190 protein-coding genes and 7 pseudogenes (2 of these 197 cut by a window edge) are annotated in these 229,774 nt (G+C 71.4%); 106 read left to right on the top strand and 91 right to left on the bottom strand.

What is annotated here, in order from left to right; genetic code table 11:
* A protein-coding gene (locus tag ACSURM_RS09945; protein WP_436954647.1) for an inositol monophosphatase family protein crosses the window boundary here: on the top strand, positions 1–709 show its 3' portion. 107 nt of this gene lie to the left of the window's left edge; only the last 709 of its 816 coding nucleotides appear in the window; its start codon lies off the left edge, out of view; its stop codon occupies positions 707–709.
* A gap of 103 nt (positions 710–812) precedes the next feature.
* On the opposite strand, the gene ACSURM_RS09940 is transcribed toward ACSURM_RS09945, so the two are convergent.
* Entirely contained in the window at positions 813–986 is a 174-nt protein-coding gene (locus tag ACSURM_RS09940) for a hypothetical protein (RefSeq protein WP_167345744.1), read from the bottom strand.
* A gap of 413 nt (positions 987–1,399) precedes the next feature.
* On the opposite strand from ACSURM_RS09940, the gene ACSURM_RS09935 reads away from it, so the two are divergent.
* From ACSURM_RS09935 to ACSURM_RS09920, 4 genes are all read left to right on the top strand, one after another.
* Positions 1,400–2,053 (top strand): response regulator transcription factor, encoded by a 654-nt coding sequence (locus ACSURM_RS09935; protein ID WP_007387794.1) that lies wholly within the window; start codon positions 1,400–1,402, stop codon positions 2,051–2,053.
* Positions 2,054–2,058: 5 nt separating this feature from the next.
* The gene (locus tag ACSURM_RS09930) at positions 2,059–3,315 is read left to right on the top strand and encodes a sensor histidine kinase (protein WP_436954646.1); all 1,257 of its coding nucleotides are present in this window, start codon (positions 2,059–2,061) and stop codon (positions 3,313–3,315) included.
* 393 nt (positions 3,316–3,708) lie between these two features.
* A complete protein-coding gene (locus ACSURM_RS09925) occupies positions 3,709–4,005 on the top strand; it encodes a DUF4193 domain-containing protein (RefSeq protein ID WP_005481602.1) in 297 nt (98 codons plus the stop codon).
* Positions 4,006–4,018: 13 nt separating this feature from the next.
* On the top strand, positions 4,019–4,933 hold the full coding sequence (locus ACSURM_RS09920; protein ID WP_436954645.1) for a hypothetical protein: 915 nt from the start codon (positions 4,019–4,021) through the stop codon (positions 4,931–4,933).
* A gap of 19 nt (positions 4,934–4,952) precedes the next feature.
* On the opposite strand, the gene ACSURM_RS09915 is transcribed toward ACSURM_RS09920, so the two are convergent.
* Positions 4,953–5,417, bottom strand: a complete 465-nt coding sequence (locus ACSURM_RS09915; RefSeq protein ID WP_436954644.1) for a DUF3093 domain-containing protein — start codon at positions 5,415–5,417, stop codon at positions 4,953–4,955.
* 58 nt (positions 5,418–5,475) lie between these two features.
* On the opposite strand from ACSURM_RS09915, the gene ACSURM_RS09910 reads away from it, so the two are divergent.
* The 7 genes from ACSURM_RS09910 to ACSURM_RS09880 all read left to right on the top strand — a co-directional run bounded on the left by ACSURM_RS09910 (position 5,476) and on the right by ACSURM_RS09880 (position 12,130).
* Entirely contained in the window at positions 5,476–6,060 is a 585-nt protein-coding gene (locus ACSURM_RS09910) for a PaaI family thioesterase (RefSeq protein WP_249456554.1), read from the top strand.
* Entirely contained in the window at positions 6,057–6,608 is a 552-nt protein-coding gene (gene dut, locus ACSURM_RS09905) for a dUTP diphosphatase (protein WP_030609154.1), read from the top strand. The genes ACSURM_RS09910 and dut overlap by 4 nt, the downstream gene beginning before the upstream one ends.
* A 1-nt stretch (position 6,609) precedes the next feature.
* Positions 6,610–7,371, top strand: coding sequence for a DUF3710 domain-containing protein (locus ACSURM_RS09900; protein ID WP_436954643.1), 762 nt, complete (start codon positions 6,610–6,612; stop codon positions 7,369–7,371).
* 270 nt (positions 7,372–7,641) lie between these two features.
* Complete coding sequence (locus tag ACSURM_RS09895) at positions 7,642–10,197, top strand: ATP-binding protein (RefSeq protein ID WP_436954642.1); 2,556 nt, start codon at positions 7,642–7,644, stop codon at positions 10,195–10,197.
* The gene (locus ACSURM_RS09890) at positions 10,194–10,880 is read left to right on the top strand and encodes a response regulator (RefSeq protein WP_436954641.1); all 687 of its coding nucleotides are present in this window, start codon (positions 10,194–10,196) and stop codon (positions 10,878–10,880) included. The genes ACSURM_RS09895 and ACSURM_RS09890 overlap by 4 nt, the downstream gene beginning before the upstream one ends.
* A gap of 59 nt (positions 10,881–10,939) precedes the next feature.
* Positions 10,940–11,338 (top strand): OB-fold nucleic acid binding domain-containing protein, encoded by a 399-nt coding sequence (locus ACSURM_RS09885; protein WP_078844252.1) that lies wholly within the window; start codon positions 10,940–10,942, stop codon positions 11,336–11,338.
* Positions 11,339–11,341: 3 nt separating this feature from the next.
* Entirely contained in the window at positions 11,342–12,130 is a 789-nt protein-coding gene (locus ACSURM_RS09880; protein WP_436954640.1) for a DUF3159 domain-containing protein, read from the top strand.
* A 61-nt stretch (positions 12,131–12,191) separates the two neighbouring features.
* On the opposite strand, the gene ACSURM_RS09875 is transcribed toward ACSURM_RS09880, so the two are convergent.
* Both ACSURM_RS09875 and ACSURM_RS09870 read right to left on the bottom strand, forming a co-directional pair.
* Positions 12,192–12,860, bottom strand: coding sequence for a potassium channel family protein (locus ACSURM_RS09875; protein ID WP_030609167.1), 669 nt, complete (start codon positions 12,858–12,860; stop codon positions 12,192–12,194).
* A complete protein-coding gene (locus tag ACSURM_RS09870) occupies positions 12,860–13,531 on the bottom strand; it encodes a potassium channel family protein (protein ID WP_189997226.1) in 672 nt (223 codons plus the stop codon). Before ACSURM_RS09870 ends, ACSURM_RS09875 begins: the two co-directional genes overlap by 1 nt.
* Positions 13,532–13,914: 383 nt before the next feature.
* Here ACSURM_RS09870 and ACSURM_RS09865 point away from each other — a divergent pair, with 383 nt between their 5' ends.
* Both ACSURM_RS09865 and ACSURM_RS09860 read left to right on the top strand, forming a co-directional pair.
* Positions 13,915–15,963, top strand: coding sequence for an APC family permease (locus tag ACSURM_RS09865; RefSeq protein WP_436954639.1), 2,049 nt, complete (start codon positions 13,915–13,917; stop codon positions 15,961–15,963).
* Positions 15,964–16,240: 277 nt separating this feature from the next.
* Positions 16,241–17,581, top strand: coding sequence for a class I SAM-dependent RNA methyltransferase (locus ACSURM_RS09860; protein ID WP_436954638.1), 1,341 nt, complete (start codon positions 16,241–16,243; stop codon positions 17,579–17,581).
* Between the two features lie 315 nt (positions 17,582–17,896).
* On the opposite strand, the gene ACSURM_RS09855 is transcribed toward ACSURM_RS09860, so the two are convergent.
* From ACSURM_RS09855 to ACSURM_RS09845, 3 genes are all read right to left on the bottom strand, one after another.
* Positions 17,897–18,250 (bottom strand): AAA family ATPase, encoded by a 354-nt coding sequence (locus tag ACSURM_RS09855; protein WP_189997220.1) that lies wholly within the window; start codon positions 18,248–18,250, stop codon positions 17,897–17,899.
* 313 nt (positions 18,251–18,563) lie between these two features.
* Complete coding sequence (locus tag ACSURM_RS09850; RefSeq protein WP_189997219.1) at positions 18,564–19,112, bottom strand: SMI1/KNR4 family protein; 549 nt, start codon at positions 19,110–19,112, stop codon at positions 18,564–18,566.
* 24 nt (positions 19,113–19,136) lie between these two features.
* Entirely contained in the window at positions 19,137–23,870 is a 4,734-nt protein-coding gene (locus tag ACSURM_RS09845) for a DUF6531 domain-containing protein (protein WP_436954637.1), read from the bottom strand.
* Positions 23,871–24,022: 152 nt separating this feature from the next.
* Between ACSURM_RS09845 and ACSURM_RS09840 the strand changes: the two are divergent.
* The 4 genes and pseudogenes from ACSURM_RS09840 to ACSURM_RS09825 form a co-directional block, all read left to right on the top strand.
* Positions 24,023–24,693: pseudogene (locus ACSURM_RS09840) on the top strand (class I SAM-dependent methyltransferase); the annotation flags it as partial.
* 769 nt (positions 24,694–25,462) lie between these two features.
* Entirely contained in the window at positions 25,463–29,002 is a 3,540-nt protein-coding gene (locus ACSURM_RS09835; RefSeq protein WP_436954636.1) for a LamG-like jellyroll fold domain-containing protein, read from the top strand.
* A 169-nt stretch (positions 29,003–29,171) separates the two neighbouring features.
* Positions 29,172–36,074: a polymorphic toxin-type HINT domain-containing protein gene (locus ACSURM_RS09830; protein ID WP_436961020.1), complete on the top strand. Its 6,903-nt coding sequence runs from the start codon at positions 29,172–29,174 to the stop codon at positions 36,072–36,074.
* Positions 36,074–36,358, top strand: a complete 285-nt coding sequence (locus ACSURM_RS09825) for a contact-dependent growth inhibition system immunity protein (protein WP_436954635.1) — start codon at positions 36,074–36,076, stop codon at positions 36,356–36,358. Before ACSURM_RS09830 ends, ACSURM_RS09825 begins: the two co-directional genes overlap by 1 nt.
* Positions 36,359–36,435: 77 nt before the next feature.
* Here ACSURM_RS09825 and ACSURM_RS09820 read toward each other — a convergent pair.
* A pseudogene (locus ACSURM_RS09820) lies at positions 36,436–37,061 on the bottom strand (site-specific integrase); the annotation flags it as partial.
* 296 nt (positions 37,062–37,357) lie between these two features.
* Between ACSURM_RS09820 and ACSURM_RS09815 the strand changes: the two are divergent.
* Positions 37,358–37,785, top strand: a pseudogene (locus ACSURM_RS09815) (hypothetical protein).
* Positions 37,786–37,804: 19 nt separating this feature from the next.
* Positions 37,805–38,500 carry a hypothetical protein gene (locus tag ACSURM_RS09810; protein ID WP_436954634.1) on the top strand — a complete coding sequence of 232 codons (696 nt, stop codon included), beginning with the start codon at positions 37,805–37,807 and terminating at the stop codon, positions 38,498–38,500.
* A 102-nt stretch (positions 38,501–38,602) separates the two neighbouring features.
* Here the strand turns inward: ACSURM_RS09810 and ACSURM_RS09805 are convergent, their stop codons facing one another.
* The 7 genes from ACSURM_RS09805 to ACSURM_RS09775 all read right to left on the bottom strand — a co-directional run bounded on the left by ACSURM_RS09805 (position 38,603) and on the right by ACSURM_RS09775 (position 45,460).
* On the bottom strand, positions 38,603–39,355 hold the full coding sequence (locus ACSURM_RS09805) for an SDR family NAD(P)-dependent oxidoreductase (protein WP_436954633.1): 753 nt from the start codon (positions 39,353–39,355) through the stop codon (positions 38,603–38,605).
* Positions 39,352–40,323: a fumarylacetoacetate hydrolase family protein gene (locus ACSURM_RS09800; RefSeq protein WP_436954632.1), complete on the bottom strand. Its 972-nt coding sequence runs from the start codon at positions 40,321–40,323 to the stop codon at positions 39,352–39,354. Before ACSURM_RS09800 ends, ACSURM_RS09805 begins: the two co-directional genes overlap by 4 nt.
* Before the next feature lie 97 nt (positions 40,324–40,420).
* Positions 40,421–41,353 carry a VOC family protein gene (locus ACSURM_RS09795; RefSeq protein WP_436954630.1) on the bottom strand — a complete coding sequence of 311 codons (933 nt, stop codon included), beginning with the start codon at positions 41,351–41,353 and terminating at the stop codon, positions 40,421–40,423.
* A gap of 4 nt (positions 41,354–41,357) precedes the next feature.
* Positions 41,358–42,359, bottom strand: a complete 1,002-nt coding sequence (locus ACSURM_RS09790; RefSeq protein ID WP_436954629.1) for an amidohydrolase family protein — start codon at positions 42,357–42,359, stop codon at positions 41,358–41,360.
* Positions 42,356–43,486, bottom strand: coding sequence for an FAD-dependent oxidoreductase (locus tag ACSURM_RS09785; RefSeq protein ID WP_436954628.1), 1,131 nt, complete (start codon positions 43,484–43,486; stop codon positions 42,356–42,358). The genes ACSURM_RS09790 and ACSURM_RS09785 overlap by 4 nt, the downstream gene beginning before the upstream one ends.
* A 25-nt stretch (positions 43,487–43,511) precedes the next feature.
* Positions 43,512–44,468 (bottom strand): cyclase family protein, encoded by a 957-nt coding sequence (locus tag ACSURM_RS09780; protein ID WP_436954627.1) that lies wholly within the window; start codon positions 44,466–44,468, stop codon positions 43,512–43,514.
* Entirely contained in the window at positions 44,465–45,460 is a 996-nt protein-coding gene (locus tag ACSURM_RS09775) for a fumarylacetoacetate hydrolase family protein (RefSeq protein ID WP_436954626.1), read from the bottom strand. Before ACSURM_RS09775 ends, ACSURM_RS09780 begins: the two co-directional genes overlap by 4 nt.
* A gap of 148 nt (positions 45,461–45,608) precedes the next feature.
* Between ACSURM_RS09775 and ACSURM_RS09770 the strand changes: the two genes are divergently transcribed.
* Positions 45,609–46,520, top strand: coding sequence for a LysR family transcriptional regulator (locus ACSURM_RS09770; protein ID WP_436954625.1), 912 nt, complete (start codon positions 45,609–45,611; stop codon positions 46,518–46,520).
* Positions 46,521–46,560: 40 nt separating this feature from the next.
* Here ACSURM_RS09770 and ACSURM_RS09765 read toward each other — a convergent pair whose 3' ends face one another.
* Genes ACSURM_RS09765 through ACSURM_RS09755 form a run of 3 tightly spaced genes read right to left on the bottom strand, consistent with a single transcriptional unit; the run spans position 46,561 to position 50,083 of the window.
* Positions 46,561–48,078, bottom strand: a complete 1,518-nt coding sequence (locus tag ACSURM_RS09765; RefSeq protein ID WP_436954624.1) for a GMC oxidoreductase — start codon at positions 48,076–48,078, stop codon at positions 46,561–46,563.
* 20 nt (positions 48,079–48,098) lie between these two features.
* Positions 48,099–49,019: a sugar phosphate isomerase/epimerase family protein gene (locus ACSURM_RS09760; RefSeq protein ID WP_436954623.1), complete on the bottom strand. Its 921-nt coding sequence runs from the start codon at positions 49,017–49,019 to the stop codon at positions 48,099–48,101.
* Positions 49,016–50,083: a Gfo/Idh/MocA family protein gene (locus ACSURM_RS09755; protein ID WP_436954622.1), complete on the bottom strand. Its 1,068-nt coding sequence runs from the start codon at positions 50,081–50,083 to the stop codon at positions 49,016–49,018. Before ACSURM_RS09755 ends, ACSURM_RS09760 begins: the two co-directional genes overlap by 4 nt.
* Positions 50,084–50,191: 108 nt before the next feature.
* On the opposite strand from ACSURM_RS09755, the gene ACSURM_RS09750 reads away from it, so the two are divergent.
* From ACSURM_RS09750 to ACSURM_RS09740, 3 genes are all read left to right on the top strand, one after another.
* Positions 50,192–51,463, top strand: coding sequence for an ROK family protein (locus ACSURM_RS09750; RefSeq protein WP_436954621.1), 1,272 nt, complete (start codon positions 50,192–50,194; stop codon positions 51,461–51,463).
* Positions 51,464–51,690: 227 nt separating this feature from the next.
* A complete protein-coding gene (locus tag ACSURM_RS09745) occupies positions 51,691–53,034 on the top strand; it encodes an MFS transporter (RefSeq protein ID WP_436954620.1) in 1,344 nt (447 codons plus the stop codon).
* Between the two features lie 55 nt (positions 53,035–53,089).
* Complete coding sequence (locus ACSURM_RS09740; protein WP_436954619.1) at positions 53,090–54,382, top strand: C-glycoside deglycosidase beta subunit domain-containing protein; 1,293 nt, start codon at positions 53,090–53,092, stop codon at positions 54,380–54,382.
* A 70-nt stretch (positions 54,383–54,452) separates the two neighbouring features.
* Here the strand turns inward: ACSURM_RS09740 and ACSURM_RS09735 are convergent, their stop codons facing one another.
* The 7 genes from ACSURM_RS09735 to ACSURM_RS09705 form a co-directional block, all read right to left on the bottom strand.
* On the bottom strand, positions 54,453–55,799 hold the full coding sequence (locus ACSURM_RS09735; protein ID WP_436954618.1) for an MFS transporter: 1,347 nt from the start codon (positions 55,797–55,799) through the stop codon (positions 54,453–54,455).
* A complete protein-coding gene (locus ACSURM_RS09730; protein ID WP_436954617.1) occupies positions 55,796–56,947 on the bottom strand; it encodes an LLM class flavin-dependent oxidoreductase in 1,152 nt (383 codons plus the stop codon). The genes ACSURM_RS09735 and ACSURM_RS09730 overlap by 4 nt, the downstream gene beginning before the upstream one ends.
* A gap of 152 nt (positions 56,948–57,099) precedes the next feature.
* On the bottom strand, positions 57,100–58,284 hold the full coding sequence (locus tag ACSURM_RS09725; protein ID WP_436954616.1) for an SfnB family sulfur acquisition oxidoreductase: 1,185 nt from the start codon (positions 58,282–58,284) through the stop codon (positions 57,100–57,102).
* Between the two features lie 5 nt (positions 58,285–58,289).
* On the bottom strand, positions 58,290–58,844 hold the full coding sequence (gene ssuE, locus ACSURM_RS09720; RefSeq protein ID WP_436954615.1) for an NADPH-dependent FMN reductase: 555 nt from the start codon (positions 58,842–58,844) through the stop codon (positions 58,290–58,292).
* A 51-nt stretch (positions 58,845–58,895) separates the two neighbouring features.
* Positions 58,896–60,113, bottom strand: coding sequence for an acyl-CoA dehydrogenase family protein (locus tag ACSURM_RS09715; RefSeq protein WP_436954614.1), 1,218 nt, complete (start codon positions 60,111–60,113; stop codon positions 58,896–58,898).
* Positions 60,114–60,155: 42 nt separating this feature from the next.
* Entirely contained in the window at positions 60,156–61,277 is a 1,122-nt protein-coding gene (gene sfnG, locus ACSURM_RS09710) for a dimethylsulfone monooxygenase SfnG (protein WP_436954613.1), read from the bottom strand.
* Positions 61,278–61,429: 152 nt separating this feature from the next.
* Positions 61,430–61,513, bottom strand: a complete 84-nt coding sequence (locus ACSURM_RS09705; protein WP_436961018.1) for a putative leader peptide — start codon at positions 61,511–61,513, stop codon at positions 61,430–61,432.
* A 137-nt stretch (positions 61,514–61,650) separates the two neighbouring features.
* Between ACSURM_RS09705 and ACSURM_RS09700 the strand changes: the two genes are divergently transcribed.
* On the top strand, positions 61,651–62,604 hold the full coding sequence (locus tag ACSURM_RS09700) for a LysR family transcriptional regulator (RefSeq protein ID WP_436954612.1): 954 nt from the start codon (positions 61,651–61,653) through the stop codon (positions 62,602–62,604).
* An 83-nt stretch (positions 62,605–62,687) separates the two neighbouring features.
* Here the strand turns inward: ACSURM_RS09700 and ACSURM_RS09695 are convergent, their stop codons facing one another.
* Positions 62,688–63,257 (bottom strand): N-acetyltransferase family protein, encoded by a 570-nt coding sequence (locus ACSURM_RS09695; RefSeq protein WP_436954611.1) that lies wholly within the window; start codon positions 63,255–63,257, stop codon positions 62,688–62,690.
* Positions 63,258–63,259: 2 nt separating this feature from the next.
* A pseudogene (locus ACSURM_RS09690) lies at positions 63,260–63,415 on the bottom strand (tRNA (adenosine(37)-N6)-threonylcarbamoyltransferase complex transferase subunit TsaD); the annotation flags it as partial.
* Between the two features lie 378 nt (positions 63,416–63,793).
* On the opposite strand from ACSURM_RS09690, the gene ACSURM_RS09685 reads away from it, so the two are divergent.
* From ACSURM_RS09685 to ACSURM_RS09675, 3 genes are read left to right on the top strand one after another with little or no spacing between them, the layout of a single operon-like run.
* Positions 63,794–64,822, top strand: a complete 1,029-nt coding sequence (locus tag ACSURM_RS09685) for a FecCD family ABC transporter permease (protein ID WP_436954610.1) — start codon at positions 63,794–63,796, stop codon at positions 64,820–64,822.
* Between the two features lie 3 nt (positions 64,823–64,825).
* Positions 64,826–65,593 carry an ABC transporter ATP-binding protein gene (locus ACSURM_RS09680; RefSeq protein ID WP_436954609.1) on the top strand — a complete coding sequence of 256 codons (768 nt, stop codon included), beginning with the start codon at positions 64,826–64,828 and terminating at the stop codon, positions 65,591–65,593.
* A 9-nt stretch (positions 65,594–65,602) separates the two neighbouring features.
* Positions 65,603–66,610, top strand: a complete 1,008-nt coding sequence (locus ACSURM_RS09675; RefSeq protein ID WP_436954608.1) for an ABC transporter substrate-binding protein — start codon at positions 65,603–65,605, stop codon at positions 66,608–66,610.
* Here the strand turns inward: ACSURM_RS09675 and ACSURM_RS09670 are convergent.
* Both ACSURM_RS09670 and ACSURM_RS09665 read right to left on the bottom strand, forming a co-directional pair.
* Positions 66,607–67,356: an SDR family oxidoreductase gene (locus ACSURM_RS09670; protein ID WP_436954607.1), complete on the bottom strand. Its 750-nt coding sequence runs from the start codon at positions 67,354–67,356 to the stop codon at positions 66,607–66,609. The two genes, ACSURM_RS09675 and ACSURM_RS09670, sit on opposite strands and share 4 nt — an antisense overlap.
* Positions 67,357–67,371: 15 nt before the next feature.
* On the bottom strand, positions 67,372–68,121 hold the full coding sequence (locus tag ACSURM_RS09665) for an SDR family NAD(P)-dependent oxidoreductase (protein ID WP_436954606.1): 750 nt from the start codon (positions 68,119–68,121) through the stop codon (positions 67,372–67,374).
* Between the two features lie 119 nt (positions 68,122–68,240).
* Here ACSURM_RS09665 and ACSURM_RS09660 point away from each other — a divergent pair, with 119 nt between their 5' ends.
* On the top strand, positions 68,241–68,840 hold the full coding sequence (locus tag ACSURM_RS09660) for a TetR/AcrR family transcriptional regulator (protein ID WP_436954605.1): 600 nt from the start codon (positions 68,241–68,243) through the stop codon (positions 68,838–68,840).
* A 56-nt stretch (positions 68,841–68,896) separates the two neighbouring features.
* The gene (locus tag ACSURM_RS09655; RefSeq protein WP_436954604.1) at positions 68,897–69,766 is read left to right on the top strand and encodes a GNAT family N-acetyltransferase; all 870 of its coding nucleotides are present in this window, start codon (positions 68,897–68,899) and stop codon (positions 69,764–69,766) included.
* A 75-nt stretch (positions 69,767–69,841) separates the two neighbouring features.
* On the opposite strand, the gene ACSURM_RS09650 is transcribed toward ACSURM_RS09655, so the two are convergent.
* Positions 69,842–70,150: an STAS domain-containing protein gene (locus tag ACSURM_RS09650; RefSeq protein WP_436954603.1), complete on the bottom strand. Its 309-nt coding sequence runs from the start codon at positions 70,148–70,150 to the stop codon at positions 69,842–69,844.
* Between the two features lie 184 nt (positions 70,151–70,334).
* Here ACSURM_RS09650 and ACSURM_RS09645 point away from each other — a divergent pair, with 184 nt between their 5' ends.
* On the top strand, positions 70,335–70,700 hold the full coding sequence (locus ACSURM_RS09645; RefSeq protein WP_436954602.1) for a helix-turn-helix transcriptional regulator: 366 nt from the start codon (positions 70,335–70,337) through the stop codon (positions 70,698–70,700).
* 63 nt (positions 70,701–70,763) lie between these two features.
* Here the strand turns inward: ACSURM_RS09645 and ACSURM_RS09640 are convergent, their stop codons facing one another.
* Positions 70,764–71,195, bottom strand: coding sequence for an ATP-binding protein (locus ACSURM_RS09640; protein ID WP_436954601.1), 432 nt, complete (start codon positions 71,193–71,195; stop codon positions 70,764–70,766).
* A gap of 206 nt (positions 71,196–71,401) precedes the next feature.
* On the opposite strand from ACSURM_RS09640, the gene ACSURM_RS09635 reads away from it, so the two are divergent.
* Positions 71,402–71,878 (top strand): ATP-binding protein, encoded by a 477-nt coding sequence (locus ACSURM_RS09635; RefSeq protein WP_436961016.1) that lies wholly within the window; start codon positions 71,402–71,404, stop codon positions 71,876–71,878.
* Between the two features lie 561 nt (positions 71,879–72,439).
* Here ACSURM_RS09635 and ACSURM_RS09630 read toward each other — a convergent pair.
* Positions 72,440–73,168, bottom strand: coding sequence for a TetR/AcrR family transcriptional regulator (locus tag ACSURM_RS09630; RefSeq protein WP_436954600.1), 729 nt, complete (start codon positions 73,166–73,168; stop codon positions 72,440–72,442).
* Between the two features lie 179 nt (positions 73,169–73,347).
* Between ACSURM_RS09630 and ACSURM_RS09625 the strand changes: the two genes are divergently transcribed.
* The 4 genes from ACSURM_RS09625 to ACSURM_RS09610 all read left to right on the top strand — a co-directional run bounded on the left by ACSURM_RS09625 (position 73,348) and on the right by ACSURM_RS09610 (position 78,341).
* Positions 73,348–74,961 carry a CocE/NonD family hydrolase gene (locus ACSURM_RS09625; RefSeq protein WP_436961014.1) on the top strand — a complete coding sequence of 538 codons (1,614 nt, stop codon included), beginning with the start codon at positions 73,348–73,350 and terminating at the stop codon, positions 74,959–74,961.
* Between the two features lie 133 nt (positions 74,962–75,094).
* On the top strand, positions 75,095–75,739 hold the full coding sequence (locus ACSURM_RS09620; protein ID WP_436954599.1) for a flavin reductase family protein: 645 nt from the start codon (positions 75,095–75,097) through the stop codon (positions 75,737–75,739).
* Between the two features lie 452 nt (positions 75,740–76,191).
* A complete protein-coding gene (locus ACSURM_RS09615) occupies positions 76,192–77,619 on the top strand; it encodes a non-reducing end alpha-L-arabinofuranosidase family hydrolase (protein WP_436954598.1) in 1,428 nt (475 codons plus the stop codon).
* A 194-nt stretch (positions 77,620–77,813) separates the two neighbouring features.
* On the top strand, positions 77,814–78,341 hold the full coding sequence (locus ACSURM_RS09610; RefSeq protein WP_436954597.1) for a hypothetical protein: 528 nt from the start codon (positions 77,814–77,816) through the stop codon (positions 78,339–78,341).
* Between the two features lie 65 nt (positions 78,342–78,406).
* On the opposite strand, the gene ACSURM_RS09605 is transcribed toward ACSURM_RS09610, so the two are convergent.
* The 3 genes from ACSURM_RS09605 to ACSURM_RS09595 all read right to left on the bottom strand — a co-directional run bounded on the left by ACSURM_RS09605 (position 78,407) and on the right by ACSURM_RS09595 (position 79,726).
* A complete protein-coding gene (locus ACSURM_RS09605) occupies positions 78,407–78,760 on the bottom strand; it encodes a DUF3618 domain-containing protein (protein ID WP_436954596.1) in 354 nt (117 codons plus the stop codon).
* Complete coding sequence (locus ACSURM_RS09600) at positions 78,757–79,185, bottom strand: phage holin family protein (RefSeq protein WP_436954595.1); 429 nt, start codon at positions 79,183–79,185, stop codon at positions 78,757–78,759. Before ACSURM_RS09600 ends, ACSURM_RS09605 begins: the two co-directional genes overlap by 4 nt.
* Before the next feature lie 73 nt (positions 79,186–79,258).
* Positions 79,259–79,726, bottom strand: coding sequence for an ATP-binding protein (locus ACSURM_RS09595; protein ID WP_436954594.1), 468 nt, complete (start codon positions 79,724–79,726; stop codon positions 79,259–79,261).
* A 168-nt stretch (positions 79,727–79,894) separates the two neighbouring features.
* Here ACSURM_RS09595 and ACSURM_RS09590 point away from each other — a divergent pair, with 168 nt between their 5' ends.
* From ACSURM_RS09590 to ACSURM_RS09580, 3 genes are read left to right on the top strand one after another with little or no spacing between them, the layout of a single operon-like run.
* Positions 79,895–80,764 (top strand): helix-turn-helix domain-containing protein, encoded by an 870-nt coding sequence (locus ACSURM_RS09590; RefSeq protein WP_436954593.1) that lies wholly within the window; start codon positions 79,895–79,897, stop codon positions 80,762–80,764.
* The gene (locus tag ACSURM_RS09585; RefSeq protein WP_436954592.1) at positions 80,761–80,949 is read left to right on the top strand and encodes a DUF397 domain-containing protein; all 189 of its coding nucleotides are present in this window, start codon (positions 80,761–80,763) and stop codon (positions 80,947–80,949) included. The genes ACSURM_RS09590 and ACSURM_RS09585 overlap by 4 nt, the downstream gene beginning before the upstream one ends.
* Entirely contained in the window at positions 80,946–81,131 is a 186-nt protein-coding gene (locus ACSURM_RS09580) for a DUF397 domain-containing protein (protein WP_436954591.1), read from the top strand. The genes ACSURM_RS09585 and ACSURM_RS09580 overlap by 4 nt, the downstream gene beginning before the upstream one ends.
* A 51-nt stretch (positions 81,132–81,182) precedes the next feature.
* On the opposite strand, the gene ACSURM_RS09575 is transcribed toward ACSURM_RS09580, so the two are convergent.
* The gene (locus ACSURM_RS09575) at positions 81,183–81,440 is read right to left on the bottom strand and encodes a hypothetical protein (protein ID WP_436954590.1); all 258 of its coding nucleotides are present in this window, start codon (positions 81,438–81,440) and stop codon (positions 81,183–81,185) included.
* Positions 81,441–81,782: 342 nt separating this feature from the next.
* The gene (locus tag ACSURM_RS09570; RefSeq protein WP_436954589.1) at positions 81,783–82,364 is read right to left on the bottom strand and encodes a TetR/AcrR family transcriptional regulator; all 582 of its coding nucleotides are present in this window, start codon (positions 82,362–82,364) and stop codon (positions 81,783–81,785) included.
* Between the two features lie 98 nt (positions 82,365–82,462).
* Here ACSURM_RS09570 and ACSURM_RS09565 point away from each other — a divergent pair, with 98 nt between their 5' ends.
* The gene (locus ACSURM_RS09565) at positions 82,463–83,377 is read left to right on the top strand and encodes an NmrA/HSCARG family protein (RefSeq protein WP_436954588.1); all 915 of its coding nucleotides are present in this window, start codon (positions 82,463–82,465) and stop codon (positions 83,375–83,377) included.
* A gap of 12 nt (positions 83,378–83,389) precedes the next feature.
* Here ACSURM_RS09565 and ACSURM_RS09560 read toward each other — a convergent pair whose 3' ends face one another.
* Genes ACSURM_RS09560 through ACSURM_RS09545 form a run of 4 tightly spaced genes read right to left on the bottom strand, consistent with a single transcriptional unit; the run spans position 83,390 to position 86,823 of the window.
* Positions 83,390–84,115, bottom strand: coding sequence for a hypothetical protein (locus ACSURM_RS09560; protein WP_436954587.1), 726 nt, complete (start codon positions 84,113–84,115; stop codon positions 83,390–83,392).
* Between the two features lie 34 nt (positions 84,116–84,149).
* Entirely contained in the window at positions 84,150–84,758 is a 609-nt protein-coding gene (vanX, locus tag ACSURM_RS09555; RefSeq protein WP_436954586.1) for a D-Ala-D-Ala dipeptidase VanX, read from the bottom strand.
* Positions 84,755–85,795 carry a D-alanine--(R)-lactate ligase gene (gene vanA, locus ACSURM_RS09550; RefSeq protein WP_436954585.1) on the bottom strand — a complete coding sequence of 347 codons (1,041 nt, stop codon included), beginning with the start codon at positions 85,793–85,795 and terminating at the stop codon, positions 84,755–84,757. The genes vanX and vanA overlap by 4 nt, the downstream gene beginning before the upstream one ends.
* Entirely contained in the window at positions 85,783–86,823 is a 1,041-nt protein-coding gene (locus ACSURM_RS09545) for a D-isomer specific 2-hydroxyacid dehydrogenase family protein (protein ID WP_436954584.1), read from the bottom strand. The genes vanA and ACSURM_RS09545 overlap by 13 nt, the downstream gene beginning before the upstream one ends.
* 309 nt (positions 86,824–87,132) lie before the next feature.
* Between ACSURM_RS09545 and ACSURM_RS09540 the strand changes: the two genes are divergently transcribed.
* On the top strand, positions 87,133–88,245 hold the full coding sequence (locus tag ACSURM_RS09540; RefSeq protein ID WP_436954583.1) for a lipid II:glycine glycyltransferase FemX: 1,113 nt from the start codon (positions 87,133–87,135) through the stop codon (positions 88,243–88,245).
* Here the strand turns inward: ACSURM_RS09540 and ACSURM_RS09535 are convergent.
* The 5 genes from ACSURM_RS09535 to ctaD form a co-directional block, all read right to left on the bottom strand.
* Positions 88,230–89,369, bottom strand: coding sequence for a sensor histidine kinase (locus ACSURM_RS09535; RefSeq protein ID WP_436954582.1), 1,140 nt, complete (start codon positions 89,367–89,369; stop codon positions 88,230–88,232). The two genes, ACSURM_RS09540 and ACSURM_RS09535, sit on opposite strands and share 16 nt — an antisense overlap.
* On the bottom strand, positions 89,347–90,039 hold the full coding sequence (locus ACSURM_RS09530; protein WP_436954581.1) for a response regulator transcription factor: 693 nt from the start codon (positions 90,037–90,039) through the stop codon (positions 89,347–89,349). Before ACSURM_RS09530 ends, ACSURM_RS09535 begins: the two co-directional genes overlap by 23 nt.
* A gap of 215 nt (positions 90,040–90,254) precedes the next feature.
* On the bottom strand, positions 90,255–91,112 hold the full coding sequence (locus ACSURM_RS09525; RefSeq protein ID WP_436954580.1) for a maleylpyruvate isomerase family mycothiol-dependent enzyme: 858 nt from the start codon (positions 91,110–91,112) through the stop codon (positions 90,255–90,257).
* Positions 91,113–91,245: 133 nt separating this feature from the next.
* Positions 91,246–91,842 (bottom strand): hypothetical protein, encoded by a 597-nt coding sequence (locus ACSURM_RS09520; protein WP_436954579.1) that lies wholly within the window; start codon positions 91,840–91,842, stop codon positions 91,246–91,248.
* Between the two features lie 3 nt (positions 91,843–91,845).
* Complete coding sequence (gene ctaD / locus ACSURM_RS09515; protein WP_436961012.1) at positions 91,846–93,555, bottom strand: aa3-type cytochrome oxidase subunit I; 1,710 nt, start codon at positions 93,553–93,555, stop codon at positions 91,846–91,848.
* Positions 93,556–94,033: 478 nt separating this feature from the next.
* On the opposite strand from ctaD, the gene ACSURM_RS09510 reads away from it, so the two are divergent.
* From ACSURM_RS09510 to ACSURM_RS09485, 6 genes are all read left to right on the top strand, one after another.
* Entirely contained in the window at positions 94,034–95,923 is a 1,890-nt protein-coding gene (locus ACSURM_RS09510; RefSeq protein ID WP_436954578.1) for a rhamnogalacturonan lyase, read from the top strand.
* Positions 95,924–96,022: 99 nt separating this feature from the next.
* Positions 96,023–96,550: a hypothetical protein gene (locus ACSURM_RS09505; protein ID WP_436954577.1), complete on the top strand. Its 528-nt coding sequence runs from the start codon at positions 96,023–96,025 to the stop codon at positions 96,548–96,550.
* Positions 96,551–96,801: 251 nt separating this feature from the next.
* Entirely contained in the window at positions 96,802–97,329 is a 528-nt protein-coding gene (locus ACSURM_RS09500) for a DUF3291 domain-containing protein (RefSeq protein ID WP_436954576.1), read from the top strand.
* Between the two features lie 237 nt (positions 97,330–97,566).
* Positions 97,567–99,321 carry a hypothetical protein gene (locus tag ACSURM_RS09495; RefSeq protein ID WP_436954575.1) on the top strand — a complete coding sequence of 585 codons (1,755 nt, stop codon included), beginning with the start codon at positions 97,567–97,569 and terminating at the stop codon, positions 99,319–99,321.
* Positions 99,311–99,673, top strand: a complete 363-nt coding sequence (locus ACSURM_RS09490) for a hypothetical protein (protein WP_436954574.1) — start codon at positions 99,311–99,313, stop codon at positions 99,671–99,673. The genes ACSURM_RS09495 and ACSURM_RS09490 overlap by 11 nt, the downstream gene beginning before the upstream one ends.
* 11 nt (positions 99,674–99,684) lie before the next feature.
* Positions 99,685–100,515 (top strand): hypothetical protein, encoded by an 831-nt coding sequence (locus tag ACSURM_RS09485; RefSeq protein WP_436954572.1) that lies wholly within the window; start codon positions 99,685–99,687, stop codon positions 100,513–100,515.
* Between the two features lie 44 nt (positions 100,516–100,559).
* Here ACSURM_RS09485 and ACSURM_RS09480 read toward each other — a convergent pair whose 3' ends face one another.
* On the bottom strand, positions 100,560–101,669 hold the full coding sequence (locus ACSURM_RS09480) for an FAD-dependent oxidoreductase (protein ID WP_436954571.1): 1,110 nt from the start codon (positions 101,667–101,669) through the stop codon (positions 100,560–100,562).
* Positions 101,670–101,752: 83 nt separating this feature from the next.
* A complete protein-coding gene (locus ACSURM_RS09475; RefSeq protein ID WP_436954570.1) occupies positions 101,753–102,193 on the bottom strand; it encodes a MarR family winged helix-turn-helix transcriptional regulator in 441 nt (146 codons plus the stop codon).
* 216 nt (positions 102,194–102,409) lie between these two features.
* On the opposite strand from ACSURM_RS09475, the gene ACSURM_RS09470 reads away from it, so the two are divergent.
* On the top strand, positions 102,410–102,712 hold the full coding sequence (locus ACSURM_RS09470; protein ID WP_436954569.1) for a hypothetical protein: 303 nt from the start codon (positions 102,410–102,412) through the stop codon (positions 102,710–102,712).
* A 296-nt stretch (positions 102,713–103,008) separates the two neighbouring features.
* Here the strand turns inward: ACSURM_RS09470 and ACSURM_RS09465 are convergent, their stop codons facing one another.
* Positions 103,009–104,214 (bottom strand): MFS transporter, encoded by a 1,206-nt coding sequence (locus tag ACSURM_RS09465; RefSeq protein WP_436954568.1) that lies wholly within the window; start codon positions 104,212–104,214, stop codon positions 103,009–103,011.
* A gap of 91 nt (positions 104,215–104,305) precedes the next feature.
* Between ACSURM_RS09465 and ACSURM_RS09460 the strand changes: the two genes are divergently transcribed.
* Positions 104,306–104,677: a MerR family transcriptional regulator gene (locus ACSURM_RS09460; RefSeq protein ID WP_436954567.1), complete on the top strand. Its 372-nt coding sequence runs from the start codon at positions 104,306–104,308 to the stop codon at positions 104,675–104,677.
* A gap of 146 nt (positions 104,678–104,823) precedes the next feature.
* On the opposite strand, the pseudogene ACSURM_RS09455 reads toward ACSURM_RS09460, so the two are convergent.
* Positions 104,824–105,159: pseudogene (locus tag ACSURM_RS09455) on the bottom strand (site-specific integrase); the annotation flags it as partial.
* Between the two features lie 212 nt (positions 105,160–105,371).
* On the opposite strand from ACSURM_RS09455, the gene ACSURM_RS09450 reads away from it, so the two are divergent.
* Positions 105,372–105,512: a hypothetical protein gene (locus tag ACSURM_RS09450; RefSeq protein ID WP_436954566.1), complete on the top strand. Its 141-nt coding sequence runs from the start codon at positions 105,372–105,374 to the stop codon at positions 105,510–105,512.
* Positions 105,513–105,655: 143 nt separating this feature from the next.
* On the opposite strand, the gene lpdA is transcribed toward ACSURM_RS09450, so the two are convergent.
* The 4 genes from lpdA to ACSURM_RS09430 all read right to left on the bottom strand — a co-directional run bounded on the left by lpdA (position 105,656) and on the right by ACSURM_RS09430 (position 112,146).
* Positions 105,656–107,056, bottom strand: coding sequence for a dihydrolipoyl dehydrogenase (gene lpdA, locus ACSURM_RS09445; RefSeq protein WP_436954565.1), 1,401 nt, complete (start codon positions 107,054–107,056; stop codon positions 105,656–105,658).
* A 91-nt stretch (positions 107,057–107,147) separates the two neighbouring features.
* Positions 107,148–108,152, bottom strand: coding sequence for a methylmalonyl Co-A mutase-associated GTPase MeaB (gene meaB, locus ACSURM_RS09440; RefSeq protein ID WP_436954564.1), 1,005 nt, complete (start codon positions 108,150–108,152; stop codon positions 107,148–107,150).
* 5 nt (positions 108,153–108,157) lie between these two features.
* Positions 108,158–110,332, bottom strand: coding sequence for a methylmalonyl-CoA mutase (gene scpA, locus ACSURM_RS09435; RefSeq protein WP_436954563.1), 2,175 nt, complete (start codon positions 110,330–110,332; stop codon positions 108,158–108,160).
* Positions 110,332–112,146 (bottom strand): methylmalonyl-CoA mutase family protein, encoded by a 1,815-nt coding sequence (locus tag ACSURM_RS09430; protein WP_436954562.1) that lies wholly within the window; start codon positions 112,144–112,146, stop codon positions 110,332–110,334. Before ACSURM_RS09430 ends, scpA begins: the two co-directional genes overlap by 1 nt.
* Positions 112,147–112,350: 204 nt before the next feature.
* Between ACSURM_RS09430 and ACSURM_RS09425 the strand changes: the two genes are divergently transcribed.
* Positions 112,351–112,740, top strand: coding sequence for a cell division protein SepF (locus ACSURM_RS09425; protein ID WP_030606675.1), 390 nt, complete (start codon positions 112,351–112,353; stop codon positions 112,738–112,740).
* Between the two features lie 295 nt (positions 112,741–113,035).
* Here the strand turns inward: ACSURM_RS09425 and ACSURM_RS09420 are convergent, their stop codons facing one another.
* Positions 113,036–113,620 (bottom strand): hypothetical protein, encoded by a 585-nt coding sequence (locus ACSURM_RS09420; RefSeq protein ID WP_436954561.1) that lies wholly within the window; start codon positions 113,618–113,620, stop codon positions 113,036–113,038.
* A 47-nt stretch (positions 113,621–113,667) separates the two neighbouring features.
* Positions 113,668–114,642, bottom strand: a complete 975-nt coding sequence (locus tag ACSURM_RS09415; RefSeq protein WP_436954560.1) for an LAETG motif-containing sortase-dependent surface protein — start codon at positions 114,640–114,642, stop codon at positions 113,668–113,670.
* A gap of 260 nt (positions 114,643–114,902) precedes the next feature.
* Here ACSURM_RS09415 and ACSURM_RS09410 point away from each other — a divergent pair, with 260 nt between their 5' ends.
* The 4 genes from ACSURM_RS09410 (at position 114,903) to ACSURM_RS09395 (ending at position 118,299) form a co-directional block, all read left to right on the top strand.
* On the top strand, positions 114,903–115,949 hold the full coding sequence (locus ACSURM_RS09410; protein WP_436954559.1) for a cytochrome P450: 1,047 nt from the start codon (positions 114,903–114,905) through the stop codon (positions 115,947–115,949).
* Between the two features lie 146 nt (positions 115,950–116,095).
* Entirely contained in the window at positions 116,096–117,277 is a 1,182-nt protein-coding gene (locus tag ACSURM_RS09405; RefSeq protein ID WP_436954558.1) for an AAA family ATPase, read from the top strand.
* Entirely contained in the window at positions 117,229–117,645 is a 417-nt protein-coding gene (locus ACSURM_RS09400) for a nucleotide pyrophosphohydrolase (protein WP_436954557.1), read from the top strand. The genes ACSURM_RS09405 and ACSURM_RS09400 overlap by 49 nt, the downstream gene beginning before the upstream one ends.
* A gap of 168 nt (positions 117,646–117,813) precedes the next feature.
* The gene (locus ACSURM_RS09395) at positions 117,814–118,299 is read left to right on the top strand and encodes a DUF6099 family protein (protein ID WP_392105384.1); all 486 of its coding nucleotides are present in this window, start codon (positions 117,814–117,816) and stop codon (positions 118,297–118,299) included.
* 29 nt (positions 118,300–118,328) lie between these two features.
* Here ACSURM_RS09395 and ACSURM_RS09390 read toward each other — a convergent pair whose 3' ends face one another.
* Complete coding sequence (locus ACSURM_RS09390) at positions 118,329–118,754, bottom strand: VOC family protein (protein WP_436954556.1); 426 nt, start codon at positions 118,752–118,754, stop codon at positions 118,329–118,331.
* Positions 118,755–119,399: 645 nt separating this feature from the next.
* Here ACSURM_RS09390 and ACSURM_RS09385 point away from each other — a divergent pair.
* Both ACSURM_RS09385 and ACSURM_RS09380 read left to right on the top strand, forming a co-directional pair.
* Positions 119,400–120,383, top strand: coding sequence for a hypothetical protein (locus ACSURM_RS09385; protein WP_436954555.1), 984 nt, complete (start codon positions 119,400–119,402; stop codon positions 120,381–120,383).
* A gap of 141 nt (positions 120,384–120,524) precedes the next feature.
* A complete protein-coding gene (locus ACSURM_RS09380; protein ID WP_436954554.1) occupies positions 120,525–121,448 on the top strand; it encodes an LLM class F420-dependent oxidoreductase in 924 nt (307 codons plus the stop codon).
* A gap of 135 nt (positions 121,449–121,583) precedes the next feature.
* Here ACSURM_RS09380 and ACSURM_RS09375 read toward each other — a convergent pair whose 3' ends face one another.
* Positions 121,584–122,591 (bottom strand): D-alanyl-D-alanine carboxypeptidase family protein, encoded by a 1,008-nt coding sequence (locus ACSURM_RS09375; RefSeq protein WP_436954553.1) that lies wholly within the window; start codon positions 122,589–122,591, stop codon positions 121,584–121,586.
* A 215-nt stretch (positions 122,592–122,806) separates the two neighbouring features.
* Between ACSURM_RS09375 and ACSURM_RS09370 the strand changes: the two genes are divergently transcribed.
* Positions 122,807–124,660: a 3' terminal RNA ribose 2'-O-methyltransferase Hen1 gene (locus ACSURM_RS09370; RefSeq protein ID WP_436954552.1), complete on the top strand. Its 1,854-nt coding sequence runs from the start codon at positions 122,807–122,809 to the stop codon at positions 124,658–124,660.
* Complete coding sequence (locus tag ACSURM_RS09365; protein WP_436954551.1) at positions 124,657–127,200, top strand: polynucleotide kinase-phosphatase; 2,544 nt, start codon at positions 124,657–124,659, stop codon at positions 127,198–127,200. Before ACSURM_RS09370 ends, ACSURM_RS09365 begins: the two co-directional genes overlap by 4 nt.
* A gap of 51 nt (positions 127,201–127,251) precedes the next feature.
* Here the strand turns inward: ACSURM_RS09365 and ACSURM_RS09360 are convergent, their stop codons facing one another.
* Positions 127,252–128,247, bottom strand: coding sequence for a TetR/AcrR family transcriptional regulator C-terminal domain-containing protein (locus ACSURM_RS09360; protein WP_436954550.1), 996 nt, complete (start codon positions 128,245–128,247; stop codon positions 127,252–127,254).
* Between the two features lie 180 nt (positions 128,248–128,427).
* On the opposite strand from ACSURM_RS09360, the gene ACSURM_RS09355 reads away from it, so the two are divergent.
* The 4 genes from ACSURM_RS09355 to ACSURM_RS09340 all read left to right on the top strand — a co-directional run bounded on the left by ACSURM_RS09355 (position 128,428) and on the right by ACSURM_RS09340 (position 133,905).
* Positions 128,428–129,639: an FAD-dependent monooxygenase gene (locus ACSURM_RS09355; protein WP_436954549.1), complete on the top strand. Its 1,212-nt coding sequence runs from the start codon at positions 128,428–128,430 to the stop codon at positions 129,637–129,639.
* Between the two features lie 365 nt (positions 129,640–130,004).
* Complete coding sequence (locus ACSURM_RS09350; RefSeq protein ID WP_436954548.1) at positions 130,005–131,261, top strand: arginine deiminase; 1,257 nt, start codon at positions 130,005–130,007, stop codon at positions 131,259–131,261.
* Positions 131,262–131,321: 60 nt separating this feature from the next.
* Complete coding sequence (gene argF / locus ACSURM_RS09345; protein WP_436954547.1) at positions 131,322–132,344, top strand: ornithine carbamoyltransferase; 1,023 nt, start codon at positions 131,322–131,324, stop codon at positions 132,342–132,344.
* Between the two features lie 109 nt (positions 132,345–132,453).
* Positions 132,454–133,905 (top strand): amino acid permease, encoded by a 1,452-nt coding sequence (locus ACSURM_RS09340; protein ID WP_436954546.1) that lies wholly within the window; start codon positions 132,454–132,456, stop codon positions 133,903–133,905.
* Here ACSURM_RS09340 and ACSURM_RS09335 read toward each other — a convergent pair.
* Entirely contained in the window at positions 133,865–134,350 is a 486-nt protein-coding gene (locus ACSURM_RS09335) for an ATP-binding protein (RefSeq protein ID WP_359042030.1), read from the bottom strand. The two genes, ACSURM_RS09340 and ACSURM_RS09335, sit on opposite strands and share 41 nt — an antisense overlap.
* 145 nt (positions 134,351–134,495) lie before the next feature.
* On the opposite strand from ACSURM_RS09335, the gene ACSURM_RS09330 reads away from it, so the two are divergent.
* Both ACSURM_RS09330 and ACSURM_RS09325 read left to right on the top strand, forming a co-directional pair.
* Positions 134,496–135,323, top strand: a complete 828-nt coding sequence (locus tag ACSURM_RS09330) for an enoyl-CoA hydratase family protein (RefSeq protein ID WP_436954545.1) — start codon at positions 134,496–134,498, stop codon at positions 135,321–135,323.
* A gap of 54 nt (positions 135,324–135,377) precedes the next feature.
* Entirely contained in the window at positions 135,378–137,714 is a 2,337-nt protein-coding gene (locus ACSURM_RS09325; RefSeq protein WP_436954544.1) for a bifunctional salicylyl-CoA 5-hydroxylase/oxidoreductase, read from the top strand.
* Between the two features lie 7 nt (positions 137,715–137,721).
* Here ACSURM_RS09325 and ACSURM_RS09320 read toward each other — a convergent pair whose 3' ends face one another.
* Positions 137,722–138,534 carry a PaaX family transcriptional regulator gene (locus ACSURM_RS09320; RefSeq protein WP_436954543.1) on the bottom strand — a complete coding sequence of 271 codons (813 nt, stop codon included), beginning with the start codon at positions 138,532–138,534 and terminating at the stop codon, positions 137,722–137,724.
* 15 nt (positions 138,535–138,549) lie between these two features.
* Positions 138,550–140,142, bottom strand: a complete 1,593-nt coding sequence (locus ACSURM_RS09315; RefSeq protein WP_436954542.1) for an AMP-binding protein — start codon at positions 140,140–140,142, stop codon at positions 138,550–138,552.
* Between the two features lie 163 nt (positions 140,143–140,305).
* Here ACSURM_RS09315 and ACSURM_RS09310 point away from each other — a divergent pair, with 163 nt between their 5' ends.
* The 3 genes from ACSURM_RS09310 to ACSURM_RS09300 all read left to right on the top strand — a co-directional run bounded on the left by ACSURM_RS09310 (position 140,306) and on the right by ACSURM_RS09300 (position 142,390).
* On the top strand, positions 140,306–141,436 hold the full coding sequence (locus tag ACSURM_RS09310; RefSeq protein ID WP_359042024.1) for an acyl-CoA dehydrogenase family protein: 1,131 nt from the start codon (positions 140,306–140,308) through the stop codon (positions 141,434–141,436).
* Positions 141,433–141,831, top strand: coding sequence for a RidA family protein (locus tag ACSURM_RS09305; protein WP_436954541.1), 399 nt, complete (start codon positions 141,433–141,435; stop codon positions 141,829–141,831). Before ACSURM_RS09310 ends, ACSURM_RS09305 begins: the two co-directional genes overlap by 4 nt.
* A 133-nt stretch (positions 141,832–141,964) precedes the next feature.
* Positions 141,965–142,390 (top strand): DUF6299 family protein, encoded by a 426-nt coding sequence (locus ACSURM_RS09300; protein ID WP_436954540.1) that lies wholly within the window; start codon positions 141,965–141,967, stop codon positions 142,388–142,390.
* Between the two features lie 334 nt (positions 142,391–142,724).
* Here the strand turns inward: ACSURM_RS09300 and ACSURM_RS09295 are convergent, their stop codons facing one another.
* A complete protein-coding gene (locus ACSURM_RS09295; RefSeq protein ID WP_436954539.1) occupies positions 142,725–143,573 on the bottom strand; it encodes a GntR family transcriptional regulator in 849 nt (282 codons plus the stop codon).
* A 303-nt stretch (positions 143,574–143,876) separates the two neighbouring features.
* Here ACSURM_RS09295 and ACSURM_RS09290 point away from each other — a divergent pair, with 303 nt between their 5' ends.
* From ACSURM_RS09290 to ACSURM_RS09250, 9 genes and pseudogenes are all read left to right on the top strand, one after another.
* A complete protein-coding gene (locus tag ACSURM_RS09290) occupies positions 143,877–145,151 on the top strand; it encodes an extracellular solute-binding protein (protein ID WP_436954538.1) in 1,275 nt (424 codons plus the stop codon).
* Between the two features lie 105 nt (positions 145,152–145,256).
* The gene (locus tag ACSURM_RS09285) at positions 145,257–146,255 is read left to right on the top strand and encodes a carbohydrate ABC transporter permease (RefSeq protein WP_436954537.1); all 999 of its coding nucleotides are present in this window, start codon (positions 145,257–145,259) and stop codon (positions 146,253–146,255) included.
* Positions 146,252–147,082 carry a carbohydrate ABC transporter permease gene (locus ACSURM_RS09280; RefSeq protein WP_436954536.1) on the top strand — a complete coding sequence of 277 codons (831 nt, stop codon included), beginning with the start codon at positions 146,252–146,254 and terminating at the stop codon, positions 147,080–147,082. Before ACSURM_RS09285 ends, ACSURM_RS09280 begins: the two co-directional genes overlap by 4 nt.
* A gap of 7 nt (positions 147,083–147,089) precedes the next feature.
* Positions 147,090–148,576: pseudogene (locus tag ACSURM_RS09275) on the top strand (glycoside hydrolase family 3 protein).
* Between the two features lie 165 nt (positions 148,577–148,741).
* A complete protein-coding gene (locus tag ACSURM_RS09270) occupies positions 148,742–149,773 on the top strand; it encodes a phytanoyl-CoA dioxygenase family protein (protein ID WP_436954534.1) in 1,032 nt (343 codons plus the stop codon).
* Entirely contained in the window at positions 149,770–151,062 is a 1,293-nt protein-coding gene (locus ACSURM_RS09265) for a DUF6271 family protein (protein ID WP_436954532.1), read from the top strand. Before ACSURM_RS09270 ends, ACSURM_RS09265 begins: the two co-directional genes overlap by 4 nt.
* A complete protein-coding gene (locus ACSURM_RS09260) occupies positions 151,059–152,327 on the top strand; it encodes a type III PLP-dependent enzyme (protein WP_436954531.1) in 1,269 nt (422 codons plus the stop codon). The genes ACSURM_RS09265 and ACSURM_RS09260 overlap by 4 nt, the downstream gene beginning before the upstream one ends.
* Positions 152,324–152,818, top strand: a pseudogene (locus tag ACSURM_RS09255) (GNAT family N-acetyltransferase); the annotation flags it as partial. The gene ACSURM_RS09260 and the pseudogene ACSURM_RS09255, both read left to right, overlap by 4 nt.
* Positions 152,722–154,020: an MFS transporter gene (locus tag ACSURM_RS09250; protein WP_436961010.1), complete on the top strand. Its 1,299-nt coding sequence runs from the start codon at positions 152,722–152,724 to the stop codon at positions 154,018–154,020. The pseudogene ACSURM_RS09255 and the gene ACSURM_RS09250, both read left to right, overlap by 97 nt.
* A gap of 15 nt (positions 154,021–154,035) precedes the next feature.
* Here ACSURM_RS09250 and sbnA read toward each other — a convergent pair whose 3' ends face one another.
* The 7 genes from sbnA to ACSURM_RS09215 form a co-directional block, all read right to left on the bottom strand.
* Positions 154,036–155,061: a 2,3-diaminopropionate biosynthesis protein SbnA gene (gene sbnA, locus ACSURM_RS09245; protein ID WP_436954530.1), complete on the bottom strand. Its 1,026-nt coding sequence runs from the start codon at positions 155,059–155,061 to the stop codon at positions 154,036–154,038.
* 37 nt (positions 155,062–155,098) lie between these two features.
* A complete protein-coding gene (gene sbnB / locus ACSURM_RS09240; RefSeq protein ID WP_436954529.1) occupies positions 155,099–156,169 on the bottom strand; it encodes a 2,3-diaminopropionate biosynthesis protein SbnB in 1,071 nt (356 codons plus the stop codon).
* On the bottom strand, positions 156,166–157,170 hold the full coding sequence (locus ACSURM_RS09235; protein WP_436954528.1) for a TauD/TfdA family dioxygenase: 1,005 nt from the start codon (positions 157,168–157,170) through the stop codon (positions 156,166–156,168). Before ACSURM_RS09235 ends, sbnB begins: the two co-directional genes overlap by 4 nt.
* Before the next feature lie 42 nt (positions 157,171–157,212).
* A complete protein-coding gene (locus ACSURM_RS09230; RefSeq protein WP_436954527.1) occupies positions 157,213–160,515 on the bottom strand; it encodes a non-ribosomal peptide synthetase in 3,303 nt (1,100 codons plus the stop codon).
* Between the two features lie 12 nt (positions 160,516–160,527).
* Positions 160,528–163,113: a Pls/PosA family non-ribosomal peptide synthetase gene (locus ACSURM_RS09225; RefSeq protein WP_436954526.1), complete on the bottom strand. Its 2,586-nt coding sequence runs from the start codon at positions 163,111–163,113 to the stop codon at positions 160,528–160,530.
* A 273-nt stretch (positions 163,114–163,386) separates the two neighbouring features.
* Complete coding sequence (locus tag ACSURM_RS09220) at positions 163,387–163,980, bottom strand: hemerythrin domain-containing protein (RefSeq protein WP_436954525.1); 594 nt, start codon at positions 163,978–163,980, stop codon at positions 163,387–163,389.
* Between the two features lie 10 nt (positions 163,981–163,990).
* Positions 163,991–165,190: a hypothetical protein gene (locus ACSURM_RS09215; protein ID WP_436954523.1), complete on the bottom strand. Its 1,200-nt coding sequence runs from the start codon at positions 165,188–165,190 to the stop codon at positions 163,991–163,993.
* A 269-nt stretch (positions 165,191–165,459) separates the two neighbouring features.
* Between ACSURM_RS09215 and ACSURM_RS09210 the strand changes: the two genes are divergently transcribed.
* Genes ACSURM_RS09210 through ACSURM_RS09200 form a run of 3 tightly spaced genes read left to right on the top strand, consistent with a single transcriptional unit; the run spans position 165,460 to position 167,214 of the window.
* Positions 165,460–166,122, top strand: coding sequence for a YqjF family protein (locus tag ACSURM_RS09210; RefSeq protein WP_436954522.1), 663 nt, complete (start codon positions 165,460–165,462; stop codon positions 166,120–166,122).
* Positions 166,079–166,768, top strand: a complete 690-nt coding sequence (locus tag ACSURM_RS09205; RefSeq protein ID WP_436954521.1) for a hypothetical protein — start codon at positions 166,079–166,081, stop codon at positions 166,766–166,768. The genes ACSURM_RS09210 and ACSURM_RS09205 overlap by 44 nt, the downstream gene beginning before the upstream one ends.
* 47 nt (positions 166,769–166,815) lie before the next feature.
* Entirely contained in the window at positions 166,816–167,214 is a 399-nt protein-coding gene (locus ACSURM_RS09200; RefSeq protein WP_436954520.1) for a hypothetical protein, read from the top strand.
* A gap of 30 nt (positions 167,215–167,244) precedes the next feature.
* Here the strand turns inward: ACSURM_RS09200 and ACSURM_RS09195 are convergent, their stop codons facing one another.
* Entirely contained in the window at positions 167,245–167,982 is a 738-nt protein-coding gene (locus ACSURM_RS09195; RefSeq protein ID WP_436954519.1) for an IclR family transcriptional regulator, read from the bottom strand.
* A 365-nt stretch (positions 167,983–168,347) separates the two neighbouring features.
* Here ACSURM_RS09195 and ACSURM_RS09190 point away from each other — a divergent pair, with 365 nt between their 5' ends.
* Positions 168,348–169,349, top strand: coding sequence for a hypothetical protein (locus tag ACSURM_RS09190; protein ID WP_436954518.1), 1,002 nt, complete (start codon positions 168,348–168,350; stop codon positions 169,347–169,349).
* A 17-nt stretch (positions 169,350–169,366) separates the two neighbouring features.
* Here the strand turns inward: ACSURM_RS09190 and ACSURM_RS09185 are convergent, their stop codons facing one another.
* Both ACSURM_RS09185 and ACSURM_RS09180 read right to left on the bottom strand, forming a co-directional pair.
* Positions 169,367–170,218, bottom strand: coding sequence for an alpha/beta fold hydrolase (locus ACSURM_RS09185; protein ID WP_436954517.1), 852 nt, complete (start codon positions 170,216–170,218; stop codon positions 169,367–169,369).
* Positions 170,219–170,333: 115 nt separating this feature from the next.
* Entirely contained in the window at positions 170,334–171,539 is a 1,206-nt protein-coding gene (locus tag ACSURM_RS09180; RefSeq protein WP_436954516.1) for an MFS transporter, read from the bottom strand.
* 121 nt (positions 171,540–171,660) lie between these two features.
* Here ACSURM_RS09180 and ACSURM_RS09175 point away from each other — a divergent pair, with 121 nt between their 5' ends.
* Positions 171,661–172,131, top strand: coding sequence for a MarR family winged helix-turn-helix transcriptional regulator (locus ACSURM_RS09175; protein ID WP_436954515.1), 471 nt, complete (start codon positions 171,661–171,663; stop codon positions 172,129–172,131).
* A gap of 202 nt (positions 172,132–172,333) precedes the next feature.
* Positions 172,334–173,515, top strand: coding sequence for an acyltransferase family protein (locus ACSURM_RS09170; RefSeq protein WP_436954514.1), 1,182 nt, complete (start codon positions 172,334–172,336; stop codon positions 173,513–173,515).
* A 101-nt stretch (positions 173,516–173,616) separates the two neighbouring features.
* On the opposite strand, the gene ACSURM_RS09165 is transcribed toward ACSURM_RS09170, so the two are convergent.
* Positions 173,617–174,402: an SDR family NAD(P)-dependent oxidoreductase gene (locus ACSURM_RS09165; RefSeq protein WP_436954513.1), complete on the bottom strand. Its 786-nt coding sequence runs from the start codon at positions 174,400–174,402 to the stop codon at positions 173,617–173,619.
* Between the two features lie 168 nt (positions 174,403–174,570).
* Between ACSURM_RS09165 and ACSURM_RS09160 the strand changes: the two genes are divergently transcribed.
* From ACSURM_RS09160 to ACSURM_RS09140, 5 genes are all read left to right on the top strand, one after another.
* The gene (locus tag ACSURM_RS09160; RefSeq protein ID WP_436954511.1) at positions 174,571–175,359 is read left to right on the top strand and encodes an SDR family NAD(P)-dependent oxidoreductase; all 789 of its coding nucleotides are present in this window, start codon (positions 174,571–174,573) and stop codon (positions 175,357–175,359) included.
* A 244-nt stretch (positions 175,360–175,603) separates the two neighbouring features.
* Complete coding sequence (gene wecB, locus ACSURM_RS09155; protein ID WP_436954510.1) at positions 175,604–176,794, top strand: non-hydrolyzing UDP-N-acetylglucosamine 2-epimerase; 1,191 nt, start codon at positions 175,604–175,606, stop codon at positions 176,792–176,794.
* Positions 176,795–176,849: 55 nt separating this feature from the next.
* A complete protein-coding gene (locus ACSURM_RS09150) occupies positions 176,850–177,572 on the top strand; it encodes a hypothetical protein (RefSeq protein WP_436954509.1) in 723 nt (240 codons plus the stop codon).
* A gap of 93 nt (positions 177,573–177,665) precedes the next feature.
* Complete coding sequence (locus ACSURM_RS09145) at positions 177,666–178,898, top strand: FG-GAP repeat domain-containing protein (protein WP_436961008.1); 1,233 nt, start codon at positions 177,666–177,668, stop codon at positions 178,896–178,898.
* Positions 178,895–179,785: a UTP--glucose-1-phosphate uridylyltransferase gene (locus ACSURM_RS09140; RefSeq protein WP_436954508.1), complete on the top strand. Its 891-nt coding sequence runs from the start codon at positions 178,895–178,897 to the stop codon at positions 179,783–179,785. Before ACSURM_RS09145 ends, ACSURM_RS09140 begins: the two co-directional genes overlap by 4 nt.
* A 25-nt stretch (positions 179,786–179,810) precedes the next feature.
* Here ACSURM_RS09140 and ACSURM_RS09135 read toward each other — a convergent pair whose 3' ends face one another.
* The 3 genes from ACSURM_RS09135 to ACSURM_RS09125 all read right to left on the bottom strand — a co-directional run bounded on the left by ACSURM_RS09135 (position 179,811) and on the right by ACSURM_RS09125 (position 183,050).
* The gene (locus tag ACSURM_RS09135) at positions 179,811–180,653 is read right to left on the bottom strand and encodes a carbohydrate ABC transporter permease (protein ID WP_436954507.1); all 843 of its coding nucleotides are present in this window, start codon (positions 180,651–180,653) and stop codon (positions 179,811–179,813) included.
* Positions 180,650–181,609: a carbohydrate ABC transporter permease gene (locus ACSURM_RS09130; protein WP_436954506.1), complete on the bottom strand. Its 960-nt coding sequence runs from the start codon at positions 181,607–181,609 to the stop codon at positions 180,650–180,652. The genes ACSURM_RS09135 and ACSURM_RS09130 overlap by 4 nt, the downstream gene beginning before the upstream one ends.
* 106 nt (positions 181,610–181,715) lie before the next feature.
* Positions 181,716–183,050, bottom strand: coding sequence for an ABC transporter substrate-binding protein (locus ACSURM_RS09125; protein WP_436954505.1), 1,335 nt, complete (start codon positions 183,048–183,050; stop codon positions 181,716–181,718).
* A gap of 267 nt (positions 183,051–183,317) precedes the next feature.
* Between ACSURM_RS09125 and ACSURM_RS09120 the strand changes: the two genes are divergently transcribed.
* Together ACSURM_RS09120 and ACSURM_RS09115 are read left to right on the top strand one after the other, a co-directional pair.
* Entirely contained in the window at positions 183,318–185,753 is a 2,436-nt protein-coding gene (locus ACSURM_RS09120) for a glycoside hydrolase family 2 protein (RefSeq protein WP_436954504.1), read from the top strand.
* Positions 185,750–186,781, top strand: coding sequence for a LacI family DNA-binding transcriptional regulator (locus tag ACSURM_RS09115; RefSeq protein ID WP_436954503.1), 1,032 nt, complete (start codon positions 185,750–185,752; stop codon positions 186,779–186,781). Before ACSURM_RS09120 ends, ACSURM_RS09115 begins: the two co-directional genes overlap by 4 nt.
* A gap of 165 nt (positions 186,782–186,946) precedes the next feature.
* Here ACSURM_RS09115 and ACSURM_RS09110 read toward each other — a convergent pair whose 3' ends face one another.
* The gene (locus tag ACSURM_RS09110; RefSeq protein ID WP_436954501.1) at positions 186,947–188,299 is read right to left on the bottom strand and encodes a cellulase family glycosylhydrolase; all 1,353 of its coding nucleotides are present in this window, start codon (positions 188,297–188,299) and stop codon (positions 186,947–186,949) included.
* A gap of 259 nt (positions 188,300–188,558) precedes the next feature.
* Between ACSURM_RS09110 and ACSURM_RS09105 the strand changes: the two genes are divergently transcribed.
* Entirely contained in the window at positions 188,559–189,164 is a 606-nt protein-coding gene (locus tag ACSURM_RS09105) for a lytic polysaccharide monooxygenase auxiliary activity family 9 protein (RefSeq protein WP_436954500.1), read from the top strand.
* A gap of 145 nt (positions 189,165–189,309) precedes the next feature.
* Here ACSURM_RS09105 and ACSURM_RS09100 read toward each other — a convergent pair whose 3' ends face one another.
* On the bottom strand, positions 189,310–190,839 hold the full coding sequence (locus ACSURM_RS09100) for a helix-turn-helix domain-containing protein (protein ID WP_181793548.1): 1,530 nt from the start codon (positions 190,837–190,839) through the stop codon (positions 189,310–189,312).
* Between the two features lie 311 nt (positions 190,840–191,150).
* Complete coding sequence (locus tag ACSURM_RS09095; protein WP_436954499.1) at positions 191,151–191,870, bottom strand: DUF4232 domain-containing protein; 720 nt, start codon at positions 191,868–191,870, stop codon at positions 191,151–191,153.
* 313 nt (positions 191,871–192,183) lie between these two features.
* On the opposite strand from ACSURM_RS09095, the gene ACSURM_RS09090 reads away from it, so the two are divergent.
* The 4 genes from ACSURM_RS09090 to ACSURM_RS09075 all read left to right on the top strand — a co-directional run bounded on the left by ACSURM_RS09090 (position 192,184) and on the right by ACSURM_RS09075 (position 199,528).
* A complete protein-coding gene (locus ACSURM_RS09090; protein WP_436954498.1) occupies positions 192,184–194,514 on the top strand; it encodes an ATP-binding protein in 2,331 nt (776 codons plus the stop codon).
* A gap of 248 nt (positions 194,515–194,762) precedes the next feature.
* On the top strand, positions 194,763–197,480 hold the full coding sequence (acnA, locus tag ACSURM_RS09085) for an aconitate hydratase AcnA (RefSeq protein WP_436954497.1): 2,718 nt from the start codon (positions 194,763–194,765) through the stop codon (positions 197,478–197,480).
* 483 nt (positions 197,481–197,963) lie between these two features.
* Positions 197,964–198,875, top strand: coding sequence for an NADP-dependent oxidoreductase (locus ACSURM_RS09080; protein WP_436954496.1), 912 nt, complete (start codon positions 197,964–197,966; stop codon positions 198,873–198,875).
* Positions 198,876–198,940: 65 nt separating this feature from the next.
* A complete protein-coding gene (locus ACSURM_RS09075; protein WP_436954494.1) occupies positions 198,941–199,528 on the top strand; it encodes an NADPH-dependent FMN reductase in 588 nt (195 codons plus the stop codon).
* Here the strand turns inward: ACSURM_RS09075 and ACSURM_RS09070 are convergent.
* The 3 genes from ACSURM_RS09070 to ACSURM_RS09060 all read right to left on the bottom strand — a co-directional run bounded on the left by ACSURM_RS09070 (position 199,516) and on the right by ACSURM_RS09060 (position 205,638).
* On the bottom strand, positions 199,516–200,391 hold the full coding sequence (locus ACSURM_RS09070; RefSeq protein WP_436961007.1) for an alpha/beta hydrolase: 876 nt from the start codon (positions 200,389–200,391) through the stop codon (positions 199,516–199,518). The genes ACSURM_RS09075 and ACSURM_RS09070 overlap by 13 nt on opposite strands.
* Before the next feature lie 223 nt (positions 200,392–200,614).
* A complete protein-coding gene (gene rfbB, locus ACSURM_RS09065) occupies positions 200,615–201,601 on the bottom strand; it encodes a dTDP-glucose 4,6-dehydratase (protein ID WP_436954493.1) in 987 nt (328 codons plus the stop codon).
* Positions 201,602–201,834: 233 nt separating this feature from the next.
* Positions 201,835–205,638: a GH92 family glycosyl hydrolase gene (locus ACSURM_RS09060; protein ID WP_436954492.1), complete on the bottom strand. Its 3,804-nt coding sequence runs from the start codon at positions 205,636–205,638 to the stop codon at positions 201,835–201,837.
* Positions 205,639–205,979: 341 nt separating this feature from the next.
* Between ACSURM_RS09060 and ngcE the strand changes: the two genes are divergently transcribed.
* From ngcE to ACSURM_RS09010, 10 genes are all read left to right on the top strand, one after another.
* On the top strand, positions 205,980–207,425 hold the full coding sequence (ngcE, locus tag ACSURM_RS09055; RefSeq protein ID WP_436954491.1) for an N-acetylglucosamine/diacetylchitobiose ABC transporter substrate-binding protein: 1,446 nt from the start codon (positions 205,980–205,982) through the stop codon (positions 207,423–207,425).
* Between the two features lie 29 nt (positions 207,426–207,454).
* Positions 207,455–208,381: a carbohydrate ABC transporter permease gene (locus ACSURM_RS09050; protein ID WP_436954490.1), complete on the top strand. Its 927-nt coding sequence runs from the start codon at positions 207,455–207,457 to the stop codon at positions 208,379–208,381.
* 4 nt (positions 208,382–208,385) lie between these two features.
* Positions 208,386–209,315 carry a carbohydrate ABC transporter permease gene (locus tag ACSURM_RS09045; RefSeq protein WP_436954489.1) on the top strand — a complete coding sequence of 310 codons (930 nt, stop codon included), beginning with the start codon at positions 208,386–208,388 and terminating at the stop codon, positions 209,313–209,315.
* A gap of 206 nt (positions 209,316–209,521) precedes the next feature.
* Positions 209,522–210,721, top strand: a complete 1,200-nt coding sequence (locus ACSURM_RS09040; RefSeq protein ID WP_436954488.1) for an ROK family transcriptional regulator — start codon at positions 209,522–209,524, stop codon at positions 210,719–210,721.
* 133 nt (positions 210,722–210,854) lie between these two features.
* Complete coding sequence (locus ACSURM_RS09035) at positions 210,855–211,964, top strand: sugar ABC transporter substrate-binding protein (RefSeq protein WP_436961005.1); 1,110 nt, start codon at positions 210,855–210,857, stop codon at positions 211,962–211,964.
* Positions 211,965–212,160: 196 nt separating this feature from the next.
* Positions 212,161–212,961, top strand: coding sequence for an ATP-binding cassette domain-containing protein (locus ACSURM_RS09030; RefSeq protein WP_436954487.1), 801 nt, complete (start codon positions 212,161–212,163; stop codon positions 212,959–212,961).
* Positions 212,958–214,271: a sugar ABC transporter permease gene (locus ACSURM_RS09025; protein ID WP_436954486.1), complete on the top strand. Its 1,314-nt coding sequence runs from the start codon at positions 212,958–212,960 to the stop codon at positions 214,269–214,271. Before ACSURM_RS09030 ends, ACSURM_RS09025 begins: the two co-directional genes overlap by 4 nt.
* Before the next feature lie 156 nt (positions 214,272–214,427).
* A complete protein-coding gene (dxs, locus tag ACSURM_RS09020) occupies positions 214,428–216,380 on the top strand; it encodes a 1-deoxy-D-xylulose-5-phosphate synthase (protein WP_436954485.1) in 1,953 nt (650 codons plus the stop codon).
* Positions 216,381–216,532: 152 nt separating this feature from the next.
* Complete coding sequence (locus tag ACSURM_RS09015; RefSeq protein ID WP_436954484.1) at positions 216,533–218,044, top strand: amino acid permease; 1,512 nt, start codon at positions 216,533–216,535, stop codon at positions 218,042–218,044.
* A 72-nt stretch (positions 218,045–218,116) separates the two neighbouring features.
* Positions 218,117–219,592: a glycosyltransferase family 39 protein gene (locus ACSURM_RS09010; RefSeq protein WP_436954483.1), complete on the top strand. Its 1,476-nt coding sequence runs from the start codon at positions 218,117–218,119 to the stop codon at positions 219,590–219,592.
* Positions 219,593–219,858: 266 nt separating this feature from the next.
* On the opposite strand, the gene ACSURM_RS09005 is transcribed toward ACSURM_RS09010, so the two are convergent.
* Entirely contained in the window at positions 219,859–220,251 is a 393-nt protein-coding gene (locus ACSURM_RS09005) for an NTP pyrophosphohydrolase (RefSeq protein WP_436954482.1), read from the bottom strand.
* A gap of 72 nt (positions 220,252–220,323) precedes the next feature.
* On the opposite strand from ACSURM_RS09005, the gene ACSURM_RS09000 reads away from it, so the two are divergent.
* Positions 220,324–221,340: a hypothetical protein gene (locus tag ACSURM_RS09000; protein WP_436954481.1), complete on the top strand. Its 1,017-nt coding sequence runs from the start codon at positions 220,324–220,326 to the stop codon at positions 221,338–221,340.
* 52 nt (positions 221,341–221,392) lie between these two features.
* On the opposite strand, the gene ACSURM_RS08995 is transcribed toward ACSURM_RS09000, so the two are convergent.
* The 7 genes from ACSURM_RS08995 to ACSURM_RS08965 all read right to left on the bottom strand — a co-directional run.
* Positions 221,393–223,522 (bottom strand): 3-hydroxyacyl-CoA dehydrogenase NAD-binding domain-containing protein, encoded by a 2,130-nt coding sequence (locus tag ACSURM_RS08995; protein ID WP_436954480.1) that lies wholly within the window; start codon positions 223,520–223,522, stop codon positions 221,393–221,395.
* On the bottom strand, positions 223,519–224,736 hold the full coding sequence (locus ACSURM_RS08990; protein WP_436954479.1) for a thiolase family protein: 1,218 nt from the start codon (positions 224,734–224,736) through the stop codon (positions 223,519–223,521). Before ACSURM_RS08990 ends, ACSURM_RS08995 begins: the two co-directional genes overlap by 4 nt.
* A gap of 116 nt (positions 224,737–224,852) precedes the next feature.
* Entirely contained in the window at positions 224,853–226,472 is a 1,620-nt protein-coding gene (locus tag ACSURM_RS08985) for an MFS transporter (RefSeq protein ID WP_436954477.1), read from the bottom strand.
* Complete coding sequence (locus tag ACSURM_RS08980; protein WP_436954475.1) at positions 226,469–227,227, bottom strand: SDR family NAD(P)-dependent oxidoreductase; 759 nt, start codon at positions 227,225–227,227, stop codon at positions 226,469–226,471. Before ACSURM_RS08980 ends, ACSURM_RS08985 begins: the two co-directional genes overlap by 4 nt.
* A 129-nt stretch (positions 227,228–227,356) precedes the next feature.
* Entirely contained in the window at positions 227,357–228,244 is an 888-nt protein-coding gene (locus ACSURM_RS08975) for a helix-turn-helix transcriptional regulator (RefSeq protein WP_436954473.1), read from the bottom strand.
* A 3-nt stretch (positions 228,245–228,247) separates the two neighbouring features.
* On the bottom strand, positions 228,248–229,534 hold the full coding sequence (locus ACSURM_RS08970; protein WP_436954471.1) for a ribonuclease D: 1,287 nt from the start codon (positions 229,532–229,534) through the stop codon (positions 228,248–228,250).
* A gap of 146 nt (positions 229,535–229,680) precedes the next feature.
* Positions 229,681–229,774, bottom strand: the 3' end of a protein-coding gene (locus ACSURM_RS08965; RefSeq protein WP_030777669.1) for a response regulator transcription factor. 566 nt of this gene lie beyond the right edge of the window; the window shows 94 of its 660 coding nt (coding positions 567–660); its start codon lies off the right edge, out of view; its stop codon occupies positions 229,681–229,683.

The raw sequence follows: 229,774 nt of genomic DNA, 5'->3' as shown, positions 1-229,774 counted from the left end.
GACGAAGTCCAGCAACGTGGACGTCGTCACCGAGATGGACATCGCGGCCGAGAAGCTGATCACCGATCTGATCTCCGGCCGGCGCCCCGGCGACGGCTTCCTCGGCGAGGAGGGGGCCTCGGCCGAGGGCACGAGCGGCGTCCGCTGGGTGATCGACCCGCTGGACGGCACGGTGAACTACCTGTACGGGCTGCCGACCTGGGCGGTGTCCATCGCCGCCGAGCAGGACGGCGAGACCGTCGTCGGGGTCGTCGCGGCGCCGATGCGCGGCGAGACGTACCACGCGGTGCGCGGCGGCGGCGCGTGGGCCACGGGCGCGTGGGAGGGCGAGCGGGCGCTCGCCTGTCGGCCCGCGCCCCCGCTGGACCAGGCGCTGGTCTCCACCGGTTTCAACTACGTCACCGAGGTCCGCGCCCACCAGGCCGAGCTGGCCGCCCGGCTGATCCCGCTGGTGCGGGACATCCGGCGCGGCGGCTCGGCGGCGGTCGACCTGTGCGACGTGGCCTGCGGCCGGCTCGACGGGTACTACGAGCGGGGCCTGCACCCGTGGGACTTCGCGGCCGGGGACCTCATCGCCCGGGAGGCCGGCGCGCTGACCGGCGGACGGCCCGGGGAGCGGCCCTCACGGGAGCTGACGGTCGCGGGCGCCCCGGGCGTCTTCGAGCCGCTCCAGCGGCTGCTGGAGGACTTCGGGGCCTGGCACGACTGACCGGCCCCGGACCCGGCCCGACCGACCCGGTCCGGGCCGGCGGCCGCACGCGAAGGGACCCCGGCGCTGGATTCGCCGGGGTCCCTTGTCGCGCTCGGGCCGATCAGACGCGTGACGCGCCGACCTCCACGCCGTGTTCGGCGGCGAGGCGTCGCAGGTCGTCGAGTTCCGCCTGCTCCACTTCGACAAGGAAGTCGTCGCCCTCGTCACGAGCCCGCGAAAGGTCGGACTCGGTCGCCCTTATGCGCTGCAGAAGTCCTGAGGTGAAAGCGTCCATGCTGCGCCCCCTCGTCCTGGGTCGTGGGTCGGTGGCACGGGGCTGTGCCGTTTGGAACGGGCGATCACGTCTCTCGCGGGTGCCCAGCGCTGCCCGGCCGGGCGGCGACGGTGCCGGACACCCACGCCCGCTCTGCGGAGCGGAAGGCGGAGTACCGCATGGTGCTGCGGCACATGCAGAGCGTGATCGCGGGGTGTAAAGCCGTCCTCCCCCCGCTCCCCTCCGGGGAAACCTAACCACGGGAGAAATTCTCGTATTCCCGCCCCGCAACCTCTGTCCCTGCGGTCCCGAGGGCCGCCTTACAGCCGACTTATGGCCGAAAAGGGCAGGATGGGGGTCACACCCCAACGCAGACCCCTGCCCGCACGCGCCCGCGGCGCGCCACGCGGGTGGACACAGGAAGGACAAGCGACGTGCGCGTACTCGTCGTCGAGGACGAGCAGCTGCTCGCCGATGCGGTGGCCACCGGACTGCGCCGGGAGGCCATGGCCGTCGACGTCGTGTACGACGGTGCGGCCGCCCTGGAGCGCATCGGCGTCAACGACTACGACGTGGTCGTCCTCGACCGCGACCTCCCGCTCGTGCACGGCGACGACGTCTGCCGCCGGATCGTGGAGCTCGGCATGCCCACGCGCGTGCTGATGCTCACCGCCTCCGGCGACGTCAGCGACCGTGTCGAGGGCCTGGAGATCGGCGCCGACGACTATCTGCCCAAGCCGTTCGCGTTCAGCGAGCTGATCGCGCGCGTGCGGGCCCTCGGCCGCCGTACCAGCGTGCCCCTGCCGCCGGTCCTGGAGCGCGCCGGCATCAAGCTCGACCCCAACCGCCGCGAGGTCTTCCGCGACGGCAAGGAGGTCCAGCTCGCGCCCAAGGAGTTCGCGGTGCTGGAGGTGCTGATGCGCAGCGAGGGAGCCGTCGTCTCGGCGGAGCAGCTGCTGGAGAAGGCCTGGGACGAGAACACCGACCCGTTCACCAACGTGGTGCGGGTGACGGTGATGACGCTGCGCCGCAAGCTGGGCGAGCCGCCGGTCATCGTCACGGTCCCCGGCTCCGGCTACCGGATCTGATCGCGGTGGCAGCGACACCCGCGCCGCCCCAGGCGCCGCCGAAGCCCACCTGGGACCCCAGGAGGCCGCAGCCGCCCTTCCCGTGGCTGCGGCCCACGATCCGCATACGGCTGACGCTGCTGTACGGCGGCATGTTCCTGATCGCCGGCATCCTGCTGCTGTCGATCATCTACCTGCTGGCCGCGCAGGCGATCAGCACCGGCAACCAGCCGCTGTTCAAGATCGTCAGCGGTTCGGCGATCAAGGTCACCAGCGACAACTGCCCCGCGGTCACCGCGATCAACTCCGGGCCGTTGCCGCTGTCGGACTTCAACGAGGCGATCGCCCACTGTGTCGACCAGCAGCGCCAGGCGGCCCTGGACAACCTGCTCAGCCGGTCCCTGCTGGCCCTGCTGGGGCTGGCCGTGATCGCCTTCGCGTTCGGGTACGCGATGGCCGGCCGGGTGCTGTCCCCGCTCGGCCGGATCACCCGCACCGCCCGCCAGGTGGCCGGCTCGGACCTGTCCCGCCGCATCGAGCTGGACGGCCCGGACGACGAGCTGAAGGAGCTGGCGGACACCTTCGACGACATGCTGGAGCGGCTCCAGCGGGCCTTCACGGCGCAGCAGCGCTTCGTCGGGAACGCCTCGCACGAACTGCGCACCCCGCTCGCGATCAACCGCACGCTCCTCGAGGTGCACCTGTCGGACCCGAACGCGCCGGTGGAGCTCCAGCAGCTCGGCAAGACGCTGCTGGCCACCAACGAGCGCAGCGAACAGCTGGTCGAGGGGCTGCTGCTGCTGGCCCGCAGCGACAACCAGATCGTGGAGCGCAAACCGGTCGACCTGGCCGAGGTCGCCACCCAGGCCATCGACCAGGTGCACGCCGAGGCGGAGGCCAAGGGCGTGGCCGTCCGCGGCGAGCGCAAACCGGCCGTGGTCCAGGGCAACGGCGTCCTGCTGGAGCGGATCGCGCTGAACCTGGTGCAGAACGCGGTGCGCTACAACGTGCCCGACAGGGGCTGGGTCGAGGTGAACACCGAGGTCGAGCACGGGCAGGCGGTGCTGACGGTCTCCAACACCGGGCCGGTGGTGCCGGCGTACGAGATCGACAACCTCTTCGAGCCGTTCCGCCGGCTGCGCACCGAGCGCACGGGCAGCGACAAGGGCGTGGGCCTCGGCCTGTCCATCGTCCGGTCCGTGGCCCGGGCGCACGGCGGCCACATCCACGCACGTCCCCGGGAGGGCGGTGGCCTGGAGATGCGCGTCACCCTGCCCATGTGACGCGAGCGGACACACGCGGGCTGTGTTCGCTCTACGCGGAATTTTCAAGCGGCCGAACGGACGCCCCTTTGTGTGATCAGTCACATGGGCGGATTTCCGGCCATGTACGGAGAGTGATCATGACGTCGCATGGAAAGCCGGGAATGTCCTGGTTTTCAGGGTCGTTGTTCACGGGAAGTACACGGTGGGGCGCCTTTGAGGTGCGACATCGGGACCGTGTACGGTCCTCACCGCCATCCAAGCCGATCACTCCTGAGGGGTCGGATTGGGTGTCGATTGAGTAACAGACCTTGATGTGAGGCAAAATCTCCGCTTCAGGTCGGGCACAAGTCCGGCCTCTCACGCGTTACGTGCGCTGGAGAACACCGCAGACACCCAGAGGGGGAGAGCGATATGGCAACCGATTACGACACTCCACGCAAGACCGACGACGACGTCGACTCGGACAGCCTTGAAGAGCTGAAGGCCAGGAGGAACGACAAGTCCACCTCGGCGGTGGACGTCGACGAGTTCGAGGCCGCAGAGGGCCTGGAACTGCCCGGCGCCGACCTCTCGAACGAGGAACTGGCCGTCCGGGTACTGCCCAAGCAGCAGGACGAGTTCACCTGCATGAGCTGCTTCCTGGTGCACCACCGCAGCCAGCTGGCCCGGGAGAAGAACGGTCAGCCGATCTGCCGCGACTGCGACTGAGGACGGGTCGGCCATGTCTGGCTCGACCCCTCCCCGGAAGCGCCGCTTCCCCCTGGGGAAAGCGGACCAAGGGCCGCTGGACGGCCCGCACGGCGCGCGTGACGACGGGCGGGGCTCACCCGGCGCGGGAGCCTCGCTCGGACCGGCGGCGGACCGGGACGGCCCCCCGGCGCCGGACCGGCACCCCGCGCCCGTCGCCCGGCGCCGGGCGACGGTGATCCGCGACAAGGCCCGGGACCTGGCCCGGGAAGGCGCCCGCAGGGGCGGCAGCCGGGCCCGTGCGGGCCTCGCCCACCTCGCGGACCGCGTCATCGACATCGCCCCGCGTATCCCCGTACGCGACCTCGCGACCCTGCGCCGCCAGTTCCCCGGCCTCGGACCCGAGGAACTGGCCGACAAGCTGGTGAAGGGCGCGGCGGCCGGCACCTCCACGGTCGGCGCCGGAATCGGGGCGGCGGCGATGCTGCCGGTACCCCCGGCCATGCCGACCGAACTGGCCGCGGAGATCACCGGGGTCGCCGCGATCGAGCTGAAGCTGATCGCCGAACTGCACGAGGTCTACGGCGTACGCCCGCCCGGCGGCCCGAAGGCCCGTACCGCCGCGTATCTGTCCTCCTGGTCGGGGGAGCGCGGCATCGACGTGACGAAGCCGTCGACGTACGACACGGCCCTCGGCGGCCGGATGAAACGCGAACTGCGCCAGCGGATCATGAAGCGGATGGTGCGCAACCTGCCCAACCTGACGCCGTTCCTGGTCGGGGCCGCGGTCGGGGCGGTGGTGAACCGCCGGGAGACCAGAAGGCTCGCCGACCGCGTCCGGGCGGACCTGCGCAGGATGCGGGTGCCCTGGGACGAGCTGCCGGAGCTGCCCCCGCTGGAGAAGCCGGAGCGACCGCTGGAGCTGCCCGAGCCTCCCGAAGAGTCCTAGCCGGGCGCAGGCCGGGTGTTCAGGCGTGCGCCTCGCGTGCCGCGTCGATCGCCGCGGCGAGCCGCTGCGGCTCCCGCGTCGACAGGTACAGGTACGGCGTCGGGTCCTCCGGGTCGGTGACCTCCACGCGCAGCGCCGTCGGGATGTAGGCGCGCAGCAGCAGGAAGGCGCGGGTGTCCGCCTTGTACGTCCGCCAGGCGCGGGCCTCCTCGGCGTCCAGGATCTCCGTCGCGCCCAGCGCCGACACCGGCAGCTTGGCCTCGCCCGCGATCAGCGAGTCCCCCACGACCCGGATGCGCGGGGAGCCGTAGGCGCTCGCCACCACGGCCGCCGCGGCCGTGCCGCCGACCAGGCCGCCGAGCAGGGGCAGGGTGCCGAACGGCAGCAGGATCAGGGCGAGCGAGACGCCCACCAGGAGGCTGATCACCCACCACGAGCGGGGAGCCGTGAGACGTTCTTCGTAGGGGGTGGCGGAGAGCTGCATGAAACCTAGCTTGGCATGGGATCCGTAGTCGGCCGATGCGCGGGTAAGGTCTGCGGCTGTGAGTGGTAGTTCCGCAGCTCTTCAGCCTCCCGCCGACGCGGGCAAGCCCATACGGCACCCCGACGCGCCCGCGCCCGGGGAACTCCTCGGCGCCCACTACGAACACTGTTTCGGCTGCGGCCCCGGTCAGCCGCACGGGCTGCACCTGGAGGCCCGGGCCGGCGAGGGCGTGTCGCTGACCGCCGAGTTCACCGTGCGCCCCGCCCACCAGGGCGCCCCGGGGCTCGCCCACGGCGGAGTGCTCGCCGCGGCCCTGGACGAGACCCTCGGCTCGCTGAACTGGCTGCTGCGCACGATCGCCGTGACCGGACGGCTGGAGACGGACTTCGTCCGGCCCGTGCCCGTGGGTGCCACGCTGTTCCTGGCGGCCGAGGTCACCGCCGTCGCCGGACGCAAGATCTACTCCACCGCCACCGGACGCGTCGGCGGCCCGGACGGCCCGGTCGCCGTCCGCGCCGACGCCCTCTTCATCGAGGTCAAGGTGGACCACTTCATCGACCACGGCCGCCGGGAGGAGATCCAGGCCGCCATGAACGACCCGGACCAGATCCGGCGCACCCGCGCCTTCGAGGTGAACCCGTGAGCCGTAGCCCCCTCGACGTGCTGATCCGCCGGGTGGACCCCGACGTCCCGCTCCCGGCGTACGAACACCCGGGTGACGCCGGGGCCGATCTGCGCACCACCGAACCCTGCGAGCTGGCGCCCGGCGAGCGCGCCGTGCTGCCCACGGGAGTGTCGATCGCCCTCCCGGAGGGGTACGCGGCGTTCGTGCACCCGCGATCCGGCCTCGCCGCCCGCTGCGGTGTCGCCCTCGTGAATGCCCCGGGGACGGTTGATGCCGGGTACCGTGGGGAGATCAAGGTGATCGTGGTGAATCTCGACCCGCGCGAGAGCGTGCGGTTCGAGCGCTTCGACCGGATTGCCCAACTGGTCGTCCAGCAGGTCGAGAGGGTCCGCTTCCAGGAGGTGGCGGAACTTCCCGGCTCGGCGCGGGCCGAGGGGGGCTTCGGGTCCACCGGTGGCCATGCCGCGGTGGGCGGCGACAGCGGCACAAGCGGTCAGGCCGCCGTAGGCGGTCCGACGGGTGGGAATCGATACGCTTCGGTCGTATCCGACCGGGAAGGACAGTGACGTGTTCGGACGTCGCAAGAAGAAGGGTGCCGCCGAGGACGCGGCCGGCGAGGCCGAGCAGGTCGTCGACAGCGTCGACACCGAGGCGGAGGAAGAGGAGGCCGGGAGCGAGCGCCTCCGGCTGGAGCCCGGGCCCCGGCCCGACGGGCCGTGGGACAGCAGCGAGGTGCGCGACCCGGCCGAGGGCCGCGTGGACCTCGGCGGACTGTTCGTGCCGGGCGTCGACGGCATGGAGCTGCGGGTCGAGGTCGCCGGGGACGCCATCGTCGCCGCCACCGTCGTGCTGCGCGACAGCGCCGTGCAGCTCCAGGCGTTCGCCGCGCCCAAGCGCGAGGGCATCTGGGCCGAGGTGCGCGAGGAGATCGCCTCCGGCATCACCCAGCAGGGTGGCATCGTCGACGAGGTCGAGGGCCCGCTCGGCTGGGAGCTGCGCGCCCGGGTCCCGGTGCAGCTGCCCGACGGCACCGGCGGCTTCCAGGTCGTCCGGTTCGTCGGCGTGGACGGCCCGCGCTGGTTCCTGCGCGGTGTGATCTCCGGGCAGGGCGCGGTGCAGCCGGAGGCCGCCGGGCTGCTGGAGCAGATCTTCCGCGACACGGTCGTGGTGCGCGGCGAGGGCCCGATGGCTCCGCGCGACCCGATCGTCCTCAAGCTGCCGAACGACGCGCAGATGGTGCCCGAGGGTGTCCAGCAGGAGGAGGGCTCGCGCTTCTCCGGCGGGATGGGGCAGTTGCAGCGGGGCCCGGAGATCACCGAGGTCCGCTAGGCGCTCCGCTGGGTTCAGCAGGGATGTACGGGCCGTGCCTTTGAGGTGCGGCCCGTTTTCGCGGGGGCGCGCCGTTGGGGGTGCCTGTCCGTTGCCGGGTGCGGCGCCGTCGTGGGTGCTCGCGCAGTTCCCCGCGCCCCTTCGGGGGCGCCTTCTCGTCAGGGTTGCGTCAAAGTTGCCCGCTGTTCGTTCTTCTGGTCCTGAGCGGCGGGGCGGGCGGCCGTAAGGTCGACGCTGCGCAGACTTCGGGCACGGAAAGACAATGTGGGCATGGGACGCGGCACGCTTCGGATCTACCTCGGTGCGGCACCGGGCGTGGGCAAGACCTACGCCATGCTGGCCGAGGGACACCGCCGTACCGAGCGGGGCACGGACTGCGTGGTCGCGTTCGTGGAGCACCACGGCAGGCCGCGCACCGAGGTGCTGCTGCACGGCCTGGAGCAGGTGCCGCGCAGGGGGCTGGAGTACCGGGGCGCCGTCTTCGAGGAGATGGACGTGGACGCGGTGCTGCGCCGGGCCCCCGCCGTCGCCCTCGTGGACGAGCTGGCCCACACCAACGTCCCGGGCTCCCGCAACGCCAAGCGCTGGCAGGACGTGGAGGAGCTGCTGGCCGCCGGGATCGACGTCGTCTCCACCGTCAACATCCAGCACCTGGAATCACTCGGCGACATCGTGGAGTCGATCACCGGGGTGCGCCAGCGTGAGACCGTCCCCGACGAGGTGGTACGCCGGGCCGACCAGATCGAGCTGGTCGACATGTCCCCGCAGGCCCTGCGCCGCCGCATGGCGCACGGCAACATATACGCGCCGGACAAGGTCGACGCGGCCCTGTCCAACTACTTCCGGCCCGGCAACCTGACCGCCCTGCGCGAGCTGGCGCTGCTGTGGGTGGCCGACCGGGTCGACGAGTACCTGAACGAGTACCGCAGCGAGCACCGGGTCTCGGCGATATGGGGCTCCCGGGAGCGGATCGTGGTGGGCCTGACCGGCGGCCCCGAGGGACGCACCCTCATCCGCCGGGCCGCCCGGCTCGCCGAGAAGGGCGCCGGCGGCGAGGTCATGGCCGTCTACATCGCCCGCAGCGACGGGCTGACCTCGGCCTCCCCGAAGGAGCTGGCCGTCCAGCGGACGCTCGTGGAGGACCTCGGCGGAACGTTCCACCACGTGGTCGGCGACGACATCCCGGCCGCGCTGCTCGACTTCGCGCGCGGGGTGAACGCCACCCAGATCGTGCTGGGCTCCTCGCGCCGCAAGGCATGGCAGTACGTCTTCGGGCCCGGCGTCGGCGCCACGGTCGCCCGCGACTCCGGCCCCGACCTGGACGTGCACATCGTCACCCACGAGGAGGTCGCCAAGGGCCGGGGACTGCCCGTGGCCCGCGGCGGCCGGCTCGGACGGGCCCGGATCCTGTGGGGCTGGGCGGTCGGACTGGCCGGCCCCGTCGTGCTCGCGCTCGGCCTGAACACCGTCGGCCTCGGCCTCGCCAACGACATGCTGCTGTTCCTGGCCGTCACCGTCGCCGCGGCCCTGCTCGGCGGCCTGCTGCCCGCGCTGGCCTCGGCGGCCTTCGGCTCGCTGCTGCTGAACTACTTCTACACCCCGCCGCTGCACCGGCTGACCGTCGCCGACCCCAAGAACATCGTCGCCATCGCGATCTTCTTCGGGGTCGGCATGTCGGTCGCCTCGGTGGTGGACCTCGCCGCCCGGCGCACCGACCAGGCGGCCCGGCTGCGCGCCGAGTCGGAGATCCTCTCCTTCCTCGCCGGCAACGTGCTGCGCGGCGAGACCAGCCTGGAGGAGCTGCTGGAACGGGTCCGCGAGACCTTCGCCATGGAGTCCGCCGCGCTGCTGGAACGGGAGAGCGACGTGGCGCCCTGGACCTGTGCGGGCCGGGCCGGCTTCGGGCCGCCGCTGGAACGCCCCGAGGACGCCGACGTGGACATGCCCGTCGGCGACCACATGGCGCTCGCGCTCACCGGCCGGGTGCTGCCCGCCGCGGACCGCCGGGTGCTGGCCGCCTTCGCCGCCCAGGCCGCCGTGGTCCTGGACCGCCGGCGCCTCCAGGAGGAGGCCGACCAGGCCCGCGCGCTCGCCGAGGGCAACCGCATCCGCACCGCCCTGCTGGCCGCCGTCAGCCACGATCTGCGCACCCCGCTCGCCGGCATCAAGGCCGCCGTGACCTCCCTGCGCTCCGACGACGTGGCCTGGTCCGAGGAGGACCGGGCCGAGCTGCTGAAGGGCATCGAGGAGGGCGCCGACCGGCTCGACCACCTCGTGGGCAACCTCCTCGACATGTCCCGCCTCCAGACCGGCACGGTGACGCCGCTGATCCGCGAGATCGACGTGGACGAGGTCGTCCCCATGGCCCTGGGCGGCGTGCCCGAGGACAGCGTCGACCTGGACGTGCCCGAGACGCTGCCGATGGTCGCCGTGGACCCCGGGCTGCTGGAGCGGTCGGTGGCCAACCTGGTGGAGAACGCCGTCAAGTACAGTCCACCCGGACGGCGCGTCCTGGTGGCCGCGAGCGCCATCGCCGACCGGGTCGAGGTGCGCGTGGTGGACCGCGGTCCGGGCGTGCCGGACGAGGCCAAGGAGCGGATCTTCGAGCCCTTCCAGCGCTACGGTGACGCTCCGCGCGGCGCCGGCGTCGGGCTCGGCCTCGCGGTCGCCCGGGGCTTCGCCGAGGCCATGGGCGGCACCCTCGCCGCGGAGGACACGCCGGGCGGCGGGCTCACCATGGTGCTGAGCCTGTGCGCGGCGGGACCGCGCCCCGAGCCGCTCCCCGCTGCGGAGTTTCGTACCGAACCGGAAAGGCACACCATATGACCCGGGTGCTCGTGGTCGACGACGAGCCGCAGATCGTGCGCGCCCTCGTGATCAACCTCAAGGCACGCGCGTACGACGTGGACGCGGCCCCCGACGGCAGGACCGCCCTCGAACTCGCCGCCTCCCGCCACCCCGACGTGGTCGTCCTCGACCTGGGCCTGCCCGACATGGACGGCGTGGAGGTGATCCGGGGCCTGCGCGGCTGGACCCGGGTGCCGATCCTGGTGCTGTCCGCCCGGCACTCCTCCGACGAGAAGGTGGAGGCGCTGGACGCGGGCGCCGACGACTACGTGACCAAGCCGTTCGGCATGGACGAGCTGCTGGCCCGGCTGCGGGCCGCGGTGCGCCGGGCCGAGCCGGCCGGGCCCGGCGAGGACGACCTGACGACCGTGGAGACCGAGGGCTTCACCGTCGACCTCGCCGCGAAGAAGGTCCACCGCGACGGCAAGGACGTCCGGCTCACCCCGACCGAGTGGCACCTGCTGGAGGTGCTGGTGCGCAACACCGGCCGCCTCGTCGGCCAGAAACAGCTGCTTCAGGAGGTGTGGGGGCCGTCGTACGGCACCGAGACCAACTATCTGCGGGTGTACATGGCCCAACTGCGGCGCAAGCTGGAGGCCGACCCGTCGCACCCGAGGCACTTCATCACGGAGCCGGGGATGGGCTACCGGTTCGAGAAGTGAGCCGGCGGGCGCTCTCAGCGCCCTGTCGGCCCTGTCGGCGGCCCCGGTACGCTTCACATATGACTGCTGTCCCTCGTTCCGAAAAGCCGGCCGGCCGGTTCCGGCGCATGCTCGACCGGCTCTCCTCGTCGCAGGAGGACCTGGAGTCCGAGGAGCTGCGCGAAGACGCCGAGACGGCAGGCTGCATCAAGATAGGCGACTGCCACGACCGGCAGATCGTCACCGTAACTGGTACCTTGCGCACGGTCACCCTGCGCCCGCGCGCCGGAGTCCCGGCCCTGGAGGCCGAGCTCTTCGACGGCTCCGCCGCCTTGGACGTCGTGTGGCTGGGCAGGCGCTCCATCGTCGGGATAGAACCGGGGCGCAAGCTGATCGCATCGGGCCGGATCTCGATGAGCCGGGGCCGCCGGGTGCTGTTCAACCCGAAATACGAACTGCGACCCCTCGGACGGGAGTAGCCGGTGACGTCCCTCGACAAGCCGACCGAAGACACCGACCAGACTCAGCCCCAAGACGCCCGCGCGGTGACCGAGGCGGCGCTCTTCGAGGCCTTCGGCGGGGTCCGCGGCATGGTCGAGACGGTCGTGCCGGGCCTGCTCTTCGTCGCGATCTTCACGATCAACAAGGACCTGCACCTGTCCGCGATCGCCGCGCTGGCGGTCTCCCTGGTGCTGGTCGTCGTCCGGCTGGCCATGCGGGACACCGTCAAGCACGCCTTCAGCGGTGTCTTCGGCGTGGCCTTCGGCGTCGTCTTCGCGATGTTCACCGGCAACGCCAAGGACTTCTACCTCCCCGGCATGCTCTACACGCTCGGCCTGGCCGTGGCGTACATCGTCACCGCCCTCGCCGGGGTCCCGCTGATCGGCCTCATCCTGGGCCCGGTCTTCAAGGAGAACCTCTCCTGGCGCACCCGCAACCCGGGCCGCAAGAAGGCGTACACCAAGGCCAGCTGGGCCTGGGGTCTGATCCTGCTCGCCAAGTGCGCGATCCTCTTCCCGCTGTACTGGTGGGCCGACACCACCCAGCTCGGCTGGGTCCTGGTCGCCCTGAAGATCCCGCCGTTCCTGCTCGCGGTCTGGCTGACCTGGGTCTTCCTGGCCAAGGCACCCGCGCCCATCGACGTGTTCGCGGAGATGGAGGCGCAGGAGAAGGCGGAACAGGCCGAGAAGGAGCGCGCGGCGGCGGCCCTCGCCGTCGAGACCGTCGAGACCGGTGAGCCGAACGCGGGGCGGCACCGCCGGGAGGCGTGAGCGGCCCGTACGACGACGAAGGGCGCCCTTGTCACCAAGGGCGCCCTTCCGCGTGCCGGGCTCAGCTCTCGCGCCGCACCGACAGCAGTTCCTCCAGCTGCTCCTCCCGGGCCTGGGCGGCCACGAACAGCAGCTCGTCACCCGGCTCCAGGGAGTCCTCCTTGGAAGGGGTCAGCACCCGGGTACCGCGGATGATCGTGACCAGGGAGGTGTCCTGCGGCCACTCCACGTCCCCCACCTGGGTGCCGGCCAGGGCCGACTCCTCGGGCAGGGTCAGCTCCACCAGGTTGGCGTCGCCGTGGCTGAAGCGCAGCAGCCGGACCAGGTCGCCGACGCTCACCGCCTCCTCGACCAGGGCGGACATCAGCCGCGGGGTGGAGACGGCGACGTCCACGCCCCATGCCTCGTTGAACAGCCACTCGTTCTTGGGGTTGTTCACCCGGGCGACGACGCGCGGGACGCCGTACTCGGTCTTCGCCAGCAGCGAGACGACCAGGTTCACCTTGTCGTCGCCGGTCGCGGCGATCACGACGTTGCAGCGCTGGAGCGCCGCCTCGTCCAGGGAGGTGATCTCACAGGCGTCGGCCAGGAGCCACTCCGCCTGCGGGACGCGCTCGACCGAGATGGCGGTCGGCGCCTTGTCGATCAGCAGGACCTCGTGGCCGTTCTCCAGCAGCTCGCCCGCGATCGAGCGGCCGACCGCGCCGGCCCCGGCAATGGCGACCCTCATCAGTGACCGCCCTCCTCTTCCGGGCCCCCGGCGAACGCCGCCTCGACCTTGTCCACGTCGTCCGTCCGCATCATCACGTGCACGAGGTCGCCCTCCTGCAGCACCGTCTGGGAGGTGGGCAGGACCGCCTCGCCCAGCCGGGTCAGGAACGCCACCCGGACGCCCGTCTCCTCCTGGAGCTTGCTGATCTTGTGGCCGACCCACTTCGGGGAGGCGTGCACCTCGGCGAGCTGCACCCCGCCGGTGGGGTCGCGCCACAGCGGCTCGGCGCCCGAGGGCAGCAGCCGGCGCAGCATCTGGTCGGCGGTCCAGCGGACCGTGGCCACGGTGGGGATGCCCAGCCGCTGGTAGACCTCGGCGCGCCGGGGGTCGTAGATGCGGGCCGCCACGTTCTCCACGCCGAACATCTCGCGGGCCACGCGCGCGGAGATGATGTTGGAGTTGTCACCGCTGGAGACCGCGGCGAAGGCGCCGGCCTCCTCGATGCCCGCCTCGCGCAGGGTGTCCTGGTCGAAGCCGACGCCGGTGACCCGGCGGCCCCCGAAGCCCGGGCCCAGCCGGCGGAAGGCGGTGGGGTCCTGGTCGATCACGGCGACCGTGTGGCCCTGTTGCTCCAGGGTCTGGGCAAGAGCGGAACCCACTCTTCCGCAGCCCATGATGACGATGTGCACGACCGTCCTTCCGGTGTCCAAAAGTTACTGCTCAAGCATCAGGGTCTCAGACAGAGGCCCAAAGCTACACACGGGCGCCACGCGCTCCGTACCCCCTGCCCGGCACGGAGCGAGCCGGACGCGAGCGACACGGCGAGTGATCCTGAGCACGCCCGCGAGGTCTGGATTCCGAGGCCGGACGGGAGCGGCGGTGTCCGGATCGGCACCCGGGGCACGCGCGGGCGCGCTCCGGCGGGCGACGACAGGCGGCGTTTGCCACCCGGGCACGGCGGGCACCCGCCACCACGGATTCCGAAGTTCCGCGTGCCCCCGATTTCACTCGTGAGGCAGATACAGCACGCCGGGTGGGCGGGTGCCAGTTCGAAGGCTTACGATCCTCTCTCGTGTCCAAACTGACCGACGTGCCCAAACGGATCCTGATCGGGCGCGCACTGCGCAGTGACCGGCTGGGGGAAACCCTCCTGCCGAAGCGCATCGCACTCCCCGTCTTCGCCTCCGACCCGCTGTCCTCCGTCGCCTACGCGCCGGGGGAGGTCCTGCTGGTCCTGTCCATCGCGGGCGTGTCGGCGTACCACTTCAGCCCCTGGATCGCCGTCGCGGTCGTCGTGCTGATGTTCACCGTGGTCGCCTCCTACCGGCAGAACGTGCACGCCTACCCGAGCGGCGGCGGCGACTACGAGGTCGCCACCACCAACCTCGGCCCCCAGGCCGGGCTCACCGTGGCCAGCGCCCTGCTGGTGGACTACGTCCTGACCGTCGCCGTCTCCATCTCCTCCGGCATCGAGAACCTCGGCTCCGCGGTCCCCTTCGTCGTCGAGCACAAGGTGCTCTGCGCGGTCGCCGTGATCGTGCTGCTGACGCTGATGAACCTGCGCGGCGTGAAGGAGTCCGGCAAACTCTTCGCGATCCCGACGTACGTGTTCGTCGGCGGCGTCTTCATCATGATCCTCTGGGGTGCCTTCCGGGGCCTCGTCCTCGGCGACACCATGCGCGCCCCCACGGCCGACTACCACATCAAGGCCGAGCACCAGGGCCTCGCCGGCTTCGCGCTGATCTTCCTGCTGCTGCGCGCCTTCTCCTCCGGCTGCGCGGCCCTCACCGGCGTCGAGGCGATCTCCAACGGCGTCCCGGCCTTCCGCAAGCCCAAGTCGAAGAACGCGGCGACCACGCTCGCGATGATGGGCCTGCTCGCCGTCACCATGTTCTGCGGCATCATCGCCCTCGCGATGACGACGAAGGTCCGCATGGCCGAGACCCCGGCCACCGACCTGCTGCACCACGGCGTCCCGGTCGGCCCCGACTACGTCCAGAACCCGGTGATCTCGCAGGTCGCCGAGGCGGTCTTCGGCAAGGGCAGCTTCCTGTTCGTCCTGCTCGCCGCCGCCACCGCGCTGGTGCTGTTCCTGGCCGCCAACACGGCGTACAACGGCTTCCCGCTGCTCGGCTCGATCCTCGCCCAGGACCGCTACCTGCCGCGCCAGCTGCACACCCGCGGCGACCGGCTCGCCTTCTCCAACGGCATCGTGCTGCTCGCCGGCGCGGCCGTGCTGCTGGTGTTCATCTACGGCGCCGACTCCACCCGCCTGATCCAGCTGTACATCGTCGGCGTGTTCGTGTCCTTCACGCTCAGCCAGACCGGCATGGTCCGGCACTGGAACCGCCACCTCGCCACCGAGAAGGACCCGGCCAAGCGCAGCCACATGATCCGCTCCCGCGCGATCAACACGTTCGGCGCCTTCTTCACCGGCCTGGTGCTGGTGGTCGTGCTGGTCACCAAGTTCACGCACGGCGCCTGGGTGGCCCTGCTCGGCATGTGCATCTTCTACGCGACGATGACCGCGATCCGGAAGCACTACGACCGGGTCGCCGACGAGATCGCCGCGCCCGAGGGCCCGAGCGACGACATGGTCCGCCCCTCCCGGGTGCACTCCGTCGTCCTCATTTCCAAGATCCACCGGCCCACGCTGCGCGCCCTCGCCTACGCCAAGCTGATGCGCTCGGACACCCTGGAGGCGCTGACCGTCAACGTCGACCCGGCCGAGACCAAGGCGCTGCGCGAGGAGTGGGAGCGGCGCGGGATCGACGTACCGCTGAAGGTGCTGGACTCGCCGTACCGGGAGATCACCCGCCCCGTGATCGAGTACGTCAAGAGCCTGCGCAAGGAATCTCCGCGCGACGCGATCTCCGTGATCATCCCCGAGTACGTGGTCGGCCACTGGTACGAGCACCTGCTGCACAACCAGAGCGCCCTGCGCCTGAAGGGCCGCCTGCTCTTCACCCCCGGCGTGATGGTCACCTCCGTCCCCTACCAGCTCGCCTCCTCCGAGGCCGCCCGCGCCCGCGCCCGCAAGCGCCAGGAGTGGAACGCCCCCGGCGCGGTCCGCCGTGGCCCGGCCGTGGAACGGACCAAGGAGCCGTCGGGGAAGGAGTGAGGGACGGAGCCGGGGGTCACCGGATGTCCGGCGGGATCGAGGGGGAGCGGGCCGGGGGTCACCGGATGTCCGGCGGGATCGAGGGGGAGCGGGCCGGCGGGACGTCCGGTGGGGACCGAGCGGCAGCGGACCGGCGTTGCATCCGGTGGGAACAGGCGGGTACGGGAAGGCCGTAGACTGGTGGGCTGTCGACCGTCGGCCGACCGCCCCCGCCCCCCTCTCCCTTCTCCTTCGTACTTCCTTCTCTTCTCTCTCTTCGATCTGGAGTCGTCCCACCATGCAGGCAGAACCGACCAAGTCTCCGGTGTCTCTGGTGGGTGAGGAGTACGAGGTCGAGGTCGGCCCCGTCGCCCACGGCGGCCACTGCATCGCCCGCACGTCCGAGGGCCAGGTGCTGTTCGTCCGGCACGCGCTGCCCGGAGAGCGGGTGGTGGCCCGGGTGACCGAGGGCGAGGAGGGCGCGCGTTTCCTGCGCGCGGACGCCGTACGGATCCTGGAGCCGTCCAAGGACCGCATCGAGGCCCCCTGCCCCTTCGCCGGCCCCGGCCGCTGCGGCGGCTGCGACTGGCAGCACGCCAAGCCGGGCGCCCAGCGCCGCCTCAAGGCCGACGTGATCGCCGAACAGCTCCAGCGGCTGGCCGGCCTCACCCCGGAGGAGGCGGGCTGGGACGGCACGGTGGTCCCGGCTGAGGGCGACAAGCTGCCCGCCGGCCAGGTGCCGCAGTGGCGCACGCGGGTGCAGTACGCGGTGGACGCCTCGACGGGCAAGGCCGGCCTGCGCCGCCACCGCTCGCACGAGGTCGAGCCGATCGACCACTGCATGATCGCGGCGGCGGGCGTGAGCGAGCTGGGTATCGAGAAGCGGGACTGGACCGGCATGGAGTCGGTCGAGGCGATCGCGGCGACCGGCTCCCAGGACCGCCAGGTGGTCCTCACCCCGCGCCCCGGCGCCCGCCTGCCGCTGGTCGAGCTGGACCGGCCGGTGTCGGTGCTGCGGGTGGACGAGAAGTCCGGTGGTGTGCACCGCGTCCACGGCCGCCCCTTCGTCCGCGAACGGGCGGACGGCCGTACGTACCGGGTGGGCGGCGGCGGTTTCTGGCAGGTCCACCCGAAGGCGGCGGACACGCTGGTGACTGCGGTGATGCAGGGTTTGCTGCCGCGCAAGGGTGAGATGGCCCTGGACCTCTACTGCGGTGTCGGCCTCTTCGCCGGCGCCCTCGCCGACCGCCTCGGCGAGCAGGGCGCGGTCCTCGGCATCGAGTCGGGCAAGCGGGCGGTGGAGGACGCGCGGCACAACCTGGCCGACTTCCCGCGGGTCCGCGTCGAGCAGGGCAAGGTCGAGTCGGTCCTGCCGCGCACCGGCATCACCGAGGTCGACCTCATCGTCCTCGACCCCCCGAGGGCGGGAGCCGGCCGCAAGACGGTCGCCCACCTCTCCACCCTCGGCGCCCGCCGCATCGCCTACGTCGCCTGCGATCCCGCTGCGCTGGCCCGGGACCTGGGGTACTTCCGCGAGGGCGGCTACCGGGTACGGACGCTGCGGGCGTTCGATCTGTTTCCTATGACGCATCATGTGGAGTGCGTGGCGATTCTGGAGCCTGCTACAAAGGGGATCTGACCAGCGGCTTTCTGGGTCCTTCAGGTGCGGCCTGTGGTGCTCGACCGGTTTCCCCAAGCACACGGCGTTGAGCGTTGCGTAGGTGCGCGCCACGTGTGTCACCTGCGGTTTCGCGTAGCGAGGCGCGGGTGAGAGGTGCTTCGCCAATGTCGGCCAGCTGTCGAGCTCAAGGCGAAGGCCCTGCACGGCGAGGATGCCAGCGAGCGCCGAGAGAGGACTGAGTCAGCTTGTGATCACACGGAAAGCCGTATCCGTCGCTCGTCGCTCGTCGCTCGTCGCCCGGCCGACCGGTCCGGGCGGCTCGCCTCCGGCGCCTCAGCTGCGGGCTGCTGGACGGTTGCAAATCGCCAGGTAGTCCCGGGCCTTCGCCACATTCGATGCGAGGTCAGCGACGGAATCGACCACCAGCCGGCGATCGGTCCAGGGTTCGTACCCGGTCCTCCGCGGCTGCACCGCTTTCCAGGTCGGTTCCTCGAAACCCGTGCTGCTCCGAGACCGGTGCTCCAGTCGGCGGCGGTGGACCTGTGTGTCGGAGCACACCACCTCGATGACCGCTACGGGCACCCGGTGGCGGCCGGCCAGCGCTCGCCATTGCTGACGGGCCGTCTCCACGGCGTTGACGGCGTCGATGACCGGGTCGGGGATGCCCGCGTCGGTACCCGCGACCAAAGGCACTCCCTGCGTGTCGAGCCACCGGACACGTTCGAGGAGCCGGTCGGCGATGGCCTGACCGCGTCCAGGCCGGCGCGCGGCACCTGGAGATCGGGCATTCGGCCCAGCACGTCGTCAGCGGGTTCCTCGGCCACCACAGCGTCCCGCACCAGTACTAGGGTGACCGGAGCGTCGCCGAACTGCCTGGCGGCAGGGTGGTTCGGGGTCATCTTCGACGCGGCCGGGCGGATCGCGGGCGTGGAGACCGGGACCCTCCCTTGAGCCGGGCGCCACCGGACCCCGGCCGCCGGGACCTGCCCGCCGGGGTCCCTCAGTCCTCCTCGCCGAGGATCTCGTCGTTGGAGTCGAACTGATGGCTACCGGCGGGCAGGTCGGGGAAATACGAGCTCCCGGACTCTCCCGTCAGGACGGCCAAGAGAAAGGAAGCGCACTGAGTGGCGTGGTGCTCCCACTCGGGACCGCGCCCCTCGTTGAACATCACGGTCCACTCGTTCGGACTCTGCCCCGGTCCGGCGAGCCAGTAGAGCATCGCTCCGCTGTCCTCGATGTAGGCCCAGGGCAGGACCCGCGTACCCGGCCTGCCGAGTTCCGCCGGCTTCGGCTCGGTCTGCCACAGCTGGGCGAGCACCTTCTCCCGCTCCGCGAACTGGGCCACGAGGTTGTAGTCCTCGTCAGGGCACTGCGGGTCGAACAGCCATACCGTCTCGTCGAAGACGCCGCCGCCGTAGACCTCGACCAGTTCCTTGTAGTCGTCCGGCAACGGCGTGTCGAGCGCACGTTCGACAGCGTTCCAGTCACGGGTCCGCCGGGGAGTGCCCGGCGGAACGATCTCGATGAGCCTGGTCACATCGGGATGCATGAGGTGCGTGTCTCCTTGGGGGCGTCATATGCGTTTGGGGACGTTCAGGATAGTGACGATGTTCGTACTGTCGCCGCCTTCGTAGGGAGTGAAGGCGAATCCCTTGTTGCCCCGGGCCTCGATGGTCAGCCCCAGCGGAATGACGTCGGTGGGGTCGTTCGTGCGGTAGATGGGCGTGACGGTGTACTCGATGGTTTCACCGCGCTTGTCGACCGCTTCCCTGATCTGGTCCTCGATCTTCCGCATGACCGGTGAATTGGCGAACCGGTGCATGGTGACAAAGTTCCGGGGGTCCCGGTTGGAGCCGCCGATCTGCGCGCCGAGCAAGTGGGTCTTGTTGAGCTTCTTGTACTTCTGGTAACCGGGCACATTGACCCGGGGATCGGTCTTTCCGCCGGTCATGTCGGACTCGATCGTCGCGCGCATGGTGGTGGCGCGGCCTCCGGGACCGGGCGCACCGTAGCGGACCCGGCCGCCCCACGTGACGTCGTTCTCGTCACAGGGAGTCAGGCCCAGCGGATCGGACAGCGTGTGCGGGTTGTCGACGTAGGCGAAGGGGTTCGGCGCGGGGTCCAGGCCGAGGGGGTCTGAGGTGAGATAGCGCGCGGTCTCCGGATCGTAGTGACGGAAGTAGTTGTGGTGCAGCCCCGTCTCGGGGTCGTAGTACTGGCCGGGGAACCTGAGCGGCGTGTAGGCGGTAGCGTCCTGGTTCCAGGTCGTCGAACCCCAGAGAGTCGTGCGGGTCCGCCACGCGATCCTGCCCTCCTCGTCGACGAGTTCGGTGGGAGTGCCGATCTGGTCGGTGACGATGGCGAAGAAGCGCTGGTCGATGACGTCCTGCGGAGCGTCCGCGAGGGACTTGGTCTCGGTCTGCGCGACAGGTGCCTGGCCGTCGTGGTCCCAGGTGAGCGTGACCAGTTCGGCCGCGCCGCGAACCCGCGTGGTCTGCTCCACCAGTGTGGAACCGTCCCAGACGAACCGGGTTTCCTCGGCGATGGCGCCGTCCGCGGACAGACGCTGTTTCGCGATGCGCCGCCCGAGAGGGTCGTACAGGTACCGCCAGCAGGTGTCGTCCGGGGTGACGACGGAGATGAGCCGGTCCTCGGCGTCCCAGGCGTAACGCCAGGTGTCGGGCTTGCGGGAGAGACGTTTGACCTGCCGGAGCACGCACCGGCCGGCGGCATCGTGCTCGTAGCGCACGTTGCCGGCGCTGATCAGGCGCGTTCCGGCGTAGCTGCGCGTTCCTCGCGCCTGGCTGCCGGGATGCTTCTCCGGCCAGGCCGCCCGCGTCTGGTTGCCCGTCTCGTCGTAGGCGTAACTCTCGCTCCAGCGCCCGGCCTCGACGGCGCTGACCCGCCCCGCCCGGTCCAGCAGGAACGAGCGCCGGCCGGCGTCCCGGTCGGTGATGCCGGTCAGGAGCCCGTCATGACGGTAGGTGTAGCCGCGCTGGATCGACGGCTGCGCGGTGTCGTGGACGGTGAGTGTCTGCCCGCTGAGGCTGCCGACGGGATTCCAGGTGAAGGCGAGGGTGAATCGGTCACCGAGGTGCCGCAGCACCTCCCGCCCCGCCGCGTCGTGCTCGAAGGAGAGGGTGCGGCCCGAGAGCGACAGCTCGGCGTAGCGGCCGGCCGTGTCGTAGGAGTACGCAGTCTCGACGCCCCCGGGTGTCCTGCGGAGTGTCCGGCGCCCCGAGGCGTCGCAGGCCGTGGTCAGCGTCCGGCCGCCGATGGTCTCCGCGATGACACGCCCCACCGCGTCGTACGCGTAGGCCAGTGTCCCGTCGGGTCCGGCCGCCGAGACCAGCCGCCCGCACGCGTCGTTCCGGAAGACGGTCCTGCGGCCGTCGACTACCTTCTCGACGAGTTGGCCGGCCACGTCGTAGTGGTAACCGACGGTCTGCCCCGCTGCATTGATCCGCGCGGTCAGGTCGCCTGCCGCGTCGTAGCGGTATCTCGTCTCGTGCCCGTCGAAGTCGGTTTCCTTCACCAGTTGTCCGACGGCGTCGTAGACGTACCTCCAGACGAGTCCCTTGGGGTTGAGCACCTCGGTCAGCCGGCGTTCGGTGTCATAGCGGAACTGGTGTTCCACGCCGTCCGGGGAGATACGGGCGACCAGCAGGTCGAAGGGGCCGTGGATCAGCCGCGTACGCCCCCCGACAGCGTCGGTGTGGCCGGTGCAGTTGCCCTCTCCGTCGTACGACCATGATTCGGTGGCGCCGTTGGCCGCGGTCCGTTCCCGCAGCCGGCCCTCGGCGTCCCACACGAGCGTGGTGGTCGCTCCGAGCGGGTCGGTGATGCGCGTCGGGCGTCCGAAGGCATCCCGCAGATAGCGGGTGCTGTTCCCCTGCGCGTCTTCCAGGACGGTGGCCAGGCCCGCCGGGTCGGTGTCGATGCGGAGTGCGTCGCCCGCGGGACCGCTGACCGTGGCGACGGCGCCCGTGGAATGGTGGGTGAACAGGTGAACCGAGCCGTCCGGTGCGGTCAGGGTGGTGCAGTTGCCCCGTGCGTCGAAGTCCTGGACGTAGGTCGCCCCCTGGGGATCGGTGACGCGGACCGGCAAGTGCAGCGCGTTGTAGGCGACGTGGCTGCTCGTGCCGTCGGGAGCCGTGACCGAGATCAGGTCGCCCGCGTCGTCCCACGTCCAGCGGGTGGTACGACCCAGTGGGTCGGTGCGGGAGAGCAGGTGGTCGTGGCGGTCCCAGGTCTGGGCGGTGGTGTGCCCGAGCGAGTCGGTGATCGCGACGATCTGCCCATGCCGGTTGGCGCGGTAGATCGTGGTGTTGCCGAGTGAATCGGTGTACGTGGTGGTGCTGGTGCCGTCGTCCTGGCGCTCGCCGTAGATCAGGCGGGAGTTGAGGATCCCGTCGGTCCCGCGGGTCTCGATCACCCGTCCCTCGGCGTCGTAGACGTAGGTGAACTCGGTGTCGTTGGAGTCCCGCCACCCCGTCACGCGGTGGGCGCCGTCGTAGGTGAACCGCGTAGGCGCGTCGACCGCGTTGTGAACCTCGCTCAGGTTCGCGGTCGTGGCGTCGTAGCCGAAGGTGCGCAGGCGTACCGGGGCGTCGTCGGTGAGGGCCCACAGCACGGTGATGCGCTGCTGGTCGTCGTGGTCGACGCGTATGCGGTAACCGCCACTGTGGGTGACCGTGAGCGGAACACCGTCGTCGTCGCGCTCGACGGAGATGTGGTTTCCGTTGCGGTCCTCGATGCCGACCAGCCACCACGGTCCGCCCTGCGCCGTACCGGCTTCGAACTGGCGCGTGAGTCCTGAGTACGGGTCCTCCACCGTCAGGACGTAACCGCTGCCGCGGCTCACATAGGTCAGCGGGAGGCGGACGCCCTCGGCGGGCCCCACCCGGTCGCCGGGCAGGTCGGGCATACGCGGATAGGCGAGCGCGGACCCGTCCTCCCGGTGCCACCAGTATCCGCCCAGAGCGTCATCCTGCTGGATCCGTTCGTCGAGGGTGGAGGCCCACGACGGGCCGAAGAATCGGCCTTCTTCGTAGCCGGAGAGGTGGGTACGGCGCAGGATCAGGGGCAGGACCCCCGGCAACGCGACATCCGTCTGGGCAAGCACCATCTGGCCGCTGGCCATGTCGATCGGATCGCCGCACAGCTGTTTGGTGTTCAGCTCGCGGCCTTGTCTGGACAGGTCAGCAGAGTCGATCTTCAGGCCGGGGTCCGGCTTGCGGCCGGAGGCGGGGGCGCCGTGGTGGCCTGAACCGTCGCCTGCCTTGCCGGAGTTGACGTGGACGCTGTTGGCCCGCCGACCGATGTCGATGTCGTTGCCCTTGTGCAGGCGGGAGGTGGCCTTCACGCGGTCCGGGACGGTCTCGGAGAGGTGCTTGACGATCTTCTTGACGGCCTTCTCCGAGCCCTTGAGGGCGCCCTCCAGGACCGACTCGAAGGGCGCGGTGAAGGCATCCCTGCCCTTTGTGCGGCCGAAGTGGCCCTTGGCGCGTTCCAACGGGTCGGTGACGGCCGTGTGCAGGTCGCCGCCGCGCCGGGAGACCTTGTCGGCGCCGTCCTCGAACTCGACGTGGTCGATGTGCAGGTCACTACCGGACCCGCCCCCTGCGGAGGCGAGCATCATCGCCCCGGCGCCGGCCGAGGCGAGCTGCATGCCGCCGCCGTGGCCGTGTTTGCCGGAGCCGCCACCGCCGGTCGTGGGCTCGGGGGGCAGGGAGAACGCGCCCTCGGCCAGGTCCAGGACCGCGTCCTCGACCATCTTCTCCAGCTTGGCGTTGACCGGTTCGGTCACCCGGGCGACCAGTTCGTCCACAATCCGGTCGGCGGCCTCGTCGATGATCCGCTTGACCGCCTGCCGCATGGCGGTGATCTCGGCGGCACCGATTAGCGCGGACAGGCCGCCGGTGAAGGCGGCGAGGCCGAGAGAGATGCCCACCGAGGCGGCCATCGCCCCGAGTTCGATTTCGGCCTTGATCTTCATCCCGTAGATGATGTCCGCGACGACATCGCACGCGTCCGCGAACAGCCGCGCCAGCTCGGGAATCTTGTCGAGATGCCCGGCCTTGACGTGCGACCAGTGCTTCTCCATCGCGTCGACGGCCCAGCCCTGCGAGGACGACAGGATCCGGCTCACCGCCTGGTGCGCGTCGCTGCCCTTGCCCTCGAAGTTGTCGGCGAACTCCCGCATGGACGTGGCCATCTCGCGGTAGTCGTCCTCGTCAACGTTCGGGAAGCTGATCCCGATGACGTCGAGTATCTCGTCCAGCCAACCCGGGATCGTGTAGCCCATCCCCCATGCTCCCCGTTAATCGATCAGGTGTGCGTCGCGCGTGTGAATGGATGTTAGCCAGTCCACTTGACGCGCGATCAGTTCGCCCGTTCCCGGTGCCGCCCGCGCCGGAAAGTGTCGGGCTCCGGTCCGGCGCCGCCGTACCGTCACGCATGCTGGATGAAGACGGTTACTTCGAAGAGTCCGTCGCCGCGTCGTACGACGAGTCATCGGCCGAGATGTTCGATCGGGGGGCGTGGAGCATGCCGTGGATCTGCTGGCGGAGCTGGCCGGGAACGACGGGCGGGCGCTGGAGTTGGGGGTCGGGACCGGGCGCGGATCGCCCTGCCGCTCGCGGCGCGTGGTGTCGAGGTGCACGGCATCGACATGTGGCGGGCGATGGTCGAGCGCCTGCGGACCAATCCCGGTGGGGGCGGGATCGGTGTCACGATCGGGGACTTCGCGACCGCCAAGGTCGAGGGGAGCTTTTCGGCGCCTACCTCGTCCGCAACACGATCACGAACCTGACCTCGCAAGATTCCCAGGTGGACTGCTTCCACAACGCAGCCGTTCATCTGTAGCCCGGCGGCTGTTTCGTCGTCGCGGTCGGTGTGCCTCGACCTGTGGCGGCTGCCGCCCGGGCAGAACGCCGTGCCGTTCCGGGTGGGCGAGAGGCGGCTCGGGCTTGACCTGCACGACGTGGGCAGCCAGTCCGTCAGCTCGCATCACGTCTCCCTCCGGGACAGCCGCGGCAGATACCTGGCCATTCCCATCCGCTACGTCTGGCCCGCCGAGCTGGACCTCATGGCCCGGCTGCAGGATGCGGCTGCCGGAGCGGTGGGACCGAATGTGACCCGCACGGCCACCGGAGTCCGCCGTACGGCCTCACCGCTCAGCGGCCGTGACGCTCGTTTGACGCTCCAGGCTCCCGGAAGCCCGTTGGCAGATCCGAAAAACTTGGCCTGAGCTGCACTTTCTTCCGTCTCGGCACTGCGTGACATGTTTCCGATGACGCATCATGTGGAGTGCGTGGCGATTCTGGAGCCTGCCGAAAAGGGGCGCTGACCTGCGGTTTTGGTGGGTGCGCTATGTGCGCTATATGCGTTACGGGCGATATCTTGACGCTCGAATGACGCTCTGCGAGGCATCTTGACGCTCATTTGACACTCATCCTGATGGGGTGTCAGGTGCATCGTGTCGCTGTTCAGGCGGTCCGGCGACTTCCTTGAGCTGTTCCCTGCCTTTGATCGCACCGAGGAGTCCGGCCAGTCGCCTGGTGTGGCGAGCACGTCCAGGAAGGATGCCGGTCTCGGCCTGTCCGAGGTCGGAGGGCGCCACCGCGTCCGGCGAGCTGGGTGACAGATCGCGCGCTGTGCTTTCGGGGCTGGGCGAGGCGCAAGAGGGACATTCCTGGTCACCTGGGCGGTCCGGGCGGTTCGTTGATCTTTCGAATCATGTCCTGTTGATCATCTGAAGTGCACCCTTGTCTGAATTATGAGCATGGACAGAATCCTTAACGGATCCTTAAAGTCCGCTACTTGTATTCACAATTTCTGCGGGTAGCGAGGGTTCCGGGGATGAAACGTGGGGGGTTGGGGCGTCGTTGGCGCCCCATGTCCGGTGTGGTGGGGGCCGCTGCTGCGGCAGCGGTGCTGGGGGGTGTGCTGACGCCGGTGGGGTCCGTAGCGGCTGCCGAGGTGGGGCAGGCCGAGGAGGTGTCAGGAACCCCGGCGGACGAGGCTGCCAGAGGTAAGGCCTTCTGGGAGGATGACGCCCTGCCCACGGTCACGCCCGAGCAGAAGGCGTCGGTGAGGGCGGCCCAGACCGGGGAGCGCGTCGAGGTCGGAGTGCTGACCACGGAGACCGGTCAGGTTTTCGCGAACCCGGACGGCACGTTCACCGCGGAGACGTCTCCGTCGGTGGAGCGGGTCCGAAAGGGCGACACGTGGAAGTCTGTCGACACCACGCTGGTGAAGGCTGCGGATGGGACGTTGGTGCCGGTAGCGGCTCTGGACATGACGTTGTCCGGTGGTGGCGGCAAGACGCCGTTGGTGCGCTTCGAACGCGGCGGTCACGCCTACGAAGTCTTCTCGCCCTGGGCGCTCCCGGAGCCTGTCCTGGAAGGCTCGCGCGCCGTCTACAAGTCGGTGCGGCCGGACGTCGACTTGGTCGTCCAGGTCCTGCCCGACGGATTCACCCAGAGCCTGGTGGTTTATACCCCGGAGGCCGCGGCTCAGCTGAAGTCGATCAGCTATCCGGTCAAGGCGGACGGTCTGACGGTCCGGGACCAAGATGGTGTCGTCTCCTACGTCGACGAGGGCGGGCATCCGGCGTTCATCAACAGCGCGCCGTTGATGTGGGATGCCGGCCCGGCGCAGGCCGCCGGCCGGATGGCGGTGGCCGCGTCGGACCCGGTGGACCCGGTGACTCCGCCGGCCCGGGCCCGTACGACGGTCGCCGAGATGGCGGTCGGGCAGGACGAGTTGACGGTGGTGCCCGACCAGGAGTTCCTGGCGGACCCGAAGACGTCGTACCCGGTGGTGATCGATCCCCCTACGGTGGCGGGGAAGCTGACGGGTTGGACGGCGCTGTGGTCCAACGAGAGCGGCTCGACGTTCTGGAACACCAGCCACGCCATGGGCGTGGGTTATGACGCGTATGTGGACAACAAGAAGGTCCGCTCCGTGTTCCAGTTCGACACTCGGTCGGTGGCGGGCAAGAAGATTCTGCACGCCGACTTCTCCGCGTACGAGATCTGGTCGGCCAACTGCACCAAGACCGACGTGGAGTTGTGGCGGACCGGCACGATCTCTTCGTCGACGAAGTGGTCGTCGAATCTGTCGTGGTCCTCGAAAGTCGACACGGTTTCCGCCGCCAAGGGGTTTTCCTCCAACTGCCCGGACGGCACCGTCGAGTTCGATGCCACCGCTGCGGTCGCCTATACCGCGAAGGGCAAGTCGATCACGACCACGCTGGGTCTGCGGGCGAGTGAAAGCGACCCGAACGCGTGGAAGCAGTTCATGTCGCCCAAGGACCCGGACTCCACGACGGGTCGTAAGCCGGTCTTGTCGATCACCTATGTCTCGCCGCCGACGGCCGCGCCGTCGTCGGTGAAGATGTCGGATCCGAACGTGTCGTGTTCGGCCTCGACCAGTCCGGCGGTGATCCGTGACACCACGCCGCGGCTGACGGCCACACCGACCTCGTCGGACGGCTCGCAGGCGAGCCTGCGCCCGAACTTCGAGCTGTACGCGGGGAGCAGCACCACGCCGACCTCGCTGAAGCCCTCCACCTGGACTGCCAGTGGTACTGCCGGCACGGCGGTCACCGCAGGCCTCGCGCAGAGCACGACCTACCGCTTCCGGGCGCGTACGGAGTTCAAGTACACCTACGGCGGCACCACCGGTTACCTGTACGGGCCGTGGTCCTCGTCGTGCTACTTCAAGGTCGACTCCGTCGGCCCGCCGAAGCCGACCATCACTTCGGACAAGAACCAGTACCCGGAGTGCGCCGGCACCACCTGCTCGGGCTCCCCGGAGACCGGCAGCGTCGGCATGACCGGCAAGTTCATCATCTCCGCCGGATCCAGCGACGTACGCCGCTACGTGACCTGGCTGAACGGCATCAAGATCGACGACAAGACCTACACCGCCAACACCACCAGCCACACGGTTTCGGCCACGCCGGACAAGCGTCTGACGAACACGCTGCGCGTGCAGACGTATGACGCCACCGGCAATCCCGGAGAGACCCGGGACTACCTCTTCAACGTGGCCAAGCCATCCGCTCCGGTCGGCGTGTGGAAGTTCGACGAAGGTACCGGCACCACCGTTGCCAACGCCCAGGGCGCCAGTCACCCGCTCACCGTGTCCGGCGGGTCCTGGGTGCCCAAGACCCGCCTGGGGCAGGGCTTCAGGAGCACGGCGGGCAACGGCTACGCCGCCACCAGCGGCCCCGTCGTGGACACAACGGGAAGCTTCGCCGTGTCCAGCTGGGTGAAGCTGAACTCCAAGACGCAGTCGACGGTGTTGCAGCAGCGCGGTACCAACGTCGGCGGCTTCCAGCTGTATTACTCGACCGCGTACGACCGGTGGATCTTCAACCGGTACGACAAGGACGTCTCGGACTCCAACGGTGCGACCATCGTCCGAGCCATCGCGGCCAAGCCGCCTGTCCTGGGTGCCTGGACCCATCTCCTCGGTGTCTACGACCGGCAGGCCCAAAAGATCAGACTGTACGTCAACGGCAAGCTGAACGCGGAAGTCGCCTTCTCCACGCCGTGGGCCGCACCGGGTCCTTTCGAGGTCGGCCGCTGGGGCACCGGGACGCAGCTCGACGGCGAAGTGGACCAGGTCGCTGTCTACAACCGCGTCGTCTACCCGGACGAGCTGTGGGGCTTGGCAAACCTGCAAAACCCTGAAACGGGCCAGCCGCAGGCCGAACTGATGGCCCACTGGAACCTGGACGAGGCCAGCGGCACCAGTGGTGCCGACAGCAGCGGACGGGGTAACTCCTTGACCCTGCAGCCCGGCGCGTCGTTCACCACTACGGATGATTACGCCCATGGCAACGTGCTGAACCTCGACGCCGACGCCCTGGGCAAAGCCTCCGCCCCGGTCAAGCTGGACGACTCCGGCAGTTTCACCGTGGTCGGATGGGTGAAACTCGAGCAGTCCGAACTCGAGGACACCGCGATCGCCCACTCGCCGACCGTCTTCTCCCACCCGGGAGCGAACCGCAACGCCTTCCGTCTGTGGTATCGCCAAGAAGCGGGCCAGACGGTCGGCGACTGGAACTTCGGCCTGGCCGGCACCGACGAGATCGGCGGGCCGAGCTACTCGGTTGCCTCGGACGAGGTGAACCCGCCCAGCGGCTGGATCCACGTGGCCGGCGTGTTCGACTCGGCTGACCAGTCTGCCAAGCTCTACGTCACCGGTGGCCGAGAAGGTGCTGAAGACGGCGTACTCGTCAGCGACACGTTCCAGCCCACCGGCCCGGTCACGCTCGGCGGCGCCCGTCGCCACGACACGGGGGCCTGGGGAGATGCCCTGCCCGGCCAGCTCGACGACATGCGCGTGTACGCCGGAGTGCTTTCCGAAGCGGAGATCGCGCAACTCGCCATCGTCGACGAGCCGCCGGTCGACATCGGCTGATCCAGCCTGCCAGAACTTTCTCGCATCACACCGACTGCGGTGCGCCGGCTCCTTCGCATTGATGCGTCCGGCGCACCGCCTATCGACATGAGGAAATCCACCCGTGAAACGCCGCAGATTCCAACTGCACGCGTGGTCTTGGCAGCGCGCCGGACGGCGCAGGCTGACCATGGTCAGCCTGCCGGTCGCCGGCGCTGTGATGGCCACATTGCTCGGCGCGACTCCGCCAGAGGACACCAGCCGGCCGCACAGCGAGCTGGCAACGCCGGAGTACGGCAAGTCGGCGCCGTTCAAGGCCAACTTCAAAAAGATCGACGATCCGACGATCAAGGCCGCGCAGAAGACCCGCGAACGGGCGACCGAAGCTCCGAAATGGCCCACGTCCGGGTCGGTAACGCTGGACGTACCCGCTGCCCAGAGCGAGCCTGGGAAGGCGGGCAAGCTGCCGGTCGCCCTCGGCGTCCCTGCGAAGCCGAAGTCCGCTGCCGGTAGGAAGAGTGCCGCCCCGGCTGCTGAGCAGGCCAAGGTTACCGTCCTCGACCGCGAGAAGGCTCAGCGACTGGGCCTGGACGGCGTGTTGCTGTCGGTGCAGCGCACCGATGGGAAAACCGACCCCGCCTCGCTTTCGCTCACGGTCGACTACAGCGAGTTCGCCGGTGCCTACGGCGGCAACTGGTCCGGCCGTCTGCGCGCCGTCCAACTGCCCGCGTGTGCCCTGACGACCCCGGGCAAGGCGGCCTGCCGCACCACCAAGGTGCTGGCCACCGACAACAACGCCCAGCAGGACACTCTGACCGCCCAGGTCACCACCACGCGGGCCAAGAACGCCGCCGGCACCATGACGGTGCTGGCCCTGTCCGCTGGTGCGGGGTCCGACCAGGGCTCCTACGAGGCGACCCCGCTCTCCGCGTCCGCGACCTGGGCCGGCGGTGGCTCGAACGGTGACTTCACCTGGAGCTACCCGTTGGGAACGGTGCCCGCACCGGCAGGCAGCGCACCGTCGCTGTCCATCGGCTATTCGGCGCAGAGCGTCGATGGCCGCACCTCCGTCACCTCCGCTCAGCCTTCCTGGGTCGGCGAGGGCTTCGACCTGCCCGGCTCCTACATCGAGCGGTCCTACGGCTCCTGCGAGGACGACGGACAGGACGAGAAGTACGACCAGTGCTGGAAGGAGGACAACGCTTCCGTCGTCCTCAACGGCAAGTCCAGCCCGCTGATCAAGGATGCCAAGGGCTGGCACCTGAAGAGCGACGACGGCGAGAAGGTCACGCTGGGAACCGGTGCGGTCAACGGTGACGACAACGGCGAGTACTGGACCGTCACCGCCACGAACGGCACGCAGTACGTGTTCGGCAAGAACCGGCTTCCCGGCTGGACGAGCGGCAACCCCGAGACGGAATCCGTGTGGACCGTACCGGTCTTCGGCGACGACTCCGGCGAGCCCGGCTACTCCGACGGCAGCACTTTCGCCGACCGGGCCAAGACCCAGGCGTGGCGCTGGAATCTCGACTACGTCGTGGACCCGCACGGCAATGTCACCAGCTACTGGTACGGCAAAGAGACCAACTACTACGCCAAGAACGGCACCACCGGCAACGGAAGCGCCTATACGCGCGGCGGCTACCTGAAGCGCATCGACTACGGTCAGCGCTCCGACACCATCTTCTCCACCATCCGACCCGCCGCCGCTCGCGTGAAGTTCACCGTCGCCGAGCGCTGCGTCCCCGTCTCAGGCGGCGAGACCTGCGCCAACCTGACCGACACGAACAAGGCCGCCTGGCCGGACGTGCCGTTCGACCAGATCTGTGCTTCCGGCAAGCCCTGCACCGACCAGCCCGCCCCGTCCTTCTTCAGCCGCAAGCGGCTCACCGACGTCACCACCCAGGTCTACAAGGGCACCGGCACCGGCGCGGACACCGACTACCGCGACGTCAACAACTGGCACCTGGAGCACTCCTTCCCCGACCCCGGCGACGGCTCCGCTCCCGGCCTGTGGCTGAAGTCCATCCAGCACACCGGCAAGTCCGGCACCCCCATCACCATGCCCGCGGTGAAGTTCTCCGGCATCCAGCTGCACAACCGCGTCGACAAGACCGGTGACGACGTCCCGCCCTACATCAAGTGGCGCGTACGCACGGTCACTTCGGAAACGGGTTCGGTCCTCACGGCCAACTACTCCGACCCGGAGTGCATAGCTGACACCAACATCCCGACCGCGCTCGACAAGAACACCAAGCGCTGCTATCCGGTCAAGTGGATCCCGCCGTCCAATCCGACGCCGGGCACCGATCCGCAGCCGCGTACCGACTTCTTCCACAAGTACGTCGTCACCCAGGTCACCGAGTCCGACCCGACCGGTGGCGCACCGCTGAAGCAGACTGACTACACCTACAGCGGCGGCGGTGCCTGGGCCTACGACGACCAGTCGCCCATCACGCAGGCCAAGTACCGTACCTGGGGCATCTGGCGCGGCTACAACAAGGTGACCACCACCATCGGTGAAGCCACGGGCATCCGGTCGAAGACCACCGCGCTGTACTACCGCGGCATGGACGGTGACAAGCAGGCGGACGGAACCACCCGCAGCGAGTCCATCACCGACTCCAAGGGTGCGGCCAAGACCGACTCCGAGCAGTACGCCGGCCAGGTCCGCGAGCAGATCACCTACAACGGCGCGTCCGGTGCCGAAGTGACCGCGACGGTCACCACCCCGTGGTCGAAGAAGACCTCCACCGACACCCACTCCTACGGCACCGTCGACGGCTACATCGTCCGCACCGGAGGTGAGGTCAAGCGCACCCGTCTGAACAGCGGCAGCGAGCTCACGTCCACCACGACCACCACGTACGACGAGGCCACCGGTCAGCCGCTGACCGTGGAGACCGACGCGGCAGGCACCAGGGACTGCACCCGCATCGAGTACGCCACCAACACAGCCACCTGGATGCTCAGCTACCCCAAGCGTGTGGAGAAGGTCTCCACGGGGTGTGCGGTGACACCGAACCGGACCAACGACCCGGACACCACCGATGTCGTCTCCGATGTCAGGAACTCCTACGACGGGCAGGCCTACGGCACCGCACCCACCAAGGGGGACCTCACCCGAGTCGAGCGGGCCATCGGCTACGCCACCGATGGCAGCCCGCGCTACCAGACTGTCGGCACCGCGGCCTTCGACGCCCTGGGCCGGGCCACCGACACCTGGGACACCGCCGGTACCAAGACCAAGCACGCCGAGTTCACCCCTGCAGACGCCGGCCCGCTGACCAAGACGGTGGAGAGCAACGCACTCGGCCACACGGTCACTACCGAGATCGCACCGGATTGGGGGGTCAACACCGCCAGCACCGACCCCAACGGCAACCGCACGGAGATGGCCTACGACGCGATGGGCCGCCTCACCGATGTGTGGCTCGCAGACCGTGACCGTTCGGCCGACCACGCGGCCAGCCAGAAGTTCGAGTACAAGGTGCAGGCCACGGCGGCATCGTGGGTAGCCACCAAATCCCTCAACAACGACGGCAGCACCTACCTCACCCAGTACGCCATCTACGACGCGCTACTGCGGCCACGACAGACTCAGATCCCGGCGGCCACCGGCACGGGCCGTGTGATCACCGAGACCAAGTACGACACCCGTGGTCTCGAAGCGGAGACCTCCGCGGACTTCATCGACACCACTGCGCCGACGGGTGTGCTGGCCAATCCCACGACCGCGGCTCCCGCCGGCACCATGACAACCTATGACGGCGCAGGCCGTCCCACGGTGGAGAAAATTCTTGTCAAGGAGCAGGAGTTCTCTCGCACCACCCACACCTACGATGGCAACGCCACCACGGTCGAGCCTCCCGTGGGAGCATCGGCCGTACGCGAGGAGGTCGATGCCCGCGGCCGCCTGGTGGAGAAGCGCGAGTACGACGGCAACACCGCCACCGCCGCCTTCACCACGCTCAACTACACCTACGACCACGCCGACCGGCTGAAGACCGTCAAGGACGACGACGGCAACACGTGGAGCTACGGCTACGACCTGCTCGGCCGCCAGACCTCCGCGAAAGACCCCGACTCCGGCTCGAGCTCCGTCAAGTACAACGACCTCGACCAGGTCATCGAGGCCACCGATGCTCGAGGCAAGACGCTCGGCTATACCTATGACCTCCTCGGACGTCAGACCGCGCGGGTCGACGGAGCCGTCCCCGTCGTCAACGGCGTGCCCACGCCGGCCGACGCGAAGTACCTGGCTCGCTGGACCTACGACACCATCGCCAAGGGGCGGCCCACCTCGTCCATCCGCTACGTAGGCGGCAAGACGGGGGACGTCTACGCAACGACCAACGCCTCTTACGACAAGGTGTACCGGCCTCTCAAGGAGCAGTACACGGTCAGCACCAAGGAAGGCGCTCTCGCCGGCACCGGCACGTACACCATCACCAACGCCTACAACCTCGACGGCACGCCTAAACTGCGCACCATCCCCGCCATGGGAGGACTCGCCGCCGAAACCCTGACCTACGGTTACACCTCGACCCGGCTGCCCGACACACTGCAGGGCCTGACCGGCCTGGTGCAGAACACGGACTACCTGCCGGCAGGCGAGCAGATCCGTACCACTCTCGGGGTGTCCTCCACCGCTGACTGGACCGAGGTCAACTACTCGTACGAGGACGGCACCAAGCGCCTGGCACGCCAGACGGTGAAGTCCGAGACGCACACCGGGACCGACGCCGACATCTACTACCGCTACGACAAAGCGGGCAACCCTCTCGAGATAGATGACCGTTCCACCAGCCCGGGCGACAAGCAGTGCTTCAGCTATGACGGTCACCGTCGCCTGAAGGCCGCCTGGACCGCCACCACCGACTGCGCCACCACCCCGAGCACCAGCAATGTGGGTGGCCGCGCTCCGTACTGGCAGAGCTTCACCTACGACACGGCCGGCAACCGCAAGACCGCCACCGACCACCTGGCCAGCGGCGGGCCGGCCACCACCGCCTATACCTACAAGACGACCGACCAGCCCCGCCCGCACGCCCTTGCCGGCACGGTCACCGAGCTGGCCGGCGGAACGAAGACTGCCAACACCTACACCTACGACGCGAGCGGCAACACAGCGACCCGCACCCTCAACGGCACGACGCAGAGCCTTGAGTGGGACGTCGAAGGAAGTCTCAGCAAAGTGACGGAGGCGAACAACGCCACCACCTCCTTCCTCAACGACGCCGACGGCAACCGCCTCATCCGGCGCGATACCACCGGCACCACTCTGTACCTCGGCGAAACCGAACTGCGTCTTGACAAGGCCAGCGGCAAGGTCGAAGCCACCCGCTACTACAGCCACGCCGGCAAGACCGTCGCCATGCGCACTCCCAGAGCACTGACCTGGATGTGTACCGACCAGAACGGCACAGCCGGCCTCCAGGTCAACGCCGCCGGTCAGGCCCTCACACGGCGCCACAGTCAGCCGTTCGGGGAACAACGCGGCACCAAGCCCGCCGCTTGGCAAGGCGAGAAGGGTTTCGTCGGCGGTACCGAAGACCCCACCGGGCTCACGCACCTCGGTGCCCGCGACTACGACACGGCCACCGGCCGCTTCATCAGCGTCGATCCCATCGGCGACTTGTCGGATCCGCAGCAGATCAACGGCTACGCCTACAGCAACAACAACCCCGTCACCTTCGCCGATCCGGACGGCAAGTTCTGGTTCTCCCTGATCAAGCTGGTCAAGGCGGTCATCAAGATTGTGACTGCCTACATCAACCGCACCAGAGGCAGTAGCGGTGGTAGCGGTGTTGGTGGCGGCATGACCACCATGGGCAGCGGCAACTACGGCGGCAGCGACTACCTCAGCGGCAACTCAAGCAACGGTAGCAGCGGAGTCGGGTCACAGCCCTGCGGCAGTGGCTATCCCGCCATGAGGCCAGAGTGCATGAGTAACGAACCCGTGGACCCACGCGCCCAGGGCTCTTTCAAGGATTTCTTCCTCGGGGGAGCGGTGAGCATCGCCGAGGGTGTCTTCGGCACCGCAGATGTTGCCTACATGGCCGTCGTCCCCTGGTGCCAGTGGACCGACCGAGGCTGCACTCCCAACCAGGACGACCTGGCGAAGCTGGTCGAAGAGAACGGCCTGAAGAAGGACAACAAGGCGTACGACGCGGGCGACAGTCTCGTGGACCTCGTTTCCATGTTCAGCGTGGTCGGCGCCGTGAAGAAGTTCGCCACGGATGCATTGAAGGGTGCTGCGAGCGCGGGGAAGGGCGCCAAGAAGGGGGGAACGGGTTGCAAATGTTTCCTCGCCGGCACCGACGTCCTCATGGCAGACGGCACCAGCAAGAACATTGAGGACATCGAGCTCGGTGACAAGGTTCTGGCAACAGACCCGGAAACCGGTGAGCAAGGGTCACGTGAGGTAACCAGCCTCATTCGAACCGAAGCCGACAAGCACTTCAACACGCTGTCCATCGCAACCGAGGACGGCATCGACGAGCTCACGGCGACGCACGAGCACCCCTTCTGGGTACCTTCCGAGAAGCGCTGGATCCCTGCGGGCGAACTGGCAGCAGGGATGACGCTGCTGACCGATGACGGCGAAACGGTCATCGTCACGGGCAACAAGCCGTTCACGAAGCATGCCCGCACCTACAACCTCACCGTAGACGACCTCCACACGTACTATGTGCTGGCGGGTAAGACTCCGGTCCTGGTTCACAACAGCAACTGCAACCTTGCCCAGCATGAGGCTGCGGGTGGCCACGCGATCGCGCGGCACGTCGGCAAGACTGATGCTGAACTGGCGGCCCGCAATATTCGTTACTCCTCAACATTCACCGATTTGGCAGCAGCAGAGAGGGCTACGGGTGGAAACCTTGCCGCCAATCAAGGGCAAATCTCTCAATGGCTTTCGGGAAATGAAAGGCGTCTGGTGATTAACGGGTCGATGAGTGCTGCGGATGGAAGGGTGTACGAGCGTGCCACGCAGAGCATCCTCTCGCCTTCGGGGGTGACCACCGTCCTGCAGCGGAATCCTTCGATGCCGAACGGGTACCACATCGTCACCTCCTACCCGAGTCCGTGATGGAGATGGAGAAAATTCAATACCTCGCACAGGCGTATTTCCATCAAGATTATGATCTGGAGGCAGAGGATCCTATTCAGATCTTGACGGAGTTCCGAGACGGTGAACCTCCCGAGGTGGTCGAGGAGCTGAGAGGCGCTATGGAAAGGGTGTTGCGTTCGGGTGTGTATGAGGAGGAGCTAGCTGCGCTTTGGCTCGATAGGGCTGGAGCCTGCTACGACCCGCGCCAGGACGGGATAGGGATGTCGGTCTGGTTCCGTCAGATGATCGACGCGCTTCTGTAGCAAAGGCAAAGTGAGAGGCCCCTCCGAAGGTTCTGGGGGGCCTCTCGGCTGTCTGACGGCAGTAGTTGACGGCAACGTCAGCGGACGAGGGCTCCACACAGCGGCGGGTCGTTGCCGTCGTCGGGGGTCGGATCGTTGCCAGCAGGACCGTCGAGCGCGGTACCGAGGGTGTCGATGGCGTCTCGCTGGAGGCGGAGTCGGACGTGGGCGTAGACGGTGGCGGTGACGCCGATGTGGGCGTGGCCGAGGAGTTCCTTGATGACGACGAGTTCGACTCCCTGTTCCAGGAGCAGGGTGGCCGTGGAGTGTCTGAGGTCGTGGAAGCGGATGGTGGCGGAGGCCGGCCTTGCGCAGGAGCGTGGTGAAGGCGCGGGTGAGGTTGGTCGGGGATCGCTCTGCCCTGCGCGGTGGCGAACACGTGCCCGCGGTCCTGCCACGTGGTGTCTGCGGCTTCCCGTTCGCGCTGCTGCTGCTCGTGGTGGTGCTTCAGCGAGTGGAGGCAGCGGGTGGGGAGGGCGATGCGGCGTTCGGAGGCACGGGTCTTGGTGGGCAACGTGGTGAGTCCGCCGGTGCTGGTGCGCTGCAATGTGCGGCGGACGGCAGCGGTGCCCCGATCAAGGTCGAGATCTTCCCAGCGCAGGCCGAGGAGTTCGCCCTTACGGAGTCCGGTGTGAAGGGCGAGTTCGAACAGGGCATGGAGCCGGCCGCTGGCTTCGCCGATCAACGGCCCGGTGGACCAAGGCGAAGTGTCCTCGCACGTAGACGATGGCCGCGAATACTGTCTCACCAGGCGTGTTCTGCCGTTTCTCCGCCCCGTCGGCTGCGCCCGTGATCCCACCGGTCACAGGCGCGTGATCCTGTCGATAATCGATTGTTGTCGTCCAGGCTTCGGAAAGTCGCCCACCCGCCGCGCGGGGGTGATGATACGGGCGACGGGTGATCAGGTCGGGGGCGCGTGAATGCGGTGCAGTGGTCTGCCCGGATGAAGTGGGGGGCATCGTGACGTTCGAGCGAGAATGGGCCGAGTTACGCGCGGGGCGGCTCAGCGGACTGGCATGCGGGTCAACGGCGTTCCGGACGACGGCGGCCGAGGTGGCGGTGGCAACGACCTGGTGGTCAATCGGGACGACCTCGGCGCCGTCGGCAATGACGCGTACGACCTGCTGGGCCGGCTGGGGAAGGAGGGCGACATCACCCGTTCCTCCACGTTCGACGCGGCGACGGCGCTGACCAACGGGAACTTCGTGAGTGGTTCCGCCGTGCTGAAGGTGCACGACCGCTGGCAGACCCAGCTGAGGACGCTGCTGGACGCCTGCGCGCACTTCTCGAATCATCTCGACTACAGCAAGGCCCGGCACGCCGAGGACGAGGCGAACGTCGAGGGAGATCTGAAGCGGATCTCCGTCCTCACGGAATACGTGGAATAGGTCTCGGGGAGCGCGCGACGTGCGGACAGTGATCAGTCGTGGGTCGGTGCGCGGGGGACTTCTTGCCGCGGCCGTGGTCGGCTCGGTGTTTCTCGGTGCTGTGGGTTGCGGGGAGGACGGGGACAAGGACGGAGTTCCGAAGGACTACAAGGTCGTCGCGGGCACACAGCTCTGCGGCGGCCGTGCCGTGACCGCCGACGCGGCCGAGGCGCTGAAGGTGATCACCGGGTCGTCGCGGTTCGAGGCGTCGTCGAAGGAGTACACGGTCGCGCGGGCTGCGGAAGATCTCGCCGCAGGGCCCCCGAGCTCCACCACGTACAACGACGCCTGCCGTGTCTTCACGCCCGCCGACACGCCGCATTTCGAACTCAGGATCACCTGGCGGCTGGCCGGCGGCGCGCCGACGGACGGCCCGGTGGACCCGAAGTTCACCGTGCTGAAGATGGGTGAGGAGGCCCTGGCGGCGGCGGACAAGGCGTACGTCCGGTTCGCGTGCCGTAGCCCCAGGTTCCACGACCCGTCGGAAGAGGCCCACATCGACATCGGCGTGGAGCGCTGGGGCATGCCCCAGCCCCCCGAAGGCGAAGGCGACGTGGAGGAGCTGAAGGACGCCTACGCGACCGTCGCCCACTCCTTCTCGTTGGCCATGGCCAAGGAACTGCGCTGCGAGAAGAACGGCGGGCTCCCCGCGAAGCCGGTGCTGGATCCCGCGTAGATGTCGGCGTGGGAGGGTCTCGTCTCCGGCCAGGAGCCCACCGACGCCTCGTCGGTGTCGTCCAGGGGGCCGGGAATCCGTGCGACCTTGCCCCCAGCCGCTTCACGAAGCCCCCTCGCGCAGCGCGTCGGAGATCGACTTGACCCCGCCGTGGGCGGTGAGTCCGCCGTCGACGGGGATCTCGGCGCCGGTGATGAACGACGACTCCTCCGACAGCAGGAACGCGACCAGGGCTGCGATCTCGTCGGTGGTGCCGGTGCGGCCGAGCGGTGTCTCGCGGATGTTGGCCTCGCGGAACGCGGGGGCGGCCGAGGCGGTCATCTCGGTCTCGATGTAGCCGGGGTGGATCGTGTTGACGCGGATGCCGAGCGGGCCGAGTTCCAGCGCCGCCGTCTTCGACAGGCCGCGCAGCCCCCACTTGCTGGCGGTGTAGGCGACCGGGTAGTGGGCGGTGAGGGCGGCCGAGGAGCCGACGTTGACGATCGAGGCGCCGGGCGGCATCAGCGGGGCGAGGTGCTGGATGCCGAGCAGCGGGCCGGTGACGTTGACGGCGTGCACCCGGTCGAAGTCCGCGGCCCGTACGTCGCCGAGGCGGGCGCGCCAGGTGATGCCCGCGTTGTTGACCAGGCCGTGCACCTGTCCGTACGACTCCTTCAGCTCGGCGGCCAGTGCCGCCCACTGCTCGGCGCTGGTCACGTCCAGGTGCCGGCAGCCGGGGGCCTCCGTCACGTCGGCGGCGACGACGTGGGCGCCCTCGCGCGCCAGCGCCTCCGCCTGCGTGGCGCCCTGGCCCCGGGCGGCGCCGGTGACGACGACCACCTTGCCGGGCAGCCTGCCGGGGCGCGGGCCGGTCACGGCCGCTCCCGGTCGCGGCGCCGCCCGGCGGGCAGCGGCACGGGGTCGGCGCCGAGGACGACGGTGTTGGTGAGCGTGCCGATGCCCTGCACGGTGAGGGTGACGGTGTCGCCGGGCCGCAGCGGGGGCGGTGTCCGTTCGCCGCGCGTTCCCCACAGTTCGGCGAGGCAGCCGCCGTTGCCGCAGGTGCCCGAGCCGAGCACGTCACCGGGGACGACCCGGGTGCCGCGCGAGGCGTAGGCCGTCATCTCCTCGAACGTCCAGCTCATGTTGGACAGGAGGTCCCGGCCGACGACCTCGCCGTTGACCGCCGCGGTGAGCGCGAGGCGCAGGAAGCCGTCGGCGTCCCGGTACGGCTCCAGTTCGTCGGCGGTGACCAGGTACGGGCCGAGCGTGGTGGCGGTGTCCTTGCCCTTGCAGGGGCCGAGACCGACCTTCATCTCGGCGGACTGGAGGTCCCGGGCCGACCAGTCGTTGAAGACGGTGTAGCCGACGATGTGGTCGCGGGCCTGCTCGGGGGTGAGGTCGCTGCCCTCGCGGCCGATGACGGCGGCCACTTCCAGCTCGAAGTCGAGGACGGCCGAGCCGGGCGGCACCGGGATGCCGTCGCCGGTCGCGTAGACCGCGTGCGGGTTGGCGAAGTAGAAGGTGGGCGCCGCGTACCACTGATCGGGCACGCCCGCCGCGCCGTCCACCGACCGCCGTACTCCCTCGACGTGTTCCTCGAAGGTGACGAAGTCGCGGACGGAGGCGGGCTGGAGCGGTGGCAGCAGCCGGACCTGTGACACATGGGGGCCGGGCGGCACGTCGAGCGCCGCCGCGCCCGCGGCGAGCAGGCCGGGCAGACCGCCGGACTCGCGCAGCAGTTCGGTGAGCGAGGTGACGCCGGGCAGGGGGAGAAGCGTGCCGTCGTCCTGGACTACGGCGACGCGGACGCGGTGGTGGTGCTCGTAGGCGGCGAAACGCATGGTGTGGCTCCTGGCCGGTGCGGCCCGGGGGCGCGGCGGGTCTGCGTCAGGGCTGGTGACAGGGCCGGCCGCGCCCCCGGGAGCGAAGGGGGTGGGATCAGACCGGCGGGGCGACGAAGACGCCGCGGTCGGGGTCGTTGAAGGATTCCTTGGCGACGAACTCGTTCATGGGGTTGGCGGTGCCCCACTGGTCGGTGACCTCGGGCCGGGAGAAGTCGTAGACGTGCGGGTGCCAGGTGTCCTCGTCCAGGCATTCCAGCTCGGTCGTGTACTCGACGGTGTTGCCGTGCGGGTCGAGGAAGTACGTGAAGGTGTTGTCGCCCGCCATGTGCCGGCCGGGGCCCCAGATCTTCTGGTACCCGGCGCGGATCACGCGGCCGGAGCCGCGCATGTACTCGTCGATGCCGCGCATCTCGAAGGAGACGTGGTGCAGGGAGGTGTGCGGGCCCTTCGCCAGCGCCATGGAGTGGTGCTGGCTGGAGATCCGCATGAAGTGCATGACCTCGCCCATGTGCGGCGAGCTGAGCGTGTCGGAGAGGCGGAAGCCCAGGTGGCGCTCGTACCACTCCCGAGTGCGGTTCAGGTCGGGGGAGTTGAGGACGACGTGGCTCAGCTTGACCGGGATCGACTCCTTCTCCTCGATCTTGCGGTGCCGCCGTACCGCGACGTCGGCGGAGACCTCGATGGTGCGGCCGTCGACGTCGAAGAAGCGGAAGCCGTAGCCGCCGCCGGGGGTGTCCACCTTGCCCGGCCGGGTGATCAACTGGACTCCCTGGGACAGCAGTCGCTCGGCGAGCGTGTCCACGTCGGCGGCCGAGGCGGCGCCGTAGGAGACCAGGTCGAGGCGCTTCTCCTCGGCCTTGCGCAGCCGGACGACGTACTGCTCCGGGGAGCCCTCGGCGGCCAGAAACGAGATCCCGGAGTCCTCGGCGACCTTGGTCAGGCCCCAGACACCGGCGTAGAAGTCGAGCTGCTTGTCGTAGTCGGGCACGGCGAGGTCGACGTGCCGCAGGTGGGTGAGCAGACGCATGGGATCACTCCTTGAAGAGGAGGGCGGAGGCGTTGCCGCCGCGTACGGCGTGGAAGTCGGGGTCGGCCAGCCGGGCCGCGCGCAGCGCGCCGACGGGGTCCCCGGTGCCCATGTCGAACGGGAAGTCGGAGCCGAGCAGCACCCGGTCCGCGCCCGCGACCCGTATCAACTCCCGCAGCACGTGCGGATCGTGCACGAGGGAGTCGAAGTACAGGCGTTTGAGGTAACTGCTGGGCAGGTGGGCGCAGCCGGCGCCCGCGTCGGAGCGGGTGGTCCAGGCGTGGTCGGCGCGACCGATGTGGGTCGGCAGATAACCGCCGCCGTGGGCCGCGATCAGCGTCAGCCCCGGATGCCGGTCCAGGACGCCGGAGAAGATGAGGTGGGAGAGCGCGACGGCGTTCTCCACCGGCTGGCCGACGCTGTTGGACAGGTACCACCGGTCCAGCCGCTCGTCGAGGGTGCAGCCGAAGGGGTGCAGGAAGACGAGCGCGCCCGTCTCCCGCGCCCGGGACCAGAAGGGTTCGTAGTCCGGGTCGGACAGTTCCCGCCCCGGGGCGTGGCTGGAGATCTCCACACCGGCCAGGCCCTGCTCCAGCGCGTGTTCGAGGGCGCGTACCGCCTGGCCGGGGTGCTGGAGCGGGACCAGCCCGAGCCCCCGCAACCGGTCGGGCGCGGCCGAACAGTGGGCGGCGGTCGCCTCGTTGGCCAGCCGGTACACCTTCGCCGCGGTGTCCTCGTCGGCCCAGTAGTGGTAGTGCGAGGGCGAGGGGCTGACCAACTGCACGTCCACGCCCTGCGCGTCCATCGCGGCCAGCCGCAGGCGCGGGTCCGTCATCCTCGGGACGCGCTCGCGCACCATCGGGCCGTTGACCTCCAGGGCGGCCGGACCGTTGCGGCGGGCGTCGAGCGCACGGGCCTCGGCCAGGCCCGGCAGGCCGGCCACCAGCGCCTCGACCTCGGGCAGCAGGACGTGCGCGTGCACGTCCACCGTGGGGATCGTGGTCACGGCAGCTCCCGCAGCATCGTCATGGTGCGGCCCATCAGGCCGGGCACGTCCGCGTCCCGTACACCGTCCAGCTGCCACTGGCCGAGCCGCACGGACGCCTCGACCACCGCCCGCACGCGCGGCAGCCGGCGCTCGTGGTACTCCCGCAGCAGCGTGTCGTCCCAGTCCCGGCCGCTGGTGAGCAGTTCGGCGAGGACGAGCGCGTCCTCCAGGGACATCGCGGCGCCCTGCGCCAGGGTGGGCGGGCAGCAGTGTGCCGCGTCACCGGCGAGGACGACCCGGCCGCGGTGCCAGGGGCCCTCCACCAGCATCCGGTCGAACCACGTGTAGTTGACCTTCGCCGGGTCGGTGATGTGCGGGAGGATGTCCGCCCAGTGCCCGCCGTAGGCGGAGGCCAGGCGGCGCATCTCGTCGGCGTACGTCTCCGGGGGTATGGCGGCGCGGTCGCGGTTGGCCTCGACGACGTACGCGTAGATCGTGGTGTCGCTGGTGGGGCAGTAGCCGGCGATGTAGGCCGGGCCGCCGTAGGTGAGGTCGGTGCGGACCACGCCGGCCGGGCGGGGGGCGGCGACGCGCCAGATGGCCATGCCGGTCGGTTCCGGCTTGTCGGTGATGCCGATGGCCGCGCGGGTCGCCGAGCCGATGCCGTCGGCGGCGATCACCAGGTCGTAGCGGCCCTCGGTGCCGTCGGTGAAGCGTACGGTCACGCCGTCGGCGTCCTGCTCGAACTCCGTGGCCCGGGTGCCCAGCCGGACCCGGGCGCCCGAGGCGCGTACGGCGTCGATGAGGATCCGCTGGAGACGGGGCCGCTGCATGCCGACGGTGGCGGGCAGGTCGTCGCCGCCGGTACGGACGTCCCGGGCGACGTGCAGGACGGTGCCGTCGACAGCGGTGAGGCCGACCGAGTCGAAGCCGAAGCCGGACTCCTTCACGCGTTCCCAGACGCCGAGTTCGCGCAGGACGCGCAGGGCGTTGCCCTGGAGGGTGATGCCGGAGCCGGCCGTGGCGTTCCAGTCGTCCTTGGCCTCGACGAGGTCCACCGCGATCCCGGCCCGGCGCAGCAGGATGGTGGCGGCGTTGCCGGCCGCGCCGCCGCCGATCACCAGGACCGTACGGGGTGTGCTCATATGCGTAACTCCTTCGTCGCGCTGGTTACTTGACGGCGACCGGGTTGACCGGGGAGCCGACGGCTCCGGTGACGGGCAGGGGCGCGGCGGTGAGCCAGAACTCGTACACGCCGTCGGCGGCGCAGTCCTCGGCGAGCGCGTCCGGGTCCCACATCTCGCCGATGAGCAGGCCGATGTGGGGGATGGCGACCTGGTGCAGCGGCTGGAAGGCGTGGGCGAACTCGTTCGGGCGGACCTCGAAACCCCAGGTGTCGGTGGCGATCGCGGCGATCTCCGTGCGGTGCAGCCAGCCGGCCGTGGTGAACGACAGGCCGGGCGCGGGGCCCCCGGCGTAGTCGCCCCAGCCCTCGCGGCGGGCCCGGGCGAGCTGCCCGGTCCGTACGACGACGATGTCCCCACGGCCCACGCGCACACCGTGCGCCTCGGCCGTCGCCGTCAGGTGCTCCTCGGTGATCGCGAACCCGTCCGGCAGTTCCCCGCCCTCGCCGATCACCCGGCCCACATCGAGCAGGACGCCGCGGCCGGCGACGTACGGGGCCATGTGCTCGATGCCGGTGACGAGGTCGCCGTCGGAGGTGACCACCTTCTCGGCGTCCCGGCCGTTCCACGCCTTGCCGTGGTCGAAGATGTGGCCGAGCCCGTCCCACTGGGTCGAGCACTGGAGCGGCATCGCGATCACGTCGTCGGCGCCGCCGAACCCGTGCGGGAAGCCCTGGTTGCCGAGGGCGGCGTCGGTGCCGGTGTCCAGCATGGTGTGCACCGGGTTGGTGCGCCGCCGCCAGCCCTTCTGCGGGCCGCTCATGTCGAAGGACTGGGCCAGCGAGAAGCTGACGCCCCGCCGCACCAGGGCCGCGCCCTCGCGGCGCTTGTCCGCGTCCAGGAAGTTGAGGGTGCCGAGCCGGTCGTCCGCGCCCCAGCGCCCCCAGTTGGAGTACGCCTCGGCGGCCTCGGCGATCGAGCCCTCCGGGTCGTGGCGGTTCACGCGGCGCCCTCCGCGACACAACGGGTGCGCTGGACCCCGAGCCCGGTGACCGTGCCCTCCATGACGTCGCCGTCGCGCAGCAGCCGGCCCCAGTGCATGCCGTTGCCGGCGGGGGAGCCGGTGAGCACCAGGTCCCCGGGGAGCAGGCGGGCGGTCTGGGAGGCGTACGACACCATGCGCGCGACCGCGAAGATCATGTCCCGGGTCGACTCGTCCTGCATGGTCTCGCCGTTGAGCTTGAGCGTGACGCGCAGGTCGTCCGGGTCGGCGATCGACTCGGCCGGGACGATCCAGGGGCCGAGCGGGGTGAACCCGGGGGCGTTCTTGCTGCGCAGCCAGTCGGTGCCGATCTGCGGCATGTCCCGGCGGAAGACGGTGGCCCGGTCGGTCAGGTCGTTGGCGATCGTGTAGCCGGCGATGTACCGCGCCGCGTCCTCCACCGGCACCCGGTGGGCGGGCTTGCCGATGACGACCGCCAGCTCCAGCTCCCAGTCGGGCTGCTCGGCCCACGCGGGCAGGACCACGTCGTCGTACGGCCCGGTGATCGCGCTCGGCAGTCCGATGAAGACGTACGGCAGGTCCTCGGCCGCCCGCCGGTCCATGATCTCGGCGGCCTCGGCCCGGCGTTCGCTCTCCGGCCGGTCGTCACCGGGCGCGCGGTGGGCGACGTGCAGGTCGATCACGTGCTGCCGGTAGTTGGCACCCGACTGGAACACCTGGCGCGGCGAGACGGGCGCGTGCACGCGCAGGTCCGTGACGGCCGTGCGGGCCGGGCCGGGGTCGGCCGCGAGCGCGCGCAGCCGCGGCAGCGCCGCCTCCCAGCGGTCCAGCACGTCCAGCGTGGTCAGCCGGTCCTCGCCGAAGGCGTCCCGCAGATCGAGGGCGAGGCCGTCCGGGGTGACGAGGGCGGGGAACTCCGGCCCGCCCGGGGCCGAGAGGGTGGCGAGGGCGAAGGGTCCGGCGAAGAGCGCGGACGCGGATTCGGGTTTCACGAACGTGTCCTCCTGATTGCGGTGGGACTAATCTGGACCCGCCGCTCACGATCAGGGAAATAGATTCTGTGGATGGTCGGCATCCACCTGGTTTATTTCCGCCGCTCACCGCCCCTGCTTGCTCGTTGCCCCGTGCGAGGACCGATCCGTGAACCTGACCCGACTCGACCTCAATCTCGTCGTCGCCCTGCGCGCCCTGCTGGAGGAGCGCAACGTCACCCGCGCCGGGCAGCGCGTCGGCCTCAGCCAGCCCGCGATGAGCGCCGCCCTGGCCCGGCTGCGCCGCCACTTCGACGACGACCTGCTCGCCCGCGTCGGCGGCCACTACGAGCTGACGGCCCTCGGCCAGGTCCTCCTCGACCGCACCGCCACCGCCTACGACGTGCTGGAACGCCTCTTCTCCAGCCAGGCCGACTTCGACCCGGCCGAAGAGAGCCGGGAGTTCCGGTTGGCGGCCTCCGACTACGCGGTGGCCGTCTTCGGCACCGAACTCGCCCGCGTCGTGCACGAGGAGGCCCCCGGCATCCGGCTCCGCTTCACCCAGACCCAGCCGGCCGTCGTCGACGACACCGCCACCCTGCTCAGCGCCACCGACGGCCTGCTCATGCCGCACGGCGTGATCAGCGGCTTCCCCGCCACCGACCTCTACGACGACCGCTGGGTCTTCCTCGTCGCCGACGACCACCCCACCGTCGGCGACCGGCTCACCCGGCATGACCTCGCCCGGCTGCCGTGGGTGACGTACCAGCGCACCTACGACGCGCCGGCCGTGCGCCAGCTCGGCATGCTCGGTGTCGAACCGCGCGTGGAGGTGTCCGTCGACAGTTTCCAGCTCCTGCCCCTGCTGGTCACCGGCACCCGGCGCATCGCCCTGATCCAGGAACGGCTGGCGCGGCTGCTGACGCCGATCGCCGCCGTCCGGGTGGTGGAGCCGCCCTACGAGGCGGTGCCGCTGCGGGAGGCGCTGTGGTGGCACCCCGTGCACACCCATGACGCGGCCCACATCTGGCTGCGGGAGACGGCCATGCGGGTCGGTGGCCGCCTGACCGGCGTCTCGTAGCGGAGCACCCGCCTCGGCGCCGGTCGTGCCCGACGCGCGCTCAGGCGGTGCCGAGTCCCGCCCGGGCGGCGGGCGTGTCCCGCCCGGCCGCGGACTCCAGGTGGTCCAGGAGCGCGCGGGCGCCCCGGACGGCGAGGGCGACGGACGTCAGCGTGGGGTTGCAGGCGGTGGCCGTCGGGATGACGTTGTTGCCGGCGACCCACAGCCCGCGGGTGTTCCAGACGCGGCTGTGGCTGTCGCAGACGCTGGTGCCGTCGTCGGCGGGGCCCATGCGCGTGGTGCCCTGGTAGTGCAGGGAGCTGCCCGCGGGCAGCAGCAGGGGGCTGTCGTCGAGGGGGATGCCGATGGCGGCTCCCGCTTCGGCGACGGCCTTCTTGGCCTGTTCGATGGTGGCCAGATCGCGGTCGCTGTAGCGGTAGCGGACGCGCGGGGCGGGCAGCCCGTGGGCGTCGGCCGCGGTGTCGGTGAACTCGACGCGGTCGTCGGGGGAGATGTCCTTGGCGCAGAACCAGCCCAGCCCGACGACGGCACCGGGCTCCACGACGGTGTCGCCGGCGAGCGGGACGGGGGAGGCGTCGAGTTGCATCACCTGGCCGTGGAAGGGGTGCGCGTCGGTGTACGGCACCCAGCTGACGCCGCTCTGGGGGACGATGGCGCCGTCCTGGTCGCGGGTGCGGCCGGTCACGGCGCGGTGGGCGGCGACGATGTCGTCGGGCAGCCGGACGGCGTGGACGATCTGCGGCTGGTCGTTGAGGTAACGGCCCAGCGCGGGCGGGCGGATGCCGGAGGCGTACAGCAGTTGCGGCGTGCGCAGGGCGTCCGCCGCGACGACGACCGCCCGCGCGGCGACGGTCCTCTCCGCACCGGTGACGAGGTCGCGCACGGCGACCCCGGTGGCCGTGTCCCCGTCCAGGACGATCCGCAGGCCCAGGCACCGGTCGGCGATCTCGACGCGCGCGTCGGCCGCCGCCCCGCCGAGGACGACGTCGGTGCCGCTCCAGGTGTGGGCGCCGTCGGGACGGGTGGTGACGGCCAGGGGCATGGGGGCCACCCGCCGGTGCGCGGGCCGGCCGGGGTCGAAGAGCGCGGAGAGCCGGCGGCGCACCTCGTCGGCGAAGGGGGCCTGGTCGAAGGCGTGGGCGTCGACGTGCAGGAGCCGCTCGGCGCGGGTCAGGTGGGCGTCCATCTCCGCGTCGGGGATGAAGCCGATGCGTTCGCCGTCGCCGGGGCGGGGGCAGGCGCCGGTCCAGTGCGCGCCCATGCCGCCGACGTTGGTGGACAGGGCGGCGGCGGGCAGCTCGGGCGAGCCGAGCAGCCGGGTGCCGGGGCGGCCCGCCGGGCCGGGGCCCTCGGAGTCCCGCTGGGCGCGGGCCCGTTCACCGGGGTCGGGGATGTTCTTGACGTGGGTGCCGGGCCGCCCGGTCAGCCGGGGACCGGCGTCGAGCAGCAGGATCGTCGCGGTGGGGTGCCGTTCGTACACCTCGCGGACGTAGGTGCTGCCGGTGGGTCCGCTGCCGACGACGACGAGGTCGTAGGCGGTTGCCGAAGGAAGGGACATGGAGGGCTCCGGGTTGGGGGTCAGGCCACGACGAGGGGGCGCAGGGTGTGGTGGGCGATGGTCAGGCCCTGGCAGACCTTCTCCGGGGTGCCGCCCCACAGCGGGTCCTCGTGCTCGACGGAGAGGGTGCCGGTGAACCCGGCCCCGTACAGCCGGTCCACGACACGCGTCCAGTCGACCTGGCCGCGGCCGGGGACCCGGTAGCGCCACCACCCGGTGGCCCACGGATCGCCGTCCTTGGCGGTCGTGCCGAAGAAGCCGTAGCGATTGCGTGCGACCACGTCCAGTTCGATGTCCTTGGCCTGCGCGTGCGCGATCCGGTCGGCGTACGGCGCGATGGTGGCCAGGGGATCGATGCCCAGCCACATCAGGTGGGACGGGTCCCAGTTCAGGTACAGGCCGAGGGAGAACATCCACTCCCACAGCTCGGGGGAGTAGGCGATGTTGCCCGGGTGGCCGTCGGGATGCCAGCCCTCCATGACGCAGTTCTCGATGATCAGCTTCACGTCGCGTTCGCCGGCGTACTCGACGAGTTCGGGCAGCACGCGTTCGGCCTCGCGCTGGTTGCCGGGCACGCTCCGGGACGGGTCCCGGCCGATGAACGTTCCCACGTACGGCACGCCGAGCGCCTGCGCGGCGTCGATCGCGTGCTTGAGATGGGCGCGGATCCGCGCGCGCCGCTCCGGGTCGGGGTGGAGGTTGTTCTCGTAGTACGCCAGCGCCGATATCGCGAGGCCTGTCTCCCGCAACAGCCCTTGTACGCGCTCGCGTTCCCTGCCGTCGAAGTGCGCGACATCGATGTGCGCCGCCTCGAAGTCGCGGCTGCCGGTGCCGGGCCAGACGGCGACCTCCAGGCGTTCGTAGCCGGTCTTCGCGGCCCAGCCGGCGACGCGCTCCAGCGGCCAGGCGGGCAGGCAGGCGGTGAGCATGCCGAGTTTCATGCGGGGATCTCCGTCCAAGCGGCGTCGGCGGCGGCCGAGTCGAGCACGGCCTGGGTCAGCCGGGCGGCCCGCAGCCCGGCGTCGAAGGTGGGCAGGCCGTCGGGGAGCTCGCCCCGGACGGCGGCGTAGGTGTCGGCGACGAAGTCGGCGAAGCACTCGTGGTAGCCCTGGGGGTGCCCGGCGGGCAGCGCGTCGGGCCGGCCGCCGGGGCGGGCGGGGTCGCGGGTCAGCGTGCGGTTGGTGTCCGGGCCGCCGACCCAGAGGCTTTCGGGTCTCTCCTGGTCGAAGACGTAACTGGCGTCGGGCCCGTCGAAGGAGAACCAGAGCCGGTTCTTGCGTCCGGCGCTGGCCTGGCTGATCACCAGGGAGCCCAGCGCCCCGCCGTCGGTGCGGAAGGAGATCACGCCGCCGTCCTCGGTGGCCGACGGGCGGCCCGCGCGCACGGGGTGGGCGGTGCCGAGCACGGCCCGCAGCGCCGTGATGCGCTGCCCGGTGACGAACTCCATCAGGTCGCACCAGTGGATGCCGATGTCGCCGAACGCCCGGCTGCCGCCGCCCCGGGAGGCGTCCACCCGCCAGTTGTCGGCGTCGGGCGAGGCCAGCCAGTCCTGCAGGTAGGAGCCGTGCAGCAGCCACGGTCCGCGGCCACCGGCGCCGATCAGCGAACGCGCCAGCCGTACCGAGGCGTAGAAGCGGTAGACGAACGGCACCGTGGCCACGCGATCCGTGCGCGCCGCGAGGCCGGCGAGGTCGGCCGCCTCCTTCACGGTGACGGCCAGGGGCTTCTCGCAGACCACGTGCTTGCCGGCCTCCAGCGCCCGCCGGGCCATGTCGTGGTGCAGGTGGTTGGGCGTGCAGATGTGGACCACGTCCACGTCGGAGGCCAGCACCTCCTCGAATCCGGCGGGTTCGGCACCGGGTACGGACCCGGCCAGCTCCCGGGCGCGGTCCGGCGAACTGCCGACGACCAGGCGCACGCGGCCTCTCGCCGCCGTCACGGCGCGGGCGTGCACGGATCCCATGAACCCCGTGCCCACGACCGCGGCCTGAATCTGCTGCGACATGGCAGCCTCCGGCTTCTCCTTAGGAACGATCGGCCCACTATTGCACGCGACATGCAAAAGTCGTCAAGGTCGTGCTCCACCCCGGCGGAAGTGCGGAATGATGGCGGCATGCCGCGTCGACCGCCCACCGCCATCGATCAGTACGAGGCCCTCTCCACCGTCGTGCGCCTGGTGCGCCGGGGCCGGGCCCGCACCCGTCCCGAACTCGGCGCGACCGCGCTCCTCGGGCGCACCGTCATCTCCCAGCGGGTGGAGGAGGCCATGGACCTCGGGCTGCTCGAAGACGCCGACACCGGCCCGTCGAGCGGCGGCCGGGCGCCCCGGCGGCTGCGCTTCCGGGCCGAGGAGGGGCTCGTGCTGTCCGCGGTCCTCGGCGCCGGCGCGCTCGACGTGGCCGTCACCGACCTCGACGCCCGGGTCCTGGAGCACCGTCATCTCCAGTGGCCGGTCGCCCGCGGGCCCGAGGAGACCCTGGACTTCCTCGACGGCCACTTCGCCGGCCTGCTCGCGGAGCGTGACCCGGAGCGGCTGTGGGCCGTGGTGATCGGTGTTCCCGGCCCCGTGGAGTTCGCCACGGGCCGGCCCTCGCAGCCGCCGATCATGCCCGGCTGGGACGGCTTCGACATCCGCGGACGGCTCCAGGACCGCCATGGCGTGCCGGTATGGGTCGACAACGACGCCAATCTCCTCGCCCTCGGCGAGACCAGGAGCGCCGGCCTGGACGACGACCGGCACCTGATCTACGTCAAGGCAGGCACCGGTATCGGCGCGGGCGTCGTCAGCCGGGGCCGCGTCCACCGCGGCAGCAAGGGTGCCGCGGGCGACATCGGGCACGCCCGGGTCCTGGAGGACAACTCCGTGATGTGCCGGTGCGGCCGCACCGGCTGCCTGGAGGCGCTCGCGGGCGGCTGGGCGCTGGCCCGGGACGCGGTGACCGCCGTGCACGAGGGCCGCAGCCGCTTCCTGGCCGACGTCCACCGGGCCACCGGGGAGATCACCCCCGCCGACATCGGCCGCGGTGTCGTCGCGGGCGACGCCTGGTGCCTGACCGCCGTGGCGCGCGCCGCCGAGCGTATCGGCAGCCTGATGGCCGCGCTCGTGAACTTCTACAACCCCGACTGCCTGGTCTTCGGCGGAGGTGCCGTCACCGCCGGGGACACCTTCCTGCGCGTCGTCGACCACACCGTACGCAGCCGGGCGCTGCCCCTGGCCTCGGCGGACCTGACCATCCGGGCCTCGGTGGCGGGGGAGACCGGGGGCGTGGCGGGCGGGGCCCACCTCGCCGTCGAGACCCTCCTGTCCGCGGACGCGCTCGCCGCCTGGGCGCCGGCCGGGAGGCCGTCCGCGGTGGCGCCGGACCGGCTGGTCGGCGGTATGTGAGGTACCGGCGGCGGGCCGCCGGGGCGTGGGCGCATGCCCGTCGGCGGCGGCTGTGCCGAACATAAGGATGGTGGCAGACCATTGACTTATGTCTACGGTGTGCATAAGTTCCGTCGGCAGCGAGCGGTCTCCGGACGAGGCCCGCCGCAGCCCCCGGCAGCCGCCCACAGTCCCCGCCCTCCGTGCGTCGTGGCGGCGTGCCCTCTGCCTCCCGAAGGGACTCGACGATGAGTGCCGTGCCCCCGCCCGCCACCGCTGTGACCCCGGAACCCGCCGCCCGGCTGCCCGCACCGGCCAAGGCCGCCCAGTTCGGCTACGGGCTCGGCGACCTGGCGTCCAACCTGACCTGGACCACGCTCACGGCGTTCCTGCTGTACTACTACACCGACGTCGCGGGACTGGCCGCCGCCACCGCGGGCACCATCCTGCTGGTCGGCCGGATCGCGGACGCGGTCATCGACCCGGTGGTCGGCCTGGCCGTCGACCGCACCCGCAGCCGCTTCGGCCGCGCCCGCCCGTACCTGATCTTCGCCGCGCCCGTCCTCGGCATCGCCTTCGTCCTGGCCTTCACCTCGCCCGGCGGCGGCACCACGGCGGTGGTCTGGGCGGCGGTCACCTTCGTCGCCGTCGGCGTCAGCCACTCGCTCGTCAACGTCCCCTACGGCGCGATGCTGCCCATGCTCACCGACGACGCCGACACCCGCCTGAGGATGAGCGGCTACCGGTTCGTCGGCGCCTCGCTCGGGCTGATCGCCGTCTCCCTCGCCGTCATGCCGCTCGTCGGTGCCCTCGGCGGCGCCGACCGGGCGCGCGGCTTCACCGGCATGGCCGTCGTCCTCGGCGCCGTCGGCACGCTGCTCTACTGGATCGTCGCCCTGCTGTGCCGTGAACGCCCCGCCGCACCGGCGGCCCGGGAGGCCACCACCTGGGGCGCACTGGCCTCGCTGTGGGGCAACCGGCACTGGCTGGGCGTGAGCGCCGCGTCCCTCGTCGCGTTCGTCCGCCTGGGCATCATCACCGCCGGCGCCGTCTTCTACGCCCGCGAGGTGCTCGACGACGCCTGGGCCACCAGCTACATCCTCCTCGCGTTCTCCCTGTCGGCCCTGGCCGGCTCCCTCGTCACCCCCTGGTTCCTGCGCCGCACCGGCAAGCGCCGCGGAATCGACATCGGCCTCGCCGTCACGGCGGCCCTGTACGTCCTCCTCTTCTTCCTGGACGGACAGCCGACGGCGTTCCTCGTCGTCTTCCTCTTCGCCAACCTGGCCGGCGGATTCGGCTTCGTCGCGGCCCCGGCGCTCGTCGCGGACGCGATCGACCACCACGAGACCCTCACCGGCCGCCGCGAGGAGGGCCTGCTGTACGCCGGTTACAGCTTCGCCACCAAGGTGGGCACGGCCCTCGGCGGCTCCCTCTTCGCCTGGGCGCTGGCCTGGGGCGGCTACCGCGCCGACCACGTCTCCGACCGGGCGGTCCAGGCCATCGAGTGGGCCTTCGTCGGACTTCCCGCCGCCCTCTGCCTGGTGCAGGCGGCCTGCATGGCCCTCTACCGCCTGGAAGACCGCGCGCCCTGACGCACCGGCGACCCACCCACACCTCCCCACGGCAACCCGTCACGAAGGACCCACCATGCTCGAACGCCCGATCATCCAGCAGCGCGGCTTCCGCAACACGACCGACGGCACCGGGGTCACGGGCTTCCGGCTCCTCCTGCGCAACCCCAACTACCGGGGCGTCGCCGGCAGCCTCGTCGACGGCGCCGACGTGAGCGTCGACGGACACCCGTTCCCGCGCGAGGCGCAGCGCTGGACGCTCCAGGGCCGCACGTTCACCCTCGACGAGCTGCGCGCCTCCACGGACGTACGCTGGCAGCTCGACGAGACCGCCGTACTCTCCGTCGACCACCCGGGCGGCCTGAGCGCGGGCGTCCACCGCGTCGAGGTCGCGATCCACCTGCGCCGGCCCTACATTCCCGAGGTCGCCGGGCCCTCCGTGTTCCGCGCCGCCACCACGGCCACGATCGTGCCCGACGACGACGGCACCCCGCACGGACCGCGCTACGGCGTCTCGCTCTACAGCTACTCGGGCGACCTGTACACGTCGATGACGCTCCAGGACGCCATGGCCGACATCGCCGACCTGGGCGCCACCGGCATCGAGATCCTCGGCGAAGGCAACATCCCCGGCTACCCGCACCCCGGCTCCGACTGGATCGACACCTGGCACCGGGACCTGGACCGGTACGGACTCACGCCGACGAACTACGGCTCCTGGGTCGACACCGCGATGTGGCGCGACCGCGACCTCACCGCCGAGGAGGCCCGCGCCCAGCTCGAACGCGACCTGCGCCTGGCCAAGCTGCTCGGCTTCACCTCGATCCGCCCCAAGTTCGGCGTCGTCACCCCGGAGCTCGACCCGCACCCCGTCTGGCAGCCCGCAGTGGAACGGGTCCTGGACCTCGCGGCCGACCTCGACATCGTCATCTGCCCCGAGATCCACAGCCCCACCCCGATCAAGCACCCGGTCACCCAGGCGTACCTGGACTTCATCGACCGGACCGGCAGCGACCATTTCAAGCTGCTGATCGACACCGGCATCTTCCAGACCGCCCCGGTCGACGACGGCCACGAGGGCTTCGAGGGCAAGAAGCGCCCCGCGTTCCTGGAACCCCTGGCCGTCCCCATGTCCCACCTCGCCGACGTGCTGCCGCACGTGTACTTCATCCAGGCGAAGTTCTTCGAGATCGACGACCGGCTCACCGACCTGCACATCCCCTGGCACGACATCCTCGCCACCCTGCGCACGGCCGGCTGGCGGGGCTGGCTCTCCAGCGAGTACGAGGGCCGGCGCGAACCCTACCGGGGCCGCGACCAGGTCCGCCGCCAGCACGCCCTGCTCCGCTTGCTGAACGCGAGTCGCTGAACGCGGGCGCGGACCTGGTCTGACGCCCGGGAGGCACCGCGCGGCATACGGGCCGGGCGGTCACGGGCGGCTAGCCGGTGGCCACGTGCAGGTCCTCGCCGCGCAGCCGGCCGGTCGCCCACACGCTCACCAGCCCCGTCAGCGCGAGGTAGCCGCAGGCCCACCAGGGGCTCCCCGAGCCGAAGGCCAGCAGGGCGGTCATGATCAGCGGGGTGACGCCGGACGCGAAGACACCGGACACCTGGTAGACGAAGGACATGCCCGTGTACCGGACGGGGGTGGCGAACAGAGCGGCGAACAGCGTGCCTTGAGCGCCGTAGAACCAGGCGTGCACGACCCCCAGGGTCACGACGAGCGTCACGGCGAAGGCCGGGGCCCCTCCGGTGCCGAACAACCAGAACGCCGGGAAGACCGAGACGGCGAAGGCGGCCATGCCCGCGCGGTAGACCCCGCGGGCCCCACGGCGGTCGACCGCGCGCCCGGCCACCGGTATCAGGGCGGCCATCACGAGCGCCGCGGCCGTGACCGCGAGCAGCACCGGTGTGCGGTCCAGGCGCAGCGTCCCGGTCGCGTACGTGAGGGCGAAGACGGCCCAGGTGTTGAAGGCGGCTCCCTCGCCCCACCGCGCCAGCATCCCGAGCAGGACATGCCGCCGCGCTGCGGGCTCGCGCAGCAGTTGGACCAGCGGGGCGGGCCGGGGCGTCTCCCGCAGCCGCCCTGCGGCACGGAACGCCGGTGTCTCCTCGATCCGCAGCCGTACCGTCAGTCCGACGACGACGAGGACGAGGCTGACCAGGAACGCGATCCGCCATCCGTAGTCGAGGAACGCCGCCTCGCCGAGCACGTCGTCCAGCAGCGCGAACACTCCGGTGCCGAGCGCCAGTCCGAGGGCCAGCCCGATCTGCGGGTAGCTGCCGAACCGGCCCTTGCGGCCCGTGGGCCCGTACTCCACGGCCAGCAGGACCGCCCCGGCCCATTCTCCGCCGAGGGCCACGCCCTGGGCGACACGCAGTACCAGGAGCGACGCCGGAGCGAGGACGCCGGCCTGCTCGTAGGTGGGCAGCAGGCCGATGAGGGCGGTGGAGACGCCCATCAGGCCCATCGTGAAGGCCAGGGTGTGCTTGCGGCCGATCCGGTCGCCGACGTGGCCGAAGAGCAGGCCGCCCACGGGACGGGCGACGAAGCCCACGGCGAACGTGGCGAACGACAGCATCGTGCCCACGGTGCCGTCGGCCGTGGGGAAGAACAGTTTGCCGAAGACGAGTCCCGCGGCGGTGCTGTACAGGAAGAAGTCGTACCACTCCACGGTGGTGCCCAGCAGGCTGGCGAGCACCACCGTCCTCAGGGTCCGCGGATCGGTGGGGTCCGGCTCGTGGGCACGGGTCTCGGCCCGCGGGGACGCGGACGCGGCGCTCATCGGGCGGCGAACGGGACGATGCCCGTCTCGACGGTGCGCGGACCCGCCGGGTGCCGCCACAGGCCGCGCTTCTCCAGTACCGGCAGAACGCCTTCCCCGAACCAGTACGCCTCTTCCAGGTGCGGCACCCCGGACAGCACGAACTCCTCGATGCCGAGGCGGTGGTACTCCTCGATCAGGTCGGCGACCTCCGTGTGGCTGCCGACCAGCGCCGTGCCCGCGCCGCCGCGGACGAGGCCGATGCCCGCCCACAGGTTCGGGTAGACCTCCAGGTCGCCGGTGTCACCGCCGCGGTGCAGCTCGCGCATCCGCCGCTGTCCCTCGGACTCGCTGGCCGCCAGGCCCTGCTGCACCTCCCTGATGCGTGCGGGGTCCATGGCCTTGAGCAGCCGCTCCGCCTCGGCCCACGCCTGCGCCGACGTGTCCCGGCTGATGGTGTGCAGGCGGATGCCGAAGCGCACCCGCCGGCCGTGCGCGGCGGCCAGCGAACGCACCCAGTCGATCTTCTGCTTCACCTGCTGCGGCGGTTCGCCCCAGGTCAGGTACACGTCCGTGTACCGCGCCGCCACCTCGCCGGCCGCGGCCGAGGAGCCGCCGAAGTAGATCCGCGGTGCGGGCTCGGGCAGCCGGCTCAACCTGGCGCCCTCGACCCGCAGATGCTCACCGTGATGGTCGACCGTCTCGCCCGCCCACAGCCGCCGCACGATGTCGAGGAACTCCCCGGTGCGGGCGTACCGCTGGTCCTTGTCGAGGAAGTCGCCGTAAGCGCGCTGTTCGGCGGATTCCCCGCCGGTGACCACGTTCAGCAGCAGCCTCCCGTGCGACTGCCGCTGGAAGGTCGCGGCCATCTGTGCCGACAGCGTCGGGCCGATCTGCCCGGGCCGGAAGGCCACCAGGAACTTCAGCCGGTCGGTCACCTGCGTCAGCATGGCCGTGGTCACCCACGCGTCCTCGCACCACCCGCCCGTCGGGGTGAGTGCCCCGACGAAGCCGAGCTGTTCGGCGGTCCGGGCGATCTGGCCGAGGTATTCGACGGAGGCCGGGCGGTCCCCGGCGGCGATGCCGGGCGTGGACCCGTGACCGCCGCCGACGACGTGCCGGCTGTCACCGGTCGTGGGCAGGAACCAATGGAAGGTGAGGGCAGACATGAGAACTCCGAAGCGGGTACGGGAACGGCTGCCGGGCAGGCCGGTGTCGGTGCCGTGCGGGGAGGCGGGCGGGGGCTGAGGGCCCAGTGGTCCTGCGGGCCCGAGGAGGCCGGGGGCCTCTAAGGTGTCGTCGGTGGTGCGGCACCCGCCCCCTACAGCAGGCCGTGGCGCGGCGGTCTGGTGCCGTCGATCACGTACCGTCCGATGTGCTGGATCTTCCAGCGCGTCGGGTCGTGCAGGGTGTGGGTCCGGGCGTCGCGCCAGTGCCGGTGCAGGTTCAGCGACCGGAGGGCCGCGCGGGTGCCCGCCACCTCGAACAGGGCGCTGGAGACCTCGACCGCGGCCTGTGCCGCCACCACCTTGGCGGCGGCGACCGCGATGGACGCGGCGGCCGCGGAGTCGTCGGTGAGGTCGTCGCGGGCCGCGTCGACGGTGCGGGCGGCCTCCCGCAGCAGCGCCTCGGCGGCTCTGACCCGGACGCCCAGTTCGCCGAACCGCTGGATGAGCAGCGGGTCCTCGGCGGCGGACTCGACCCCGCTCTCGAACCAGGGCCTGCTCTTCGTCCGCACGAACGCCGCCGCCTCGGCGAGGGCACCTGCGGCGATGCCCGCGTCGATGGCCGCGTGCAGCAACTGGGCGAAGGCGCCGTGCAGTTGCGGGCCCTGGAAGGTCAGGTGGTGGGGCAGCACCCGGTCGGCGGGCACGGCGACGTCCGCGAGGTGGACGGTGCCGCTGGCGGTGGTCCGCTGGCCCATCCCGTCCCAGTCGTCGACGACCCTGAGGCCGGGAGCGTCCCGGGGGACGTACGCCGCGTGCAGGGTGTCGTCCTCGGCCCGGGCCAGCACGGGGATCCAGTGGGCGAACAGGGCGCCGGTGCAGTAGTGCTTGACGCCGTTCAGCAGGTACGAGCCGTCGGGACGGCGCCGCAGCCGGGTGCGGATGTCCTGGACGTGCCGGGTGCCGGCCTCCGACTGGGCGTTGCCGAGGCGGCGCCCGGCGAGCAGTTCGGCGAAGAAGAACTTCCGCTGCTCGGGCGTGCCCTGGCGGCGGATGACGTTGACGTACACGAAGTGGCTCTGCGGGATCTGGGCGATGCTGGCGTCCGCCGATCCGAGCAGGCGGAAGATCTCCGCGAGGGTCTCGGTGCGGACGTCCGCTCCGCCGTGGGCGGCGGGCACGGTGACGGCCAGGAGCCCGGCGGCGGACAGCCGGTCCAGTTCCCGCCGGGGCAGCCCGCGCTCCGCGTCGCGCGCGGAGGCACCCGCCCGGAACTCCTCGGCCAGCTCCGCGGCGACGGCGAGGGCTTCGGCGTCGTCGGCGATCACATGGGCGGTCACGGTGATCAGCCCGCCGTGGCCAGCAGCGGGGTCCGGCCGAGCGCGGCCGAGAAGTGGTCGATCACGCGGGTCAGTGCCTCGTCGGCGGCCGGGGCGATGCCGAGGGAGCCGTCGTCACGCACCGTGAGGTCCCGGTCGAGGGTGAACCATCCCTGGACGATGTGCGCGGCCCCCATGGAGCTCAGGACCGGACGCAGCGCGTAGTCGAGGGCCAGGACGTGCGCCGTGCTGCCGCCGGTGGTCAGCGGCAGCACGGTCTTGCCCCGCAGGGCGTACTGCGGCAGCAGGTCGAGGAGCGCCTTGAGCACCCCGGAGTACGCGGCCTTGTAGACCGGTGAGCCGACGACGACGCCGTCGGCGCGGGCGAACAGTTCCGTCACCTCCAGGATGGCCGGGTGCCGGAAGTCGGCGCCGAGCAGGGCCTCGGGAGGGATGGTCCTGACGTCGAGGGGGACCACCTGGTGGCCGTGGGCGAGGAGCCGCTGGTCCAGGTGGCGCAGCAGACGGTTGGTGCGGGAGGAGGCGGAGGGGCTGCCGGAGACGGACAGAACGGTGGCCATGGGGTTTCTCTTTCGGGCGGAGGGGCGCCCCGCGCGGGGGCGCCCCGTCGGTCAGGAGTACCAGGTGGGTTCGGGCAGTTCGCCCTCCAGGACCCAGCGGCCGACCTCGCGCCGCTTGTAGGCGACCGGGTCGTGCAGGGTGTGGGTGCGGACGTTGCGCCAGAAGCGGTCCAGCCCCTCGGTGCTCGCCGTGGAACGGGCGCCGGTGACCTCGAAGACGCGGCTGGTGATCTCGAGGGCGACATCGGTGGCGCGCGCCTTGGCGGCGGCCACCCGCACCTCGAACTCGCCGCGGGCCCGCTCGGTCACCGCGTCGGGGTCGTCGTGCAGCACCTGCCCCTCGGCGGCGACCGCGTCGGCGAGCGCCTCGACCGCCCAGAGTCCGGCGGTGAGGTCGCCGTAGGTGTCGATGACGTACGGCTCGTCGACCGCGCGCTCGTGGCCGCCGTGCAGCCAGGCGCGGGACTTGGTACGGGTGTACGCGGCGGCCGTCTCCAGGGCGCCGCCCGCGATCCCGAGGTAGAGGTTGACGAAGACGAGCTGGATGGTGGGCACGTTGAGGGTGTTGTACACGCGCGGCTGGAACCGCTTGTCCACGTAGCCGGCCGCCGTGGACCACGGGGTGCGGACGCCGTCCAGCGTGACGCTGCCGCTCTCGGTGAGCCGCTGGCCGATGTTGTCCCAGTCGTCGTGGAAGACCAGGCCCGCGCTGTCGGAGGGCACGATGGCGAAGACATGGTGGTCGGTGCCCTCGAAGACGCCTTCCAGGACGGTGACGTCGGAGACCCTGCTGCCGGTGGAGAAGGACTTGCGGCCGGTGAAGACGAGGTCGTCGCCGTCCTCGGTGACGACGACGTCCTTGTCGCGCGGGTTCACCGCGCCGCCGAAGAACCAGCGGTGGCGGGCGGCCTCGGCCTCGACGTGCTCCCACTGCTCGCGGGTGCCGACCAGGCGGGCGGCCCAGCTCCAGAGGTAGTGGTAGCCGAGGAGCTGGCCGATGGAGCCGTCGGCCTTGGCCACCTCGCGGACGACCCGGTAGGCCGTGCGCCAGTCCTGGCCCGCGCCGCCGTGCTCCACGGGGCCGAGCAGGGTGACCAGGCCGGAGTCCTTCAGCAGGCGCACCTCGGCGTACGGGGTGGCGCCGGCCCGGTCGCGCTCGGCGGCGTCGGCGGCGAGCACGGCGGCCACCTCGGCGGCGCGGGCGATCCAGTCCGCGGCCGTGCGCGGGGCGGGGCGGGTGGTCCAGTCGGTGGGCGTGTCAGCGCTCATGCGGGGGTGACCTCTTTCACGGTGCGATGCGGAGGGCGGGGGTCAGGCATGAGCGGGGACGGACGCGTCCTCGGCGCCGGTGAGCCCGGCTTCCAGTTCCCGGACGAGGGGCAGCACCCGCGTGCCGAAGTACTCGACCTCCTCGTGGTAGTGCAGGAAGCCGAGCAGGAAGAGGTCGACGCCGAGTTTCTTGTAGGCGACGATGCGCTCGGCGATCTGCTCGGGGGTGCCGATCAGACCCGTCCGGAAGCCGTCGTTGTACTGCACGAGGTCCTCGAAGGAGGAGTCCTGCCACATGCCCTTGCCGTCGGTGGTGGACCGGCCGGCCTGCCCGACCGCGGCGCCGAAGCCCTCGACGGCCTCGGTGTCGGCCCGGGCGACGATCTCGCGCAGGGTCTCGCGGGCCTCGCGCTCGGTGTCGCGGGCGATGAGGAAGCCGTTGAGCCCGAACCTGGGCGCGGTGCGCCCCGCCCCGGCCGCGGCGGCACGGATGTCCTCGATCTGCTCGACGACTCCGTCGAAGTCCTTGCCGTTGGAGAAGTACCAGTCGGACACCCGGCCCGCCATGTGCCGGGCGGCCGTGGAGTTGCCGCCCTGGAAGATCTCCGGGTGCGGCCGGCCGGGGGTACGCGGCGGCTTGGGTTTGAGGGAGAAGCCGCGCAACCGGTAGAAGTCGCCCGCCAGTTCGGCGCGGTCCTCGGTCCAGGCGCGGCGCAGCGCGGTGATGAACTCCTCGGAGCGCCGGTACCGTTCGTCGTGCTCCAGCCAGGGTTCGCCGAGGGCGGTGAACTCCTCCTTGAACCAGCCGCTGACCACGTTGACGGCGAAGCGGCCGCCGGACAGGTGGTCGGCGGTGGCGCCGAGCTTGGCCAGGACGCCGGGGTGCCACAGTCCCGGGTGGACGGCGGCGATGACCTTCAGGCGCTGGGTGGCCAGCAGCAGGGCCAGGCTGAAACTGGTGGATTCGTGCTGGTACTCGGCACCGTAGCTCGCCATGTAGCGGACCTGGGTGAGGGCGTACTCGAAGCCGTTGTTCTCGGCGAGTACGGCGAGTTCGCGATTGTAGTCGTACCCCCAGTCGGTGCGTTGTTCGATCGTGCTGGTGACCAGTCCGCCGCTGACATTGGGCACCCAATAGGCGAACTTGAGGGGCTGTGCGGGCATGCGGAACTCCTGTTGCGGAATGTGCGGTGTTTCCCGCCGCCGAATTCACGAAGGGCGTGCGGGAATTCCGAATTCAGGCGGTGCGGTGAATACGCGGCACGCGGCCGTGCTGTGACGGGCGTGGCGTGGGAGAAGGGCGGCCGATCGGCGGATCAGGCCGCGCCGCAACAGGAGGCGCTGGCGACGCGGGCGAGGTCGACATGGCGTCGCCGCGTGAGGTCCAGTCGCGTCTTCATACCGACGATGCTGGCAGCAGCCGGGTGAAGCCGTCAAGGTAAACCCGACCGGTTTCGCGTCGCGGACCATTGGAATTCACGAGGGTGTGACAGGAAAACCCTTGAACGAGTCCCGGAACACACCGCACTCTGCGGGTGTGCGAACGGAACAGCTGGAGTACATAGCGGCCGTCGTCCGGCTCGGTTCGCTGCGCCGGGCCGCCGAGGAACTGCGCCTGTCGCAGCCGGCGTTGAGCGAGACGGTGCGCAATCTGGAACGGGAGCTCGGGGTCGACCTGCTGGAGCGCAAGCGGACCGGGGCCACCATGAGTGCCGCGGGCAGGGAGCTGCTGCCTCACGTCGTCGGTGTGCTGGAGGCGGTCGACCGGCTCAGGGCCGCGGCGGGCGAGCAGCACCGCATCAGCCGGATGGTGCGCGTGGGCACGGTCAACGCGGCGACGGTACCGCTGCTCATCCCGGTCGTGCGTGCCTTTCGCGCCGCCCACCCCGTCACCCAGGTCGAGGTGGTCGGCGCGCGGCAGTCGGACATCCACCGGGTGCTGTCGGAGGGCGGTTTCGACCTCGGTCTGGTCAACCATCTGGAGGGGGACGACCTGCCCGCCGACTTCGAGTCCACCGAGCTGCTGCGGGGCCGGCCGGTGGTGTGCGTCCGGCCGGACAGCCCCCTCGCCTCCCGCCCGGTGGTGACGGTGGAGGACCTGCTCGGCCAGCCGCTGATCGCCATGCGCACCGGGTATGTGATGCACCGTTATGTGCACCGGCTGCTGGACGGCCGTACGGCGTCCTTCTCGTACTCGACCGACGGTGCGGAGATGGGCAAGCTGATGGTCGCCGAGGGGCTGGGGGTGACGGTGCTGCCGGACTTCAGCGTGTGCGGGGATCCGCTGGAGCGGCAGGGGCTGATCACGCACCGGCCGGTCGCCGCGGACGCGCCCCGGGTGCTGCTGATGCTGCAACGCCGCAAGGCGGAGTCGCGGCCGCAGGCGGCCCGGGACCTGCACGAGGTGTTCGTGCGCACGGCCCGGCACTTGGGCGGCACACTCACCGGCGCCTGCCCTCGGCCGGCCGCGTCCGGGCCCTCGCCGCACTGATCGCACCGCGAGCGCGAGGAAAGCCGCCCGCCGCGGCCCGAGATTGGCGGATCCCGGCGCTGCGCGGAGCGGGGCGCGGGTGGCTACAAGGGCCGGGCGGCCAGGGTCCGGGCGGGGTGGCGAGGGCCGAGGAAGACCGTGATGCCGTGGCCGCCGGGGGCGGGGTGGGTGGCCTGGGTCCAGCCCTGGCGGCGGTAGAAGGCCATGGCCCGGGGCGAGCGGAGGGAGGTGAGCAGCCAGGCGCGGCCGCCGGGGGCGTCCTCGGTCACCGCGCGCAGGAGGCCGGCCGCCGTCCCGGTGCCGCGAGCGGTGGAGCGGACGGCGAGTTCGTCGATCTCGCGGGCGCCGCACAGCCACTCAACGGTACGGCTCGGGCCGAGACCGGCGGCGGCTTGCGGATGGCAGCGGTCGCCCGGGAAGGGGGAGGGCGTGTCCCAGGCGGTGGCGAAACCCACGACAGCGTGTCCGTCGAAGGCGAGTGCCGCGGTGAACCCGGGACGCCGTACGTCCCGGCCGAGCCGCGCGAGGAAGGCGTCCGCCCTCTCCTCGTCCTCGTTCCAGGGCGGCGCGCAGAACGCGTCGGCGTAGACGGCGCGCAGGGCGGCGCCGTGCTCCAGACACGCGTCGCGGGCGACGACACGGATGTCCGTCACGCGGCCACCGCCGCGACGCCGGAGGGCCGCGGCCCGGCCCGGTCCGGCGCCTGACGCACCACCGGGCGCGGGGCGCACGGGTGGGCCCGGGACGCGGCCTCGGGCACCACGCCGCCGAAGTGGGCGTGCTCGTCCGTGCTCGATGCCACGGCGCCCCCCTCCTGCGAAGAAATAGTTATTGCAATCAGTGTGCAATAAGAACCCCCGGATGTGAACCCGGGCTCGGGCGCGCGGACGACCGCTTAGTAGAGTGCGCCCCGTACACCCGGGCCTGACGCCAGGCCCATGCCTCCCGTAGGGGAAGTCCGGTGAGAGACCGGCGCTGACCCGCAACGGTATGCACGGAACCGGAACCGACGGTTGCCGTGCGAGCCCGATCGCCTGCGGGGGCGTAGCGACCCGTTGACTGCTCGCCGTGGACCGCGAGAGGGGTACCGTACGGCCGGCCACGGCCCTGCGGGCTGATCCTGCTCGACGTCCAGCAGGCGGCCCGTTCGAAAGGCCCATAGGTGCGCCGAGGTACGGCCCCCACCCGCATGCCCGTGTTGTCGCTCAGCCTGTCCCTGGCACTGCTGCTCCTGCTGTCCCTCGTGAGCGGGACCGGGCTCGGCGCCGCCGGCGTCGGCTGGGCGGACGTACCGCACTTCCTGTGGGCCGGACTCACCGGCGGGACCGTGCACGCGCGGGACGCGGCCGAGTACACCATCGTCTGGGAGATCCGCCTGCCGCGGGTGCTGCTGGGCGCCGTGGTCGGAGCGGGGCTCGCGACCGTCGGGGTGGCCGTGCAGGCCATGGTGCGCAACGCGCTGGCCGATCCCTTCGTCCTCGGCATCTCCTCGGGCGCGGCGGTGGGCGCCAACGCCGTCATCCTCCTCGGCGCGTTCGCCGGGCTCGGCGTGTGGGCGCTGTCCGCCTCGGCGTTCGCCTCCGCCCTCGCGGCCATGACGCTCGTGTACGCCGCGGCCCGCTCCCCGCACGGACTGACGCCCCTGCGGCTGATCCTCACCGGCACGGCACTGGCGTACGGCTTCGAGGCCGTCACCACGGTCATGGTGTTCGGCGCGGCCCGGGGCGAGGCGGCCCGGTCCGCGATGATGTGGCTGCTGGGCAGCCTGGGCGGCGCCACCTGGGCCCAACTCCCGCTCGCCGCCGTCGCGGTGGCGGCCGGATGGGCCTGGCTGCGGTGGCGGGCCGAGGCGCTCAACGCGCTCGCCATGGGCGACGAGACCGCGGCCGCGCTCGGCGTCGGACCGGCCCGGCTGCGCCGGGAGCTGTTCCTCGTCACCGCGGCCGTGACCGGCACGGTGGTGGCGGTCAGCGGGGCCATCGGATTCGTCGGACTGATGGTGCCGCACGTCGTCCGGATGCTGGTCGGCGCCGACCACCGGCGGGTACTGGCGGTCGCCCCGCTCGCCGGAGCGGTGCTGCTGGTGTGGGCGGACGCACTGTCCCGGCTGCTGTTCGCGCCCGCCGAACTGCCGGTCGGAGTGATCACCGCGGTGGTCGGCGTCCCCGCGTTCCTGCTGCTGATGCGGCGGGGCGCCTACGCGTTCGGAGGGCGCTGAGCGATGCGACTCGACATCGAGGACATCACCATCGAGGCGGCCGGCATCCGGCTGGTCGAACACATCGATCTCACCGTCGGCAGCGGGGCCTTCGCCGGACTCGTCGGTCCCAACGGCAGCGGCAAGTCGACCCTGCTGCGCTCCCTCTACCGGGCGCTGCGGCCGGCCGGGGGAGCGGTGCGGCTGGACGGGGACGACCTGCACGCCATGGACGCGCGGGCCGCCGCCCGCGCGCTGGCCGCGCTGCCCCAGGAGTCCTCGGCCGAGTTCGACTTCACCGTCGCCGAGGTGGTCGCCATGGGCCGGCTGCCGCACCAGGGCCGCACGGCCGCCTCGGACCGCGAGATCTGCGCCCGGGCGATGGCCCGCACCGGAGTCGCCCACCTCGCCGGCCGCGGCTTCCTCGGCCTGTCCGGCGGCGAGAAGCAACGGGTCCTCATCGCCCGGGCCCTGACCCAGCAGCCGAGGATCCTGGTCCTCGACGAACCCACCAACCACCTCGACATCGCCCACCAGTTGGACGTGCTGTCCCTGGTCCGCGCCAGCGGCCTGACCGTGCTGGCCGCGTTGCACGACCTCAACCTGGCGGCGGCCCACTGCGACGTGCTGTACGTCCTCGACGGCGGCCGGATCGTCGCCTCGGGACCACCCGGGGAGGTCCTCCAACCGCCCTTGCTGGCCGAGGTGTTCGGCGTGCGCGCCCACACCGTCCGGCACCCGGAGACGGACGCCGTCCAGCTCCTGTTCGACCTGCTCCCGCCCACTGCCTGAAGGATGCCCATGCGCAAGCAGCTACTCGCCGCCGCCCTCTGTCTGGCCGCGACCGCCACCGGATGCGGCGCCACGGTGGAGCCGGCCGAGGACGCGAAACCCTCCTCCTCCATCACCCTGACCAACTGCGGCCGCAAGGTGACGTACGACAGGGTCCCCGAGCGGGTCGTCACCAACGACGTCGGCATCACGGAGCTGATGTTCGCCCTGGGCCTGGAGGACCGCATGGCCGGCTTCGCCATGCCCGACGACAAGGGAGACCTGCGCGGCGTGCCCTGGAAGGACGCCTACGACAAGGTCAAGTGGCTGTCCAAGGACCAGCTCACCAAGGAGAACGTCCTCGACGCCCGCGCCGACCTCGTCTTCGCCGGCTGGAACTACGGCTTCCGCGAGGACGGCGGCTTCACCCCCGACGCGCTGGCGAAGCTCGGCATCCCCTCGTACATCCTCACCGAGTCCTGCCACAACGGCCGTACGAAGTCCTCCCGCGGCATCATGCCGCCCCTGGACGCCCTGTACGCCGACCTCGCCAACCTCGGCGAGCTCTTCGGCGTCCAGAAGCGCGCGGCCGCCCTGATCGCCGACTTCAAGAAGCAGGTCGCGGACGTGCGGGCGAAGGCACCCAAGGGCTCCGACCGCCCTTCCGTCTTCCTCTACGACAGCGGCCGGGACACACCCTTCACCTCCGGCCGCTACGCCGCCCCGGAACAGATCATCACCGAGGCCGGAGGCGTCAACGTCATGCACGACGTGGCGGACTCGTGGACCACGGTCGGCTGGGAGAGCGTCGTGGAGCGCGACCCGGACGTCATCGTCATCTGCGACTACGGCGACGTCGGCGCCGAGCAGAAGAAGCGGTTCCTGCTCTCCTACGCCCCGTTGCGCGACGTCTCCGCCGTCAAGCACCGGCGCATCATCTCCCTGGACTACGCCGACCTGGTCGAAAGCCCCCGCAACCCCTCGGCGATCGCCCGCCTCGGCGCCTACCTGCGGACCGTCGCGAACGACAGGGCCTAGTAAGCGAGTTGCCCGATGCCCCCGTCGACGCGCAGGACGGTCCCCGCGGTGTAGGCGGATTCGTCGGAGGCGAGATAGACCGCCGCCTTCGCCAGCTCGGTGGCGGTTCCGAGGCGGTGGAGGGGTACGGTCCGCCGGAGCCGCTCGTACAGGGCGGCCCGGCGCTCGGGACCCAGGGAGGCGAACGCGTTGGTGACCGTCGGGCCCGGGCTCAGTCCGTTGACGCGGATGCCCCGGTCCTTCAGCTCGTGGGTGAGTCCGCGGGTGTAGGAGAGCAGGCCCGCCTTGGCCGCGCCGTAGACCGTCGCGTTGTCGTGTCCGATGTACGCGGACACCGAGCCGACGAGGATGACCGAGGACTGCCGTGAGAACAGCGGCAGCAGGTCCTTGATCAGGAAGAACGGCGATTTGAGATTGGTCGCGACGAGCGCGTCGAACGCCTCCTCGGTCCATGCCTCGATCGGCAGGTGGGTGGTGTCGGCGGCGTTGGCCATCAGGATGTCGAGCTTCGGCCACTCCTGTCGCAGGCGTGCCGCGAGCGCCGCCTGGCCGGGTACGTCACCGGCGTCACTGGCGATGGTGAGCAGCGGGCCGTTCAGTTGCCGTGCCGCCTCGTCCAGCCGTTCCCGGGAGCGGCCGGTGATGGCGACGGTCGCTCCCTCGGCGAGGAACGCGCGGGCCGTCTCCAGGCCGATGCCGCTCGTCCCTCCTGTGATCAGTGCGTGCTTTCCCGCCAGACGATCCATGGTCGCGTTCCCTTCTCAGATCGCGGTGCGGCCGCCGTCGGCGGCCACCACCGCGCCGGTCATGTAACTGGCCCGGTCGCCGGCGAGGAAGGCGATCACGTGGGCCACCTCGGCCGGGTCGCAGGTGCGCTTGAGCGCGGTGGCCAGGCCCATGCCGCCCATGTCCGGGCCCATCGCGGCGACCACCTTCGCGGTGCGCATGGGGCCGGGGGCGACGGCGTTGACCCGCACGTCCGACCCGGCGAACTCCGCCGCCCAGGTGCGGGTCAGTGATTCGAGCGCCGCCTTGGTGGCGCCGTAGACGGCCGTGCCCGGCATGCCGAGACCGGCCGCGGTGGAGCTGACGTTGACGATGCTGCCGCCGCCGCGCGCGGCCATCTTCTCCGCGAACAGGGCGGTGAGCAGGAACGGGGCGCGCACGTTCACCGCGAAGGCGGCGTCGTAACTCGCGAGGTCCTGCCCGGTGGTGGGGGAGAACGCCATCACGCTCGCGTTGTTGATCAGGATGTCGACGGCTCCGGCGTCCTCGGCCAGTCGCCGCACGCCCGCCACGTCCGACAGGTCGGCGGCGACGAAACGCACCGTACCGGCGGACTCGCCACCGGCCGCGCGGAGTTCTTCCACGACGTGGGCACCGCGCCCCGGGTCGGTGCCGGTCAGGATCAGATCGGCTCCGCCCGCGGACAGCACCTTCGCCGTCGCGTGACCGAGTCCGCCGATCGCGCCGGATCCGGTGACGAGCGCCGTCCTGCCCGCGAATTCCATGGCCCCACCCTTCGTGCCGGGCCGGTGAACGACCCACTTCTGTGCACCCGTTCAAGAAGTGCCGCACCGGAAGCTACGACTTCTTGAACGGGTAGTCAAGAAGTCGTAGGATCCAGCACGTGGCACGAACCGGACGCCCCCGCGAGTTCGACAAGGAACGGACGCTGGAGCGGGCACTCGAACTGTTCTGGTCCCGGGGATACGGGGCGACGTCGATCCAGGACCTGGTCGACGCGCTGGGCGTCGAACGCGGCAGCCTGTACGGCGCGTTCGGTGACAAGCGCCGCTTCTACCTCGAAGCCGTCCGGCTCTACTGGGAGGTGTACGAGCGGCACCTGACCGCCGCGCTCGACACCGGCCCGGTCCTGCCCGCCCTGCGCGACATCCTGACCCATCCCGTGCGGCTGGACGAACTGGTCACCGACGCGGGCGTGCCGCAGGGCTGCCTGGTCGGCAACACGACCGCCGAACTCGTCCCCCAGGATGGCGACGCCACGCAGATCGTCACCCGCTCGTACCGCCGCTTCACCGACATCGTGGCCGCCGCGCTCCGCCGCGCCCAGGCCGCCGGAGAGGTCACGGACACGTCCTCCCCGGAGGCCCAGGCGCAGCTCCTGCTCTACCTCGTCCAGGGTCTGTCCCTAGTATCGAGGGCGGGCCTCGACAGGACGGCGGCCCAGACGGCGATCGACGCGGCCCTGGAAGGGCTACGGGCATGACCGGGGAGGGAGACCGCCGAGGTGGTCGGTACGTCGTGAAAAGGGAATCGGCACAGGTGAGGCCGGCGCGCGAGGAAGATCTCCCGTCGGCGGAGCGCGCCTCTGCCGCACTCTTCCTCAAGGCGGACCGGCGCAGCAGAAGAGTGTGCGAACCGGAGGTCGAGCCCCGCTCGGAGACCGCTTCGGAGCAGTGGATCGAGCGGATGCGGTACTACCTCCAGGTCGACCCGGCCGGATGCTGGGTCGCGGTCGGCGAGGACGGGGACGTCATCGGATTCGCCATGTCGCAGAACCGGGGCGACGTCTGGTACCTGGCGACCTATGGGGTGCTGACGAGGTGTCAGGGGCAGGGAATCGGCAAGCGGCTCATGGACGCCGTGCTGGCCCACGCCGACGGGCGACCGGGACTGTTCTCGTCCACGGTGCATCCCGCGGCCACGCGCCGTTACCGGCTGGCCGGCTTCACGCTCCACCCGCAGATGCGCATGGTGGGCACCGTCGACCGCTCGACGCTGCCGGCGGTGAGCGGGCTCCGGGAGGGCCGGGCCGACGACTTCGAGTGGATGGACCGGCTCGACGAGCGGCTACGCGGGGCGGGCCACGGCCCGGACCACGCGTACATGCTCGAACGGCTGCGCCTCGTCGTGTCGGACGACCCCGGCCGGCCCGGGTACGTGTACGTGGACGAGGAACAGGGGCGGGGCGTCCTGCTGGCCGCGGGGGAGCCGCGAACCGCCCAGGACCTGCTCTGGGAGGCCCTGGCGGTCTCCCGCGGAGACACGCTGGTCAACTGCATCACCACCGCCAACCACTGGGCGGTGGACGTGGGGCTGGCAGCCCGGCTCGACATCGGGCAGGAGGGATATCTCGCGGTCCGGGGCATGGCGGAGCCGGCGCCCTATCTGGCCAGCGGGCACTTCCTCTGACGGCTCGACCGCCCGGACCCTGGGGCGTCCGACCGGGACCCGGCCCGGACCGGTCAGTGGCAGGCGGTGGACCGGTCAGTGGCAGGCGGCGGCCTCTTCCACGGTCTCCCGTACCTTCAGGAACGTATCCGCTCCCGTGATTTCCAGGAGTCTGCGGATCTGCCGCGTCGGCGCCGCCACGCGGAGGTCGGTCTTCTGGTGGGCGAGGATCAGCAGGTTCAGCAGCGACGAGTCCCCGAAGGTGATGCCGGAGGCGTCGAGGACCACCGTCCGGTGTTCCTCGGCCGCCGCGTCCAGAGCCTCCGCCAGAGGCTTGACCGAGCACATGTCGTAGGACCCGTGCGCGCTGATGACCCGGACGCCCCGGCATTCGGACTGTGTCACCGCGGTCGGCTCGGCGATCCGAGGCGGTGTCCCACCGGCGCCGCCGGGGCGGTCCGAGACCCCTTCTTCCACAAACACCCTCGGCTCCTCCCACGTCTTCCCCCGCTGAGAACACGCTTCTGATAGCGCGAAAAGTATGTCATGCATTCGGTGTCGGGCAAAGTGGGTCAGTAGAATGCCGTGCATGGTTGCAGTGCCTGGATCCCACACCGGTTGGACGTTCATCACGAACCACGCGCGAGTACTGGCGGCCATCGCCGACAACCCGAACATCCGGATCCGTGACATCGCCGCCCACTGCCGGCTCACCGAGCGTGCCGTCCAGCGGATCATCTCCGACCTCGAGCAGGACGGTTACCTCTCCCACACCCGCGAAGGACGCACCAACACCTACCGCGTCGAACCGGACAAGGTCCTGCGCCATCCCGCGGAAGCGGGCCTGACCGTGGCCGCCCTGCTCTCCCTGCTCGTCCGGGACGAGACCGACCGCATAGGGGAACCCGACAGCCACTCCGGCCCGCTGGCCGCCACCGGCGGCACGGGCCAGTAGCGACCGGCGGCCGGGCGTCCGTCGATGGCGAGCCCGCGCCGGTTCCGCCGTCGGCCCGCGTACTCACCCGCCTTGTGTTCCCTCAGCCACCGCGGGCGGCTGGAAGCAAGCGGTGACGTCCTTGCCGCGGGGGCAACGGCGGACCTCCCAGTCGTCGGCGAGGGCGTCGACCAGGAGCAGCCCGCGCCCCCCGAGGGCGCGGTGGTCCGCGTGACGTTGCTCGGGCAGCCGCGGTGAGGCGTCATGCACCGTCACATGCAGACACCGCTCGTCCCAGGTGAGGATGAGCTGAGCGTTGCTGTGGGCGTGGACATGGGCGTTGGTGACCAGCTCCGAGACGGCCAGCACGACCGAGTCCACCAGAGCCGGTGCCGTACGCTCCCAGCCGAGCGCGGACACATGCGCACGCGTCCAGTCCCTGGCCTCCTTCACTCCGGCGCTGATCGGCAACGAGCGTGCCCACCCGACAGCCCTCATGGACGACTCGTCCGTCATGGTTTCTCCTCAAGTCGCCGACGGTTTCCTGTCCCGTCTGCCCCGGTACGCGGCGACCCAACGTGACCCGGCGGTGACGTCCCGCGCCGTGCCCGCCGCCGTACGGGGCGCCGTCGTGTGGCGTGGCCGACAGTTCGGACACCCTGGCTTGCCCGGCACGATCGGGGGTACACGGGCCCGGGAATGACAGAGCAGAGGCGGTGCGGATGGTACGGACCTTCGCCGGCGAGGACAGCATGGCGGCCCACTCGGACGACGCTGTCCTGAGTGCTGCGGTGGCTCTGGACGGGCAGGGACCGTCCATCGCGAGAGCCCGCCACGAGGCTGCCGCGTTTCTCACCCGGATGCGCTCCGAGCACGGTGTCCCGGTCTCGCAGCGGGCTGTGGAGGTCACGCAGCTGGTGGTGAGCGAGCTGGTCACCAACGCGCAGAAGTACGCGGGCGGCCCGATCGTGATGGACCTGAGGATCGCGGGCGACCTGGTCGAGGTCCAGGTGTGGGACTCCGACCCCGTGCTGCCGGTGGCCCGTGCCGCCGACATCGGCCGGGTGGGTCAGCACGGCCTGGAGATCGTCATGGCCCTCTGCCAGGGCCTCGAGATCACCCGGGAGCCGGTCGGCAAGCGCATCACCGCCCGCCTGGCCCTGACGGACGATCCGCGGGGCGGGCCAGGAGGCTGGTGAGGCCGTCGCGCCGGGTCCCGGAGGCCCCGGTGAGGACGCGGCACATGAGGGTCCCTCGGGGGAAGTGGTGCGCGATGTCGTGGCCCTGGGTCAGACCCTCCTCCATGGAGCGCGCGGCGCACGCGGCGTAGGAGCCGGTGGCGCGGCGGGTGACGTCGAGCGCGCTCGGGCAGTGCGGCAGGCGGCCGATGACGACCCTGCCGAGCGCGCCGCGCAGGCCGTCCCCGTGGCCGCCCCGGCCTGGACGGCTCTCGCCCTACGTACGCCGTGCGGTCGGCCCTGACGGCGACCGCGGCCGTGCCGTGCCGCGCTGTGCCGCCCCGGCCGCCACCGTACCCGCCGGTGCCGCGACGCCGACCGGCCGGGAGCGGACGGCCGAGGCCGCGGGCGCGACCCGCACGGCCGCGAGGACGACACCGGCCGGAACCACCGGCAGCGGCAGGGCCGGTGCACCTGCCCTCGGGGAGGGCCGGGCCGGCGGTGCGCGTGTCCGCCCGGGAGGCCCGGTCGCCGCGCCCGTGGCGGCTTCCACGCCGGCCGCTCGCCTCAAGGGCCGTCGGCCTACGGCCGATGAGGGAGGACGTCGAGGCCGTCGATCAGGCGGCCCAGGAACCGGCTGAAGGTCGCTTCGGGGGTGAGGGAGAGCCCGGGGGCGGCGAGGGCCGCGGCGAGTTCCGGGTGGTGGCCGTCGGCGGCGACGGCGGCGAGATAGCGGGCCTCGGCCGCGGCCCTGTCCGGGGACCGGGAGACCGCGGCCTGGGCGATCTCGTGACCGACGTGCCCGGCCACGAACGCGGTGAGCTGGGCGAAGATCTCCAGCTTCGCCGCGCCGTCCAGCCCGGTGGGCCGCAGGACGGCGAGCGCGTGTTCCAGGAAGGCCAGTGTGTTGGGTCCCGGCACGCGACGGGTGACCAAGGCGGCGGGCAGCCAGGGATGGCGCAGCATGTGGGCGCGCTGGAGGTGGGCGACGGCCTTCAGGTCGGCGCGCCAGTCGCCGGTGGGCGGTTCCGTGACCGTCAGTTCGCCGCTGACGTGGTCGACCATCAGCTCCAGCAGCGTCTCCTTGTCGGGGGCGTAGGTGTAGAGCGACATGACGCCGGCACCGATCTCGGCCGCCACCCGCCGCATGGTGACCGCTTCGAGCCCTTCCGCGTCCGCCAGGGCGACGGCCGCCGCGGTGATCGCTTCGCGGCTGAAGGAGGGCCGGCGCCCCTTGCGGGGTTCGGTGGGGCGCAGCCAGAGCTGTTCGGGGTCGACGCCCGGGGCGCCGGACCCACCGGCTTGGGGCACGGTCTCGGGTTCCTTTCCGCTGGTCGTGGAGGCGGGCTCTTGTCAGGGCCATCCAAGCATCCTCTATTCTCGTACACCGTACGGAATAAAGGAGGGGAACGATGCCATCACCCACGCCCGAAACCGTGGCCGGCCCGGTCTGGGCGCCGCCCGCCGGTCGACTGCCCCTGTCGTCAAGGATGCTGAGGGCGACCTGGCGGGGCCTGCCGGCGAAACGGCACGAGGTCGGATGGGAGCCGGGGCTGGCGGTGCCCGCCGCCGACGGCAGCCCGTTGATCACCGACCACTACTTCCCGCGCGCGGAGGGCGACTTCCCCACCCTCCTGGTCCGCTCGCCGTACGGCCGGGGCCTGCCGTGGTCCGCGATGTACGGCCTGCTCTTCGCCGAGCAGGGTTTCCACGTGGTCCTCCAGAGCTGCCGCGGCACCGGCGGTTCGGGCGGCGCGTTCGACCTGTGGCGCAACGAGGCGGCGGACGGCCGGGCCACCGTGGCCTGGCTGCGCGGGCAACCCTGGTTCGACGGAACCCTCGGGACCGTGGGCCCCAGCTACCTGGGCTACACGCAGTGGGCCCTCGCCGCGGACCCGCCGCCGGAACTCAAGGCGATGGTGGTGCAGGTGGGGCTGCACGACCCCTACGGCCTGTTCTACGCGGACGGCACCCTCCGCCTGGAGAACGCCCTCGCCGTCGGCGCGGGCATGACGTACCAGCACCAGGGCATGGCACGGTTCCTGAAGGCGACCCTGCGCCTGCGACGCCACCTGCGCGCCGTCACCACCGCTCGGCCCCTGCGCGGAGCGTACGTGCCCGCCCTCGGCGAAGTCCCCTGGCTGGACGACGTGTTGGCGCACCCGGACGCCCATGACCCCTACTGGGACGGCGCGTCGGCGGCCCGGCCGGCGGAGCGGCTCAGCGTGCCCACCGCTCTGCTCACCGGATGGCACGACGTACTGGCCGACCAGACCTTCGAGCAGTACGGCCGGCTGCGGCGGGCCGGCTGCGAGACCGCCCTGCTCGTCGGCCCCTGGACCCATACCTCAGCCCTGCGGCAGGGCTGGCCCGAGGTGTTCGCGGAGAGCCTCGCATGGCTGCGCGCCCACCTGTGCGCCGACCCGTCCGGGCTGCGCCCCACCACGGTGCGCGCGTACGTAGGCGGAGAAGACGCCTGGCGGGACCTCGACGACTGGCCGCCGGCCGCGGCTGTCACCCCGTGGTACCCCGCCCCCGGTGGACAGCTCGTCCTGCAGGCCCCGACGGACCCGGCACCGCTGACGACGTTCCGCTACGACCCGGCCGACCCCACCCCGTCCCTCGGCGGCCCGCTGCTCTCCCGCACCGCCGGCCCCCGGGACAACGGCCGGCTGGAGGCCCGGGACGACGTCCTGACGTTCACCGGTCCGCCGCTGACCGAGTCGCTGGACATCCTGGGCCCGGTCTCCGCGCGGCTGAGCGTCTCCACGGACACCGGCCACGCCGACGTGTTCACCCGTCTGTGCGACGTGGACGCGCAGGGCCGCTCGGTCAACGTCTGCGACGGGCTGGGCCGCCTTCGGACGACCGGAGACACGGCCTCGCGGGTCACCGTGCCGATGAGCGCCACCGCCCACCGCTTCCCCGCCGGGCACCGCATCCGCTGGCAGATCAGCGGAGGCGCCCACCCCCGCTACGCCCGCAACCCCGGCACCGGCCGATCACCGGTGGACGCCACCACGTTCACCCCGGTACGCCTGACCCTCCACACGGCATCGGTACTGATGCTGCCCCGCACCTCCGGGCTCGTGGCGGACGGCTGACGGGCCGGTCCGCCCGGCCGAGGGTGCGGCGTGCCGGTGGCCGTGCCGACGGACGCGAGGTCCGATTCCCGCCAGCGGGGAAGCGCCCCGCTCGGCACAGTGACCGGCACGCCCCCATCCGTGCGAGGAGCCCATGCATCTGACCGTCGAACCGAGAGTGCTCTACTTCGGCACTCCCGTGGTCCTGCTGAGCACGTCCAACGAGGACGGCTCGGCGAATCTGGCGCCCATGTCCTCCGCCTGGTGGGTGGACCGGTCCTGCATGCTGGGTCTGGACGAGACCTCGCAGACCACGGAGAACCTGATCAAGTCCCGTGAATGCGTGTTGAATCTCGCTTCCCCGGACCTCGCCGGCGCGGTCGACCGCCTGGCGCTGCTCACCGGTTCGCGTGTCGTGCCCGACCACAAACTGCGCAAGGGCTACCGGTACGAGCGCGACAAGTTCAAGGCGGCGGGCCTGACCGAGACGGCTTCCGAGCGGGTACGTCCGCCCCGGGTGGCGCAGTGCCCGGTCCACCTGGAGGCCGTCGTGGACCGCGTCCATCCGTTCGGCGAAGAGGGCTCCGGTCTCGTGGCGGTGGAGGCACGTGTGGTACGCGTCCACGTCGAGGAAAGCCTGCTGGTACCGGGCGACCGCCGCCACATCGACGCCGACCGCTGGGACCCCCTGATCATGAAGTTCTGCGAGTTCTACGGCAACAGCCGCAACGTCCACCCGTCCCGACTCGCCTCGGCCTGGGGTATCACCGGCCCCACCACCGCGACCACCGGCGGCTGAACACGGCCCCGCCCGCGCGGCCGGGCACCGACACGGCGTTCGGGCCGAAGCGGATGAAGGCGGCCGGCGCCTGGCCACGTGCACACGTCCCTGGCCCCGCGGCCTCCGGTGACGGCCGCATCGGCGGTCCACCCGGCATCCGCCTGCGAAAGCTTCGTTCTTCATTCGACAGACAGGGACGTGGCCCGAAGTCCGTGGCGGGAACGAGGGGGGGAGTCGACTCCTGGCGCCTCCTCGCGTTGACCGCATATGTCGCTTTGTCACGCGTTGTTAACGCTGAGCGGCACGGCGAAACATTTCGGATGCCACAGCGACACCTGCGAGAGGTATTGACGGCGTTCACCGCTTCCCTATCCTTCAGATGGCCGACATTGCGGCCGACGGTCGGTATTTCGAACACTCCCAATGTCATGCGCACGACAGTCGGCCTACTCAAGGTTGAGGAAACCCCCATGGACAGAGGAAGTTTCAGCCGCAGGCATCCGTCCGCGGCGCTCGCCGCGGTGCTCGCGGCCCTGACCGCGCTGGCGGCGATGCTCGTCGCCACCCCGGCTCAGGCGGCCTCCAGCGGCGCCCTGCGCGGAGCCGGTTCCAACCGGTGTCTCGACGTGGTGGGCGGCGGCCAGACCGACGGCACGGCCCTCCAGCTCTACGACTGCTGGGGCGGGACGAACCAGCAGTGGACGCTGACGGACGCCAACCAGCTCACCGTGTACGGCAACATGTGCCTGGACGTTCCGGGCCACGCCACCACGCCCGGGACCCGGGTGCAGATATGGACCTGTTCCGGCGGCGCCAACCAGCAGTGGCAGGTGAAGTCCGACGGCACGGTCGTCGGCACCCAGTCCGGGCTGTGCCTCGAGGCCGCGGGCGCCGGCACGGCCAACGGTACGGCGGTGCAGATCGGTACGTGCAACGGCGGCAGCAACCAGAAGTGGAGCGGCCTGACCGGGACGACGCCGCCGGAGGGCTCGTGCGCCCTTCCGTCGACGTACCGGTGGTCGTCCACGGGCGTGCTGGCGCAGCCGGCCAACGGCTGGGCCGCGCTGAAGGACTTCACCACCGCGAAGTACAACGGCAAGCACGTGGTCTACGCGTCGAACGTGTCGGGGTCGTCGTACGGCTCGATGGCCTTCAGCCCCATCACGAACTGGTCGGAGATGGCGTCGGCCCGCCAGACCGGGATGAGCCAGTCCGCGGTCGCGCCCACGCTGTTCTACTTCGCGCCGAAGAAGATCTGGGTGCTGGCCTACCAGTGGGGTGCCTGGCCGTTCATCTACCGCACCTCCAGCGACCCCACCAACCCCAACGGCTGGTCCGCCCCGCAGCCGCTGTTCACCGGCAGCCTGCCCGACTCGGGCACCGGCCCGATCGACCAGACCCTGATCGCCGACGACCAGAACATGTACCTGTTCTTCGCCGGTGACAACGGCAAGATCTACCGGGCGAGCATGCCGATCGGGAACTTCCCGGGCAACTTCGGCTCCTCGTACACCACGGTCATGAGCGACACCGTGAAGAACCTGTTCGAGGCGCCGCAGGTCTACAAGGTCAAGGGCCAGAACCAGTACCTCATGATCGTCGAGGCCCGGGGCGCGAACGAGCAGCGCTACTTCCGCTCCTTCACCGCCACCAGCCTCAACGGGTCCTGGACCCCGCAGGCCGCCACCGAGAGCAACCCCTTCGCGGGCAAGGCCAACAGCGGCGCCACCTGGACCAACGACATCAGCCACGGCGATCTGATCCGCGACAACCCCGACCAGACCATGACCATCGACCCCTGCAACCTCCAGCTCCTCTACCAGGGCAAGTCCCCGACCGCGAGCGGCCCTTACGACCAGCTCCCGTGGCGCCCGGGTGTCCTCACCCTCCAGCGCTGATCGTTCCGGCGTGGGCGGTGCCGCCCGGCTCCGGCCGGGAGCACGTCGCGGCACCGTCCCCGCCGTGTAACGAACGTGTCTTGAGCGCGAGCGCGAGGCAACTGGCGTGACCCCGCCGCCTATCAAGGAGGGCAGAAGGCCACACGGGTGAACAGTCGCCCGGATCGCTCGCCAGTAGAGGATGGACACGAAGCATGCGCACTCGGAAGATCTCGGCACTGACCATCTCGGCCGTGGCCCTCGGCCTGGCGCTGACGGCATGCGGCAACGACGGCGACGACGCCAAGACGTCCCCCTCCTCTACCTCTTCCTCCTCCTCTGCGGCGAGCGACTCGTCGGCCACGGCCACGAGCACCCCGCGGTCCGACGGCGCGGACGGCAAGTCGTCGGACACGTCCGCCGGCAAGTCCGGCACCGCGGGCACCGGTTCCTCGGCCGCGCCCGGCAAGCCCGCCACCTCGGAGGGCAAGTCGTCGGGGGCTCCCGCCCAGGCCGCCGTGAAGTGCACCGACAAGATCAACTACGCGGGCGACCCGCGGTCCAACGCCGAGATCAACTCCATTGGCGAGCAGACGGGCACGTGTCCGCCGGTGCGGAAGCCGGCCGACGACGACAAGAAGTGCACGGACAAGATCAACTACGCGGACGACGTGCGCTCCAACGCCGAGATCAACTCCATCGGTGCGGAGACGGGCACGTGCCCGCCGGTCAAGCGGAAGTGACCAGAACGTAGCGGCCGGAGGGGGCCGTCACCCACGGGTGACGGCCCCCTCTCGCATTCCTTCGGCTACCTCTTGCGGCGGCAGGCCAGCCACAGCAGCAGCGTCGCGCCGCCGGCGAGCAGCAGAACGCGGTTGTCGCGGGACCAGCGCGCGGTCCGGGCGGTGGTCTGGAGCACCGGCTCCGGGGCCTTTTCCTGCAAGAGCCGGCCCGCCTGCGCGGCCCTGGCCGCGGCCTGCTCCTTCACCTCGGCGGCCTGTTGCCTCACCTCGGCGGCCTTCTCCTTGGCCCGGGCCTTGACATCCGTCTTCGCCGCGAGCGCCTCGACCGTCTCGCCCAGTTCCTGACGGGTGTGCTCGATCTGCTCGCGCAGTTCCTCCGGGCCGGACGCGGTGGGCTCGTCGTGGGGCGGCTGGGTCATCGGTGCGCACTCTCCTTGATCTCGGCCACATCGGCCTTCACGTTCTTGATCGCCTGCTCCGGCGCGGGCGGCGCCGCCTCGGCGAACTGCTTCTTCCCGGTCAGCGCCAGCACCCCGGCGATCACACCGAGGGCGACGGTGACGATCAGGGCGGCGGCCCACACCGGCAGCGGCACGGCCAGCGCCGCGATCACGGTGGCGACCAGGGCCTGGAGCGTCAGGAACCCGAACAGCCCCGCGCCGCCGAACAGCCCGCCGCCCTTGCCGTAACGCCTGCCTTTCTCCTTCATCTCGGCCTGCGCCAGGCGCAGTTCACCCCGAACCAGCTCCGTCAGCTGCTGCGAGGCCCGCTGGACCAGCTCGCCCACCGGCTCGGATCCGTGCGCCTGATGGTCTGCCTCGTAGTGGGGCTGTGTACGGGACACGGCGATCACCTTCCAGACCTGCGTGGCGTGCGGTACTTCCGTCGTGGGACGCGGGTACCCAGGTCCGGGCGGTTCACCGACCCTTCCTGGCCGGCCGGTCCGGGCTGATGACATCCACCTCCGCCCACACCGTCTTCCCGGACGGCGGGTACGGTTCCGTGTCCCACCGGTCGGCGAGCGCGGCCACGAGCAGCAGGCCACGGCCCGACTCGGCCTCCTCGGGCCGGGCCGTCGTGGCGGGCGCGGGAAGCCGGTCGCCGCGCGCGTCACTGACCGCGACGCGGAGGGTTCCGGCGGTGACATCGAGACCGAGCACGAGCCGGAAGCTCCGCCCCCGCACCCGCCCGTGCACGGCCGCGTTGGCCGCGAGTTCGGCGACGATCTGCTCCGCGCGGTCGATGACGGTGGGTGACAGCCCCCAGGCGTGCAGCTCTCCCACGGCGAGCAGCCGGGCCAGGCGGGCGCCCCGGCGGGTGGAGGAGAGCAGCTGGGAGAACGAATGTACGGTGGCATCGGGGAGTTGGGGTGTTGTGGGGGTCATGGGGCCACCGTGGCGGGCGCGCACGGCGTTCTTCCAGAGACCCGCCCCGTACGCTGTGTCAGCGTACGGGCACTTTCGGTGGACAGTACGCATTCCCTGCCGTCACTCTGGGTGCTGTCGAGCGCGGGGGACGCAGCACGGAACGTACGCACCTGGAGGTGGCCGCGGATGACGCACGGCGGCGCGAGCGAGAACGATGACGACCTGGCGGTCTGCGAGGTGGAGCGGGAGCCCGATCCCTCCGACAGTCTGCGGACGTTCGGGGCGGTCGTCCAGGCCCTGCGCGAACACGCGGGACTGAGTCGGGAGGAGTTCGCGGGGTTGGTCCAGTTCTCGAAACACACCGTGGAGTCGGTGGAGTTGGGCAGGCGCATGCCCGACGAGTCCTTCGTGGAACGGGCGGAGGAGGCATCGGGCAACACGGGCGCCCTGCGCAGGGCCGCGAAGCACCTGACCCGGGGGGAGGCGGGACTCGCGGCGTGGTTCCGCCGCTGGGCCAGGCTGGAGAAGGTGGCGGTGAGCCTGAGCACGTATGAGTGCCGGGTGGTGCCGGGGTTGTTGCAGTCGCCTGCGTACGCGAGGGCGGTGTTCGAAGGCACCGTACCCGTGGCACCGGACGACCAGTTGCAGGACTTCATGGCCACGCGGATGGAGCGGCAGCGGATGCTGTTCGAGCGGCCGACGACGCCTTTCAGCTTCATCGTCGAGGAGTACGTGTTCCGACGGAAGTTCGGCGACACCGAGCAGATGAGGGAGCTTCTCGATCACGTGCTGGAGCTGAGCGCACCGCGCAATGTGACGCTCCAGATCGTGCCGCTGGAGGCCGGACTGCACGCGTGCCTGGATGGGCCCCTCCAGCTCATGGAGACTCCCAAGGGCCAGCGTCTCGCCTACTCGGAGGGGCAACAGAACGGCCGTCTGATCTCCGATCTCAGAGAGGTGAGCCTGCTGCAACAGCGCTATGACACACTGCGCTCGCAGGCCCTGAACGCCAAGTACTCGCGGGGTCTGTTGGAGCAAATCCGAGGAGATCTATGAGCACGACGGAACTCGCCTGGTTCAAGTCCAGCTACAGCGGCAGCCAGGGCGACAGCTGCGTTGAGGTTGCCGTCACGGAGCAGGCCGTGCACGTGCGCGACTCCAAGGACGTGACGCGTCCGGACTTCGCCGTCGGCCGGGACGGCTGGGCGCGGTTCGTGCGGTACGCGCGAGGAGAGCTATGAGCACGACGGAACTCGCCTGGTTCAAGTCCAGCTACAGCGGTAGCCAGGGCGATGACTGCGTTGAAGTTGCCGTCACGGAGCAGGCCGTGCGCGTACGCGACTCGAAAGACGTGACGCGCCCGGACTTCGCCGTCGGCCGGGACGGCTGGGCGCGGTTCGTGCGGTACGCGGCCGGGGGCTGACGCGCGAAGGAGGCGTGCCGTTCGCGACGGCACGCCTCCCTTGTTTCACAGTCAGCCGGCGAGGGTCCCGCGGTACCCCACCGGGCCTTCGCCGGAGAACTGGGCCGTCCCCTCGAACCGGGTTCCGTCGTCGAAGAAGGTCACGGAACCGTTGCCCGAGCTCGGGGAGGACCAGGTCACGGTCGTGCCCGCCTCCGGCTTACCGTCCCCGGGCACCACACCACCGCGGGTGGAGATGCTCACCGAGAGCGGCTCGTCCTGCTGCCAGCCGCCACCGCCGGTGTGGATCTCCGTGTTGTACGTGGCCACGAATGCCTCCCGTGTTCTCGTCCGCCGAGGCCCGACGCCCCGGCTGCCTCCGTAGCTCTCGCCAGCACCACGTCGCTCCAATCCCCTGAGCCGCCACCTCCACCCGCAATTCACCCCCGCGAGTGATCCGCTCGCACTTCCGTCCGCCGACTTGCTCGGCGACGCACTCGGCGTCCTGAACTTCCTTGCAACACAGGGGACATGAGGTCGAGCCCCCTTGAACGGTCGAGGGAGTGCCGGCCGCCAGGCCCTTGTCACACTCGCCTGTCTACGGGTGGCACACACCTATGCCAAGCACGCGGCCGGATTCGGCACTTCTGCCGTCAGTACCGAAGATCCGGGCTACCCGGACACCCCAGCGATGCCCCGCTCAGGGCTCAGCCCTTCCACAGCGAGGCGGAAGAGGCGGTCGGCCTGGGTCTCGGGGTCCTTGTGGTGCTCGGTGGCCAGGGCGATGCCGACGGCGAGGGTCAGCAGGTCGTGAAAGGTGACGTGCGGTGCGACCGCCTTGTCGCGGATGGCCCGCTGGAGCAGGGGAGTTCCGGCCGCCTCGATCCGGTCGCCGCAGGAGTGAGGTGAAGGGTCTTCGGTGGGGGGCTCGTAGCTGAGGATGTGGGCGAATCCGCGGGCCGAGACGGCGTAGCGGATGAGGGCGTGGAGCCATTCCAGGAGGGCGGTGCGGCCGTCCTCGGTCGTGCTCAGCCGGTGGGCGCGCTCGCACAGGCCCTCGATGCGCTGCTGGAAGACGGCTTCGAGCAGGGCCCGGCGGGTGGGGAAGTGGCGGCGCACGGTCGCCGAACCGACGCCTGCGGCGCGGGCGATCTGCTCCTGGGAGGCCTCGGCGCCGTGTGCGGCGACCTCGGCTTCGGCGACGGCGAGGATGCGCTGGTAATTGCGTCGGGCGTCCGAGCGCTGACCGGTCATGATCTCCCCATTGCTAAACGGCGGGCCCCGCCATATCTTAGCGGCAGGCAAAACGGCGGGCCCCGCCGTTTCCTTTCTCCGGTCTCTGAGGAGCAGCCATGCCCATCACCAGCGATGCCGTCCTGGTCACCGGAGCCACCGGCCGACAGGGCGGGGCCACGGCTCGCGCGCTCCTGGCCGCCGGGGTGCCCGTACGTGCGCTCGTACGCGATCCGCGGTCGGAGCCCGCCCGGGAGATCGAGGCGCTGGGCGCCGAGTTGGTGCGGGCGGACCTTTCCGACCGGGCCTCGCTCGACCCGGCGGTCGAGGGGGTCCGCGCGGTGTTCTCGGTGCAGATGCCGCCGATGACCGGGACCGGCGTGGACTTCGCGGACGAACTGGCTCAGGCGGCCAACCTGGTGGACGCGGCGAGGGCCGGGGGAGTACGGCAGTTCGTGCAGTCCTCGACCAGCGGGGTCGGTGAGCACACCCGGGCCCCCGGCTGGGCCGAGGGCCGCTGGGCGGCGATGGCGGACTACTTCCACACCAAGCAGGCGATCATGGAGGCGGTGCGTGGAGCCGGCTTTGCCCGCTGGACGGTGATCAAGCCAGCCTTCTTCATGGAGAACCTGCCCCTGCTGGTGCCCAAGGGGCCCCGCGGGGGACTGCTGACGGTACTGAAACCGGACACGGAACTGGCCCTGGTGGCCGTGCGGGACATCGGCACGGCCGCGACACACGCCCTGCGAGACCCCGACCGGTTCCACCAGGTGGAACTGGAACTGGCCGGTGACCTGCGGACGATGGAGCAGATCGCGCAGACCTTGTCCGCCGCCTGGGGCGTACCCGTGACCGCCCCCTCCATGAGCCTGCAAGAGGCCCTCGACGCGGGCATGCCGACATGGGGAGCCGGACACGAATGGAACAACGCGCTCCTCCAGCCCGCCCGTCCGGAGTTCGCCCAGAAGTTGGGCATCCCGCTCACCACCTTCGCCGAGTGGGCGGATGAGCAGTTGACGCCTGTGCCCGGCTAGGGCGACTCGGCGCTATGACCTTCGCCGGCGCCCGCCGTGGTGGTTGCCGAATTCACCGGGTTCTGCCGCAGCCCCTGAACCTTCTCCGCAGCGCCGATGCGAGCGCATGTCCTCCAGCGCGCTCACCACAAGGCTGGACGAGCTGACCAGGATTCCTCGTCCCGCGTGGAAGCGCTCGAAGACGTGCATGGGCAGCGACGTGGAGGCCGCGTTGTGGGAGTAGCCCGACGGGTTGTGGAACCGTACCGTCGCGCCACGGACCTCGTGGACCAGCACGAGATGCCCTCCCCGGCGCGGCTCGCGGGTGCCCGGGTCGCGTATCTCGGGAGACACCGAAGCGATCAGGGCCTGCCCGGGGCGCACCGCTCGGGCGGACTCCTGGATCGGCGTGTGCTCGACCAGTTGGCATGCGAACCCGAACTGTGAGCCGACCCAGGCCATGAAGGGCCTGTAGATCAACCCCTGGACCTTGCCCTGGGGTTCCACCACGTAGCAGCCCCGGTCGAGGGCCAGCGAGAGGAGTTCACGCATCGGCAGCCGAATGTCCGTCCAGCCGTGGAGCAGGGACTGCAGGCACGCCAAGCCGCAGACCTTGCGGGACCAGAAGAGGTACTCCTCGTACGAGTGGTACCCGTCGGAGGCCCAGTCGTGCGGTCGCGACGGGTCGGTGCGCCTCAGGAAGACGTCGAGCCTCGATGGGGCGGCACGCCGGATGACGACCTCGTCGTTCCGGTCCACGCTTCCCCATTGCGAGACGTAGGGGAGGCACCCGTCACGTGACGGGAAAGTCGAAATAGACATCTGGATAAGGCTCCCTTTTGAGCGTGTAGTGCCACCATTCACAGGCGTAGGGAGTGAATCCGCTTTTCTCCATGATGGAGCGGAGTTGCTCGCGGTTCCTCGCTTCGGCGGGCGTCGTTCCTTCTGCTCCGTGATGTGAGACCGGGTCCATCAGGTCGTGGCCGCCGCCCATGCGGACGTTCTCTCCGGTGGCGAGGCTGTAGAGCGTCAAATCGACGCTGCTGCCGCGGCTGTGGCCCGACTTGGCGGCCACATATCCCTTGCCGAAGAGCTCGGACCTGTCGATATTGGGGTAGTGGCGCAGCTTCGTCCGGCCGTCCTCCGGCTGTTCCGACCAGCGCCGGAAGCAGTCGACGGCGCGTTGCGGACGGTATCCGTCCCAGACCAGCAGACCGAAGCCGAGGGACGCGGCCTCTTCTTGCGCGTGCCCCAGCGCCGTACACAAAGCCCTTGTGCCGACTATCCGGTTCGCCAGATATCCGTCCACCGGCTTTCCGGTGAAGTTGTCCGGGGTGGCGTACTTGGCGTCCCAGCGGATTCCGGGCACCAACTCGTCCAGGTAGGCGAAGTCGCCGTTCATCGCTTTTTCCGGTGCAGTGCCATGGACACGAGCCGGTCGATCACGTCGGAAAGCGGCAGGCCCGCGGCGGCCATCATGCGGGGATAGCGGCTGTAGGAGGTCAGGCCGGGGAGGGTGTTGACTTCGTTGAGCACCACCTGGCCGTCGTCCTTGAGGAACATGTCCACGCGGGCGAGCCCCTGGCAGCCCAGCGCGCGGTAGACGGTCTTGGCGCTCTCCTGGACGAGCCGGCGGGACTCCTCGGAGATGTCGGCGGGGACGATGAACGTCGAGTTCTCCGATCCGGTCTCGGGCGAGTCCTCCTGGTGGATCCGGAAGAACCCGTGCGAGAGGGCCACGCGGTCCACCTCGCCCGCGATCGGTGCGGAGGGGTCCCCCAGGATCGCGCAGCCGATCTCGCTCCCGGCCACGGCCTCTTCGATCAGGACCTTCGAGTCGTACTGCCGCGCGGCCTCCAGCGCACTCGGCAAGTCCTCTTCTCCGGCGACTTCGCTGACCCCGAAGGACGAGCCCGAACGGGCCGGCTTCACGAAGACGGGATAAGGGAGTTGCCCGGCATCCACCTTCTCGTCCGCCGCGACCACCCGGAAATCCGGTGTGGCGATTCCCGCGCTCCTGGCGACGGTGTAGGTCAGGGACTTGTCCATGCACAGGGCGGAGCTCTGGAGGTCGCAGCCGGCATAGGGGATGCCGGACAGCTCCAACAGCCCCTGGACCGCACCGTCTTCGCCGAACCGGCCGTGCAGGACGGGCAGCACGAGATCCAGACGAATCACTTCCCATCGGCCCTGCTCCAGGACGAGGAGGCCGTGGACGCCCCGGTCGGGTGACAGCACGACCGGACGGGCGCCGCCGTTCTCCCAGTCCCCGCCGGGGGAGTCACAGAGCTTCCAGGAACCGGACCGCGTGATGCCGATCCAGTACGGCTCGTACGTACCGGTGTCGAGGTTCTTCGCCACCTCCCGGGCGGACTTGACGGAGACGGGGTGTTCTTCGGAAGAACCCCCGAAAACGATGCCGATTTTCAACCTGTCCATGTTTTCCCGCTTTCGAAGTCGAGGCAGTTGATGAGGGTGTTCCTGACGGTGTCGCTCAGCGCGTGGTCGGTGTAATAGGCCGTGTGCGGGCTGATGAAAACGTTCGGCAGCTCCTGCAGACGCGACAGCGAACGGTTCTCGATGGGCTTGTTCCGGCAGTCGGTGTAGAAGACCCCTTCCTCACCGTCGAGGACGTCCAGCGCCGCGCCGCCCAATCTGCCGCTTTCCAATGCCGACAGAAGGGCTTCGGTGTCAATGAGCGGTCCGCGCCCGGTGTTGACGACGAACGCGCCCTCTTTCATCCGCTCGATACGCCGGTGGTCGAGGAGATGGCGGGTTTCCGCGGTGAGTGGCGTGTGGAGCGTGACGATGTCGCTGAGCCGGAGCAGCTCGTCGACCGACGTGTGCTCGGCGGCGGTGCCGGGGCGATGGTCGTACGCCAGCACGCGGCAGCCGAAGCCTCGCAGCCGGTCGATGACCGCTGTGCCGATACGCCCCGTGCCGACCACTCCGACCGTCAGGTCGCGCAGCTCTCTGCCGCGTGTCTCACCGAGCCGGTAGTCGTGGGTATCGGTCCGACGGACGGTGGCCTTCGCGTGGCGCACGGCCATCAGCATCATCATCAGCGCGTAATCGGCAACGCTGTCCGGGGAATACGCCACGGTTCCGACGGAGATACCGACGCTCTTCGCATGGTTCACGTCGATGTGGTCGCATCCGACGCTCCGCGTGGAGACATACCGCACACCGGCCCGGCTCAGTGCGGTGAGCGCGGCACGGGTGACGCGCGTCTTGTGGCCGATGCTGACGCATCGGTTCCCGGCGGCCAGGCCGGCATTGGCTTCGGTTAACGCTTCCTTCGTCATGGCGGGCACCACGCCGAATCGAGGCGCCATTTCCCGGAACAGAAGGGCTTCGTCCGGCTCGCACCCATAGATCGTGATTCCCGTCGCGGAGACGGCCCGTGAGGACGACGTCGACGCGCGGCCACGGCGCACCGCCGCTCGTGTTGGTCCACTGGAACTCATGTCTTCCAGAAAAGAGAACGTGGCGTTGCCGACGCGTATGCGTTTTTTGATACGCCGACGATATGCGGGCCCGTCGCCTTCACCGGGCGGTCCCGAAGCAGGACCGGGGCGGCCCGGCAGAATATCGTCGCCGTATCGGAAACCGCATACGCTCCGGCAACATCACACCCTCTTGGCTGGAGGCATGGACAACAGCGAGCCGGCCAAGGCATTCCGCTGGGCGCGCCTCGACGAGGTCGCCGCCGCGCTCGTGTCCGGACACCCCGATGTACCGGCGGATCGACCGGGCAACGACAGGTAGGAGCGGATGTGGCATACCGGGTACGGGTCATCACGGCGAGCGATCACGCCGCGTTCAACGCGGCGCAGCCCGCGGTGAGTTTCCTGCAGACCCCGGCCTGGGCGTCGGTGAAGAGCGGGTGGGGGTCGCAGTCGCTGGGCTGGTTCGACCACCGCGGTCTACTGGTCGGCGCGGGCCTGGTGCTGTACCGGCGGCTGCCCGGGTTCAGGACGTCGCTGGCGTACCTGCCCGAAGGACCGGTGATCGACTGGGCCTCGGACGATCTGGCCGGCTGGCTCGGCCCGCTGGTGGAGCACCTCAAGCGCTCCGGCGCCTTCGCCATACGCATCGGGTCGACGGCGGTGGCCCGTACCTGGAGTGCCGAGACGGTCAAGGCCGCGATCGCCGACCCGGCGGTCACCAGACTCGGCGACGTGCCGCCGGACACGGTCGGTGAGACCGCCGTCCGGGCCCGCGACCAGCTGCTGGAGCTGGGCTGGCGCCCGCCGAAGGAAGCAGCGGGATTCTCCGCCGGGCAGCCGCGCCGGGTTTTCCGGCTCCCGCTGGCCGGCAACGACGAAGAGCGACTTCTGCAGGGGATGAACCAGCTCTGGCGGCGCAACATCAAGAAGGCCGGCAGAGCGGGCGTCATCGTGACCCAGGGCGGCGTCGAGGACCTGCCCGACTTCTACCGCGTCTACCTCGAGACCGCGGAACGTGATCACTTCGTCCCGCGGCCGTTCGGCTACTTCCCGGCCATGTTCCACGCGCTGTCGGCCGAGGACGAGGACCGGATCCGGCTCTACCTCGCCCACCACGAAGGCGACCTCGTCGCCTCCACCATCTGGATCCGGGTCGGCGGACACGCCTGGTACAGCTACGGCGCCTCGGCCACGGCCAAACGGGAGGTACGCGGGTCGAACGCCGTGCAGTGGAGGATGATCACCGATGCGCTGGCCGCCGGATGCACGGTGTACGACCTGCGCGGCATCACCGACACCGTGGACAAGGACTCCCCGCACCTGGGCCTGATCCAGTTCAAGGTCGGCACCGGCGGCGAAGCCGTGGAGTACCTCGGCGAGTGGGACCTGCCGCTGAATCGCCTGCTCTACAAGGCATTCGACGTCTACATGTCCCGTTGAGGCCGCGGCGGCCGACCACGGCCGACGGCGGGCAGTTCCACCGTGACGCGCAGCCCGCCGGCGGGGCGGGGGGTGAGCGTGAGGGTCCCGTCGTGCGCCTGGGCGATGCTCTTGACGATCGCCAGGCCGAGACCGACACCCGCGTGGCCGGTGTGCAGGCGTTCGGTGCCGCGCCGGAACGGCTCGGTGAGTGTCGAGACCAACTGCGAGGTGAGCTTCTCGCCGGTGTTCTCGACAGTGAGCACGGCAGCGTCGGGGCGGGCGCTGGTGTTCACCCATACGACGCCCCGGCCAGGCAGATTGTGGCCGATCGCGTTGTGCACGAGGTTCGTGGTCAGCTGTAGCAGGAGCGCCTGGGAGCCGAGGGTGACGCTCATCTCGCCGGAGGTTTCGATGGTGACGCCGCGCTTCTCCGCCAAGGGCAGGAGGGTTTCCGTGGCTTCTTCCGCCAGGAGGGACAAGTCGACGTGTTCCCTGGTGAAGGACCGCTGGCTGGCGCGGCTGAGCAGGAGCAGCGCTTCCGTGAGGTCGATCGCCCGGGTGTTGACCACGCGCAGCCGCTCGACAAGCTCGCCGATGTCGCGGTCCGGGTCGTCGCGGGCCACGTCGAGAAGCGCCTGGGTGACCGCCAGCGGCGTGCGCAGTTCATGAGAGGCGTTGGCCGCGAACCGCTGCTGCTCGGCGACGTGGGCTTCGAACCGCGCGAGCATCATGTCGAAGGAGTCGGCGAGTTCACGGAACTCGTCGTGGCGGCCCGGCAGGCGTATCCGGTAGGAAAGCGGCCCGTTCGCCACTTGGCGGGTGGCGTCGGTGATGTGTGTCAGCGGAGCGAGTATCCGGCCGGCCAGGATCCACCCGCCCACGAGACCGAACACCAGCAAGAACGCCAGCGCCATGATCCCCGCCGGGACGAAGACGACCGGACCGAAGTTGGTCGGGTCGAAGACGCGCAGGAAGTCGGACCGATCGGGGACGGCAAAGCTGTTCGACCTTTCCCGCAGAAGGAACATCCACGCGGCGGCGAGCAGCAGGGCGCCCGAGACCACGAGGAACCCGGCGTAGCTGAGGGTGAGTTTGAGGCGGACGCTCAGCCCCGGTCGTCTAGCCACGCGCCGTCCGGCCATCGGCGTCCGCTCCCGTGTCGATGCGGTAGCCGACTCCGGGCACGGTGGCGATCAGCCAGGGCTCGCCGAGGCGTTTGCGCAGGGCCGAGACCGTGATGCGCACGGCGTTGGTGAACGGGTCCGCGTTCTCGTCCCACGCGCGCTCCAGCAACTCCTCCGCACTGATGACACCGCCTTCGGCGGCGACGAGGACTTCGAGCACGGCGAACTGCTTCCTGGTGAGCGCGATGTAGCGGCCATCGCGGTAGACCTCGCGGCGGAAGGGATCCACACACAGGCCCGCGATCTCACGCACGGGTGGTCTGCTGTGGGCGCGCCTGCGGTCGAGCGCCCTGAGCCTGAGCACGAGTTCCCGCAGCTCGAAGGGCTTGGTGAGGTAGTCGTCGGCGCCGAGCTCGAACCCGGTGGCCTTGTCGTCGAGCCGGTCGGCGGCGGTCAGCATGAGGATCGGCATGCCGCTGCCGGAGGCGACGATGTGCTTGGCGATCTCGTCACCGTTGGGTCCGGGGATGTCCCGGTCCAGGACGGCGATGGCGTAGGTGTTGGTGCTCAGCAGCTCCAGAGCGGTGTCACCGTCCCCTGCGATGTCGGCCGCGATGGCTTCCAGGCGCAGCCCGTCGCGGATGGCCTCCGCCATGTAGGGCTCGTCCTCGACGACTAAGACGCGCATGGCCTCATGCTACGAGCCGGTGCCATATCGCCGGCGTATCGAAAACCGGATACGGGCCGGCAACGCCGGGCCCCTACGCCTGGAGTCACGCTCGCCCGCGCCCGCGTACCGACCGGCCGGCCCGCGGCTCGTCTGACGCGTGCGTACGGGTGTGGGGGTGTCGTTCTGGGAGCCGCCGGCCACCGCTGCGTGTGTCCGCCGGGAACTGATCGACGTCAGTAGACGATGGACACGATCTGGCAGGCCGCCTCGGCCAGTTCACGGTCGCCGTCGATGCGGGCGCGAGCCATGGCGGCGTCCGGCTGGATGCCGCGGGTGCACAGGCGCCAGGCTGTTTCCGCGTCCAGGCGGACGAGCGCGGCGGGGTGTTCGGCGTCAGGCTGGTCGAGTGACCAGTGGTCCTGGGTGGCCGTCGCGGTCCAGGTGCCGCCGGCCGGGCCGTCGATCCGCACCTGGACCCGCGTACCGGCCGACGCGGTGACCTCGCGCAGGGTGTGGGGCAGGGCCCGCATGAAGGTGTCCAGGACGATGGACAGGGGTCGCGGATCGTGATCGGTGCCTTGGCCGACGGCGTGGCGGATCTGCTGGCGGTGGGTCCAGAACTCGGTGAAGTCGCGGGCGCTGTCCAGCCACATCGGTGCCGGATCGATCCCGGCCCAGGACACCCCCAGCGACGGCGCGTCGGGGTCGGTGGCTTCGAAGAAACGGGCCACCTGCCCGCCGATCAGGTCGAGGGTGTCGATGAGCGCCGTCGGGCTCACCCGGCGGCAGGCGTCGACCCATTCCTGGTTGACGCGGTGGATGAACGCTTCCAGCGTCTCGCCCGGAGCGAGAGCGGGGCCGTCGTGGTGGCCGTCGCGGTCCCGGGCGAGACGCCCGTAGAAGTCGCCCAGGACGTGTGCGGCGAGATTTCGGACCGTCCAGCCCGGGACCGCCTCCCTGTCCCAGTCGGCGGGCGCCAGGCCGCGCAGCGTGGCCATCAGCGCGGCCTGCTCCGGGGCGAACAGCGGGCGGGCATCGATCGGAGCACCGAGCCAGGAATGGCTCGGCATGTCCTTGAACCGGGTGTTCATGGCTGAAGCCTGCCAACCGGATGACCGCTTCGCCAACGGCGATCCCGCTACGGCGACTCTCATCAGCCCCAGGTGACGAGGTCGGCCATGTCGCAGCCGGCCGCTCCGGGGAGACCGGGCCGCGCACCCACCGCTATCCGGCGCGCCGTCCCGCCCCCGGTGAGCTGACCGCACGGCGATCCGCCGCGTCTGAGTGCCGGTGGCGGCGGGTCCGCGTACGGGCGAGTGCGGCGGCGAGGAACAGTGCCACGACGGCGGGGGGCCACGCGTCGATCATCCGGGGGCCGCTGTCGTGCGCGGGTTTGGCGAGTGCCGCGACGAGCACCGCGGTGGCCGTGGCGGCGGCCACCCCGGAGCCGATCAGGGCGGCGACGACCTTGTGCCGATGTGAGGTGCGGTCCAGGGGTCGGGCGGGGCACAACCGCGCCCAGTGGTGTGCGGCCTCCTCGGTTTCGCGTCGGCGCCGTATGGCCGCGCGTACCCGGAGACCCGTCGTGAGGACGGCACCCGTCACCACGGCCGCACAGGGGATCCACCAGGGCTCGGCGACCAGAAGCAGCACCGCGGCGACCCCGATCGTCCCCCAGCCGGTGAGGCAGGCCGCCGCGGCCTGGCGGTGGGACGCGGGGCGGTCGGCTCCGGCGCGCAGGTCGGCCAGGGCGGGGAGGTACCAGACACCGCCCGCCGCGGTCAGCGTCCCGGCGGCGAGGGCGGACACGGCGTGGGCCATGGCCTACCCCCTCGCCTCTTCGAGCGCCGCGATCTCGGGGTGGTGCAGGTCGAAGGCCGGGGACTCGCTGCGGATACGGGGCAGGGTGACGAAGTTGTGCCGGGGCGGCGGGCAGGAGGTCGCCCACTCCAGCGAGCGGCCGTAGCCCCACGGGTCGTCGGCCTCGACCGGCTTGCCGTACCTGGCCGTCTTCCAGACGTTGTAGAAGAACGGCAGGATCGACAGGCCGAGCAGGAACGAGCCGATCGTGGAAAGGGAGTTGAGAGCGGTGAAGCCGTCGGTGGCCAGGTAGTCGGCGTAGCGGCGGGGCATGCCCTCGGCGCCGAGCCAGTGCTGCACCAGGAAGGTGGTGTGGAAGCCGGCCGTGAGCGTCCAGAAGGTGATCTTGCCGAGGCGCTCGTCGAGCATCTTGCCGGTCAACTTGGGCCACCAGAAGTGGAATCCGGCGAACATCGCGTACACGACCGTGCCGAACACCGTGTAGTGGAAGTGGGCGACGACGAAGTAGGAGTCGGAGAGATGGAAGTCCATCGGCGGTGAGGCCAGGATGACGCCGGTCAGCCCGCCGAAGAGGAACGTCACGAGGAAGCCGATCGTCCACAGCATCGGGGTCTCGAAGGACAGGCTGCCCTTCCACATCGTGCCGATCCAGTTGAAGAACTTCACCCCGGTCGGCACGGCGATCAGGAACGTCATGAAGGAGAAGAACGGCAGCAGCACCCCGCCGGTGACGTACATGTGATGGGCCCACACCGTGACCGACAGACCGGCGATCGAGATCGTCGCGGCGACCAGCCCCATGTAACCGAACATCGGCTTCCGGCTGAAGACGGGTATCACCTCGGACACGATGCCGAAGAACGGCAACGCCAGGATGTAGACCTCGGGGTGGCCGAAGAACCAGAACAGGTGCTGCCACAGCAGCGCTCCGCCGTTGGCCGCGTCGAAGACATGGCTGCCGAACTTGCGGTCCATCTCCAGCGCGAACAGCGCGGCCGCGAGCACCGGGAAGACGATCAGCACCAGGACGGCGGTCAGCAGCACGTTCCAGGTGAAGATCGGCATCCGGAACATGGTCAGGCCGGGGGCGCGCATGCAGATGATCGTGGTGATGAAGTTGACCGCGCCGAGGATCGAGCCGAAACCGGACAGGGCCACGCCCATGATCCACAGGTCGGCGCCGAGGCCGGGGGAGTGGACCGCGTCCGACAGCGGGGCGTAAAGGAACCAGCCGAAGTCGGCGGCGCCGCCCGGTGTCAGGAAGCCGAAGGCCGCGATCGCCGAGCCGAACAGGAAGAGCCAGTAGGCCAGCATGTTCAGCCGGGGGAAGGCCACGTCCGGCGCGCCAATCTGCAGGGGCATGATCCAGTTGGCGAAGCCGGTGAACAGCGGCATGGCGAACATCAGCAGCATGATCGAGCCGTGCATGGTGAATGCCTGGTTGAACTGCTCGTTCGACATGATCTGCAAGCCGGGCCGGGCCAGCTCCGCACGCATCAGCAGGGCCATCACGCCGCCGACGAGGAAGAACACGAACGCGGTGACCAGGTACAGCGTTCCGATCTTCTTGTGGTCGGTGGTCGTCAGCCAGTCGGCCCAGGACGGCCTTTCGCCCCCCGCCCGTTGCCCAGGCCGGGCCGGTCGCACGAGGGCGGGGGTCTCCGCCGCCGCACCGCCCAACGGGCTCGCTGTATCCGGCTGTTGTCGCTGCATCTCGTCCACCGGACGGTGTCCTTCCCTTGTGCCATGGAGACGTTCTGCCATGGCGGACGGCGGACCGGAAAGCGCTGTGGACGCGGGTGTGGACAGGGCCTTCCCGGCCGCCGACCCATGATCGTCCGGGGGATACCGGGAGCGGATGGGCTGAACAGTCCCCGGCTCGGCTGCCGCGAGGGGCCCAACGGCCCTGCTGGCCGTCGCGAGGGGTCCAACGGCCCTGCCGGGCACCGCGAGGGGTCCAACGGCCCTGCCGGCCGCCGCGGTACGAGCGGGCGCTCCGGCGGATGCCGTGTCAGGGGCGGACGTGCCGGGCTGCCCCTGGAAAGAAACGAATCTGAACAAGGACGAACACGAACCCCGTCAGAATCCTTGACCGGGCATCAGGGCGTCCCTAACCTCACACGGCGTGGGAGCGTTCCCATATCCGCGCGAGCGCACTGCCGGCCGCGCCCCCCACCCCTCGGAGGTCATCGTGACCGACGCACACCCGCCTGCCCCCACCCCCCGCCGCTCCCGCAACACGAGACACCGGCTGACCGTCGGCCTCACCGCCGCCGCGCTGGCCGCCACCGCGCTCGCCGGACTGCCGGGGACCGCGCACGCGGTGACCGCGCGCCAGGTGGAACGCCTGGACCGGGGCCTGACCAGCGTCCACACCAGCGGCGGCAACCTGGTGTCCTGGCGCTGGCTCGCCACCGACCCCAACGACGTGGCCTTCAACGTCTACCGGGGCAGCACCAAGCTCAACTCCTCGCCCGTCACCGCCGCCACGAACTACTTCGACTCCGGCGCCCCCGACTCGGCCGACTACACGGTCCGCGCGGTGGTGGGCGGCACCGAGCAGCCCGCCTCGGAGCACGCCCTCCAGTTCCGGCCCGGCTATCTCGACGTACCGATCACCCCGCCGGCCGGCGGCACCACCCCGGACGGAGTGGCGTACACCTACGAGGCCAACGACGCCAGTACCGGCGACCTCGACGGCGACGGCCGACTCGACCTGGTCCTGAAGTGGCAGCCGACCAACGCCAAGGACAACTCCCAGTCCGGCTACACCGGCAACACCTACATCGACGGCGTACGGCTGGACGGCACCCGCCTGTGGCGCGTCGACCTGGGCCGCAACATCCGCTCCGGCGCCCACTACACCCAGTTTCAGGTGTACGACTACGACGGCGACGGCAAGGCCGAGGTGGCGATGAAGACCGCCGACGGCACCCGGGACGGCACCGGCGCGGTCGTCGGCGACGCCTCCGCCGACCACCGCAACTCCGGCGGCTACATCCTGTCCGGCCCCGAGTACCTGACCATGTTCAACGGCCAGACCGGCAAGGCGATGCAGAGCGTCGACTACGTCCCGGCCCGCGGCACGGTCTCCTCCTGGGGCGACTCCTACGGCAACCGCGTCGACCGCTTCCTCGCCGGCACCGCCTACCTGGACGGCGCCCGCCCCTCCCTGATCATGGCGCGCGGCTACTACACCCGTACCGTCATCGCCGCCTGGGACTGGCGGGACGGCCGGTTCACCCGCCGCTGGACCTTCGACACCAACTCTTCCACCAACTCCGGCAAGGGGTACGACGGTCAGGGCAACCACGCCCTGTCCGTGGCCGACGTGGACGCCGACGGCAAGGACGAGATCGTCTACGGCGCGATGACCGTGGACGACAACGGCGCCGGCCTGTGGACCACCCGGCTGGGCCACGGCGACGCGGCCCACCTCGGCGACCTCGACCCCGCCCGGCCCGGCCTTGAGTACTTCAAGGTCGACGAGGACTCGGGCAAGCCGGGCTCCTGGATGGCCGACGCCCGCACCGGACAGGTCCTGTGGCAGACGGCCTCCGGCGCCGACAACGGCCGTGGCGTCGCCGGTGACATCTACGCCGGCAGTCCGGGCGCCGAGGCGTGGTCGGCCTCCGACACCACCCTGCGCTCGGCGACCGGCGCCGCCCTCGGCCGCGAGCCCTCCAGCGTCAACTTCCTGTCGTGGTGGGACGGCGACACCGTCCGCGAACTCCTCGACGGCACCCGCGTCGACAAGTACGGCACCTCCGGCGACACCCGGCTGCTGACCGGCTCCGGTGTCTCCGCCAACAACGGCACCAAGTCCACGCCCGCGCTGTCCGGGGACATCCTCGGCGACTGGCGCGAGGAGGTCGTCTGGCGGACCGCCGACAACCGCGCCCTGCGGATCTACTCGACACCGCACCAGACCGGCACCAGGATCACCACCCTGCTCCACGACACCCAGTACCGTACGGCGCTGGCCTGGCAGAACACCGCGTACAACCAGCCCCCACACCCCAGCTTCTTCCTCGGCGCCAACATGCCCTCCGCACCCCGGCCCACCGTCTACACGCCCTGAACGGCCAGTAACAGCAGCTTGGTTGGAGTCCGGGGCCAGGGTGGAGCTCCCGCCGGGGCGAGTACACTCTCCGCTCCGCACTGACTGGAGGTCGCCTCGGTGTTCCGCGCCCGTGTGTTCGCCGGTGTCCCCCTGGCGCTGGTGATGCTCGCCCTGTCCGGGTGCTCCTCCCTCTGGAGCTGCACCGACACGACCGCGGAGCGAGGGGAGGCCGGTGCCAGGGTACGGGTCGTGGACACCTCCGGGCGGCCCCTCGGTGTCACCGCCGAGGTCGTCGACTGGCGCCTCGAGCCCCACCCGCAGGTGCCGTCCGAAGGCGACCAGGTCCACTTCCGCTACCGCTTCGACGGCGCCGACGAGCGGTCCGGCCCCGCGGTGGACGCCTGCGCGGTCGACAAGGAGCGCGTGGCGTTGATGTGCCAGACGGTCTACCCGTCCCAGGCGCGCGGACGGGACGGTGACCTCACGGGCGACGACTGGCTCGCCGTCGAGCACCCGGCGCAGGTCGCCGGAGTGCTGTTGATCCCCAACGACCAGTCCTACGACGGAAGAACCTGCGAGCAGGACAGCAAGGACGGGGGCGGGCAGCATCCTCCGGAACCAGCCATGGTGGGGGACCAACTGTAAGCCGTCATTCCGGAGCTGCGGGAAGCACGGCACACCATCGTGCCCTGGGCCTGCGCGACATCACCGCCCCGCCGGGACCTGCGCGGGAGGCCATTCGCGCGGGGAAAACGCAACTTCGACAGGGCTCGCGCGGGGGGCTACCTTCGGCTGGTCTTCGGCGGTTGTCCACGGTCGCGCAGGGGTTGTCGCCCCGGGCTGAGCCGTCCGCCGGACCGGGTCCGCATCAGGCACCCCCAGCCAGGGAGAGACGCATGCCCCACCTTGCTCTGTACACGTTCGGCGTCCTGAAGTCACCGCTCGCCGATCCCGCACCCGCCACGCAGGAGTTCTACGACATCGGCGGGGCCGTCTACCCGGAGATCAGCCGGCAGCCCGGATACCTCGCCCACGCCGAAGCGGCGGACGGCGCCCGGGGCGTGCTCTTCGAGGCGGACTGGGGCGCGTGGGGCGAGTTCGCCGTACCGGCCTGGTACGACAAGGGCCGGACGGCCGAGACCACCGCCCTGGCCACGACCCTCTCCCTGTGGACCGGCCTGCGCCCCGCCTTCGACGCCGTCTACACCGGCCTGCACCGCGAGGCGCTGAACAGGCGTTACGACTGGTTCGAGCGGACACCGCACCCGAACCACGTGTTCTGGTGGATCTCCGACGGCGCGATACCCACCTGGCAGGACGGGGCCGCCCGGCTGGAGCACCTCCACGAACACGGCGCCGCGCCACACGCCTTCACCTTCCGCCACTCGTTCGCCCCGGACGGAACACCGGCCGTGACGCCGTAGCCGTGCCGGGCGGGAGACGGGCAGCGGACCGCTGAGGGCGCGGTCCCGTACCCGCTCCGGGACGCCCGGCAGGGCGGCACCCCACACCCTTGCGTGGGTCCGCGCGGACTCCGCCCCGCCGTGCCCCGCCTGACGGCATGACGAGTCACCGCGTTTCATGGGTCGCCCCTCTGCCGCCGCCCTATGCTGAAGGCCCTTGACCGGCATGTCGCACAAGGCTTTCCGCTGAGGAGCGCATTGAGTACCGACCGCGTGCCGTCGCAGCCCTTACCGCCGCAGCAGACACCGCGCGTCCCCACACGGCCACCGGCCGTCGCCCCGCGGGTGAGCGAGGCCTGCCGCCTGCTCTGCGCGGGAACCTACCTGGACACCAAGTACCGCGATCAGGTGATCGACGAGCTGTACGTGAGCGAACAGCGGGTGGTGGCGCCCTCGTTCGGGTTCGACGCCGCCCGGGTCCTGGCTCACGCGCTGCGCGCCCGGCGGGTGGAGCTGGCCTGGGCCGTCGCGGTCACCCTGCTCATGGCGCTCGGAGCGGTGGCCTCCCGCTGGCTGCTGATCCTGGTGATTCCCGGGCTGCTGATGACGTTCGGAAAGGCGATCAGGGGCATCGCGGACGCCCCGCCGGTCCACCGACGCCTGCCGTCCTTCGTGCTGCGCTGGGTCGGACGGCTGCTCCTCGCCTACCTGGTGTACTACAGCGTGGTGCAGGGCCTGGGAGGGACGGCCGAGAAGGAGGTCGGGGCCGGGGAGGAGGCGGGGACCGGGAAGGCGCCCGGCAAGCGCTCCGCCCTGCTCACCGTGCTGGATTTCGTGACCCCCGACATCCGGCCGTGGGAGGCATGGCTCTCGCTGGCGGTGCTGCTGGCACTGGGGGTGTGCGTCGCCGGGCGGGAGCTGCACTTCGTGCGGGTGCTGCGCGGCGAGCTGTCCTTGCGAGGCTTCGCGAGCGCCGCCGTCGACCGGGCCGAGCGGTTCCAGGGACGGCGCTTCCTGCGGGTCGCACGCCGCATCCGACGCGAGCAGCACTCCCCGCTGGTGATGTACCACGAGGCACACCCCTTCTGCGGTGCCGGTACCGCCCAGGACCCCTGGGTCCTCGCGGTCGAACTGCGGCCGAACGGAACGAGGCAGACACGGGCCTTCGGGAACACGACGGTTCTCGCCGCGATGCGCCCCTTCATCGAGCAACTGCGCGAAGTGGCGGAGTCCGCCGAGGGGAGCGGCCGGGTCGTACGGGACCGGCTCCGCGATCTGCGGATCGACGAGTGTGTGTTCCTGCCGGCGGAAGGGCTGCGGCACCGTGAGGAGGCGCCGTACGACCAGGCGTCGTTCGAGGCCCACCGGGCGCGGGCCGTGGAGGAAGGCGGTGAGAAACGCCGGCACTTCTTGCGCGTCAGGGTCGACGGCTGGGAGGAGGGCCTGGTCGTCACGGTCTTCGTGCGCATCCACACGCAGGGCCGGATGCTGATGCTCGAGATCGCCCCGCACGCGCTCCTGCCGGTACGGGCGGACTTCAAGGACGCCGATCATCTCGCCTATCGCTTCGCCGACATGAACGCCTTCGGCAAGACCGTGCACATCTTCACCCTGGTGGCCGGGGCGCCCGGAGAGGCCCTGATGACGCTCGGCCGTCACGCCCTGCGAGGCTGGCGCCGGCTCACCGGTGAGGCCGACGGCACCCAGCCCGGCGGACCGGCCCTGTCGGTACGCGAACTCGCCGCGGAGCCCGCCGGGTCGCTGTTCCAGAGCATGGACGTCGACCGCTATCTGAAGAGCGTGCAGGACCGCATCGCCTACGGGGTCAAGGCGGCGCTGGCGGAAGCCGGATACCAAACCGGTGAATTCGCCCAGAAGATCGTCCACATCAGCAACGGCGGCGTCAACATCGATTCGGTCGTGGGCGGCACCTTCGCCATCGGCGCCCACGCCCATGCCACTACCAGCGGCGCGCATTCGGTGCCGCAGAGGGGAGCCGGCGATGGCCGATGAACAGCCTCAGCCCCACATCACCATCGGCGACGTGTCCGGCAGCACCTTCGCCATCGGCAGTCACGCGCGGGCGGAGAGCCATCACGGTACGCCGTCGTCGCCGCGCGATGACCACACCGAGCAACTCCTGGTCGCTGTGCAGCAGCTGAGAGCGGATCTGGTCAGGGTGCGGGCGAGCGAGGAGACCGCCGGCCTGGACGAGGCCCTCGCCGACACGGAGGTGGAGATCGTTCGCGCCGGAAGCGCGGACGAGCGCCGTCTGCGACGGCTGCGGGAACTGCTCACCGACGCGGCCTCCCTGACCACCGTGCTGTCCTCGGCGGGAGCGGTCGCGGGGCTGCTCGGGATGTGAGGACGGGTGCGATGAGCGGGGCGGGGCGCTACTGGAACGAGGACGCCCAGCGGTGGGACGAGCGAGGTGACCCCGGTCCGCCGCCCGCCGGGGTGTCGCCTTCCCCGGCGCGGCCGGCCGGTCCGCCGGACACCGCCCGGCCGGTCCCGGCGGCCCCCGCTCCGGGCGGCGGCACCCCGCGGGCCGGCCGCCGCGGCCTGTGGGCGGTGGCCGCCGTGGTCGTGGCCGCAGTCGTGGTCGCCGGTGCGGTGGTGACCCGGATCGCCGGGGACGGCCGGACCGACCGGGTCGGCTCCTCGGCATCCCCGGCGGTGTCCCGCGGCGACGACCGGGCCGGCGGTGAGCCGTCCGCCGGGGCCACCACTCCGGCCGGTGCCGCCCTGCCCGAGGGCTACCAGCTGGTCCACGACGCGGAGGGCTTCAGCACAGCGGTTCCCGAGGGGTGGAAGCGAGGCACCCCGGACGGATCGGGCGGTACGTTCTGGGTGTCCTATGAGGCGCCGGAGGACGCGGCGCGCTACCTCGTCGTGTCCAAGGCGGCCGAGGCCACCCTTGAGGAATCCATCGAAGCGGTCGGCCGACGGGAGGGGTTCGGGCAACTGGCCGACCCCGAACCCTTCGAGCGGGACACCGCCACCGGCCGACGCCTGGAGTACCGCCTCGACGAGGGAACGGACGGGACCTGGTATGTCGTCGACATCCGCTTCCGAGCGGCCGACGGTGAACAGTACAGCGTGGCCGCCTGGCAGGCCGACGACCCGGACCTGACCGAAGAACGTTCCATCGTCGAGACGGCGACGAGTCACTTCTGCCCTCCGGAGACAGACTGCGGGACCTCCTAGGGAGCGTCTGTGGTGGTTGTGGGGCGCGATGACCTGACGAACAGTCAGAGGGCCTGGTCTGTAGGCGTTGTGCCGGATGTGAATCCAGGGTAGAAGGCTGCGGCGGCGGTCGCGGTGTCGATGTTCCGCGGGAAGAGCGCGGCTTCGTAGGCGCGGACGGCCGCGTCGATGTCCTCGGGCTGTTCTGCGATGGCGTTGCCGAGCCAACCTGCGTCGAAGAGCGCCCAGTTCGCTCCTTCGCCGTCCGGCGGTGCCAGGTGGGCGGCGTCTCCGATGAGCGTGACCCCAGGTACGTGTTCCCAGCGGTGCCCGATCGGCAGCCCGTACAAGGGGCGGAAGATCGGCGGGATGTCGCTGTCCGCGACCAGGGCGACGAGCTCCGGCGCCCACCCCTCGAACATCGCCGCGACGGTGCGGGCGGCGGCAGGACCGTCTTCGAAGTCTATGTGGCTGAACCAGTCGAGCGGTTGGTCGAACATGGCGTACGAGTGCAGGGTGTCCCCGCGCTCGCGCTGTACGCCGAGACCGATGCGGGTGCTTTCGTCGTAGGCGGTCATCGACCCGCCGCCGACCAGCGCCAGGGTTGCGGGGTGCCGGGTGTCGCTCTCGAACAGATACGTCTCGACCATCGAGCGTCCGGCATAGGCGGGTGTGGCATCGGAGAGCAGCGGTCGGACCTTCGACCAGGCACCGTCGGCACCGACGAGGATGTCGGTGACAATCGTCGATCCGTTGACGAAGGTCACTTCGTGACGGCCGTCGGCGAGGGTCCGGACGCTCCGAGTCCTGTGGCCCCAGACGATGCTGCCGGCAGGCAGGGATTCCAGCAGCAACTGTCGCAGCTCGCCGCGCTGCACCTCGGGGCGGCCTCCGGCGGGGTCATCGGGCTGGTCCGCCAGGATGGTGCCGTCGGGCGCCACGTCGCGGGACGCCTGACGGCCTTCGAGGACGAGGGACCGGAAGCCGTCCATCAGACAGGCGGCATGGATCCCGTGCTGTCCGTTGTAGTCGTGGATGTCGAGCATGCCGCCTTGCCCCCGGGCCTGAGCAGACGCCTCCGCCTCGTACACAGTGGACGGGATCCCATGAACTGCCAGGGTCCGTGCCAGTGTCAGTCCCGCAAGACCGGCACCGATGATGGTGATCTGAGTCATGCACGCGTTCCTTACCGCTGGTGGACGAACCGGCGGTCCTGGCCGCGAGGCCGCCGGCCGCCGAGCGGAGCAGTAGGGCCGGGTCAGGGAGAGCCGGGTGGCTCGATCCGGGAGGCGAGCTGTTCCAGCGATTCATGCAGTCGCGCCCGCCCCGCGGCGCCCAGCGGTGCGAGGATCGACTCCTCGACGCGGTCCATGGCCTCTTCGAAGCCCTGGATCAGTTCGGAGCCCGCTGGAGTGACCCGCACCCGACGGCTCCGCGTGTCGTCTTCCTGCGTCTGGCGGGCTACGAGTCCGCGCCGCTCGAGTCCGGCCAGGAGCCGCGAGACGCTCGGCGCACTGGTGCGCATGGCTCGTGCGACGTCACGCTGAATGGCGTCCGGGTTCTTCGACAGGTACGCCAGCACGGCACTCTGCTCGTGCGTGAGGCCGCGTTCCCGTATCCAGTCGTCAGCGATGCGTCGCTGCCCCCACACAACCCACCGCATCAGCTCCAACGTGCTCTCCCGCTGCACACCAGTCATATTTAACACGCTAACCATTGCAGTGCTAACAATCAAGTCGGCCGGGCTCGCCTGTGGGGAAGACGGGGCGACAGCGGGTGGCGCCGCGCGGGTGTCCGCGGCCCGACGCGAGTGCCGGGCGGCGCGGATCAGATGGGTGCGGGCCTCGGTGAAGTGACCGGCTAGGTACTGGTGTGCGGCTGCCGCGGCCCGGTCGCGGTCGCGTCCGCCGGGCCGATGGGTGAGGTCGGGCAGGACGCCGTGGTCGTGGACGGCGCTGCCGAGGACAGCGCCAGCGGTGCACGTGTGGGGGAGCCGTCCCGTGAACATGGCTTCCGCGCCCTGCGGCACTTCTACGCCTCGGAGGCGCAGGAGGCCGTCGAATCGATCGTGCCGCCAGCCCGCCGGCTGGGGCATTCCGGCCTTGGCCTACCAGCGGCCGATCAATTGCTCGCCGGCCCCTTCAATCAAACAGCCTATATCCAGTCACAGTACAGCGACCGCCTGGTGATATACATCCTACGTATCCGTCATTCGTGAATCGCCATTTCGACTGCGGCGGCCACGCATCGATGGTCGAAAGCGTCGGAGGCTCCGGTCAGCCGGATATCGGTGCGGTACAGGAGTTGTCCGAGAACTGGCGACGCCGTACCCGTATTCTGCTTCCCGCGATCGCATTACTTTCCATCTCATTCGCGGTACGGGTGCCTGCACATGGGCATCAGTCGGCGGCAGACGCACTTCAGCAGAAATACCTTTCCGTGAGTACGGATCGCCGGACCCATGAGCGCTCCACTGGGTGTTGCTCCCGGGTCTCAGCCAGGGGCGGCGGTGGTTCAGCGGCTGCCGAGCTCGCCCTTGGTGAACCCGTATTTGTGTGCCGCGAGCACAGTGGCGAGTGCGGGGACGAGCAGTGCGAGCGTGACCCAACTCAGCCAGGATGCGCCCAATCCGCTGAGGATGATGCCTCCGATGATGCCACCACCGGCGATTCCGACGTTCCATCCGGTGGTGAGGAGTGCTTGGGCGACATCGCCGGCGTCGCCTGCTGCTTCGGCGACCGCGGTCTGCAACAGGGTAGAGGTGCCGCCGAACGCGAGCCCCCAGAGCGCCGCGCTGGCGTAGACGAGCGAAGTCACGCCGGAGAGGATGCCGAGCAGCAGCGCGCATGTCGCGAAGAGCACACACGCGAGGATCATGAGGAGGCGCAGGTGCCGATGGACGAGCGCTCCGGCGATCCAGACGCTCACCAGCGACACCAGACCGAAGGTGAGCAGCACGGCGTCGACTTGACCTGCCATGCCGAGCGGCTTGAGGAACGGGGCGATGTAGGTGTAGAGGATGCTGTGGGCGAGCACGAACGTGAGGGTCACGAAGAGCACGGGCGCTACGCCGGGAATGCGGAGGGTACGGGTGAGCGGGAGCCGTGAACCCTTGGGCTGTCCGGGGAAGTTCGGCACCGCCGCGAGGACCCACACGATCAACGCGAGCGTCAGGACGGTCATGATCCCGAACGCGTATCGCCACTCGACGAGCTTGGCCAGAAACGCCGCGGCAGGAACTCCGACGGACAGGGCGACGATTGCGCCCCCCATCGCGATCGCCATGGCCTTGCCGCGCTGATGTGAGGGAACCATCCGTACCGCGTACCCGGCCAACAGCGCCCAGAGCAACCCGCCGACGATGCCGCCGAGGCACCGGGCGGCTAGCGTGAGTACGAGGCTCTCGGAGAGCGCGGTGACGGTGTTGGCGATCGCTAATCCCGCGATCGCCACCAGCAGCAGGTGTCGGCGCGGCCAGCCGATCGTCGCCTTGGTGAGCGGGATCGCGGCGAGGATCGCCCCGATCGCGAAGACGGTGACGCTCTGCCCGGCAGCACTCTCGCTCACACCCAGGTCTCGGCTCATCCCGGGAAGCAGGCCGGCGGGCATCGTCTCGGTCAGGAGCGTGATGAACCCGGTGGCGGCCAAGGCCAGAAGACCCGCCAGCGGGAGCCGGGCGTTCGTTATCGAGGGAGATGGCACAGCCTGTGTTCGTGTCATGGCCCTATGATCGAAGGGTGACATTAGTGTGAGGGCAAATCGGTGTCCGCTGAGCCACACGAAGCCGGGCACAGGGGGCGAGGAGAGGAATATGCGGATCGGCGAGTTGTCGACGCGGACGCGGACTCCGGTGAGGTTGCTGCGCTACTACGAGGAGCAGGGACTGATCGCGTCAGATCGACTGCCCAACGGGTACCGGGACTATGAGGAGTACGTCGTTGACCGGGTTCTCCAGGTACGAGGCCTGCTCGACGCAGGGCTGCCCACACGGATCATCAAGCAGATCCTGCCCTGCCTGAACACCCCCCGCACGATCCACCTGCCCTACGTCACGCCAGACATGGTCGCAACGCTCGAACGCGAACGCGACCGCATGGCCGAAAAAATCGAATGCCTCACCAAGAACCACCAAGCCATCACCGACTACCTCGACGCCGTACGCCGCGACATCCGAGCCTCCTAGTGGGTGTCTGAGAAGCCCTGTTCAGGCAGGCGACGCCGGCCGCCCGACCAAGCACTCACGCCGCGAGTTGATCGACGCGTTGGCGTACTGGGTGCGGGCCGGCTGCGCCTGGCGGCTGCTCCCGCGCGCCTTTCCACGCGCTCGCGACGGGTCTTCGTCGTCTCCGCCCTGCTCCGCGGCGTCCGGTGAGCGGGATCGACGTCCTCGGTCCGCAGCGAGCACAGCTCCTCGCGCCGCAGAGTGGCGTCGTAGGCCAGAGCGAGCATCACCCGGTTCCGTACCGGCTCTTCGCGTACGACGTCCAGAGCGTCGAGCCCCTGCTGTTCGCCGGGGATCCACGGCAGCTTGACCAGGCGGGGCACCAGCCCGCGCTCGTGGCTGCCGAACTTGCGGCCCGGCGTGTAGCGGCCTCGGCCGACCGGGTCCGACTCCCGCAGCCCTTCCTCGACCAGGAAAACCAGCAAGCGCGAGCGCACCGCCATGTGCGGCCGTAGACCTACAACCCGCTGGTGACGGGAGGTGAGCACAAGGCCATCAACCGGGACTACTTCAACTCCCACGTGTGGAAACCCGCCCTGGCTGCGGCTGGCGTGATCGCTCCTTTGGAGGAGGGCGGCGCCAACGGTACTGGTGTGTGGGAGCCGTCCCGTGAACATGTTTCCACGCCCTGCGGCACTTCTACGCCTCGGAGGTGTTGGAAGCCGGTGAAGCGATCGTCTCGCCGGCCCGCTGGCTGGGGCACTCCGACCCCGGGTTCACGTTGCGAAAGTACGCCCACTTCCTGCCGCACGCGGGCGCACGGGGCAGCGCCGCGATCGACGCCCTCTTCGTGTAGCAGGACCGGGCGTCAGCGCTCGTGGAGCGCGGCCGGAGAGCCCGCCGCCGGCGCAAAGTCCCAGAGGAGTTCCACGGGCGTTGCCACCCCCCTGTCCGACCCGCCTCATCGCGGGTCGGACAGGGCGCGGCGGCACCGGCGGATCACATGTTGATCATGTGCCCGGCCAGGCCGTGGACGGCTTCCTTGACCGCCTCGCCGAGCGTCGGGTGCGCGTGTACGTTGCGGGCGACCTCGTGGACCGTCAGGTCCCACTGCTGGGCCAGGGTCAGCTCCGGGAGCAGTTCGGTGACCTCGGGGCCGATGAGGTGGGCGCCGAGCAGCTCACCGTGCGTGCCATCGCTGATGATCTTGACGAAGCCGACGGGGTGTCCCAGGCCGTGCGCCTTGCCGTTGGCGGTGAAGGGGAACTTGGCCACCTGGACGTCGAAGCCCCGCTCGCGGGCCTGGGCCTCCGTCCAGCCGAAGCTGGCCACCTGGGGCTGGCAGTAGGTCGCCCGCGGGATCATGGTGTAGTCCAGCTCCATGGTCTCCGCGTCCGCGATGGTCTCCGCGGCCACCACACCCATGGACTCGGCGGCGTGCGCCAGCATCAGCTTGGCGGTGACGTCACCGATGGCGAAGATGTGCGGCACGCTGGTCCGGCACCGGCCGTCGACGTCGATGGCGCCGCGCTCGGTGAGGCGTACCCCGGTGTTCTCCAGGCCGTAGCCCCGTACGTTCGGCGCGAAGCCGATGGCCTGGAGCACCTTGTCGGTCTCCAGGGTCCGGCGCTCGCCGTTCTTGTCGACGGTCACCCGGACCCGCGGGCCCGAGTCGTCGATGCTCTCCACGGCCGTGCCGGTCAGCACCTCGATGCCGAGCTTGCGGTAGTGCCTCGCCAGCTCCTTGGAGATCTCCTCGTCCTCCAGCGGGACCATGCGGTCGAGGAACTCCACGATGGTGACGTCCACGCCGTAGCTGCGCAGCACATAGGCGAACTCCACACCGATGGCGCCGGCGCCCGCGATGACGATGCTGTCCGGCAGCGTCTCGCTGAGGATCTGGCTCTCGTAGGTGACCACACGGTCCGACAGGGAGGTGCCGGGCAGCAGCCGGGGCGAGGCGCCCGCGGCGATGATGCAGTGGTCGAAGGTCACCGCCTCCGTGCGCCCGTCGGACAAGGTCACCGTCAGACTGTGGTCGTCGGTGAAGACACCCCGGCCGTCGAACTGGGTGATGGCGTTCTTCTTCATCAGATAGTGAACGCCCTTGACCCGCCCGTCGGCGACCTTGCGGCTGCGCTCGTGGGCGACCCGGAAATCCGCGGACACGTTGTCGCCCACGGAGATCCCGTACGCCTTGGCTTCGTTCGTGACGAACTGCACCATCTCGGCATTGCGCAGCAGCGCCTTGGAGGGGATGCAGCCGACGTTGAGGCAGACACCTCCCCAGTACCGCTCCTCCACCACCGCGGTGGACAGGCCGAGTTGTGCGCTGCGAACCGCCGCGGTGTAGCCGCCCGGGCCCGCTCCTAGAACAACGACATCGAAATGTTGGCTCACAAGAAGTTGATCCTCGTCCGGCCGTCGCGTCCCGCGCAACCCCTTCAGGTGCCGGGTGGTCCCGGAGGCGCGCCCCCGGGACCGCTCCCGGTCAGTTCCCGGCCGCGGGACCCGTACGGCCCTCGAAGGCGGCCAGGATCCGCTCCGCCGCCAGCGTCGCCGTCAACTCGCCCTCCCTGACCTGCCGTTCCAGGTCGGGGGCGGCGGCGCGGACCGCCGGGTCGGAGTGCAGCCGGCCCAGCAGCTCGTCGCGGACCATCGTCCACACCCAGCCGACCTGCTGCTCCCGGCGCCTGGCCGCCAGCCGCCCGGTGGACTCCAGCAGCCGCCGGTGCTGCTCCAGCCGCTCCCACACCGTGTCCAGACCGGCCGACTCCCGCGCGCTGCAGTGCAGCACCGGCGGCGTCCAGAAGGCGTCCTTGCCGTGCATCAGCCGCAGCGCGCCCGCCAGTTCCCGGGCCGCGGCCCGCGCGTCCCGCTCGTGCGGGCCGTCCGCCTTGTTCACGGCGATCACGTCGGCCAGCTCCAGCACACCCTTCTTGATGCCCTGGAGCTGATCGCCGGTGCGGGCCAGGGTGAGCAGCAGGAAGGAGTCGACCATGTCGGCGACCGCCGTCTCCGACTGGCCCACCCCGACGGTCTCCACCAGGACCACGTCGTAACCGGCCGCCTCCATCACCACCATCGACTCCCGGGTGGCCTTGGCGACCCCGCCCAGCGTGCCCGCGCTGGGGGAGGGCCGCACGAAGGCCGCCGGGTCCACCGCGAGCCGCTCCATCCGCGTCTTGTCACCGAGGATGGAGCCGCCCGTGCGGGTCGAGGACGGGTCGACGGCGAGCACCGCGACCCGGTGCCCCAGCGAGGTCAGCATCGTGCCGAACGCGTCGATGAATGTCGACTTGCCGACACCGGGCACCCCGCTCACACCGATCCGCCGCGCCCGTCCGCTGTACGGCAGCAGCTCGGTCAGCAGCCGCTGCGCCAGCTCCCGGTGCTGTGGCCGGGTGGACTCCACGAGCGTGATGGCGCGGGCCACCAGGGCCCGCTTCCCGTCGAGCACACCCTTCACATACGTGTCGAGATCGATCGCTGCCATCGCCGCTACAGCTCGTGCCCGAGGCCGGCCGCCAGCCGCTCGACCAGGTCGTGGGCCGCGTCCGGGATCACCGTCCCGGGCAGGAACACCTCCGCAGCGCCCATCTCCCTGAGCGTCGGCACGTCCTGCGGCGGGATCACCCCGCCGACCACGATCATGATGTCCTCGCGGCCCTCCTCGGCGAGCTTCTCGCGCAGCGCCGGCACGAGCGTGAGGTGCCCGGCGGCCAGCGAGGACACCCCGACCACGTGCACATCCGCCTCGACCGCCTGCCGGGCGACCTCCTCCGGCGTCTGGAACAACGGGCCGACGTCCACGTCGAAACCGAGGTCGGCGAAGGCCGTCGCGATCACCTTCTGGCCGCGGTCGTGGCCGTCCTGCCCCATCTTCGCGACCAGGATGCGCGGCCGGCGCCCCTCGGCCTCCTCGAACGCGTCCACCAGCGCCCGGGTGCGGTCCACCGACGCCGACTGTCCTGCCTCGTTGCGGTACACACCGGAGATCGTACGGATCTGCCCGGCGTGCCGCCCGTACACCTTCTCCAGGGCGTCGGAGATCTCGCCGACCGTCGCCTTGGCGCGGGCCGCGCGCACCGCCAGCTCCAGCAGGTTGTCCGTGCCGTCGGCCGCCCGGGTCAGCGCGTCCAGCGCGTCCCGGCAGGCGGTCTCGTCCCGCTCCGCGCGCAGCCGCCGCAGCTTCTCGATCTGCTGGGCGCGCACGGAGGAGTTGTCGACCTTGAGCACCTCGATCTGCTCGTCGCTGTCCACCCGGTACTTGTTCACGCCGATCACCGGCTGCCGGCCGGAGTCGATCCGGGCCTGGGTGCGGGCCGCGGCCTCCTCCACGCGCAGCTTCGGGATGCCCGCGTCGATGGCCTGCGCCATGCCGCCCGCCCGCTCGACCTCCTGGATGTGCGCCCACGCCTTGCGGGCCAGGTCGTACGTCAGCCGCTCCACGTACGCGCTGCCGCCCCACGGGTCGATGACCCGGGTGGTGCCCGACTCCTGCTGGATCAGCAGCTGGGTGTTGCGGGCGATGCGCGCCGAGAAGTCGGTGGGCAGCGCCAGCGCCTCGTCGAGCGCGTTGGTGTGCAGCGACTGGGTGTGGCCCTGGGTGGCCGCCATCGCCTCCACACAGGTGCGGGTGACGTTGTTGAAGACGTCCTGCGCGGTCAGCGACCAGCCCGAGGTCTGCGAATGCGTCCGCAGCGACAGGGACTTGGGGTTCTGCGGGTCGAACTGCCGGACCAGCTTCGCCCACAGCAGCCGGGCCGCCCGCAGCTTGGCGACCTCCATGAAGAAGTTCATGCCGATCGCCCAGAAGAACGACAGCCGGGGCGCGAACGCGTCCACGTCCAGGCCCGCCTCACGGCCCGCCCGGAGGTACTCCACGCCGTCCGCGAGGGTGTACGCCAGCTCCAGGTCGGCCGTCGCGCCCGCCTCCTGGATGTGGTAGCCGGAGATGGAGATGGAGTTGTAGCGGGGCATCCGCCGCGAGGTGTACGCGAAGATGTCGGAGATGATCCGCATCGACGGCTTCGGCGGATAGATGTAGGTGTTGCGGACCATGAACTCCTTCAGAATGTCGTTCTGAATGGTCCCGGCCAGCTTCTCGGGCGGTACGCCCTGCTCCTCCGCCGCCACGATGTACAGCGCCAGCACCGGCAGCACCGCGCCGTTCATCGTCATCGACACGGTCATCCGGTCCAGCGGGATGCCGTCGAACAACTGCCGCATGTCGTAGATCGAGTCGATGGCCACGCCCGCCATGCCGACGTCACCCGTCACCCGCGGGTGGTCGCTGTCGTAACCCCGGTGCGTGGGCAGGTCGAAGGCGACCGACAGACCCTTCTGACCGGCCGCCAGATTGCGCCGGTAGAACGCGTTGGACTCCTCGGCGGTGGAGAAGCCCGCGTACTGCCGGATCGTCCAGGGCTGGTTGACGTACATCGTCGGGTACGGGCCGCGCAGATACGGCGCGATGCCCGGGTAGGTGTCCAGGAAGTCCAGGCCCTCCAGGTCACGTCCGGTGTACAGCGGCTTGACCCCGATGCCCTCCGGGGTCTCCCACACCGGCTCCGCGTCCCCGGCGGCCCGCCGCAGCGCCGCGCGCCACTCGTCCTCGGTGCCGCCCGTGACCGGGGTGCCCAGCTCGATGCCGGAGAAGTCGGGGATTCCCATCAGGACACTCCCATGCGGTCGAGGGTCGCGGACAGCACATCCACGGCGTCGCAGCCCGCGAAGACGTACGAGTCGATGCCGGGGTACTCGCCCCGGCCCGCCAGGAACACGTGCCGGGCCCCGGCCGCGCGCAGCGACTCGGCCACCTGCCCGGCCTGTTCGGCGTAGAGCGCGTCGCTGGAGCACACCACGGCCTCGGTGGCGCCGCTGCCGGCGAACTCCCCTTCGGTGACCGGCTCGATGCCGCCGGCCTGGAAGAGGTTGGCGGCGAAGGACGCGCGCGCGGTGTACTCGGCGGGGGAGCCGATCGTGGCCAGGTAGATCCGGGGCCGGGCGCCGGTCTCGGCCAGATGGGCGTCGGAGCGGGCGCGCAGCTCCTCGTACGCCTCGTCCCGGCGCACCCGGGGCAGCCCGCCCGAGGGCGGCTCGGGCGCGGGCGGACGCTCGACCGGCTTCTCGGCCAGCAGCGGGAACTCGCTGACCCCGGTGACGGGTTCGCGCCGCCTGGCGAGCCGCTTGGAGCGCTCCGCCCAGGTCGTGGCGAGATCGGTGCGCAGCCGGCCGGAGCGCAGCACGGCCGCCTGGCCACCGTCGCGCTCGACGGACCGGAAGAACCGCCAGGCGGCCTCCGCCAGGTCGGCGGTCAGCCGCTCCACGTACCAGGAGCCGCCCGCCGGGTCGACGACCCGGGCCAGGTGGGACTCCTCGATCAGGATGGTGGAGGTGTTGCGGGCGATCCGCCGGGCGAACGCGTCGGGCAGCCCCAACGCATGGTCGAACGGCAGCACCGTCACCGCGTCCGCGCCGCCCACCCCGGCGGCCAGCGCCGCGATCGTGGTGCGGAGCATGTTCACCCACGGGTCGCGGCGGGTCATCATCACCGGCGATGTCACCACGTGCTGCGTCTGCGCGCCCGCCGCCGGGGCCCCGCACACCTCGGCGACCCGCGCCCACAGCCGGCGCGCCGCGCGCAGCTTGGCGATGGTCAGGAACTGGTCGGCGGTCGCCGCGTACCGGAACTCCAGCTGTCCCAGGGCCTGTTCGACGCCGAGCCCGGCCTCGGTCAGCTCCCGCAGATAGGCCACACCGGTGGCCAGCGAGGCGCCCAGCTCCTGCGCGGCCGAGCCGCCCGCCTCGTGGTACGGCAGCGCGTCCACGGTCAGCGCGCGCAGCCCCGGGTACCCCTCGGCACAGCGCACGGCCAGTTCCGCGTACGGCGCGAAGCCCTGCGCGGTGCCGGTGCGGGCCTCGTACCCGAGCGGGTCGCCGCCCAGGTTGCCGCGCACCGTCCCGGCGTCCACGCCCTTGTCCGCGTACAACCGCAGCAGGGCCTCGGCGGCCCGGACGGTGTCACGGCCGGCGTCCAGCACGACGGGGGCCAGATCCAGGTACACCCCGTCCAGAGCCCGGCCTAGCTCCGCGACCGGGATGCCGCCCTCGCCCAGCACCAGCCAGAGCGAGGTGCCGCCGTTCTCCAGGTCGGCGAGCACCGCGTCCGCCGGGCCGTCGCCGAGCGCCGTGTGCCGCTGGCGCACGTCCCAGCCGCTCGGACCGGTGCCCGCCGGGCGGCCGCCCCGCACGAACGGGGCGAAACCCGGCAGGCCGGGATCGGGCGCGCCGTCGCGCGCGGTGTACAGGGGCCGGGTGCGCAGCCCGTCTTCCAGCGTCGTGGACAGGGCGTCTTCCGCTGCCTCGCCGGACAATTCCCTGCCTGACCTGCGCAGTACGCCCTCCACCAGGCGTTGCCACTGCTCGTGTGTCGGGTCGGGGAACTCGGCGGCCAGTGAGAGCCCGTCGTCAGGCAGGACCGTCATGGCTCGGATGCTAGGGCAGGGCGCTCGAACGGGGACGCGGCACGGCCTGTGAGGTTTCTCTTCTTGCGCTGGTGATCCGCGCCATCCCTGGGACTGCGGGGGGTGGCCCCGGAGGGGCACTTCGTGTCGGTGTTGGGCCGAACGGGTGAGTTGGCGTAAGAATTGGCTGGTGCAATTGGTCGCGAGTCAGGTCAGGGGGAGCCGGTGAGCCGTTACGACGTCACCGATGAACAGTGGGAAGGGCTCGCCCAGGTCGTGCCGCTGCGGGGCCGGGACTCCTGGCCGTCGGCGGTGAACCACCGCTCGCTGCCCGACGCCGAGACCGAGACCCGGCGCCGGTTCGTGGTCCTGCGCGTCAACGTCTTCGCGGACGCCCGCGAAGTGGCCGAGACCCTGATGGCAGGAGTACCGGTACTGCTCGACCTGTCCGGCGCGGAGGGGGATGTGGCCAAGCGCGTCCTCGACTTCAGCACCGGCGTCGTCTTCGGCCTGGGCAGCGGGATGCACCGGGTCGACCGCAACGTCTTCCTCCTCACCCCGCCCGGCACGGAGGTCAGCGGCCTGATGGAGGGGGCGGGCCTGGCGGGCACGTGACGGCGGGCCGGCTGTCGGAGGTCTTGGTTCGCTGGTCTGCTGGTCGAGGGCGTACTCGCGCACGGGGTGTTTGCCGCGTGTCCGCTGCCCTGGTGCGGTCGATCGGCTCGAACCGCGTGTCCTGAAACGGGGCGGCCTCTCAGCGAGGCCGCCCGGTTCGCGCCTGGGTCCAGGCGCAAACCGGGCGTGCCGGGCAGGGGCGATGGCCGGGGCCGGCCAGGGCGACATTCTCGCTTCCCGCCAAGTCCAAGGCGCCGCACACCGGCCCGACAGCGCGCTGCTGATCGGCGGGGGTTCAGTTCTTCTCGGCCCAGAACTGCCCGCCGCTGGAGGTATGGCCCACGCAGTTGTTGCGGGAGGGCTCGACCCAGGAGCCGCCGATGGTCACTCCCCCGAGGATCTCCTCGCCCGGCTTCATGGGCACGTCTTCTCTCAGCTTGAGCCGCATCTGCAGATGGAGGGATTTGCGGGGCTTCAGCGTGTCCGGGGCGGGGATGGGGGCGCGGGAGCCGCGGAGCGTCTTCCAGAGGTGCTGTGAGGCGTCCCAGTACTGCAGATCGATGTACTGCCCCAGGTAGGCGTTGTCCATGTTGTCGTCGTAATTGAGCGCCCAGCCGACGACTTTGAACGACTCGAACTCGATCGACGATGCGTTGGTGATCGTGCTGGTGAAGGCTGTCCAGTGACTGCTCGGAGTCAGACGGTCGGGTATGCCGAACGAGCGGGTCACGGTGGGGCTCTCGCGGTACTTGCCCGCGCCGACTTCGGTGCACAGCGGGACCGGGGCGTCGGCCGCCTGGGAGACGGGGGCGGCTGCCATCGCCACGGGCAGGAGGGCGGCCGTCGCGGCCGTGAGGGACAGGGCGCGGCGCAGTTTCATGCTGATCTCTTTTCCGGTTCTGCGGAGTCTGGGAGGAAGGGCTGTGCTTACGCGGTGACGTCCGTGTCGCCGCCGCCCGGACCGGCCGTGGCCTTGCGGCGCCGCACGACGAAGACCGCGCCCGCGCCGGCCACCACCGCGGCGCCCGCGGCGAGGCCGATCGCCGGGAGCGCGGACGACGAGCCGGTCTCGGCGAGGTTGCCGCCCGGCTCACCCGGCCCGGATTGCGTCGGCTTGGCGCCCACCGGGAGGATGGTGAAGTCGTACCAGCCTTCCTTGGAGGAACCACAGGAACCGTCGCGGTTGCGGTAGTCGGCGGCGGCGAACGCGTACCCGGGGCCGGGCTTGGCGCTCTTCACCACGTGCGTGCGCAGTTGGAACGTGCGGGTGCTGTGCGGACCGACGGTGATGATGTCGAACAGGCGGCCGGGTTCTTGGTCTTCGTAGGGCTTCCACCGCCCCGACTTGGGGTCGTGGTACTCGGTTTTCAGCTCCCATTCCGGCCGGTCGACGTCCGTGGCGGAGATCACGTTCAGATAGGGCCGGGTCTCGTTCAAGGTCCTGCCGGTGGTGTTGGTGAGCGTCATCGAGAAGGGGGACCAGGGGCCGTCCGCGACCAGCTGGGTGGGCAGTCCGCGGACGGCCACGCGTACCTGGTCGGACTCGAACGCGCAGGACTGGCCATGGGGGTCGTCGGCTGCCCCGCCCTCAGCGGGCTTCCGTTCGGTGGTCTCCTCGGTGGACCCACCGGCCTCCTGCCGGCTCCCTGCGGTGTCCCCGTCGTCGTCCTGGGAGCCCGGGCCACCGGCCTCGGCTTCGTCCGGGCCACCCGTTCCGCCGCCGTTTGCCGGGAGGTCCGCCGGCGGCTGGGCCGGTTTCGCGGTATCGGGCGGGGTGGGCGTGCGGGGGCCGGTGTCCGGTACCGGATCCGTGGCGAACGCGGCGGCGGGGGCGGCCAGTACGGCGGCGGGCGCTATCACGGCAGCCGCCGCGGCGGCGGTCAGGACGCGGCGAATCTTCATCCAGCGGACCTTTCGGATCCCAAGTGCCGCTATCGCGTCAGACGTTGGCGTTCGCTGACTCGGGCCGTGCACGACCCGTGGAGCGCGTGTGTGCGGTCCCGCACCATGCGCGGAGGCGAACACCTGTGCACGTACGTGACCACGCGCACCGGGAAAAGGTTGCATACGCCAGTCACTTAAGTAGTCAACAAGGTGGGACACACCTGGGATGACGGACAGACACTTTCGCTTTCGTACGGCGCCGCAGACAATGCCGCCTCATGCAGCCGGCCTTCACCCGCGAGCGCGTCGGCGTCCACGCCGCCGACATGGTGCACGGGATCACCGCCGTGACCGACGCCTGGCAACCCGGCCGAACCGTGGACGTGTCCGCCGCCATGCAGTCCGTCACCGCCCGCGTCACCGCCCGCACCCTCTTCTCCACGTCCATCGGCGACCAGGACGTCACCGACATCCAGCACTGCCTCGTCGTCCTCTTCTCCGGCGTGTACCGCCGGATGACCGCACCGCTCGGGCTCTGGGAGAAACTCCCGACCCCGGGCAACCGGCGGTTCCGCGCCGCCCACGACAGACTGCGCGGCCTCATCCACCGCATCGTGCGGACGCACCGCCGCACCGCCGACGCCCACGACGACCTGCTCACGGCCCTCGCCGCAGCCCACGGCGACGGCCCCGGCGACTCCCTGAGCGACAGGGAGCTGTGCGACCAGGTGATGACCCTGCTGGTCGCCGGAACCGAACCCACCGGCCACGCCCTCGCCTGGGCCGTCCACCTCATCGCCACCCACCCCGAAGTGGAGGCGCGGCTGCACGCGGAGACCGACCGGGTCCTCGCGGGCCGTCGTCTCCCCGAGCTCGCGGACCTTCCCCGGCTGGAGTACACCGGTCGCGTGTTCACCGAAGTCCTGCGGCTGTACCCGCCGGGCTGGATGTTCACCAGGACGACCACGTGCGAGACGGAACTCGCCGGACGGGCCCTCCCGCGCGGCGCCGACGTCCTCTACAGCCCCTACGCCCTGCACCGGGACCCCCGCCTGTTCGCCGAGCCCGGGATCTTCGATCCCGACCGGTGGCACCCGGACCGGGCCCGCTCCGTGCCCCGTGGGGCGTTCATCCCCTTCGGCGCCGGCAACCGCAAGTGCATCGGCGAACACTTCGGCACCGTCGAGGCGCTCCTCGCGCTCAGCACACTGTGCGCCCGCTGGCGGTTGCGCCCCGTTCCTGGAGCCGAGGTCCGTCCCCGCCCGGAGACGACCCTCGGCACCGGCCCGCTGCCCATGCTCGCGCACCCCCGCGCGCCCGGCTGAGACGTCCGGCGAGCATGGGCCGAACCCTCCCGGCGGACCGGAACATCGTGTGAGCGTCAAGCTGAGGTTCGTAAGTGTCATTCGATCGGGGGCTTGGCGCGGCGGGAAAACGGTTCGGCGGGGGAGCGGGGTTCTACGGTCCGCGTATGGCCGTGCCCTTCGTGTTCGCTGAGTCGCCGGCGGCCGACGTGCCCGCGTTCCCCGGCACCCACCCCGACATCCGGTCCCGGATCACCGAGCTGCGGCTCTCCGCCTTCGCCGGGCACCGGGGCGCCGGGTTTCCGCTCGGGCCGGTCACCCTGTTCGCGGGGCCCAGCGGGGCCGGCAAGACCACCGCGCTCGCCGCCTGCGAGGCACTGGCCCGGCTCGGCGGCGGCGCCCCGCTCGAGGAGGCGTTCCCGGACCCGGTCGCCTGCGTACCCGAGCGGGCCCGGCCCGACGCCGGGGGGCGCCGGGGGTTCCGCATCGGGTGCACGGCCGAAGGCGCCGAGGGCCCGGTCCGGCTCGACATCGCCGTACAGGCCGAACCGGACCTGCGGATCGTGGGGGAGCGGCTGACCGCGCGCGGTGTCGTCCTGCTGCAGACCGCGCTGCGCGACCCCGGGCGCCGTACCGTCCAGGCCGCCTGGCACACCGCGGGCGCCGCCCCGGTGACCCGCGCCCCGCTTCCCGACGACCGCCTGGGCACGGCCCTGCTGCCGCTGCGCGTGGCCGGCAAGACCGACGGGCAGCGCCATGTGCTCGCCGCCGCCGAGCAGATGGTCGTCGCCCTGCGCTCCGTCTTCCCGTGCGATCCGCGCCCCGAGCGCATGCGCCGGCCCGTCCCCGCCGGCTCCGGCCGGCTGCTGACCGGCTGCGACAACCTCGCCGACGTCCTGTGGCGCACCCGCACCGAGTGCAGCCGCCGGCACGGGCTCCTGGTCGAGGCGGTGCGCGCGGGCTGCGCCGGCCCGGTGGCCGACCTGGTGGCCGAACCGCTGGCCGACGGGACGGTACGGGCGCTGCTCGACCGCGGCGACGGTGTGCGCACCGCGCTCGCCCGGCTCGGCGACGGCGAACTGCGCTATCTGGCGCTGTCCCTGGTGCTGCTGACCGGGCCGGGCGTGCTCGACATGGACGCGCCGGGCGAGGTGCCCGACGCGCTGCGCACCCTCACCGTCCTCGCCGACGGCTTCGACCGGAGCCTGGATCCCGTCCAGCGCCGGGAACTGCTGTCGACGGCCGCCCGGATGGGCCGGCGCGGACACATCCGGTGCGTGGCCGCGGTGCACGACGCCGCATGGGCCGCCGGGACCCCGGGCGTCACAGTGGTACACCTGAACGCGTGACCGAACACCCCGCCCAACACCCCGACCTTGCCGCCCTCCAGCGCAGACTGGCCGAGTTCGCCGCCGCGCGGAACTGGCAGCCGTACCACACGCCCAAGAACCTCGTCGCCGCCCTCTCGGTGGAGGCGTCCGAACTGGTCGAGATCTTCCAGTGGCTCACCCCGGAGGAGTCCGCCCGGGTGATGGACGACCCGGGCACGGCGCACCGGGTCACCGACGAGGTCGCCGATGTGCTGGCCTACCTGCTCCAGTTCTGCGAGGTCCTCGGCGTCGATCCGCTGGCCGCGCTGGCCGCCAAGATCGACCGCAACGAGCACCGCTTCCCGGTTCCGGGCGCCGGAGACGGGCACCAACAGGCGGACGCCTGAGTTCCGTTATTACTCTCCGCAGTTAAGTCGCGTGACGGATCCGAATTGTTGTCCAGTAATTTCCGTCTTCCTCTGGCTTTTCGCCTCAACGACCCTCACTCTGGGTAGTGGACAGGTGAGTTCAGGAGGCCGTGCCGACGGGGTGCGGCGGACGGACGGGGGCATCGTATGGATGCGGTACGGCTCATCCTGGCGAGCAGGCGGGCCCTGGCGGCCGGCGCCGACGCCGGGGAGATGATGGCGGAGGTGTGGCAGGCGCAGGCCCTGGCCCAGGCGATCGGGAGCCGCCTCGCGGTCTCCGGCCCGCCGGAGCTGCGCGGCGAGGCGCTGGGGCTGACGGAGCTGGCGGGCCGGGGCTGCGGCGTCCTGGACCCGCCCGAACTCGACCCCGGCGACCTGCGCGCCGCCCAGCTCACCGAGCTGGACGACGCCCGCGAGACCCTGCTCTGCCTCGGCGGCCTGCTCGGCGAGGTCGGCATATCCCTCGTGGGCATGGCCAGCGCCGCCGTGGACGAGACGACGTACTGGCAGTGCATGGAGGCGATCGACGCGGCCGACGAGTCCCGTGACCGCGTGCTGGAGATGCTGCGCAAGCTGGCGGCACGGGCGGCGATGGTGCCGGAGGACGCCCAGGACAGCCCGTCCGGCGTGTGATCACCGCCCCGTGCGAGCCGTGACGCCGGCTACGGCCGTATGTACGGGCGGGTCATGATCTCCATGTTGTGACCGTCCGGGTCGTCGAAGTAGGCGCCGCGACCGCCGAAGAGACGGTTGATCCGGCCGGGCTCGGTGCGGCTGGGGTCGGCGTAGTAGGTGACCCCGACCGCCTCCAGTCGGGCGATCATGGTGTCGAACTCCTCGTCGGGCACGAGGAACGCGTAGTGCTGCGACTGGATCGGCTCGTCGCGCTTCTCGTAGTAGTCGAGCGTGACGCCGTTGCCCAGGTCGACGGGCAGGAACGGCCCGAAGGGCGCGCCGACCTCCAGGCCCAGGATCACCGCGATGAACTCGGCCGACAGTCGGCGGTCCGAGGCGTAGACGGCGGTGTGGTCCAGCCGGACGGCGGCCGGCGGTGCGGGCAGATGGGCGTGCTGCTGGTCATGTGGCATGACGGGATGTGTCTCCGAGTACTGGATCCGCTGGGAGCGCCGCAGACGGGCGGCGGGAAGTGGGACACGGAGAAGACGGCGGGCCTCTCGCCCGCCTCGCGCTCACGCCGAGGCCGGGCGCCTCACTCGTGTATGGCCCATGGCCGACCCGGCAGTCACATGAGCGACTCTAACAGGCCCCCCGGTCGCCGAACCCGTCCATTTCAGGTCGGCGGGAGTTCGCCCACGGTTGTCACCGGCGGTGGATCCGCGGGTGTGGGCACTTGGACGAGGAAAGGGACGAAGGTGATCCGGCCGTCTCGGAACAATGGCCGGTAGGACATTCGATAGCACACGACCGAATGCGGGTCACGGATCGTTTTGTAGCACTTGAGCGGCGAAGGTGCGGCGGCCTTACTCTCCGGAGCGGCCGAAATACTCGCGGCCACGCAGAAAAGGATCGCCGCGGCAACCGAAATGAGGCGTAGCGTCGCCGTGTTCATTCTGTCACCTCGAAGGAATGTCGAAGAATACTTGCCCCTCACCGGTATCCGCAACTCTGGATGCGTCATCGGAGGTGCGGGGTTAGCGTGCTGGTGTCCATCGAAAAGTCTCTGTCGCTGAATTGAAACGCCAGCAGAGGAGAGTTTCATGCGAGGGAAGTCAGTGCTGAGCGCCGCCGCGGTGGCCGCGCTGGTCAGCGGGGCGGTCGCCGGTGCGGTGGGGCCGGCCTCGGCCGCCCCGAACCCGACCTGCCGGGTCGCGGGAGGGAATCTGACCGGCAGCGGATTCGCGCCCGGACAGAAATTCACCGTCACGCCCGGTGGGGAGACGGCGCGCTCTTCCTCCGACGGCCGTATCGGACCGATGGCGGTCAAGGGAACAGGGACCTTCCGTGTGGGATCCGTAACCTGCACGGGCACGGGAAGCTCGGCCGGTGGAGCGCAGACGTCCGCCGTCGTTTCGGCCGCGACGAGCGCGGCTCAGGCGGCCGTCAAGCGGGGCGCCTCCCCGCAGGAGGCGAAGGCGCAGGGCGTGGCGGCCGCACAGGCGAAGGCGAGGAGCCTGGGCGTGCCGACGACGATCATGACGCAGATCCAGCAGCAGATCACCAACAACGTCAACCAAATAATCAATTCGACCATCAACGCACCGGTCAACCAAGAGGCCGGAACGCAGGACAAGCAGACGCCGCCGGGTGGGCAGACGGACCCGGGCAAGCAGACGCCGCCGGGTGGGCAGACGGACCCGGGCAAGCAGACTCCGCCGGGTGGGCAGACCGATCCGGGCAAGCAGACTCCGCCGGGTGGGCAGACCGATCCGGGCAAGCAGACTCCGCCGGGTGGGCAGACCGATCCGGGCAAGCAGACTCCGCCGGGTGGGCAGACGGACCCGGGCAAGCAGACTCCGCCGGGTGGGCAGACGGACCCGGGCAAGCAGGCCCCGCCGGGTGGGCAGACGGACCCGGGCAAGCAGACTCCGCCGGGTGGGCAGACGGACCCGGGCAAGCAGACTCCGCCGAGCGGGCAGACCGATCCGAACAAGCAGGCCCCGCCGAGCGGGCAGACGGACCCGAGCAAGCAGACCCCGCCGAGCGGGCAGACCGAAACGAACCCGCAGACGCCGCCTGTCGAGCAGCCTGCCCAGTAGTCCGAGTGTGTCTCCGAAACCCCTGCCGGCCCGGCGGGGGTTTCGCGCGCGCCGCCCCGGCGGGCGCATTTCACCCGACCGGGCTCGGCCGCGGGCGGTACCCGCGCGGCCGGCGCGGGCGGCGCCATGCAGGATAGGTGTATGGACCTGCGAATCTTCACCGAGCCCCAGCAAGGGGCCACCTACGACACCCTGCTCACCGTGGCCAAGGCCACCGAGGACCTCGGGTTCGACGCCTTCTTCCGCTCGGACCACTATCTGCGCATGGGCAACGTGGACGGCCTGCCCGGCCCCACGGACGCCTGGATCACACTGGCCGGCCTGGCCCGCGAGACCAAGCGCATCCGCCTCGGCACGCTCATGACGGCCGGCACCTTCCGGCTGCCCGGCGTGCTCGCCATCCAGGTCGCCCAGGTCGACCAGATGTCCGGCGGCCGGGTCGAACTCGGCCTCGGCGCGGGCTGGTTCGAGGAGGAGCACAAGGCGTACGGCATCCCGTTCCCGAAGGAGAAGTTCGCCCGGCTGGAGGAGCAGCTGGCGATCGTCACCGGGCTGTGGGCGACCGAGGTCGGCAAGACGTTCGACTTCCACGGGACGTACTACGACCTCACCGGCTCGCCGGCGCTGCCCAAGCCCGCCCAGAAGAAGATCCCCGTGCTGATCGGCGGCCACGGCGCGACCCGTACGCCGCGGCTGGCCGCGCGGTACGCCGACGAGTTCAACATCCCGTTCGCCTCGGTGGAGGACAGCGAGCGGCAGTTCGGCCGGGTGCGGGCCGCCGCCGTGGCGGCGGGCCGGGACGCGGACGACCTGGTGTACTCCAACGCGCTCGTGGTCTGCGTCGGCAAGGACGACCAGGAGGTGGCCCGGCGCGCCGCCGCGATCGGCCGTGAGGTGGACGAACTGAAGGCCAACGGGCTGGCCGGCTCCCCGGCCGAGGTCGTCGACAAGATCGGCCGGTACGCCGAGGCCGGCTCGCGCCGGATCTACCTCCAGGTGCTGGACCTCGGCGACCTGGACCACCTGGAGCTGATCTCCTCCAAGGTCCAGTCCCAGCTGTCGTAACCACGGGCGAGCGGCCCTGGCCGCCGTCGCCGGGCCCCGGCCACCGGTGCGAGGCCCGGCGTCAGGCTCCCGGGTGCGGAGCCGGACGCCGGCCGACTCCGCACGGACGTGAGCGTGTGAAGCCGTGGTCCGGGATCAGCGTGTGAAGCCGTAGTCCAGGATCTTCGCCGCGTCCTTGAACCGCTGGTCCGCCGAGCTCGCCGCGAGGACCGTGCCCACGACCGTCTTGGAACCGCGCGTGGCCGCGAACACCAGGCAGTACTTCGCCTCCGGCCCGGAGCCGGTCTTCACGCCGAACGCGCCCCGGTAGGAGCCGAGGAGCGTGTTGGAGTTCTTCCAGGGGTTCATGGCGTGCGTCCCGCCGCCGGGCCGGTACGACTTCATGTCGTCGTAGACCTTGGTGCCGACGACCTTCTTGAACGTCTTGTTCTTCAGCGCGGTCCCCGCCAGCTTGGCCAGATCGCGCGGCGAGGAGTAGTTCTTGCCGTTGGACACCCCGTCGAAGGAGTCGAAGTGGGTGTTCTTCAGGCCGAGTTCGCGCGCCTTGCTGTTCATCTTGCCGATGAACGACTTGGTCCGCTGGGCCGTCGTGGAGCCCGTGCCGTAGGTGTCCGCCAGCGCGTAGGCGGCGTCGCAGCCCGACGGCAGCAGCAGGCCGTACAGCAGGTCGCCGACCGACATGGAGTCACCGAGGAGCAGGTTCGCGCTGGAGTAGCGCTGGGTGTGCGACGCCGGGTCGATGACATAGTCGGTGTACTCCTTCTTGATCTTCACCTTCTTCCCGAGGTCCACGTTCCGCTGCGACAGCACCACGAGCGCCGTCATGATCTTCGTGGTGGAACCGGTCCGCAGCCGGGCGTCCGGCGCCTTGCCGAACAGCTGCTTGCCGTTGGCCGGGTTCATGGCGAAGGCGCCCTGCGCCGACACCTGCGGGGCCGCCGCCGCGGCGGCGCGGGCCGCGGACGCCGTCGGCGCAGCCTGGGCGGCCGGGGCGGCCTGGGTGATCTGCGCGGCCTGCGCGGGCGCGGACGCGAGCACTCCCGCGCCCAGCACCGCACCGGCAGTCACCGCGACGGCGGCGCCCCTGCGCACCCGGGCCGTCTGCCCGGGTCCGCGGTCCGGGACTGCCTGGTCGATGGTCATGGGGGTTCCCCCTCTTTCGTTCGTGTCAGTGGTCAGTTGACGAGTCATCACCTCATCAGGTCCGGGGCCGGGGGGCCGTAATGGACGTCACATACCGCTCCGTTGGCGCACATGGCACGCACACGGCACGCACCGGCCGTCCCGAACCCGGCGACAGCCGGCGCGCGCGGAAAACCGGTGGTGGGTGCGGGCCCCGGCCCGGGAGACTCGATCGCATGTTCCTGACGATCTCCACCACCGGCACGGCCGCGCGGCCTGCCACCGACCTGGGGTACCTGCTGCACAAGCACCCCGACAACGCGCAGGCGTTCTCCACCTCGTACGGCACGGCCCATGTGTTCTACCCCGAGGCGGACGCCGAGCGCTGCACGGCCGCGCTGCTGCTGGAGATCGATCCTGTCGCGCTGGTCCGGCGCGGCCGGGGCAAGGGCCGTGGCGGCGCGCCCGACGCGGCCCTCGCCCAGTACGTCAACGACCGTCCGTACGCGGCCTCCTCGCTGTTGGCCGTCGCGCTGGGCAACGTCTTCTCCAGCGCCCTGCGCGGGGTGTGCGGCGCCCGGCCGGAGCGGGCCGCGGCCCCGCTGCCGCTGCGCGTCGAGGTCCCCGCGCTGCCCGCCCGCGGCGGCCCCGACCTCGTACGACGGCTCTTCGCGCCGCTCGGCTGGAGGGTCTCCGTCGACCCGGTCCCGCTCGACACCGCGTTCCCGGAGTGGGGCGACTCGCGGTACGTCCGGCTGCTGCTGGAGTCCGAACGGCTCACCCTCGCCGAGGCGTTGCGCCACCTGTACGTCCTGCTGCCGGTGCTCGACGGTGCCAAGCACTACTGGGTCTCCGCCGACGAGGTCGACAAGCTGCTGCGGGCCGGCGAGGGCTGGCTGGCCGGGCACCCGGAGCAGCAGCTGATCACCAGCCGTTACCTCTCGCGCCGCTGGTCGCTGACTCGCCGGGCGCGGGAGCGGCTGGAGCTGGTGCGGCTCGCGGAGGCCGACGACAGCGACGTCGAGGACATCGACAACGCGGTCGCGGACGAGCCCGAGACCGAGGGCATCGGCAACGAGGCCGGCGGCGACACCGGTACCGAGGGCATCGACAACGCGGTCACCGGCGAGACCCGGACCGAGGGCATCGGCAACGGGGTCGGCGGTGAGACCGGTACCGAGGGCACCGGCAACGAGGTCGGCGGCGAAACCGGTACCGAGGGCACCGGCAACGAGGCCGGCGGCGAAACCGGTACCGAGGGCATCGACAACGCGGTCACCGGCGAGACCCGGACCGAGGGCATCGGCAATGCGGTCGTCGGCGAGCCCGGGACCGAGGGCACCCCAAGCGCGGTCGCCGACGAGCGCGAAACCGAGGGCACAAAGGGCGCGGTCGCGGACGGGCCCGGGGCCGAGGGCACCCAGGGCGCGGTCGCGGACGGGTCCGGGGCCGAGGGGAAGCCGGCCCCGCTCGCCGTGCTCCGGCGGGAGGCCGTCCTCGCCGCGCTGGACGCCGCCGGTGCCGCCCGCGTGCTCGACCTCGGCTGCGGCGAGGGCCAGTTGATGCAGGCGCTGCTCAAGGACGCCCGGTTCACCGAGATCGTCGGCGTCGACGTCTCGCAGCGCGCCCTGACCGTCGCCTCCCGCAGGCTGAAGCTGGACCGCATGGGCGAGCGGCAGGCCGCGCGCGTCAAGCTCGTCCAGGGCTCCCTCGTCTACACCGACCAGCGGCTGCGGGGCTACGACGCCGCCGTGCTCAGCGAGGTGGTCGAGCACGTCGACCCGCCCCGGCTGCCCGCTTTGGAGTACGCCGTGTTCGGGCACGCGCGCCCCCGTACGGTCGTCGTGACCACCCCGAACGCCGAGTACAACGTCCGCTGGGAGAGCCTGCCCGCCGGGCATGTCCGGCACCGCGACCACCGCTTCGAGTGGACCCGCGAGGAGTTCCACGCCTGGGCGGCGGCCGTGGCCGAACGGTACGGCTACGAGGCGGCGTTCACGTCCGTCGGCCCGGACGACCCCGAGGTGGGCCCGCCCACCCAGATGGCGACATTCACGATCACGAGCGAGAGGGAGGCGAAGGCGGCATGACCGACGCACGGCACAAGGGGCGGGTACTGCCCGTCACCGACCTTTCCCTCGTGGTGCTCGTCGGCGCCTCCGGTTCCGGCAAGTCCACGTTCGCCCGGCGGCACTTCAAGCCCACCGAGGTGATCTCCTCCGACTTCTGCCGCGGCCTGGTCTCCGACGACGAGAACGACCAGAGCGCGACCCGGGACGCCTTCGACGTCCTGCACTACATCGCCGGCAAGCGGCTGGCCGCCGGCCGCCGCACCGTCGTGGACGCCACCAGCGTGCAGCAGGACAGCCGGCGGCAGTTGATCGAACTGGCGCGGAAGCACGACGTGCTGCCCATCGCCATCGTGCTGGACCTGCCGGAGGAGGTGTGCGCCGAGCGGAACGCGGCCCGCGCCGACCGGGCGGACATGCCCCGCCGGGTCATCCAGCGGCACATCCGCGAACTGCGCCGCTCGCTCAGGCACTTGGAGAGCGAGGGCTTCCGCAAGGTGCACGTGCTGCGCGGCGTCGAGGAGGTCGAGCAGGCCACCGTCGTCACCGAGAAGCGCTACAACGACCTCACGCACCTCACGGGTCCGTTCGACATCATCGGCGACATCCACGGCTGCTCCGCCGAACTGGAGGCGCTGCTAGCCAAGTTGGGCTACGCCGACGGGATGCACCCCGAGGGCCGTACCGCCGTGTTCGTCGGCGACCTGGTCGACCGCGGCCCGGACAGCCCCGGCGTGCTGCGCCGCGTGATGGCCATGGTGAACTCGGGCAACGCCCTGTGCGTCCCCGGCAACCACGAGAACAAGTACGGCCGTCACCTCAGGGGCCGGAAGGTCCAGCACACCCACGGGCTCGCCGAGACCATCGCGCAGATGGAGGGCGAGAGCGAGGAGTTCAAGGCCGAGGTCCGGCGGTTCCTGGACGGACTGGTCAGCCACTACGTCCTGGACGGCGGCCGGCTGGTGGTCTGCCACGCCGGTCTGCCCGAGAAGTACCACGGCCGCACCTCCGGCCGGGTCCGTTCGCACGCCCTGTACGGCGACACCACCGGCGAGACCGACGAGTTCGGGCTGCCGGTGCGCTACCCGTGGGCGGAGGACTACCGGGGCCGGGCCGCCGTGGTCTACGGCCACACTCCCGTGCTCGAGGCGACCTGGCTGAACAACACCATCTGCCTGGACACCGGTGCCGTCTTCGGCGGCAAGCTCACCGCGCTGCGCTGGCCGGAGCGCGAGCTGGTCGACGTACCGGCCGAGCGGGTCTGGTACGAGCCGGCCCGGCCGCTGCGCACCGACGCGCCCGGCGGGCAGGACGGCCGCCCGCTGGATCTGGCGGACGTGCACGGCCGGCGGGCCGTCGAGACCCGGCACGCCGGCCGGGTGGCCGTCCGCGAGGAGAACGCGGCGGCGGCCCTGGAGGTCATGAGCCGCTTCGCGATCGACCCGCGCCTGCTGCCGTACCTCCCGCCGACCATGGCGCCTACGGCCACCTCGCGGGTCGACGGCTACCTGGAGCACCCGCAGGAGGCGTTCGCGCAGTACGCGCGGGACGGGGTCGTGCGGGTGGTGTGCGAGGAGAAGCACATGGGCTCCCGGGCGGTGGTCCTGGTGTGCCGGGACGCGGAGGCGGCGCGGCGGCGGTTCGGGGTGGAAGGACCCACCGGCTCCCTCTACACCCGTACCGGACGGCCGTTCTTCGACGACGAGCGGATGACCGAGGAGATCCTCGGCCGGCTGCGCGCGGCGGTCACCGACGCCGGACTGTGGGACGAACTGGGCACGGACTGGCTGCTGCTGGACGCGGAGCTGATGCCGTGGTCGCTGAAGGCCGCCGGGCTGCTGCGCGACCAGTACGCGGCCGTGGGCGCCGCCGCCGGCGCGGTGTTCCCGGACGCGCTCGCCGCCCTGGAGGCGGCGGGCGGGCGTGGTGCCGACGTGGGAGCGCTGCTTGACCGGCAGCGGGAACGCGCCGCCGACGCTGCCGCGTTCACCGCCGCCTACCGCCGCTACTGCTGGCCCACCGAGGGCCTGGACGGGGTCCGGCTGGCCCCGTTCCAGCTGCTCGCGGTCCAGGGCCGCAGCCTCGCCGCGCTGCCGCACGACGAGCAACTCGCCCTCATCGACCGGCTGGTGGAGTACGACGGCACCGGGCTGCTGCACACCACCCGGCGGCTGTACGTCGACACCGGCGACCCGGAGTCCGTGCGCGCGGGCGTGGACTGGTGGCTGGAGATGACCGGCCGGGGCGGCGAGGGCATGGTCGTCAAGCCGCTCGGCGCGCTGGTGCGCGACGGGGACGGACGGCTGGTGCAGCCCGGCATCAAGTGCCGGGGCCGGGAGTACCTGCGGATCATCTACGGCCCGGAGTACACCCGCCCCGACCACCTCGCCCGGCTGCGGCAGCGTTTCCTGAACCACAAGCGGTCGCTGGCCCTGCGCGAGTACGCCCTCGGCCTGGAGGCCCTGGACCGACTGGCCGACGGCGAGCCCCTGTGGCGGATCCACGAGGCGGTCTTCGGGGTACTGGCCCTGGAATCGGAGCCGGTGGACCCACGGCTGTAGTCCCCTCCCGGCGGCGACGCCGGGACACGAGCCCTGGGCGGGACCGTGGCGTCACGGTCCCGGGGGCGCGTCCGATGGGGAAGCCGCTTCGGCGGAGCTCTCGTCGAGGAGTGCGGCGAGGCCGTCGAGGAGGCGCTGGAGGCCGAACTCGAAGAGGGCGTCGAGGTCAAAGTCGTAACCGGCCGTGGTAAGGCGGGAGAGCATGGGGAACCGGCCGGTGGCCAGTATCGCCAGGAGCGTCGGCTCCTGGGTGGTCATCCACTCCTCGCTGTCGAGGCCGCTGTGCGCCTCGGCCTCCCGCTCCGACTCCAGGTTGATGGCGACACCACGGGCGTAATTGAGCAGCATGAGGTGTGCGGTGAAGGCGGAGTGCAGGTCGAGTCCGTGGGCGTGCAGGGTGACAAGCATCCACTCGCTGTAGGGCAGTGCCGAGGTGATGATCTGAGGGCGGGTCACCGACAGGGCCGGTGCGAGCCATGGGTGGCGGCGGAACAGGTCCCAGAGCTGCCGGGCCGCCAACTCGATCGCCTCGCGCCAGCCCGCCGGTGGTTCGGCGGGCAGCGGATGCTCCGCGATGACCGTGTCCATCATCCGTACCAGCAGGTCGTCCTTGTCGGCCACGTGCCGGTACAGCGACATGGTCGCCACCCCGAGCTCGGCGGCCACCCGGCGCATCGAGAGCGCGGCCAGCCCCTCCGTGTCGGCGATCGTCACCGCGGCGCCGACGATGCGTCCGAGCGTGAGCGCCGTCTGACCCGATGGCGTGTTGGACGGCCCGCCCGGGCGGGCAGCAGCAGTGGGCCGGGCGGTGCGCACGGGGCGGCTCGGGGCCTCCACGACCGTCCCGACGCCGGGGACGGCGCGGACCATGCCCTCGCGGCGCAGTTCGGTGAGCACCTTGGTCGCGGTCGCCATCGCGACACCCCACTGCTTGGTGATCTCGCGGGTCGAGGGGACGCGATCACCCGGCGCCAGTTCCCCCGTCTCGATCCGCCGCCGCAGTTCGCCGACGATCTGGCTGTAGCGGGGTACCGCCTGTCCGCCCACTGACACACCTCCGCACTAGTGCACCTGGATAGGTGCGATCCTAGCCCCCGATGCCGGACGATCCGTGTGCACGAGCGCTGCCCACGCCATTCCGTACTAGTGCGGGTAGCGCCCAACATCCCTATTCCACTAGTCACTTCTAGCTTGCGCCACCTCTTGCGTACGCCGTACGGTCGCATCATGTCGAACAGCGAGATACTCATCTGCGGTGCCGGTATCGCCGGGCCCGCGCTGGCGTACTGGCTACGCAAGGGAGGCTTCACGGTCACGATCGTGGAGCGCGCTCCGGAACCCCGGCCGGGCGGGCAGACCGTGGATCTGCGCGGTGCCGGCCGCACCGTGATCGAGCGGATGGGCCTGATGGACCGAGCCAGGGCGGAGAGCGTGGACCAGCGCGGCCTCGCACTCGTCGACGCCTCTGGCCGGATCACCGCGCGGGTGCCCGCCGACAGCTTCGGCGGCGAGGGGATCGTCTCCGAGATCGAGATCCTCCGCGGCGATCTCGCCCACCTGCTGTACGAGGCCACCCTGCCGGACACGGAGTATCTGTTCGACGACACCGTCACCGGGATCGATCAGGACGCGGACGCTGTCACCGTCCGCTTCGAGAAAGCCGCGCCGCGCCGGTTCGGGCTGGTCGTGGGCGCGGACGGGCCGCACTCCGTGGTGCGCGCGCTGGCCTTCGGCCCGGAGCGGGAGTTCGTCCACCCGCTCGGCCTCTACACGGCCTGGTTCACCGCGACCGACGACCTGGAACTCGACGGCTGGTACCTGATGCACAACGCGCCCGGCGGACTGGTCGCCTCCGCACGGCCCGGCCGTCTCCCCGGCGAGGTCAAGGCCGGTTTCAGCTTCCGCTCGGCACCGATCGCCCACGACCGCCGCGACCCTGCCGCCCAGCGGGAACTCGTGGCCCAGCGCTTCGCCGGCGTCGGCTGGGAGACCCCACGCCTGCTGCGGGCCATGCGCACCGCCCCGGACTTCTTCTTCGACTCCATGGGCCAGGTCCGCCTCGACCACTGGTCGCGCGGCCGTGTGGCGCTGCTGGGCGACGCCGGATACTGCGCGACCCCGCTGACCGGTCTGGGGACCAGCCTGGCTTTGGTCGGCGCCTACGTCCTGGCCGGTGAGCTCACCGCTGCCGCAGGCGACCACCGCGTCGCCTTCCGCCGCTACGACGAGGTGATGCGCCCCTACGTGGGTCAAGCCCAGCAGCTGCCGCCGGGCGGCGCCTCGGGATTCGCGCCTTCGGGCCGGCTCGGCATTCGCCTGCGGGACCTCTCCATGCGCCGGATGACCCGCTGGCCGATGCGGAACCTGCTTGCCGCACAGTTCGCCAAGGCCGGGGACATCGCACTGCCGGAATACAGCCTCGCCGCGGACATCCGGTGAGCGACCCCAGTCACCGTTCGGCGAACGTTCGCCGGCTTGCCGAGAAGACCGGGCCAAAGAGGACACCGATGCTGCCTGGCGAGCGGTCGACACCCCTGTCGCCGCGGCGACAACAGGCTGGACACACCACGACCTCGGCCACGAAGGCACCGCCCAGCGCTCCTACCAGGCCGGCTGCCGACTCGCCGGCGAAGCCGACCCGCACGACCACGCCGCCTGGATGATGCGCACCCTGGTCACCTGCGAGCGGCTGGTCCCGGCCGTCGGGGGACGTGCGGTGGCCCTGCCGTCCCGCAGGGGACGGTGGCCGGTGGTGCCGCACCGTGACCCGGCGCCCCGCTCCCCGGAAACCTCCGGGACAGGGGATGAACGACGGCCCCGGCGGTCAGGATGGAAGCATGGGATTCCACGTCGACTCCGAGGCCGGGCGGTTGCGCCGGGTCATCCTGCACCGGCCCGATCTCGAGCTCAAGCGGCTCACCCCCAGCAACAAGGACGCCCTGCTCTTCGACGACGTGCTGTGGGTGCGCCGGGCGCGTGCCGAGCACGACGGGTTCGCCGACGTCCTGCGGGACCGCGGGGTCGAGGTCCACCTCTTCGGGGACCTGCTCGCCGAGACCCTGGCGCTCCCCGAGGCCCGCGCCCTGGTCCTGGACCGGGTCTTCGACGAGAAGGAGTACGGCCCCCTCGCCACCGGCCACCTGCGCGCCTCCTTCGACCGGATGCCCCCGGCCGAGCTGGCCGAGGCCCTGGTCGGCGGGATGACCAAGCGGGAGTACCTGGCCGGCCACGAGGAACCGGTCTCCGTGCGCTTCCACGTCATGGAGCTGGACGACTTCCTGCTGCGCCCGCTGCCCAACCACCTCTTCACCCGGGACACCTCGGCGTGGATCTACGACGGCGTCTCGATCAACGCCATGCGCTGGCCCGCCCGGCAGCGCGAGACCGTGCACTTCGAGGCGATCTACCGCCACCACCCGCTGTTCCGCGACGAGGCGTTCCACGTCTGGTCCCGGGGGCAGGCGGACTACCCGTCCACCATCGAGGGCGGTGACGTCCTGGTGCTCGGCAACGGCGCCGTGCTGATCGGGATGAGCGAGCGCACCACCGCGCAGGCCGTGGAGATGCTGGCGCACAAGCTGTTCGCGGCCGGCTCCGCGCGCACGATCGTCGCGCTCGACATGCCCAAGCGGCGTGCCTTCATGCACCTGGACACGGTGATGACCATGGTCGACGGCGACACCTTCACCCAGTACGCCGGACTCGGCATGCTCCGCTCCTACACCATCGAGCCCGGCGACGGCGAACGGGAGCTGAAGGTCACCGACCACCCGCCGGAGCACATGCACCGGGCGATCGCCGCCGCGCTCGGTCTCGGGAAGATCCGGGTGCTGACCGCCACCCAGGACGTGCACGCCGCCGAACGCGAGCAGTGGGACGACGGCTGCAACGTCCTCGCCGTCGAACCCGGTGTCGTCGTCGCCTACGAGCGGAACGCCACCACAAACACCCACCTGCGCAAAGAGGGCATCGAGGTGATAGAGATCCCGGGCAGCGAGCTGGGCCGGGGCCGCGGCGGCCCCCGCTGCATGAGCTGTCCCGTCCAGCGAGACGCTGTATAGAAATGTGGGGTCTCGTATAGACTTACATGGTCCCTGTAGTCGTACACCTGGAGCGCCCCCATGGCGACAGTCCCGACCGCCCTCGCCGGCCGCCACTTCCTCAAGGAGCTGGACTTCACCGAGGCGGAGTTCCGCGGCCTGGTCGAGCTGGCAGCCGAGCTGAAGGCCGCCAAGAAGGCCGGGACCGAGACCCCGTACCTGCGCGGGCGGAACATCGCGCTGATCTTCGAGAAGACCTCGACGCGCACCCGCTGCGCGTTCGAGGTCGCCGCCGCCGACCAGGGCGCTCACACCACCTACCTGGAGCCCTCCGGGTCCCAGATCGGGCACAAGGAGTCCGTCCGGGACACCGCCCGGGTGCTGGGCCGGATGTACGACGCCATCGAGTACCGGGGCGACAGCCAGGCCAAGGTCGAGGAGCTGGCCGCGTACGCCGGTGTGCCCGTCTACAACGGCCTCACCGACGACTGGCACCCCACCCAGATGCTCGCCGACGTGCTCACCATGACCGAGCACTGCGCCAAGCCGCTCGGCGGCATCGCCTTCGCCTACCTCGGCGACGCCCGCTTCAACATGGGCAACTCCTACCTGGTCACCGGCGCCCTGCTCGGCATGGACGTACGCATCGTCGCCCCGAAGTCCTACTGGCCTGCCCAGGAGATCCTCGACCGCGCCCGCGAGCTCGCCGGCTCCAGCGGCGCCCGGATCACCCTCACCGAGGACATCGCCGAGGGAGTGCGGGGCGCCGACTTCGTCGCCACCGACGTCTGGGTGTCCATGGGCGAGCCCAAGGAGGTGTGGGCCGAGCGGATCGCGGCCCTCGCCCCGTACGCGGTGACCATGGACGTGCTGCGCGCCACCGGCAACCCGGACGTGCGGTTCCTGCACTGCCTGCCGGCCTTCCACGACCTCGGCACCGCCGTCGGACAGCAGATCTTCGAGGCGCACGGCCTGGACTCGCTGGAGGTGACGGACGAGGTGTTCGAGTCCGCCCACTCGGTGGTCTTCGACGAGGCGGAGAACCGGCTGCACACCATCAAGGCGGTGCTGGTCGCCACACTCGCCCGGGAAACCCTTGCCTGACCCTCCTCACCAGGCCTTATCCTGACCGGCGGCCCGGAACCACCCCTTCCGCGCCGCCGCCGCGGCCCCACCACGGCCGCCCGCACCACCAGAATCGAGCACCACCGGCATGCCCGCTCCCCGCATCAAGTCCCCGCGCCTGCTCGTCGCCGAATCCGGCGCCGACCGCGAGGGACACGGCCTGAAGCGCACCATGGGCCTCTTCCAGCTCATCTGCTTCGGCGTCGGCGCCATCGTCGGCACCGGCATCTTCGTCGGCCTGTCCGACTCGGTCGCCCAGGCCGGCCCGGCCGTCGTCGTCTCCTTCGTCCTCGCGGCCCTCACCTGCGTCTTCACCGCCTTCTCCTTCGCCGAGCTGGGCGGCGCGATCCCGGTCTCCGGTTCCTCGTACTCCTTCGCCTACGCCGGCCTCGGCGAGTCCACCGCCTTTCTCGTCGGCTGGTGCCTGCTGCTGGAGTACGGCGTCTCGATCTCGGCCGTCGCGGTCGGCTGGAGCCAGTACGTCAACGAACTGCTGCACAGCCTCACCGGCCTCCAGCTCCCGGCCGCCCTGTCCGCGGGCCCCGGCGACGGCGGCGTGATCAACCTGCCGGCCGTGATCGTCATCGCCATGGCCTCGGCGCTGCTGGTGCGCGGGGTGCGGGAGAGCGCCGGGGCGACCGCCGCCATGGCCGCGGTGAAGCTCGTGATCCTGCTCGCCTTCTGCGCCATCGGCTACAGCGCCTTCAAGGACGGCAACCTCACCCCGTTCTCCCCGGCCGGCCTCGGCGGCATCGGCGCGGGCACCACCGCCGCCTTCTTCTCGTACATCGGCTTCGACGCGATCACCACGGCCGGCGAGGAGGCGAAGAACCCGCGCCGGCACATCCCCGTCGCGATCCTGGTCTGCATGGGCATCGTGACCCTGCTGTACTGCGCGGTCGCGCTCGCCGCGATCGGCGCCATCGGCGGCGACCAGGTCGCCGGCCGCCCCGCCGCCCTGTCCTTCGTCGTCAACGAGGTCACCGGCTCCGCCGTCGGCGGCGGTGTCATCGCCTTCGGCGCGGTCGTCGCCATCGCCTCCGTGGTCCTCGCCGTGATGTACGGCCAGACCCGCATCCTGATGTCGATGTCCCGGGACGGCCTGATCCCGCGCGTCTTCGAGAAGGTCAGCCCGAAGACCTCCACGCCGGTCGCCGGCACGCTGATCGTCGGCGTCGTCTTCGCGCTCCCGGCGGCCTTCGCCTCGCTGGACGCCGTGATGAACCTGTGCACCATCGGCACCCTCGCCATCATGGCCGTCGTCAACGTCACGGTGCTGGCCCTGCGCCGCCGCGAACCGGGCCTCGACCGCAGCTTCCGGGTGCCGCTGTACCCGGTGGCCCCGCTGCTCGGCATCGGCTTCTGCCTGTACCTGATGTGGGAGACCGGCTGGCGCACCTGGATCCAGTTCGCCGTGTTCCTCGCGGCGGGCCTCGCGGTCTACGCCCTCTACGGCCGCCGGCACTCCACGCTGGCCGGCGCCGTACCGGCCGGTGAGGTCACGCCGGCCGGGGCCGAGCGGGAACCACAGGCAGTCTGAACCACACCGCCTTGCCCGAGGGGGTGGGGCGGTGACCGCAGGAGGAGCTCAGGGCCCGGATCAGCAGCAGCCCGCGCCCGTCCTCCTGCCACACGTCGGGCTCCTCGAGCACCGGCGCGGTCAGCCGGCCGGGCGGCGCCGGGTCCGGGTCGTGCACCTCGACCTGGCAGCCGGTCGGCCGCAACTCCACCACCAGCTCTATCGGGCCGCGCCCGGCGGTGTGCTCCACCGCGTTGGCCACCAGCTCAGCGGTCAGCAGCTCGGCCGTGTCGCAGTCGGTCACGTGCTCGACCTCGGTGAGGGCCGTGCGCACCAGGGCGCGCGCCACGGGCACCGCCGCCGCGGTGTGCGGCAGCGCGATGCGCCAGGAGGCCGATTCGGCGGGGGGTTCGTGCACGGCGAGTCCTTCATGGAGCAGGCTGTCCTGCTGTCCGACTCCAGGCATGGTACGGGCCCGGCGGCGCCCGGCCGTCGCCGGGCCGGTCGACCGCCCCGTTTCTGTCGCGCCATCGTGACGATGGTCACAAAGCGGTGATAACTTCATGGAGGAGCGCACCGTACGGCACCGTCCCCCAAGGAGGCCGCACGTCATGAGTCCCTTCACCGGCTCGGCCGCCCGCACCGGCGACTGGGAGCATCTGCGGGTGCGGATCGCCGACCGGGTCGCCACCGTCACCCTCGCCCGCCCCGAGAAGCTCAACGCCCTCACCTTCGGCGCCTACGCCGACCTGCGCGACCTGCTCGCCGAGCTGTCCCGGGAGCGCGCGGTACGGGCCCTGGTGCTGGCCGGGGAGGGCCGCGGCTTCTGCTCCGGCGGCGACGTGGACGAGATCATCGGCGCCACCCTCGCCATGGACACCGCCCGGCTGCTCGACTTCAACCGGATGACCGGACAGGTCGTGCGCGCGGTCCGGGAGTGCCCGTTCCCGGTGATCGCCGCGGTGCACGGCGTGGCGGCCGGCGCCGGCGCGGTCCTCGCCCTCGCGGCGGACTTCCGGGTCGCCGACCCCTCGGCCCGGTTCGCGTTCCTCTTCACCCGGGTCGGCCTGTCCGGCGGCGACATGGGCGCCGCCTATCTGCTGCCCCGGGTCGTCGGCCTCGGCCACGCCACCCGCCTGCTCATGCTCGGCGACCCGGTCCGGGCCCCCGAGGCCGAGCGCATCGGCCTGATCAGCGAGCTGGCCGAGGAGGGCCGGGCGGACGAGACGGCCGCCGCCCTGGCCCGCCGCCTGGCCGACGGCCCGGCCCTGGCCCACGCCCAGACCAAGGCCCTGCTCACGGCCGAACTGGACATGCCGCTCGCGGCCGCCGTGGAACTGGACGCCTCGACCCAGGCCCTGCTGATGACCGGCGAGGACTACGCGGAGTTCCACGCGGCCTTCACAGCGAAGCGCGCGCCGAAGTGGCGGGGGAGGTGAGCTTCCATGCCGACCTCAGGGAAACCGACCCCAGGGGCGCGGGGCTCCGCTGATATGCGGCTCCGCCGCGGGGCGCGAGCAACCACGGACGGCCCGCATCCGCCGACGACGGGAAACCACCCCCTCCGCGTCGCGATAATCGGCGGCGGCCCCGGAGGTCTGTACGCCGCGGCCCTCCTCAAACGCCTCGACCCCGCCCGCGACATCACCGTCTGGGAACGCAACGCCCCCGACGAGACCTTCGGCTTCGGCGTGGTCCTCTCCGACGAGACCCTCGGCGGCATCGAACACGCCGACCCGGTCGTCCACGAGGCGTTACGGCGGGAATTCGTCCGCTGGGACGACATCGACATCGTGCACCGGGGGACCCGCCACCGCTCCGGCGGCCACGGCTTCGCCGCGCTGGGCCGCCACCGGCTCCTCGAGATCCTGCACGAGCGCTGCCGCTCCCTCGGCGTACGGCTCCGCTTCCGCGCCGAGGCCCCCCACCCGGACACCCTGAGCGCCGAGTACGACCTGGTCATCGCGGCCGACGGGGTGCACAGCGCCACCCGTGAGACCTACGCCCACGTCTTCCGCCCCCAGGTGACCGAACACCGCTGCCGCTACATCTGGCTCGCCGCCGACTTCCCCTTCGACGCCTTCCGCTTCGAGATCGCGGAGACCGAACACGGCGTCGTGCAACTGCACGGATACCCCTACGGGGCCGACGCCTCCACGGTGATCATCGAGATGCGCGAGGAGGTCTGGCGGGCCGCGGGCCACGGCGGCCTCACCCCGCGCGAGTCCGTCGAGCGCTGCGCCAAGCTCTTCGCCGACGCCTTGCGCGGACGCCCGCTGCGCTCCGGGAACTCCGCCTGGACCAGCTTCCGTACGGTGGTCAACGACCGCTGGTCGCACGGCAACGTCGTCCTCCTCGGCGACGCCGCACACACCGCGCACTTCTCCATCGGCTCCGGCACCAAACTCGCCGTCGAGGACGCCCTCGCCCTGGCCGCCTGCCTGGAGGAACAGCCGGACGTGCCCCGCGCGCTGGCGGCCTACGAGGAGGAGCGCAGGCCCGTCGTCGCCTCCACCCAGCGAGCCGCCCGGGCCAGCCTGGAGTGGTTCGAGAACGCGGGGCTGTATCTGCGCCAGCCGCCCCGCCAGTTCGCCTTCAACCTGCTCACCCGCTCCCGTCGCGTCACCCACGGCAACCTGCGCCTGCGCGACGCCCGCTTCACCGAGTCCGTGGAGCGCGCGTTCGGCTGCCCGCCCGGCACACCCCCGATGTTCACCCCGTTCCGGCTGCGCGGCCTGACCCTGCGCAACCGGGTCGTGGTGTCGCCGATGGACATGTACTCGGCCGCCGACGGCGTTCCCGGTGACTTCCACCTCGTCCACCTGGGCGCCCGGGCGCTCGGCGGGGCCGGGCTGGTGATGACCGAGATGGTGTGCGTCAGCCCGGAGGGCCGGATCACCCCCGGCTGCGCCGGCCTCTACACCGGCCGGCAGGCCGAGGCGTGGCGGCGCGTCACCGACTTCGTGCACCGGCAGTCCCCGGGCACCGCGATCGGCGTCCAGCTCGGGCACTCCGGCCGCAAGGGGTCCACGAAACTGATGTGGGAGGGCATCGACGAGCCGCTGCCCACCGGCAACTGGCCGCTCGTGGCCGCCTCCCCGCTGCCGTACAAGCCGGGCAGCCAGATACCGCGCGAGCTGTCCCGGGCCCGGCTCACCGACATCCGGGAGCAGTTCACGGCGGCCGCCTGGCGGGCCGCCCGGGCCGGTTTCGACCTGCTCGAACTGCACTGCGGCCACGGCTATCTGCTCTCCGGCTTCCTCTCCCCGCTCACCAACCACCGCACCGACGCCTACGGCGGTTCACCGGAGCGGCGCCTGCGCTTCCCGCTGGAGGTCTTCGACGCCGTGCGCGGGGTGTGGCCGGCCGAGCGGCCGATGACCGTCCGGATCTCGGCCACCGACTGGGCCGACGGCGGGACGGGCGCCGACGACGCCGTGGAGATCGCCCGCGCCTTCGCCGCGCACGGCGCCGACGCCATCGACGTGTCCACCGGGCAGGTGGTGGCGGAGGAACGCCCGGAGTACGGGCGGTCGTACCAGACGCCGTTCGCCGACCGCATCCGGCACGAGGTCCGGGTACCGGTGATCGCGGTCGGCGCGATCTCCTCCTGGGACGACGTCAACTCCCTGATCCTGGCGGGCCGTACCGACCTGTGCGCCCTGGCCCGTCCGCACCTGTACGACCCGCACTGGACCCTGCACGCGGCGGCCGAGCAGGGCTACGAGGGCCCGGGCGCCCCCTGGCCCGCGCCCTACCGGGCCGGCAGCCGCCCGCCCCGCACCGGCCGCACCGACAACCCCAAGCCCCGCCTGACGCTGCGTGACTGACGGAGTCTCAGAGTCCCACGTACCGGGCCCCGGCGTCCCGCAGGCGTTCGTGCAGGCCCCGGAAGACCTCCGCCGAGCGCACGCCGGGCCAGTCCGGCGGCAGCAGACGGGTGGGCAGGCCCGGGTCGGTGTAGGGGAGGTGGCGCCAGGAGTCGAGGGCGAGCAGATAGTCGCGGTAGGCCTCCTCGGGCGGGGTGTCCGAACGGGCGGCCCAGGCCCGCAGCACCGGCGCGTGCGCGTCCAGGAAGCGCTCGTGCTCCTTGGCGATCGCGGCCAGGTCCCACCAGCGGGCCACCGCCTCGGCCGTGGGCGCGAAACCCAGGTGCTCGCCGCGGAAGAAGTCCACGTACGGGTCCAGCCGCAGCCGGCGCAGGGTGTGCTCCGTCTCCTCGTACAGCCGGGCCGGGGCGATCCACACCCCCGGCGCGGCGGTGCCGAAGCCGAGGCCGGCCAGCCGGGAGCGCAGCACGTGCCGCTTCTGCCGCTCCGACTCCGGGACCGAGAACACCGCGAGCACCCAGCCCTCGTCCGCCACGGGCGCGCCCGCGTAGACGCGCCGGTCGCCGTCGTCCAGCAACTGGCGGGCCTCGGGCGAGAGTTCGTACCCGGCCGCGCCGGACTCGGTGCGGGCCGGCAGCAGCAGGCCGCGCCGCTTGAGCCGGGACACCGAGGAGCGTACGGAGGGCGCGTCCACGCCGACGGCGGCCAGGAGCCGGATCAGCTCGGCGACGGGCACCGGGCCGGGCAGTGAGCGGCCGTACGCGCCGTAGAGCGTGACGATGAGGGACCTGGGGGTGTGCTGGTCGGACACGTTGATCATTTTAGGTCGTCGGCATCACGGCTGGTCACCACCGGTGCGCAGCAGGAACCGCTGCACCTTGCCGGTGGCCGTGCGGGGCAGCGCGTCGAGGAAGACGAACTCGCGCGGGCACTTGTAGGGCGCGAGTTCCGCGATGAGGAACGCGCGCAGCGCCTCCGGGTCTGGGCGGGCGCCGGGGCGCAGCACGGTGTAGGCGACGGCCACCTGGCCGCGGGCCTCGTCGGGGCGGCCGACGACCGCCGTCTCCGTCACGTCGGGATGGCGCAGCAGCGCGTCCTCCACCTCCGGCCCGGCTATGTTGTACCCGGCGGAGACGATCATGTCGTCCGCGCGGGCCACGTACCGGAAATAGCCGTCGGCCTCGCGTATGTAGGTGTCGCCGGTGAGGTTCCAGCCGTCGCGCACGTACTCCCGCTGCCGAGGATCGGCGAGATAGCGGCAGCCGACCGGGCCGCGCACGGCCAGCAGACCGGGCTCGCCGTCGGGCACCGGCCGGCCGTCGGCGTCCTGGACGCGCGCCCGCCAGCCCGGCACCGGCAGGCCCGTGGTGCCGGGCCGGATCCGCTCGTCGGCGGCGGACACGAAGATGTGCAGCAGCTCGGTGGCGCCGATGCCGTTGATCAGGCGCAGGCCCGTGCGCTCGTGCCAGGCCCGCCAGGTGGCCGCGGGCAGGTTCTCGCCGGCCGAGACACAGCGCCTGAGGGACGACAGGTCGTGGCCGTCCAGCTCGCGCAGCATCGCCCGGTAGGCGGTCGGCGCGGTGAACAGCACGGAGACGCGGTGCGCGGCGATGGCGGGCAGCAGCTGCCGGGGGCCCGCCTGTTCGAGCAGGAGACTGCTGGCCCCGGCCCGCAGCGGGAAGATCACCAGCCCGCCGAGGCCGAAGGTGAAGCCGAGCGGGGGACTGCCGGTGAACACGTCGTCCTCGCGGGGGCGCACCACGTGCCGGGAGAACGTGTCGGCTGTCGCCAGCACATCCCGGTGGAAGTGCATGCACCCCTTCGGGCGGCCCGTGGTGCCGGAGGTGAACGCGATCAGGGCGACGTCGTCGGAGGCGGTGTCCACCGCCGGGTAGGGGGCGGCCGGGGCCGGGCGGCGCAGCAGGTCCTCGGGGCCGTCCCCGCCGTACGTCGTGACGCGCAGCCCCGGTACGGCCGCCCGCAGCAGGTCGTCCACCGCCCGGACATCGCACAGCGCGTGCCCGATCCGGGCGATCGCGCACATCTCCGCCAGCTCCTGCGGGCGCTGCCGGGCCAGCACGGTGACCGCGATCGCGCCCGCCTTCAGCACGGCCAGCCAGCAGGCGGCCAGCCACGGTGTGGTGGGGCCGCGCAGCAGCACCCGGTTGCCCGGGACCACGCCCAGGGTGCCGGTGAGCACGTGCGCGATCCGGTCGACGCGGGCGCGCAGTTCGCCGTAGGTCCAGGCGGGACCGGCCGGCGTCAGGAACGCCGGGCGGGCCGCGTCGGCGTGGTCCAGCAGCTCCACCGCGCAGTTCAGCCGGGCGGGGTAGCGCAGTTCCGGCAGGTCGAACCGCAGCTCGGGCCACTCGTGCGGCGGGGGCAGATGGTCGCGCGCGAACGTGTCGACGTGGGCCGAGAGATGCATGACGGTGGGCCCCCTTGCCGTGACGTCGTATCCGGGCCTGGCCGCCCGGACGGGCTTCCTGGCGGGCTCGCGCTTCGAGCGTAGCGGCCTGGTGACGGCAGTCAACGGTCCGCGATACCGTCGGGGGACGGGCGGCGGACCCGCCCCGGAGGGAGGAACGGCCGTGTCCGCATTCGCACTCGCGCCGGAGCAGGCCGCCTGGTGCGCCGAGCTGCGCGCGCTGGCCGCCGGGCGGCTGCGCCCGCTCGCCGGCCGGGGCGCACCCGGCCGCGTCGACCGGCCGCTGCTCGCCGAACTCGGCCGGACCGGCCTGCTCTCCCGGCTGTTCGACTCCGGGGCGCTGGAGCTGTGCCTGCTGCGGGAGTCCCTGGCGCAGGGCTGCACCGAGGCCGAGACCGCCCTCGCCCTCCAGGGCCTCGGCGCCCACCCGGTGCACGCCCACGGCACCCCGGCCCAGCGGGAGCGCTGGCTGCCCCGGGTCGCCGACGGCAGCGCGGTCGCCGCGTTCGCGCTCAGTGAGCCCGGCGCCGGGTCGGACGCGGCGGCGCTGTCCCTCGCCGCCGAGCCCGACGGCGACGGCTGGCGGCTCACCGGCGCCAAGTGCTGGATCTCCAACGCCCCCGACGCCGACTTCTACACCGTCTTCGCCCGCACCACGCCCGGCGCCGGAGCGCGCGGGGTGACCGCCTTCCTCGTCCCCGCCGACCGGCCCGGACTCACCGGCCGCCCGCTGGAGATGCTCGCGCCGCACCCCATCGGCGCCCTCGACTTCGACGCCGTGCCCGTCACCGGCGCCGACCTGCTCGGCGCGCCCGACCGGGGCTTCGCCGTCGCCATGGGCACCCTCAACCTCTTCCGGCCCAGCGTCGGCGCCTTCGCGGTCGGCATGGCCCAGGCCGCGCTGGACGCCACCCTCGCCCACACCGCCCGGCGCGAGGCGTTCGGCGGCACCCTGCGCGACCTCCAGGCCGTCTCCCACCAGGTCGCCGAGATGGCCCTGCGCACCGAGGCGGCCCGGCTGATGGTGTACGCGGCGGCCTCCGCATACGACGCGGGGGCCGCCGACGTGCCCCGGCGGGCCGCGATGGCCAAGCTGCTGGCCACCGAGACCGCGCAGTACGTCGTCGACACCGCCGTCCAGCTGCACGGCGCGTGCGCCCTGCGCCGCGGCCACCTGCTGGAGCACCTCTACCGCGAGGTGCGGGCGCCGCGCATCTACGAGGGCGCCAGCGAGGTGCAACGGAGCATCATCGCCAAGGAGTTGTACGCCGCTGCGGCGAAGGAGGACCGGTGACGACCGAGCGCGTCAACCCGCCCGCGCTGTCCCCGCCCACCGGTTTCAGCCACGCCGTGGTCGCGGCCGGCAGCCGCGTGGTGTTCCTGGCCGGCCAGACCGCCCTCGACGCCGACGGCGAGATCACCGGGGACACCCTGCCCGAGCAGTTCGGCAGGGCCCTCGGCAACCTGCTCGGCGCCCTGCGCGCGGCCGGCGGCACCCCCGCCGACCTGGCCCGGGTCACCGTCTACGCCACGGACCTCGCCGCCTACCGCGCGCACGCCCCCGAACTGGGCCGGATCTGGCGGCGGGCGGCGGGCCGGGACTATCCGGCGATGGCCGTCGTCCAGGTGGTGCGGCTGTGGGACGAGCGGGCGCTGGTGGAGCTGGACGGGTTCGCCGTACTGCCCTGACCCCGGCCGCGGGCACCCGGCACAACCGTCGGGAGCATGGACGCGCCACCGTAGGGGTGACGGTCACGTCCGCGGGTCCGGCCGCCCGGTACCAGTGGAGGTCTCGAACCCCTGCACCACCGGGAGGTACTCCATGCCCGTCCGCCGTTCCCTCCTCGCCGCCGCCCTCGGCTCCGCGGCGCTGCTGTGCGCGACCGCCGCCCCGGCCGCCGCCGCGCCCGGCGAGTACGTCACCGTCGACCCGACCGGCCTGATCGCGGCGGACGGCACGGTGACGCTCTCCGGCAGTTACCGCTGCACCGGCGCCACCGGAGCGGCGTTCGTCGGGTCCTCGATCAGCCAGGGCACCGAACGCCGGCAGGGCATCGGCGGCAGCGCCGCCCGCTGCGACGGCGTCGAGCACCGCTGGCAGAACTCCGGCAAGCCCTACGGCCAGACGCTGCGGCCGGGGACGGCGCGGGTGCAGGCCACCGTCGTGGAACTCCGCCCCTCGGGCATCCTCCTGCTGCCGGTCTTCCACGCCCAGTCGGACCGCGACATCACCCTCGTCCAGGGCTGAGCCCCACGCCACCGGTTCGGGGGCCCGTCCGGCGGCTGTCGCGGGCTCCCCGGCTGCTCAACGGCCCGTACGGGTGCCTGTGGCCGGTCGGCTTCCTGCCGGTTCAGGGTCGCTGCGGGTTGTGGCCGGCCCCCGTTGGTCAATGGTCCGTCCGGTGGTACAGCGTCCGTCCGGGCCCGGCCGCCGACGCCCGCTCAGCCGGTTCACGGCCCGTCCGGGCGGTTGTGGCCGGTCGGCTTCCTGCCGGTTCAGGGGCCGTCCGGGCGGCTGTCGTCGGCTCCCCGCTCGCCGCCGGCTGACGTCCCGCCCGGGCCGTCGCCCGCTCTTCCTCGGGTCACAGCCCTTCCAGGGCCGTGACCCGCTCCCCGCCGGTTCCCGGGCCGTCCACGGCCGGCGGGGCCGGTACGCGCCGGACCACCGTGCCGCCCGGCCGGCGCAGGGCGGCGACGAACTTGTAGCGGGAGCCGCGGTAGACCGAGCGCACCCACTCCACCGGGGTGCCCTGCGCGTCCCGCGAGTGCCGGGACAGCAGCAGCATCGGCAGCCCCACGTCGGTGGCCAGCAACTGCGCCTCGCGCGGGGTGGACAGCGAGGTCTCGATGGTCTCGTCCGCCTCGGCCAGATGGACGCCGTAGACCTCGGCGAGCGCCGTGTACAGCGACGGGTAGGTGGCCAGCGAGCGGCGCAGGCCGGGGAAGCGCCGCACGGACAGGTGGGTCGTCTCGATCGCCATCGGGTCGCCGCTGGCCAGCCGCAGCCGCTCGATGCGCAGCACCCGTTCGCCGATCCCGATGCCGAGCAGGCCCGCCAGCTGCTCGTCGGCCGGTACCTCCCCGATGTCCAGCACCTGCGAGGCCGGGGCGAGGCCCTGGGCCCGCATGTCCTCGGTGTGCGAGGTGAGCTGGAGCGTGCGGTACAGCTTGGGCTGGGCCACGAAGGTGCCCTTGCCCTGGATCCGGTCCAGCCGGCCCTCGCCGACGAGTTCCTGCAGCGCCTGCCGCACGGTGGTCCGGGAGGTGTCGAACCGGACCGCGAGCAGCCGTTCGGCGGGCATGGCCGAACCGGGTTGCAGCGCCTCGGCCATCGTCAGGAGCTGCTGCTTGATCCGGTAGTACTTCGGCACGCGCGCGGTGCGGCCGGACGCCCCCCGGTGCGGATGGGCGCTGCTGACGTCGGTGGTCATGCCTGCCTTCCCGGCTGTGTCGATGGGCTCCCGTTATAGCGACCAACTCCCGTATGGTCTAGTCCAACTGAACGGTCCGGGCGAAAGGGACGGAACGCGGAGGGACGCGCTCCGGTGACTTTCTCGTAACGGCCGGGATTGGCTCCCCGAACCACCCTTGACACTCCAAAAGGTCTAGGCCAAGCTCCACCGTACTGGTCTACACCATTAGTGGCCAGGTCCCGAGCCCTACGTGCAACAGCGTCGTACCGCAGGTCACCGCCGAGGGCGTGGGGGGTTAGTGGCATCCCTGAGGAGGGTGGCGTGAAGCGCAAGCTTGCGGCCGCGATAGTGATCGCGGGCATGATGGTCTCCGTGTCGGCGTGCGGCGGGGACGACGGCGACGAGGGCGGCGCGGGACCGGACGGCTTCAAGGGCCAGACGCTCACCGTCTGGGCGATGGACGGCTCCACCCCGGACCAGTGGGTCAAGGACGTGTCGGCCGCGTTCGAGAAGAAGACCGGCGCCAAGGTGAAGTTCGAGACCCAGAAGTGGGACGGGATCCAGCAGAAGATCACCACCGCCCTCTCCGAGTCCACCCCGCCGGACGTGATCGAGGTCGGCAACACCCAGACCCCGGCCTACGCGGCCACCGGCGGCCTCGCCGAACTGGACGACCTGAAGAAGGAGATCGGCGCCGACTGGACGCCGTCGGTCTCGCAGTCCTCCGTCTACGACGGCAAGCAGTACGCCGCTCCCTGGTACTTCACCAGCCGCGTGGTCATCTACAACAAGAAGGTCTGGGCCGAGGCCGGCATCAAGGACGTTCCCAAGACCCGGGACGAGTTCTTCAAGGACCTGGAGACCATCGACAAGAAGACCGACGCCGAGCCGATCTACCTGCCCGGCCAGAACTGGTACTTCTTCGACGGCCTGACCATCGGCCAGGGCGCCGACCTGGTGAAGAAGGAGGGCGACAAGTACGTCTCCAACCTCGACGACCCCAAGGTCGCCAAGGCCATGGAGATCTACAAGAAGTACGCCTCCTACTCCCAGGCCCCCAAGGACAAGGACGAGGCCACCCCGCAGCAGGCCGAGGTGTTCGCCAACGGCAAGACCGGCGCGTTCATCGGCATGGGCTGGGAGGCCGCCACCGCGGTCAACGCCAACAAGGCCATCGAGAAGGACCTCGGTTACTTCCCCATCCCCGGCGAGACCGCAGACAAGCCCGAGAGCGTCTTCCTCGGCGGCTCCAACCTCGCCGTCGCCGCGGGCAGCAAGAAGCAGGCCCTGGCCAAGGAGTTCCTGCGGATCGCGCTGTCCGACCAGTACGAGGGCCAGCTGGCCAAGCTCAACGGCGTCATCCCGAACAAGAAGGCGCTGGAGTCCAACCTCAAGGGCAACCTGGTCGCGGAGGCCATCGCCCCGGGTGCCTCGGTCGGCGGCACCACCCCGCTGATCCCCGAGTGGGGTGCGGTGGAGAACAACCCCAACCCGATCAAGTCCTACATGACGTCCGTGCTGAACGGTAAGTCCCCGGCACAGGCCGCCCAGCAGGTCGAGGACGAGATCAACAAGCGCCTGGCCCAGAAGAACTGATCACCGTGCCGGGGGTGCCACCAGACGGCACCCCCGGCCGACGCCTTGGCCGTGCCACGGGTGCGGCCACGGTGTTTCGTACGGCCACGGAAGAGATGGCAACTCATGTCAGTGCAGACCGAAGGCACGGACACGGCCGGGGAGCCCGCTGTCCGCAAGGCCCGGGTGCCGGCCTCGCCACGAGGTGACGACCGTACCCTCGGGGCCCCGTCCCGGCGCCGCGCCGCCGCCCCCTACCTGCTCCTGCTGCCCGCGCTGCTGGCCACCCTGGTGCTGCTCGGCTGGCCGCTCGTGAAGAACGGCATGCTGTCGTTCCAGAACCTCAACCCGCGCCAGCTCATCCAGCACCTCACCGAGTGGAACGGCGTCGACAACTACAAAGAGGTGCTGACCGCCGAGGAGTTCTGGCGGGTCGTCGAACGCTCCGTGTTCTTCACCGCCGTCAACGTGGTGCTGATCATGGTGCTCGGCACGCTGATCGGGCTGCTGCTGGCCCGGCTCGGCAAGCGGATGCGGCTGCTGCTCCTGTTCGGCCTCGTGCTCGCCTGGGCCATGCCGGTCATCGCGGCCACCACCGTCTACAAGTGGCTGTTCGCCCAGCGCTTCGGCGTCGTCAACTGGGTGCTGGACGCGCTCGGCTGGCACTCCATGGCCGACCACAACTGGCTGGAGACCCAGTTCTCCACCTTCGCCGTGGTCACCCTGCTGCTCGTGTGGCAGTCCATCCCCTTCGTGGCGATCAACCTCTACGCCGCCACCACCACGATCCCCCGTGAGTTGTACGAGGCCGCCGCCCTGGACGGCGCCGGCACCTGGAAGGGCTTCACCTCCGTGACCCTGCCCTTCCTGCGGCCGTTCCTGTACGCCACGACGTTCCTCGAAGTCATCTGGATCTTCAAGGCGTTCCCGCAGATCTTCGCGATGAACGAGGGCGGCCCGGACCACCTCACCGAGACCCTGCCGATCTACGCCTTCGTGGAGGGCGTCGGCAACCAGCACTTCGGACTCGGCGCGGCGATCTCCTTCCTGACCATCGCGGTGCTGCTCGTCATCACCTCGTACTACCTGCGCATGGTGCTCAAGCAAGAGGAGGACGAGCTGTGAAGCGCTCGCTCTTCGGCCGTTTCTGGCCCAACGCGACCGCCGTCGTCCTCTTCGTCGGCTTCGCGTTCCCCGTGTACTGGATGTTCGCCACGGCCTTCAAGCCGACCGGCGACATCATCACCGACGACCCGGTGTGGTTCCCGACCGACGCCACCCTGGAGCACTTCAAGACGGCCGTCGACGCCGACCACTTCTGGACCCTGGTCCTCAACTCGGTCACCGTCACGCTGCTGTCGGTCGCGTGCTCGCTCGTCATCGCCCTGCTCGCGGCCTTCGCCCTGACCCGGATGCGGTTCAAGGGCCGGCGCGGTCTCATCGTGACGTTCATGCTGGCGCAGATGGCTCCCTGGGAAGTCCTCATCATCGCCATGTACATGATCGTGCGGGACAACGACATGCTCGACAGCCTGGTCCCGCTCACCGCCTTCTACACCATGATGGTGCTGCCGCTGACCATCCTGACGCTGCGCGGCTACATCGCCGCCGTGCCCAAGGAGCTGGAGGAGTCGGCGATGGTCGACGGCTGCACCCGCCGGCAGGCCTTCGTGAAGGTGATCTTCCCGCTGCTCGCGCCCGGCCTGATGGCGACCTCGCTGTTCGGCTTCATCACCGCCTGGAACGAGTTCCCGCTCGTCCTGATCCTCAACAAGTCCGCCGAGAAGCAGACCCTGCCGCTGTGGCTGTCGCAGTTCCAGACCGCCTTCGGCGACGACTGGGGCGCCACCATGGCCGCCTCGTCCCTCTTCGCGCTGCCCATCCTGATCCTCTTCATCTTCCTGCAACGCAAGGCTGTCAGCGGTCTGACCGACGGCGCCGTGAAGGGATGACGCCCCGATGACCATCACCGCCCCCGGCACCGACACCCTCACCCGCAACGCCCTCGCGGTCCTCCAGCCCGGCTTCGACGGCACCACCGCCCCCGACTGGGTGCGCCGCCGCATCGACGAGGGCCTGGCCTCCGTCGCCCTGTTCGGCCGCAACGTCGTCAGCGAGGAGCAGGTCACCGCGCTCACCGCGCAACTGCGCGCCGGACGGGACGACCTGCTCGTCGCCATCGACGAGGAGAGCGGCGACGTCACCCGCCTCGACGTGCGCACCGGCTCCGCCTTCCCCGGCAACCACGCCCTCGGCGCCGTCGACGACCCCGCCCTGACCCGGTCCGTCGCCCGCGAGCTGGGCCGCCGCCTGGCCGCCTGCGGCGTCACCTTCGACTGGGCGCCCTCCGCCGACGTCAACGCCAACCCCGACAACCCGGTCATCGGCGTCCGCTCCTTCGGCACCGGCCCCGACCTGGTCGCCCGGCACACCGCCGCCTGGGTCGAGGGCCTGCAGTCCTCCGGCGTCGCCGCCTGCACCAAGCACTTCCCCGGCCACGGCGACACCAACGTCGACTCCCACCACGCCGTACCCCGCATCGACGTCGACGCCGACACCCTCTTTGAGCGCGAACTGCCCCCGTTCCGCGCGGCCATCGCCGCCGGCACCCGGGCCATCATGAGCGCCCACATCCTGGTGCCGGCCCTCGACCCGGACCGCCCCGGCACCCTGTCCCCGCGCATCCTCACCGACCTGCTGCGCGGCGAACTCGGCTACCAGGGCCTGATCGTCACCGACGGCATCGAGATGCGCGCCATCTCCGGCACCTACGGCCTGAACCAGGGCGTGGTCCTCGCGATCGCGGCCGGCGCCGACGCCATCTGCGTGGGCGGCGGGCTGTGCGACGAGGGCACCGTGCTCGGCATGCGGGACGCGCTCGTCGCGGCCGTGCGCTCCGGCGAACTGCCCGAGGAACGGCTCGCCGACGCCGCCGCCCGGGTGCGCGACCTGGCCGCCTGGACCGCCGCGCACCGCGGGGACGTCGCGCGGACCACGCCCGACCCGGAGATCGGCCTCGTCGCGGCCCGCCGCGCGCTGACCGTGACCCGCACCGGCGCCGCCGCACCGGTCACCGGGCCGGTGTACGTCGCCCGGTTCAACCCGGCCCCGAACATCGCCGTCGGCCACGAGACCCCCTGGGGCGTCGCCGACGAGCTGGAGCGGCTGCTGCCCGGCAGCGCCTCCGGGACCTTCACCGGCGACGACGCCGAGCCGCCGCCCTCGCCGCTGCCGAGGGGCGCCGGATCGTCGCCGTGGTCCGCGACGAACACCGGCACCCCTGGATGCGCGCCGCGCTCGACACCCTGCTCGCCGCCCGGCCCGACACCGTCGTGGTCGAGATGGGCCTGCCGCAGGCCCCGCCGCGCGGTGCCCTGCACCTCGCCACCTACGGCGCCGCCCGCGTCTGCGGAGTGGCCGCCGCCGAGGCCGTCCTGGCCGGCTGACCTCTTCACCCCCCCGGCCGCCCGCCCTCCCCGGCGGGCGGCCACCCTCTCCGTGCTCTCTCCGTGACCCGGTGGCCCTTTCACGCCCTGGCGTATGCCACCGGCACATGTCTCACGTCCGACCCGCAGGTGTTGTCGTCCCGATCACCCCCGGAGTGTGAACACATGCACGAGCCCACCCCCTACCTCCACCGAGCGGCGACCGGCCGCCCCTACTTCAGCGCCGACGCCGAGACCTACCTCGCCCCGACCCCGCTGCGCGACCTGGAGAAGACCGAGCCGCTGCGCGTGCTGTCCGCGGAGGACTTCGCGTTCTGGCAGACCTACGGCTACGTCGTCGTCCGCGAGGCCATCAGCCCCGGCGAGGCCAAGGCCCTGCTCGACTTCGCCTGGGAGTTCCAGGGACTCGACCCCGACCGCCCCGACACCTGGTACGAGGAACCCGAGTTCCGCTCCGAACTCGACCGCCACCTCTACATCTACGGCTTCGTCGAGGCATACCACCACCAACTGCTCTGGGACAGCCGGCAGAACCGGCGGGTCTACGACGCCTTCGTGGACGTCTGGGACAGCCCCGAGCTGTGGGTCACCCTGGACCGGCTCAACCTCAACCCGCCCAACGTCCGCACCCGTTCACGCTCCCTGATCGAACCCACCGACGAGGGCTTCGACATCGAGCTGCACTGGGACGTCGACTCCACCCGCGCCGTGCTGCCGCAGCGCGTCCAGGGCATCATCGCGCTCACCGACACCCGGCCCGAACTCGGCGGCTTCCAGTGCGCGCCCGAGCTCTTCCGCCGCTTCGAGGAGTGGCGGCTCGCCCAGCCGCCGGGCCGCGACCCGGTCCGCCCCGCGATCGACCGCGCCGAGTTCCCGGTGGTCCGCCCCGACCTCCAGGCCGGCGACCTGCTGATCTTCAACGGGATGCTCGCCCACGGAGTGGCGCCCAACCTCTCTGACAACGCTGTCCGGGCCGTCCAGTACCTGTCGATGATGCCCGCCCTGGAGGAGCACACCGCCCTGCGCGACTCCCGCGTGCACTCCTGGCGCACCCTGGACACCCCCGACTGGAACGCCACCCTGCTCGGCGACGCCCGCACGCCGGAAGCCCTCCGCTACGGCCCCGCCGAACTGGACGACCTGGGGCGCAGGCTGCTGGGCCTGGACTCCTGGACCGCCGGGGAAGGCCACCGGTGAACCGCGTCTGCCTCGCCCTGCCCACCAACCGCGCCTGCCCCGCCACCATCACCGCCCTGCACGCGGAAGCCGCCTACGCGGTACGGAACCACGGCGCCGACGTGCGGTTGCTGATCCTGGACTCCGCCGACGCCCGCACCCGGGCCGCCCACGCGGACACCGTCGCCGCCCTGCCCCCGCGGCCGGGCGTGACCGTCCACCACCTCGACGAGGAACGCCAGCGCGCCTGGCTGCGCCGGACGATCGCCCGGTCCGGCCTGCCCGCCCCGGACCGGCTGCTCGACCTCATGCTCCCGCCCGCCGTCTCCTACGGAGCCTGCACCAACCGCGCCTTCCTGCTGGCCGCCTCCCTGGGCTGCCACTCCGTGCACCGCAGGGACTCCGACAGCACCTACCAGGTCCACGCCGGCGCACCGGTGTACCCCGTCCACCACGAACTGCCCTGGCTCGGCCGCCCCGCCGCCGAGGCGGCGGCGACGGTCACCCGCACCGACCTCGACCCGGCCCTGGCCCACCGCCCGGTCGCCCTGGCCGGCGCCTCCTTCATCGGTGAACTCTCCGTCGACATCGCCGAGATACGCCGCCTGGACGAGGCCGTCTACCACGACGTGGTCGGCCTCTGGGCACCCGGCGACTGGCCCGAGGACCGCCGCCGCGCGCTGGTCGAGGAGTCCTTCACGGGCGCGGGCACCGACCCCTTCACCGGCGACCACTCGACCCTCACCGTGGTCGACCCCATGCGCGTCGACATGTGCAACATCGCCTTCGACCGGGCGGTGTACGAGCGGGTCCCGCTGCCGCCCGCCACCGACACCATCGGCAGCGACTACTTCCTCCTCCACCTCGTCCACGACGCGGGCCTGCCCGGCATCCTGCACAACCGCCACATCGAGAACTTCCACACCCCCGAACGGCGCACCGACACCGGGTTCCCGGCCTACCAGCGGCGGTTCGTGAAGTTCCTGCTGTCGATGCTCCACTTCCACCACGTCTACGACCGCATGGCCGCGGAGGGCTCGGCCGGCCTGCTCGACCCCGGCCACCGGGTCCGCCCCGACCGGGTGGCACAACTCGTGCGCGAGAGCACCACCCTGGACCGCGCCGAGAACATCTGGCGCCTGGACCGCGTGGACACGGCGTACCGCAAACTGGGCGGCAGATACGCGGAGTTCGCCGACCGACTGGCCGAGGAACGCGGCGAGTTGCTGGACCGGGCGGCCAGGGACATGGAGGACTTCGCGACCCTCACCGAGGCATGGCCGTCACTGATGGAAGCGGCCCGCACATGAGCGCCCCAAAGGGGCGCGGGGCCCTGTCTGATATGCGGCTGCCGCCGCGTGGGCGCGACAAGCCACAGATCGCCCGCACCCGCGACACAACACACCCGGGCACCCCCCTAGGCGCACCCGAAACCGACCACATCCTCTACAACCTCACCGGCATAGAGCGCCAATACGACACCCTGCTGCGCGAACTGCCCGGCACGGACATCCGCTTCGCCCTCAAGGCATGCCCGGTCGACGAAGTCCTCCGCTGCCTGGCGGACCGCGGCGCCGGCTTCGACACCGCGAGCCCCGCCGAGATCCGACAGGCCCTGCGCGCCGGGGCGCGGCCCCACCGCGTCCACTACGGCAACACCATCAAGTCCGACCACGACATCGCCGAAGCCCACCGCCTGGGTGTCCGCACGTTCGCCACCGACAGCCTCGAAGACGTCACCGCGATCGCCCGGCACGCCCCCGGCGCCCGCGTGTTCTGCCGGCTGGCCACCAGCGGCCAGGGCGCCCTGTGGGGCCTGAACCGCAAGTTCGGCTGCGACCCGGACGACGCCGTCCGCATCATGGCCGCCGCCCGCGCGGCCGGACTCGTCCCGGCCGGACTGTCCGTGCACGTCGGCTCCCAGCAGATGACCGGCGAAGCCTGGCAGCAGGCCCTGGACACCCTCGCCGGGACGCTGCTCGCGCTGGCCGGGCGGGGGATCGTACCCGACCACGTCAACCTCGGCGGCGGCCTGCCCGCGCTCGGCTACCTGGACCGGCGCGGCACCCCGCTCCACCCGCCGCTGGACAAGATCCTCACCGTGCTCCGCGAGGGCATGGAGCACCTGAACGGCCTGGCCGCCGCCCCGCCGCGGTTCGTCCTGGAGCCGGGCCGGCACCTGGTCGCCGACCACGGCGCGGTCCGGGCGCACGTGGTCCGGCTGACCGAGCGGACGGGGCCGGACGGCCGGCCCGCCCGCTGGCTGTACCTGAGCGCCGGCAAGTTCAACGGCCTGTACGAGATGGACCAGGTGACCCACCCGCTGCTCTTCCCCGGGCGGGAGAGCGAGGAGCACGTGCCCGCCGTCGTCGCGGGCCCCACCTGTGACGGCGACGACGCCTACGGCGGCGGCCGGCACCCGGTGCCCGTCCCCCGGACCCTCGCCTCCGGCGACCCGGTGTGGATCCTCTCCGCCGGCGCCTACGCCCCCAGTTACACGACCCAGGGCTTCAACGGCATCAGCCCGCTGCCGTGCGTGTGCGTACGCGGCCCGGAAGGACTCCCACTGACATGAACGACCGTCTACGGGGCATCACCGAGGCCGACTGGCCCCGGCTGGCCGCCCTGGAGAGCGAGGCGTACGCGGACCTCTCCCTCGCCGAGGGCGAGGCGGCGCTGCGCTCCCGGGCCCGCGCCTCGGCCGCCACCTGCTTCGTCCTGGAACGCGACGGCCGGCCCGCCGGCTACGTCCTCGCCCTGCCCTACCCCCGGTTCCGCTGCCCCGCGCTGGGCAGCCCGGAACCGGCCGTCCACGACACCGCCAACCTGCACCTGCACGACATCGTCGTCAGCGCCCCGCTGCGCCGCCGGGGGCTCGGCACCCGGCTGGTGCGCCACCTGACCGAGACCGCCCGGACGCGCGGCTTCGCCACCGTCTCGCTGGTCGCCGTCGGCGACAAGGAGGCGTTCTGGCGCGCCCGCGGCTACCGCGCCCACCCGTCGGCCCCGGTCCCGCCGGAGTACGGCCGGGGCGCGGTCTACATGTCGGCGCCGGTGACCGCCCTCGCCCAACCGCACCGGGAGGCGGTGTGATGCCCGCCGGTTCCTTCGCGCGCGCCAAGTGGTCGATCGCCGCGCTGTTCTGCTTCCTCGGCTTCCAGTACGGCACCTGGATCGCCCGGCTGCCCGCGCTGAAGACACGGCTGGACCTCGGCGCCGGCGAGGTGGGGCTGCTGCTGATGGCCTGCGGGGCGGGCGCCGCGGTCTCCTTCCCGCTGGTCGCCGTGCTGATGCGGCGGCTCGGCTCCCGGCGGCTGTCCCTGGTGTCCGCCGCCGCCCTGATCGCCGTACTGGCCGCCCTGTCCGTCGTACCGAACTACCCGCTGGCACTGCTCGCCGTGGCCGCCGACGGGGTCGCGGTCGGCTGTCTCAACGTGGCCATGAACGCGCAGGGCGCCGCGCTGGAGAAGGCGTACGACCGCACCGCCATGTCCCAGCTGCACGCCACCTTCAGCGCCGGGCTGCTCGCCGCCGCCCTGCTGGCCTCCGGCGCCACCGCCGTGACCGGGTCCGTCCCGGCCCACTTCGCCGTCGCCGGGGCGCTGCTGCTGCTCCTGCTCGGCGGCGGCCGGCCGGGCCTGCTCGCGCACGAGGAGCCCGCCCCGGCCGCCGAGGACGGACCGAAGCCCAGGGCCCGGCGCCGGCTGCCGTCCGGTACGACCCTGCTCATGGGCTGTGCCATGGCGTTCGGCACGATCATGGAGGGCGCGATGAACGACTGGTCGACGCTCTACATGGAGGACGTCGTCAAGGCGTCGCCGAGCATCGCGCCGCTCGGCATCGCGGTGGTCTCCGTGATGATGCTGCTGGCCCGGGTGTGCGCGGACCGCTGGCGCACCCGCTGGGGCGACGGAGCGGTGGTGCGCACCGGCAGCGCGGTGGCCGCCGTCGGCCTGGCCCTCGCCCTGCTGGCCGGGGGAGTGGTCCCCACGCTGCTCGGCTTCGCCTGCGTCGGCCTCGGGGCCGCCGCCGTCACCCCGTGCGTGTACGTGGCGGCGGCCGGACACGGCTCCGACGCCCTCGCGCTGGTCGCCGCGATGGGCACCACCGGGCTGCTGGGCGGCCCGGCCCTGATCGGCTTCGTGGCGAGCGCGGCCGACCTCACCCTGGGCATGGCCACGGTGGCGGTCTGCGCCCTGATCGTCACGGCGTCCGCCTTCCGGATCCCGTGGCGGACCCGGGCCGCCGCACTCACCGAGGCGACCTGAGCGGAACCGGAGCGGCTAGGGTCTGCGGCGCCGGCCCGGTGCCCGGGGGGCCGGGTCGTCGTCCCAGGCGGGGGGCGGCAGCCCGGCCGAGCCCAGCAGCTGCTCGCCGTACAGGTCGTGGAGCCAGTTGGTCTGGTACACGGTGTCCAGGTAGCGCTCGCCGAGGTCGGGGGCGATGGCCACCGCGGTCAGCTCCCGGGTGTCCTGCCGGGCCAGCCACTCCGTCGCCGCGCTGACCACCGTTCCCGTGGAGCCGCCGAACAGGAAGCCCCGCCGGGCCAGCCGGTGGCAGGTGCGGATGGTGTCCGCCTCCTCCACCCGGATCACCTCGTCGACGTAGGACTCGTCCAGCAGCGGCGGGCGCATGCTCATGCCCAGGCCGGGGATCATCCGGCGGCCGGGCGGGCCGCCGAACGCCACCGACCCCATGCTGTCCACGGCGACGATCCGCACCGGCCGGTGCCACTCGCGGAACCAGCGTGCGCAGCCCATCAGGGTCCCCGCGGTGCCGGTCCCGACGAACAGCACGTCCAGGCCCGGGAAGTGGCGGGCGATCTCCGGCGCGGTGGTGCGGTAGTGCGCCCGCCAGTTGCCCGCGTTGGTGTACTGGCTCAGCCACACGTACCGGTCGTCCGACGCGCACAGCGAACGCAGGTACTCCAGCCGGGTGCCCAGGAAACCGCCGTTCTCGTCCAGGTCGGTCACCACGTGCACATGACTGCCGAGGGCCTCCATCAGCAGCTTGGTCGACAGGTTGCACCGGGGGTCCGTCACGCACAGGAACCGGTAGCCCTTGCTCGCCGCGATCATGCTGAGCGCGACGCCCAGATTGCCGGACGAGGACTCGACCAGGATGGAGTCCGGCTTCAGGCTCCCGTCCCGCTCGGCGCTCTCCACCATCTCGTTCGCGGCCTTCAGCTTGATGGAGCCGGCGAAATTGAAGCCCTCGCACTTGAGGTAGAGGCGGCATCCGAATATCGACTCCAGATCGACGAAGAGGCTCCCTTCGTTGAACGCGTGGGGAGCGGAGATCACGGGCACGGCGGGCCTCCTGTTGCCAGAGCCGGGGGAAACGGCCTCAGCCGTAGCGACGCAGGTCGTGGAAGAAGTCGTCGACGAGGCGGAGTCGGCCCGCCCGGGCGACCTGGTCGTAGACGTACTTGCCCACGGCCAGGTCGAGGACGCCGAGGCCGAAGGGGGAGAAGATCACCGGCCGGTCGGACGGCGGCGCGGCCCGGCCCAGCAGCACGTCGTTGAGGGTGCCGTTGAGGAAGTCGCGGTTGCCGGTGCGCTGTTCGACCAGGTGCGGGGAGGTGTCCGCCTTCAGGCAGTGCTCCACGTCGTCCACGAAGTTGGCCGAGGCGAGCAGCACCTCCGGCGCGAGGTCGCGCAGCGAGATGTGCAGGACCAGCGGGTTGTGGTCGAACCAGGCCGGGGTCGTGACGTGCGGGCGGCCGGCGACGGTGGCGAAGACGACCAGGTCGCTGGCGCGGATCAGGCCCTCCGCGCTGTCGTGCACGGTGACCGGCTCGGTGGCCCCGCTCTGCCGCAGATAGCCGCAGAAGCCCTCGGTGCTGGCGGCGGACACGTCGTGCACGCCGATCGCCTCGAAGTTCCAGCCGGTGCGGGCCAGGAAGGTGTGGATGTACCGGGCGATCAAACCGGTGCCGACGAAACCGACCCGGGCCGGCCGGGGCCGCTCGCGGCTGAGCCAGTCGGCGGCCAGCGCGGCGGACGCGGCGGTCCGGGTCGCGCTGATGATGGAGCTCTCCAGGCAGGCGAACGGGTAGCCGGTGTCGTGGTCGTTGAGGATGAGCACGGCCGACGCCCGCGGCAGCCCGGCGTCCACGTTCTCCGGGAAGCTGGAGATCCACTTCAGCCCGTCCACGTGGACGGACCCGCCGATGGACGCCGGCAGCGCGATGATCCGCGAGCTGGGACGGTCGGGGAAGCGCAGGAAGTACGACGGCGGGTTCACCGACTCCCCGGCGCCGTGCAGCCGGTAGGTGGCCTCGACCAGCTCCACCACCTGTCTCTCGGACCCTTCCAGGGCCTTCTTCACCTGCTCGCCGGGGATCACGGCGAAGGTCGGCACGGACGGCGGGCCGGACTCGGCCGCGCGGGCGGTGTGGGGCAGTACGTCGGTCATCGTCCGCTCGCCTCCGGGGTGAAGGAGCCGTCGGCCACCTGCCGGGGCTCGGCCATGCCGACCAGGACCCGCCGCTCACCGGTGAACGGCTCCCTGCTGTGCGCGGTCCGGATGTTGTCCACCAGCAGCAGGTCACCGGCCTGCCAGGACTCGCGCCGGGTGTGCTCCTCGTAGGTGGCGTTCAGGCGCTCGACGACGTCCGCGCCGATCGGGGCGCCGTCGCCGTAGCAGGTGTTGAACGGCAGACCGTCCGGGCCGTACTCGTCCACCAGGTACTCGCGGACCTCCGGGGCGAGCGTCCACTCGTTGAGGAAGGCGATCTGGTTGAACCAGCAGCGGCGGCCCGTCAGCGGGTGCCGGACGACGGCGGCGCGGCGCTGCCGGGTGCGCAGCGAACCGTCGGCGAGCCAGGTGAAGTCGATGGCGTTGGCCCGGCAGTAGTTCTCGATCGCGGTGCGGTCGGCGGTGCCGAAGGACTCCTCCAGGGACGCCCCGATCTCGTCGTTGTAGCTGCGGACCAGCAGCCAGCCCTCCTGCTCGAACCGTCGCGTCAGATCGGCGGGCAGCGCCTCCAGGACCTCCTCGGCGTCGGCCACCGCGGTCGCCCCGCCCGTCTCGGGCGCGGTCAGGCAGGCGAACAGCATCAGGCCGGGCACCCGCAGCCGGTAGCTCAGCTCGTGGTGCATGCACATCGGCTGGTTGGCCGGCCACGGCGTGGAGGTGTACAGCCCCGGGCCGGCGGCCTCGCGCGGCGCGAACGCCTCCGCCTCCGTCATCGGCTCGCCCGCCAGCCGGGTGAGGACGGCGCCGACCTGCTCGGGGTCCGCCAGGCCGAGGCCGCGCACCAGCAGTGCGCCGTGCTCGGTGACCCGTGCGCGCAGCGCCTCGCGGTGCTCGGCCGCCCAGCCGGCGGGGTCGCCCGGCGGAGCGACGCGCAGCATCGCTGGTCTGTCCGGCCGCAGCTCCACGTCGAGCGGTGCTGCCAGGGATGAGGACGGCATCTCGGTTTCCTTTCCGGTCGCCCGTCGGATGGGGACGGGCCCTCAGGTGGAGGCCAGCGGCACGGCCGCGGTCAGGACGGCCCGCGCCGCCCCGTCCGGGCGCGTGCGCGGGAAGTAGTGGCCCCCGTCGGGCAGTTCGTACAGGTCGACGTGGTCGGCCAGCAGCCGCCAGTCCCGGTGGCGCGCGGCGTAGCCGGCCGTGTGCGGGTCGTCGGCGGCCACGACCACCGTCACCGGCGCGGCCAGCCTGACCGGCGGCGGGGAGGCGAGCGCCGCCAGCAGATAGCGGTGCGCGGACACGCAGTCGTGCCGGTAGGCGGCGCCGACGCGCTCGGCGTGCCGCTCGTTCAGTTCGGCGAGCTCGGTGTAGCCGCTGTCCGCAGCCAGCCGCGCCGCGATCTCCGCGTCACTGCCGCGGGTGAGCCTCTCGACGGCGGCGCCGCGCTCGGCGGCGGTGCCCAGCAGTTGCGCGCCGAGGAACACCCGGGTCACGCGCACCCCCCGCTCCTCGAGCCTGCGGGCCGTCTCCAGGGCCGGGGCGGCGCCCGAGGAGTGCCCCCACAGCATGACCCGGGTCAGGCCGCGCGCCGTGATCTCGGCGGCGACCCGCTCGGCCACCTCCGCGAGCGGCGCGAACGGCTCCCGCCGGTCCGCCGGATCGTGCCCGGGCGGGTCGACGGCGAGCACCGCCAGACCGCTGCCGGCCAGCGCCGCCGCCATCGGCCGGTAGTTGACCGCGTTGCCGCCCGCGTAGGGGAAGCACACCAGCGCGCACTCCGGGGGGCCGTCCGGCTCCGACAGCGGTTGCAGCAGCCGGGGGCGGGCCCGGCCGGCTCCGTCGAGGACGGCGGCCAGGTCGGCGAGGACCGGATGGCGGGTGATGTCCTTCAGCGACACCGCCCGGTCCAGCGCGACGCTGAGCTTGACGGCGGTCAGCGAGGTGCCGCCGGAGTCGAAGAAGTGGTCCGTGCGGCCGATCCGTTCCTCGGGCACGCCCAGCAGCTCCGCCCAGACCGCCGCCAGCCGCCGCTCGGTCGGGCCGAGCTCCTCCCCGCCCTTGGCGGCGCGGTCCGGCGGGGCGGCCCCCTCGGCCTGCCCGGTCCGCTCGGCCAGCGCGGTCAGCGCCTTGCGGTCGGTCTTGCCGTTGGCGGTCAGCGGAAGGCTCTCCCGCCAGTGGAAGGCGCTGGGCACCATGTAGGAGGGCAGTGCCGCCGCGAGCGCCTCGCGCAGCGTCTCCGGGGGGACGCGCCGGCCGGTGTGGAAGGCGATCAGGTGCTTGTTGCCGCCGCCCCGCTCGGCGACGACCACCGCGCCGTCGCGTACCCCGGGCACCCGCAGCAGGGTGTTCTCGATCTCGCCGATCTCGATGCGGAAGCCGCGGATCTTGACCTGGTTGTCCCGGCGGCCGAGGAACTCCAGCTTGCCGCCGGGGTGCCAGCGGCCCAGGTCACCGCCCAGGTACAGCCGCTCACCGGGCCGGTAGGGGTCCGTCCGGTACGCCTCCCGGGTCCGCTCGGGATCGTTCACGTACCCCCGGCCCACGCACACGCCGGAGAACGCGATCAGTCCCGGGGCGCCCAGCGGGACCAGCGACAGGTGCTCGTCCACGACGTAGACGCGGACGTTGTGCACCGCGCGGCCCAGCAGCACCCGGTCCGGCACGCCGTCCAGCACCTCGTGGTTGGTGTCGTCCGAGGTCTCGGTCAGCCCGTAGGCGTTGAGCAGCCGGATCCCCGGCTGGAGCGCGAACCAGCGCTGCGTCAGCTCCCGCTTCAGCGCCTCCCCGGTCACCGACACGCACCGCAGGTCCGGCAGCGCGCGCGGACGCTGCTCCAGGTAGGAGACGACGACCTCCAGGTAGGAGGGCACGAGCTGGGCCACGGCGACCCGGCCGCGCACCAGCGTGTCCACGAACCGCTCCACATCGGTGATCACGTCCTGGCCGACCAGCAGCGTCCGTCCGCCGGTCAGCAGCGCGGACAGCAGTTGCCACAGCGAGATGTCGAAGCACTGCGGCGCGGTCTGCGCCACCACCGACCCCTCGCCGATCCCCAGGTCGTCGATCTTGGCGTACAGGTGGTTGAGCAGGCCCGCGTGCTCGCACATCGCCCCCTTCGGCTCCCCCGTGGAGCCGGAGGTGAAGTAGATGTACGCCAGCCGGCCGGGCTCGACGGGCAGCGCGGGGTCGGTGTCGGGGTGCGGCTCGGCGTACGCCGTCTCCACCGGCAGCTTCTCGGCCCCCGGCACGGCGGCCAGCGCCTCGTCGAGGTGCTCGGTACTCCCGGACTCGGTGAGCACCAGCCGGCAGTCCGCCCGGGTGAGCATGGCCGCGATCCGGCCGGGCGGGAAGTGCGGCTCGACGGGCAGGTAGACGCCGCCCGCCTTGAACACCGCCAGCGTCGCGGCCAGCCAGTTGGGATCGCGTTCGGTGACGACGGCGACCACGTCCTCCGGGCCCAGCCCGCGCGCCAGCAGCGCGTGCGCCAGCCGGTTGGCACGCGCGTTCAGCTCCCCGTACGTCCACGTCCGCTCGCCGTGCACCACGGCCACCCGGTCCGGGTGCCGCCGTGCCCGCCGCTCGAACAGCTCGTGCGCGCGGGCGTCCGGCAGCTCCCGGTGCGGTCCCGCCAGCCCGTGCAGCTGCTCGCGCACCTCCTCGGCGGAGAGCAGGCTCTGCTGCCCGTGGTCGGCGTCCGGGGCGGCCGCCAGCAGGGCCAGGGCCTTCAGGTGGTAGCCGCCGATCCGGGCGGCGGCACCGGCGTCCAGCACGTCGGCGCGGTACCGCAGGCGCAGCACCAGCCGCCCGCCCCGGTCGTACCAGCGGACGCGCAGCACGCCCTCGTCGGCGTCGCCTTCGGCGCGCCGGGTGTCATCGGCGGCGTGGGCCGCGTCGGCACCCGCCGGACCGAACACCACCTCGTACGGCGGCTCGGCCAGGCCCAGTTCCCGGCGCAGCGCGGCCACCGGGAACTCCCGGTGCGCCAGCAGTTCCGCCTCGGCCCGCTCGGCGGCCGTCACCAGCGCCCGCCAGGACCCCGGCGGGACGGTCAGCCGGCACGGCAGCGGCTCGCCGCGCACCCCGGCGGTGTACCCCGTCACCACCTCCGGCTCGCCGGACAGCGCGGCCAGCACCTTGGCGTGCGCCGCCAGCAGCACCGCGCTCAGCGGGAGCCCGGAGCGCCGCACCAGGGCGCGCACCGCGGCCGTCACCTCCTCCGGGACCGCCGTCTCCTGCTCCGGCACGCCCGGCACCGGCTCCGCGGCCCAGCGCGGCACGGCGGTCGCGCCGCCGGCGGTCAGCACCCGGCTCCAGTAGTCCCGGTCGGCTTCCACGCGCGTTTCCATCGATGGCCTTCCTCACCTGGTGGCGGCAGCGGCGGCGTCGGTCTTCTTCTCGGCGAGGTCGGGCGGGAGGGGCCCGCCGCCGGGCTCCGGCATGTCCACGGCCGGGTTGCCGCCCCAGTGGGCGCCCGGGGGGACCTCCTCGCCCTTCATCAGGAAGGAGTCGGCGGCCAGCACCGAGCCCTCGCCCATGGTCACGCCGTAGTGCACATGGGCGGCCACGCCCAGCGTGCAGCGGGCGCCGAGGGTGATGCCGTCGGACTTGAAGGTGCCGTCCTCCTGCGAGTGGCACTGGATCTTGCTGCCGGCGTTGAGGGTGCACTCGTCGCCGACGGCGGCGAGGGTCCGCTCGGTCATGAAGCAGCCGTCGTCGAACACCCGCTTGCCCATGCGCACCCCGAGCAGCCGCCACACGAGGCTCTTGTAGGGGGTCCCGTTGAAGATGTTCAGGTACTGCACCGGGACCTTCCACAGGCGCTCGTGCAGCCAGAAGTTCCGGTCGTAGATGGAGCACAGCTGGGGCCGCAGCGGGCGGAACCTGGTCATCGAGCGTTCCACCAGCACGTAGTACGCGGTGGTCATCAGCAGGGTCAGCGCCAGGAACAGGGCGATCACCACGTGCCCGGCCACGCCGTACAGCTCGACGGAGACCAGGCCGAACAGGGTCAGCAGGAAGACGTGCAGCCAGCGCGCGAACAGCATCAGCGTCATCGACAGCAGGTTGTAGCGGTTCTTCGCGGAGAGGTGGCGGCGCAGCTCCTCGCCCGTGCGCAGATGGTCGAACCGGGCGTCGCGGTCCACCGAGCGGGGGATCTCGAACGGCGGCGAGCCGAGCAGTCCGACGTCCGTGCGCACCTCGCCGTCCAGCGGCACCAGCACCTTGGTCGCCAGCAGGCAGTTCTCGCCGGTCCGCCCGCCCGCCGGATAGGCGATGTTGTTGCCCAGGAAGTTGCGCGGCCCGATCGTCGCCCGGGACAGCCGGAAGGACGTACTCGAGTACTCGGCGTTCACCACCGACAGCCCGTCGGCCACCATCGTCCCGGTGCCCACGGTGACCAGGTACGGCGTCTCGTGCTGCACCTCGGTGCCGAAGTTGGACCCGGTCTGCTCGACGCGTGACAGGTCGTAGCCGAGTCCGCGGAGGTAGTGCACGATGTACGAGCTGTCGCCGAACAGCCAGGTGAAGAACTTGATGTTCGTGATGCGGACGGCCACCCGGTGCAGCGTGTAGTGCGGTCCGTACAGCGGATAGACCCGCTCGGGCCGGACCAGCAGGCGCAGCAGCCGCGGCACCGTGTACAGGGCGACCAGCCCCAGGCCGACGAAGCCGAAGAACAGGGCGAGGGAGACGGCCAGGGCGTCGGGTATCAGCTCCGGCCGGCTCAGCACGGCCGTCTGCGGATCGAGCCGCTTGCCGATCGCCGGTATCCCGGTGAACACCATGTACACCCCGCCGAGGGCGATCGGGATGTAGACGAACACCAGTTGCAGCAGCGTGAAGGTGCCGAACCAGGCCCTGCGCAGGGTGCCGCACCGGGTGGGCGGGACCCGTACGTGGTCCACGTCGGTGGGCTCCGCCGGGGAGCCGTGCCAGCGCTCGCCGTCCGGGACGGCCTGGCCGCGGTGCAGCGCGGAGGAGTGGCCCAGCTGGGCGCCGTCGCCCAGCGAGGTGTCGATGTCCAGGACGGTCTTCTCGCCGACGAACGCGTCCCGGCCGATGGTGACCCGGCCGGTCTGGATCCGGCCGGCGTGCGCCCGGTAGCCCAGGAAGAAGGAGTCCTTGCGGATCAGCGTTCCGGCACCGATGGTCAGCAGGTCGGTGCAGACCGGCACCGAGCGGGAGAGGATCGTGACGCCTTTCCCGATCCGCGCGCCCAGGGCCCGCAGATACAGCACATACAGCGGGGTGCCGACGAGGAACACCATCGGATTCGCGTGCAGCAGCACTTTCACGAACCACAGGCGCGCGTACGCGAGCCCCCAGACGGGAAACTCGCCCGGTTTCCACCGGCCGACGAGAATCCATTTCGCGAGGACCGGAAAGGCGCACAGCGCGACGAACGCGGTGCCGCCGAACACCAGCGAGCGCAGATACACGTTGCCCGGGCCGGAAGCCTCGGAGATCCATTCGTATCCGCCGGCGGCTATGTATCCGTAGACGAGGGAGTAGACCAGGAAGACAAGTAGCTGGAACGCCCCGCACAACCGGTGGTGCAGCGGGTTCACCCGGGTCACCGGGACCGGTGCCGGCGCCGCTGCCTCGGCCGCGGGGGCCGCCGGGGCGGCGCCGTCGGGCGAGGCCGGCGCGAGGGCCTCGGCCAGGCCGCGGATCGTGGGGTGCCGGTAGATGTCCCGGATGGAGGGGGAGGGCAGATCCGGTATTTTCCGCAGCCGGGCGCAGAACTGGGCCATGACCAGGGAATTGGCGCCCAGATCGGTGAAGAAGTGGCTGTCGGCCGCGACGTGGTCGGCCTCCACGAGTTCGGCCAGTGCCGCCGCGAGTTTCCTCTCGGTCTCCGCTCTGGCCGGTGCGGTGTCGCTCATGGTGACGGCGGTTTCGTCCGGCCCGGATATGGGGACCTCGGAGGACTGCTCCACCATTCGATCTCCTGAGGACGTATGGATGGCCCTTGCCGTCCGGATCCATTTCGATCACGAACCGCCGTTTTCAGTCTGGCGAGCCGGACGGCACCCTGCCACTCAACGAAGACCGCGGCGCCCCCGGAAAGTGGCCCCGGCACTGCCCTTTCCGGCCCCTCATGCCTCCCGCGCCCCGGGGTTCACCCGATCGGCGGGCCCCGGACGCAGTAACGACGGCCGGGGCCGGCCCCCGACGGGACCGGCCCCGGCTCGCGCACCCGGGCGGGACGGCCGTCAGCCGTCCTTGCCCATGGCCTTGCGCACCAGGTCCTTGGTGCGGTCCATCAGCGCGGCCACCGGCCCGAGCGCCAGGTTCGCCGCCCCGGACTCCACACCGGGGTGCGGATGCGTGGGCGCCATGGCCTCGGCGGCCTTGACGGCCTTGGCCATGGCCGCGAGGTTGGTGACGTCGGTGCTGCGCCGGATGTGCGTGAACTCGTAGCGTTCCTCGGCCCGCGCGTGCTCCTGGACGTCCGTGCGCAGCCGTGCCAGCCGGGGCAGGAACTCCGGGTCGTCGGTGTCCATGTCGTCCAGCGCGGCCAGCGCCTCCTTGGCGGCCCGCTCCTCCGCGAGCCGGTCCTCGACGACGCCCTCGCCGCCGGGCATCGCGCGCCGGGCGAAGGGGTGGACGACCTCCTCCTCGGCGGTCTCGTGCACGGCCAGCAGCCGCACCAGCCGCCGGAACGCGGCGCGCCGCTCGTCCCCGGTCGCGGCCTCGACCTCGTCGAAGAGGTTGCGGATGTCACCGTGCTGGCGCATCAGCAGCGCCACCACGTCCGTGTCCTTCGCCCCGTCGGCACCGGCCTGCGGCGTGTGCAGCTCGGACATGTCGGCTCCCTCACTTCTCGCGCATACGGGGATCGGGGTGCTCGCCCTCGGACTCGACTCGGTACTCGCGGCCGAACATCTGGTCGTGCTCCGCCATGACCCGCTCGCTCGGGGGCTGCTCGCCGCCGTGGATCCGCTCCTGCATCTTCTCGAACCGCTCGTGCGCCTCACGCACATAACCGGCGCCGAGCGTGGTCAGGTCCATCTGGGTGTCGAGCAGGTTCCGCAGGTACTGCTTGTTCGGCTCGAAGGTGAGCACGTTCGGCAGCTCGGGCGCGAGGACCTCCTGCGGCTCCCGGCCGTCGTAGCGGCGCATCAGGTCGCAGGCCGTGTGCAGGTGCTCCAGCTCCATGTTCAGGTGCAGCTCCCAGATCGCCTTGACCTTGGGGTCGCTCTCCTGCTCCATGAAGGAGTAGTAGAGGTAGCACTCGTTGTACTCGTGGTTGACCAGCTGCTCCCACCAGGTCTCCCCGGGGTCCACCAGGGACTCGTAGTGGGTGACGTGCTCCTCCTCGATCAGCCCGATCTCCTGGTACAGCTGGCGCGCGATCGGCTCCATGTAGGTGGGGCCGGTGTTCATGTAGAAGTTCATGGTCTGCTGCTCCGCGGACATGATCGTCAGCGCGTGCAGCTTCGACAGCGGGCTCGTGGCCGCCTTGTCGTAGGGGTCGCGGACGTTGTCGTACGGGTCGCGGTGATGGAACTTCGTGGGCCGGCCCGGCATGACCTCGGTGAGGTTGTCGACGATCGACTCGGCCTTGCGGTGCTCGATCATCTCGTACAGGTTGGCGTACCGGTACAGGTGGTCGAAGTCCTCCAGGACCCCGAACTCGTACGCCTGCTTCAGGTACGGGTCCGGTTCCATCCGCGCCACCCACGCCGTCAGGTCCACCGCGACCTGCTCGTAGGCGATGGTGGTCTCCAGCACCGAGGAGACGCCGGGCAGCAGCCAGTTGACGACCTTCTGCTGCTGGGCCTCGATGTACCGGGTGCGGGCCAGCTGCCGCTTGACCTCCGGGTCGGCGGTGTTGCGGGCGAGCTGGTGGCTGAAGAGGATCGCCTCCACCTCGATGCCGTTCATGGTGATGACGCGGCACCGGGTGTAGGGGTCACAGCGGTCGGGGTCGATCGGCTGCACGTCGAGCTCGCGCCAGTTGCGCAGCTGACGGTCCAGCGGGATGCCCCGCTGCTCCAGGGGGTTGAAAGTCATGGAGGCCACTCCTGTGACGGTTCGGGGGCGGTGAGGTACCCCCGTCGCCGCACCGCATGCGAGCACCAGGGCACCCCGCTCATGTTTCAGCCACGCGGGCCGCCCGGCCACCGCCCGCGCCCGGACGGCCGGGAGCTTCCTCCCTTCGTGCGAGCCACTGGGCTGTTCGCCTCCTTCCGTTTCCGCCGGGCGGGCGGGGGGACCCGTGCCGTGTGGCGGCCTACGGAGCGGAACAGCGGGTACGGCTGCCGGCGCTGTGTGCGGGCTGGATGACGCAGACGTTCGTCCACTGGGCGTATCCCGTGGAGGCGGTGCGGGCACTGGTGCCGGAGCCTTTGGTGGTGGAGGAGTACGAGGGCAGCGCCTGGGTGGGGTTCACCCCGTTCGTGATGACCGACGTGCGCCCGCCCGGCGTACCCTCCGCGCTGCCCGGGCTGCCCACCTTCGCGGAGACCAACCTGCGGACCTACGTCCGGCACCCGAACGGCCGGGACGGGCTGTGGTTCTTCTCGCTGGAGGTCGCCTGCCCGGTCATGCTGGGCGCGCGGGCGATCGGCGCGCCGTACCACCCCGGCGACCTGGAGGTCGCCCGGAGCGGCGGGACCGTCCGCTACTCCGGCCGCAGGCGCCCGGGCCGCGCCTCGTACCGGCTGGTCGTCCGCCCCGGGGCCCCGCTGGAGCGGCCCACCGAGCGGGACGTCTGGCTGACCTCGCGCTGGCGGGCGTACACCCGGCGGCTCGGCCTGCTGTGGGAGACGCCCGTGGAACACGAGCCCTGGCCGCTGGCCGGTGCCACCGTCGAGGAGCTGGAGGAGACCCTGACCGCCGAGGCGGGTCTGCCGGCCCCCGCCGGCGAGCCCGTCGTGCACTTCTCGGACGGAGTCGGACATGTGCGGATGGGAGTCTCGGTGCCCTGCTCGCGGACGCCATGAGCCCGGGCGGACGGGCGCCGGGGAAGCCGCCCGCCGCCGGCGGACGCTCCGCTTCGACGGCTGGATCGCCGGCCTGGGCACGACCTCCGGCACCCGGGTCGTGCTCGGCCACTGGCAGCGGTCGCCGTTCGGCCCGTTCAGCGACGTGATGCTGGAACGGCCGGACGGCGAACGGCTGCTGCTCGCGCCCACGCCGGAGACGGCCGAGTTCATCGACGGCACCTACGTCTTCGACACCGTGCGCGTCGTACCGGTGCGGGCCGGCGTGGCGGACGACGTCTGGACCGTCGCCGCCGGCCCGCTCCGGCTGCGCTTCGTCACCGGACGGCGCCGGCCGCTGGGCCTGCTGCTGCGGGCCGTACCCGCCCCGCTCGCCTGCCGTCCGGCGTGGAGCGCGCTTACTGATGTCCCGGCCCGGCTGCTGCTGCCCGGCGTCCGCACCCGGGGCAGCGCCGGGGCGGGCCGCCGCGAGTGGTACGGCGCACGGGACCTGCGCGCGGTCCGCGCGCTCGCCGGGTCCCTCGACGGCGCCGACCTCGGTGTCCTCGCCCCGGTCGACCCGCCGGTCCGCTTCGGTTTCGGTTCGGTGCCGAGACGGCCCTCGCTCACCCGGGTCACCACCACGGTGCGGCTCGGGGCCGGGTGAGCGGCGCCGGCCGGGGTACCCGTCCCGTCCCGTGGAGGGAGGCTCACATGGCCAGCACGCCGGACCGGGAACCTGGGCGCGGTATGGCGGTGGCGCACGGCGCCTTCAACGTGGTGGGCGGGCTGTGGCCGCTGGCCCACCTGCGCAGCTTCGAGCGGGTCTTCGGGCCGAAGACCGATGTGTGGCTCCAGATGACGACGGGCGGGCTGCTGGCCTGCTCCGGCCTCGCCCAGCTCGCGGCGGCGGCCGACCCCGGCGGTCCGGCCCACGCCCGCCGCATCGGCCTGGGCACGGCGCTGACCCTGCTGGCCGTCGACCTCGTCTACGTGCCCCGGGGACGCATCCGCCCGACGTACCTCCTGGACGCCGCGATGCAGACGGGCTGGATCACCGCCTGGCTGCGCACGACCGTGCGGCGCGCCGGGCGGGCCGGTCCGGCGCGGTAGCCGGGGCGGCCCGCCGCCGGGAGCCGCGGGTCAGCCGATGCCCTCCGTCTTCAGGAGGTGGGACGCGGTGATCGCCAGCTCGCGCAGCCGGTCCTGCGGCAGCCGGGACGCCGGGCCGGACACCCCGAGGGCGGCCACGACGCGGCCGTGCCGGTGCACCGGCACCGCGGCGCAGCACAGTCCGGGCTGGTAGTCCTCCATGTCGACGGCGTAGCCGAGTTCGTGGACGGCGGCGACGTGCTCCCGCCAGCGGGCCCACTCCTCCGGCTGCTCACGGGCGAGGCGTTCGGCGGTGGCCGGCCGGAAGGCGAGCAGGACGTGCCCGATGGCGGTGCCGAAGAAGGGGTCGTGCCCGCCGACGGGTACGGCCAGCTTGAGCGGCTGGGAGGACTCCACGGTGTCGATGTAGACGTAGTCCCGCAGTGCGGGGACGGCGAGGTAGCAGGTCTCGGCGCTGATCGAGGCCAGCTTGTCGAGCACCGGATGGATCGTGTCGCGCAGCGCGTCGTCGCTGCCGACGGAGCCGCGGGCGAGTTCGGTCAGGCGTTCCGTGAGGATGTACCGCCCCGCCGACGAACGCTGTGTCACGTACCCGAGCGACTCCAGCGTGGCCAGCAGGTTGTGCGCGGTGCTGCGGGACAGTCCGACGGACTCGGCCGCGTCGCTCAGGCGGACCCCCTCGGCGGCGGCGCCGACGGCTTCCAGCAAGGCGAAGGCGCGGGCCACGGACTGCACGCGATGCGGGCGTGTGGAGTCGGTTTCCACCATGCCGAATCTTCCTCTTCGTGATTGGGCACCGTCCCACATGAGGGGCAACGTGCTAGCGTTGTAGCGCAATGCGGAATTGAGCATGCCGTTTGCGAGCTGTAGTTCAACATACCGGAAATACTTGGTTTACGCCCTCGCTACGCCACAACGACAGCAGGGGCTCACCGGACGTGCGGGAGCGCGCCGGCCGCGAGGGCGCGATCGGCGAGGCCGGGCGTCGCGCCGCCGTTCCGCGGGGCCGAGCACAAGGGGGAAGTGTGCACACCGCCGACGCAGAGAAGGTCTCCTCAGCGGGGCAGGGCTCCTTAGCCGAGGCCGGGCCGGCGCCACGCGGCGCCGAGCCGGCATCGTCCGTCGCCGCAGAGGTGAGGCGCGGACTGGGCGGCCGCGTCGAAGAGGTGGCGGTCGGCCGCCTCCGCCCGGCCGCCTCGCCCAGACGCTGCCTCGACCCGGGCCACGTGGAGACGCTGGCCGCCCTGGACGACCCCTACCCGCCGGTCGTCGTCCACGCGGCGACGGGCCAGGTCATCGACGGCCTGCACCGCCTGGAGGCCGCCCTGCGCAGGGGCGACCGCACCATCGCCGTCCGCTACTTCGACGGCGGACCCGACGAGGCCTTCGTCTACGCCGTCCACGCCAACACCGCGCACGGGCTCCCGCTGTCGCTCGCCGAGCGCCGTACGGCCGCCCTGCGCATCCTCCGGTCCCGGCCCGCCTGGTCCGACCGGCGCATCGCCGCGGTCGCGGGTCTGTCGGCCCGCGTGGTGGCCGAACTGCGGGCCACGCGGTCCCCGGCTGGGGACCGCCCCGCGGTGCGGGTGGGCCGCGACGACCGCGCCCGCCCCGTCGACCCGCGCCGCGGCAGGGAACTCGCGGCCCGGCTGCTGCGCGAACAGCCGGACGCCTCGCTGCGGACCATCGCCGGGCAGGCCGGTGTGTCCCCCGGGACGGTACGGGACGTCCGCGCCCGGCTGAGCCGGGGCGAGGACCCGGTACCGGCACGCCAGCGCGGCCGGCGGCCGGCACCGGTGGCGGCCCCCGCGCCCCTGCGGAGCGCCGAGGCGCGGAAGCGGCCGGACGACGTCACCGCCGAGAAGCACGCCGACTTCCAGGCCGCCCTCCGCGCGCTGCGCCAGGACCCGTCCCTGCGGTTCACCGAGGTGGGCCGGTTCCTGCTGCGCATGCTGGAGCCCCAAGTGCCCCTGGCCACCCAGCAGCAGCGGATCCTGCACAGCGTTCCGGGCCACTGCGCCCCGCTGCTGTCCACCGCCGCCCGCGCCTACGCCGACTCGCTGCGCCGGTTCGCCGACCGGCTGGAGTCCGAGGTGGCGGTCACCGGCCCGGACGAGGTCTCGCGTGCGTCCTGACGGGGCGTGCGCGGGGGTCAGGACGGCAGCGCGGGGTCCGGCTGCCGCGGGCCCGGCGTCCGCTCCGGGCGCCGGCCCGCGATGAACTCGGCCACCAGCCTGGCGAACCACTCCGGCGACTCGAAGGGGAAGGCGTGCCCGGCGGCCACATGGGTCAGCCGGGCGCCGGGCACGAGCTCGGCCATCCGCTCCTGGTGGTACGGCGGGACGACGGCGTCGTCGGTGCCCGCGATGACGAGCGCGGGCGCCGTGACCCGGGGCAGCAGCCGCGCGATGTCGACCTCCTCGTCGAGCAGCAGCTGCCGGGCCGTGCCCTCCGGCCGGAACATCGCGGCGAAGGCCGCGACCTCGCGCTCGAACGCCGCCGCGTCCTGGAAGTGCGGGGCCGTGGCCCGGAAGGCGGTCAGCAGGACCAGGCGGGCCAGCAGTTCGGTGTCCGCCGCCAGCAGCCGCCGCCACAGGGCGAACTGGGCCGTCAGCCTGGTGTCGCTCGTCGCCCACCCCGCGTGCAGCACCAGCGAGCGGACGCGGTCGCCGGACTGGGCGGCCGCCGCCGCTGCCACGCAGGCCCCGAGCGAGTGCCCCACCAGGTGGAACTTCGTCAGGCCGGCGTCGTCGGCGGCGGCGAGCACCTGGCGGGCGAGGTCGTCGACGGTCAGCGGCGCCCCGCTGTCCGTGGTCGTGCCCGCGCCGGACAGGAAGGGAGCCACCACCGTGTGGCGGGGACGCAGTACGTCGATGAGGTGGCCGAAGTTGCCGTCCGGGGTGGCTCCGGTGCCGTGGACGAGGACGACGCCCTCGCCGGAACCCGTGTGCAGGTACTCCACCACGCTCGGGCCGGAGGACAGTTCGGTGCGTACTCGGGGCATGGGTGCTCCTTGCCGGGGAGGAAGTCGGACCGCCGGGGAGGAGTCCGGCGGAAGTGCGGCCCCGCGCCGTCGGCGCGGGGCCGCACGAGGGCGGGCGGGCGGGACGCCGTCGCGGTCAGCCGCCGGACGCGGAGGTGGTGACCGGCGTGGCCGGCGACGCGGGCGCGGTGCCCTGCCGGCCCCGGCGCTCCATGCCCACGGAGACGACGGCCAGCAGGATGCCGACGGTGGTGATGACGGCGCCCACCCAGTTCGGGGAGGTGTAGCCCAGGCCCGCGTCGATGGTCACACCGCCGAGCCAGGCACCCACCGCCGCGCCGAGGTTGAAGGCCGCGATGTTCGCCGCGGACACGAGCGTCGCCGGACCGCCGGCCAGCTGCATGACCCGCGTCTGGAGCGGCGGAATGGTGCCGAACCCGACGCCGCCGAGCACGAACAGGGTGATGACGGCGGTCACCTTGTTGTGCGCGGTCGCGGTGAACAGCAGCAGGACGGCGGCGAGCGCGATCAGCAGGGTGAAGATGGTCGCGGTCAGGGCGCGGTCGGCGGCCTTGCCGCCCAGGTAGTTGCCGGCCACCAGCCCCAGGCCGTACAGCGCCAGCAGCCAGGTGATGCTGGACTCGGAGAACCCGGCCACGTCCGTCATCATCGGCGTGACATAGGTGAAGGAGGCCAGCAGGCCGCTGAAGCCGATCGCGGTGACGGCGAGCGCCAGCCAGACCTGCGGCTTGCGGAAGGCCGCCAGCTCCGCGCGCAGGTTGCTCTCCTCGGCGACCGGTTCGCTCGGCACCAGGGTCATGATGCCGAGCAGGCCGACCAGCCCGAGCACCACGACGCCCCAGAACGCCGCTCGCCAGCCGAAGTGCTGGCCGAGTACGGTGCCCATCGGCATGCCCAGTACATTGGCGAGGGTGAGGCCGGTGAACATCAGCGAGATCGCGCCGGCCTTCTTGTCGGGGGCCACCAGGCCCGCCGCGACGACGGACCCGACGCCGAAGAAGGCGCCGTGGCACAGGGCCGACAGCACCCGGCCGGTCATCAGCAGGCCGTAGGTGGGCGCGACCGCCGCTACCAGGTTGCCCGCGATGAACAGCAGCATCAGCCCGACGAGCAGGTGCTTGCGGCGCACCCGGGTGGTGGCCGCGGTCAGCACGGGCGCTCCGACGACCACGCCCAGCGCATAGCCAGAGGTCAGCAGACCCGCGGTCGGGATGGAGACATCGAAGTCCGCGGCGACTTCGGGCAGCAGGCCGTTGGTGACGAACTCGGTCGTGCCGATTCCGAAGGCGCTGATCGCCAGGGCCAGCAACGCGAGGGGCATGGGTGTCCTTCCTTTGTGCAGACGCTCATAGCAAGCGTGCACAACAGTTGCGCACGCCAGCTATGGGCGCAAGCGGATAGCGTGCACACGCATTGCTCATAGAGAATCCCGGGAGGCGCCCATGTACATCCCCGACGACTCCTCAAAAGTCCGCGTGCGCGGCTGGCGCACCCTCGCCGCACTCCACTGCGATCTGGAACGGACCCTGGAGGGCGTGCTGCGTCCGCACGGTCTGTCGGTGGTGGAGTACACCGTGCTGGAGGCGCTGGCCCGGCAGGACGGCTGGCACCTGCGCATGAAGCAGCTGGCCCGGGTGGCCGCGCTCAGCGACAGCGCCGCCACCCGCATGGTCAACCGGCTGGAGGCGCGCGGCCTGCTGGCCCGGGTGCTGTGCACGACGGACCGGCGCGGGGTCTCCACCGAACTGACCGCCGCGGGGCGGGACCTGCTGGCCGCGGCGCGACCGGCACACGACGCCGCGCTCTGCCGGGCGCTGGAGGAATCGCCGCTCATCGGCGAACTGGCCGCCCTGCTCGGCTCCTTGGCCGAGGCGGGCCGGCCGGCGAAGGACGCCGACGGGGTGTGCAACTGAAGCGATCAGCGGTTGCACACCCGGCTGTCCAACTCACGTACCCACGGCGCGTGGCCGCTCACCTGAGCAGCCACTATCGTCCGAGGCCGACGAACTCCGGGGCCGGTAGAGGCCGTTGTCGACTCCCCGCCCCGCAGACGAACTTCCCCCCTCCCCACCGGGCGGACAGGCGCGCCGCGCCGTGCCGCCGAAAGGAGTGACCGTGCCCGACCGGCAAGCCAGCGGGACCAGGCAGAAACTGCCCTCGCTCACCGGCCTGCGGTTCTACGCCGCAGCGCTCGTCTTCTGCTTCCACACCTCGCTCACCAAGATGGTGGACCCGTTCGCCGACCGGGGTTTCGCCGACGGCTACGGCGTGCTCTTCAGCAAGGCCGGCTGGGCGGGGGTGTCCTTCTTCTTCGTCCTCAGCGGCTTCGTGCTGGCGTGGTCGGCGCGGCCGGGCGAGCGGCTCGGCCCCTTCTACCGGCGCCGGCTGCTGAAGATCTTCCCCAACCACGTCGTCACCTGGGCCGTGACCCTCCTGCTGTTCTCCTCGACCGTCGGGGGAGTGGCGGTGTGGCTGCCGAACCTCTTCCTCGTCCACTCCTGGATCCCCCGCCTGGACACCTTCGTGAGCGTCAACCAGCCCAGCTGGTCGCTCTGCAGCGAACTGCTCTTCTACCTGCTCTTCCCGCTGCTGTGGCGCTGGGTCAAGGACCTGAGGAGCAGCCGGCTGTGGGCGTGGTTCGCCGTCACCTTCGCCGGCCTGCTCGTCACCCAGATCGTCATCGACACGGCCGTACCCGCCACTCCGCGCCTGGCCGAGTGGCCCCTGTCCGAGACGCAGTGGTGGCTCGCCTACAACATCCCGCCGCTGCGCCTGTTCGAGTTCGTCCTCGGCATGCTCATGGCCCGGATCCTGCGGGAGGGCCGGTGGATCGGCCTGGGCATCGCCCCCGCGCTGGGCCTGACCTGCCTCGGCTACGTCCTGGCCCTGGCCGTGCCCTGGCAGTACGGCCTGAACGTCACCCTGGCCGTGCCGCTCGCCCTGCTCGTGACGGCGGTGGCGGCCGCGGACGTCGCCGGACGCCCGACCGGTCTGCGGGGCCGGGTCATGACCCTGCTCGGCGAGGTGTCGTTCGCCTTCTACCTGGTGCACTACCTGGTGCTGCTCGCCGTGCAGGACCTGCTGGACGGCCGCAGGTTCGCCACCCCGGCGGCGCTCGCCGTCGTCGCGGTGTCCTTCGTCGCCGCCCAGCTGCTGGGCTGGCTGCTCTACGCGGCGGTGGAGCGCCCGGTCATGCGCCGCTGGGCCGGCCGGCCGCGCAAGCGCGAGGACACGCCCGCCGGGCCCGCGGCCGGGCCCGCCCCGGGCACGCCCCAGCCCGTCACCCAGCAGGTCTGAGCGCGTCCGCACACGCAGAAGGGCGGGGAGTGGCCTCCCCGCCCTTCTGCCGGTCCCGCGAGCGTGCCCTCACCGCGCCCCGCGGGACGCGGCCCCGCGCGTCACAGCACGCCGCGCAGCACGCCGCCGTCCACCCGGAGCGCCGAACCCGTGGTCGCCGACGCCTGCTCGGAGCACAGGTACACCACCAGGTTCGCCACCTCCTCGGAGGAGGCGAGACGGCCGAGCAGCGAGGTGGGCCGCTCCTTCTCGATGAACAGCCGGCTCGCCTCCTCCGGCGAACCCGCGGCATCGCCCACCAGCTCGCGCACGAACTTCTCGACGCCCTCGCTGAGGGTCGGTCCGGGCAGCACGCTGTTCACCGTGACGCCGGTGCCGCCGACCGCCTCGGCCAGGCCCCGGGCCACGGTCAGCTGAGCGGTTTTCGTCATGCCGTAGTGGACCATCTCCGGCGGCACCTGGACGGCGGATTCGCTGGAGACGAAGACGGTCCTTCCCCAGCCGCGCTCCACCATCTTCGGCACATAGTGCCGGGACAGCCGGATGCCGCTCATCACATTCACGTCGAAGAAGCGCTGCCACTCCTCGTCCGGGATTTCAAAAATCGGCTGAGGGGCGAAGATTCCGGCGTTGTTCACCAGAATATCCACGGTCGGAAAAGCCTCCACCAGCGCCCGGCAGCCCGCCGCGGTGCCCACGTCGGCGGCCACCTTGTGGACCCGCTCGGCGGAGCCGAACTCGCCGAGGGCCTTGTCCAGGCGTTCCTCGGTCCGCCCGTTGAGCACCACTTCCGCACCGGCGGCGTGGAGACCCTTGGCGACGGCGAGTCCGATTCCGGCGGTGGAACCGGTGACCAGCGCGACGCGGCCCGAGAGATCGATATGCACGGCGTGCGTCCTCCTTCTGCAGAGGGTTCGGTGAATTCGCTGTGCGACTCTAACCCGCACTGGACAAGAACCGGGGTGTGCGAGAAACACTCGTCCCGCACACACTCGTCAGGCACCGGAGAAAACACCGGAAGAGAACCGGAAGAGAACCGGAAGAGAGAGGAAGCCGTGCAACACAATCTCGCGGAAAAGGTCGTTCTCATCACCGGCGCGGGCGGCGGAATCGGTTTCGCCACGGCCCGCGCGTTCCTGGCGGAAGGGGCGTCCGTGGTGGGGGGCGACCTCGACCCGGGAGCGCTCGCGGCACTGGGCGACGACAGGGTGCTGCCGGTCGAGGCCGACCTGCGCGACCCCGACGGGGCCCGGCGGCTGGTCCAGGCGGCGCTCGACCGCTTCGGGCGCGTCGACGTCCTGCACAACAACGCGGGAGTGGCCACGGTCCGGCCGGAAGGCTTCCTCGGCGTCGGGGACGACGCCTGGCGGGACGTCCTGGAGCTGAACCTGCTGGGGTACGTCCGGATGTCCCGCGCCGTGCTGCCCCACATGCTGGAGCGGGGCAGCGGTGTGCTGCTGCACACCGCCTCGGAGGCGGCTCGCATGCCCAATCCCAGGCTGCCGGACTACAGCGTGGCGAAGGCCGGGGTCCTCATGCTGTCGAAGACGCTGGCCAGGGAGTTCACCCCGCGGGGCGTGCGCTCCAACGTGATCTCTCCCGGCTTCATCCGCACGGCCGTCTACGACCGCCCGGGCGGCCTGGCCGACGCGCTCGCCGAGGAGTTCGGCACCGACCGCGAGACCGCGCTGAAGCGGTACGTCGAGCTGAACGGCATCCCGGCGGGCCGGCTCGGCAGGCCGGAGGAGGTCGCCGCGGCGGCCGTGCACCTGGCCTCCGACGCGTCGGCGTTCGTCTCCGGCGCCGAGATCGTCGTGGACGGAGGCGTCACCCCGACCGTGTGACGCGCGCCCCACCCGCCCGGATTCTGCTTGGTGCGATTCGCAGCCGAGCAAACCTTGATCCTTTTGGTGATGCGGGATCTAGGCTACGGTCAGTTGAACCCGGTGAGCGACAGCCGAGCTGCGGTGAGTGACCGCGCCGTCGTCCCGGACTCGTCCACGTGCGACAGAGAGGCCGCACGACCACGCGCCGGGGCACCGGCCTCCACGGTGCCCCGGCGGCGAAATTTCGAGGAGCTGTTCCGCCGTGAAGAGAGTCGCCCTTGTCATGGGCACCCGTCCGGAGGCAATCAAGTTCGCTCCGGTGATCCGTCTTCTCCAGCGCGACCCGCGCTTCGAGCCGGCCGTCATCTCCACCGGCCAGCACCGCGAGATGCTGCACGAGACCCTCGCCGCCTTCGGTCTGTCGGTCGATCACGACATGGCGGTGATGAGGGAGCGCCAGACGCTCTCCGGAACCACCGCGCGCATCCTGGAGAGCCTCGACACCTACCTCCCGGAGGAACGCCCGGACGCCGTCCTCGTCCACGGGGACACCGCGACCACCCTGGCGGGCGCGCTGGCCGCCTTCCACCACCGCATACCCGTGGTGCACGTCGAGGCCGGACTGCGCAGCGGCACGCTGTCCTCGCCCTTCCCCGAGGAGGGGAACCGCCGGCTCGTCGCCCGGGTCGCCGACCTGCACCTGGCACCGACCTGGGGCAACCGCGACCACCTGCTGAAGGAGGGCGTGCCCGCCCGCGACATCGTGGTCACCGGCAACACCGTCATCGACGCCCTCCAGTGGGGCGCCCGGCACGCCGCCGACTGGGGACGCCCCGAACTCGAGGACCTGGAACAGGAGAGCCGCCGGGTCGTCCTCGCCTCCGCCCACCGCCGGGACGCCTGGCCCCAGCTGAGCGACATCGCCCGCGCCTGGCGGCGGCTCGCCGACCGCGGCGACGTGCGCGTCGTCATCCCGCTGCACCGCAACCCGGCCGTACGCGAGGCGATCCTGCCCGTCGTCGCCGGCCACCCGGACATCACCGTCACCGACCCCCTTCCGTACCTCTCCTTCTGCAGGCTGCTCGACCGCGCCGACATGATCATCTCGGACAGCAGCGGCGCCCAGGAGGAGGGCCCGGCGCTCGGCACCCCCACCCTGGTGCTGGCCGACGTCACCGAGCGGGTGGAGACCATCGAGACCGGCGCCGCCCGGCTCGTGGGCAAGACCACCGAGGGCATCGTCGAGGCCGCCGCCTCCCTGCTGGACGACAGCGCCGCCTACACCGCCATGGCCCGCGCGGTCAATCCGTACGGCGACGGCTACGCGGCCGAGCGCACGGTCGGAGCGCTCGCCCACTACTTCGGCCTCGGCCCGGCGCCCTCCCTCTTCGCCCCCGAAACGGCCCTGGTCACCGGGCACTTCCCGGCCGGCGTGGCCCAGCTCGCCGGCTGACCCGGACCCGCGCCGCTCCCCGGACCGGGAGCACAGCCACTGACGAAGGACACCCATGGCACTCACCGAGACGGTGCTCGCTTTCTCCACCCGTACGCTGCGCGCCCGGCTCACCGCGCCCGGCGACGAGACACCCCTGCGCGAGGAGACCCTGGTCGTGAACCCCACGGCCCTCCCGCTCGACCTGGGCACCGACCAGCCCTCCCTGGTCCCCGCCCTGCGGTCGGCCGTGCTGAACCGGGTGACGCTCCGCCACCCCGGCCCGCTGCTGCTGTTCACCGGCTGGGAACAGCAGGACCTGACGGACCTCGGCACCCGGGAGGGATGGCTGCGCATCGGTGACGACCCGTCGCTGGCCGCCGGCGCCGGCGAGGGCGCCCCCTTCCCCGCGCACACCCCCCTGTGGCGCTCGCCCGTGGAACAGCTCGGCACCGTGACGCTCCCGCCGGAGCTGCTGGGCATCCCGAGCGCCGCCCGCACCGCCGTCCCGCTGCGCCTTCAGGCCAACCTCTGGTACGCGCCGGCCGGCACCGACTGCCACATCCACCGCAAGCACGAGTTCCTCGAAGTCCACACCCAGATCGCGGGGCGCGGACGCATGCAGAAGTTCCACGCCCAGGACGCCGCCACCCGCTACCAGGACCTCGCCCTGGAACCGGGCGCCACCCACGCGCCGTTCTGCGCCCACGACGACACCGGAGCCTGGCACTACCCCTGGCACCGCTACTGGTCGGACACCGACTGCGTCTGGCTGGCCCTGGAGTACCACCCCTGCTGACCCCGCCGTCCGCACGACCCGCCGATCCCGAGGAACACCACCGCCCGCAACATCCAGGAGAGTGACGCCGTGACAGACCACACGGACAGCCCGATGGTGCGCATCCCCCGCTTCGACTCCGAGACCGTCACCGACCAACTGCGCGACGGCTACTGGCTGGAGGCCACCGACCTCGACGGCGACGGCCGCGTCGACCTGTTCGGCTACGGCCTGCGCCTGGGCGAGATCTACTGGTACCGCAACGACGGGACCTGGGAGCGCCGGCTGGCCGCCGACGGGATCCACATGCCGGTGGGCGCCGACTTCGCCGACATCAGCGGCAACGGCGTCGCCGACATCATCGTGTGCCACGAGCTGTACGGCCCCATCGGCACCATCGTGGACCCCGACCCGGAGGGCGGGAAGATCAGCTGGCTGGAGAACCCGGGCCAGCCGGACAAGGACCCCTCGCGCTGGAAGCGCCACTACGTGGGGCGGGCCGTGGGCATGCACCGGCTGCGCGCCGGCTACTTCACGCAGAGCGAGCGCCTGGAGATCATCGGTCTGCCCATCGTGGCGGTGGAGGACGTCCACGCCGTCCTGCCGGTGGTGATGTTCACCCAGCCCGACGACGTGCACAGCGCCGCCGAGTGGCCCATGACCGTCATCGACGACCAGCACTTCCGCATGATCCACGGGGCGGAGAAGAAGAAGGGACTCATCCCCGGCAGCGACCGCGACAGCCTGCTGCTGGCCTCCGACGAGGGCGTCACCTGGCTGTACTGGGACGAGGAACGCGCGCAGTGGGAACGCGTCCTGATCGGTACCGGCGAGCGCGGCCAGTTCGAGCGGACCGGCTTCCGCGGCAGCGGCGACCTGAACGCCGGGCGCCTCGGCGACGACCCCCTGGCCTACGTCGCCGCGGTCGAGCCCTTCCACGGCAACACCGTCGCCGTCTACACCAAGCGGCCCGAGCCCGACGGCACCCACACCTGGACCCGCACGATCCTCGACGTGTTCGGGGACCCCAACGAGAACGGCGAAGGCCCCGGACACCAGATCGTCTGCGCCGACTTCGACGGCGACGGCGACGACGAGTTCCTGGTGGCCCTGCGCGGCCCCTGGCCCTGGCAGGGAGTCTTCTACTACAAGGCCCTCGACGCCCGGGCCGGGGTGTGGACCAAGTGGCGCGTCGCCGACGAGTCCGTGGCCCGGATCGCCCTCGGCGACTTCGACGGCGAGGGCCGGATCGACTTCGCCACCATCTCCTACGCCGTCGACAACTACTACGTCGCCAAGGACGCCAGGATCACGCTGCACCGCAACCGCACCGGGGAGGACCGATGAGCCGCGTCCGCAAGGCCGTCATCCCGGCGGCCGGCCTCGGCACCCGCTTCCTCCCCGCGACCAAGGCGACTCCCAAGGAGATGCTGCCGGTCGTGGACACCCCCGCCATCCAGTACGTCGTCGAGGAGGCCGCCGGCGCCGGGCTGGACGACGTCCTGATGATCACCGGACGGAACAAGCGGGCCCTGGAGGACCACTTCGACCGCAACCACGAACTGGTCACCGCGCTCCGGCGCAAGGGGGACGAGCGGCGGCTGGCCGCCGTCACGGCCTCGGACGACCTCGCCACCGTGCACTACGTCCGCCAGGGCGATCCGCTCGGCCTCGGCCACGCCGTGCTGTGCGCGGCGGACCACGTCGGCGACGAGCCGTTCGCGGTCCTGCTCGGCGACGACCTCATCGACCCCCGGGACCCCCTCCTCGGCACCATGCTCGACGTGCGGGAGCGGCACGGCGGCTGCGTGGTGGCCCTGATGGAGGTCTCCGAGGAGGACATCGGCCGCTACGGCTGCGCCTCGACGGCCCCCGGGGACACCCCCGACGTGCCCCGGATCACCGGGCTGGTGGAGAAACCGGCCCCGGGAACGGCGCCGTCCAACCTCGCGGTCATCGGGCGCTACGTCCTGTCGCCGGAGATCTTCGACGTCCTGCGGACCACCCCGGCCGGGAAGGGCGGCGAGATCCAGCTCACCGACGCCCTGCGGGCCCTCGCCTCCGGTGCGGCACCCGGCGGGCCCGTCCACGGCGTGGTCTTCCGCGGCCGCCGCTACGACACCGGGGACCGCGGCGCCTATCTGCGCGCCGTGGTCCGCCTGGCCTGCGAACGCGAGGACCTGGGCCCGGACTTCCGCGACTGGCTGCGCAAGTACGTCGCCAACGAGCTCTGAGCCCGCCACCGCCCCCGGCCGCGGATCACTTGGTCGCGCCCTGCGCGAAGCCGTTGTAGATGTAGCGCTGGAGGAACAGGAAGACGACGAGGGTCGGCACGATGACGAGGATCGTGCCGGCCGAGATGTTCTCCCAGTGCGCGCCGAACGGACCCTTGAAGCGGAACAGGGCGGTGGAGACGGTGCCGAGGTCCTCGGACGGCATGTAGAGGAAGGGGATGTAGAAGTCGTTGTACACGGTGATCCCCTTGATGATGACGACCGTGGCGATCGCCGGTTTCAGCAGGGGCAGGATGATCCTCCAGTAGATGGTGAGGGAGTTGGCCCCGTCCAGCCGCGCCGCCTCGTCCAGGGACACCGGGATGCCGCGGACGAACTGCAGGAAGATGTAGATCGAGACGATGTCCGTGCCCATGTAGAGCAGGACCGGCGCCCAGATGGTGTTGAACAGCCCGAAGCTGTTGACCACTTGGAAGGTCGCCACCTGGGTGGTGACCCCGGGCACCAGGGTGGCGACCAGGAACAGCGCCATGACGGGCTTCTTCAGCCGGAAACGGAAACGGTCGATGGCGTACGCGGTCATCGACCCGATGAGCACCGTGCCGGTCAGGGAGAACAGCAGGATGACGGCCGTGTTGAAGAAGGCGGACAGCATCTTGCCGTCGTTGAACGCCGTCACGTAGTTGCCGAAGTTCAGCCAGTCGCCCGGCAGCGACAGCGCACCGCCGTCCGCGACCTCCTCGGAGGTCTTCAGCGAGGTCAGGAAGACGACGGCGAGCGGGACCAGCACCACCAACGAGGCGACGATCAGCGACAGATAGGTCAGCGCGGGGCCGGTCCGGCGGCGGGCGGGCAGGGGCGCGGTCATACGAGGTCCACCTTCTCGTCGGGCACGAGGCGGCGCTGGATCCAGGTGATCAGCAGGATGATCAGGAGCAGGACGACGGCGGCGGCCGAGGCCAGACCGGTCTTGTTGAACTGGAAGGCGAGCTTGACCGTCTGGATGACGAACGTCGTCGTGCCGGTCGCGCCGCCGGTCATGATGTAGGGGATCTCGAACACCGACAGCGAGCCGGAGACGGCCAGGATGACGCTCAGGCTGATCACCGGCCGGATGCTCGGCGCGATGATGTGCCGGAACTGCTGCAGGCGCGAGGCCCCGTCGAGCTGGGCGGCCTCGTACAGTTCCGCCGGGATGGACTGGATCGCGCCGAGGAACAGCACGAAGTTCAGCCCGGTGAACCGCCACACGGACACCCCGGCCAGGGAGGTGTTGGCCGACTCGGGATCGCCGAGCCAGGCGTGGCCGGAGCCGGCGCCGAACCAGGACAGCACCGAGTCGAGCGTGCCGCCGTCCTGGAAGAAGTACAGGAAGACGAAGCCGATGGCCACGCCGTTGATCAGGTAGGGGAAGAACAGGATGCCCTTGAACAGGTTGCGCAGGCGCAGGTCGAAGCTGAGCACGGTCGCGAAGTACAGGGCGATCACGATCTGCACGGCCGAGGCGGCGAGGTAGTAGAAGCTGACGAAGAACACCCGGAACAGCTCGGGCCGGGTGAGCAGCTGCTCGTAGTTGTCGACGCCGGTGAAGCGGCGGTCGGGACTGACGCCGTCCCAGTCGGTGAAGCTGTAGTAGATCATGTTCCCGACCGGCACATAGGTGAACGTCACCAGCAGGGCCAGGGGAACGGCCAGGAACAGCCAGGGGGTCAGCCGGCGCAGCGTCCGGCCGCTCCGGCGGCCGCCGTCCGGTGTGCGCGCCGCGCCGGGTGATGCGGTGGCGCGGGGCACCTTGGCGGGTGCCGTACGGGTCGTCTCGGTCATCTCGGCCTTCCGTCCTCCATCTCGGCCTTCCGTCTTCGCCGTCGGTACGGCGGGCCGGGCCCCGCCCGGCGCGTACGGGCTACGGGCGGTCGGGGCCCGGCACCGTTCAGGAACCGGCGGTCCGCGCCGCCTCGTTCCACCGCTTGTCCAGGTCGGCGAAGTAGCCGTCGAGGTCGCCGCGCTGCGCGCCGCGGGCGAGGTCGATCAGCTTCTGGCGGTAGTCGGGCTTGTTCAGCCCGATCTCGGCCGCGTTGTCGATCGCGTTGACCTCACCGGTTTTCGCCTCGGAGCGCTCCAGGAAGACGACATCGTTGTCAGTGAAGTCCTTCAGCGTGCCGGGCATCGGGGCGGACTTCAGGGCGGGGACGGCGCCCTCCCTGGCCGAGTAGCCCGACTTCTGGGTGAACCAGTCGATCCAGGCGCGTGCCGCCGCCTTGTGCGCGGAGTGGGCGTTGACGGCCTGCTGGTAGTCGGAGGCGAGGACGGCGCAGTACTTGCCGTCCTTCCGCACGGGGAAGGGCATGAAACCGATGTCGTCCGGGTCGGTGCCGGCCTTCTCCGCCGCGTCGCGCATCTGGGTGATGGCCCAGGAGCCGAGGTGCATGGTGGCGACCTCGCCGCGCGCGATCAGCCCCTTGGACGCCTCCCAGTTGGTGGTGTTGGGGTCCTTCTCCGACAGGCCGTCCTTGACGATGTCGTGGAGCAGGGAGTCGATCGCGCGCAGTTCGCCGCCCTCGCGCCAGGGCGAGACGGCGCCGGCCAGTTCGTCGCCGGCCTTGGCGTCGCAGGTGACGGAGCCGATGCTGTTGCTCCAGGCGGTCAGCGGCCAGCCGTCCTTGAAGTTCGTGTAGTACGGCAGGGCGTCCGTCTTCGCCTCGACGGCCCGCAGACCGGCCAGGAACTCGTCCGGCGTGGCGGGCCAGTCGGTGATGCCGGCCTTCCTCCAGACCGCCTTGTTGTAGACGAAGCCGTTGGCCGTGCCGAACTGGGCGATGCCGTAGACCTTGCCGCCGACCTCGGTCTTGTCGCTGAACCGGTAGGTGCCGCCCAGGTCGGCGGCGGTGCCGAGGGGGGCGAAGAACTTCGGGTAGTCGTTCTTGGCCACGGCGGCCGGGATCATCAGGACGTCGCCGTAGTCGTCGGTGTTCATCCGGATCTTGACCTCCCCCTCGTAGTCGGTGAGGGCCTCGAACTTCACCTTCACCTTGGGGTAGACCTTGTTGAACTCCTCGGCGTACCGGGCCATCGTCCCGTTCTGCACGAGGTCGGTGCGGTGGGTGAGGACCTTGATCGTGCCCGAGGCGTCGGCCGGGTCGTCCGGTGCCTTCGCCGTCTCACCGGAGACCGCGCCCCCGCCGCCGCACCCCGCGACGGTCAGCACCGCGGCGGCCAGCAGCCCGCCGCGCCACCGACGCCCAGCGAACGTCGTGTTCTTCCCCATGTGCCCAGCTCCTCCAGGATCGCGGCTCAGCTCTGCGAGTGGGATGTCGGCACTATGGCAGCCGCTGGTGAACCGGTAAAGCTCCAATTTCCAGCGTGATGCGCAATCGTTACCGAAGCCCGTAACCCGATCCTCTGACGTGCTGTTTCCCTTGCCACTCATTACGGCTACATAGATAGACCGGTTTATAGACAGCGGGTGGGCCGCGCGTTAGGTTGTGCGCCGTTGCCCGTTGACCGGTCTGAGTCAGGCGATTGGAGCCGCACCATGAAGGACGTCACCCAGCTCGGCGAGGGCTGGAGCCTGCGCCACGGGGAGGAACTGCTGGAAGCCCGGGTGCCCGGTTGCGTCCACACCGACCTCCTCGCCGCCGGGGCCATTCCCGACCCCTTCCTCGGCCGCAACGAGACGGACGTCGCCTGGGTGGGCCGCCGCGCCTGGACCTACGTCCGCCGGCTCGGCCACGACAGCGGCCACGAGCGCACCGACCTGGTCTTCGAGGGCCTCGACACGGCCGCGTACCTCACCCTCGCGGGCCGCCCCCTCGGCACCACCCGCAACATGCACCGCACCTACCGCTTCGACGTCACCGGACGCACCGGTGAACTGGAGGTCCGCTTCGCCTCCGCCTACGACGAGGCGGCGGCGGTCCGCGCGGTGACGGGGGAGCGGCCCAACGTCTATCCCGAACCCAGCCAGTACATCCGGAAGATGGCGTGCAACTTCGGCTGGGACTGGGGACCCACCCTGGTCACCGCGGGCATCTGGCGGCCGGTCCGGCTGGAGCACTGGTCCACCGCCCGCCTGGCCGAGGTGCGGCCCCAGGTCACCGTGGCCGGGGGCACCGGCCGCGTCGAGGTACGGCTGCGCGTCGAGCGCACCGAGCGGGGACGGGACCGGCGCCTGCGCGTCACGGCGGAGACGGCCGGCGTCCGGGCCGAGGCCGAACTGACCGGCGACGAGACGGTCCTCGCCCTCGACGTCCCCGACCCCCGCCTGTGGTGGCCGCGCGGATACGGCGAACAGCCCCTGTACGACCTCGATCTCACCCTGAGCGACGACAGCGGCCCGCTCGACACCTGGCACCGCCGGATCGGCTTCCGCACGATCGAGCTGGACCGCTCCACCGACGCCCACGGCACCGGCTTCACCCTGGTCGTCAACGGCGTACGGGTCTTCGCCCGGGGCGTCAACTGGATCCCCGACGACGCCTTCCCCTCCCGGATCACCCCCGAGCGCTACCGCACCCGGCTCACCCAGGCCGCCGACGCGGGCGTCGACCTGGTCCGGGTGTGGGGCGGCGGCATCTACGAGGACGAGGCGTTCTACGACGCCTGCGACGAGCTGGGCCTGATGGTCTGGCAGGACTTCCTCTTCGCCTGCGCCGCCTACCCGGAGGAACAGCCGCTGCGCGGGGAGATCGAGGCCGAGGCGCGCGACAACGTCGTCCGGCTGATGCCGCACCCCTCGCTGGCGCTGTGGAACGGCAACAACGAGAACCTGTGGGGCTTCCGCGACTGGGACTGGGAGGGCCCGCTCGCCGGGGACTCCTGGGGCGAGGGCTACTACCTCGGCCTGCTGCCCCGTATCGTCGCCGAACTCGACCCCACCCGCCCCTACACCGCGGGCAGCCCCTGGTCCGGCTCCTGGGACCACCACCCCAACGACCCCGCCCACGGCACCCACCACTCCTGGGAGGTGTGGAACCGCCAGGACTACGCCGAGTACCGGGCGAACGTGCCCCGCTTCGTCGCCGAGTTCGGCTGGCAGGCACCCCCGGCCCTGGCCACCCTGCGCCGCGCGCTGCCCGGCGAGCCCCTCACGCCCGACTCCCCGGGCATGCTCCACCACCAGAAGGCCGAGGACGGCAACGGCAAGCTGAACCGCGGCGTCGCCCGCCACTTCCCGCCGCCCGGCGACGACTTCGACCGCTGGCACTACCTGACCCAGCTCGTGCAGGCCCGCGCCGTCGCCGCCGGCGTCGAACACTGGCGCTCCCACTGGCCGGTGTGCGCCGGCACGGTCGTCTGGCAGCTCAACGACTGCTGGCCGGTGACCTCCTGGGCCGCCATCGACGGCGACGGCCGCCCCAAACCGCTCTACCACGAGCTGCGCCGCGTCTACGCCGACCGGCTGCTCACCCTCTGCCCGGACCCCGACGGCCTGGTGCTCGCCGCGGTCAACCAGGCCGCCACGCCCTGGCGGCCGGCGGTGACCCTGCGCCGGCTCGACGCCGACGGCACCACGCTCGCCGAAGCCGTGGTCGAGCCGGCCGCGGGCCCCCGCTCGGTCGCCCGGATCCCGGTCCCCCCACACCTCGTACCGGACCCGCGCACCGGCAGGGAATTCCTGGTCGCGGACGCCGGGGAAGCCCCCCGCCCGGGCGGCGCCGGGAGCGGGGAAGGGCTGCGCGCACTGCACTTCCCCGTCCCCGACAAGGACTTCGCCTACCCCGGCCCCCGGTACGACGTCACCCTCGAGCCCGTGCCCGGACCGGGGGATAGAGTCGACGTCGTGGTGAGCGCCCAGACCCTCGTCAGAGACCTCCTGCTCCAGCCCGACCGGCTGGGCCCGGCCGCCGTCTGCGACCGCGGCCGGCAGACCCTCCTGCCCGGTGAGCGCACCCGCATCCGGGTCGAGGGCTGCGGCCCGGTCACCGTGGACGCTGTCGAAGCCGCCCTGTTCTGCGTGGACCTCGGGTGAGCGGCACCGGGGAACGCGTCACCATCAAGGACGTCGCGGCGCGCGCCGGGGTGTCCAAGGGCGCCGTCTCGCTCGCCTTCAACCACAAGCCCGGCGTCTCCGAGGCCACCCGGGAACGGATCTTCGCGGCGGCCCGGGAACTGGGCTGGGCCCCCAGCGCCACCGCGCGCAGCCTGTCCAGCAAGCGGGTCGACATCGTCGGGCTGGCCCTGTGCCGGCCCGCCCGGCTGCTCGGCCTGGAGCCGTTCTACATGGACTTCATCTCGGGCATCGAGAGCGTCCTGGCGGAGCGGTCCTGCTCCCTGCTGCTGCGGCTGGTGCGGGACCCGGACGAGGAGATCGCGCTCTACCAGGAGTGGTGGCGCGGCCGGATGATCGCCGGGGCGATCCTCGTGGACTTCCGCGAGGACGACCCCCGGGTGCCCGCCCTGGAGCGGCTCGGCATGCCGGCGGTCGCCGTCGGCCACCCCCGCCTCACGGGCGCCTTCCCGGCGGTGTGGACGGACGACGCGTCGGCGGTCGCCGAGGCCGTCCGCTATCTGGCGGCCCTGGGCCACCGGCGCGTCGCCCGGGTCGGCGGCCCGGCCGACCTGGGCCACAGCGCCATCCGCACCCGTGCCTTCGCCGACACCGTCCGGGAACTCGGCCTGGAGGAGGCACGGCAGATCGCCACCGGCTTCGACGAGAAGGAGGGCGCCCGGGCCACCCGCACCCTGCTGCTCGCCGCCGACCGGCCGACCGCGATCGTCTACGACAACGACATCATGGCGGTCGCGGGGGCGGGCGTCGCCGCGGAGATGGGGTTCACGGTCCCCGACGACGTGTCGCTGCTGGCGTGGGACGACTCCCAGTTGTGCCGGATCACCCATCCGACCCTGTCGGCCATGAGCCACGACGTGCACCACTTCGGCGCCGAGGTGGCGCGCGTCCTCTTCGACGTGCTCAACGGCGTGCACACCGGCGGCCACCAGGTCCCGACCCCGTCCCTGACCCCACGCGGCTCCACGGCACGGGCGCCGGAGGTGTAGCCGGGACAGGGCCGACCGGCGGTCTTCGGCGACCGGTTGCGGTCTCGTGGGCCGATCGCGCGCGGGCCGTGCGGAAGGGCCGCGTCCACAGCGGACGCGGCCCTTCGATGTGCCGGACTGCCGGGCTACTGGCCTTCCGGGATGGGGACCGCCGGGAACCCCGGATCAGCCCTTCGCGCACGCCGCGCCGTTGAGGCCGAAGGCGGCCGGGACGCCGTTCGCGGTGCCGGAGGAGCCGTTGAACCCGAAGCTCACGGAGCCGCCGGCCGGGATCGTCTCCGTCCAGGACTCGTGGGTGACCTTCACCTCGCTGCCCTGCTGGACGGCCTTGGCGTTCCACACGGAACCGAGCTTCTGGTCCCCGGGGAAGGCGAAGGCGAGCTGCCAGCCCTTGACGGCCGTCGTCCCGGTGTTGCGGATGGTGACGTCCGCGTTGAACGAGGCGCCCCAGTCGCCGAGGCGGTAGTCGACCGAGCAGCTCGCGGGCGCGGGACCGGATCCGCCGTCACCGAAGACGCCCGACTCCCGGGCCGTCTGCCGGATGCCGTCGGCGCCGGAGAAGACGCGCTGTCCCCAGCCGGTGAGGCGCGCGGCGTCGAAGCCGGTGGCCATGTCCAGGTACTCGACACCGCCGCCGTTGCCGCTCCAGGACCAGCCGAGGTAGCCCACACCGAGCTGCCGCGCGCTGGACATGATGGCGTCCTCGTCCGGATCGCCGTCCGAGTGCATGTCGCCGAATTCCCCGACGACGATGGGAAGCCGCTGCGAGATGAACCGGTCAAGGTAGCTTCTGACCTTCTCAGCGGTGTTGAATACGCCGTACATGTGGATCGAGAACACCGTATTGCGCTCGGGATCCGCGGCGAACACCTCGGCGGCGTGGTCGCGCATGGTGAAGGACCAGTCCTGGCCCCAGTTCGGGGCGTCCACCATGAGCGTGTGCCGGAACCCGGCCGCCCGCATCCGGGCCAGGGCGCCCGCGGTGTCGGAAGTCCAGGCCGCGTAGCCGGAGTTGCCGTACGGCTCGTTCCCGATGTTCAGGATGACGTACTTCTCCTGGCCCTGAACCGCGTCCTTGACGCCGATCCAGTAGTCGACGGCGCGGGAGAGGGTGACGGCTCCGGCCTGCTCGCCGTAGCCGGTGGTGTCGTGGGCCTCCAGGACGCAGACGAGCCGGTTCTGCTTGCACTGCGCGACGACGGCGGCGACGTCCGCGGCGTCGTTCTTCGTCCACCGATCACCCGTGGCGAGCACCACGCGCACCGAGTTGGCGCCCAGGGCCTTGACGTCCTTCAGGGTCTGCGCCGTCCTGGCGGGATACCAGGCGTGCGCGTGGTTGACGCCCCGCAGGACGAAATCCTCGCCGTTCGCGTCCAGCAGCCGGCCCCCGGCGACATGGAACCCCGGGGCCGCCTGGGCCCGTGTCTGCGGCTGTGCCTGCGCGGAGGTCGGTGCGGCCAGTAGCGAGGCGGCGCAGGCCAGCAACGCTCCCGCCGCGGCGGCCAGTCTCTTTCTCATCTCTGCTCCCCAAATACCGCTGCCCGGAGGTGGTGTCGCGGCGAGGCTAGGGCGAGAGATTGAAAGAGACAACCATCTGAGCAAAACCGGTTAAGTTTAGTGGGAGTTCAGTGCCCGGGGTGCCTGTCGCCCGGTCCGGCCGACTCGGGGGCGGCATTGGTATGGACATGTCCGGGCGGCCGCAATAGCCTGGGTCTTGGTCTAGACCAACGCACGGTTCGGCTCGATCAACTCCCCACGCGTTCCGAGGAGCGGCTACATGCGCACCAAGGGCAAGTTGTACGCGGCCGTATTAGGCCTCGCCACCGCCGGCGCCTTCGTCCTGTCCACCGGCGGCGCCAGCGGCCACGGCTACACCGACCTCCCCATCAGCAGGCAACTGCTCTGCGCCGACGGCACGGTGCGGGGCTGCGGCGAGATCCAGTGGGAGCCGCAGAGCGTCGAGGGCCCCAAGGGCTTCCCGGCGGGCGGACCGGCCGACGGGCAGCTCTGCTCCGGCGGCGAGACCCGGTTCGGCCAGCTCGACGGCGCCCGCACCCCGAGGGGCGCGGAGTGGCCGACCACCAAGGTCACCGGCGGCCAGAGCTACACCTTCCGCTGGCAGTTCGAGGCCCGGCACGCGACGACCGACTTCCGGTACTACGTCACCAAGCAGGGCTGGAACCAGGGCCACGCCCTGGCCCGCGCCGACCTGAACACGACACCGTTCCTGACGATCCCCTACGGCGGCAAGCAGCCGCCGGCCACCCTCAGCCACAGCGGCACCCTGCCGACCGGGCTGAGCGGCCACCACGTCATCCTCGGCGTCTGGACCATCGCCGACACCGGCAACGCGTTCTACGCCTGCTCGGACGTGACGTTCTGACCCAACCCCCCCCGGCCGACCCTGAACCACCGGCCATGAGGTCCTGATCCGGACCCGCCCTCTCAACGCGGGACCGGAATGTCGCGGCCTCTCTGTCCGACCCGCCTCACCGCAGGTCGGACAGAGAGGCCGCGGCAGCGGCGTATCAGATGTCCCGGAAGATCTCGATCTGCGCCCCGATCGAGTTCAGGCGCTCGGCCAGGTCCTCGTAACCGCGGTTGATGACGTAGACGTTGCGGAGCACCGACGTGCCCTCCGCCGCCATCATCGCCAGCAGGACGACCACCGCCGGGCGCAGGGCCGGCGGGCACATCATCTCGGCCGCGCGCCAGCGGGTCGGGCCCTCGACCAGGACGCGGTGCGGGTCCAGCAGCTGGAGCCGGCCGCCGAGGCGGTTGAGGTCGGTCAGGTAGATGGCGCGGTTGTCGTAGACCCAGTCGTGGATGAGGGTCTTGCCCTGCGCGGTGGCCGCGATGGCCGCGAAGAACGGGACGTTGTCGATGTTCAGGCCGGGGAACGGCATGGGGTGGATCTTGTCGATCGGCGCCTCCAGCTTGGAGGGGTGGACCGTGAGGTCGACCAGGCGCGTACGGCCGTTGTCGGCGCAGTACTCGGGGCTGCGCTCGTGGTCGAGCCCCATCTCCTCCAGGACCGCCAGCTCGATCTCCAGGAACTCGATCGGGACCCGGCGCACCGTCAGCTCCGACTCGGTGACCACGGCGGCGGCCAGCAGGCTCATCGCCTCGACCGGGTCCTCGGAGGGCGAGTAGTCGACGTCGACGTCGATGTTCGGCACGCCGTGCACGGTGAGCGTGGTGGTGCCGATGCCCTCCACCTTCACGCCGAGCGCCTCCAGGAAGAAGCACAGGTCCTGGACCATGTAGTTGGATGAGGCGTTGCGGATGACGGTGACGCCGTCGTGGCGGGCGGCGGCCAGCAGCGCGTTCTCGGTCACGGTGTCGCCGCGCTCGGTCAGCACGATCGGCCGGTCCGGGCGGACCGAGCGGTCCACCTGCGCGTGGTACTGGCCCTCGGTGGCCGCGATGTCCAGACCGAACCGGCGCAGGGCGATCATGTGCGGCTCGATGGTCCGCGTGCCCAGGTCGCAGCCGCCGGCGTACGGCAGCTTGAAGCGGTCCATGCGGTGCAGCAGCGGGCCGAAGAACATGATGATCGAGCGGGTGCGCACGGCGGCCTCCGCGTCGATCGCCGCCATCTCCAGCTCGGCGGGCGGGACGATCTCCAGGTCGACGCCGTCGTTGATCCAGCGGGTGCGCACGCCGATGGAGTTCAGTACCTCCAGAAGGCGGTACACCTCCTCGATGCGCGCCACCCGGCGCAGGACCGTGCGTCCCTTGTTCAGCAGCGACGCGCACAGCAGGGCCACGCACGCGTTCTTGCTGGTCTTGACGTCGATGGCGCCGGACAGACGGCGACCGCCGACCACGCGCAGATGCATCGGACCCGCGTAACCCAGGGACACGATCTCGCTGTCCAGGGCTTCACCGATTCGGGCGATCATCTCAAGGCTGATGTTTTGGTTGCCGCGCTCGATGCGGTTGACCGCGCTCTGGCTGGTGCCGAGCGCCTCCGCGAGCTGCGTCTGCGTCCAGCCCCGGTGCTGCCGGGCGTCACGGATGAGCTTGCCGATGCGTACGAGGTAGTCGTCTGACATGACCTTGAGGCTATCTCAGATATGAGATGGCGCTCGCCAGGGGGGTCTGTCCGGGTGACGGGATGACGGGATGTCAGCCGGTCGGCCGTACGGGAGGCCGTCGCGCCGGGCGGGAAGGGCCCGTACCCAGCCCCGCCCAAGGCGCGGGGGAACCGCAGGCCCGGCGGGAGAGGCGCTCGCCCTCCGCCGCGAGGGCCGGCCGTGTGCCGTATCCCTCGCGGCCGGGGCGAGCGCCGGTGCCGGCACTCAGAACCAGCACTCAGAACCAGCCCACAGAACTGGCACTCAGCCCCGGCACACAGAACCGGCACTCAGAAATCGTCCGCGCCCTCGCGGAGTTCGGGCGTCCAGTAGCCGGTCAGCGCCTTGGCCGGGTCGACGGCGATGCCTTCGCTGCCGGGCGCGGTCACGGCGATGACCGTGGGGTCGCCCTCCAGCATGACGGAAAAGTCCGTCACGGGCTCGACGTCCTCGTCCATTCCGCCGTCCGACAGCTTCACCAGGGCGTAGGCCGGGGCTCCCGGCGTGAGCACGACCGGGCCGGCCGGCTTGCTCTTGGCGACGGCCGGGACATCCCGCTTGTGGCTCTCCAGGAACTGGATCTGCGGGAAGCCCGTCAGCCGGCAGGCGTGGGAGGAGGTGTTCTTCGCGGTGAGCACGATGTGGGTGTACGGCGGACCGTCCTGCGTGGCGGCACTGATGGTGACGTTCCCCGCGGTGCAGAGCGGGGAGGAGGCGGAGGCCCGCTCACCGGTGGTGACGGAAGAGCCGCTGGAGCCGGTCGAGCCCGCGGAGCCCTTCGATCCCTGCGACCGCGCCGAGTCGGTCGAGCCCGTCGCCCCGGACGTGCCGGTGCCCTTTTCGCCGGCCGGCTGGGCGGTCACCTCGGTCGCCGCCACGGTGGCCGCCACGGTGGCCTCGGGGGTGGCCGAGGACGCGGTGTCCCCGCCGCTCTGGCAGGCGGTGAGGGACAGGACGAGAGCCGTGCCCGCGACGGCGAGCAGCGCGGAGCGGTGACGCGGAGTGTTCATAGAGGTTCCCCCTGGAGAGTGCGGGGCCGCGGCGTGGTGCCGTCGGCCGAGGTCGTGTTGCCGGTGGTGCGCGGTCGTGTTGCCGGTAGTACGCGGTCGTGTGCCGGTGGTACGCGGCCTGTTCCGTCGACGGCGGGTGGTCCGGGCCGGCCGGGAGCGTGTGCGCCCCGGGAGGCCGGCCGTTCCGCGTCGGCCTTCAGTCGATCACTTCCGGTCTGTGCCGCCCAGGCGGTTCCACCGGCAGAAGTACCGTCGGCCATACTTCTGCCGGACGCTCGCGACCGGACGAGCCAGACGAGCGGGGACATCGACGGTGCGCGACGGCACGCCCTCCAGCAAGGGCCACGGCACGCCGCCCGGCGGGGACTTCGGGCAGGAGCTGCGTCGGCTTCGGGCCCGTGCCGGACTGAGCCAGGAAGCCCTCGCGCACGCCGCCGGGGTGAGTGTCCGGGCGCTGGCGGACATGGAACGCGGGCGTACCCGGGGACCGCAGCGCCGTACCGTACGGGCGCTGGCCGAAGCGCTGGGGCTGGACGACGGCGAGGCGGCGGGCCTGGAGGAGGCCGCCGCCCTCGGCCGTCCGCGCCCCCGGGCGGCCCTCGGCCCGGCCGGCCCCGGCCCGCTGGCCCTGCCGCGCGACATCGGGGACTTCACCGCACGCGGCCCGGCCCTCGCCAGGCTGCTGGACCTGGCGCGGAGCACCGCCGAGGACCGGCCGGTGGTCAGCGTGGTCGCCGGGCAGCCCGGTCTGGGCAAGACCGCGTTCGCGGTGCACGCCGCGCACCGCCTCGCCCCGCTCTTCCCCGACGGGCGGTTCGCCCTGGACCTGCACGGAATGGACCCGGAACCGACCACGCCCCGGGACGCGCTGGCCCGGCTGCTGGGCGCGCTGGGGGTCCCCGACGCCGCGCTGCCGGCCGGCACCGACGACCGCGCCGGCCTGTGGCGGTCCCTGGCCGGTGAACGGCGCGTGCTCCTGCTGCTGGACAACGCCGCCGACGAGGCCCAGGTCGCCCCCCTGCTGCCCGGCGCCGGCCCGTCCTTCACCCTCGTCACCAGCCGGCACGCCCTGGCGGGTCTGGAGTCCGTGCACCGCACCGATCTGGCCCTGCTGCGGCGCGAGGAAGCGGTGGAACTGCTGACCCGCATCATCGGCCCGGACCGGGTGCGGGCGGAGGCCCAGGCCGCCCGCGACCTCGCCGACCTGTGCGGGCATCTCCCGCTGGCCGTCCGGATCGCCGGCCAGCGGCTTCTCAGCCGTCCGCACGAACGCCTCGCCAAGCTCGTCGCCCGCCTCGCCGCCGAGGGCCGGCGGCTGGACGGCCTCCAGGCCGGGAGCCTGCGGGTGCGCGCCACCTTCGCGCTCTCCTACCGTCAGCTCCCCCCGGACACCCGGACCTTGCTGCGCCGTGCCGCGCTGGCCGCCGGGGCGGACTTCAGCCCGGAGACCGGGGCGCTCCTGGCCGGCCTGTCCTACGACGAGGCGGTCGCCCGCGCCGAGGAACTGACCGACGCCGGTCTGCTGCAGAGCGACCCCGCCGCCGAGCGGTACCGCTTCCACGACCTGCTCAGGCTCTACGCGGCCGAGCAGGCCGACGCCGAGGACGGTCCCGAGGTCCGGAACGCCGTCCTCGACCGGACCGCGGACTGGATGCTGCGCCGGGCCACCGCCGCCGCGCTGCACTTCGACGTCGACCACGAACGGACCGGGGCGGACGCGGACCCCGACCCGGACACGGCGCCCACCGGCCGGGACGAGGCACGGGCCTGGCTGGAGGCCGAGCGGGCCCAGTGGCTCGCCGCGCTGCGCCGGGCCCACGAGACGGGCCGGCACCGGCAGGTCCTGGACGCGGCGGAGGCGATGCACTGGTTCTCCGACCTCAACCAGCACTGGGAGCAGTGGGTGGAGGTGTTCCGGCTCTCCGCCGACGCCGCCCGCGCCCTGGGCAGCAGGCCTGAGGAGGCGATCCACCTCAACTATCTGGCCTGGGCCCACAACATCTGCGTCCACGACCCCCGTGCCGCCTTGACCAGCGCCGACGCCGCGCTCACGGCGGCCCGCGACTGCGGGGACGGGCTGCAGGAGGGCTGGGCGCTCGGCTACGGCGCGGGCGCGCTCAGCCGGCTGGGCCGTCCGGAAGAGGCCCAGGAGCGCCTGCGCGGCGCGGTCCGCTGTCTCGCCGCGCAGGAGTCCCCGGAGGGCCGGCTGGCCGAGCTGACGGCCCTCAACTCCCTCGGCACCCTGCTGCGCCGGGCCGGCCGGGCGGCGGAGGCCCTGGACATCCACCGGCGCAGCGAGCGGATCTGCCTCGCGGGGGTCCCGGGCCGGACCGAGGAGGTGATCGCGTTGTACCACGCGGTCGCCCGGCAGCAGATCGGCAACGATCTGGCGGCCCTGGAGCGCTGGCAGGAGGCGGAGGTGCCGCTCCGGCAGGCCCTCGCCGCCTTCGAGGCGGCGCAGATGCCGGCCTGGGCCGCGCAGGCCCGGCTCGACCTGGGCCAGGCGCTCGGCGCCGTGGGGCACCCCGAGGCCAGGGAGACGCTGATCGCCGCCCGCGCCGCCCTGGCGACGCTGCGCGACCCGCACCAGGGGGAGGCCGACGCCGCGCTCGCCGCGCTCGACCGGAGCACCGCGGACACCTGAGGTCCGCCGTCGGCCGGGGGCGCGCACGCGCGGAAAGCCCCGCCGCCGACCGCCGAAGAACGCGTGCGGACATGACCAAGCCGCGCCCATGTACTAGTGTTATCTCGACATCGAGATATCTGCCGAGGCGCACCGCGGTCGCCACACTGGTAAGGCATGCCTAACTTAGCCTGACCTTACTGGTTCGGCCAAGCCGGCGTGGCGGCACGATTGACGGTGGTACGCGCACATCAATGAAGGAGACTGTCGTGTCGGCGAACAGCTTCGACGCCCGCAGCACGCTGCAGGTGGGCGGCGAGTCGTACGAGATCTTCCGGCTGGACAAGGTGGAGGGCTCGGCCCGGCTGCCGTACAGCCTCAAGGTCCTGCTGGAGAACCTGCTCCGCACGGAGGACGGCGCGAACATCACCGCCGATCACATCCGCGCCCTCGGCAACTGGGACTCTCAGGCCCAGCCCAGCCAGGAGATCCAGTTCACGCCGGCCCGCGTGATCATGCAGGACTTCACCGGTGTCCCCTGCGTCGTGGACCTCGCCACGATGCGCGAGGCCGTGAAGGAGCTGGGCGGCGACCCGGCGAAGATCAACCCGCTGGCGCCGGCCGAGCTGGTCATCGACCACTCCGTCATCGCCGACAAGTTCGGCACCACCGACGCCTTCAAGCAGAACGTCGAGCTGGAGTACGGCCGCAACAAGGAGCGCTACCAGTTCCTGCGCTGGGGCCAGACCGCCTTCGACGAGTTCAAGGTCGTCCCGCCGGGCACCGGCATCGTCCACCAGGTGAACATCGAGCACCTGGCCCGTACGGTCATGGTCCGCAACGGTCAGGCCTACCCCGACACCCTGGTCGGCACCGACTCGCACACCACCATGGTCAACGGCCTCGGCGTCCTCGGCTGGGGCGTCGGCGGCATCGAGGCCGAGGCCGCCATGCTCGGCCAGCCGGTCTCCATGCTCATCCCGCGCGTCGTCGGCTTCAAGCTCACCGGCGAGCTGAGCCCCGGCACGACCGCCACCGACCTCGTGCTCACCATCACCGAGATGCTCCGCAAGCACGGTGTGGTCGGCAAGTTCGTCGAGTTCTACGGCGAGGGTGTGGCCGCCACCTCCCTGGCCAACCGCGCCACCATCGGCAACATGTCGCCGGAGTTCGGCTCCACCGCCGCCATCTTCCCGATCGACGACGAGACGCTGAACTACCTGCGTCTGACCGGCCGTTCCGAGCAGCAGGTCGCGCTGGTCGAGGCGTACGCCAAGGAGCAGGGCCTCTGGCTGGACCCGGCCGCCGAGCCCGACTTCTCCGAGAAGCTGGAGCTGGACCTCTCCACGGTCGTCCCCTCCATCGCCGGCCCGAAGCGCCCGCAGGACCGCATCGTTCTCGCGAACGCCGCCGAGCAGTTCAAGCAGGACGTCCGCAACTACGTGGACATCGTGGACGAGGCGGGCCAGGAGTCCTTCCCGGCCTCCGACGCCCCGGCGGTCGCCCCGAACGGCGCCCCGAGCAACCCGGTCCAGGTGACCGCCCCCGACGGCACCACCTACGAGCTGGACCACGGCGCGGTGACGGTCGCGGCCATCACCTCCTGCACCAACACCTCCAACCCGTACGTCATGGTCGCCGCCGCCCTGGTGGCCAAGAAGGCGGTCGAGAAGGGCCTGACCCGCAAGCCGTGGGTGAAGTCCACCCTGGCCCCGGGCTCCAAGGTCGTCACCGACTACTTCGACAAGGCCGGCCTCACGCCGTACCTGGACAAGCTCGGCTTCAACCTGGTCGGCTACGGCTGCACCACCTGCATCGGCAACTCCGGCCCGCTGCCGGACGAGGTCTCCAAGGCCGTCAACGACCACGACCTCGCCGTCACCTCGGTCCTGTCCGGCAACCGCAACTTCGAGGGCCGGATCAACCCCGACGTCAAGATGAACTACCTGGCGTCCCCGCCGCTGGTCGTGGCCTACGCCATCGCCGGCTCCATGAAGCTGGACATCACCCGCGAGGCGCTGGGCACCGACCAGGACGGCAACCCGGTCTACCTGAAGGACATCTGGCCCTCCGAGGCCGAGGTGAACGACGTCGTCGCCAACGCCATCGGCGAGGACATGTTCTCCAAGTCCTACAGCGACGTCTTCGCCGGCGACGCCCAGTGGCAGTCGCTGCCGATCCCGACCGGCGACACCTTCGAGTGGGACGCGGAGTCCACCTACGTCCGCAAGCCCCCGTACTTCGAGGGCATGACCATGGACCCGGCCCCGGTCGAGGACATCGCCGGCGCCCGTGTCCTGGCCAAGCTGGGCGACTCGGTCACCACCGACCACATCTCCCCGGCCGGTGCCATCAAGGCCGACACCCCCGCCGGCAAGTACCTCACCGAGCACGGTGTCGAGCGGCGTGACTTCAACTCGTACGGCTCCCGCCGGGGCAACCACGAGGTCATGATCCGCGGCACGTTCGCCAACATCCGCCTGCGCAACCAGATCGCGCCCGGCACCGAGGGCGGCTACACCCGCGACTTCACGCAGGACGGCGGGCCGGTCTCCTTCATCTACGACGCCTCGCAGAACTACCAGGCCGCCGGCATCCCGCTGGTCGTCCTGGCCGGCAAGGAGTACGGCTCCGGCTCGTCCCGCGACTGGGCGGCCAAGGGCACCGCGCTGCTCGGTGTGAAGGCCGTCGTCGCCGAGTCCTACGAGCGCATCCACCGCTCCAACCTCATCGGCATGGGCGTGCTGCCGCTGCAGTTCCCGGAGGGCGCCTCCGCCGAGTCCCTCGGCCTGACCGGTGAGGAGACCTTCTCCATCTCCGGCGTCACCGAGCTGAACGAGGGCCGCACCCCGCGCACGGTGAAGGTCACCACCGACACCGGTGTGGAGTTCGACGCGGTCGTCCGCATCGACACCCCCGGTGAGGCCGACTACTACCGCAACGGCGGCATCATGCAGTACGTGCTGCGCAACCTGATCCGCAAGTAAGCGGTACGGCACAGCGGTTCGGCAGAGGGCCGCGTCCCCGGGCACCCGGGGGCGCGGCCCTTCGCCGTCCCGGACGGGAAAGCTCTGGCGGACCCGGTGTACTCGGCCACCGGGTCCGCGAGCCGGGCAGGCGAGGGGGGCGGGTACCTGCCCGGAGAGGGGGGTCGGGGCGCGCGGCCGACGTGACCGCCGAGCCTCGCGACATCGTTGTCATCGGCCGTGTCCCGACTCTACCGCCGCGACCGCCGAGCCCGTCAACCCGCTTTCCTAGCCCGACCGGGTGATACCGGCGCGCGCCTGCCGGAGCGTACGCGGGCCTCTGTGGTACCAGCGACGCCCTCTGTTGCCCCTGGGGTCGGTGTGGCCTCGGCCGGCGCTTGACCTCAAGCGGACTTGAGCTTCTACGTTCGTCCTGTTCCCGGCGACGGCGAGCCGCAGGCCGCCGATCAGCCGAAGTGCCGTGCCGTTAGGAAGGGTTGAACCATGAAGGCTGTCGCGTTCCGCGCGTTCGGAGGGCCCGAGGTCCTGGAGCTGATGGAGCTGCCGACGCCCGAACCGGGGCCGGGTGAGGTGCGGGTGAGGGTGAAGGCGGCCGGTACCCAGCCCGTCGACTGCGCGGTGCGCACCGGCTGGGTCCCGCCGGGCTTCACCGTCACCTTGCCGCACATCCCCGGCGGCGACTTCGCCGGCGTGGTGGACGCGCTCGGCGAGGGCGTCACCGGGTTCTCGGCCGGCGACGAGGTCCTGGGCTTCCGCACCCAGCTCACCTACGCCGAGTACCTCGTCGTCCCCGCGGACCAGATCGTGCCCAAGCCCGCCGCGCTGTCCTGGGAGGTCGCCGGCTGCCTGTCCGCCTCCGGACAGACCGCCCACACCGCGATCGAGCTCCTCGGTGTCGGCGCGGGCGAGACCGTGCTGATCAACGGTGCCGCCGGCGGGGTCGGCACCATCGCCGTGCAGCTCGCGGTGGCCCGGGGCGCCAAGGTGATCGCCACCGGCCGCGAGGAGAACCACGCCTACCTGCGCGAGCTGGGCGCCGTCCCTGTCGCCTACGGCGCGGGCCTGATCGACCGGGTCCGCGCGGCGGCGCCCGAGGGCGTGGACGCCGCCCTGGACGCGGCGAGCGTCGAGGGCCTGCGGGTCGCGGCCGAACTCGTCAAGGACAAGGACCGGGTCGGCACCGTCTTCGCCCACGCGGTCTACGAGGAGCTGGGCGTGCGCTGGATCCGCAGCATGCGCTCGGCGCGGCGGCTCGCCGAACTGGCCGGACTGGTCGCCGACGGGGAGCTCACCGTGCACATCCGCAAGACCCTGCCGCTGGCCCGGGCCGCCGAGGCGCATCGCGAGCTGGAGACCGGCCACGGCCGCGGAAAGATCGTCCTGCTGATCGGCTGAGCGCCGCCCGCCTCATCCCCCTTTCCTTCCTTTGCCTTCCTTCCACTCTTGCGAGGAGATCTCTCATGCCCACGGACCCGCTCAAGATCGGCGTCATCATCGGCAGCGTGCGCACCGGCCGCTTCGCCGACAAGGTCGCCCAGTGGTTCCTCTCCGAGATCGGCCGGCGCGAGGACATGGACGTCCACGTCATCGACCTCTCCGAGCCGGCGCTGGTGGCGGAGCTGAAACTCACCCTGGACGCCACCGACCCGGGGGAGGGCACGCTCACCCTGGCCCAGCGCATCGGCGGACTGGACGGGTACGTCGTCCTCACGCCCGAGTACAACCACGGCTACCCGGCCTCGCTGAAGCTCGCCCTCGACTACGTCTACCGCGAGTGGCGGGCCAAGCCCGTCGGCTTCGTCTCCTACGGCGGCATGGCAGGCGGTCAGCGGGCCGTGGAGCAGCTGCGCCAGGTCTTCGCCGAGCTGCACGCCGTCACCCTGCGCGACACCGTCAGTTTCCACATGGCCTGGGACCGGTTCGACGAACAGGGCCGCCCGAGGGACGCCGACGGCGCCGGCAAGGCCGCCGCCGTGCTGCTCGACCAGCTCGCCTGGTGGGGCCTGACCCTGCGCGAGGGCCGCGCCGCCCGCCCCTACGAGGGCTGATACCGGGCCGGCGCACCGGGCGGCGCCGCCGCGCGGGCCAGCAGGCACTCCTCCAGGAAGGCCAGGGCCCGCAGATGGTAGGTGCGGGCGGCCCAGCCGAGGCTGATGTTGTGCCCGGCGTCGGGCAGCCGGTCCACCACCGCGCGCGGTGCGGCGAGCGGCGCCAGCAGGGCGCGCACCCCCTCCTCGTCGGTGCGCCACCACTGCTCCTGCTCGGCGAAGGTGAACCGGACCGGCACCCGCACCCGGGCCGCCAGCTCCGGGTACATCCGGGGCCACGACAGGGTCTCGCCGGCCTCCGTGACCGGCACCGGGGCCACCAGCCGCTGCCCCTCCCGGAAGGCCTCCGGCGGGTACAGCCGCAGCTGCCCCCAGTGCCGCCGCCAGGCCCCGGGCGCACCGGCGCCGGGCAACTGGTCGGGCGTCACGGCGAAGGCGCTGCCCAGCCCGGACAGGTCCAGCCCGAGCAGCGGGGCCGGCAGGGCGTCGGCCGCCGCGGTGGACAGCGCGAGCCGGCCGCCGCCGGAATGGGCGAGCAGGAAGAACCCCGCGCCGACGGGCCACCGTCCGGCGAAGTCGGCGAGGGCGGAGCCGAGCGTGGCGGTCTGCCCGGCCAGGTCCTGCCCGTCCGGCAGCGCGGCGGCCGAGGCGCCGTAGCCCGGGCGGTCGAGCGCCAGCACGGTGCAGCCGAGCCGGCTGCCCAGCTCCAGCAGCGACAGGCCCGGCCGCGCCCGGTTGTCGAAGTAGCCGGCCCGCATGCCGCTGCCGTGCAGGGCGAGCACCACGGCCCTGGGTGTCCGCCCCGCCCCGGGTTCGGCGAGGAGCCCCGACAGCCGTACTCCGTCGCCGCCGTCGAGCGTCAGTTCCCGGGGGCCGGGCGGGTCGTCCGGCGGGGTGGGCGTGGGGGAGTCCGGACGGGTGAGCCCTGGCGACGGTACGGCCTGCACCGGGGGTACCTCCTGTCGTGGGCGGCGGGGTGACGAGCGCTGCGGTGACGAAAGGGGCGGACATGCCTTTCTACCAAGCGGTTCCCGCGAGCGCCGCCGGTGCGGCGCGGCCGGCCGTACGGCGGACGCGGCCGGCCGCTCAGCGGGCGTCGCCGTCCGCCGGGTGCCGGGCGGCCTTCCACCAGCCGGGGTGGTCGCGGTACCAGGCGACGACGTCGGCGAGTCCTCGCTCGAACGGGATCCGCGGGGCGTAGCCCAGCTCCTCGCGGATCTTGGTGTCGTCCAGGGCGTAGCGCAGGTCGTGTCCCTTGCGGTCGGGCACGTGCCGCACCCGCGACCAGTCGGCGTGGCACAGCGCGAGCAGCCGTTCGGTGACCTCGCGGTTGGTGCGTTCGTCGCCGCCGCCGACGTTGTAGACCTCGCCCGGCCGGCCCCGGTCGAGCACCAGCGCGACGGCCCGGCAGTGGTCGTCGACGTGCAGCCATTCGCGCACGTTGTGCCCGTCGCCGTAGAGCGGCACCGGCCGGCCCTCCAGCAGGTTGGTCACGAACAGCGGTATCAGCTTCTCGGGGTGCTGGTAGGGGCCGTAGTTGTTCGAGCAGCGGGTGATCGAGGCGTTCAGGCCGTGCGTGCGGTGACAGGCGCGGACGAGCAGGTCCGAGGACGCCTTGGAGGCGGCGTAGGGAGAGTTGGGCAGCAGCGGGTGGTCCTCCGTCCAGCGGCCCTCGGCTATGGAGCCGTAGACCTCGTCGGTGGAGACGTGGACGAACCGCTCGGTGCCGGCCGCGAGGCAGGCGTCCAGCAGCGTCTGGGTGCCGGCCACGTTGGTGCGGACGAACTCCGCCGCCGACCGGACCGACCGGTCCACGTGCGACTCCGCGGCGAAGTGCACCACCGCGTCGTGCCCGGGCAGGAGCCGGTCCAGCAGCTCCGCGTCGCAGATGTCCCCGCGTACGAAGTCCAGCCGGGGGTGCGCCGCGGGCAGGTTGTCCCGGTGTCCGGCGTAGGTGAGCTTGTCGAGGACGGTCACCCGGGACGTCTCGTGGCCGGGGTAGCCGCCGTCGAGCAGTGTGCGCACGAAGTGCGAGCCGACGAACCCGGCTCCGCCGGTGACCAGCAGTCTCATGCCGTCGCCGCCTCCCGTGCGGTGCGGTCGGGGGTGCGTGGTGTCATCGGTGCTCCTGTGGCCTGTCGGGTCCTCGAAGGCAGTATGGGCGGCGGACGGATCACCCCGCCGCCCGGCCCCCGCCACCCCCACCCGGCCCGCCGTGCCTGTACCGCCCCTCGCCCGCGCGACACCGGCCCGCCGGAGGAGCGCGGGGCTCCTCCGGCGGGCCGGCCGCCGTACCCGGTGTGCGCTCAGGCCAGCAGTTCCACCTCCGCGAGGGTGGCCTCGCCGTCCAGGACCAGGCGGTAGCGGGTGTACGTGCCCGGCGCGGCGATGGTGAAGGGGCGGGTCTGGCGGTCCCAGGCGAACGTCTCACCGGTGCGGCGGTCCAGGGTCCGCCACGTCGTGCCGTCGGCGGAGCCCTGGAGGGTCCAGCCGGACGGCGCGGTGGTGTGGTCGGCCCCCGAGGTCAGCGTGTACCGGACGGGCCGTACGGCGCCCTGGGCCGGCAGGTCGGCGGACGCCAGCGTCGCGCTGGTCGCCGAGGTGTCGTCGAAGAGCGCCCCCGCGCCCTTCAGGACGTCCGCGCGGGGCTCGGGCACCTTGTCGTCCCGGGTGATCGAGACCGGCGCCGCGTGCTCGCCCGTGCCCCAGGCGGACGGCTCCGGGCCCATGGCGAAGTCCAGCACCCCGCCCTTGGCCAGCAGCGAGTGGGGGAGCGAAGTGGACGTCCAGGGGCGGCCGTTGACCCTGACGCCCTGCACGTAGACGTTCTTCGCGCTGTTGCGCGGGGCCCGCACCACCAGATCCCGGCCGTTCTCCAGGTGCACGGTCGCCTTCTTGAACAGCGGGGAGCCGATGGCGTACTCGCCGCTGCCCATCACCAGCGGGTAGAAGCCGAGCGCGGAGAACAGGTACCAGGCGGACTGCTCGCCGTTGTCCTCGTCGCCGTGGTAGCCCTGCCCGATCTCGCTGCCGGTGTACAGCCGGGACAGCGCCTCGCGCACGTACGCCTGCGTCTTCCATGGCTGGCCGGCCGCGTCGTACATGTACAGGACGTGGTGCGCGACCTGGTTGGAGTGGCCGTACATGCCCATCCGGACGTCCCGGGCCTCGGTCATCTCGTGGATGACACCGCCGTAGGAGCCCACGTAGTCCGGGGAGGCGGTCTCCGGGGTGGCCAAGTAGGCGTCGAGCTTGTCGGCGAGGCCCGGCCGGCCGCCGTACAGGTTGGCCAGGCCCCGGCTGTCCTGCGGGACGGTGAAGGCGTAGCCCCAGCCGTTGGTCTCGGTGTAGTCGTAACCCCACACCCGCGGGTCGTACTTCGCGGAGTCCACCCGCCAGCCGCCCTTGGCGTCCCGGCCCTGGAAGAAGCCCGCCTTGGTGTCGAACAGCTTCACGTAGTCGCGGGCGCGGTCCAGGAAGTACCGCGACTCCTCCAGGTAGCGCCGGACGCCCGTCCTCTCGTACAGCGCCTCGCCCATCTTCGCGATGCCGTAGTCGTTGACGTAGCCCTCCATCGCCCAGGACAGACCCTCGTGGGTGTCGGTCGGGGTGTAGCCGAGGAAGGGGGAGGTGGCCATGCCCTTGCGGCCCACGCCCGGCGCGGGCGGGACGACGGTGGCGTTCTTCACGGCCGCGTCGTACGCCGCCTTCGCGTCGAACCTCACGCCCTTGACGTAGGCGTCGGCGAAGGCCACGTCCGAGGAGGTGCCGGTCATCAGGTCCGCGTAGCCGGGGGAGGACCAGCGGGAGGTCCAGCCGCCGTCCTTGTACTGCTGCACGAACCCGTCGACCAGCTCCCCGGCCCGGGTGGGCGTCAGGAACGCGTAGGCGGGCCAGGTGGTGCGATAGGTGTCCCAGAAGCCGTTGTTGACGTACACCTTGCCGTCGACGACCTTCGCGCCGGTGTGCGTGGGGGTGTCCGGGCCCGGCATGGGGGAGAAGGGGGACGCGTAGCGGTCCTTGCCGCCCACCTTCTCGAAGCCGGAGTTGGGGTACAGGTACAGCCGGTACAGCCCGGAGTAGAGCGTGGTCAGCTGCTCCTCGCTCGCGCCCTCCACCTCGACCTTGCCGAGCAGCTCGTCCCAGGCGTGCCGGGCGCGCGCCTTGACGGTGTCGAAGGACGTGCCCTCGGGGATCTCCCGGCGCAGGTTCTCCCGCGCCTGGTCGACGCCGATCAGCGAGGTCGCCAGGCGCAGGGTGACGGTGCGGTCGGCGCCCGCGGCGAAGCGCAGATAGCCCTTCACCCCGCTCGCCGCGCCGTCCGTCACCGGCTTGTCGAACTCGCCGTACACGAACAGCCGGGTGGCGCCCGTGGACAGGCCCGACTTCACGTCCGAGTAGCCGGTGACCCTCCCGTGCTCCTTGTCGAGGGTCAGCCCGGCCTGCTCGGTGACGTTGTCGAACAGCACGCTCGTGTCGTCGCCGGGGTAGGTGAAGCGCAGCACGGCCGCGTGGTCGGTGGGGGCCATCTCGGCCTTGAGGCCGCCTTCGAACCGGACCCCGTAGTAGTAGGGCCGGGCGGTCTCGTTCTCGTGCCGGAAGGCCAGTTCGCGCGCCTCGCGGCCGGTGTCCGGGGTGCCGGCCGCGGCCGACGGCATCACCTGGAAGGTCTGCCGGTCGCCCATCCACGGGCTCGGCTCATGGCTCGCGCTGAACGCCTGGATCGTCGGCAGGTTGTCCGCGTTGTTCCCGCGCGCGTACTCGTACAGCCAGCTCAGCGAGGACGCGTTGGTCACCGGCGTCCAGAAGTTGAAGCCGTGCGGCACGGCGGTCGCCGGGAAGGTGTTGCCGCGCGAGAAGCTGCCGCTGGAGTGGGTGCCGCGGGTGGTCAGCGCGTAGTCCGCCAGGTGTGCCTTCGGCCGGGCGGGCGCGACCGGCTTCAGGGACACGTCGTCCAGCCAGCCGCGGAACTTCGCCGGGCCGTCCGGGGAGTCGTAGGCCACCAGGATCCGGTCGACCGTCTTCCCGGCCGCCACCGGGCCGATCCGCGCGGCCACGTCGTTCCACTGGTTGACGTACAGCGCCTTCGCCGCGCCCTGCCCGCGCGGGGAGAGCGGGAAGCCGTGCCGGTCCAGGGCGCCCAGGTCGCTGAGGTAGGTGCCGTCGGTGAAGGCCAGGTCGACGGAGACGTTGGTGGCGTCGTAGTCGCGGTCCCCGTCGGCCATCGACGGGAAGATCCGGTAGGCCAGCTCGGTGTCGCGGCCGACCCGCACGTTCACGTCGAAGACCTTGTTGGAGGAGAAGGCGCGGCCGTCCGCCGTGTGCCGGCCGGCGTAGCGCAGGGCCCGCTTGCCGGTGAACCCGGCCCGCGCCTTGGCGGTCGGGGAGCCGCTGGGACCCTTGTCCACCAGGGTCAGCATGTCCTGCGGCACCGGCCCGCCGCCGCCTCCGGTGGAGAACTGCACATCGGCGAGCTGGAGGATGTCCGGGGCGCCGTTGTTGCGCGTCACCTCCAGCCGGAAGTGCTGGTAGACGGCCGGTTCCGCCAGGTCGTACGACTTGGTCAGGTACCGCTCGGAGAAGGTCTCGCCCGAGCGGGTGTCGAGCGTCGTCCAGTGCGTGCCGTCGGCGGAGCCCTTCAGGGTCCAGTCCCTCGGGTCGCGCTCGGCGTGGTCGTTGGCCGAGGTGAGCGCGTACGTCCGGAGCCCGACCGGCTTGTCCAGGTCGAACTCCGCCCAGCCGGAGGGCTCGAAGGTCAGCCACTTGGTGCCGGGCTCGCCGTCGGCCAGGTTCTCCTTGACCTCGCCGGCGCCCGCGTTCTCGCCGCCGGCCCGGACCTCGGTGACATGGTCGGTCACACTGCCCGGGATGCCGGTGCTGTAGCCGCCGTCGACTCCCGACGCCCGCTTGCCCCCGTCCGGGCCGGTGTCCACGGTGTTCAGCCAGTCCGGCGCCGGCTCGCCCGCCTCGAACGAGGACGCGAACTCCCGGTCGGGCGCCGCAGGACCGGCCGGCAGGGCGACCGCGGCGCCCTGCGTGCCGACGGCCATGACGAAGGCGGCCGTGAGGGCGGCCGCCGGACCCCATCTGTGCCGAGTTCTCCGCTGCATCTACGGACTTCCCCTCCTGCGCCCATCGGACAACGTTGTCAGCTACCGGCGCAGGAACCAGTAGGTGGTCAAGTGCTCCGTGATGTCAAGGCTGTTGGCTGTGGCATTCAGGGAGTAATGTCGCGAGTTTTTCCCGCGCGGCACGTGGCGCGGGCGCATATTTCCGGCAGGTCTCAACTCGGAAAAGACCCACGGGGAACCCTGCACTCGATCTTGTCCGCCGGGGTTAAGTGGACTATACCTGTCGGCACTTCCCGCACGACCCTGCACGACCCGACCCGCGGTGCCGGCGCAAGGATCCGGTTCACCGCCTGAGTCCTGGAGAAGGCGAGGACTTGAGCATGGGATCCACTGCGCACCACCGTGCCGAAGGTGTCGGCCGCCGTGATCTGATCAAGCGCTCGGCGGCGCTCGGTCTGGTCGCCACGCCGGGGATGGGCCTGCTGTCCGCCTGCGCGAGCAGCGGCGGCGACGGACAGGACAAGGCCGAGCAGGGCGAGAAGACCGCCAAGAACCCGCTCGGCGTCAACGACAGCGCCGGACTGGAATTCGTCCTCTTCGACGGCGGCTTCGGCAAGGAGTACGCCGAGGACGCGGTGAAGATCTACGAACGCGACTTCCCCAAGGCCGAGGTGAAGTTCGCGGCCACCCAGAAGATCCAGTCCACCCTCCAGCCCCGCTTCAACCAGGGCACCCCGCCGGACCTCATCGACAACTCCGGCGCCGAGCAGATGGACATGGGCGTCCTCGTCGGCAAGAACCAGCTCGCCGACCTCACCGCGCTGCTGGACGCGCCGTCGTACGACGACCCGAAGAAGAAGGTGCGCGACACCCTGCGCCCCGGCATCGTGGAGATGGGCCAGTTCGACGGCGACCCGGTCTGGATCCTGTACTACGCCTACACGGTCTACGGCGTCTGGTACTCGCAGAAGGCCCTGGACTCGCTGGACGCGGCGTACCCGGAGACCTGGGACGACATGATCGCCCTGTGCGCCAAGGCCAAGAAGAAGGGCATCGCGGGCTGGACCTACGCGGGCAAGTACCCGTACTACATCCCCTTCTCGCTGTACCCGATGATCGGCAAGGTCGGCGGGCGCGAGGTGCTCGACGCCATCGACAACCTGGAGCCGAACGCCTGGAAGCACCCCGCGGTCAAGGCCTGCTTCGAGGCCTACTACGAGCTGTACAAGAAGGGCTACATCCTCCAGGGCACCCCGGGCCTGGACCACATCCAGTCGCAGACCGCGTGGGCCAAGGGCAAGGCGCTGTTCCTGCCGAACGGCTCCTGGGTGGAGAACGAGTCGGCCAACGTCATCCCGTCCGACTTCGGCCTCGCCGTCTCCGCGCCCTCCGGCCTCGACGCCTCCGACAAGCTGCCGTTCGGCACCCTCTGGGCCTCCGGCGGCGAGCCCTTCATCGTCCCGGCCAAGGCGAAGAACGCCGAGGGCGGCATGGAGCAGCTGCGCATCATGCTCTCCGAGGCGTCCTCGAAGAACTTCACCGCCAAGGTGAAGTCGCTGACCGCGTTCAACGGCGGCACGTCCGGCATCGCCCTCACCCCGGGCCTGAAGTCGGGTGTGGCGGCGCTGGAGAAGGCCGGGAGCAACGTGGTGAACCCCCGGCTGCAGGACTGGTACGTGCAGTTGCAGAAGGAGAAGATCGGGGTGTCCGGCCTCGGCGAGATGATGGCCGGCCGGCTCACCCCCGCCGAGGCGATCAGGAAGATCCAGTCATTCGCCGACGAGGCGGCCAAGGACTCCTCCATCAAGCACTACAAGCACCAGTAATCCGGCACCCTGACAGCACCGGAGTGGCGATGCGGCACGGCAAATACCGGTTCATCGTGGGGTTCCTGGCACTGCCCCTGGGACTGTACGCGCTCTTCGTGGTGTGGCCGTTCATCCAGTCCATCTACTACTCGTTCACGGACTGGACGGGCCTCAGCCCCGATTTCCGGATGGTCGGGTTCGACAACTACGAAAGGATGCTCGACGACGACATCTTCTGGAAGTCGTTGCGGCACAGTCTCCTGTTCGCTCTGGTGCTGCCGGTGCTGACGCTCGGTCTGGCGCTGTTCTTCGCCTTCATGATCAATGTGGGCGGCCGGCGGAGGAAGCACGGCCCCGCCATTTCCGGGGTGCGGGGCTCGGCCTTCTACAAAATCGTCTATTTCTTCCCGCAGGTACTCTCGATCGCCATCGTCTCGCTGCTGTTCGCCTTCGCGTACAACCCGGACAGCGGAGCGATCAACTCACTGCTGCGCGGCATCGGCCTCGACGGCGTGCAGCCGCTGTGGCTGGGCGATCCCGGCCTCGCCCTGTGGTGTGTGATGGCGGTGCTCGTGTGGTCCACGGTCGGCTTCTTCGTGGTCCTGTTCTCCGCGGGCATGGCCTCGATCCCGGCCGAGCTGTACGAGGCGGCGCTGCTGGACGGCGCGAACCGGGCCACCACGTTCTTCCGCGTCACCCTGCCGCTGCTGTGGGACACCGTGCAGTCCGGCTGGGTCTACATGGGCATCCTCGCCCTCGGCGCGGAGTCGTTCGCGGTCGTGCAGATCATGACGACCGGGCCGGGCGGGCCGGACTACTCGACCACCGTGATGGTCCTGTACGTGTACCAGAAGGCGTTCCGGGACGGTCAGGCCGCGTACGCCACCACCATCGGCGTCGCCCTGCTGATCGTCACGCTCGCGTTCGCGGCAATCGTGATGCGGCTGGGCCGTCGCGAGCGGCTGGAGTTCTGAACCGATGAAGACGACCGAGACCCCCGCCCCGCCGCCGGCCGAGTCCGGCGCCACCGTCCGCAAGACGGACCAGCACCCGGCCGCGCGCCGGCCCCCCGGGCGGCAGCAGGAGGGGACCGTCCTCAATGTCTTCTCCCATGGCGTCCTCGTGATCTGGGCGATCATGGTGGTCATGCCGCTGGTGTGGGCGGTGATGACGTCCTTCAAGGACGACGGCTCCATCTTCGGCTCGCCCTGGTCCCTGCCGGACCGGCTGCACTTCGACAACTGGGCCCGGGCCTGGACCGACGCCCACATGAGCGACTACTTCCTGAACACCGTCCTGGTGGTCGGCGGCTCGCTCGTCGGCACCCTGGTGCTCGGCTCGATGGCCGCCTATGTGCTGGCCCGGTTCGACTTCCCGGGCAACCGCTTCATCTACTACCTGTTCGTCGGTGGCATGAGCTTCCCGGTCATGCTCGCGCTGGTCCCGCTGTTCTACGTCGTGAACAACATGGGCCTGCTGAACACGATCCACGGCCTGATCCTGGTCTACATCGCCTACTCGCTGCCGTTCACGGTGTTCTTCCTCACGGCGTTCTTCCGCACCCTGCCCACATCGGTCGCGGAGGCGGCCTTCGTGGACGGAGCTTCGCACACGCGTACGTTCTTCCAGGTGATGCTGCCCATGGCCAAGCCCGGCCTGATCAGCGTGGGCATCTTCAACTTCCTGGGCCAGTGGAACCAGTACATGCTGCCCACGGTCCTGAACACCGACCCGGACAAGAAGGTGCTCACCCAGGGACTCGTCCAGCTCGCGGTCAGCCAGGGGTACAAGGGCGACTGGTCCGGTCTGTTCGCGGGCCTGGTCATGGCGATGCTGCCGGTGCTCGCGGCGTACATCGTCTTCCAGCGGCAGGTGGTGCAGGGGCTGACCGCGGGGGCGCTGAAGTAACCCCGGCGGACAGGCGGGGCCACACCCCGTGATTGCGCGTGCGCACACCGTCCCGGCGTCTTCGGGGCGGTGTGCGCCGTCGTGCCGGGGTACCCGGAAACGGTTCAACCTCTTGACGTGAGTCACCCCGAACGGCTCAGCTTAGAGTTCACTAGTTGGACATACACGGGGCCTCGCCGAAGCGGCCCCGCGCTCAGGAGGTCGTCGTGGAGACTCCAGGGTCGCAGTCGTCACTGCACCGAGCCAACCTGGAGCGGGTGGTCCGGGCCGTACGACTGGCCGGGTCCCTCACCCAGGCGGAGATCGCGCGGACGACCGGGCTGTCCGCCGCCACCGTCTCCAACATCGTGCGGGAGCTGAAGGACGGCGGAACCGTCGAGGTCACCCCCACGTCGGCGGGCGGGCGGCGGGCCCGCAGCGTCAGCCTGAGCGGGGACGCGGGCATCGTGATCGGAGTCGACTTCGGGCACACCCATCTGCGCGTCGCGGTCGGCAACCTCGCCCACCAGGTGCTCGCCGAGGAGGCCGAGCCGCTGGACGTGGACGCCTCCGCCGACCAGGGCTTCGACCGGGCCGAACAGCTGGTCAACCGGCTCGTCGCGGCGACCGGAGTGGACCGGGCCAAGGTGGCCGGCGTCGGCCTCGGCGTGCCCGGCCCGATCGACGTCGAGTCCGGCACCCTCGGCTCCACCGCGATCCTGCCCGGCTGGGGCGGCACCAAGCCCGCCGAGGAACTGCGCGAGCGGCTCGGCGTACCCGTGCACGTGGACAACGACGCCAACCTCGGCGCCCTCGGCGAGCTGGTCTGGGGCAGCGGCAAGGGCGTGCGCGACCTGGCCTACATCAAGGTGGCCAGCGGTGTCGGCGCCGGTCTGGTGATCGACGGCAAGATCTACCGGGGCCCGGGCGGCACGGCGGGCGAGATCGGGCACATCACCCTGGACGAGTCCGGTCCGGTCTGCCGCTGCGGCAACCGCGGCTGCCTGGAGACCTTCGCGGCGGCGCGCTACGTGCTCCCGCTGCTCCAGCCCAGCCACGGCCCCGACCTGACCATGGAGGGCGTCGTCCGGCTGGCCAGGGACGGCGACCCGGGCTGCCGCCGGGTGATCGCCGACGTCGGCCGCCACATCGGCAGCGGAGTGGCCAACCTCTGCAACCTGCTGAACCCGAGCCGGGTCGTCCTCGGCGGCGACCTCGCCGAGGCGGGGGAACTGGTGCTCGGGCCGATCAGGGAGTCCGTCGGCCGCTACGCCATCCCCAGCGCGGCCCGCCAACTGTCCGTTCTCCCCGGCGCACTTGGCGGCCGGGCCGAAGTGCTCGGCGCCCTCGCCCTCGCCCTCAGCGAGATGGGTGATTCCACCCTTTTGGAAGGCGCGCTCCAGGTGCCCGCCTCTGCCTTCACTTAGAGAACGGATGGCACCGTTGCCATCTCGTTAAGGATTTACTTCTTGACGTCGCACGTGTGGCCGAGTTGACTTCCAGCCACCTCGGCCGCAACGACGCGGCCTCGTCAGGGAGGTTTCTCAAGTGAACGCACGTATGCGTCGTGCCGCCGTTGCCGTTGCCGCGGGTGCGATGGCCGTCTCGCTGGCCGCCTGTGGCAGCGCCAAGGAGTCGAAGGGCAACGACGACTCCTCGGCCGCGTCGGCCCCCAAGAAGGGCGACGACATCACGGTCGGTCTGCTCCTTCCGGAGAACAAGACCGCGCGGTACGAGAAGTTCGACCGGCCGATGATCGAGCAGAAGGTCAAAGAGCTGACCAACGGCAAGGGCAAGGTCCAGTACAACAACGCCCGCCAGGACGCCAACCTCCAGGCCCAGCAGGTCGACACCATGATCACCAACAAGGTGGACGTCCTGATCATCGACGCGGTGGACGCCAAGGCGATCCAGAACTCCGTCAAGAAGGCCGTGGACCAGGGCATCAAGGTCGTCGCCTACGACCGCCTCGCCGAGGGCCCGATCAGCGCCTACACCTCCTTCGACAACGTCGAGGTCGGCAAGACCCAGGGCGAGGCCCTGCTGAAGGCGCTGGGCGACAAGGCCACCAAGTCCTCCAAGATCGTCATGATCAACGGCTCGGTGACCGACCCCAACGCCAAGCAGTTCAAGGACGGCGCGCACGCCGTCCTGGACGGCAAGGTCACCATCGCCAAGGAGTACGACACCAAGGAGTGGGCGCCGGACAACGCCAACTCCGAGATGGAGGCGGCCATCTCCGCCGTCGGCAAGAAGAACATCGTGGGCGTCTACTCCGCCAACGACACCATGGCCGGCGCCATCATCACCGCCCTCAAGGCCGCCGACCTCAACGTCCCGGTCACCGGCCAGGACGCCGAACTCGCCGGTGTGCAGCGCATCGTCACCGGTGACCAGTACATGAGCGTGTACAAGTCGTACCCGCAGGAGGCGCAGACCGCCGCCCAGATGGCCGTCGCGCTCGCCAAGGGCGAGAGCCTGGACTCCATCGCCAAGGACAAGGTCTCCAGCACCAGCGCCAAGGACATCCCGTCCGTCCTCGTCCCGGTCGTGTCCCTCACCAAGGACAACATCAAGGACACCGTCGTCAAGGACGGCATCTACACCGTCGACGAGATCTGCTCCGGCAAGTACAAGGCCGCCTGCGACAAGCTCGGCCTCACCAAGTAGGCGAACGCCCGGCCCCTTCCCGCCCGCCCGGCGTTCGACCCCTGAACGCCCGCGGCGCGGACGACGGCCGGCCGCGTCCCCGCTCCTCCGGCGCCCCGGCGCATTCACCCAGCCCCGCGAGCTCGGCCCGGGGCGCCGGACGGAAATTCCCCCCAAACTTCTGCACAACCTCCCGCCGGGTCAGGCGGCGAAGGAGATGGTTCACGTGTCCGCTACGCCCGTGCTGGCGTTGCGCGGGGTCTCCAAGCGGTTCGGTGCCGTTCAGGCGCTCACCGACGTAGAGCTCGAGATCCACGCCGGTGAGGTGGTCGCCCTGGTCGGCGACAACGGCGCCGGAAAGTCCACGCTGGTCAAGACGATCGCCGGCGTGCACCCCATCGACGAGGGTGCCATCGAATGGGATGGCAAGCCCGTGTCGATCAGCAAGCCGCACGACGCCCAGGCGCTGGGCATCGCGACGGTCTACCAGGACCTCGCGCTGTGCGACAACATCGACGTCGTCGGCAACCTCTTCCTCGGCCGTGAGCTGAGGAAGTGGGGCGTGCTCGACGAGGTCGAGATGGAGCGCCGCGCCCGCGAGCTGCTCACCACGCTGTCGATCCGCATCCCCAGCGTCCGCATCCCGATCGCCTCGCTCTCCGGCGGTCAGCGCCAGACCGTGGCCATCGCCCGATCCATGCTCGGCGACCCCAAGCTGGTCATCCTGGACGAGCCCACCGCCGCCCTCGGCGTCGAGCAGACCGCCCAGGTGCTCGACCTGGTCGAGCGGCTGCGCGAGCGCGGCCACGCCGTCATCCTCATCAGCCACAACATGGCGGACGTGAAGGCGGTGGCCGACAAGGTCGCCGTCCTGCGCCTCGGCCGCAACAACGGCGTCTTCGAGGTCAGCACGACCTCGCAGGAGGAGATCATCTCCGCCATCACCGGCGCCACCGACAATGCCGTGACCCGCCGTGCCGCGCGCACGTCCAGCGCGAACGGGGAGGCTTCCCAGTGAGCATCGACAAGACCTCCGCCACCGAGCCCGGCACGACGTCCGCGCAGGACGCGACCCCGGTCGAGAACCCCGAGGCCGCCGCGGCCGCGGTCACCGCCGTCGACCCCCGCCTGCTGGTGCAGGAAGAGGGCCTGCTCGGCTACTGGAACGAGTTCAAGCGCAAGATGAAGGCCGGCGAGCTGGGCTCCCTCCCGGTCGTCGTCGGCCTGGTGATCATCTGCGTGATCTTCCAGGCGCTGAACTCCAACTTCCTGTCCGCGCAGAACATCAACGACGTGACGATCACCATGGTCGGCACGGGCATGATCTCCGTCGGCATCGTCTTCGTGCTGCTGCTCGGCGAGATCGACCTCTCGGTGGGCTCGGTCAGCGGCGCGGCCAGCGCCCTGATGGCCGTCCTCGCGGTCAACCAGGGCTGGCCCGAGTGGGCGGCCGTCCTCCTCGCCATCGCCGCCGGTGTCGCCATCGGCGCGCTGCACGGCTTCTTCTTCGCGGTGCTCGGCGCCCCCGCCTTCGCCGTCACGCTGGCCGGCCTGCTGTTCTGGCTCGGCTTCATGCTGAAGGTGCTGGGCGAGGACGGCACGATCAACCTGGACGGCGAGGGACTGGTCGCCAAGCTGACCACGTACTACTTCTCCGACATCGCCGCCGCCTACGGGCTCGCCGTGGTCGTGGTCGCGGTGTTCTTCCTCACCTCCTTCCTCGGCAACCGGCGCCGGGAGGCCGCGGGCATCCCGGCCCGGCCGCTGAGCGACACGGTGCTGCGCACGGTGCTGCTGGCCGTGGTCGCCTTCGCCGCCGCCTACATGTACAACCAGTACAAGGGCCTGCCGCTGGCCACGGTGATCTTCCTGGTGTTCCTGGTCGCCACGGACTTCCTGCTGCGGCGCACCACCTACGGGCGCAAGGTCTTCGCGCTCGGCGGCAGCGTCGAGGCGTCCCGGCGCGCGGGCATCAACGTCACGGCGGTCCGGATCTCCGTCTTCGCGATCTCCGGCGGGTTCGCCGCGGTCGGCGGCCTGTTCCTGGCCTCGAAGATCGCCTCGGCCAACCAGAGCGCCGGCACCGGCGACCTGCTGATGAACGCCATCGCCGCGGCCGTCATCGGCGGCACCTCGCTCTTCGGCGGGCGCGGCCGGACCTGGAACGCGCTGCTCGGCGTGCTGGTGATCGTGTCCATCCAGTACGGTCTCCAGCTCCAGTCCATCGCGGAGCCGGTGAAGTACATGATCACCGCCGCCGTTCTGCTCACCACCGTCGTGATCGACTCCATCACGCGCAAGACGCAGAAGACCGCGGGCCGCGCCTAGCGACCGCCCGCCCCAGGGGCGCGGAACGACCGCGTACCGGCCCGTCGTGGCTGGTCGCGCGGCCGACCGCGCCCCTTCGGGATGCCCGTCGGGCCCGGCATTAGACTCGGGCGAGCCCGGCAACAGCTCGATCAGCTCTAGTTCAAGGAGGCACGGGTGCCGCTGCTGACCCGCATCAGGGGACCGCGCGATCTGGACCGGCTCAGCCTGGAGGAGCTGGACCAGCTGGCAGAGGAGATCCGTACCTTCCTCGTCGACGCTGTCTCCAAGACCGGCGGCCACCTCGGTCCGAACCTCGGTGTGGTGGAGCTGACCATCGCCCTGCACCGGGTCTTCCACTCGCCCGCGGACAAGGTGCTGTGGGACACCGGCCACCAGTCCTACGTGCACAAGCTGCTCACCGGCCGGCAGGACTTCTCCCGGCTGAAGATGAAGGGCGGCCTGTCCGGCTACCCGGCGCAGGCCGAGTCCGAGCACGACGTCATCGAGAACAGCCACGCCTCGACCGTGCTCGGCTGGGCCGACGGCATCGCCAAGGCCAACCAGCTGCGCCGGCGGGACGACCACGTCGTCGCCGTCATCGGGGACGGCGCGCTCACCGGCGGCATGGCCTGGGAGGCGCTGAACAACATCGCCGAGGCCAAGGACCGCCCGCTCGTCATCGTCGTCAACGACAACGAGCGCTCCTACGCGCCGACCATCGGCGGCCTCGCCAACCACCTGGCGACCCTGCGCACCACCGACGGCTACGAGCGCTTCCTCGCCCGGACCAAGGACATCCTCGACCGCACCCCGGTGGTCGGCAAGCCGCTGTACGAGACCCTGCACGGCGCCAAGAAGGGGCTGAAGGACTTCATCGCCCCGCAGGGCATGTTCGAGGACCTGGGCCTGAAGTACGTCGGCCCGATCGACGGCCACGACATCGAGGCGCTGGAGTCCGCGCTGGCCCGCGCCAAGCGGTTCGGCGGCCCGGTGATCGTGCACTGCCTGACCGAGAAGGGCCGCGGCTACCAGCCCGCCCTCCAGGACGAGGCCGACCGCTTCCACGCCGTCGGCAAGATCCACCCGGACACCGGGCTGCCGATCAGCTCCTCCGGCGCCGACTGGACCTCGGTCTTCGGCGAGGAGATGGTCAGGCTCGGCGAGGAGCGCGAGGACATCGTCGCGATCACCGCCGCCATGCTCCAGCCGGTCGGCCTGGACAAGTTCGCCAAGCGCTTCCCCGACCGGGTCTTCGACGTCGGGATCGCCGAGCAGCACGGCGCCGTCTCCGCGGCCGGCCTCGCCCACGGCGGACTGCACCCGGTCTTCGCCGTGTACGCCACCTTCCTCAACCGCGCCTTCGACCAGGTCCTCATGGACGTGGCCCTGCACAAGTGCGGGGTGACCTTCGTGCTGGACCGGGCCGGGATCACCGGCACCGACGGCGCCTCGCACAACGGCATGTGGGACATGTCGATCCTCCAGGTGGTGCCCGGGCTGCGGCTGGCCGCGCCGCGCGACGCCGACCAGGTGCGCGCCCAGCTGCGCGAGGCCGTCGCCGTCGAGGACGCGCCGACCGTGGTGCGCTTCTCCAAGGGCGCCGTCGGCCCCGCCGTACCCGCCGTGGGCCGCGTCGGCGGCATGGACGTACTGCGCGAGCCCGGCTCCGACCTCCCCCGTGGCCTGAACGGCACGGGAGGTGCCCCCACCGACGTGCTGCTGGTCTCCGTGGGCGCCCTCGCCCCGATGTGCCTGGAGATCGCCGCCCTGCTCGACAAGCAGGGCATCTCCACCACCGTGGTCGACCCGCGCTGGGTCAAGCCCGTGGACGAGGCCATGGCCCCGCTGGCCGAACGGCACCGGGTCGTCGTCACCGTCGAGGACAACAGCCGGGTCGGCGGTGTCGGCTCCGCCATCGCCCAGGCCCTCAGGGACGCGGGCGTGGACGTGCCGCTGCGCGACTTCGGCATCCCGCCGCGCTTCCTCGACCACGCCTCCCGCGCCGAGGTCATGGCCGAGATCGGGCTGACCGCGCCCGACATCGCCCGCCAGGTCACCGGGCTGGTCGCCAAGCTCGACGGCCGGTTCGAACGCCAGGCCGACGCCGTGGAGCACGCCCGCGACTAGCGAGCGCCCCCGCGCCCACCTCCGACAGGCCGGTCCCGCCGCTTCCCCGGTGGCGGAACCGGCCTGTTTGCGTGAACCTGCCTGTGCCGGGGCAAACCGCACCACCGGCCCTCTCGATCATGTCGAGGCCGGCAAGCGTGGGAGGTGGGTTCGTGAGCAGCACGCTGTTCCGGACGAAGAACGTCGAGCAGTCCATCCAGGACACCGAGGAACCCGAGCACGCGCTCAAGAAGTCACTGTCCGCGCTCGACCTGACCGTCTTCGGCGTCGGCGTCATCATCGGCACCGGCATCTTCGTCCTCACCGGCACGGCGGCGAAGAACACCGCCGGCCCCGCGGTCTCGCTGTCCTTCGTCATCGCCGGCGCCGTCTGCGCGCTCGCCGCCCTCTGCTACGCCGAGTTCGCCTCCACGGTCCCGGTCGCGGGCTCCGCCTACACCTTCTCCTACGCCTCGCTCGGCGAACTCCCCGCCTGGATCATCGGCTGGGACCTGGTCCTGGAGCTGGCGCTCGGCACGGCGGTGGTCGCGGTCGGCTGGTCCGGCTACATCCACTCGCTGCTCGACAACTGGGGCTGGCACCTGCCCGAGGCGCTCGGCGGGCGGGACGGCGCCACCGGGTTCGGCTTCGACATCCTCGCCGCCGCCCTCGTCCTGCTGCTCACCGCCGTCCTCGTCGTCGGCATGAAGGTGTCCGCGCGGGTCACCTCGGTGGTCGTCGGGGTCAAGGTGGCCGTCGTCCTCATCGTGATCGTCGCGGGCGCCTTCTTCGTCAAGGGCGCCAACTACGACCCGTTCATCCCCGCGGAACAGCCCGCCGTGGCCGGTGGCAGCCTCAAGGCCCCCCTGGTCCAGCTGATCTTCGGGTGGGCCCCCTCGCACTTCGGGGTCATGGGCATCTTCACCGCCGCCTCCGTGGTCTTCTTCGCCTTCATCGGCTTCGACGTCGTCGCCACCGCGGCCGAGGAGACCCGCAATCCGCAGCGCGACGTGCCGCGCGGCATCCTGGGCTCCCTGGTCATCTGCACCGCCCTGTACGTCGCCGTCTCGATCGTCGTCACCGGCATGCAGAAGTACAGCGCGCTGTCCGTGGAGGCGCCCCTCGCCGACGCGTTCAAGGCCACCGGGCACCCCTGGTACGCGGGCCTGATCAGCTTCGGCGCCGCGGTCGGCCTGACCACCGTGTGCATGATCCTGCTGCTCGGCCAGTCCCGGGTGTTCTTCGCGATGAGCCGCGACGGGCTGCTGCCCCGGTTCTTCTCCCAGACCCACCCGAAGTACCGCACCCCCTACCGGTCGACCATCCTGCTCGGCGTCGTCATCGCGGTCGTGGCGGGCTTCACCAGTCTGAGCGAACTGGCCGAGCTGGTGAACATCGGCACCCTCTTCGCCTTCGCCATCGTGGCGTTCAGCGTCATCATCCTGCGCCGCACCCGCCCCGACCTGCCCCGGGCCTTCCGCACCCCGCTGGTCCCGCTGGTCCCGGCGCTGTCGGTGCTCGCCTCGCTGTGGCTGATGCTCAACCTGCCCGCGGAGACCTGGCTGCGGTTCGCGGTCTGGATGCTGATCGGTTTCATCGTCTACTTCCTCTACGGCCGCTCGCACAGCCGGCTCGCCCCGCGCGGGCACCCCCCGGCCGGCGAGCCCCCGCGCCCGCCCGCCTGACCGCCCGGCGACACTCCCGGCCCCGTACGTCCTCCGGCACCCGGCGCCAGGGATCCGGATAGCGTGCTGCCCATGCTCGCCGCCCCACTCGCCCCCGCCCGGACCGGCATCACCCGGACGGCGTACTGGACGCGGCTGCTGCCCCTGCTGGCCGCGCTGGCCTGCGTCACCCGCGTCCCCTCCTTCGTCCGCCCGCTGTGGAACCCCGACGAGGGCTACCTCGCCGTCGAAGCCCGGCTGCTCGCCCAGGGCGGGCAGCTCTACGACACGGTGGTGGACCGCAAACCGCCGCTGCTGCCCTGGCTGTACGAGGCCGCGTTCGCGCTGTGCGGCTCCGGCTCCCTGACCCCGCTGCGGATCCTCGCCGTCCTCGCCCAGCTGCTCACCGCCGTGCTGCTGGCCTCCCTGGCCCGCCGCCACTGGGGCGACAAGGCGGGCGGCACCGCCGGGGTGCTGTATCTGCTGGTGTCGGTGGGGCTCAACCCGGAGGACGCCCAGGCCGCCGGCTTCGAGGTGTTCATGCTGCCCTGGACGGCCGCCGCCGTGTGGTGCGCGGACCGGGGGCGCTGGGGCGCGGCCGGCACCGCCGTCGCCGCCGCGTTCCTGACCAAGCAGACCGGCGGTGCCGTCCTGCTGCCGGTGCTCTGGCTGCTCCACCGGCGCGGCGCCGTCCGGGCGGGCCTGCCCCGGCTCGCGGCCGGGTGTGCCGCCCCCGTGCTCGGCGCGGCGCTGCTGACGGACCCGGGCGGCTTCGTGTTCTGGACGGTGACCGGCTCCGCCGCCTACGCCACCGTCTCCGGCTCCGTGACCCACGTCCTCGGCCGCGCCCTGGCCAATACCGCGCTCGTCGCGGCGGCTTCGGCGGGGCTGCTGGCGCCGATCGGGCGGGCCCTGCGCGGCGCCCGCGCCCGGAGGTTCGAGCCGTGGCCCTGGCTGTGGCTGTGGCTCGCCTCCTCGGCCGTCGCCGTGACCCTCGGCTGCCACTTCTTCGGCCACTACTACCTGCAACTCCTCCCGCCGCTCGCCCTGCTGGCCACCGCCGCGCTGCACACCCGGCCGGGGCAGCGGTGCCTGGCCGCCGTCCTCACCTCCTGCTGCGCCTGCGCCCTCTTCGTCGGCTGGGGCCTCGTCGCCCCGCGCCCCGAACTCGCGCACGCCGAGCGGCTGGCGGCGGCCCTCACCCACCGCACGGCACCCGGCGACCGGATCCTGGTGTGGGGGATACACCCCGAGACGTACTGGCTGGCCGGCCGCACCCCCGCCACCCGCTACCTCACCGCGGGGCTGCTCACCAACTACAGCGGCGGCCGGGACGGCTCCCGGGTCGGCGAGGCGTACGCCGTGCCCGGCGCCTGGCCCGTCTTCCGCCGCGAGCTGGCCGCGCACGCCCCCGCCCTGATCGCCGACGACTCCCGCGGCAAGCCGTACGCCCCCACCCGCCTGCCCACCCTGCGCCGCCTGCTCGCGCGCCACTACACGGAGGTCGCCCGCGTGGACGGCGCCGTCCTGTACGCCCGCGCGACGACCCGGCCGGGCGCACGCTTGTAGCGGGCACACGGCGTGGCGCAGGGCGGGCCGGCTCCCGGTGTGCGGCCCCCGCCGGCCGTCGGGGCGGGCTGCGGGCCCCGTCGGCCGTGACTCGCGCCGGCGCGGGGCTCCGGCGGGCACCGGGCGTGGGGCGTGGCGGGGTGGCACTCGGAGACCGGCCCCGCGGAGCGTCGTGGCGGTTGCGGCTCCTGGTACGCGGCTCCCGCCGGCGCGGGGCCCGGTGGCAGTGCATCCCGGCGGCGGGCCGGGGCCGCCGCCGGTGCGGCTCAGCCCAGGACCGTACGCGGGCCCGCCACCCGCGCGCCCAGTTCCGTCACCCGGCGGCGCAGTTCGCGGTCGGCGGTCACCACCAGGCGGGGGCGGCCGGGGCTGGCGGCGGCCAGTTGCACGATGTGGTCGTCCCCGCTGCCCGGCGCCGATTCCACCCGCACGCCCGGCACCGAGGCCACGCCCCGGGCCGCGCCCTCGACCACGAGCACGATCTCCACCGGCCCCGGGTGCCCGGGCAGGCCCTCGCCCGCCAGCCGGTCCCGCAGCCGCTCGGCCGCCCCCCTGCGGTCCTTCCACCAGCCGTCGGGCCGCGACCCGACGACGTTCGCGCCGTCCACGATGACGAGCGGCGGGGCGGGGGAGGGCGGGGTGTCGAGGGGACCGGTCATACCGCAAGGGTCCCATGGGCCGAGCCGGGGGCCGTGCCCCGTGACCGGCGCGGGGCGGCTTAAAGTGAACCGGTGAACGGCGACTGGCTCCTTCGCGGCCGAGACGGCCGGCTCAGTGTGTACCAGCTGTCGGGCGACACCGTCCTGTGCCGGGCGGAGCGCGGCCCCGGCGGCCCCTGGTCCGCCGCCCGCAGGATGGGCGGCGACCAGAAACTGCACCCCGTCCTGGCGATCGGTCAGGGCGCCGACCGCTATGCCCACCTGGTCTCCTGGCGGCCCACCGTCAAGGGCGAATCCGGACTGGTGCACTCCACCCACTTCCGCCCGCACCTGGCCGCCCTGGACTGGCAGCCGATCGGCCACCCGGACAGGACCGGCGAGCGCACCGGCACCCCCGCGGTCACGGTCGACGCGCAGGGCCGCGCCCATGTGTTCGTCCGGAACAAGGGAGGCGGCGTGAGCATGCTCGGCCAGAAGGAGAAGGGCGGCTGGGGCCCCTGGCGGGACCTCAAGGGCAGCGAGGTGCACGACCAGTTGGCCGCCGTCACCACGGCGTCCGGCACGGTGGAGCTGTACGCGGCCGTCCCGCAGGGCCTGCTGTACTGGCATCAGGAGTCGCCGGGCGCCGTGCCCGTGCTCCAGGAGACCCTCACCACCCCGGTCCGTCCGGGCACCCTGCGCGCCCTGGTCACCTCCCCGGACAGCACGACGGTCTTCTACACCGACGCCGACGACACCCTGTGCGCCTGGCGGCCCGGCGGCAAGCCGGCCACGCTGCTGCCCGCGGCGGGCCCCGGCCCGGTCTCGGCGGTCCGCTGCGAGCTGGACGGGTACGACTGCACGCTGCTGGCCCAGCGGACGGCGAGCCGCCGGGTCGCCTTCGCCGCCTATCCGACCGAGCAGGAGTCGGCGGGCGCCTGGTGGACCGAGTCGGGCCCCGAACTGCCGCTGGACGCGCTGGTGTCCCTCGCCACGGACGAGACCGGCCGGGTGGTGGCGGCCACGCTGTCCCCCTCGACGGGACAGCTCCTGCTGACCCGCCGCAAGGACGAACCGGGACTGGCCCTGGAGGCGTGGCGGCAGCCCTGAGCACGCGGAAGGGCCCCCGCCGGAGCGGGGGCCCTTCACACGTCGTACGGGGTTACGCCGGGACGCTCGCCACGCCCGGGGCCAGGAACTTCTTGCCGTTCACGCGCTCGGAGACGCCCTCGCGGTCCAGGTACGGCGTGATGCCGCCCAGATGGAAGGGCCAGCCGGCGCCCGTGATCAGGCACAGGTCGATGTCCTGGGCCTCGGCGACGACGCCCTCGTCGAGCATGAGCCCGATCTCCTGCGCCACCGCGTCCAGCACCCGCGCCCGCACCTGCTCCTCGGTGAGGACCGTGTCGCCCTGCTTGAGCAGCGCGGCGACCTCCGGGTCCAGCTCCGGCTTGCCGCTGTCGTAGACGTAGAAGCCGCGCTTGCCGGCCTCGACGACCGCCTTGAGGTTCGGGGAGACCTTGAAGCGGTCCGGGAACGCGCCGTGCAGCGTCTCGGAGACGTGCAGGCCGATCGCGGGGCCGACCAGCTCCAGCAGCACCAGCGGGGACATCGGCAGACCGAGCGGCTCGACGGCCTTCTCGGCGACCTCGACCGGGGTGCCCTCGTCGATGACGTTCTGGATCTCGCCCATGAAGCGGGTCAGGATGCGGTTCACGACGAACGCCGGGGCGTCCTTGACCAGCACCGCGGTCTTCTTCAGCTTCTTGGCGACGGCGAACGCGGTCGCCAGGGAGGCGTCGTCGGTCTGCTCGCCGCGGACGATCTCCAGCAGCGGCAGGATCGCGACCGGGTTGAAGAAGTGGAAGCCGACGACCCGCTCGGGGTGCTTCAGCTTCGACGCCATCTCCGTCACGGACAGCGAGGAGGTGTTGGTGGCGAGGATCGCGTGCGCCGGGGCGACCGCCTCGACCTCCGCGAACACCTGCTGCTTGACACCGATCTCCTCGAACACGGCTTCGATGACGAAGTCCGCGTCCGCGAAGCCCTCCGCCTTGTCCAGGACACCGGTGACCAGCGCCTTGAGGCGGTTGGCCTTGTCCTGGTTGACGCGGCCCTTGCCGAGCAGCTTGTCGATCTCGGCGTGGACGTAAGCAACACCCTTGTCGACGCGCTCCTGGTCGATGTCGGTCAGCACGACCGGCACCTCCAGGCGGCGCAGGAACAGCAGGGCGAGCTGGGAGGCCATCAGACCGGCGCCGACGACACCGACCTTGGTGACCGGGCGGGCCAGGTTCTTGTCCGGGGCGCCGGCGGGACGCTTGCCGCGCTTCTGGACGAGGTTGAACGCGTAGATGCCGGCGCGCAGTTCACCGCCCATGATCAGGTCGGCGAGGGCCTGGTCCTCGGCGTCGAAGCCCTGCTGGAGGTCGCCGTTCTTGGCGGCGGCGATGATGTCCAGCGCGCGGTAGGCGGCCGGGGCCGCGCCGTGCACCTTGCCGTCGGCGACGAACCGGCCCTTGGCGACGGCCTGGTCCCAGGCCTCACCGCGGTCGATGGCCGGGCGCTCCACGGTGATGTCGCCCTTGAGGACCTGGGCCGTCCAGATCAGGGACTGCTCCAGGAAGTCGGCGCCCTCGAAGATCGCGTCGGCGATCCCGAGGTCGAAGACCTGCTGGCCCTTGAGCTGCTTGTTCTGGTTCAGCGAGTTCTCGATGATGACCGAGACGGCCTTCTCGGCGCCGATCAGGTTGGGCAGCAGGGTGCAGCCGCCCCAGCCGGGGACCAGGCCGAGGAAGACCTCGGGCAGCGAGAACGCCGGGATCGCCTTGGAGACGGTCCGGTAGGAGCAGTGCAGACCGACCTCGACGCCGCCGCCCATGGCCGCGCCGTTGTAGTACGCGAAGGTCGGCACGGCCAGCTTCGACAGCCGCTTGAAGACCTCGTGGCCGCCCTTGCCGATGGCGAGCGCGTGCTCGTGCTCCTTCAGCAGCTCGACGCCCTTGAGGTCGGCGCCGACGGCGAAGATGAACGGCTTGCCGGTGATGCCGACACCGACGATCGCGCCTTCGGCCGCCTCCTTCTCGACCTGGTCGACGGCGGTGTTCAGGTTCGCCAGCGAGGCCGGGCCGAAGGTGGTCGGCTTGGTGTGGTCCAGGCCGTTGTCCAGCGTGATCAGCGCGAACCGGCCCGCGCCGAAGGGCAGGTCGAAGTGGCGTACGTGCGCGCTGGTGACGACCTCGTCGGGGAACAGGTCCGAGGCCTGCTTCAGAAGCTCGGCGGTGGTGCTCACTTGTCCCCCTCGAAGTGCGGGTTCTCCCAGATGACCGTCGCGCCCATGCCGAAGCCGACGCACATGGTGGTCAGGCCGTAGCGGACGTGCGGCTGGTCCTCGAACTGGCGGGCCAGCTGCGTCATCAGCCGGACGCCGGAGGAGGCCAGCGGGTGGCCGAAGGCGATGGCGCCGCCGTACTGGTTGACGCGCGCGTCGTCGTCGGCGATGCCGTAGTGCTCCAGGAAGGCCAGCACCTGGACGGCGAAGGCCTCGTTGATCTCGAACAGGCCGATGTCGGAGATGGACAGGCCCGCCTTGGCGAGGGCCTTCTCCGTGGCCGGGATCGGGCCGTAGCCCATGACCTCCGGCTCGACGCCCGCGAAGGCGTACGACACCAGGCGCATCTTGACCGGCAGGCCGTTCTCGCGGGCGAAGTCCTCGCTCGCGATGACCGACGCGGTGGCGCCGTCGTTCAGGCCGGCCGCGTTGCCCGCGGTGACCCGGCCGTGCACGCGGAACGGAGTCTTCAGGTTCGCCAGGTTCTCCAGCGTGGTGCCCGGGCGCATCGGCTCGTCGGCGGTGACCAGGCCCCAGCCGGTCTCGCCGCCCTCCGGGTTGGTGCGGCGCACCGAGATCGGCACCAGGTCGGCCTGGATCTTGCCGTCGGCGTACGCCTTGGCGGCCTTCTCCTGCGAGCGCACCGCGTATTCGTCGGCGCGCAGCTTGGTGATCGTCGGGTACCGGTCGTGCAGGTTCTCGGCGGTCATGCCCATGAAGAGGGCGGACTCGTCGACCAGCTTCTCGGAGACGAACCGCGGGTTGGGGTCGACGCCCTCGCCCATCGGGTGCCGGCCCATGTGCTCGACACCGCCGGCGATGACGGCGTCGTAGGCACCGAACGCGATCGAACCGGCGGTGGTGGTCACGGCGGTCAGCGCGCCGGCGCACATGCGGTCGATCGAGTAGCCGGGCACGGACTGCGGCAGGCCCGCGAGGATGCCGGCCGTGCGGCCGAGGGTCAGGCCCTGGTCGCCGATCTGCGTGGTCGCGGCGATGGCGACCTCGTCGATCTTCTTCGGGTCCAGGCCGGGGTTGCGGCGCAGCAGCTCCCGGATCGCCTTCACGACGAGGTCGTCGGCGCGGGTCTCGTGGTAGATGCCCTTCGGGCCCGCCTTGCCGAACGGGGTGCGGACGCCGTCGACGAAGACGACGTCCCTGACGGTACGAGGCACGATGGCTCTCCTCCAGATGCGGGATGGCACTGCTGCGTTGCGCTGAGCGCGCGCTCAGCCCCATGCTACTTATGGGTAACGTAGCTGCACAGCCCTGTACGGGGGAGCGGTGAACGTCACACCTTCGGGTGAGCCGTCGAACCCCGTTCGCGTCCGCCCAGCAGGAGGAAGATGGCGACCGACAGCACCGCGCACCCGGCGGCGCTCGTCCACAGCACGGTCTGCCAGGCGTCGGTGAGGCCGTGGGTCACCAGGGAGGTGAAACCGGGCCGCGCGGGGGCGGGCAGCTCGGCGAGCGGCCCGGCCAGATCCCCGGCGTTGACGCTGTTGGCGAGGGCGCCCGAGCCGCCGTCGTACGACGGGAACTCCTTCAGCCCCGCGTCGAAGGGCTTTCGTACGAGGTTGACGAGGGCGGCGCTCGCGGCGGCGATCGCCAGGGCCTCGCTGCCGAGCCGCAGGGTGTTGAGGAAGCCCGCGGCCGTGCCGGTGGTCTCGGGCGCCACCACGTCCAGGACCGCCCCGTCCACCAGCCCGAAGTTCAGGCCCAGCCCGACCCCCAGGGTGATCAGGGGGCCGGCCGGCGAGCCGGGCGTCAGCCCCGGTTCGAGCGCGGAGGCGAGCCACCCCACCCCCGCGGTCAGACACAGCAGGCTCAGCCCGAACACGCCCCGGAGCGTCAGCCCGCGCCGCAGCAGCCAGGTCGCCGGCAGCGGGCCCACCAGGATCGGCAGCGTCATCAGCAGCATGACCCCGCCCGCCGCACGACTGGAGTAACCGCCCGCCACCACGAGGTAGTTGGGCAGCAGGGGCAGCAGGATCACGAACGACAAGGTGGCCACGACGGGGATCAGGCACAGGGCCACGAACCGGCCGTTGCGCAGCAGACGCAAGTCCAGCATCGGCTGCCGGACCCGCGACTCCACCAGCGCGAAGGCCGCGAGCAGCACCACCGATCCGGCCAGCAGACCCAGCACTTCGCCGCTGCCCCAGCCCCGTTGCGGCCCCTCCACCGTGCCGAGTATCAGAAGGAACAACCCGCCGGAGAAGGTGGCGGTACCCGGCCAGTCGACCCCGGCCGGGCGAGGACCGTCCGCCCGGCCCGCCCGGCCCGGACGGCGGCCCCGGACGGCGTGGCCGCCCGTGTCACCCCGGGGCAGGAGGGGCACCGTGCACCACACCAGGGCCATGAGCACCGCGTGCAGCCCGAAGAAGGCGCGCCAGCCGAGGGTGTCGGTCACCGCCCCGGCCACCATCGCACCGAGCGCCAGCCCGGCGCCCGTCGTGACGCCGACCGCCCCGAACGCACGGCCGCGTGCCCGGCCGTCGAACGTCTCGCCGATCAGGGAACTGCCACTGGTCAGCAGCGCGGCCGCGCCGACCCCGGCCAGGGCACGCGCCAGGTCGAGCACCAGGATGCCGGGTGCCGCGGCACTCACCGCGGACGCCACCGTGAAGAGGGCGGCACCCCCGCCGAACACCCTCCGCCTGCCCCAGCGGTCGGCCAGCGACCCGCAGGCCAGCAGGAAGCCGGCGAAGGTGAGGTTGTAACCGTGCACCACCCATTGCGACGCCGCGAGCGACGCGCCGCTGTCCCGCCCGATGGCCGGCAGGGCCACACCCGAGCCGGTCACCGAGGTCGGCAGCACCAGCAGGGCCAGGAGGACGGCGACCAGCACGGCCGCCGCTCCCCGTCGCGCGTCCGCCCGCCGGGGCAGAGTGTCGTGTGCCGCGCTCATACGGCCGGTACCGATCCGACGAGGCCTCCGTCGACGACCAGATCCTGACCGGTGATGTACGCGGCGTCGTCGGAGGCCAGGAAGGCGACGGCCGCCGCGACGTCGTCGGGGTGGCCGAGCGAACCCAGCGGCACCAGGGCCGAGTCGCGGGCTTCTGCGTCCGGGTGGGGGTTGGCCTGACGCCACATCGCCGTGTCGATGTAACCGGGGCTGACGGAGTTGACGCGGATCCCGCGAGCGGCCAGGTCGGAGCCCATGGTGCGGGCGAGGTTGTGCACCGCCGCCTTGCCCGCCGAGTAGACCGACGCGACGGGCAGCCCGCGATGCAGGGTCCAGGAGGCGTTGATGACGACGGCACCACCGCGCGGCATCAGCCGCAGCGCCTTCTGCACGGTGAAGAAGACGCCCTTGAAGTTGACGTCGACGGTCCGGTCGAAGTCCTCCTCGGTGATCTCCGTGGTCGGCTTGAAAACGCCGGTCCCGGCGTTGGCGAAGACCGCGTCCAGCGTGCCGCGCCAGGTCTCGATCCGGCGCATCAGCGCGTCGAGGTCGGACAGGGACGCCACGTCCGCCCGGACGGCCAGCACCCGGTCGTCCACCGCGTCGAGCCGGGCGACCGCCGCGTCCAGGCGCGCCCGGTCACGTCCGGTGATGACGACGTAGGCGCCCTCGTCCAGGAGCCGCCGCGCCGTGGCGAGGCCCATGCCGCTGGTCCCGCCGGTGATCAGAGCCGTCTTGTTCGTGAATCGCCGCATGGCAGTGATCCTCGTGCGGCGCGGACGGCCCCGGCAGTGTCGCCTGAGCCTGGGTCTGTCACCACCACTTTCGCCGCGGGCCCGCGACCGGGCGGCGCGGCGAGGGGCCGCGAAGGAGGGGCGGGGCCGCTACGAGGCGGGGACCGGTGCCCAGGCGGGCGCGGAAGGCTCGGCGTCCGCCGCCTCCAGCAGGCCGGCCAGGCGGCTCCCGGTCGGCGTCCCCTCCGCCGGGGTGTACAGCAGCAGACGCGCGCCGGGCAGATCGGAGACGGGCAGCATCGTGTAGTCGAAGGTCAGCTCGCCCGCGTCCGGGTGCCGCAGCGACTTGATTCCCTCGGTCGCGGCTCCCACCGGGTGTTCCGCCCAGACCGCGGCGAACGCGGGACTGGCGGCGCACATGTCCTGGGCCAGCCGGCCGAACTCCGGGTCGTCGGGGTAGCGCGCGGCGTCCGCGCGGAACTGGCCGACGATCTGCCGCGCCGCGTCCTCCCAGCCGCACAGCGAGGCGCGGAAGTGCGCGCTGGTGAAGAAGCTGACCAGACAGCTGTGGGCCGACTCCTCGTAGCCGAAGACCAGCCGGGCGGCCCGATTGACGGCGATCAGCTTCCAGTGCCGGTCGATGACGTACGCCGGCCGGGGCAGCCAGCCGTCGACGACCCGGCGGATCCCGGCCGGCACCGCCCGTTCGGCGGGCCTGGCCTGCGGCGGATTCAGCCCGGCCAGCAGATACAGATGCTCACGCTCGGCGGCGTCCAGGCGCAGCACACGGGCGACGGCGTCCAGCACGTCGGCCGACACATTGATGTCGCGCCCCTGTTCCAGCCACGTGTACCAGGAGACCCCCACCCCGGCGAGCACCGCGACCTCCTCGCGCCGCAGGCCCGGCGTACGGCGCCCGCTCCCGGCCGCCATCCCCACGTCCGCAGGGGTCAGGCGCGCGCGCCGCGAGCGGAGGAACGCCCGTATCTCCGCGCTGCGCCGCTCGCGGGCCTCGGCCGGCAGCTTGGAAATCTCCACGCGCTAGGCTCCCTTGGTCACCAGCGCGTCCACCAGCACCGGCGTCACCAGCTCGATCTGCCACGGACGCGCGCCGTATCCGGCCAGCGCGGCCGTCACGGAAGCGGCGTCCACCACCTTCGGCGGCTCCCAGCAGATCCTGCGCACCGTGTCCGGGGAGATCACGTTCTCCTGCGGCATGGTGAGCCGCTCGGCGAGGGAGGACACCCCGGCCCGCGCGGCGGACAGCCGGGCCGCCGCGGCCGGGTCCTTGTCGGCCCACGCCCGGGGCGGCGGCGGCCCCGCCACCGGCTGCCCCGGCTGCGGCAGCGCCGTCTCCGGCAGCGCCTTGGCGCGGTCCACCGCAGCCTGCCACTGCTCCAGCTGCCGCCGGCCCATCCGGTGCCCGAAGCCGTTCAGCGCGGCGAGGGCGTGCACATTGCCCGGCAGGGCGAGCGCGGCCTCCACGATGGCCGCGTCGCTCAGCACCTTGCCCGGCGAGACGTCCCGGCGCTGGGCGATCCGGTCCCGGGTCTGCCACAGCTCCCGGACCACGGCGAGCTGCCGGCGGCGGCGCACCTTGTGCATCCCGGACGTGCGGCGCCAGGGGTCCTTGCGGGGCTCGGGCGGCGGCGCCGTCGCGATCGCGTCGAACTCCTGGAGGGCCCACTCCAGCTTGCCCTGCCGGTCCAGCTCCTTCTCCAGGGCGTCCCGCAGGTCGACGAGCAGCTCGACGTCGAGCGCGGCGTAGCGCAGCCACGGCTCGGGCAGCGGGCGGGTCGACCAGTCGACGGCGGAGTGGCCCTTCTCCAGGACGTAGCCGAGGACGCCCTCGACCATGGCGCCGAGGCCGACCCTGGGGAAACCGGCCAGCCGCCCGGCCAGCTCGGTGTCGAACAGGCGGGCCGGGACCATGCCTATCTCGCGCAGGCAGGGCAGGTCCTGGGTGGCCGCGTGCAGCACCCACTCGGCGTCGGACAGGGCAGCGCCGAGACCGGACAGATCGGGGCAGGCGACGGGGTCGATGAGCGCGGTCCCGGCGCCCTCGCGGCGCAGCTGCACCAGGTAGGCGCGCTGGCCGTAGCGGTAGCCGGAGGCGCGCTCGGCGTCCACGGCGACCGGGCCGGAGCCGACGGCGAAGGCGGCCGTCACCCGGGCGAGGCCCGCGGCGTCGGCGATCACGGGCGGAATGCCCTCGCGCGGTTCGAGCAACGGAGTCGGCGCCCCCACAGAAGATCCGGCGTCGTCCGGAGGAGTGCCTCCGGTGGTGCGCAGGGAGCTGTCTGCTGCGGTGTCTTGGGCGTCGGTCACCTGTCAAGGGTATCCGTGCGCACACCGCGCCCGTCGACGGAACGTTCCGTCGACGGGCGCGGCAGGGTCGTAAACCGGTCAGCGGCGGGCCGCCGCCGGTTCGCCGGGGTGAACGGGAATTGCGCCGAAGGGGGCATCCGGTGGGCTCAGTGGATGATCCCGGTGCGCAGGGCGACGGCCACCATGCCGGCCCGGTCGCCGGTGCCCAGCTTGCGGGCGATGCGGGCCAGGTGGCTCTTG

Origin of the sequence: Streptomyces sp. SudanB182_2057, from assembly GCF_964272715.1 — a bacterium.
Classification (GTDB): domain Bacteria; phylum Actinomycetota; class Actinomycetes; order Streptomycetales; family Streptomycetaceae; genus Streptomyces; species Streptomyces rubradiris.
Note: the sequence above shows the minus strand (reverse complement) of the source record. Positions and strands in the feature narration are given on the sequence as shown.

Bases quoted from the DNA above. Each gene is read 5' to 3' on its own strand.
- ACSURM_RS09940 (WP_167345744.1), bottom strand. From the start codon at position 986: ATGGACGCTTTCACCTCAGGACTTCTGCAGCGCATAAGGGCGACCGAG.
- ACSURM_RS09925 (WP_005481602.1), top strand. From the start codon at position 3,709: ATGGCAACCGATTACGACACTCCACGCAAGACCGACGACGACGTCGAC.
- ACSURM_RS09920 (WP_436954645.1), top strand. From the start codon at position 4,019: ATGTCTGGCTCGACCCCTCCCCGGAAGCGCCGCTTCCCCCTGGGGAAA.
- ACSURM_RS09915 (WP_436954644.1), bottom strand. From the start codon at position 5,417: ATGCAGCTCTCCGCCACCCCCTACGAAGAACGTCTCACGGCTCCCCGC.
- ACSURM_RS09895 (WP_436954642.1), top strand. From the start codon at position 7,642: ATGGGACGCGGCACGCTTCGGATCTACCTCGGTGCGGCACCGGGCGTG.
- ACSURM_RS09890 (WP_436954641.1), top strand. From the start codon at position 10,194: ATGACCCGGGTGCTCGTGGTCGACGACGAGCCGCAGATCGTGCGCGCC.
- ACSURM_RS09885 (WP_078844252.1), top strand. From the start codon at position 10,940: ATGACTGCTGTCCCTCGTTCCGAAAAGCCGGCCGGCCGGTTCCGGCGC.
- ACSURM_RS09875 (WP_030609167.1), bottom strand. From the start codon at position 12,860: ATGAGGGTCGCCATTGCCGGGGCCGGCGCGGTCGGCCGCTCGATCGCG.
- ACSURM_RS09860 (WP_436954638.1), top strand. From the start codon at position 16,241: ATGCAGGCAGAACCGACCAAGTCTCCGGTGTCTCTGGTGGGTGAGGAG.
- ACSURM_RS09850 (WP_189997219.1), bottom strand. From the start codon at position 19,112: ATGCATCCCGATGTGACCAGGCTCATCGAGATCGTTCCGCCGGGCACT.
- ACSURM_RS09845 (WP_436954637.1), bottom strand. From the start codon at position 23,870: ATGGGCTACACGATCCCGGGTTGGCTGGACGAGATACTCGACGTCATC.
- ACSURM_RS09835 (WP_436954636.1), top strand. From the start codon at position 25,463: ATGTCCGGTGTGGTGGGGGCCGCTGCTGCGGCAGCGGTGCTGGGGGGT.
- ACSURM_RS09830 (WP_436961020.1), top strand. From the start codon at position 29,172: ATGGTCAGCCTGCCGGTCGCCGGCGCTGTGATGGCCACATTGCTCGGC.
- ACSURM_RS09825 (WP_436954635.1), top strand. From the start codon at position 36,074: ATGGAGATGGAGAAAATTCAATACCTCGCACAGGCGTATTTCCATCAA.
- ACSURM_RS09800 (WP_436954632.1), bottom strand. From the start codon at position 40,323: ATGCGTTTCGCCGCCTACGAGCACCACCACCGCGTCCGCGTCGCCGTA.
- ACSURM_RS09795 (WP_436954630.1), bottom strand. From the start codon at position 41,353: ATGCGTCTGCTCACCCACCTGCGGCACGTCGACCTCGCCGTGCCCGAC.
- ACSURM_RS09785 (WP_436954628.1), bottom strand. From the start codon at position 43,486: ATGAGCACACCCCGTACGGTCCTGGTGATCGGCGGCGGCGCGGCCGGC.
- ACSURM_RS09765 (WP_436954624.1), bottom strand. From the start codon at position 48,078: ATGTCCCTTCCTTCGGCAACCGCCTACGACCTCGTCGTCGTCGGCAGC.
- ACSURM_RS09760 (WP_436954623.1), bottom strand. From the start codon at position 49,019: ATGAAACTCGGCATGCTCACCGCCTGCCTGCCCGCCTGGCCGCTGGAG.
- ACSURM_RS09755 (WP_436954622.1), bottom strand. From the start codon at position 50,083: ATGTCGCAGCAGATTCAGGCCGCGGTCGTGGGCACGGGGTTCATGGGA.
- ACSURM_RS09750 (WP_436954621.1), top strand. From the start codon at position 50,192: ATGCCGCGTCGACCGCCCACCGCCATCGATCAGTACGAGGCCCTCTCC.
- ACSURM_RS09745 (WP_436954620.1), top strand. From the start codon at position 51,691: ATGAGTGCCGTGCCCCCGCCCGCCACCGCTGTGACCCCGGAACCCGCC.
- ACSURM_RS09740 (WP_436954619.1), top strand. From the start codon at position 53,090: ATGCTCGAACGCCCGATCATCCAGCAGCGCGGCTTCCGCAACACGACC.
- ACSURM_RS09735 (WP_436954618.1), bottom strand. From the start codon at position 55,799: ATGAGCGCCGCGTCCGCGTCCCCGCGGGCCGAGACCCGTGCCCACGAG.
- ACSURM_RS09730 (WP_436954617.1), bottom strand. From the start codon at position 56,947: ATGTCTGCCCTCACCTTCCATTGGTTCCTGCCCACGACCGGTGACAGC.
- ssuE (WP_436954615.1), bottom strand. From the start codon at position 58,844: ATGGCCACCGTTCTGTCCGTCTCCGGCAGCCCCTCCGCCTCCTCCCGC.
- ACSURM_RS09715 (WP_436954614.1), bottom strand. From the start codon at position 60,113: ATGAGCGCTGACACGCCCACCGACTGGACCACCCGCCCCGCCCCGCGC.
- sfnG (WP_436954613.1), bottom strand. From the start codon at position 61,277: ATGCCCGCACAGCCCCTCAAGTTCGCCTATTGGGTGCCCAATGTCAGC.
- ACSURM_RS09705 (WP_436961018.1), bottom strand. From the start codon at position 61,513: ATGAAGACGCGACTGGACCTCACGCGGCGACGCCATGTCGACCTCGCC.
- ACSURM_RS09685 (WP_436954610.1), top strand. From the start codon at position 63,794: ATGCCCGTGTTGTCGCTCAGCCTGTCCCTGGCACTGCTGCTCCTGCTG.
- ACSURM_RS09680 (WP_436954609.1), top strand. From the start codon at position 64,826: ATGCGACTCGACATCGAGGACATCACCATCGAGGCGGCCGGCATCCGG.
- ACSURM_RS09675 (WP_436954608.1), top strand. From the start codon at position 65,603: ATGCGCAAGCAGCTACTCGCCGCCGCCCTCTGTCTGGCCGCGACCGCC.
- ACSURM_RS09670 (WP_436954607.1), bottom strand. From the start codon at position 67,356: ATGGATCGTCTGGCGGGAAAGCACGCACTGATCACAGGAGGGACGAGC.
- ACSURM_RS09665 (WP_436954606.1), bottom strand. From the start codon at position 68,121: ATGGAATTCGCGGGCAGGACGGCGCTCGTCACCGGATCCGGCGCGATC.
- ACSURM_RS09645 (WP_436954602.1), top strand. From the start codon at position 70,335: ATGGTTGCAGTGCCTGGATCCCACACCGGTTGGACGTTCATCACGAAC.
- ACSURM_RS09640 (WP_436954601.1), bottom strand. From the start codon at position 71,195: ATGACGGACGAGTCGTCCATGAGGGCTGTCGGGTGGGCACGCTCGTTG.
- ACSURM_RS09635 (WP_436961016.1), top strand. From the start codon at position 71,402: ATGGTACGGACCTTCGCCGGCGAGGACAGCATGGCGGCCCACTCGGAC.
- ACSURM_RS09625 (WP_436961014.1), top strand. From the start codon at position 73,348: ATGCTGAGGGCGACCTGGCGGGGCCTGCCGGCGAAACGGCACGAGGTC.
- ACSURM_RS09620 (WP_436954599.1), top strand. From the start codon at position 75,095: ATGCATCTGACCGTCGAACCGAGAGTGCTCTACTTCGGCACTCCCGTG.
- ACSURM_RS09615 (WP_436954598.1), top strand. From the start codon at position 76,192: ATGGACAGAGGAAGTTTCAGCCGCAGGCATCCGTCCGCGGCGCTCGCC.
- ACSURM_RS09610 (WP_436954597.1), top strand. From the start codon at position 77,814: ATGCGCACTCGGAAGATCTCGGCACTGACCATCTCGGCCGTGGCCCTC.
- ACSURM_RS09605 (WP_436954596.1), bottom strand. From the start codon at position 78,760: ATGACCCAGCCGCCCCACGACGAGCCCACCGCGTCCGGCCCGGAGGAA.
- ACSURM_RS09595 (WP_436954594.1), bottom strand. From the start codon at position 79,726: ATGACCCCCACAACACCCCAACTCCCCGATGCCACCGTACATTCGTTC.
- ACSURM_RS09590 (WP_436954593.1), top strand. From the start codon at position 79,895: ATGACGCACGGCGGCGCGAGCGAGAACGATGACGACCTGGCGGTCTGC.
- ACSURM_RS09585 (WP_436954592.1), top strand. From the start codon at position 80,761: ATGAGCACGACGGAACTCGCCTGGTTCAAGTCCAGCTACAGCGGCAGC.
- ACSURM_RS09580 (WP_436954591.1), top strand. From the start codon at position 80,946: ATGAGCACGACGGAACTCGCCTGGTTCAAGTCCAGCTACAGCGGTAGC.
- ACSURM_RS09570 (WP_436954589.1), bottom strand. From the start codon at position 82,364: ATGACCGGTCAGCGCTCGGACGCCCGACGCAATTACCAGCGCATCCTC.
- ACSURM_RS09565 (WP_436954588.1), top strand. From the start codon at position 82,463: ATGCCCATCACCAGCGATGCCGTCCTGGTCACCGGAGCCACCGGCCGA.
- vanX (WP_436954586.1), bottom strand. From the start codon at position 84,758: ATGAACGGCGACTTCGCCTACCTGGACGAGTTGGTGCCCGGAATCCGC.
- vanA (WP_436954585.1), bottom strand. From the start codon at position 85,795: ATGGACAGGTTGAAAATCGGCATCGTTTTCGGGGGTTCTTCCGAAGAA.
- ACSURM_RS09545 (WP_436954584.1), bottom strand. From the start codon at position 86,823: ATGAGTTCCAGTGGACCAACACGAGCGGCGGTGCGCCGTGGCCGCGCG.
- ACSURM_RS09535 (WP_436954582.1), bottom strand. From the start codon at position 89,369: ATGGCCGGACGGCGCGTGGCTAGACGACCGGGGCTGAGCGTCCGCCTC.
- ACSURM_RS09530 (WP_436954581.1), bottom strand. From the start codon at position 90,039: ATGCGCGTCTTAGTCGTCGAGGACGAGCCCTACATGGCGGAGGCCATC.
- ACSURM_RS09525 (WP_436954580.1), bottom strand. From the start codon at position 91,112: ATGAACACCCGGTTCAAGGACATGCCGAGCCATTCCTGGCTCGGTGCT.
- ACSURM_RS09520 (WP_436954579.1), bottom strand. From the start codon at position 91,842: ATGGCCCACGCCGTGTCCGCCCTCGCCGCCGGGACGCTGACCGCGGCG.
- ctaD (WP_436961012.1), bottom strand. From the start codon at position 93,555: ATGCAGCGACAACAGCCGGATACAGCGAGCCCGTTGGGCGGTGCGGCG.
- ACSURM_RS09500 (WP_436954576.1), top strand. From the start codon at position 96,802: ATGCCCCACCTTGCTCTGTACACGTTCGGCGTCCTGAAGTCACCGCTC.
- ACSURM_RS09490 (WP_436954574.1), top strand. From the start codon at position 99,311: ATGGCCGATGAACAGCCTCAGCCCCACATCACCATCGGCGACGTGTCC.
- ACSURM_RS09485 (WP_436954572.1), top strand. From the start codon at position 99,685: ATGAGCGGGGCGGGGCGCTACTGGAACGAGGACGCCCAGCGGTGGGAC.
- ACSURM_RS09480 (WP_436954571.1), bottom strand. From the start codon at position 101,669: ATGACTCAGATCACCATCATCGGTGCCGGTCTTGCGGGACTGACACTG.
- ACSURM_RS09475 (WP_436954570.1), bottom strand. From the start codon at position 102,193: ATGACTGGTGTGCAGCGGGAGAGCACGTTGGAGCTGATGCGGTGGGTT.
- ACSURM_RS09470 (WP_436954569.1), top strand. From the start codon at position 102,410: ATGGGTGAGGTCGGGCAGGACGCCGTGGTCGTGGACGGCGCTGCCGAG.
- ACSURM_RS09465 (WP_436954568.1), bottom strand. From the start codon at position 104,214: ATGACACGAACACAGGCTGTGCCATCTCCCTCGATAACGAACGCCCGG.
- ACSURM_RS09460 (WP_436954567.1), top strand. From the start codon at position 104,306: ATGCGGATCGGCGAGTTGTCGACGCGGACGCGGACTCCGGTGAGGTTG.
- meaB (WP_436954564.1), bottom strand. From the start codon at position 108,152: ATGGCAGCGATCGATCTCGACACGTATGTGAAGGGTGTGCTCGACGGG.
- scpA (WP_436954563.1), bottom strand. From the start codon at position 110,332: ATGGGAATCCCCGACTTCTCCGGCATCGAGCTGGGCACCCCGGTCACG.
- ACSURM_RS09430 (WP_436954562.1), bottom strand. From the start codon at position 112,146: ATGACGGTCCTGCCTGACGACGGGCTCTCACTGGCCGCCGAGTTCCCC.
- ACSURM_RS09420 (WP_436954561.1), bottom strand. From the start codon at position 113,620: ATGAAACTGCGCCGCGCCCTGTCCCTCACGGCCGCGACGGCCGCCCTC.
- ACSURM_RS09415 (WP_436954560.1), bottom strand. From the start codon at position 114,642: ATGAAGATTCGCCGCGTCCTGACCGCCGCCGCGGCGGCTGCCGTGATA.
- ACSURM_RS09410 (WP_436954559.1), top strand. From the start codon at position 114,903: ATGCAGCCGGCCTTCACCCGCGAGCGCGTCGGCGTCCACGCCGCCGAC.
- ACSURM_RS09405 (WP_436954558.1), top strand. From the start codon at position 116,096: ATGGCCGTGCCCTTCGTGTTCGCTGAGTCGCCGGCGGCCGACGTGCCC.
- ACSURM_RS09400 (WP_436954557.1), top strand. From the start codon at position 117,229: ATGGGCCGCCGGGACCCCGGGCGTCACAGTGGTACACCTGAACGCGTG.
- ACSURM_RS09395 (WP_392105384.1), top strand. From the start codon at position 117,814: ATGGATGCGGTACGGCTCATCCTGGCGAGCAGGCGGGCCCTGGCGGCC.
- ACSURM_RS09390 (WP_436954556.1), bottom strand. From the start codon at position 118,754: ATGCCACATGACCAGCAGCACGCCCATCTGCCCGCACCGCCGGCCGCC.
- ACSURM_RS09380 (WP_436954554.1), top strand. From the start codon at position 120,525: ATGGACCTGCGAATCTTCACCGAGCCCCAGCAAGGGGCCACCTACGAC.
- ACSURM_RS09375 (WP_436954553.1), bottom strand. From the start codon at position 122,591: ATGACCATCGACCAGGCAGTCCCGGACCGCGGACCCGGGCAGACGGCC.
- ACSURM_RS09370 (WP_436954552.1), top strand. From the start codon at position 122,807: ATGTTCCTGACGATCTCCACCACCGGCACGGCCGCGCGGCCTGCCACC.
- ACSURM_RS09365 (WP_436954551.1), top strand. From the start codon at position 124,657: ATGACCGACGCACGGCACAAGGGGCGGGTACTGCCCGTCACCGACCTT.
- ACSURM_RS09355 (WP_436954549.1), top strand. From the start codon at position 128,428: ATGTCGAACAGCGAGATACTCATCTGCGGTGCCGGTATCGCCGGGCCC.
- ACSURM_RS09350 (WP_436954548.1), top strand. From the start codon at position 130,005: ATGAACGACGGCCCCGGCGGTCAGGATGGAAGCATGGGATTCCACGTC.
- argF (WP_436954547.1), top strand. From the start codon at position 131,322: ATGGCGACAGTCCCGACCGCCCTCGCCGGCCGCCACTTCCTCAAGGAG.
- ACSURM_RS09340 (WP_436954546.1), top strand. From the start codon at position 132,454: ATGCCCGCTCCCCGCATCAAGTCCCCGCGCCTGCTCGTCGCCGAATCC.
- ACSURM_RS09335 (WP_359042030.1), bottom strand. From the start codon at position 134,350: ATGCCTGGAGTCGGACAGCAGGACAGCCTGCTCCATGAAGGACTCGCC.
- ACSURM_RS09330 (WP_436954545.1), top strand. From the start codon at position 134,496: ATGAGTCCCTTCACCGGCTCGGCCGCCCGCACCGGCGACTGGGAGCAT.
- ACSURM_RS09325 (WP_436954544.1), top strand. From the start codon at position 135,378: ATGCGGCTCCGCCGCGGGGCGCGAGCAACCACGGACGGCCCGCATCCG.
- ACSURM_RS09320 (WP_436954543.1), bottom strand. From the start codon at position 138,534: ATGATCAACGTGTCCGACCAGCACACCCCCAGGTCCCTCATCGTCACG.
- ACSURM_RS09315 (WP_436954542.1), bottom strand. From the start codon at position 140,142: ATGCATCTCTCGGCCCACGTCGACACGTTCGCGCGCGACCATCTGCCC.
- ACSURM_RS09300 (WP_436954540.1), top strand. From the start codon at position 141,965: ATGCCCGTCCGCCGTTCCCTCCTCGCCGCCGCCCTCGGCTCCGCGGCG.
- ACSURM_RS09295 (WP_436954539.1), bottom strand. From the start codon at position 143,573: ATGACCACCGACGTCAGCAGCGCCCATCCGCACCGGGGGGCGTCCGGC.
- ACSURM_RS09285 (WP_436954537.1), top strand. From the start codon at position 145,257: ATGTCAGTGCAGACCGAAGGCACGGACACGGCCGGGGAGCCCGCTGTC.
- ACSURM_RS09270 (WP_436954534.1), top strand. From the start codon at position 148,742: ATGCACGAGCCCACCCCCTACCTCCACCGAGCGGCGACCGGCCGCCCC.
- ACSURM_RS09260 (WP_436954531.1), top strand. From the start codon at position 151,059: ATGAGCGCCCCAAAGGGGCGCGGGGCCCTGTCTGATATGCGGCTGCCG.
- sbnB (WP_436954529.1), bottom strand. From the start codon at position 156,169: ATGACCGACGTACTGCCCCACACCGCCCGCGCGGCCGAGTCCGGCCCG.
- ACSURM_RS09235 (WP_436954528.1), bottom strand. From the start codon at position 157,170: ATGCCGTCCTCATCCCTGGCAGCACCGCTCGACGTGGAGCTGCGGCCG.
- ACSURM_RS09230 (WP_436954527.1), bottom strand. From the start codon at position 160,515: ATGGAAACGCGCGTGGAAGCCGACCGGGACTACTGGAGCCGGGTGCTG.
- ACSURM_RS09225 (WP_436954526.1), bottom strand. From the start codon at position 163,113: ATGGTGGAGCAGTCCTCCGAGGTCCCCATATCCGGGCCGGACGAAACC.
- ACSURM_RS09220 (WP_436954525.1), bottom strand. From the start codon at position 163,980: ATGTCCGAGCTGCACACGCCGCAGGCCGGTGCCGACGGGGCGAAGGAC.
- ACSURM_RS09215 (WP_436954523.1), bottom strand. From the start codon at position 165,190: ATGACTTTCAACCCCCTGGAGCAGCGGGGCATCCCGCTGGACCGTCAG.
- ACSURM_RS09210 (WP_436954522.1), top strand. From the start codon at position 165,460: ATGACGCAGACGTTCGTCCACTGGGCGTATCCCGTGGAGGCGGTGCGG.
- ACSURM_RS09205 (WP_436954521.1), top strand. From the start codon at position 166,079: ATGTGCGGATGGGAGTCTCGGTGCCCTGCTCGCGGACGCCATGAGCCC.
- ACSURM_RS09200 (WP_436954520.1), top strand. From the start codon at position 166,816: ATGGCCAGCACGCCGGACCGGGAACCTGGGCGCGGTATGGCGGTGGCG.
- ACSURM_RS09195 (WP_436954519.1), bottom strand. From the start codon at position 167,982: ATGGTGGAAACCGACTCCACACGCCCGCATCGCGTGCAGTCCGTGGCC.
- ACSURM_RS09185 (WP_436954517.1), bottom strand. From the start codon at position 170,218: ATGCCCCGAGTACGCACCGAACTGTCCTCCGGCCCGAGCGTGGTGGAG.
- ACSURM_RS09180 (WP_436954516.1), bottom strand. From the start codon at position 171,539: ATGCCCCTCGCGTTGCTGGCCCTGGCGATCAGCGCCTTCGGAATCGGC.
- ACSURM_RS09175 (WP_436954515.1), top strand. From the start codon at position 171,661: ATGTACATCCCCGACGACTCCTCAAAAGTCCGCGTGCGCGGCTGGCGC.
- ACSURM_RS09150 (WP_436954509.1), top strand. From the start codon at position 176,850: ATGGCACTCACCGAGACGGTGCTCGCTTTCTCCACCCGTACGCTGCGC.
- ACSURM_RS09145 (WP_436961008.1), top strand. From the start codon at position 177,666: ATGGTGCGCATCCCCCGCTTCGACTCCGAGACCGTCACCGACCAACTG.
- ACSURM_RS09140 (WP_436954508.1), top strand. From the start codon at position 178,895: ATGAGCCGCGTCCGCAAGGCCGTCATCCCGGCGGCCGGCCTCGGCACC.
- ACSURM_RS09135 (WP_436954507.1), bottom strand. From the start codon at position 180,653: ATGACCGCGCCCCTGCCCGCCCGCCGCCGGACCGGCCCCGCGCTGACC.
- ACSURM_RS09130 (WP_436954506.1), bottom strand. From the start codon at position 181,609: ATGACCGAGACGACCCGTACGGCACCCGCCAAGGTGCCCCGCGCCACC.
- ACSURM_RS09125 (WP_436954505.1), bottom strand. From the start codon at position 183,050: ATGGGGAAGAACACGACGTTCGCTGGGCGTCGGTGGCGCGGCGGGCTG.
- ACSURM_RS09120 (WP_436954504.1), top strand. From the start codon at position 183,318: ATGAAGGACGTCACCCAGCTCGGCGAGGGCTGGAGCCTGCGCCACGGG.
- ACSURM_RS09110 (WP_436954501.1), bottom strand. From the start codon at position 188,299: ATGAGAAAGAGACTGGCCGCCGCGGCGGGAGCGTTGCTGGCCTGCGCC.
- ACSURM_RS09105 (WP_436954500.1), top strand. From the start codon at position 188,559: ATGCGCACCAAGGGCAAGTTGTACGCGGCCGTATTAGGCCTCGCCACC.
- ACSURM_RS09100 (WP_181793548.1), bottom strand. From the start codon at position 190,839: ATGTCAGACGACTACCTCGTACGCATCGGCAAGCTCATCCGTGACGCC.
- ACSURM_RS09095 (WP_436954499.1), bottom strand. From the start codon at position 191,870: ATGAACACTCCGCGTCACCGCTCCGCGCTGCTCGCCGTCGCGGGCACG.
- ACSURM_RS09080 (WP_436954496.1), top strand. From the start codon at position 197,964: ATGAAGGCTGTCGCGTTCCGCGCGTTCGGAGGGCCCGAGGTCCTGGAG.
- ACSURM_RS09075 (WP_436954494.1), top strand. From the start codon at position 198,941: ATGCCCACGGACCCGCTCAAGATCGGCGTCATCATCGGCAGCGTGCGC.
- rfbB (WP_436954493.1), bottom strand. From the start codon at position 201,601: ATGAGACTGCTGGTCACCGGCGGAGCCGGGTTCGTCGGCTCGCACTTC.
- ACSURM_RS09060 (WP_436954492.1), bottom strand. From the start codon at position 205,638: ATGCAGCGGAGAACTCGGCACAGATGGGGTCCGGCGGCCGCCCTCACG.
- ngcE (WP_436954491.1), top strand. From the start codon at position 205,980: ATGGGATCCACTGCGCACCACCGTGCCGAAGGTGTCGGCCGCCGTGAT.
- ACSURM_RS09050 (WP_436954490.1), top strand. From the start codon at position 207,455: ATGCGGCACGGCAAATACCGGTTCATCGTGGGGTTCCTGGCACTGCCC.
- ACSURM_RS09045 (WP_436954489.1), top strand. From the start codon at position 208,386: ATGAAGACGACCGAGACCCCCGCCCCGCCGCCGGCCGAGTCCGGCGCC.
- ACSURM_RS09035 (WP_436961005.1), top strand. From the start codon at position 210,855: ATGCGTCGTGCCGCCGTTGCCGTTGCCGCGGGTGCGATGGCCGTCTCG.
- ACSURM_RS09030 (WP_436954487.1), top strand. From the start codon at position 212,161: ATGGTTCACGTGTCCGCTACGCCCGTGCTGGCGTTGCGCGGGGTCTCC.
- ACSURM_RS09010 (WP_436954483.1), top strand. From the start codon at position 218,117: ATGCTCGCCGCCCCACTCGCCCCCGCCCGGACCGGCATCACCCGGACG.
- ACSURM_RS09005 (WP_436954482.1), bottom strand. From the start codon at position 220,251: ATGACCGGTCCCCTCGACACCCCGCCCTCCCCCGCCCCGCCGCTCGTC.
- ACSURM_RS08985 (WP_436954477.1), bottom strand. From the start codon at position 226,472: ATGAGCGCGGCACACGACACTCTGCCCCGGCGGGCGGACGCGCGACGG.
- ACSURM_RS08980 (WP_436954475.1), bottom strand. From the start codon at position 227,227: ATGCGGCGATTCACGAACAAGACGGCTCTGATCACCGGCGGGACCAGC.